At 49.0% G+C, this 230,686-nt stretch carries 203 protein-coding genes, 2 pseudogenes and 1 CRISPR repeat array (1 of these 206 only partly in view); of the genes and pseudogenes, 161 read left to right on the top strand and 44 right to left on the bottom strand.

The window, feature by feature from the left end:
- The 3 genes from BBD42_RS23410 to BBD42_RS23420 all read right to left on the bottom strand — a co-directional run.
- Positions 1–905, bottom strand: the 5' portion of a protein-coding gene (locus BBD42_RS23410; protein WP_099520102.1) for a Ger(x)C family spore germination protein. It extends 250 nt beyond the left edge of the window; only the first 905 of its 1,155 coding nucleotides appear in the window; its start codon is at positions 903–905; its stop codon lies beyond the left edge, outside the window.
- 32 nt (positions 906–937) lie between these two features.
- A complete protein-coding gene (locus BBD42_RS23415; protein WP_237163203.1) occupies positions 938–2,491 on the bottom strand; it encodes a spore germination protein in 1,554 nt (517 codons plus the stop codon).
- A 118-nt stretch (positions 2,492–2,609) separates the two neighbouring features.
- A complete protein-coding gene (locus tag BBD42_RS23420; RefSeq protein WP_099520103.1) occupies positions 2,610–3,554 on the bottom strand; it encodes a serine hydrolase domain-containing protein in 945 nt (314 codons plus the stop codon).
- Between the two features lie 219 nt (positions 3,555–3,773).
- On the opposite strand from BBD42_RS23420, the gene BBD42_RS23425 reads away from it, so the two are divergent.
- The 3 genes from BBD42_RS23425 (at position 3,774) to BBD42_RS23435 (ending at position 7,119) form a co-directional block, all read left to right on the top strand.
- Positions 3,774–4,823, top strand: coding sequence for an NAD(P)/FAD-dependent oxidoreductase (locus BBD42_RS23425; protein ID WP_099520104.1), 1,050 nt, complete (start codon positions 3,774–3,776; stop codon positions 4,821–4,823).
- Positions 4,824–5,063: 240 nt separating this feature from the next.
- Entirely contained in the window at positions 5,064–5,585 is a 522-nt protein-coding gene (locus tag BBD42_RS23430; RefSeq protein WP_081418542.1) for a PadR family transcriptional regulator, read from the top strand.
- A 16-nt stretch (positions 5,586–5,601) separates the two neighbouring features.
- The gene (locus BBD42_RS23435; RefSeq protein ID WP_099520106.1) at positions 5,602–7,119 is read left to right on the top strand and encodes a DHA2 family efflux MFS transporter permease subunit; all 1,518 of its coding nucleotides are present in this window, start codon (positions 5,602–5,604) and stop codon (positions 7,117–7,119) included.
- 191 nt (positions 7,120–7,310) lie between these two features.
- On the opposite strand, the gene BBD42_RS23440 is transcribed toward BBD42_RS23435, so the two are convergent.
- Positions 7,311–8,891, bottom strand: coding sequence for a helix-turn-helix domain-containing protein (locus tag BBD42_RS23440; RefSeq protein WP_172455599.1), 1,581 nt, complete (start codon positions 8,889–8,891; stop codon positions 7,311–7,313).
- 204 nt (positions 8,892–9,095) lie between these two features.
- On the opposite strand from BBD42_RS23440, the gene BBD42_RS23445 reads away from it, so the two are divergent.
- Positions 9,096–10,097 carry an ABC transporter substrate-binding protein gene (locus tag BBD42_RS23445; protein WP_099520108.1) on the top strand — a complete coding sequence of 334 codons (1,002 nt, stop codon included), beginning with the start codon at positions 9,096–9,098 and terminating at the stop codon, positions 10,095–10,097.
- Between the two features lie 107 nt (positions 10,098–10,204).
- On the opposite strand, the gene BBD42_RS23450 is transcribed toward BBD42_RS23445, so the two are convergent.
- Positions 10,205–10,738, bottom strand: a complete 534-nt coding sequence (locus BBD42_RS23450; protein ID WP_150131596.1) for an Asp23/Gls24 family envelope stress response protein — start codon at positions 10,736–10,738, stop codon at positions 10,205–10,207.
- Positions 10,739–11,223: 485 nt separating this feature from the next.
- Here BBD42_RS23450 and BBD42_RS23455 point away from each other — a divergent pair, with 485 nt between their 5' ends.
- Together BBD42_RS23455 and murI are read left to right on the top strand one after the other, a co-directional pair.
- Positions 11,224–12,819: a M4 family metallopeptidase gene (locus tag BBD42_RS23455; RefSeq protein WP_099520110.1), complete on the top strand. Its 1,596-nt coding sequence runs from the start codon at positions 11,224–11,226 to the stop codon at positions 12,817–12,819.
- Positions 12,820–13,014: 195 nt separating this feature from the next.
- Positions 13,015–13,815: a glutamate racemase gene (gene murI, locus BBD42_RS23460; RefSeq protein ID WP_099520111.1), complete on the top strand. Its 801-nt coding sequence runs from the start codon at positions 13,015–13,017 to the stop codon at positions 13,813–13,815.
- Between the two features lie 102 nt (positions 13,816–13,917).
- Here murI and BBD42_RS23465 read toward each other — a convergent pair whose 3' ends face one another.
- Complete coding sequence (locus BBD42_RS23465) at positions 13,918–14,265, bottom strand: hypothetical protein (protein ID WP_099520112.1); 348 nt, start codon at positions 14,263–14,265, stop codon at positions 13,918–13,920.
- Positions 14,266–14,600: 335 nt separating this feature from the next.
- On the opposite strand from BBD42_RS23465, the gene BBD42_RS23470 reads away from it, so the two are divergent.
- Genes BBD42_RS23470 through BBD42_RS23480 form a run of 3 tightly spaced genes read left to right on the top strand, consistent with a single transcriptional unit; the run spans position 14,601 to position 18,332 of the window.
- The gene (locus BBD42_RS23470) at positions 14,601–16,277 is read left to right on the top strand and encodes a molecular chaperone HscC (protein WP_099520113.1); all 1,677 of its coding nucleotides are present in this window, start codon (positions 14,601–14,603) and stop codon (positions 16,275–16,277) included.
- Positions 16,274–17,602, top strand: a complete 1,329-nt coding sequence (locus tag BBD42_RS23475; protein WP_099520114.1) for a J domain-containing protein — start codon at positions 16,274–16,276, stop codon at positions 17,600–17,602. The genes BBD42_RS23470 and BBD42_RS23475 overlap by 4 nt, the downstream gene beginning before the upstream one ends.
- 7 nt (positions 17,603–17,609) lie before the next feature.
- Positions 17,610–18,332 (top strand): DUF1266 domain-containing protein, encoded by a 723-nt coding sequence (locus tag BBD42_RS23480; RefSeq protein ID WP_099520115.1) that lies wholly within the window; start codon positions 17,610–17,612, stop codon positions 18,330–18,332.
- Between the two features lie 63 nt (positions 18,333–18,395).
- Here the strand turns inward: BBD42_RS23480 and BBD42_RS23485 are convergent, their stop codons facing one another.
- Positions 18,396–18,782, bottom strand: coding sequence for a nuclear transport factor 2-like protein (locus BBD42_RS23485; protein ID WP_099520116.1), 387 nt, complete (start codon positions 18,780–18,782; stop codon positions 18,396–18,398).
- Between the two features lie 164 nt (positions 18,783–18,946).
- Here BBD42_RS23485 and BBD42_RS23490 point away from each other — a divergent pair, with 164 nt between their 5' ends.
- Complete coding sequence (locus tag BBD42_RS23490) at positions 18,947–19,261, top strand: ArsR/SmtB family transcription factor (protein ID WP_481855987.1); 315 nt, start codon at positions 18,947–18,949, stop codon at positions 19,259–19,261.
- 58 nt (positions 19,262–19,319) lie between these two features.
- On the opposite strand, the gene BBD42_RS23495 is transcribed toward BBD42_RS23490, so the two are convergent.
- Entirely contained in the window at positions 19,320–20,108 is a 789-nt protein-coding gene (locus BBD42_RS23495; protein ID WP_099520118.1) for a M15 family metallopeptidase, read from the bottom strand.
- 199 nt (positions 20,109–20,307) lie between these two features.
- On the opposite strand from BBD42_RS23495, the gene BBD42_RS23500 reads away from it, so the two are divergent.
- The 3 genes from BBD42_RS23500 (at position 20,308) to BBD42_RS23510 (ending at position 24,295) form a co-directional block, all read left to right on the top strand.
- On the top strand, positions 20,308–21,450 hold the full coding sequence (locus BBD42_RS23500) for a winged helix DNA-binding domain-containing protein (RefSeq protein WP_099520119.1): 1,143 nt from the start codon (positions 20,308–20,310) through the stop codon (positions 21,448–21,450).
- 270 nt (positions 21,451–21,720) lie between these two features.
- Positions 21,721–22,644, top strand: a complete 924-nt coding sequence (gene cysD / locus BBD42_RS23505; RefSeq protein ID WP_237163205.1) for a sulfate adenylyltransferase subunit CysD — start codon at positions 21,721–21,723, stop codon at positions 22,642–22,644.
- A 1-nt stretch (position 22,645) separates the two neighbouring features.
- On the top strand, positions 22,646–24,295 hold the full coding sequence (locus tag BBD42_RS23510; protein ID WP_099520120.1) for a GTP-binding protein: 1,650 nt from the start codon (positions 22,646–22,648) through the stop codon (positions 24,293–24,295).
- A gap of 34 nt (positions 24,296–24,329) precedes the next feature.
- On the opposite strand, the pseudogene BBD42_RS31600 reads toward BBD42_RS23510, so the two are convergent.
- Positions 24,330–24,452, bottom strand: a pseudogene (locus BBD42_RS31600) (IS3 family transposase); the annotation flags it as partial.
- 274 nt (positions 24,453–24,726) lie between these two features.
- Positions 24,727–26,643, bottom strand: a complete 1,917-nt coding sequence (locus tag BBD42_RS23515) for a glycosyl hydrolase family 18 protein (RefSeq protein WP_099520121.1) — start codon at positions 26,641–26,643, stop codon at positions 24,727–24,729.
- Between the two features lie 177 nt (positions 26,644–26,820).
- Here BBD42_RS23515 and BBD42_RS23520 point away from each other — a divergent pair, with 177 nt between their 5' ends.
- The 9 genes from BBD42_RS23520 (at position 26,821) to BBD42_RS23560 (ending at position 34,514) form a co-directional block, all read left to right on the top strand.
- Positions 26,821–27,672 (top strand): methyltransferase domain-containing protein, encoded by an 852-nt coding sequence (locus BBD42_RS23520; RefSeq protein ID WP_099520122.1) that lies wholly within the window; start codon positions 26,821–26,823, stop codon positions 27,670–27,672.
- A complete protein-coding gene (locus BBD42_RS23525) occupies positions 27,665–29,044 on the top strand; it encodes an NAD(P)/FAD-dependent oxidoreductase (protein ID WP_172455600.1) in 1,380 nt (459 codons plus the stop codon). Before BBD42_RS23520 ends, BBD42_RS23525 begins: the two co-directional genes overlap by 8 nt.
- A gap of 49 nt (positions 29,045–29,093) precedes the next feature.
- The gene (locus tag BBD42_RS23530) at positions 29,094–29,702 is read left to right on the top strand and encodes an SRPBCC family protein (protein ID WP_172455601.1); all 609 of its coding nucleotides are present in this window, start codon (positions 29,094–29,096) and stop codon (positions 29,700–29,702) included.
- Positions 29,695–30,930, top strand: coding sequence for a beta-ketoacyl-[acyl-carrier-protein] synthase family protein (locus tag BBD42_RS23535; RefSeq protein WP_099520125.1), 1,236 nt, complete (start codon positions 29,695–29,697; stop codon positions 30,928–30,930). Before BBD42_RS23530 ends, BBD42_RS23535 begins: the two co-directional genes overlap by 8 nt.
- A 154-nt stretch (positions 30,931–31,084) precedes the next feature.
- Positions 31,085–32,311, top strand: coding sequence for a M20 metallopeptidase family protein (locus BBD42_RS23540; protein ID WP_099520126.1), 1,227 nt, complete (start codon positions 31,085–31,087; stop codon positions 32,309–32,311).
- Between the two features lie 85 nt (positions 32,312–32,396).
- The gene (gene rpsN / locus BBD42_RS23545; protein WP_099520127.1) at positions 32,397–32,666 is read left to right on the top strand and encodes a 30S ribosomal protein S14; all 270 of its coding nucleotides are present in this window, start codon (positions 32,397–32,399) and stop codon (positions 32,664–32,666) included.
- Positions 32,667–32,720: 54 nt separating this feature from the next.
- Positions 32,721–33,053, top strand: a complete 333-nt coding sequence (locus BBD42_RS23550; RefSeq protein WP_099520128.1) for a DUF3024 domain-containing protein — start codon at positions 32,721–32,723, stop codon at positions 33,051–33,053.
- Positions 33,054–33,137: 84 nt separating this feature from the next.
- A complete protein-coding gene (locus BBD42_RS23555) occupies positions 33,138–33,950 on the top strand; it encodes an AAA family ATPase (protein WP_099520129.1) in 813 nt (270 codons plus the stop codon).
- Between the two features lie 72 nt (positions 33,951–34,022).
- Complete coding sequence (locus tag BBD42_RS23560; protein WP_099520130.1) at positions 34,023–34,514, top strand: hypothetical protein; 492 nt, start codon at positions 34,023–34,025, stop codon at positions 34,512–34,514.
- A gap of 125 nt (positions 34,515–34,639) precedes the next feature.
- Here BBD42_RS23560 and msrA read toward each other — a convergent pair whose 3' ends face one another.
- Both msrA and BBD42_RS23570 read right to left on the bottom strand, forming a co-directional pair.
- Positions 34,640–35,155 (bottom strand): peptide-methionine (S)-S-oxide reductase MsrA, encoded by a 516-nt coding sequence (gene msrA / locus BBD42_RS23565; RefSeq protein ID WP_099520131.1) that lies wholly within the window; start codon positions 35,153–35,155, stop codon positions 34,640–34,642.
- Positions 35,156–35,258: 103 nt separating this feature from the next.
- Positions 35,259–35,720 (bottom strand): 2-thiouracil desulfurase family protein, encoded by a 462-nt coding sequence (locus tag BBD42_RS23570; protein ID WP_099521770.1) that lies wholly within the window; start codon positions 35,718–35,720, stop codon positions 35,259–35,261.
- A gap of 219 nt (positions 35,721–35,939) precedes the next feature.
- On the opposite strand from BBD42_RS23570, the gene nikA reads away from it, so the two are divergent.
- The 5 genes from nikA to BBD42_RS23595 all read left to right on the top strand — a co-directional run bounded on the left by nikA (position 35,940) and on the right by BBD42_RS23595 (position 44,696).
- A complete protein-coding gene (gene nikA / locus BBD42_RS23575; RefSeq protein WP_172455734.1) occupies positions 35,940–37,469 on the top strand; it encodes a nickel ABC transporter substrate-binding protein in 1,530 nt (509 codons plus the stop codon).
- Positions 37,466–38,404: a nickel ABC transporter permease gene (gene nikB / locus BBD42_RS23580; RefSeq protein ID WP_099520132.1), complete on the top strand. Its 939-nt coding sequence runs from the start codon at positions 37,466–37,468 to the stop codon at positions 38,402–38,404. The genes nikA and nikB overlap by 4 nt, the downstream gene beginning before the upstream one ends.
- A complete protein-coding gene (gene nikC, locus BBD42_RS23585; RefSeq protein WP_099520133.1) occupies positions 38,401–39,204 on the top strand; it encodes a nickel transporter permease in 804 nt (267 codons plus the stop codon). Before nikB ends, nikC begins: the two co-directional genes overlap by 4 nt.
- Before the next feature lie 14 nt (positions 39,205–39,218).
- Positions 39,219–40,808, top strand: a complete 1,590-nt coding sequence (gene nikE, locus BBD42_RS23590; protein ID WP_099520134.1) for a nickel ABC transporter ATP-binding protein NikE — start codon at positions 39,219–39,221, stop codon at positions 40,806–40,808.
- Between the two features lie 510 nt (positions 40,809–41,318).
- On the top strand, positions 41,319–44,696 hold the full coding sequence (locus BBD42_RS23595; RefSeq protein ID WP_172455602.1) for an Ig-like domain-containing protein: 3,378 nt from the start codon (positions 41,319–41,321) through the stop codon (positions 44,694–44,696).
- Positions 44,697–44,858: 162 nt separating this feature from the next.
- Here the strand turns inward: BBD42_RS23595 and BBD42_RS23600 are convergent, their stop codons facing one another.
- The gene (locus BBD42_RS23600; RefSeq protein ID WP_099520136.1) at positions 44,859–45,749 is read right to left on the bottom strand and encodes a LysR family transcriptional regulator; all 891 of its coding nucleotides are present in this window, start codon (positions 45,747–45,749) and stop codon (positions 44,859–44,861) included.
- A gap of 118 nt (positions 45,750–45,867) precedes the next feature.
- Between BBD42_RS23600 and BBD42_RS23605 the strand changes: the two genes are divergently transcribed.
- On the top strand, positions 45,868–47,091 hold the full coding sequence (locus BBD42_RS23605) for an amidohydrolase (RefSeq protein ID WP_099520137.1): 1,224 nt from the start codon (positions 45,868–45,870) through the stop codon (positions 47,089–47,091).
- Between the two features lie 152 nt (positions 47,092–47,243).
- Here the strand turns inward: BBD42_RS23605 and BBD42_RS23610 are convergent, their stop codons facing one another.
- On the bottom strand, positions 47,244–49,010 hold the full coding sequence (locus BBD42_RS23610) for an Imm51 family immunity protein (protein WP_099520138.1): 1,767 nt from the start codon (positions 49,008–49,010) through the stop codon (positions 47,244–47,246).
- 179 nt (positions 49,011–49,189) lie between these two features.
- On the opposite strand from BBD42_RS23610, the gene BBD42_RS23615 reads away from it, so the two are divergent.
- From BBD42_RS23615 to BBD42_RS31870, 11 genes are all read left to right on the top strand, one after another.
- Positions 49,190–50,662 carry a protein adenylyltransferase SelO gene (locus BBD42_RS23615; RefSeq protein ID WP_099520139.1) on the top strand — a complete coding sequence of 491 codons (1,473 nt, stop codon included), beginning with the start codon at positions 49,190–49,192 and terminating at the stop codon, positions 50,660–50,662.
- Positions 50,663–50,784: 122 nt separating this feature from the next.
- On the top strand, positions 50,785–51,132 hold the full coding sequence (locus tag BBD42_RS23620; RefSeq protein ID WP_099520140.1) for a DUF1801 domain-containing protein: 348 nt from the start codon (positions 50,785–50,787) through the stop codon (positions 51,130–51,132).
- Positions 51,133–51,295: 163 nt separating this feature from the next.
- On the top strand, positions 51,296–51,736 hold the full coding sequence (locus BBD42_RS23625; RefSeq protein WP_099520141.1) for a hypothetical protein: 441 nt from the start codon (positions 51,296–51,298) through the stop codon (positions 51,734–51,736).
- Complete coding sequence (locus tag BBD42_RS23630; protein ID WP_237163206.1) at positions 51,717–52,337, top strand: immunity protein Imm33 domain-containing protein; 621 nt, start codon at positions 51,717–51,719, stop codon at positions 52,335–52,337. The genes BBD42_RS23625 and BBD42_RS23630 overlap by 20 nt, the downstream gene beginning before the upstream one ends.
- 94 nt (positions 52,338–52,431) lie before the next feature.
- Positions 52,432–53,388, top strand: a complete 957-nt coding sequence (locus tag BBD42_RS23635) for an ATP-binding protein (RefSeq protein ID WP_099520143.1) — start codon at positions 52,432–52,434, stop codon at positions 53,386–53,388.
- Positions 53,389–53,410: 22 nt separating this feature from the next.
- Positions 53,411–54,289, top strand: a complete 879-nt coding sequence (locus BBD42_RS23640; RefSeq protein ID WP_099520144.1) for a tetratricopeptide repeat protein — start codon at positions 53,411–53,413, stop codon at positions 54,287–54,289.
- A gap of 92 nt (positions 54,290–54,381) precedes the next feature.
- The gene (locus BBD42_RS23645) at positions 54,382–55,881 is read left to right on the top strand and encodes an AraC family transcriptional regulator (RefSeq protein WP_237163553.1); all 1,500 of its coding nucleotides are present in this window, start codon (positions 54,382–54,384) and stop codon (positions 55,879–55,881) included.
- Between the two features lie 106 nt (positions 55,882–55,987).
- Positions 55,988–56,974, top strand: a complete 987-nt coding sequence (locus tag BBD42_RS23650; protein WP_099520146.1) for an ABC transporter substrate-binding protein — start codon at positions 55,988–55,990, stop codon at positions 56,972–56,974.
- Positions 56,967–57,779 (top strand): hypothetical protein, encoded by an 813-nt coding sequence (locus BBD42_RS23655; RefSeq protein WP_150131597.1) that lies wholly within the window; start codon positions 56,967–56,969, stop codon positions 57,777–57,779. Before BBD42_RS23650 ends, BBD42_RS23655 begins: the two co-directional genes overlap by 8 nt.
- A gap of 414 nt (positions 57,780–58,193) precedes the next feature.
- Positions 58,194–60,404 (top strand): collagen-like protein, encoded by a 2,211-nt coding sequence (locus BBD42_RS32355; RefSeq protein ID WP_237163207.1) that lies wholly within the window; start codon positions 58,194–58,196, stop codon positions 60,402–60,404.
- Between the two features lie 101 nt (positions 60,405–60,505).
- Positions 60,506–61,234 carry an S-Ena type endospore appendage gene (locus BBD42_RS31870; protein ID WP_172455603.1) on the top strand — a complete coding sequence of 243 codons (729 nt, stop codon included), beginning with the start codon at positions 60,506–60,508 and terminating at the stop codon, positions 61,232–61,234.
- Between the two features lie 54 nt (positions 61,235–61,288).
- Here BBD42_RS31870 and BBD42_RS23670 read toward each other — a convergent pair whose 3' ends face one another.
- The 3 genes from BBD42_RS23670 to BBD42_RS23680 form a co-directional block, all read right to left on the bottom strand.
- A complete protein-coding gene (locus tag BBD42_RS23670; protein ID WP_099520148.1) occupies positions 61,289–61,630 on the bottom strand; it encodes a DUF3992 domain-containing protein in 342 nt (113 codons plus the stop codon).
- 29 nt (positions 61,631–61,659) lie between these two features.
- Entirely contained in the window at positions 61,660–62,031 is a 372-nt protein-coding gene (locus BBD42_RS23675) for a DUF3992 domain-containing protein (protein ID WP_099520149.1), read from the bottom strand.
- 276 nt (positions 62,032–62,307) lie between these two features.
- The gene (locus tag BBD42_RS23680) at positions 62,308–62,991 is read right to left on the bottom strand and encodes a hypothetical protein (RefSeq protein ID WP_150131600.1); all 684 of its coding nucleotides are present in this window, start codon (positions 62,989–62,991) and stop codon (positions 62,308–62,310) included.
- 191 nt (positions 62,992–63,182) lie between these two features.
- Between BBD42_RS23680 and BBD42_RS23685 the strand changes: the two genes are divergently transcribed.
- A complete protein-coding gene (locus tag BBD42_RS23685) occupies positions 63,183–63,740 on the top strand; it encodes a DUF309 domain-containing protein (protein ID WP_099520151.1) in 558 nt (185 codons plus the stop codon).
- 95 nt (positions 63,741–63,835) lie between these two features.
- Here BBD42_RS23685 and BBD42_RS23690 read toward each other — a convergent pair whose 3' ends face one another.
- Together BBD42_RS23690 and BBD42_RS23695 are read right to left on the bottom strand one after the other, a co-directional pair.
- Positions 63,836–64,411: a beta-class carbonic anhydrase gene (locus BBD42_RS23690; protein WP_056028098.1), complete on the bottom strand. Its 576-nt coding sequence runs from the start codon at positions 64,409–64,411 to the stop codon at positions 63,836–63,838.
- Positions 64,412–64,490: 79 nt separating this feature from the next.
- On the bottom strand, positions 64,491–64,811 hold the full coding sequence (locus BBD42_RS23695; protein ID WP_099520152.1) for an iron-sulfur cluster biosynthesis family protein: 321 nt from the start codon (positions 64,809–64,811) through the stop codon (positions 64,491–64,493).
- A gap of 194 nt (positions 64,812–65,005) precedes the next feature.
- Between BBD42_RS23695 and BBD42_RS23700 the strand changes: the two genes are divergently transcribed.
- The 20 genes from BBD42_RS23700 (at position 65,006) to glnA (ending at position 91,998) form a co-directional block, all read left to right on the top strand.
- Positions 65,006–66,520 (top strand): carboxypeptidase M32, encoded by a 1,515-nt coding sequence (locus BBD42_RS23700; protein ID WP_099520153.1) that lies wholly within the window; start codon positions 65,006–65,008, stop codon positions 66,518–66,520.
- 251 nt (positions 66,521–66,771) lie between these two features.
- Positions 66,772–67,668: direct repeats of the CRISPR family, unit length 32 nt; unit sequence GTCGCTCCCCGTGCGGGAGCGTGGATTGAAAC.
- A 720-nt stretch (positions 67,669–68,388) separates the two neighbouring features.
- Complete coding sequence (locus BBD42_RS23710; RefSeq protein WP_099520155.1) at positions 68,389–69,393, top strand: ABC transporter substrate-binding protein; 1,005 nt, start codon at positions 68,389–68,391, stop codon at positions 69,391–69,393.
- Between the two features lie 25 nt (positions 69,394–69,418).
- Positions 69,419–70,231 (top strand): ABC transporter ATP-binding protein, encoded by an 813-nt coding sequence (locus BBD42_RS23715; protein ID WP_056028086.1) that lies wholly within the window; start codon positions 69,419–69,421, stop codon positions 70,229–70,231.
- 133 nt (positions 70,232–70,364) lie between these two features.
- The gene (locus BBD42_RS23720; RefSeq protein WP_099521772.1) at positions 70,365–71,138 is read left to right on the top strand and encodes an ABC transporter permease; all 774 of its coding nucleotides are present in this window, start codon (positions 70,365–70,367) and stop codon (positions 71,136–71,138) included.
- Between the two features lie 392 nt (positions 71,139–71,530).
- Positions 71,531–72,094, top strand: coding sequence for an outer spore coat protein CotE (locus tag BBD42_RS23725; RefSeq protein WP_056028083.1), 564 nt, complete (start codon positions 71,531–71,533; stop codon positions 72,092–72,094).
- 242 nt (positions 72,095–72,336) lie between these two features.
- Complete coding sequence (locus tag BBD42_RS23730) at positions 72,337–73,962, top strand: putative amidoligase domain-containing protein (protein ID WP_099520156.1); 1,626 nt, start codon at positions 72,337–72,339, stop codon at positions 73,960–73,962.
- 548 nt (positions 73,963–74,510) lie between these two features.
- Positions 74,511–77,312, top strand: a complete 2,802-nt coding sequence (mutS, locus tag BBD42_RS23735; RefSeq protein WP_099520157.1) for a DNA mismatch repair protein MutS — start codon at positions 74,511–74,513, stop codon at positions 77,310–77,312.
- A gap of 36 nt (positions 77,313–77,348) precedes the next feature.
- The gene (gene mutL / locus BBD42_RS23740) at positions 77,349–79,499 is read left to right on the top strand and encodes a DNA mismatch repair endonuclease MutL (protein ID WP_099520158.1); all 2,151 of its coding nucleotides are present in this window, start codon (positions 77,349–77,351) and stop codon (positions 79,497–79,499) included.
- A complete protein-coding gene (locus tag BBD42_RS23745) occupies positions 79,496–80,287 on the top strand; it encodes a class I SAM-dependent methyltransferase (RefSeq protein ID WP_099520159.1) in 792 nt (263 codons plus the stop codon). Before mutL ends, BBD42_RS23745 begins: the two co-directional genes overlap by 4 nt.
- Entirely contained in the window at positions 80,268–81,290 is a 1,023-nt protein-coding gene (miaA, locus tag BBD42_RS23750; protein ID WP_237163208.1) for a tRNA (adenosine(37)-N6)-dimethylallyltransferase MiaA, read from the top strand. The genes BBD42_RS23745 and miaA overlap by 20 nt, the downstream gene beginning before the upstream one ends.
- Positions 81,287–81,529 carry an RNA chaperone Hfq gene (hfq, locus tag BBD42_RS23755; RefSeq protein WP_056028072.1) on the top strand — a complete coding sequence of 81 codons (243 nt, stop codon included), beginning with the start codon at positions 81,287–81,289 and terminating at the stop codon, positions 81,527–81,529. Before miaA ends, hfq begins: the two co-directional genes overlap by 4 nt.
- Positions 81,530–81,688: 159 nt before the next feature.
- A complete protein-coding gene (locus BBD42_RS23760; protein ID WP_099520160.1) occupies positions 81,689–84,217 on the top strand; it encodes a transglycosylase domain-containing protein in 2,529 nt (842 codons plus the stop codon).
- A gap of 33 nt (positions 84,218–84,250) precedes the next feature.
- Entirely contained in the window at positions 84,251–84,904 is a 654-nt protein-coding gene (locus BBD42_RS23765; RefSeq protein WP_099520161.1) for a peptidylprolyl isomerase, read from the top strand.
- Between the two features lie 181 nt (positions 84,905–85,085).
- Complete coding sequence (locus BBD42_RS23770) at positions 85,086–85,643, top strand: ribonuclease FAU-1 family protein (protein ID WP_099520162.1); 558 nt, start codon at positions 85,086–85,088, stop codon at positions 85,641–85,643.
- Positions 85,640–86,293, top strand: a complete 654-nt coding sequence (locus BBD42_RS23775; RefSeq protein WP_099520163.1) for a YdcF family protein — start codon at positions 85,640–85,642, stop codon at positions 86,291–86,293. The genes BBD42_RS23770 and BBD42_RS23775 overlap by 4 nt, the downstream gene beginning before the upstream one ends.
- 182 nt (positions 86,294–86,475) lie before the next feature.
- Positions 86,476–87,459 carry an AAA family ATPase gene (locus tag BBD42_RS23780; protein ID WP_099520164.1) on the top strand — a complete coding sequence of 328 codons (984 nt, stop codon included), beginning with the start codon at positions 86,476–86,478 and terminating at the stop codon, positions 87,457–87,459.
- Positions 87,460–87,493: 34 nt separating this feature from the next.
- Complete coding sequence (gene hflX, locus BBD42_RS23785) at positions 87,494–88,786, top strand: GTPase HflX (protein WP_099520165.1); 1,293 nt, start codon at positions 87,494–87,496, stop codon at positions 88,784–88,786.
- A 45-nt stretch (positions 88,787–88,831) separates the two neighbouring features.
- Positions 88,832–90,151 (top strand): methionine gamma-lyase family protein, encoded by a 1,320-nt coding sequence (locus tag BBD42_RS23790; protein ID WP_099520166.1) that lies wholly within the window; start codon positions 88,832–88,834, stop codon positions 90,149–90,151.
- Positions 90,152–90,210: 59 nt separating this feature from the next.
- Entirely contained in the window at positions 90,211–90,621 is a 411-nt protein-coding gene (locus tag BBD42_RS23795) for a MerR family transcriptional regulator (protein WP_046232536.1), read from the top strand.
- A 48-nt stretch (positions 90,622–90,669) separates the two neighbouring features.
- The gene (gene glnA, locus BBD42_RS23800; protein WP_056028047.1) at positions 90,670–91,998 is read left to right on the top strand and encodes a type I glutamate--ammonia ligase; all 1,329 of its coding nucleotides are present in this window, start codon (positions 90,670–90,672) and stop codon (positions 91,996–91,998) included.
- Positions 91,999–92,280: 282 nt separating this feature from the next.
- Here glnA and BBD42_RS31875 read toward each other — a convergent pair whose 3' ends face one another.
- From BBD42_RS31875 to BBD42_RS23820, 4 genes and pseudogenes are all read right to left on the bottom strand, one after another.
- A complete protein-coding gene (locus tag BBD42_RS31875; RefSeq protein ID WP_172455604.1) occupies positions 92,281–92,442 on the bottom strand; it encodes a hypothetical protein in 162 nt (53 codons plus the stop codon).
- A pseudogene (locus tag BBD42_RS32365) lies at positions 92,433–92,741 on the bottom strand (excalibur calcium-binding domain-containing protein); the annotation flags it as partial. The pseudogene BBD42_RS32365 and the gene BBD42_RS31875, both read right to left, overlap by 10 nt.
- Positions 92,742–92,931: 190 nt before the next feature.
- Entirely contained in the window at positions 92,932–93,603 is a 672-nt protein-coding gene (locus BBD42_RS23815; protein ID WP_099520167.1) for a hypothetical protein, read from the bottom strand.
- A 240-nt stretch (positions 93,604–93,843) separates the two neighbouring features.
- The gene (locus tag BBD42_RS23820; RefSeq protein WP_099520168.1) at positions 93,844–94,260 is read right to left on the bottom strand and encodes a hypothetical protein; all 417 of its coding nucleotides are present in this window, start codon (positions 94,258–94,260) and stop codon (positions 93,844–93,846) included.
- 413 nt (positions 94,261–94,673) lie between these two features.
- Between BBD42_RS23820 and BBD42_RS23825 the strand changes: the two genes are divergently transcribed.
- Positions 94,674–95,354 (top strand): SOS response-associated peptidase, encoded by a 681-nt coding sequence (locus tag BBD42_RS23825; protein WP_099520169.1) that lies wholly within the window; start codon positions 94,674–94,676, stop codon positions 95,352–95,354.
- Positions 95,355–95,453: 99 nt separating this feature from the next.
- Here the strand turns inward: BBD42_RS23825 and BBD42_RS23830 are convergent, their stop codons facing one another.
- Positions 95,454–96,170 carry a stalk domain-containing protein gene (locus BBD42_RS23830; protein ID WP_237163209.1) on the bottom strand — a complete coding sequence of 239 codons (717 nt, stop codon included), beginning with the start codon at positions 96,168–96,170 and terminating at the stop codon, positions 95,454–95,456.
- A 544-nt stretch (positions 96,171–96,714) separates the two neighbouring features.
- Here BBD42_RS23830 and BBD42_RS23835 point away from each other — a divergent pair.
- The 6 genes from BBD42_RS23835 (at position 96,715) to BBD42_RS23860 (ending at position 99,985) form a co-directional block, all read left to right on the top strand.
- Complete coding sequence (locus BBD42_RS23835; RefSeq protein WP_099520170.1) at positions 96,715–97,377, top strand: hypothetical protein; 663 nt, start codon at positions 96,715–96,717, stop codon at positions 97,375–97,377.
- Positions 97,337–97,885, top strand: coding sequence for an accessory gene regulator ArgB-like protein (locus tag BBD42_RS23840; RefSeq protein WP_099520171.1), 549 nt, complete (start codon positions 97,337–97,339; stop codon positions 97,883–97,885). The genes BBD42_RS23835 and BBD42_RS23840 overlap by 41 nt, the downstream gene beginning before the upstream one ends.
- On the top strand, positions 97,863–97,985 hold the full coding sequence (locus BBD42_RS23845; RefSeq protein WP_081419031.1) for a cyclic lactone autoinducer peptide: 123 nt from the start codon (positions 97,863–97,865) through the stop codon (positions 97,983–97,985). The genes BBD42_RS23840 and BBD42_RS23845 overlap by 23 nt, the downstream gene beginning before the upstream one ends.
- A 12-nt stretch (positions 97,986–97,997) precedes the next feature.
- Complete coding sequence (locus BBD42_RS32910; protein WP_099520172.1) at positions 97,998–98,393, top strand: LytTR family transcriptional regulator DNA-binding domain-containing protein; 396 nt, start codon at positions 97,998–98,000, stop codon at positions 98,391–98,393.
- Positions 98,394–98,564: 171 nt separating this feature from the next.
- Positions 98,565–98,972 (top strand): hypothetical protein, encoded by a 408-nt coding sequence (locus BBD42_RS23855; protein ID WP_099520173.1) that lies wholly within the window; start codon positions 98,565–98,567, stop codon positions 98,970–98,972.
- Between the two features lie 383 nt (positions 98,973–99,355).
- Positions 99,356–99,985 carry a hypothetical protein gene (locus tag BBD42_RS23860; protein WP_216364872.1) on the top strand — a complete coding sequence of 210 codons (630 nt, stop codon included), beginning with the start codon at positions 99,356–99,358 and terminating at the stop codon, positions 99,983–99,985.
- Positions 99,986–100,079: 94 nt separating this feature from the next.
- On the opposite strand, the gene BBD42_RS23865 is transcribed toward BBD42_RS23860, so the two are convergent.
- Positions 100,080–100,964, bottom strand: a complete 885-nt coding sequence (locus BBD42_RS23865; protein WP_099520174.1) for an ATP-dependent DNA ligase — start codon at positions 100,962–100,964, stop codon at positions 100,080–100,082.
- Entirely contained in the window at positions 100,961–101,809 is an 849-nt protein-coding gene (ku, locus tag BBD42_RS23870) for a non-homologous end joining protein Ku (RefSeq protein ID WP_099520175.1), read from the bottom strand. Before ku ends, BBD42_RS23865 begins: the two co-directional genes overlap by 4 nt.
- A gap of 457 nt (positions 101,810–102,266) precedes the next feature.
- Between ku and BBD42_RS23875 the strand changes: the two genes are divergently transcribed.
- The 4 genes from BBD42_RS23875 (at position 102,267) to BBD42_RS23890 (ending at position 105,024) form a co-directional block, all read left to right on the top strand.
- Positions 102,267–102,704: a hypothetical protein gene (locus BBD42_RS23875; protein ID WP_150131601.1), complete on the top strand. Its 438-nt coding sequence runs from the start codon at positions 102,267–102,269 to the stop codon at positions 102,702–102,704.
- Positions 102,697–103,200 carry an accessory gene regulator B family protein gene (locus BBD42_RS23880; protein ID WP_099520177.1) on the top strand — a complete coding sequence of 168 codons (504 nt, stop codon included), beginning with the start codon at positions 102,697–102,699 and terminating at the stop codon, positions 103,198–103,200. Before BBD42_RS23875 ends, BBD42_RS23880 begins: the two co-directional genes overlap by 8 nt.
- A gap of 116 nt (positions 103,201–103,316) precedes the next feature.
- The gene (locus BBD42_RS23885) at positions 103,317–103,682 is read left to right on the top strand and encodes a dipeptidyl aminopeptidase (RefSeq protein WP_237163210.1); all 366 of its coding nucleotides are present in this window, start codon (positions 103,317–103,319) and stop codon (positions 103,680–103,682) included.
- 592 nt (positions 103,683–104,274) lie between these two features.
- Positions 104,275–105,024, top strand: coding sequence for a restriction endonuclease (locus BBD42_RS23890; RefSeq protein WP_099520178.1), 750 nt, complete (start codon positions 104,275–104,277; stop codon positions 105,022–105,024).
- 121 nt (positions 105,025–105,145) lie between these two features.
- Here BBD42_RS23890 and lexA read toward each other — a convergent pair whose 3' ends face one another.
- The gene (lexA, locus tag BBD42_RS23895; protein WP_099520179.1) at positions 105,146–105,766 is read right to left on the bottom strand and encodes a transcriptional repressor LexA; all 621 of its coding nucleotides are present in this window, start codon (positions 105,764–105,766) and stop codon (positions 105,146–105,148) included.
- A 235-nt stretch (positions 105,767–106,001) separates the two neighbouring features.
- Between lexA and BBD42_RS23900 the strand changes: the two genes are divergently transcribed.
- The 5 genes from BBD42_RS23900 to BBD42_RS23920 all read left to right on the top strand — a co-directional run bounded on the left by BBD42_RS23900 (position 106,002) and on the right by BBD42_RS23920 (position 109,277).
- Complete coding sequence (locus tag BBD42_RS23900) at positions 106,002–106,382, top strand: LysM peptidoglycan-binding domain-containing protein (RefSeq protein ID WP_172455605.1); 381 nt, start codon at positions 106,002–106,004, stop codon at positions 106,380–106,382.
- A 250-nt stretch (positions 106,383–106,632) separates the two neighbouring features.
- Positions 106,633–106,836, top strand: coding sequence for a DUF896 domain-containing protein (locus BBD42_RS23905; RefSeq protein WP_056040774.1), 204 nt, complete (start codon positions 106,633–106,635; stop codon positions 106,834–106,836).
- A gap of 31 nt (positions 106,837–106,867) precedes the next feature.
- Positions 106,868–107,854 (top strand): aldo/keto reductase, encoded by a 987-nt coding sequence (locus BBD42_RS23910; protein WP_099520181.1) that lies wholly within the window; start codon positions 106,868–106,870, stop codon positions 107,852–107,854.
- A gap of 106 nt (positions 107,855–107,960) precedes the next feature.
- The gene (locus BBD42_RS23915; protein WP_099520182.1) at positions 107,961–108,467 is read left to right on the top strand and encodes a hypothetical protein; all 507 of its coding nucleotides are present in this window, start codon (positions 107,961–107,963) and stop codon (positions 108,465–108,467) included.
- Between the two features lie 24 nt (positions 108,468–108,491).
- Positions 108,492–109,277 carry an HAD family hydrolase gene (locus BBD42_RS23920; protein ID WP_099520183.1) on the top strand — a complete coding sequence of 262 codons (786 nt, stop codon included), beginning with the start codon at positions 108,492–108,494 and terminating at the stop codon, positions 109,275–109,277.
- 115 nt (positions 109,278–109,392) lie between these two features.
- On the opposite strand, the gene BBD42_RS23925 is transcribed toward BBD42_RS23920, so the two are convergent.
- A complete protein-coding gene (locus BBD42_RS23925; RefSeq protein WP_099520184.1) occupies positions 109,393–109,935 on the bottom strand; it encodes a 1,2-dihydroxy-3-keto-5-methylthiopentene dioxygenase in 543 nt (180 codons plus the stop codon).
- Positions 109,936–110,115: 180 nt separating this feature from the next.
- On the opposite strand from BBD42_RS23925, the gene metH reads away from it, so the two are divergent.
- The 3 genes from metH (at position 110,116) to BBD42_RS23940 (ending at position 115,682) form a co-directional block, all read left to right on the top strand.
- The gene (gene metH, locus BBD42_RS23930) at positions 110,116–113,538 is read left to right on the top strand and encodes a methionine synthase (RefSeq protein WP_481855988.1); all 3,423 of its coding nucleotides are present in this window, start codon (positions 110,116–110,118) and stop codon (positions 113,536–113,538) included.
- Between the two features lie 102 nt (positions 113,539–113,640).
- On the top strand, positions 113,641–114,576 hold the full coding sequence (rnz, locus tag BBD42_RS23935; RefSeq protein WP_099520186.1) for a ribonuclease Z: 936 nt from the start codon (positions 113,641–113,643) through the stop codon (positions 114,574–114,576).
- A gap of 137 nt (positions 114,577–114,713) precedes the next feature.
- A complete protein-coding gene (locus tag BBD42_RS23940; RefSeq protein ID WP_099520187.1) occupies positions 114,714–115,682 on the top strand; it encodes a metal-dependent hydrolase in 969 nt (322 codons plus the stop codon).
- Positions 115,683–115,726: 44 nt separating this feature from the next.
- Here the strand turns inward: BBD42_RS23940 and BBD42_RS23945 are convergent, their stop codons facing one another.
- Positions 115,727–116,356: an SdpI family protein gene (locus tag BBD42_RS23945; protein WP_099520188.1), complete on the bottom strand. Its 630-nt coding sequence runs from the start codon at positions 116,354–116,356 to the stop codon at positions 115,727–115,729.
- A gap of 44 nt (positions 116,357–116,400) precedes the next feature.
- Positions 116,401–116,652, bottom strand: coding sequence for an autorepressor SdpR family transcription factor (locus tag BBD42_RS23950; protein ID WP_099521776.1), 252 nt, complete (start codon positions 116,650–116,652; stop codon positions 116,401–116,403).
- 197 nt (positions 116,653–116,849) lie between these two features.
- Here BBD42_RS23950 and BBD42_RS23955 point away from each other — a divergent pair, with 197 nt between their 5' ends.
- The 12 genes from BBD42_RS23955 to BBD42_RS24010 all read left to right on the top strand — a co-directional run bounded on the left by BBD42_RS23955 (position 116,850) and on the right by BBD42_RS24010 (position 131,315).
- Positions 116,850–119,135, top strand: a complete 2,286-nt coding sequence (locus BBD42_RS23955; protein ID WP_056040754.1) for a DEAD/DEAH box helicase — start codon at positions 116,850–116,852, stop codon at positions 119,133–119,135.
- Positions 119,132–120,517, top strand: a complete 1,386-nt coding sequence (locus BBD42_RS23960; protein ID WP_099520189.1) for a ribonuclease H-like domain-containing protein — start codon at positions 119,132–119,134, stop codon at positions 120,515–120,517. The genes BBD42_RS23955 and BBD42_RS23960 overlap by 4 nt, the downstream gene beginning before the upstream one ends.
- The gene (locus tag BBD42_RS23965) at positions 120,507–121,319 is read left to right on the top strand and encodes a TIGR01457 family HAD-type hydrolase (protein ID WP_172455606.1); all 813 of its coding nucleotides are present in this window, start codon (positions 120,507–120,509) and stop codon (positions 121,317–121,319) included. The genes BBD42_RS23960 and BBD42_RS23965 overlap by 11 nt, the downstream gene beginning before the upstream one ends.
- A gap of 39 nt (positions 121,320–121,358) precedes the next feature.
- Positions 121,359–122,183: an Fpg/Nei family DNA glycosylase gene (locus tag BBD42_RS23970; protein ID WP_099520190.1), complete on the top strand. Its 825-nt coding sequence runs from the start codon at positions 121,359–121,361 to the stop codon at positions 122,181–122,183.
- 24 nt (positions 122,184–122,207) lie between these two features.
- Positions 122,208–122,540 (top strand): cyclic-phosphate processing receiver domain-containing protein, encoded by a 333-nt coding sequence (locus BBD42_RS23975; protein WP_099520191.1) that lies wholly within the window; start codon positions 122,208–122,210, stop codon positions 122,538–122,540.
- A 30-nt stretch (positions 122,541–122,570) separates the two neighbouring features.
- Positions 122,571–123,593, top strand: coding sequence for an SAM-dependent methyltransferase (locus BBD42_RS23980; protein WP_099520192.1), 1,023 nt, complete (start codon positions 122,571–122,573; stop codon positions 123,591–123,593).
- A gap of 66 nt (positions 123,594–123,659) precedes the next feature.
- Positions 123,660–125,408, top strand: coding sequence for a cache domain-containing sensor histidine kinase (locus BBD42_RS23985; protein ID WP_172455607.1), 1,749 nt, complete (start codon positions 123,660–123,662; stop codon positions 125,406–125,408).
- Between the two features lie 10 nt (positions 125,409–125,418).
- Positions 125,419–126,966 (top strand): response regulator transcription factor, encoded by a 1,548-nt coding sequence (locus BBD42_RS23990; protein WP_348272608.1) that lies wholly within the window; start codon positions 125,419–125,421, stop codon positions 126,964–126,966.
- 130 nt (positions 126,967–127,096) lie between these two features.
- Positions 127,097–128,416 (top strand): ABC transporter substrate-binding protein, encoded by a 1,320-nt coding sequence (locus BBD42_RS23995; RefSeq protein WP_099520195.1) that lies wholly within the window; start codon positions 127,097–127,099, stop codon positions 128,414–128,416.
- A 96-nt stretch (positions 128,417–128,512) separates the two neighbouring features.
- Entirely contained in the window at positions 128,513–129,412 is a 900-nt protein-coding gene (locus BBD42_RS24000; protein WP_099520196.1) for a carbohydrate ABC transporter permease, read from the top strand.
- Between the two features lie 2 nt (positions 129,413–129,414).
- A complete protein-coding gene (locus tag BBD42_RS24005; RefSeq protein WP_056040738.1) occupies positions 129,415–130,251 on the top strand; it encodes a carbohydrate ABC transporter permease in 837 nt (278 codons plus the stop codon).
- 29 nt (positions 130,252–130,280) lie between these two features.
- Entirely contained in the window at positions 130,281–131,315 is a 1,035-nt protein-coding gene (locus tag BBD42_RS24010; RefSeq protein ID WP_099520197.1) for a glycoside hydrolase family 88/105 protein, read from the top strand.
- Positions 131,316–131,405: 90 nt separating this feature from the next.
- On the opposite strand, the gene BBD42_RS24015 is transcribed toward BBD42_RS24010, so the two are convergent.
- Positions 131,406–132,656, bottom strand: coding sequence for an MFS transporter (locus BBD42_RS24015; protein WP_099520198.1), 1,251 nt, complete (start codon positions 132,654–132,656; stop codon positions 131,406–131,408).
- Positions 132,657–132,914: 258 nt separating this feature from the next.
- On the opposite strand from BBD42_RS24015, the gene BBD42_RS24020 reads away from it, so the two are divergent.
- The 5 genes from BBD42_RS24020 to BBD42_RS24040 all read left to right on the top strand — a co-directional run bounded on the left by BBD42_RS24020 (position 132,915) and on the right by BBD42_RS24040 (position 139,443).
- Positions 132,915–134,405: a M14 family zinc carboxypeptidase gene (locus BBD42_RS24020; protein WP_099520199.1), complete on the top strand. Its 1,491-nt coding sequence runs from the start codon at positions 132,915–132,917 to the stop codon at positions 134,403–134,405.
- Positions 134,406–134,724: 319 nt separating this feature from the next.
- On the top strand, positions 134,725–136,281 hold the full coding sequence (locus tag BBD42_RS24025) for an extracellular solute-binding protein (protein WP_099520200.1): 1,557 nt from the start codon (positions 134,725–134,727) through the stop codon (positions 136,279–136,281).
- Between the two features lie 97 nt (positions 136,282–136,378).
- The gene (locus BBD42_RS24030; protein WP_235533279.1) at positions 136,379–137,290 is read left to right on the top strand and encodes an ABC transporter permease; all 912 of its coding nucleotides are present in this window, start codon (positions 136,379–136,381) and stop codon (positions 137,288–137,290) included.
- Positions 137,291–137,337: 47 nt separating this feature from the next.
- Entirely contained in the window at positions 137,338–138,219 is an 882-nt protein-coding gene (locus BBD42_RS24035; protein WP_056040726.1) for a carbohydrate ABC transporter permease, read from the top strand.
- A gap of 78 nt (positions 138,220–138,297) precedes the next feature.
- Positions 138,298–139,443, top strand: a complete 1,146-nt coding sequence (locus BBD42_RS24040; protein WP_099520202.1) for a glycoside hydrolase family 88/105 protein — start codon at positions 138,298–138,300, stop codon at positions 139,441–139,443.
- A 27-nt stretch (positions 139,444–139,470) separates the two neighbouring features.
- On the opposite strand, the gene BBD42_RS24045 is transcribed toward BBD42_RS24040, so the two are convergent.
- Entirely contained in the window at positions 139,471–141,771 is a 2,301-nt protein-coding gene (locus BBD42_RS24045) for a helix-turn-helix domain-containing protein (protein ID WP_099520203.1), read from the bottom strand.
- A 170-nt stretch (positions 141,772–141,941) separates the two neighbouring features.
- Here BBD42_RS24045 and BBD42_RS24050 point away from each other — a divergent pair, with 170 nt between their 5' ends.
- The 10 genes from BBD42_RS24050 (at position 141,942) to BBD42_RS24095 (ending at position 154,972) form a co-directional block, all read left to right on the top strand.
- Positions 141,942–143,381 (top strand): extracellular solute-binding protein, encoded by a 1,440-nt coding sequence (locus BBD42_RS24050; RefSeq protein WP_172455608.1) that lies wholly within the window; start codon positions 141,942–141,944, stop codon positions 143,379–143,381.
- Between the two features lie 217 nt (positions 143,382–143,598).
- On the top strand, positions 143,599–145,239 hold the full coding sequence (locus BBD42_RS24055) for a serine/threonine protein kinase (RefSeq protein WP_099520205.1): 1,641 nt from the start codon (positions 143,599–143,601) through the stop codon (positions 145,237–145,239).
- A gap of 264 nt (positions 145,240–145,503) precedes the next feature.
- Positions 145,504–147,060: an ABC-F family ATP-binding cassette domain-containing protein gene (locus BBD42_RS24060; protein WP_099520206.1), complete on the top strand. Its 1,557-nt coding sequence runs from the start codon at positions 145,504–145,506 to the stop codon at positions 147,058–147,060.
- Positions 147,061–147,320: 260 nt separating this feature from the next.
- On the top strand, positions 147,321–148,019 hold the full coding sequence (locus BBD42_RS24065; protein ID WP_046232574.1) for a response regulator transcription factor: 699 nt from the start codon (positions 147,321–147,323) through the stop codon (positions 148,017–148,019).
- Entirely contained in the window at positions 148,016–149,371 is a 1,356-nt protein-coding gene (locus BBD42_RS24070; RefSeq protein ID WP_056040715.1) for a HAMP domain-containing sensor histidine kinase, read from the top strand. Before BBD42_RS24065 ends, BBD42_RS24070 begins: the two co-directional genes overlap by 4 nt.
- A gap of 17 nt (positions 149,372–149,388) precedes the next feature.
- A complete protein-coding gene (locus BBD42_RS24075) occupies positions 149,389–150,249 on the top strand; it encodes a carbon-nitrogen hydrolase family protein (protein ID WP_099520207.1) in 861 nt (286 codons plus the stop codon).
- A 27-nt stretch (positions 150,250–150,276) separates the two neighbouring features.
- Positions 150,277–150,948: a GNAT family N-acetyltransferase gene (locus BBD42_RS24080; protein WP_099520208.1), complete on the top strand. Its 672-nt coding sequence runs from the start codon at positions 150,277–150,279 to the stop codon at positions 150,946–150,948.
- 34 nt (positions 150,949–150,982) lie between these two features.
- Positions 150,983–151,657 carry a GNAT family N-acetyltransferase gene (locus BBD42_RS24085; RefSeq protein WP_099520209.1) on the top strand — a complete coding sequence of 225 codons (675 nt, stop codon included), beginning with the start codon at positions 150,983–150,985 and terminating at the stop codon, positions 151,655–151,657.
- A 32-nt stretch (positions 151,658–151,689) separates the two neighbouring features.
- Positions 151,690–152,454 carry an MBL fold metallo-hydrolase gene (locus tag BBD42_RS24090; RefSeq protein ID WP_481855898.1) on the top strand — a complete coding sequence of 255 codons (765 nt, stop codon included), beginning with the start codon at positions 151,690–151,692 and terminating at the stop codon, positions 152,452–152,454.
- Positions 152,455–153,028: 574 nt separating this feature from the next.
- On the top strand, positions 153,029–154,972 hold the full coding sequence (locus BBD42_RS24095) for an endonuclease MutS2 (RefSeq protein WP_099521778.1): 1,944 nt from the start codon (positions 153,029–153,031) through the stop codon (positions 154,970–154,972).
- Between the two features lie 33 nt (positions 154,973–155,005).
- Here BBD42_RS24095 and BBD42_RS24100 read toward each other — a convergent pair whose 3' ends face one another.
- Positions 155,006–155,647: a thiamine diphosphokinase gene (locus BBD42_RS24100; RefSeq protein WP_172455736.1), complete on the bottom strand. Its 642-nt coding sequence runs from the start codon at positions 155,645–155,647 to the stop codon at positions 155,006–155,008.
- Between the two features lie 256 nt (positions 155,648–155,903).
- Here BBD42_RS24100 and BBD42_RS24105 point away from each other — a divergent pair, with 256 nt between their 5' ends.
- Positions 155,904–156,536, top strand: a complete 633-nt coding sequence (locus BBD42_RS24105) for a trimeric intracellular cation channel family protein (protein ID WP_056040868.1) — start codon at positions 155,904–155,906, stop codon at positions 156,534–156,536.
- A complete protein-coding gene (locus BBD42_RS24110) occupies positions 156,537–157,004 on the top strand; it encodes a low molecular weight protein-tyrosine-phosphatase (protein WP_099520212.1) in 468 nt (155 codons plus the stop codon).
- Between the two features lie 119 nt (positions 157,005–157,123).
- On the opposite strand, the gene BBD42_RS24115 is transcribed toward BBD42_RS24110, so the two are convergent.
- A complete protein-coding gene (locus BBD42_RS24115) occupies positions 157,124–157,864 on the bottom strand; it encodes an alpha/beta hydrolase (protein ID WP_056040700.1) in 741 nt (246 codons plus the stop codon).
- Positions 157,865–158,175: 311 nt separating this feature from the next.
- Between BBD42_RS24115 and pdhA the strand changes: the two genes are divergently transcribed.
- The 10 genes from pdhA to BBD42_RS24165 all read left to right on the top strand — a co-directional run bounded on the left by pdhA (position 158,176) and on the right by BBD42_RS24165 (position 170,480).
- Positions 158,176–159,255, top strand: a complete 1,080-nt coding sequence (pdhA, locus tag BBD42_RS24120; RefSeq protein ID WP_056040696.1) for a pyruvate dehydrogenase (acetyl-transferring) E1 component subunit alpha — start codon at positions 158,176–158,178, stop codon at positions 159,253–159,255.
- 30 nt (positions 159,256–159,285) lie between these two features.
- Complete coding sequence (locus BBD42_RS24125) at positions 159,286–160,263, top strand: alpha-ketoacid dehydrogenase subunit beta (RefSeq protein WP_056040694.1); 978 nt, start codon at positions 159,286–159,288, stop codon at positions 160,261–160,263.
- 15 nt (positions 160,264–160,278) lie between these two features.
- Complete coding sequence (locus BBD42_RS24130) at positions 160,279–161,601, top strand: dihydrolipoamide acetyltransferase family protein (protein WP_099520213.1); 1,323 nt, start codon at positions 160,279–160,281, stop codon at positions 161,599–161,601.
- 3 nt (positions 161,602–161,604) lie between these two features.
- Positions 161,605–163,020 carry a dihydrolipoyl dehydrogenase gene (gene lpdA / locus BBD42_RS24135; RefSeq protein WP_099520214.1) on the top strand — a complete coding sequence of 472 codons (1,416 nt, stop codon included), beginning with the start codon at positions 161,605–161,607 and terminating at the stop codon, positions 163,018–163,020.
- A gap of 217 nt (positions 163,021–163,237) precedes the next feature.
- The gene (locus tag BBD42_RS24140; RefSeq protein ID WP_099520215.1) at positions 163,238–164,203 is read left to right on the top strand and encodes a thymidylate synthase; all 966 of its coding nucleotides are present in this window, start codon (positions 163,238–163,240) and stop codon (positions 164,201–164,203) included.
- Positions 164,204–164,219: 16 nt separating this feature from the next.
- Positions 164,220–164,711 (top strand): dihydrofolate reductase, encoded by a 492-nt coding sequence (locus BBD42_RS24145; RefSeq protein ID WP_099520216.1) that lies wholly within the window; start codon positions 164,220–164,222, stop codon positions 164,709–164,711.
- 277 nt (positions 164,712–164,988) lie between these two features.
- On the top strand, positions 164,989–166,476 hold the full coding sequence (locus BBD42_RS24150; RefSeq protein ID WP_099520217.1) for a glutamate synthase subunit beta: 1,488 nt from the start codon (positions 164,989–164,991) through the stop codon (positions 166,474–166,476).
- 84 nt (positions 166,477–166,560) lie between these two features.
- Positions 166,561–166,881: a hypothetical protein gene (locus BBD42_RS24155; protein WP_099520218.1), complete on the top strand. Its 321-nt coding sequence runs from the start codon at positions 166,561–166,563 to the stop codon at positions 166,879–166,881.
- Between the two features lie 50 nt (positions 166,882–166,931).
- Positions 166,932–168,131, top strand: a complete 1,200-nt coding sequence (locus BBD42_RS24160; RefSeq protein ID WP_099520219.1) for a glucosaminidase domain-containing protein — start codon at positions 166,932–166,934, stop codon at positions 168,129–168,131.
- A 12-nt stretch (positions 168,132–168,143) separates the two neighbouring features.
- A complete protein-coding gene (locus BBD42_RS24165; RefSeq protein WP_099520220.1) occupies positions 168,144–170,480 on the top strand; it encodes a type IA DNA topoisomerase in 2,337 nt (778 codons plus the stop codon).
- Between the two features lie 136 nt (positions 170,481–170,616).
- Here BBD42_RS24165 and BBD42_RS24170 read toward each other — a convergent pair whose 3' ends face one another.
- Positions 170,617–171,351, bottom strand: coding sequence for an HAD family hydrolase (locus BBD42_RS24170; RefSeq protein ID WP_099520221.1), 735 nt, complete (start codon positions 171,349–171,351; stop codon positions 170,617–170,619).
- A gap of 153 nt (positions 171,352–171,504) precedes the next feature.
- Positions 171,505–171,729, bottom strand: coding sequence for a hypothetical protein (locus BBD42_RS24175; protein WP_056040867.1), 225 nt, complete (start codon positions 171,727–171,729; stop codon positions 171,505–171,507).
- Between the two features lie 380 nt (positions 171,730–172,109).
- On the opposite strand from BBD42_RS24175, the gene BBD42_RS24180 reads away from it, so the two are divergent.
- The 10 genes from BBD42_RS24180 (at position 172,110) to BBD42_RS24225 (ending at position 182,231) form a co-directional block, all read left to right on the top strand.
- Positions 172,110–172,835, top strand: coding sequence for a phosphonate ABC transporter ATP-binding protein (locus BBD42_RS24180; protein WP_056040674.1), 726 nt, complete (start codon positions 172,110–172,112; stop codon positions 172,833–172,835).
- The gene (locus tag BBD42_RS24185; RefSeq protein WP_099520222.1) at positions 172,832–173,347 is read left to right on the top strand and encodes a GNAT family N-acetyltransferase; all 516 of its coding nucleotides are present in this window, start codon (positions 172,832–172,834) and stop codon (positions 173,345–173,347) included. Before BBD42_RS24180 ends, BBD42_RS24185 begins: the two co-directional genes overlap by 4 nt.
- Positions 173,348–173,363: 16 nt before the next feature.
- Positions 173,364–173,975, top strand: a complete 612-nt coding sequence (locus BBD42_RS24190) for a DUF3298 and DUF4163 domain-containing protein (RefSeq protein WP_099520223.1) — start codon at positions 173,364–173,366, stop codon at positions 173,973–173,975.
- Positions 173,976–174,008: 33 nt separating this feature from the next.
- Entirely contained in the window at positions 174,009–174,602 is a 594-nt protein-coding gene (locus tag BBD42_RS24195; protein WP_099520224.1) for a response regulator, read from the top strand.
- Between the two features lie 130 nt (positions 174,603–174,732).
- On the top strand, positions 174,733–176,367 hold the full coding sequence (locus tag BBD42_RS24200; RefSeq protein ID WP_099520225.1) for an amino acid permease: 1,635 nt from the start codon (positions 174,733–174,735) through the stop codon (positions 176,365–176,367).
- A 377-nt stretch (positions 176,368–176,744) separates the two neighbouring features.
- Positions 176,745–177,767: a phosphotransferase gene (locus tag BBD42_RS24205; protein ID WP_099520226.1), complete on the top strand. Its 1,023-nt coding sequence runs from the start codon at positions 176,745–176,747 to the stop codon at positions 177,765–177,767.
- Between the two features lie 34 nt (positions 177,768–177,801).
- Entirely contained in the window at positions 177,802–178,725 is a 924-nt protein-coding gene (locus BBD42_RS24210) for a polysaccharide deacetylase family protein (RefSeq protein ID WP_099520227.1), read from the top strand.
- A 38-nt stretch (positions 178,726–178,763) separates the two neighbouring features.
- Positions 178,764–179,723 (top strand): AAA family ATPase, encoded by a 960-nt coding sequence (locus tag BBD42_RS24215; protein WP_099520228.1) that lies wholly within the window; start codon positions 178,764–178,766, stop codon positions 179,721–179,723.
- A 160-nt stretch (positions 179,724–179,883) separates the two neighbouring features.
- Entirely contained in the window at positions 179,884–180,849 is a 966-nt protein-coding gene (locus BBD42_RS24220) for a DUF58 domain-containing protein (protein WP_172455609.1), read from the top strand.
- The gene (locus tag BBD42_RS24225) at positions 180,846–182,231 is read left to right on the top strand and encodes a DUF4129 domain-containing protein (RefSeq protein WP_099520230.1); all 1,386 of its coding nucleotides are present in this window, start codon (positions 180,846–180,848) and stop codon (positions 182,229–182,231) included. Before BBD42_RS24220 ends, BBD42_RS24225 begins: the two co-directional genes overlap by 4 nt.
- A gap of 114 nt (positions 182,232–182,345) precedes the next feature.
- On the opposite strand, the gene BBD42_RS24230 is transcribed toward BBD42_RS24225, so the two are convergent.
- Positions 182,346–183,020, bottom strand: a complete 675-nt coding sequence (locus BBD42_RS24230) for an SDR family NAD(P)-dependent oxidoreductase (RefSeq protein ID WP_099520231.1) — start codon at positions 183,018–183,020, stop codon at positions 182,346–182,348.
- Positions 183,021–183,262: 242 nt separating this feature from the next.
- Here BBD42_RS24230 and BBD42_RS24235 point away from each other — a divergent pair, with 242 nt between their 5' ends.
- The gene (locus BBD42_RS24235; RefSeq protein ID WP_099520232.1) at positions 183,263–183,865 is read left to right on the top strand and encodes a TetR/AcrR family transcriptional regulator; all 603 of its coding nucleotides are present in this window, start codon (positions 183,263–183,265) and stop codon (positions 183,863–183,865) included.
- Positions 183,866–184,116: 251 nt separating this feature from the next.
- A complete protein-coding gene (locus BBD42_RS24240) occupies positions 184,117–185,031 on the top strand; it encodes an NAD(P)/FAD-dependent oxidoreductase (protein WP_099520233.1) in 915 nt (304 codons plus the stop codon).
- 110 nt (positions 185,032–185,141) lie between these two features.
- Here BBD42_RS24240 and BBD42_RS24245 read toward each other — a convergent pair whose 3' ends face one another.
- A complete protein-coding gene (locus tag BBD42_RS24245) occupies positions 185,142–186,128 on the bottom strand; it encodes a YpdA family putative bacillithiol disulfide reductase (RefSeq protein ID WP_099520234.1) in 987 nt (328 codons plus the stop codon).
- Between the two features lie 142 nt (positions 186,129–186,270).
- Between BBD42_RS24245 and BBD42_RS24250 the strand changes: the two genes are divergently transcribed.
- Positions 186,271–186,804, top strand: a complete 534-nt coding sequence (locus tag BBD42_RS24250; RefSeq protein WP_099520235.1) for an ADP-heptose synthase — start codon at positions 186,271–186,273, stop codon at positions 186,802–186,804.
- A 135-nt stretch (positions 186,805–186,939) separates the two neighbouring features.
- Here the strand turns inward: BBD42_RS24250 and xerS are convergent, their stop codons facing one another.
- Positions 186,940–188,013, bottom strand: coding sequence for a tyrosine recombinase XerS (xerS, locus tag BBD42_RS24255; protein WP_056040649.1), 1,074 nt, complete (start codon positions 188,011–188,013; stop codon positions 186,940–186,942).
- Positions 188,014–188,263: 250 nt separating this feature from the next.
- Here xerS and BBD42_RS24260 point away from each other — a divergent pair, with 250 nt between their 5' ends.
- Positions 188,264–188,926, top strand: coding sequence for a cell wall hydrolase (locus BBD42_RS24260; protein ID WP_099520236.1), 663 nt, complete (start codon positions 188,264–188,266; stop codon positions 188,924–188,926).
- A gap of 131 nt (positions 188,927–189,057) precedes the next feature.
- Positions 189,058–189,801, top strand: coding sequence for a GH25 family lysozyme (locus BBD42_RS24265; RefSeq protein WP_099520237.1), 744 nt, complete (start codon positions 189,058–189,060; stop codon positions 189,799–189,801).
- 330 nt (positions 189,802–190,131) lie between these two features.
- Here BBD42_RS24265 and BBD42_RS24270 read toward each other — a convergent pair whose 3' ends face one another.
- On the bottom strand, positions 190,132–190,560 hold the full coding sequence (locus BBD42_RS24270) for a DUF3995 domain-containing protein (protein WP_099520238.1): 429 nt from the start codon (positions 190,558–190,560) through the stop codon (positions 190,132–190,134).
- Complete coding sequence (locus tag BBD42_RS24275) at positions 190,557–191,162, bottom strand: TetR/AcrR family transcriptional regulator (protein WP_099520239.1); 606 nt, start codon at positions 191,160–191,162, stop codon at positions 190,557–190,559. Before BBD42_RS24275 ends, BBD42_RS24270 begins: the two co-directional genes overlap by 4 nt.
- A 204-nt stretch (positions 191,163–191,366) precedes the next feature.
- Between BBD42_RS24275 and BBD42_RS24280 the strand changes: the two genes are divergently transcribed.
- The 3 genes from BBD42_RS24280 to BBD42_RS24290 are packed head-to-tail and all read left to right on the top strand — an operon-like array spanning position 191,367 to position 194,625.
- Complete coding sequence (locus tag BBD42_RS24280; RefSeq protein ID WP_099520240.1) at positions 191,367–192,812, top strand: ABC transporter substrate-binding protein; 1,446 nt, start codon at positions 191,367–191,369, stop codon at positions 192,810–192,812.
- A gap of 29 nt (positions 192,813–192,841) precedes the next feature.
- Positions 192,842–193,795, top strand: a complete 954-nt coding sequence (locus BBD42_RS24285) for a carbohydrate ABC transporter permease (RefSeq protein WP_099520241.1) — start codon at positions 192,842–192,844, stop codon at positions 193,793–193,795.
- Complete coding sequence (locus BBD42_RS24290; RefSeq protein WP_099520242.1) at positions 193,792–194,625, top strand: carbohydrate ABC transporter permease; 834 nt, start codon at positions 193,792–193,794, stop codon at positions 194,623–194,625. Before BBD42_RS24285 ends, BBD42_RS24290 begins: the two co-directional genes overlap by 4 nt.
- 300 nt (positions 194,626–194,925) lie before the next feature.
- Here the strand turns inward: BBD42_RS24290 and BBD42_RS24295 are convergent, their stop codons facing one another.
- Positions 194,926–195,654, bottom strand: coding sequence for a FadR/GntR family transcriptional regulator (locus BBD42_RS24295; RefSeq protein WP_099520243.1), 729 nt, complete (start codon positions 195,652–195,654; stop codon positions 194,926–194,928).
- Between the two features lie 158 nt (positions 195,655–195,812).
- Between BBD42_RS24295 and BBD42_RS24300 the strand changes: the two genes are divergently transcribed.
- From BBD42_RS24300 to BBD42_RS24385, 18 genes are all read left to right on the top strand, one after another.
- Positions 195,813–197,228: an FAD-linked oxidase C-terminal domain-containing protein gene (locus BBD42_RS24300; RefSeq protein ID WP_099521779.1), complete on the top strand. Its 1,416-nt coding sequence runs from the start codon at positions 195,813–195,815 to the stop codon at positions 197,226–197,228.
- On the top strand, positions 197,221–198,597 hold the full coding sequence (locus BBD42_RS24305; protein ID WP_099520244.1) for a (Fe-S)-binding protein: 1,377 nt from the start codon (positions 197,221–197,223) through the stop codon (positions 198,595–198,597). The genes BBD42_RS24300 and BBD42_RS24305 overlap by 8 nt, the downstream gene beginning before the upstream one ends.
- Positions 198,598–198,683: 86 nt before the next feature.
- Positions 198,684–201,401, top strand: coding sequence for a glycoside hydrolase family 78 protein (locus BBD42_RS24310; protein WP_099520245.1), 2,718 nt, complete (start codon positions 198,684–198,686; stop codon positions 201,399–201,401).
- Positions 201,402–201,583: 182 nt separating this feature from the next.
- Positions 201,584–203,344 carry a sensor histidine kinase gene (locus BBD42_RS24315; protein ID WP_099520246.1) on the top strand — a complete coding sequence of 587 codons (1,761 nt, stop codon included), beginning with the start codon at positions 201,584–201,586 and terminating at the stop codon, positions 203,342–203,344.
- 106 nt (positions 203,345–203,450) lie between these two features.
- Positions 203,451–204,806: an ABC transporter substrate-binding protein gene (locus BBD42_RS24320; RefSeq protein WP_099520247.1), complete on the top strand. Its 1,356-nt coding sequence runs from the start codon at positions 203,451–203,453 to the stop codon at positions 204,804–204,806.
- Positions 204,807–204,973: 167 nt separating this feature from the next.
- Positions 204,974–205,843, top strand: coding sequence for a carbohydrate ABC transporter permease (locus BBD42_RS24325; protein ID WP_056040622.1), 870 nt, complete (start codon positions 204,974–204,976; stop codon positions 205,841–205,843).
- Positions 205,840–206,661, top strand: a complete 822-nt coding sequence (locus BBD42_RS24330) for a carbohydrate ABC transporter permease (protein WP_099520248.1) — start codon at positions 205,840–205,842, stop codon at positions 206,659–206,661. The genes BBD42_RS24325 and BBD42_RS24330 overlap by 4 nt, the downstream gene beginning before the upstream one ends.
- A gap of 38 nt (positions 206,662–206,699) precedes the next feature.
- A complete protein-coding gene (locus tag BBD42_RS24335) occupies positions 206,700–208,394 on the top strand; it encodes a response regulator transcription factor (protein ID WP_099520249.1) in 1,695 nt (564 codons plus the stop codon).
- Positions 208,395–208,415: 21 nt separating this feature from the next.
- A complete protein-coding gene (locus tag BBD42_RS24340; RefSeq protein ID WP_099520250.1) occupies positions 208,416–210,140 on the top strand; it encodes a hypothetical protein in 1,725 nt (574 codons plus the stop codon).
- A gap of 83 nt (positions 210,141–210,223) precedes the next feature.
- Positions 210,224–210,892, top strand: a complete 669-nt coding sequence (locus BBD42_RS24345; RefSeq protein ID WP_099520251.1) for an aspartate/glutamate racemase family protein — start codon at positions 210,224–210,226, stop codon at positions 210,890–210,892.
- A gap of 67 nt (positions 210,893–210,959) precedes the next feature.
- On the top strand, positions 210,960–212,219 hold the full coding sequence (locus tag BBD42_RS24350; protein WP_099520252.1) for a ribulose-bisphosphate carboxylase large subunit family protein: 1,260 nt from the start codon (positions 210,960–210,962) through the stop codon (positions 212,217–212,219).
- Positions 212,220–212,225: 6 nt separating this feature from the next.
- The gene (locus BBD42_RS24355) at positions 212,226–213,764 is read left to right on the top strand and encodes a four-carbon acid sugar kinase family protein (RefSeq protein WP_237163212.1); all 1,539 of its coding nucleotides are present in this window, start codon (positions 212,226–212,228) and stop codon (positions 213,762–213,764) included.
- Positions 213,754–217,011 (top strand): glycoside hydrolase family 2 TIM barrel-domain containing protein, encoded by a 3,258-nt coding sequence (locus tag BBD42_RS24360; protein WP_099520253.1) that lies wholly within the window; start codon positions 213,754–213,756, stop codon positions 217,009–217,011. Before BBD42_RS24355 ends, BBD42_RS24360 begins: the two co-directional genes overlap by 11 nt.
- 131 nt (positions 217,012–217,142) lie before the next feature.
- Positions 217,143–218,180: an ATP-binding cassette domain-containing protein gene (locus BBD42_RS24365; RefSeq protein ID WP_099520254.1), complete on the top strand. Its 1,038-nt coding sequence runs from the start codon at positions 217,143–217,145 to the stop codon at positions 218,178–218,180.
- Positions 218,177–218,992: an ABC transporter permease gene (locus tag BBD42_RS24370; protein ID WP_099520255.1), complete on the top strand. Its 816-nt coding sequence runs from the start codon at positions 218,177–218,179 to the stop codon at positions 218,990–218,992. Before BBD42_RS24365 ends, BBD42_RS24370 begins: the two co-directional genes overlap by 4 nt.
- 68 nt (positions 218,993–219,060) lie before the next feature.
- Positions 219,061–219,735 (top strand): response regulator transcription factor, encoded by a 675-nt coding sequence (locus BBD42_RS24375; protein WP_099520256.1) that lies wholly within the window; start codon positions 219,061–219,063, stop codon positions 219,733–219,735.
- Entirely contained in the window at positions 219,732–220,814 is a 1,083-nt protein-coding gene (locus BBD42_RS24380; protein WP_481855899.1) for a HAMP domain-containing sensor histidine kinase, read from the top strand. The genes BBD42_RS24375 and BBD42_RS24380 overlap by 4 nt, the downstream gene beginning before the upstream one ends.
- A gap of 239 nt (positions 220,815–221,053) precedes the next feature.
- The gene (locus BBD42_RS24385) at positions 221,054–222,418 is read left to right on the top strand and encodes an outer membrane protein assembly factor BamB (RefSeq protein ID WP_099520257.1); all 1,365 of its coding nucleotides are present in this window, start codon (positions 221,054–221,056) and stop codon (positions 222,416–222,418) included.
- 70 nt (positions 222,419–222,488) lie between these two features.
- Here BBD42_RS24385 and BBD42_RS31620 read toward each other — a convergent pair whose 3' ends face one another.
- A complete protein-coding gene (locus BBD42_RS31620) occupies positions 222,489–222,671 on the bottom strand; it encodes a hypothetical protein (protein WP_150131603.1) in 183 nt (60 codons plus the stop codon).
- 244 nt (positions 222,672–222,915) lie between these two features.
- On the opposite strand from BBD42_RS31620, the gene BBD42_RS24390 reads away from it, so the two are divergent.
- From BBD42_RS24390 to BBD42_RS24410, 5 genes are all read left to right on the top strand, one after another.
- The gene (locus BBD42_RS24390) at positions 222,916–224,535 is read left to right on the top strand and encodes a response regulator (RefSeq protein WP_172455610.1); all 1,620 of its coding nucleotides are present in this window, start codon (positions 222,916–222,918) and stop codon (positions 224,533–224,535) included.
- Between the two features lie 35 nt (positions 224,536–224,570).
- Positions 224,571–226,415 carry a cache domain-containing sensor histidine kinase gene (locus BBD42_RS24395; RefSeq protein WP_099520259.1) on the top strand — a complete coding sequence of 615 codons (1,845 nt, stop codon included), beginning with the start codon at positions 224,571–224,573 and terminating at the stop codon, positions 226,413–226,415.
- A 92-nt stretch (positions 226,416–226,507) separates the two neighbouring features.
- Positions 226,508–227,176: a VOC family protein gene (locus tag BBD42_RS24400; RefSeq protein WP_099520260.1), complete on the top strand. Its 669-nt coding sequence runs from the start codon at positions 226,508–226,510 to the stop codon at positions 227,174–227,176.
- A 99-nt stretch (positions 227,177–227,275) separates the two neighbouring features.
- Positions 227,276–227,914, top strand: a complete 639-nt coding sequence (locus tag BBD42_RS24405; RefSeq protein WP_099520261.1) for an HAD family hydrolase — start codon at positions 227,276–227,278, stop codon at positions 227,912–227,914.
- A 14-nt stretch (positions 227,915–227,928) separates the two neighbouring features.
- Positions 227,929–228,759 (top strand): GNAT family N-acetyltransferase, encoded by an 831-nt coding sequence (locus tag BBD42_RS24410; RefSeq protein WP_099520262.1) that lies wholly within the window; start codon positions 227,929–227,931, stop codon positions 228,757–228,759.
- An 89-nt stretch (positions 228,760–228,848) separates the two neighbouring features.
- Here BBD42_RS24410 and BBD42_RS24415 read toward each other — a convergent pair whose 3' ends face one another.
- Positions 228,849–229,028 carry a hypothetical protein gene (locus BBD42_RS24415; RefSeq protein WP_056040595.1) on the bottom strand — a complete coding sequence of 60 codons (180 nt, stop codon included), beginning with the start codon at positions 229,026–229,028 and terminating at the stop codon, positions 228,849–228,851.
- Between the two features lie 157 nt (positions 229,029–229,185).
- On the opposite strand from BBD42_RS24415, the gene fabI reads away from it, so the two are divergent.
- Together fabI and rpiA are read left to right on the top strand one after the other, a co-directional pair.
- Positions 229,186–229,962, top strand: a complete 777-nt coding sequence (fabI, locus tag BBD42_RS24420; protein ID WP_099520263.1) for an enoyl-ACP reductase FabI — start codon at positions 229,186–229,188, stop codon at positions 229,960–229,962.
- Between the two features lie 35 nt (positions 229,963–229,997).
- On the top strand, positions 229,998–230,678 hold the full coding sequence (gene rpiA, locus BBD42_RS24425) for a ribose-5-phosphate isomerase RpiA (RefSeq protein ID WP_099520264.1): 681 nt from the start codon (positions 229,998–230,000) through the stop codon (positions 230,676–230,678).
- Positions 230,679–230,686 lie beyond the last annotated feature (8 nt).

Consider the following 230,686-nt stretch of genomic DNA (forward strand, 5'->3'; position numbering starts at 1 on the left):
TTTTTGGAAGCTATAGCTGTGCATTTTAGCTCTGTAATGGCTAGCTCCCCTTTAATACGGTAGCTGACTACGGGATTTCCATCCTTTATCGTAACTTTGCTCGCTGTACGCAGAGACAGCACTTCCGCTGTTTCTTTGTCGCCCTTCATGCCCGGGCAAGGAATTTCCAGCACGCCTGAATGGTATTCATTTCGTAAAGCAAGCAGTCCCTCAACTTTATCGGGAGGCATTACTTTCTGCAATTTTCCATTCTTGATTAAGGCAAGACCGGCAGTGGATAGCGTCTGTTCAGGATTAGAATTACTGTAAACATAGGAGAGTACCGTGTCTGGATGCGCGCTTTCCTGTTGCAGCAGCAAATCGAGCAGGGAGGTGTCCATTGTTTTCGCCGCATTGAGATAGGAGAACTCTTCTGTACGAAGAATTTGCTGCGCTGTCGTCTGCTCAATAAGCGGATGCTTCTCCAGCATCTTGTGAGCGGGACCTTTGGATATGAGCAGCTTGACGCTGCTGCGCGGCTCATGGTCGCGATAAAAAATATCGAGTATTTTACCGAGATCCTGATTTCTTGCCAGCTTCTCTCCGACAATAATGACCCGGGTATGGCTCCACTGGGCTTTGCGGCCCAAATGGATCGGAATATCGCGTACCGCCTCCATTACGGTATCATCTTGCGTATGAATGTTTACGCTAGACGTTTGCGTAGTAGCCGATTTTCCAGTTTCTACGGAGGCGGGACGATAAATTTGGGTAAGCATTTCGATTTTTCCGTCCTTCGTTTCGTCGAGGGCAACGCCCATCACAAAACCGCGCTCGGTCAGCTCATATTTGCTCCAGCAGCCCGTTAGCAGCATGAAGCTCATGAATAGAGAGGCAATCAGTAAAATGCCGGTTTGTTTTTTCATGCAGATCCCATCTCTTTGATTTTTTGAGCTTCTTATGGCTTATGCAAATTTTGCGGCTTGCGCAGCAGCTTTTTGAGCGAGATTCTCATAATGACATCTCGAAGCTCGACTATCCGAAAAGGAGCGAGCGGAGCCAAATAAGGCTGTCCAAGCGATCTAAGCTTGCACAGATGCAGCAAAATGAACAAGAAGCAAATCATCATGCCGAAGCCTCCGAGCAGCGCAGCGCAAAGCATGAGCGGAAACCGCAAAATACGGAGCGCAATCGCGATGCCATATTGCGGAATAGAGAAGGAGGCGATACCCGTCAGCGCCACCACGATAACCATAATCGGCGATGCAATACCTGCACTAATTGCGGCGTCCCCAATGACAAGGGCTCCAACGATGCTCACAGCGGAGCCGACAGTCCGGGGCAAGCGAACGCCTGCCTCACGCATAAGCTCAAAAAAGAACTCCATCAGCAGCGCTTCGAAAAAGGCTGGCAGCGGCAGCCCCTCGCGTGCATTCAATACTGCTAATAGAAGCACGGTAGGAATCAGCTCAGGATGAAAGGTAGATAGCGCAATATAAATGCTTGGCAGCGATAAGGCGATAATAAAAGCGAGAATGCGCAGCCAGCGAATCATCGTCGAGATGATCGTCCGTTGGTAATAATCCTCGCTCGATTGGAAAAACTCGGTGAACAACCCGGGACAAAGCAGCATGCCGCCTGTTCCTTGCACCAGCACGACGATTTTTCCCTTTAGCAATCCGGCTACAGCCATATCGGTTCTTTCTGTATACCGATGCTGAGGAAAGGGGGAGTAGCTGGAATCTTCAATAAGCTGCTCAATATAGGAGGTTTCCAAAACATCTACCGTCTTAATGAGCTCCATTCGTTTCTTAAACTCGGCGAGCATCTCCGTATCCACTTTGCCTTCCAAATAGCCGAAGGCGACAGTTGTGTTGGTATCCCCGCCACCGCTCATTAGCTCAATTTTGAATTTTGGCGTCTTCAGCCGCAGCCGCAGCAGTCCTAAATTTTTCTGCAAGTTTTCAACGGTGCTTTCCCGCGGCCCTTGCACGACCGATTCATTAACGGGCTCATTGACCTGTCTTGTCTCTACGGACTGGGCTTTAAAGCTGAGTGCCTGATTCCAGCCGTCGAATAAAATCAGCAGCTGTCCGCTGGAAATACCGTCTACGACAGCATCTAAATCGTTTACGAGCTGTACTTTTTTGCCGGAAGGCCCATGATTCTCGAAAAAAAAGCGGACGTCCTCAATGCCGGCTTCCATCCCAGGTCCGACCTCATGCGTTACAAGATCCTGCAGCGATATTTTCATATAGTTAATGGTATCGTCTTGAATAAGCGAGCTGTAATAGATCGAGCATGCTTTATGCAGCATATCGGGACCGTAATGCCAATGCATAAAGATGATGTCGGAGCTGCGGACAAAGACAGATTCCAGATAACGGACATTATCCTCCAGTATGGAGGTGAGCGGATGCTTCCCATCGCCACTGCCTGATTGACCACTTTGTGGTACGGTTGGCATCGTTTCCTGGGTGCTTGTCCCCGTATGGCTATTCTCGGTTGTCATGTGCGTTCACCTAGTTTCCATGTCCTGGTTTCTTACATTTACCAGTATGGCTTGCCGCCTGGAAAACTATACGACCTAAAAAGACAACGCCCGCAGGGGAGTTGTCTTGATATTTAAATTATTGCTGCGCGAGCAGCGGGGCAATGTGATGACGGAAAACATCTGCGGGAGGCTTGCCTCTTTTTAGCCTGTCATTGGTGACGACTGCGACGATATTGAGGCTGGGGATGACGGTAATCGTCTGTCCGCCGAAGCCTAACGCATAATAAAAATCGAAAGCAGAAGGCGAAACGGATTTCGAACCTGCTGAAAAAGAATCGACCCACCAATGCCAGCCGTACTGGCCAGGGCGAGGAGACTCAGCGGCTATCGCAGGATAGACGGAGCGCTCTATTAAAGCTTGGGGGATAAGCTGCTGCCCCTTCCATATGCCTTGCTGCAAATACAGCTGGCCCAGCTTCAGCATATCGGCTGGAAGCAGCCGCAGTCCAAAGCCGCCTGTATGAATGCCTTGCGGATCATGCTCCCATTCATTTTGGGAAATGCCTAAAGGCTGAAACAGGTAACGTTCGGCAAATGCAGCAGTGGTCATGCCGCTTGCTTGTACGAGAATGGCAGACAGCATTTGGGAGATGCCGGAATTGTATTCCATGCGCGAGCCAGGCTCATCCGATAATGGCTGCTCCAAGGCAAATTGAATCCAGTTTGACGTTTGCGTCATGCGGGGGAAGGAGTTTTGTCCGCCGAACTCCGTCCAGTTGAAACCGGCAGACATCGTCAGTAGATGCTCCAGCGTAATCGTTTGTTTTCGCGGGTCAGAATCTTCAGCAAGCTGGGGGAAAAATAAAGTGGCTGGCGTCGATGCCTCTGGCAGCAGCTGCTTGCCCATCGCGATACAAATTAGCGCAGATACGACGCTTTTAGTACAGGAGTTAACTTTTGCAATTTCTTCTCTCGTACGATCATTTCGGTAATGCTCGAAAATAAGCTTGCCATTATAAGACACCAGGCAGCTCCTTAAGTCCAGCGGCTCAATAGCCGGGAGCAGTGATGACAGCTTCATCTGTATTTCCCTACTTTCCTTATCCATCTCGTTCTTTCGATTATAGGGGGTTAGCGGAAAAGAAACAAATGGAGGGATGGGCGATCCGGTACGGGCTCTCTGATTCCTGCTTTGTACTTTAAGGCTGGCTGCTTGGCAAAGGCAAGCAGTTGAGTCCATTGCCAGCAGTAGAAAATAAATCTATACTACCAGCGAACTTATAGAAGCTGGAGGCAGACGATGAATAAACAATTGGAGCTTTATGATGTAACGATAATCGGTGGCGGTCCAGCTGGATTGTACACAGCCTTTTATAGCGGCATGCGCGACCTGAAAACAAAGCTGATTGAATCACAGCCGGAGCTCGGAGGGCGAATTCTGACCTATCCTGAAAAAATGATTTGGGATGTAGGGGGTGTAACCCCTATCCGTGGAGAGAAATTGATCGCTCAATTAGTCGAGCAAGCCAAAACCTTCGAGCCAACGATCGTGCTCGGCCAGCAAATTTCAGGCTTTGAGCGGCAGGAGGATGGCTCGATTGTGCTGACGGCGTCGAGCGGCGAGCAGCATCATACGAAAACCGTTATTTTGGCCATAGGCTATGGCGCCCGAAAGCTGGTCAAGCTGGAAATTGAAGGAGCAGACCGTTTCGAAGTGACGAATTTATATTATACCGTTCAGGAGCTGGAAGGCTTTCGCGGCAAGCATGTGCTCATTTCGGGAGGCGGCGATTCCGCAGTCGATTGGGCGAATGAACTGGAGCCGATTGCAGCAAGCGTCACCATTGTACATCGCCGCAGCCAATTCGGCGGACATGAGCGAAACGTCTCGAACATGAGAAGCTCCTCGGTGAAAATATGTACGCCTTATAGCGTAGAAGCGCTGCTAAGCAGCAATGGGTCTAGCATTGATCAGGTGACCATCGCTCATTTGGAAACAGGCGAGCGTGAGCTGCTGGAAGTCGATGCGGTAATTGTCAATCACGGGATGAAATGCGATTTCGGGCCAGTGGAGGGCTGGGGTCTTGACCTCGGAGCATGGCATGTAACCGTCGGCGAACATATGGAAACGAATTTGCCGGGCGTATTTGCCGCAGGCGATTTCGTAACCTATGGCAGTAAAGTTGAGCTGATCGCTGGAACGTTTACCGATGGCATTATGGCACTCAATAGCGCCAAGCAATATTTGGACCCGGAAGCCCCGATGATGGCCTATGTATCCTCGCATAATGAGAAGTTTAAAGAGAAAAATCGCGCGTTAGGCGTAACGGAGGACGAAGAGAGCGAATAGCCAGCCGAATAGATTAAAAATATTAATTCACAAAAAGAACGACGAGCATTTGGCTCGCCGTTTTTTTTGTTGTATACAGGCATGAATGGCTGAATGCATAACGACTTTAGCCATGAAGCTGCTTGACTACTGTACATATCGTTGACAGTCATATGCTGAACATTTATATATTGAATTGATATATGATTTGTGTTAATATAAGTTTGCGCAATGATACTTACAAAGAAGGTGGGGAATTTTTTGAACAGCCAGGATGTGATTTTGGGTATTTTAATGGATGAAAATTGTTCGGGTTACGAAATCAAGCACAAATTTGAAACGCTGTTTTCGTATTTTTACAATGCCAGCTATGGGACGATTTATCCGACGCTCGGCAAGATGGAGAAGCAGGGATTAATTACGAAGGAGAGCATTTTGCAGGACGGCAAGCCGAATAAAAATGTGTATACGATTACGGAAGCAGGCCGGGAACAGTTTATGCTGTATTTAAAAAGCGATATCCAGGCTGTGGAAACGAAATCCGATTTTATGGTGAGGCTCGTTTTTGGGAAATGGGCAGATCAAGAGCAAGTGATTCAATGGCTGGAGAAAACGATTGCCAAACAGGAGGAAGAGATTGCACAATTAACGGCTGATTATGCAAATTGGAAACCCAACATGAATGCCACCCAAGAGCTGTGTATCACAATCGGTATTGCCAATCAGGAGAGCTCCCATCGAATTTTGGTAGAAGGATTGCAGAAGCTGAAAGCTCAATTATAAGGAGAAGGGGTTCAACATGAACAAGGAAAAAACAGGGCTGATCGTATTGGCAATGGCACTCGGCCTGCTAATGTCGTCTCTCGACAACACGATTACCTCTGCGGCACTGAGCCATATTATTAAAGACATTGGCGGATTTGAGCAGGTCAGCTGGGTATTTACCGCCTATATGCTCGCGTCAACGAGCATGATGCTCGTTTTTGGCAAAATGTCCGATTTATTCGGCCGCAAGCTATTTTATCTCATTGGCATATCGATATTCCTCCTTGGTTCAGCCTTATGCGGCATGGCGCAGGATATTACCCAACTAATCGTGTTCCGTGCTATTCAAGGAATTGGTGCGGGGGCGCTGCTGCCAATCAGCTTTACGATCATTTACACGGTGTTTGCCGATCCGAAGCAAGCTTCCAAAATGGCTGGCGTTTTTGCCGGCATCTTCGGCTTGTCTTCCGTTGCAGGACCGCAAATCGGGACGCTGTTATCAGAGGCTTGGGGCTGGAGATGGTGCTTTTACGTCAATGTTCCGATTGGCATCGTATCCTTTCTCGTATTGCTCTTTGCCCTCAAGGAATCCCGTTCGGAGCGGAAGCCAAAAATCGATTATTTAGGAACGGCATTCCTCATCATTTGCACCATTTCCTTGATGCTCGCTTTGGAGTGGGGTGGCAAGGACTACGCGTGGACGTCTTGGCAGATTTTATCGCTGTTCGCGGTGTCGGTTATCGTGGGCTTGCTGTTCATATCCGTTGAGCTGCGTGCAGAGGAGCCGATATTGCCCTTAGTTTTGTTCAAAAATCGGATGGTCGTCGGGCTATGTCTCGCCTGCCTCTGTCAGGGAGCGATTATGTTTTCGGCCATTGCTTATTTGCCGATTTTCTCAACTGCCGTATTAGGGCAGGAAAATTCCAACGCTTTATTGACTCCGATGATGGTTTCGTTAATATCCGGAGCGGTTTTGTTTGGCTTTTTGCAATCCAAATTTGCTTATCGGACGCTTATTGCTTTCACAATGGCAGCCGGAGTTGTCGTGAGCTACTTGCTTAGTACGGTTAGCCATGATGCTTCCAAGTGGTATATGATAGGTCTGATGATACTGCTGGGGCTCGGAGCTATCGGCCCTCTGATGAGTATGTCGCAGACAGCTATGGCAGCAAGCGTGGAACGCAAATACATCGGCATTAGCTCGTCCATCGTTGGTTTCTGGCGCAGCATTGGCGGCGTTCTCGGCGCATCGATCATGGCGACCATTGTCAACAACAACTTGAAGACGCTGCTGTCGGATGGAGCAGCTGAGCACCATATTCCGCAGGATCAGATCGCAACGCTGGCGAATCCAGAACAACTTGTGCGAGGGGCTGGCAATGTTCCGCAAGATATTGTGGCTTTCGTGCGTGATTCTTTGGGTACCGCGATTAATCATGGATTTATACTAAGTATTGTCTTCGCTCTTCTTGGCATTGTGGCGGCATTCGTTGCAGGCCCAGGCAGGCAAAGCATTCCTAATGCACAATCCGCTGCCAAGCAGGCTTCATGAGCAGGTTAACTAAGCTGCATTGTTCCAAAGCTTGAAGGTAAGATGGTTGCATGAGGTTTAAGATCCAATATGATCGTTTGGGAACAACAAGAACGGCAAGCATTTGGCTCGCCGTTCTTGTTGTTGTATATAGGCATGTGCTGCTCACTACTGCAAGCTGAAATGAGACTTGAAGCTTCTTAATCAGCGTATCAGCGTGCAAGCAGCAATTTCATTTGCGTATCCAGCTGTTTATGCAGCGAAATAGGGTCGCTAACGCGGAATTTTTCCAATTGCGTATGATAGACATGATTATTCTTCACTGCAGGCAGAGATTTCCACCATAAAGTAGCAGATAATTGCTTAAACCTTTCGGGATCGACTACCGTCAAAAAGAGATGATCGCCCACATAAAGCGGGAGCTGCTCCTCCGAAATTATGCGATAGGCTTCCTTGTTAATCATTTCCTGCTGAATAATAGCTGGGGCGGCAAGCTCCAGGCCGTCATATAAATTGTAGGCGCCTCTGCACCAGAAATTGCCGAACACATAAATCGAATCCGAGCGAATTTCAATAGAGGAGAACGTTTCGTCACTTGCAACAATATCAGCTAATCGCGCCTTGTGCCGCTCAGTTTTCCGATTGTATTGCACAATCCACTGCTCTGCCTCCTGCTGCTTATTGAACGTTTCCCCCAGCATTCGGAGCAGGGAGAGCGGGTTATGCTCATTACCTGACAACAATAGGGTCGGAGCAATGGTCGACAGCTTGTCGTAATCGTTTTGGCAAGGGGCTAGAATGAGCTCAGGCTGGAGATTGGCTATTTCCTCAAGCTGCATAGGGATGCTGTTGACCTTATGAATATCCGAGCTTAGCTCGCGAAGATGCAAATTATTCGCCAGGTTTTTGGCAGCAGCAACGGGGCGAATGCCAAGCGCAAGCAAATGGCCGAGACAGCTCATCGCGCAAATGTTAACCTGCTGTTTTTTATGATTGCGAATGAATTGGCCGGGTGATATCCCTACGGTTTGCTTAAAGCGCCGATTAAAATAAAACTCGTCCCGATAGCCGACCGTATCGGCAATTTCCTGCAGGCGTCCGCCGCTCAGCAGCAGCTGCTTGGCATGACTTATCCGCAAAGCGGTCATAAAGCCGGAAACATTGGTGCCAGTCAACAGCTTAAACCAATGGGTAAATCGGCGAATGCTGATTTTGGCTTGCTTGGCAAGCTCTTCAACGGATACGTCCTGCTGGTAATTCTCCTTCAACGCAGCGATGATTTCCAGCACAGCCTGCCGCGAGTTTTCTGTTTTTTTGTGCGGTCCGAGATGCTGAAGCAGGCTGCCCATCAGCTTCTGAAAGTTGCCATGTGCGGCCATTTGCTTCTGGGCATCAATTGCATGCTGCTTTTGGGAAATTTCCTTGAGCTCGCGGATTAACGCCTCGAAGGACGGGACGCAAAACTCTCCAGCGTTTAATAGGGAAGACGGATGACTTTCGTTCATATGTATGGAAAAGGTTAAAATCCACAGCGATAGCGGGGATTGATCTGTATTTTCTATCTCAATCGTACAGTGAGGATTTAGCAGAAAGCAGGTGCCGTACATTAAGGAGTGCTCTTCGTTGTTCCAAGTCAGGACACCTTCCCCTTGCTGTGCCACGATCAGCGTGTATGTTGTAAGCTCCTGCTGTGGTACGATTATTGGGTGAGAAAAGCTGCCTTGCAGCATGCCATGCAGTTGAAAGGACAGGGAGTTTACCGGGCTCGCGGCATGCAGCATATTCAAATTCAAAACAAACACCTCTTTTTGAGAATAATTATCAATTAAATTGATTTTACACGAAATGTCCATTCATTACAATGCATCCGATTCGTCCATCAGCCTTCCGATTGGTGCAAAAAAACAGCCGTTCTATCCATTGTGGCACAATTAGGTGTAGCGATATAATAAATGATGTTGAGAATCATTATCGATATATAAAGGGGACTGTGCAAAATGAATGCTTTATTGAACAAGACACCATGGTTATGGACGAGTCTTATGATTATTGTAATGGCAGCGATGATTAGCGCTTGTGGCAGCAGCAACGGGGCTAACTCAGTGCAGGGAGAAGCAGCGCCAGCCGCAGCGGAGAATACGGAATCACAGGCAGCAGCAACGAAAAGCGTGACGGATTCAACGGGCAGAAAAGTAGAAATTCCTAGCTCGCCGCAGCGGGTCGTATATACAGACAATACGGTAGGCGATATTTTGTTATTTGGCATTCAGCCTGTCGGATTAGTGCAAGGCGGTTTGGAAAATGCCGTATATAAAGAGCAAATTAAAGAGGTTGCAGATGTGGGCTGGCCCATTAGTGCAGAGAAGCTGATCGAGCTTCAGCCGGATGTTATTATTACCTCGGTTACGGATGCCGCACAAATTGAAGCAATGTCCAAAATTGCCCCGGTTCTCGTAACGAACGAGTGGGACCCAATGGCAGAACGCATTAAACGAATTGGCGAATGGTTCGGTTATGAAAAAGAGGCAGACGCTTTTCTAAACGAGCATAATGGGAAAGTGGCTGATATGTGGAAGGCTTTGGTCGCGGATGGAACGATCAAAGAGGGTGAAACAGCCTCTGTATTTCAGCATATGTTAACGGCGAATAGGCTGAGCGTATATACAACCAGCTATTTGGCAAGCTTTGTTTATGATAAGGACGGCTTTAAGCCGACTGAACCAATTCAAAAACTAATCGACGATCCAGAAGGCTATGGGTACGTGGATATATCTGCCGAAATGCTGCCGGAGCTGGCTGGCGACCGCATTTTCATCGTCTACATTGATGCAGAAGAAGGCGAAGCGGCCAAAAAAATGATCACCGAGCCGATCTGGAGAGATCTCCCGGCGGTTAAAGCGGGCAAAGTTTATTTCATTGATGGAAGCCTAGGCGTTTCAACTGATCCGCTTGCAAGAGAGAAGCTGATTGAGGTGCTGCCGGGAATTTTGAAGCAGTAGCAGCATAATAGATTTATAACAAGCTAGAAAAACAAAACAAGCCTTTGCATTCCATATGGAACGCGAAGGCTTGTTTTGCTGCGAGTAAAGTGCTGCCAAGTGTTAGTTTAATACATTGCGAATATCGCAGCAAAAATAAAGCCGCCTACGCCAAGCACCGTCAGAAACAGTGGAGGAGCGGATAAAATAATGCCTGCAATCGCCATGCCTTTTCCGCTGGAGGAACGTTTGGAGGCCAAACCGAATATAAATCCGAGCAGGCTGAAAATGAAAATGAGAATAGCAAAATTAATAACGCTGGCCATTCCAGCTGTATCACTGGCATAGGGATTTAGTGCCGTTCCGATAAAACTGAACAAGCCTCCAACGCACAGCAATACGCTGATAATGCCAAAAATAAGCGATATAATCGCTAAGGCCAGCCTATTTTTTGGCTGATTTTTGTTCGCTGCTGATGCAGCCTGTGGTGCGGGGTGCCCAGCAGCGGGAGGAGCTGCTTGACTTGCTGCTGCAGTTGCTTGTCCGGCAGCAACTCGCGGATTGGCAACTGGCCGCCCTGTTTGGGCGCTGGCAGGTCGCACTGCTGAGGGTTGCCCAGGTCTATAGGTCGTCGTTCCTGGTCTTCTAGGCGGTGTTTGCAATAATAGGACTCCCATCTATAGTTATATAGTCTCTCTATACCTTTCAACATTCGTCAAAGTTTTCCAAAATCCTTTTTTGGGATAATTATTTTTTATAAATATTATTTTATATTAACTAGACTATTAAACTAGACTGCCATTAAACAAGAATAGATTTAGTAAACGCCATGATTATGGAAGACAAAGAGCGAGTGAAATAGCGTAATCTAACATAGAAGGTTACAATTAATTTCCAGATTTCTCAAAAAAAGCTTCACAAATGATAGACTCTCGTAGTAATATGAAATCAGCTCCAAAAGTTTGTAAATATTTCCTTATTAGGTGGGTGATGGATTTAAGCTTGAATGCGAACAAAGAAAGGTAAACGGTCCGTCGCAATCGTCTCTCATCCCAGATAACAGCTTAGGCATCTGCCTGAATGAACAATCAACAGGAATTCGCTCGTACTTATAACCTAGTATTCATATTGGAGGAGTGTATTTTTTATGAAAAAGAAAGTAGCTTCTATTGTTGCAGGTATGCTCGTATTTGGTTCATTCGCTTCGATTGTCGCAGCAGAAGAAAATAACGATTCAAGCGATTTTTTCGCTGATTCCTCGCAAATTTTCATTACGGCGCCTGATTGGGTAGCTCCTTTAGCTGTATCGCCTGAGGATAAAGTATGGGGCTATTTGGAAAGCGTAAGAGACCAACTGAATGTTGGCGAAGAGGGCAACATTCGTGATCATTTCCGAATTGTAGAGCAGCAGACCAATAGTACTACGGGAACGATCCATTTTAGGCTGAGCCAGTATGCATCGGGCATTCCTGTATATGGTGCCGATCAGACGCTTCATGTGGACAGTGAAGGACAAGTGACTTCACTGCTTGGAAGCGTTGTGGAAAATGTGCAGGACAAGCTGCCGCAAACGATCGCTCCGGTCATTCCGATTAGCGAAGCAGCTGCGATTGCCGCTGCCGAGGCTGATGTATCGCAGGAGTACGGCACGCTTGGCGAACCGCAAACGACTCCTAAAGCGGAATTATATTATTTCGTGCAGGATGGCGAACCGGTATTGTCTTATATTACGGAAGTGAATGTGCTGGAGCCTGAGCCGCTGCGGGTTAGATATTTTATCGCGGCAGAGACAGGCAGCGTATTGTTTAAATATAATATTTTACATGAAATAACAGGCTCGGGAACCGGTGTGAACGGCGATAGCAAAACGTTTGAAACGAGGCTCGTGGGTTCCTCTTATCAGCTGTATGATGCAACGCGAGGGGGCGGCATTGCAACCTACAGTGCAAATAATGGGGTCTCGCTGCCGGGGACGCTCTTCTCCCGATCAACGAACATTTGGACGGATGGGGCTGCTGTTGACGCTCATGCTTATGCAGCGAAAACCTATGATTATTATTGGCAGAAATTTGGCCGCAACAGCTTGAACAACAATGGCCTGCAGCTCCGCTCCACCGTACATTATTATACGAACTATAACAATGCCTTCTGGAATGGCGTACAAATGGTGTACGGCGATGGCGATGGCGTAACCTTTAAGCCGCTGTCTGGCGATTTGGATGTAGTTGGCCATGAGTTTACGCATGGCGTAACCGAATATACGGCTAATTTGGAGTATTACGGCGAGTCGGGAGCCATTAACGAATCGATCTCTGATATTATCGGCAACTCCATTGAAGGGGATAACTGGCTGATTGGGGATGATATTTACACGCCAAGTATTCCAGGCGACGCAATTCGCTCGCTTGCTGATCCGACCTTGTATGATCAGCCCGCCCATTACAGCAACCGCTATATTGGTTCCTATGATAATGGCGGCGTGCATATCAATAGCGGCATTAACAATAAGGCGTTTTATTTGCTGGCACAGGGCGGAACGTTCAGTGGGGTGAGCGTTACAGGGATTGGCAGAGATCAAGCGGTAAAAATTTACTATAATGCGCTTGTGTACTATTTGTCGACATTCTCTAACTTCTCCGCTACGCGTGCAGCAGTCATCCAATCGGCAACAGAGCTGTACGGCGCCACTTCAACACAAGTAGCATCGGTTAAACAAGCTTATAATGCGGTAGGCGTATATTAATATAATTGAAGGACAATGAAATAGAATAGGGAAGCAAGGCCAATCAGAAAATTCTGGTTGGTCCTTTTTTTTGTGAAAATGTAGAAGGCACATCATGAAAAGCTGCGCATTATCTTCTTGACTGGTCTTGCCTATAACCAACTATCGCGCTATGCTTGTATAAGTATTTATTACATAAGTTAAGGATCGATAAAAATGAAAATCGGATTTTTGGATTCAGGCATTGGAGGTCTAACCGTTATGGCAACGGCGATTCAAATGCTTCCCGCCCAGGATTATCTTTTTATGGCTGATAATTTGCATGTGCCTTATGGAACGAAGTCGAAGGAAGAAGTCAGAGCCTATATTTTGGAGGCCGTTGAGACGATGGTTGGCGAGGGGATGGATGCGCTGGTTGTAGCTTGCAATACGGCCACTAGTATTGCGGTTGCCGAGCTGCGAACGATGTACTCTTTCCCTATTGTCGGTATGGAGCCGGCAGTCAAGCCAGCTGTTGAGATGAACCGCAAGACAGGGAAGAGGGTGCTGGTGTTCGCGACACCGTTGACGCTTCAGCAGCCCAAATATTATGCCCTGGTCTCACGTGTGGACGATGAGGGGATAGTAGATTCCTTGCCCCTTCCAGAGCTCGTCCATTATTGCGAGGAGCTGCAGTTCGACAAAAGCATTATGAGCGACTATTTCCGCTCCAAGCTTGCTGACTATGATTTGGACCGTTATGGCATGATTGTGCTGGGCTGTACCCATTATCCTTTCTACAAAGGGCTGCTCCGCGAAATATTGCCGCCGCACATTCAAATTATAGATGGCAATGTCGGAACGGTAAAACGTCTTATGGCGCTGCTAAGCCGTGTTGGCATGGTAGGCGGCGTACGAAGCGGCAGCGTTCGCTTTATGTGTACCGGCAATGATGCTGCTTACATTGAAAAAATCCGTACCGCATTCGAATTGATCAGCGAGAGCAACATACAGAATGAAGAAACCATGAAAGAATAATGATGGAATAATGAATGAAACAGTCTAAAGCTGATGCCTTCTGCAAGGGGCGGCTTTAGGCTGTTTGCTTTTTCCTCGTGTAATGCCAGTGATAGAAAGCACTCATTTGAGCTTTGTAATCCAGAAGCCAAGCACGACGACAGCGAGTCCGGCGATCGTTTTCCAATTGGGCATTTCCCGCAAAAACATCATGCCAATGATGACACAGACCAAAATTTCAATGCCTTTCGACAAGGTGAGGGCGAAGGTCAAATTGCCAAACCCTTTATACATCAATTTGACACCGAAGCCAATCATGACATTTGCCGCAAAAATGACAGGCAGCAGCTTGAGTTGGTACCAAATCGTGGCCCAGAAAGCGGGATCAATATGCTTGCTTTGATAAGCGAATACGGCATTCACCGCGAATAATCCTCCAAGCAGCAGGGCGACAGCATAAACGAGCAGCATGCGTTTGCGGCTCCTTTCATTCATTCATTGATTCATTCCGTTGCGCTTATATGTTGCCCAAGGGAAAGAATTTTAATAGGAGGCAATTGTGAAATTTATGATGATGACCAGCTTAAATGGAGGCATATGTATATACTGTTATTATGCCTAAATTATTTTTTTTGAAAGGGATATTAGGTTTCATTCGATTTTTTCGCCAAACAAATTTACCCTTTTAACCGATATAAATGAGATAAGTATCCTTATCCTAGAAAAAGACTGTGAGCTAAAGATGTCTTTTTATTTATTTTTTTGTGTATTTATGGGTGAATTTATATGTTGATGGAGCTGAGAATGTGCCGATTATCGGAATTGATCTGGGAACGACGAATAGTCTTGTTACTTGTTATGTGAATGGTGAATGTGTCATTATTCCTAATGCTTTAGGAGAAAAATTAACGCCTTCCGTTGTTAGCGTATTGGAAACGGGAGAAATCATTACGGGAAGTGCCGCAAAAGAACGTCTGGTCACGCATCCGCATTTGACGGCGGCTGTATTCAAGCGGCATATGGGGACAGTGAAAAATTACGATTTGGAGAAATATATTTTCACGCCAACAGAGCTTTCCGCCATTGTATTGAAAGCGCTGAAGGCAGATGCGGAAAGCTATCTGGGGAGTGAAGTTACTGAAGCCATTATTAGCGTACCCGCTTATTTCAATGACCACCAACGGCGCGCTACGAAAGAGGCGGGGCAATTGGCGGGCTTAAAGGTAGAGAGGCTTATTAACGAACCAACGGCAGCGGCAGTTGCTTATGGACTTAATCAAGCGGAGGAAGAACAGCAGTTGCTCATTTTCGACCTTGGTGGCGGTACTTTTGACGTTTCCGTACTCGATATGTTTGATCATGTTATGGAGATTCGAGCAGTAGCAGGGGATAATTTTCTCGGCGGAGAGGATTTTGATGAAGCTTTAATTCGTTATTTTCTGGAGAAGCATCAATTAAAATTGGGCGGTCAAACGAGCAAAGTGTACGCTATGCTTAAAAAGCAGGCAGAATCGTGCAAAATGGCATTAACGACACAAAACCGCTCTGAAATGACCTGTACCATTCATGAAACGACTTACACATTGGAGATTACGGCACAAGACTTCGAGAAACTGGCACTGGAATTGCTGGCTAAGCTTAAAAAGCCATTACAAAAAGCTTTAAAGGATGCTGATATCGCTCCCGAAGAGCTCGACCATGTCGTTCTGGTTGGCGGCTCGACCAAAATGCCAGTTATTCGATTGTTCACGGCAAGATTGTTTGGCCAGCTTCCGCTTAGTCATTTGAATCCTGACGAGGTAGTCGGGATAGGTGCAGGCATTTATGCGGCTATGAAGGAGCGTAATGAAAGCCTGCGGGAAACGGTGCTGACGGATGTTTGTCCATATACGCTAGGGATAGAAATAATAGGCGAGCGGTTTTCTCCCATTATTGAACGAAACACGGTTATTCCATTCAGTAAAGTAGATACATTTTGCAATGTGCATGAAGGTCAGACTGTCATTAACGTTAATATTTTTCAAGGCGAAAGTCGCAAAGTGGCAAATAATCTAAAGTTGGGCGAAATTACAATCGACTTCCCGCCGGCAAAGAGGGCGGGAGAATCAGTTATTGATGTTAGATTTACATACGATATTAATGGGATTTTGGAGGTAGAGGTTGTTTCGCGAATAACGAAGGAGAAGAAGTCCCTTATTATTAAGAACAGCAATACGTCCTTAACGGATGAAGAAATCAGCATTCGCTTGAAGGAAATAGAAAAACTTAAAATTCACCCTAGGGAAGATCATAAAAATCGGTTTTTGCTGGCTAAAGGTGAACGGTTGTATGAGGAGATGCTTTCAGATACACGTCATCAAATTGCGCTGGAAATCGAAAAGTTTGAACAGGTATTAGATCGGCAGAGCCCGCTTGAAATCAATAAGTCAGCGCTAACGTTTGAACAGTATTTGCGCAGTGTGGAGGATTGGCCTGAACGATGACTGAATGGGATATTTTAGGGATTGATCCGACGAGTAATAAAAAAGAAATCCGCAGTGCTTATTCAGCCTTGCTTAAGAAATGCCATCCCGAAGATGATCCGATGGGGTTTATGCGGCTTAGAAGCGCCTACGAACAAGCTTTAAAGCTTGCAGAGAAGGTACAAACACAGCATTTTATACACGACATAGACAATGATTCACTTACGGAGAGCAGCGAAGCACATCTTGTGATTGCCGAAATAGAGGAAGAGGAAACGGCATGCCGATCAACAGATATAGGCTCTGAGTTTGGATATGAATATATTCAGCTGGAGGAACCGTTGGCAGATGCAAGTAGCCATTCAGATATGGTTTATGAGCAGCTGAACATTCTCTATAAAGACGTTTTTAAACGAAGAGATCTTTATGAATGGAGAAAAATGTTTCTGCAGGTTTCCTTGGCTCAACGCGACAATGTCAAAGCGGAGGTCCTTCGTTTTCTGAAGCAGCACGGCCATTTGCCGCATGAGATTTGGAGCTATTTAAATGAGGAATTTTCTTTATTGGAGATAACGAATTTCCCTTGGAAAGCGCTCATACAGTATGACCACGAATTGTCCTTAGATTACTTGGATCCTCATGCAGCTTGTGATTTTGAGCATTATGCTGATTTACGGTTTCAAGTGTTCCAACTGCTTCAGCAAATGCAATATACGGAAAGTATCAAGCTTGGGTTGGAAGCAACGCTGCTGTATGCAGATGATCCTGTGCTTCATCGTCTGTTAGGTATGGCCTATTATAAACGGTCAGAATACGAGCAAGCTATTAGCGCTTTTACGCAAATACTTGATAGAATCCCAGAGCATGAGGATGCCCTTATTTACCGGGGGTATGCGTATCGCCATATAGGTTGGTTTGAAGAAGCTGTTGCGGATTTCAAGCTGGTTATTAAAAATGATGCGTGGCATGCGGAAGCTCGCAAAGGCCTGAATTTATCTCTCTACGCCATGAATCAGCGGAATAAGGGAAGTTCATCGAGTAAACTTCTACCATATGCAATGAAAGGAAGCGACTTAGAGACAGGCCTGTTATATAAGTGCGGCGAGCATTTATTGGTGTGGCCTGAGCCGCCGCCGAAGGGAAACTTTCTGACCTATTTGAAGCAAAACAGCGAGGTTGTGCCGAAAATTATTCTTTTTGGCATTGGTTTTTTAGTAAATGTAGGTTTGGTTATACATGTGTTTTCGCTCTTAGGGGATATTTCAATAATTCCATATTTGCTTATCATTTTGCCGATCCTTTTTCTAATCACATTAATCTACTATATAGACAAATTAGAAAGGTAAACCTATTATGATCAAACAACGTCTTTGGCAGCTTTCGCTAAGTATGACATCGTCTTATGGCTCAGCCGATGACTTGGAAGTTTTGTGCAGCGATCAGCATTTTTGGAAGAAGATAGAGCTCGGTGAGACTGCATTCAGCCCAGAGCTGCTCTATGGTATGCCTGCTGCTCAAGGGGTAAGGAGGACAAGTCAGAAAGAGGGAATCCGGATCTATTTGCGTGATGATTTCGAAATTCCAGATAAAATTCAATTGTCCAAAAAGCTTGATCAATTAGAAAGCGATATTGTAGGCATTTCCTTATTTGATGAAAAAAGACGCATGATCTCAGCGCTGCCGCTTCGTGAAAGAGCCCGAATGCTGGAGGGAATAACCGCTGAAGAAGCTGCCTCGCCGGCTTCTGTTTCTATCGTTGCGCAATATGATTTAACGCTTCCGCCAGCAGGCATCCGCGGTTATGATATTGCGAATTACGTCCTGTTGTGCCGCCTAGGCGCTTTTTTGGACTATTTAACGGAGGAGGAGGTATTCGAGAGGCTGAAATTATCTTCCTCGCTTGCACGGCAATATTTTACGAGCTTTGAACAGTTCGCCTTGTCCTGCGCAGTTGGAGCTCTATTTTTCAGCGGTAAAGATTTTGAAGAGGGCATATTAAGAAACCTATACTCCAGCCTTTATCATCCTTGCAGTTATTGGAAAAATCTCGATTGGGATTTAGATTTGCAGCATTAGCTGCCCTAAATAAATCAGCCCTGTCGTTTCCCAAGAGGAAAGCGAAAGGGCTGATTCGTTCGTTTATTCATATTTTTTAAACGCGGTTTTGTCATCCTGGACGTTTTCCAAATACATGATTTTTCCGTCGTCTGTTAGTTTGGCGATATCGATTCCGGTTTTTGCGTATACGGCGCCGTCGGCTGTTTTGCCGCATACCGCCCAATTTGTCTGGTAAGAGCCGTTGTCTTGCAGCTCCCAGCTATCCCACATATGCTTAATGTCGTTATTGAATTGGTGGAAGGCTTTAATGAAGCTTTCGAAGCCGGTACGTTTCGTGCCATTTAAAACAATCTCTACATCAGGTGTGAAGAGAGCCAGTAGCTTCTCCATCGCCCGCTCGTCCGTGCGGGAGGCGTCAAAAAGTTGGAAATAAACATCTAAAACAGCTGTGTGTGTCGTGTTGGTCATCATCATGGCTCCTAGTCCTTGTGCATATTACGCAAGTTTTAATTTTCAGTTCGATATTTATCAAACTGATGACAGCTTAGCACAACCCGCTGAAATAATGCAAGGAATAGTTGGAATGAAATCGGGCATTGAAACCTCCCGCAGGATATGGTACCTTGAGCAGTATGAGAGCGATGAGAGTACCAGAAGCCAATGAAATGAAGCTCACAACGGTGCTTCACGCGCTGAGCGACCCTGTGCGGCTTAAAATTGTTTTATGTTTGGCCCGAACAGGAGAGAAAAACTGTTCTTCTTTCGAGGTAGAGCATCTGTCCAAATCGACGTTGTCGCATCATGTCAAAATACTGCGCGAAGGAGGAATCATTCAGCCGCGAATTGAAGGCAAGCAGCATTATTATTCGATTCGCCGGGACAATCTGGACTTATGTTTTCCAGGGCTGCTGGATTCCATTCTGGCAACGGACGAGCAGTATATTTGAGAGAATTTGAGGGGGAATACAAAAAAAGCGGCCGCTTGGCCGCTTTTTTGTATGCTCATTAGCGTTTCTCGGATACCGGAACCGCATTGTAATATTCATCGAGCGTAATTTCGCGCTCGTTCAGCTCTTTAGCCAGCTCCTTGCCGACGTAGCGAATGTGCCAAGGCTCATATTTGTAGCCGGTCAAGCTGTCTTTCCCTTCGGGATAACGAATAATATAGCCATATTCCCAGGCATGATCAGCGAGCCAGCCTGCTTCAGGCGTACCTGCAAAACAATCCTCTGCCGCACATTTGCCATCCGCTCCCGTAACATCAATTGCAAGGCCGGTCTGATGCTCGCTCGTGCCTGGAAAAGCGCTGTACATGCGAGCGGCCTCTTCGCCATCTTTTTTCACATAATTGTCGAACAGTGTTTTCTGGCGATCATAAGAACGGTAGCCGGAAACGCCAGCGAGCTGAATGCCATCACCAGATGCTCCGGCGAATAATTGCTCCAAAGCGTCAGCCGCTTCCTTGCGCAGCATGCGCTTGTCGATTTTCTCAGTGAAGGTGAATGCTACGTCGGGATATACCAAATCCTGCGGCTCGTAGCCTTCTGGCAAGCTGTATTGCTTATTTACGAGCACGACGGCTGCCGTAGGGTTCGCTACGACAAGCAAATCGTCAACCGTACCTGACGTTTCTTGCACGGCGGTATCACCCGCTTCCCCAGCAGCATCGGTATTCGTATTGCTTGCTGGCGATTGGCTAGCTACGGGCGATACTGTTTGCTGCGCACCAGAGCAGCCAAAGGCAAACAACAGCAGCAGAACCGTCAAAGCCTGTCCTGTTTTTTTTATCCTCATGTTCAAAAATGCCTCCTTATGTGATCCCTATGACGAATTATATCGGGTACTTGTTTCGAAAAATGCAGAAAATGTATCGAAATTGTAACATTTTTATCCGTAAAAGCATGAGGGTGTTTCAGTCAAGCTGAAACACCGATCGTACCCTATGGTAAAATGGAAGCATTAATGTACGCATTTTGTGCAAGTGGGGTGCCGGATGAATATAAACAGGATAGCAGGGCTTCGCCTGCAAAATCAAGGGATCGCATCAGCTGAAAGCAATTGGTCGCCTAAACAGGTAGTAGGGCAGCTCGGTGCAGTGCAGGCTCAGGATTATATGCAGGCCATGTGGGCGATTGGCCTGCGCTCGCCTGGGGCGACATTGTCCAAGGTGGAGCAGAGCATTAAGGACCGCGAGATGGTGCTGACCTGGACGCAGCGCGGAACGATTCATTTTGTGCCAACAGAGGATGTATTATGGCGGTTGTCCCTTGCTGCTCCACGCTTGCTTCAGCAGTCAAGACGGCGGAGGGAGCAGCTGGAGTTAGATGATGCAACGCTTACGCGCAGCGAAAGCTTGATTCGCAATAGACTGCAAGGGGGAGCGCAGGTTTCGCGCGGAGAACTGCTAGAACAACTGGAGCAGGCTGGCATACGCACGGACAGCCAGCGGGGTTATCATATTTTATGGCACAGCGCCTATAAAGGGCTGATTTGCTTTGGGCCGATAAGCGGCAAGCAGCAAACGTTCGTTTTGCTTGATGAATGGGTGCCAGATGCGCGACAATTGACGCGTGAACATGCGCTTGCCAAGCTCGCTTTGCGATATTTTACCGCGCATGGTCCTGCTACTGTTCATGATTTTGCCTGGTGGACAGGGATGACGCTTGGCGATGCAAGGGAAGGACTGGGAGCCATAAAGGGCCAGCTGGATAGTGAGCGGATGGACGGGAATGACTATTGGATGGTTAAGCAGGCTAATGGTGCTTGGACGAAGCAGGGGGAAAAGAGGCATTTGAAGGCTGAGGAGCAACAGGGCAAAGCTTCTGGCGTTTATTTGCTGCCGGGCTTTGATGAATATATTTTAGGTTACAAGGAACGAAGCGCCGTGTTGAGACCCGACATTGCTCCACGAATCGTTCCTGGCAATAATGGTGTTTTTCTGCCGATGATTGTGATAAATGGACAAGTCGTAGGCACTTGGAAACGTACCGTTAAGAAGAACGGAGTCGATGTCGTCATTCATCCCTTTGAGCCTCTTGATGAATTTAAGGAGGGCATTGAACAGCGTGCAGAAGCTTATGCGAAATTCATGGAGCTGCCGCTGGGGAAGCTGGTGTTTGAACAGGTGGTTAAGTAAGGTGCATAAAAATTACGTCTTCAAAGCGAGCGAGAGCTTTCAATAAATGCGCAGCAAATTAAAGCTTGATGCACATTTTCCCTACATTTTTTCTAAAATGGAATTATCCAATCCAATTGTGTGTAGTTCCATTGTGCTTTTTGATGAAAACGGATGGATTAAAAAATTAAAAGAATTCACTTTATTCCACTTTGCATAAAAGTGAAAATCTGATAGGATATATATTATAGTCTATAGATTTAGTAAGGATTAAAGGGAGGCACTTTTTTCATGGACAAAATGATGCTTGATTCCATAGATGCAACGACACATCTGGATCAACTCGAGGCTGAGGCAATTTATATTATTCGAGAAGTAGCGGCGGAAAGTGAAAATCCCGTGATGCTGTACTCGATCGGTAAGGATAGCTCCGTGATGCTGCATTTGGCGCTCAAAGCATTTTATCCGGAGAAGCCGCCGTTTCCTTTCATGCATATTGATACAACGTGGAAGTTCAAAGAGATGATTGAATTCCGCGACCGCAAGGCGAAAGAATTCGGAATCAACATGCTTGTTCACTCCAATCAGGAAGGGATTGAGCAAGGGATCAACCCATTCGATCATGGTTCCGCATATACGGATATTATGAAAACCCAAGCCCTGAAGCAGGGCCTAGACAAATACGGATTTACAGCTGCTTTTGGCGGTGGAAGACGCGACGAGGAAAAGTCGCGTGCGAAGGAGCGGATTTTCTCATTCCGCAATAAAAATCACGCCTGGGATCCAAAAAACCAGCGGCCGGAAATGTGGAAGCTCTTCAACACAAGAATTAATAAGGGTGAAAGCATCCGCGTATTCCCGATTTCCAACTGGACAGAAAAAGATATTTGGCAATACATTCGCAGAGAGAACATTGATATTGTTCCACTCTATTTAGCGAAAGAAAGGCCTGTCGTTAATCGCGATGGACAGATCATCATGGCGGATGATGAGCGGATGAAGCTGGGGGCCGGTGAGAAGATTGAAATGATGAAGATGAGATTTCGCACATTAGGCTGCTATCCGCTCACTGGCGGCGCCCAGTCCGATGCGGACACGCTGGATGCTATTATTGAAGAAACACTTGGTGCGGTATCCTCCGAACGGACAACAAGGGTGATCGACCAGGAAGAAGCGGGAAGCATGGAAAGACGTAAACGGGAGGGCTATTTCTAAGATGAAGAGTCTGCTTAAATTTATTACTTGTGGCAGTGTGGATGACGGCAAATCCACTTTGATAGGACATATGCTTTATGAGGCTAAGCTTTTGTTCGCCGACCAGGAGAGAGCATTGGAGCTGGACAGCAGGCTGGGCAGCCGCGGCGGCAAAATAGACTACTCCTTGCTTCTTGACGGGCTGATAGCCGAACGTGAGCAGGGGATTACGATTGATGTCGCTTATCGGTATTTTACAACGGATCACCGTTCGTTCATTGTAGCGGACACGCCGGGGCACGAAGAATATACACGCAACATGGCCGTAGGCGCATCTTTTGCGGATCTTGCCATTATTCTGGTGGACGCAACCAAAGGAATTATTACGCAAACGAAGCGCCATACAAGAATTTGTGCCCTCATGGGAATTAAGCATCTGGTCTTGGCGGTAAACAAAATGGATTTGGTGGATTTTGATACGAAGAAATTTGATGAAATCAAAGCAGACTTCGCTCGCACCGCCACAGAATTCCAGTTTGAAAGTATTCAGGTGATCCCTGTTTCTGCAACAGAAGGGGATAACATTACGAAGAAATCGCCTAATACGCCTTGGTACGAGGGGCTTGCTTTGCTACCCTATTTGGAGAGTGTTGATGTTCATTCGAACGACGACGCGAAGCCGTTTATGATGCCCATTCAGCGGGTATGCAGGCCAGACCACACATTCCGCGGATTCCAAGGTCAGATTGAAGCCGGCAGCATCGCAGTTGGCGATGAACTGACAACTCTGCCTAGCCGTGAGAAGGCGAAGGTTAAACGAATTTTTGTAACAGACCAAGACCGGAATTCGGCTCATGCCGGCCAGCCTGTCACGATTCAATTAGATCGGGAAGTCGACGTATCACGAGGTTGTGTGTTTACGAAGGACAATCAGCTCCAAGAGGCCGACAGCTTTAGCGCCACGATTCTTTGGATGGATGATTCTGTCCTGACGCCGGGAAAAAATGTTCTGGTGAAGGTAGGTACAAAGGTTCTTCCTGGTACTGTGACGGCAATTAATCACAAAATCGATATTAATACAGGCAATACGGTTACAGCCGACCATGTGGTTAAGAATGAAGTGGCTAAATGTGAATTTTCATTATCGGATGGTATTATTTTTGACGCGTTTGAAAAAAATAAAAGCATCGGCGGATTTATTCTCATCGATCGTGTAACGAATATGACATCCGCTTGCGGCGTCATTGACGAAGCTCTTCAAAGCGTGGGCAATGCGGGCCAGATCGATACGGAAATCACAAGAGATGTTCGTGCCCAGCAAAAAGGACAGCAGCCATTAACGCTTTGGCTTACTGGTTCAGTTTCGGACAACGTGGCTCTTGCGAAGGGAATCGAGAAACGGTTGGTAGCCAGAGGTTATCATACGATGCTAATCGATAACAGCTTAGGAGAATCTGTGCGGCAAATCGCGGGTTATGCGGCATTGCTAAACGATGCGGGACTTATTGCATTGGTACTGGGCGGTACTGCAAGCGACAACGACCAAGCCATTGCGCAAGAAATAATCGGCCAATCCTTTTTGCCAATCGATGTTGCTGTAAACAGCTCTTCGATCGAGGGAGCGGCCAATGATGCCGTGAAACGTGTTGTGAAGGCTCTCATTCAAGTATAGTTTTGTTTGAATGCCAATGGAGTTATAGTAAATAATGAAACGATTCGATGGAGGCATGATCAGCGGGCGTTCCCTTACGGGACATGCCCGTGGTCATGCCTTTTCCTTTGACTGCTTCTTGGTACGCCTGAGACGTGCAGACACTACCTTGATCGCTTATCCACGGGATGACTAACTCTTGTTGTCAAGGCAAAAACACCTCCAAGATGGTATGCATATCTTCCGACATGGCTGCCTTTTCTTGAAGGTGTTTTAATTTGACTCACGCTAGGGGGTCAGTTCAACTATGAAGCTCCTGGCTTGTTCCTTTTTCAAAATATAAGAATATAAAAGTTTCCCTCTTATACTTCGCTTATATTTCACCGCGAAACGTTGGCTTTACCGCCAGAGGACAGCGGCAGACGTTTGCGCTTGTCCATAAAATAAACCAATTATTTCAAACGCAGCATCATCGTCCATAGATCGGCACTTTCGTAGCCCAGGCGCCACGCAGCAACGCCTGCAAGATCATATTTTTTCGCTATATTGATGCGGGCTTGTACGGTTGAAGCGGTCTCTGCCCAAAATACATAGGTGAAACCATCTTTTACATACGTGTATTTCGTTTGACCGGATGCTACATCAGGCGTAGCTAGAGCATTCGTATCTTTAATGAGCTGCGGCACTTCCTTCATATAAATCGCACGATTGCTGATGAGCGAGCCCGCATTGTCCAGCTTCCACTCGCGAACGTAGAAAGGAATGCCAAGCATCAGCTTTTTGCGGGGAATGCCGTAATCAAGAAACTGCTTTACACCCTCTTCAGCCCACGCCAAGCTGGATACGGAGCCCGCTTCCGGGCCTGTGCTCCAGTGCTCGTCATAAGCCATAATAATAATCGTATCGACAATGCCTGCCAGTGCAGCGTGGTCATACGCCGTCGCTTGGTTCCAGCTGGCGCTGCCGCGCGGCAAATCGATCGATACTTTCATGCCTTTGGCATGAACAGCTTTCGTGAGTGCTTGGACAAAAGCGGTATAGCTTGCCCGGTCTGTCCCAGCTACCTCTTCAAAATCAATATTGAGTCCATAGACACGAAGGGACGCAAGCTTTGTGACGAGGCTGTTAATGAAAGCAGACTGTGCTGCCGAATTGGCAAGAAAGGCGCTCGTCATCTTTTTATCAAACTGGTTGTGCAGGAGCGGCATAACGAGAATGCCTTGCGCCTTCAACGTACTGGCCGTCGCCTCATCCGACATATCGTTCAGCTTGCCGCTTGCATCGCCTAGCTCGAACCAGGTCGGTGAATCAATATCGAGCCCTTGTGTCCCCGCAACATGCCCCAAAATCGTCTGGCTGTTCGAAGAGCCATTCCAGCCCATATAAATCAGCTTTGTGACATTGCTCCATAATACTCGTCCATCCGCATTACGAACGGTGGCGTTCGCGTAGCTTTTGGCGAGTGTGACGGCGGATTCTTTGGTGTGTACGCTTTTAATGATTTTATCGTTTTGATAAACGGATAAATAAGGCTTGTTGGTCCACCAGACGACGTTATTGTATACGACATCGGCGCCCGCATATTTTTTGGCAAAGGGTATCGCAGCTTCCATACTAATAAATGCTTTTACGGTTTTGCCATTTTGCTGTACTTCATAGCTGCGAACATTTGAGAAAACGACCTTGCCTTTCGCAGTATTGGTTACTTCACTGCCCTCTTGCTTGGCTGCGGCTTGAACAGCGTCATAGAGGTAAGCGTATGTTTTGGTGCCGGAAATTTGCCCGCCATCCTTCGTGATCGTGTACACGGCTTTGCCTGCACGCTGAACTTTCTTTTGCGCCGCTGTCACATTGTCCCATACCCACTCATTCGTGGAACGTTTAATAATATGGGCATTGCCCCAATTGGCAGCTTCCTTCTTAGCGGCTGCAAGAGTAGCAAAGCCCCAGCTGTTTTTCGTATTTTCGCCCTGATAGAGCTGGAATTTGGCATAAGATTCGTACACCCAGCCCGGCTGCTGCAAATCTCGAATATGTACTTGACCTAGCTGCTTCGCAGCGGCCTGTGCTTGCTCGTAGGTGCGGTATTCCCATTTGGGATTGGAGGCGCCGCCTTGATATACCTTATACCTTGGAAAATTATCCCATACCCACACCCGGCCCGATATTTGCTCGACATGGCTGTAGGCAAAGCTTTGGGCATAGGCAATCGCCTGCTTCTCGGTTGCAAACTCCTTGAGCGCCGCATCGTTCTGATACACCCGGTACTTCGTCGCGGAGCTCGCGGCCATGCTGCTTCCCGCAGCAAAAGCCTGGCTCAGCATAAGCAGCACCAGCAAAGCGGTCAGCTTTCTCATTTTGAATTTCATAAGCGTTCTATCACTCTCCTCTAGTTTCTCTACTCTATTAGACGCAAAGGGAGGCTGGAGGTTGCGAAGACAGCTGCCTTATTCCATCAGGTAAAAAAATGAAATAAATATGGCGTAGGCGGATAAAAAAGGTGGAAAACAATAACAATAAGGACAGCAAAGCAGGAGGTGGCAGTCATGAAGCGGCTGTATGCGAAGGAAAAGCTCGACGAGGAAGAGGTGGATCTGGAGGAGCTGGAGAGGAGTCTCGGCGAGGTATGGCAGGTCAATCGTTATTTGGGCGGCAATCCGGTGCTGTTCAAGCATCTGGAGCGGCTGCTCAGACAGACGGCTATCGCGCGGCGGGCACAGGAGCTGGAGCTGAAATTTGGACAAGGGGCCGGGCTGGAGCAAAGAGCAGTGCTGAAGCAAGGAATAGAGCAAGGAGCGGCACTGAGTTCGGAAGGAAAACAGCGGGGATGGAGCGGGTCAGAGACTAGGCCTGTGCAAGTCGATAGGGTGAAAATAAAGCTGCTCGATGTGGCGACAGGGCTGGCGGATATTCCGATGGCTTTAGAGAAATGGTGCAGCAAGCGCGGTATGGCGGTCGAAATTGTCGGCGTCGATATCCATCCTAAAATGGTGGAGCTTGCGGCGAAACGCACCGCTCATCAAAAGGCCATTCAGGTACTGCAAGCGGATGGGACGGCTTTGCCTTTCGAGGACAACAGCTTTGACATCGTGTTTAGCAATTTGGCGCTGCATCATTTGGATGATGGGGAAGCGAGCAGCATGCTGGGGGAAATCGACCGGGTCGCGCGGGTCGGCTGGGTCGTAACCGATTTGGAGCGTCACCAGCTGGCGCTGCTATCGGCGCGGATGCTCGCGAAGTTCATCTGGCGCAGCCCGGTGACGAAACATGATGGCCCAATGTCAGTCCAGCGCTCCTATACCGCGAAAGAAGCGAAGGAACTGCTGGTACAGGCCGGTGTTCCCGCCGTCGTGCATCGGCATTTTCCATTTCGCTTGGCGCTTGTATGCCATGCATGACGTTATCATTGTCGGTGCAGGGCCTGCCGGCAGCGTATTGGCTGCATTGCTAGCTGCCTCGGGTGTAAAGGTGCTGCTGCTGGAGCGCGAATCGCTCCCGCGGCGCAAGCCCTGCGGCGAGTCGCTGAATCCAGGCGCAGTCGCCGCGCTTGCGCGCGTGCTGCCCGCTGGCAAATTTGCAGCGATTCGCAGCAGCATGGAGCATTCGCTCATCCATGGCTGGCGGCTGACAAGCGGGAAGGCGGAGCTGCTGGCAGCTTTCCCCGCAGGGCAATTCGGAATGGCCTGCGCCCGCGAAAAGCTGGATTATGCGCTTGCGCTGCATGCTTGCGAGGCCGGTGCGCAGGCCATTGAACAAATGCGGGTGCAGCGCCTTATTTGGGAGGAGGGCCGAGTGGCGGGCGTTGTCGCATATTCCGCAGCGGGGACAGCTATGGAATTTCGGGCGCGCCTCGTCATTGGCGCGGATGGCATTCGCTCGGCAGTGGCCCGCTGCGCGGGGCTGAGCAGCTTCGGCCCGCTGCGCAAAACAGCGTTCACAGCTCGGGTGAGCGGTGTGCGGGAGTTGCAGCCGCGCGTCGAGCTGTTCACCGGGCGCGGCATCGTTGTGGGGCTGGCGCCGATTGGCGGCGGCGAAGCCAATTTGACGCTGGCGCAGCTGTCAGGGAGCGGGAGTGCGGCAGCTTTAGCCGCAGGTTTGAAAGAAAACGGAGCAGTTAAGAAAGTAGCTGGTCATATGGATATGGATACGGATACGGATAAAAATATAGATACAGATACAGATAAAAATATAGATATAGATACAGATACAGATACAGATACAGGAATTGCGATGCTTGAAGCCGCATCGTTCAAAGTTAATGCAAGGGGAAAAGCTCCTGATCCTGCTCAAGCAGGTAACAGGGCTGCTTCTGTTGCGAGCAAGGAGAAGCGCAGCGCTTGGCTGCTGGGAAAAGCGGGTGAGCTGCCCGAGCTTGCCGAGCGCTTGCAGGGTGCGGCTTGCACAGGCGAGGTGCTCGCTTGTGGGCCGTTTGACCGCCGGGTTCGGGCAGCGCAGCAAGCAGGGCTGCTGCTCATAGGCGATGCCGCGGGTTATTACGATCCGCTGACAGGCCAAGGCATTTACCGCGCGCTCAGCAGTGCTGAGCTTGCTGCGCCGCTGCTGCTGCAAGCGCTGGAGAGCGGCAGCGATGCGCCGCTCGTTCAATATGCAGCGATTCAGCAAAGCCGCTTCGCTCCAGCTATCCGGCTGCAGAAGCTGATCGAATGGACGAGCAGGCATGAGCTGCTGTGGCACTCCGCGTTGCGCGGACTTGGCTCGCTGCCAGCCGCCCGCAGCCGCCTTGTAGCAATGATTGGCGATTGCTTGTAAAGAGAGGGTTGCTTGTAAATCGATGTACATACAAGGAGGACTGAAATACATGCATACTTACAACGAGGTAACGATGCGCTGTGAGCCGTTGACCGCGTTCCACTATGCAAGGAAAATCGAAAATTGGCCGCAGCTGCTCCCGCATTATCGCCAGATCCAGTTCCGCTATGGCGGCAGTGAGCGGGGAGGGCTCGTTAAAATGGCTGCCGTTCGGCCGTTCAAACGGTTTCAGTGGCCCGTATGGTGGGAAAGTGAAATGGTTGTCAGCGAGGAGGAACTGATGGTTGGCTACCGCCATGTGCGCGGTGTGACGAAAGGCATGGAGGTGGAATGGCGCATCGTACCGGCCGGCGAGAAGGTTTCTGTATCGATCGTGCATCGCTGGAATGCTCCTCCATGGAGCCGCAGGCTTTTCGCCAGTTTTATTGGCAATTGGTTCGTTTATGCCATTGCGGAGAGAACGCTGCAAGGCTTGAAGCAGAAGGCCGAGCTTGAAGCCGCGTTGGATGCCAAGAAACAAGCCATAGAAGATGATTCCCGGCAATGGACGGATCTGCAATGGGAGGCACTAAGAGAGCAGGTAGCTGAGCAGTTTGCAAACGAAGCAGCAGAGCAAGCCATTTTTCAACAAAGAGAGGCAGGTGGGCGCAATGGCTAATGCGATTAAAGCGGTCATAACGGGAATAGGCTGTGTAACGCCGATTGGCGCAGGCGTGGAACAGCTATGGGAAGGTCTGGTTCGGGGGAAAAGCGCAGTGAGGGAAATTGAGCGTTTTGTACCGGAAGGGCTGCGCAGCCGAATAGCTGCACAAATTCCAGATTTTCAGGCGGAGCGTTATATGGATAAAAAGCGTGCGCATCGCATGGACCGCTATTCGCAGCTTGCCGTTGCCAGCGGCGCATTGGCGCTTCGCGACGCGGGTCTAAATCCCGCCGACCTCGATGCGGATCGGGCGGGCGTATTTATGGGCAGCGCGCTGGGCGGCATCGCCTATGCGGAAGAGCAATGCAGCCGCTACCATAATGGCGGCTTTCGGGCCGTATCGCCGACGCTCGGATTTTCCGTCTTCGGCGGCGCGGCCTCGTGCAATCTTGCCATGGAATTTGGCATGACAGGTTTAAATGAGACGAACGCGATGTCCTGCGCGTCCGGTGCCGTCGCTATTGGCCGGGCGCTGCAAGCGATCCGGCGCGGCGAAGCGGACGTCATTATGGCGGGCGGCTCGGAAGCCCCGCTTGCACCGCTTTCCTTCGGCGCCTTCGACATGCTGCGGGCAATGTCTACTCGCAATGAATCGCCGGATATGGCAAGCCGGCCATTCGACCGCAATCGCGACGGCTTCGTCATGGGCGAGGGCAGTGCCGTGCTCGTCATTGAAGCCGAGCATCATGCAAGGGCGCGAGGCGCGAAAATATATGGCGAGCTGGCCGGCTTTGGGCTGACTAATGATGCCCATCATATGAGCGCGCCGCTCCCATGCGGCACGCAGGCAGCACGGGCCTTGCGGCAAGCGCTGACGAGCGCGGATATGGCGCCGGAGGACATTAACTACGTCAATGCCCACGGCTCTTCGACGCTGCTCAATGATGTGACGGAATCCCGGGTCATTCGCAAAGTATTTGGCAACCATCCGGTAGCTGTTAGCGGCACGAAAGGCTTATACGGTCATCCGCTCGGCGCATCAGGTGCTATTGAAGCAGCCATTACACTGCTTGCGCTGCGCAACGGCTGGCTGCCGCCAACTACCAATCTGGACGAGCCCGACCCAGAAGCGCAGCTGGATTTGGTCGTCAAAAATCCGCGTGCGGTGAAGTCCGCCGCTGCGGTGTCGAACTCCTACGGCTTCGGCGGAGTCAATGCCGTGCTTGCTTTTCGCCAGTATTAAAATGTGCCGGTCATTGACTTATGGCTGAGCCATACCTATTATTGAAAATAGAGTTGACCGTACAAGCGGAAACATCCTGAACAGGGGGTGTTTCCGCTTTTTTGCGTATGTCGATCTGGATAAAAAAGATTTCCTATATAAGGAGGCCATTATTATGAATGCACAAGCTGCTCTTGCCTATGTAGACACATTGCGGGAGGAATTGATTGCACTGCGCAGAGATTTTCACAAGCATCCCGAGGTATTATTCGAGGTGGACCGAACAGCAGAGAAGGTAGCGGATTATTTATCGGAATGGGGCTTGCAGGTTCAACGGCATGTCGGCAAGCATTTTGGCAAAGGCGTTGTTGGCATTCTTGCCAGCGATAAGCCAGGACCGACGATCGTACTGCGAGCAGATATGGATGCCTTGGCGATCACGGAGGAAAATACGTTCGCCTATCGTTCAACGAGCGAAGGGGCTATGCATGCCTGTGGACATGATGCCCATATGACGATGCTGCTTGGAGCAGCTAAAACGCTCAGTCGGCACAGAGACATATGGTCCGGAACAATCAAGTTTGTGTTTCAGCCCGCGGAGGAAAGTGCGCTTCCTAGCCCAATAGATGGGCGGATGATAAGCGGCGGCCGGGATATGATCGAGGCTGGGGTGCTGGACGGCGTTGACCTTTGCTTTGCGCTGCATGTATGGCCCGAGCTGCCTACGGGCGTTGTTGGCATACATCGCAAGGAGGCGATGGCGGCATCCTCTCATTTCCATATCGCTTTTCAAGGATTGAACGGTCATCATAGTACGCCGCATTTGGCTGTAGATGCGCTGTCGATGGCGGTGCAATTTGTTTCTGATGTTAAATTTGCGCTTGCAGTGGAAACGGACCCATGGGAGACAAAGGTGTTCGCATTCGGTACGCTGCACGCTGGTACTGCGATTAATGCCATTGCAGGGGAAAGCAAGCTGAGCGGGACGTATCGCGTTTTTCACCCGGATCTGACTGCACAAATACATCGGTTGCTGGAAAAGAGAGCAGATGCCGTAGCCAGTACATATGGCGGCACTTATACGTCGCAATATCGGCTAGGAACGCCGCTGCTTAATGATGCGGAAGCTGTTCAACTGACTGTTCGGGCTGGGCGAATCGCCTTGGGTGACGATAAGGTTGTGATTTTGGAGAAGCCCAGCCTTGCTGGGGAGGATTTTGCGCTGTATGTACAGGAGGTGCCGGGAGCATTCGCGTTTATTGGCATCGCCAACCCGTCAGCCCAAACGGTGTATCCGGTGCATCATCCCTTATTCGATATCGATGAAGAGGTGCTGACGGAAGGGGCAAAGCTGTTCGTGCAATGGGTGCAGCAGGCAGGGGAGGAGTATGTGAGCCAATAAGGCTTTCATACCCCCTTTCCAAAACCTAGCCCATGCGTTATAATAAATCGTAAAGTTTACGAATAAACAAAAGGAGACGACAAGGATGGCTAAAAAATCAAAAGTAGTAAGGGAAAGAAAAAGACAGGAGACGGTTGCGCGTTATGCCGAGCTTCGCAAGCAGCTCAAGGACAACAAGGATTATGTTGGGCTTAGCAAGCTGCCGCGCGACGCATCGCCAACCCGGCTGCATCACCGCTGCGAGCTGACGGGCAGGCCGCATGGCTACTTGCGTAAATTTAAAGTGTCGCGGATCGCATTTCGCGAGCTTGCCTACAAAGGGCAAATTCCCGGCATCAAGAAAGCAAGCTGGTAATGTAGGTAAGCCAATATATAAGGAAATGAAAATTTGCAAGAAAGGGGGGAGGGCATGGACCCATTTACGACCCGCAGGCTGGAAAAAATACTTGACGGCTACATTAGCCGCAAAATCCCCCCGGATGTGCGTTCAGCTGTCCGTTTAACCTATGAGTGGGAGGGTAATCGGCTTACTTTGACCGAGGAGCTTCCGGATTTTGAAAATCGGAAATGGACAGGCGCACCTATCGTCCAGTTCCAATGGAAGCACAACCAGTGGCATGTGTATGCCACTGATGGCAATGGCGGCTGGAAGGCTGCATCCGCGATTGCCCCGCATCCTCATTTCGAGCAGCAGCTGGAGCAGGTTGAAATCGATCAGGAGGGCATCTTCTGGATTTCTTAAACGTAAGGAGACCATTTAGCGCAATGGCCCGACCGATATGTCGGGCTTTTCGCGCGTAACATGTAACGAAGGAGCTTCCCCAATATGAGCAAAAATCAGGGCAATCACCGCCTGCCAAGGGCCAAGGGAACGGATATGGCTAGCTTTTACAGCCCGAAGGATTGTGCGAAAAAGGTGAAACGCATCGTGCTTCCGCCGATGAATCGGCAAATCGTAGAAGAATTTTTCACGATTATGGGCATGAAGGAGAAGTTTGAGGAGCATGATGTGCCGATTCCGAACAAAGTTGTCATGTACGGGCCGCCAGGCACGGGCAAAACATTGACCGCTTTCTACATCGCGCAGCGGCTGGACGTTCCGCTTATTTTGGTCAGGCTCGATGCGATTATCCACAGCCATCTAGGAGAGACGGCGAGCAATGTCCGCAAAATATTCGATTACGCCAAAGCGACGCCCTGCGTCTTATTTCTCGATGAGTTTGATGCGATAGCGAGGACGCGTGAAAACAATGATGAAGTGAAGGAAATGGCGCGCGTCGTTAATACGCTGCTGCAATGCTTGGACGAGTTTGATTGCGAAAGTGTTTTTATTGCGGCAACCAATTTGGAGGAGGAGCTGGACAATGCGATATGGCGGCGATTCGATACGAAAATGCATTATGGCATGCCGGATGATCGCAGCAGGTACGAATATATATCGCTGTTAATTGGAGACTTTGAACAGCAGGAGCCTATTTATGATACGGCCGCCAGTCTGCTTGCTGGGTGCAGCTTTGCGGATATGGAGCAAATTGTGCTCAAGGCAAAGCGTAAAGCGATAATTGAGGGCAGTTCGCTCCTCCAATCCCACATACAAGAATCCTTGACCGAATATAAGCCGAAAATCATCGCGGTGTAGCGTAAGCTTTTTTGAGTAATGATAAGCGCAGACTCGGCGTATGCCATACGAAGTGAAGGTAGGTGAGAAAGCATGTCGCAGAAGACAAGTATGGATTGCGAAGCGGAGCAGGTAATAAGCATGCATGCAGCGCAGCGCTGGCAGCATCGTGAGCGGGAGCTGCACAGCTGGCTGGAGCGTGAAAAAATAACGAAGCGGCCAAAGCAAACGCTGCTGCTGGGGCATGTCGCGATTGATGCGGAGCTGCTTCCTGCGCTCACGCTGCTCAAGGAGCAGGGCATACCGACGGAATTTTCATGCGCTGGCGTTAGCGCGCTGGATGAGCCGGAGGATCATTCTTTGTACGCGTATATTACATTTCCGGCTTGTGAGCAGACGGAGCGTTTTATTCAGCTGGCGATGCAGCGGATGAAGCATCGTCTGCTCGTAACGTTCGAGCCGGCTCGCAACCGCTATGACCTGTCCTCTTTTTATATTGGACATAACCGGTCTTTTTGCCTGCTGATGCTGCGCTCTGCTCAAGCTGCCGCTGCAGCTAATAAGCAGCAGAGGGCAAATGGCTAGCGAGGTAAAGAACTCCATTCCATTGCAGTCTAACGTATGGCCTACGAAAGCAAGCCTGTAAAGCCAAACACCCCGCCAGCAATCGCCTGACGAGGTGTTTGGTTTTCATTCCAATATCACAAGCTTTATTTCCACTTTTGCTCAATAAACTCGTCGCGGCCTGATTGTGCGCGGTCCTCTTTGTAATGCTTCGGGTTTTTCTTATGGAAATTTTGATGATACTCCTCCGCTGCATAAAACGTATCCGCCGCGCGAATTTCCGTTACGACCGGTTTGTCGAAACGCCCGCTGCTCGCAAGCTCCTGCTTGGAGGCGAGGGCCAGGGCCTGCTGCTCTTCATTATGATAAAAAATCGCCGTGCGATACTGGCTGCCGCGATCTTGAAATTGTCCGCCTTCATCTGTCGGATCAATTTGCGGCCAATATAGCTCAAGCAGACGCTCATAAGGAAACAACTGCGGATCGAAGGCAATTTGCACAACCTCGGCATGTCCTGTTTCGCCTGTTTTTACCTGCTCATAAGTCGGATTCTCCTGATGACCGCCCATATAGCCAGAAATAATACTATGAATGCCTGGCAGCTCCTCGAAAGGGGTAACCATACACCAAAAACAGCCGCCCGCGAATGTTGCATATTGCATAACTTACTCCTCCTTGACGCTTATAAAAACTTGATAGGCTAAACGTTAGCCTGTCTGCATTAAAAATTCAATTGTGATCAGCCTTGGCAAATGGCGTTCATGTTCAAGGGAGCAGCAGAGCCTGCAGCCCATCTTCAGATATGACCTTGATGCCATGCTGGCGGAGCAGCGCTGATGTCACGCCATTTCCAGCCTTCTTTTCACCCGAAAATTGACCATTGTAAATCATTGTACTGCCGCAGGAGGGACTGTTCTCTTTAAGCACAACTACTGTGGCTTCTAATTCAAGCGCTTGGTGAAGCGTTTCATATGCGCCTTTTATATAGAGGTCCGTCACATCCGTACCTGATTTGTCGATGACAGAGGCTGTGCCAGCTAACACATCCTCCCCATTTCCGCCTACAATTTCGGCTGATTCCCGAGGGGTGGAGAAGCCCCCAAGCAGCTCTGGACATACCGCTATCGCTTGCTTATCATCCAGCAGCTTGCGAACGGTTTCGTCTAAACAATCCGTCCCGTTATATCTCACCTTCATGCCTGCAAGGCAGGAGCTTACGAGAATCATCGGAGCGCCGCCTTTCTGTTTTGAAAAGTTTAAAATCTCTAAATTCGAGCATAGCACAGCATGTTTATGATGTAAATGAGCGATGGCTTGGCTTATTATTGTCACATTTTCCACGCTGCAATAGCTCGATCGGGCTATTACCATTCATAGCTTCTTAAGGTACGATGAGGCAGGTAATCTTGTATCAATTGAAAATATGGAGGTAAGCTTACATTGCTTATGCGAAAAATCATCCCCTTATTTCTCCTCATTAGCATGCTGCTGCTCGCGGCAGCCTGTTCGAACGGGTCAAGCACGAACGGAGAACAAGCCAAACCGCCCGAGAAGGAGCTGACCTTCCTTTTTAACTTTGCGAGCCAAACGATAGACCCCCATCTGGATTATACCCCGCTCCGAGCAGGTGTCGTGGAAACGCTGGTCAAGCTGGGCGAGGACCTTCAAATCCAGCCTTGGCTGGCGGAGGAGTGGAGCAGCTCGGATGGGCAGCATTGGACGTTTAAAATCCGGGAGCAGGTTGCGTTCCAAAATGGCAAGGCGCTCGATGCGGATGCCGTTAAGCAATCGCTAGAACGGGCGATGGAGCAAAATCCGGGTGTGAAGCAGGTTTTGAAAATCAAGCAAATGGAAGCGAGCGGACAAAGCCTGCACATTACGACGGAGCAGCCGTTTCCCCAGTTTCCGTCAGAGCTAGTACATCCCAATACAGCGATTATTGACGTATCTGCACCAGAGCCGGATAAAAAGCCAATTGGAACCGGTCCGTTTCAAGTGGCCGCGTTCACTTCGGGCAGCTCGCTTAAGCTGGATCGCTACGAGGCATATTGGAACGGTGCAGCAAAGCTCAGCCATGCTTCTTTCAGCTTTAATGAAGATGCCAACGCCCGCTTGTCAGCGCTTATGGCTGGGGATGCGGATATTGTGTACCGTCCGCCAGTAGAAAGCATCGAAACGATGAAAAGCGACGCCAGCCTGCATTTGGATTCGGTCGTCAGCTTGCGGACAAATGAGCTAATATTCAATACGGAGCATGAGGATTTTCAAAACAGCTACGTTCGAAAAGCTTTCGATGCGCTCGTCAATCGCGATGAACTCAAGGACGCCATTATGGGCGGCCAAGCGACGGTTGCCAGCGGTCCTTTTTTGCCGCAATTTCCGTTCGTGCCTGTCTATGAACCGAAGGAAAGCGGAGTAGACGCTGCTCGCAAATGGTTTAAGCAAGCAGGCTATGAGGTCGAGCAGGGCAAGGTGACCAAGGATGGACAGCCGCTTGCTTTCAAGCTGGCAACGTACGCTTCCCGCGCGGAATTTCCCTTGCTGGCCCAAGTGCTGCAAGCGCAAGCGAAGGAGCTTGGCATTACCATTACGATCGCACAAGTCGATAAATATGAGGATTATTTGCTTGAGAAGGACGATTGGGATTTGGGCACCTACAGCCCGTTAATTGCGCCGCGCGGGGATGCGAGTTATTTTCTAAATGTAGCCTTTAAGCCGGAGGGCTCGCTGAATTTCGGGAAAATCAACGACCAAGAGCTGAGCGCTTGGATTGAGGAACTGGATCAAACGGTAGACGTGAATAAGCGCAATGCTTTAATCAAACAGGCGCTTACCCGTATTAATGAAGAAACATACTATTCCTACCTTGTTCATCCGAATACGCTCGTTGTGTACCGAGATAAGGTGAAAAACTGGGTAACGAGTAAAAGCGAATATTATATGCTGACGAACCAATTGGATGTGGAAGTGAAGTGAGCATCGTTTGGAAAAGAGGTGTAGAGCTTGTTCTGTTTATTTTGCTGCTTTCCTTCGTCAGCTTCGTGTTTGTCAAGCTTGCCCCGGGAGATGCGGTTAAGCAAATGCTTCGTTCAGATGACGTTGCCATTACAAGCTCAGAAATCAAGCAACAGAGGGAAGCGCTGGGACTAAATGAGCCAGTATTGGTTCAGTATGGCAGCTGGCTTGCCAGGCTGGCGCAACTCGATTTGGGTAAGTCGTACATGACGAATCGCCCCGTAAGCGAGGAACTGCTTCATAAAATGCCAGCGACGCTGCTGCTTGCCGGCAGCTCGCTGCTCATTTTATTGCTCATTGCGGTGCCGCTGGGCGCTTTGTCGGCCCTTTATCCCAATCGATTTATTGACCGCGCAAGCCGTCTCCTTGCTGTAATGGGTACTTCTATCCCTAGCTTTTGGCTAGGGCTTCTTTTAATAGAAGGGCTATCCGTAAGGTCGGGCTTATTGCCGTCAATGGGAACGGGAACGCCCTGGCATCTCGTGCTGCCTTCGCTGACGCTCGGTCTTACGATGTCTGCCGTTTATGTCCGGTTGATTCGCTCCAGTCTTATGGACAGCTTAACGCAGGATTTTATAAGGGGAGCACGGTCGCGCGGCATTGGCAGCAGAAATATTTTGCTCCGCCATGCTTTTCGCCATGCGCTTACGCCCGTTGTGACGATGTTCGGCGTCAGCGTGGGCAGTTTGCTTGGCGGCACGGTTGTCATTGAGGTGCTGTTTGCTTATCCGGGCATGGGCAAGTTTATTGTGGATGCCATTCAGAGCAGAGATTATCCGGTCATTCAAGGTTATATGGTCGTGATGGGAATTGCCGTGACGCTTATTCATTTGCTGGTAGATTTGGCGAATCATGCTCTAAACCCGGAAATGCGCTTGAAAGGGGAGAGCCGATGAAGAAGATAGGTTTTGCCAGCTATATAGCCATGCTTCTTATCGCCTTGCTTTCTTTCTCGGTTTTCCTCGTTCCTCATGATCCATATGCAGTGAATCTTAACGTCCGGTTGCTGCCGCCGAGTCCGCAATATTGGCTGGGTACCGATGGACTTGGCAGAGATCTGTTTTCGCGCTTGCTCATTGGAGGCCGGAATACGATCGGCGCGAGTCTGATCGTGCTTGTGGCAGCGCTGAGTATCGGTATTCCTGTCGGTCTGCTGTCCGGGTATGTTGGCGGCTTCGTGGATCGCCTATTTATGCGGGTGGCGGATTCCTTCCTCGCCTTCCCGGATTTTATGATTGCCATTGTGTTAAGCGGCCTGCTAGGGCCGGATATATTCAATCTAATCATTGCCATTGCGGCGGTCAAATGGATCGCTTACTCGCGTATCGTACGCAATAGTGTCAGGTCCGAAAAACATAAGGATTATATAGCGATTGCCCGCTTGAACGGGCTAAGCTCGCCCCATATCGTGATCAAGCACTTGCTGCCGCATGCATGCAGCAACGTCATCGTCATCGCTTCGCTGGACGTGGGCAAAATTATTTTGATGATTGCGTCGTTTTCTTACATAGGACTCGGCATTCAGCCGCCATCACCAGAATGGGGAGCGATGCTGAATGAAGGCCGCGCCTATTTTCACCAGGCCCCTTATTTAATGCTTGCACCGGGACTAGCCATTATGCTCGTTGTCCTATTGTCCAATGCTTGGGGTGACCGGATTCGCGATCGGCTGGATGTGAAACGCAGCAGAGAGTAAAGGAGAACAAGGCAATGGGCATATTAAAAATAACAGGGCTTAGCTTACACGCAGGGCAGCAGCAGCTTGTTCATAACCTTCATCTATCTATTGAAAAGCAGCAATGGCTCGCTTTAATTGGTGAAAGCGGCAGCGGAAAAACGCTGACCGGCCTCGCGATTGGCGGCTTGCTGCCTCATGCTGTGCGCATAACGAAAGGGCAGATTTTGTTCGAGGGGCAATCTGTTTCAGAGCTTTCCGCCCAACAACTAAGCCGGTTGCGGGGCAAGGAGATTGCTTATATTTTTCAAGACTATGCGGGCATGTTTAGTCCCTTTATTCGACTCGGGAAGCAGCTGGATGAGACGCTGCAAGCGCATAGCCGCTTAGGCCGCAAGGAGCGGAAAGTGCAAATATTGTCTAGCTTAGGCAAGGTGCGTCTGCCGGCAGAGCGCGTATATAACAGCTATCCCTTTGAGCTGAGCGGCGGACAATTGCAGCGGGTGTCCATCGCAGCCGCGCTGCTGCTTAAGCCAAAGCTGCTTATTGCCGATGAACCAACGACTGCGCTGGATTATGCAACGGGAGAGGAAATACTCCGTTTGCTCATGGAGATGAAGGAGCAAATCGGCTGCGCTATTCTGTTTATTACGCATGACCTAAAGCATGTCAGGCGTTATGCCGATGAAGTGGCTGTTATGAGCGAGGGCTGTATGCTGGAGTCGGGTAATGTGCGGGCAGTGCTGGAAGCGCCAACCCATCCCTATACGAAGCAGCTTCTTGCAGCTGAGCCCAGCTCATGGTCATCACCAACCTTTAAGACTGAACGAGAACCGATGCTGCAGTTACAGCCAGTGGACACCGAGCAAACGATGCGGGAGCAGGGAGGCAGACTGGAGGCCAGCAGTGAGAATAGCTTGCTCGTCGCCCAAAATCTCATCAAAACATACCCGAAAGGCAAAGGCATTAAGGTGCTGGATCAAGTATCTTTTACGCTGAAAGCAGGGGAATGTTTAGGGCTGGTCGGCGAGAGCGGCAGCGGCAAAAGCACATTGGCTAGATGCTTGATGCTTATGGAGCCGCTTGACGAAGGAGAGCTCCAGTTCCAGCAAATGCCGCTGCATAAACGGAAAGCTGTCGCGCGGTCGTACATAAGCGGACGTATTCAAACGGTATTTCAAAATCCAGCAGCCAGTTTGAACCCGAGGCTGACGATTGTGGATTCATTAATGGAACCGCTTGATATATTCAAGGACAAAGCGCCTGCATTTTTAGGCGATAGCCGATATAAACGGGATGAAGCGGCTGCTCTGTTGCTTGATATGGTAGGACTTCCAGCCAGCGTCATGCGGCAATATCCCCATGAGCTGAGCGGAGGCCAGAGGCAGCGGGCATGTATCGCCAGGGCGATCAGCATTGCGCCTGACTTTATTATTTTGGATGAGCCTACTGCGAGTTTGGATATGATCATTCAAGCCCAGATTTTAAAGCTATTGCAGAGGTTGCAGCAGCAGCTTGGTTTTGCCTGCTTGTTTATTTCGCATGATTTGGCAGCCGTTCAGCTCATGTGCAGCCGAATAATGGTGCTGGAGAACGGGAAGATCATAGATGAATCCAGCAGTTAAATGCTAATGTTGTCGTAAAGACATGCGTATACGCGGCATTTAGTAGGCGTTTGTGGGGAGTGATTTTAAATTCATTATTGAGCAGGACTATACAAGTATTTTGGCGAAATGAACAAGAGTGGTTATTTATGTGAAAACGATTTGTTAATAATACGTTTCATGATCATGGTTTAGTCGATTCGTGTGAACGTCTTTATATAGTAATACTCAGGGGCTCAATTATAACTGGGCCTTTTTACGTTGTCCAAAAAATGCCACAATACGTGGCACATTTTGCGCCTCTTTTCCCCAAAAATCAAATGAAACCTCTTCAGAAGTTCGGCCTCCTACAACAATTGATTGACCCTCAGATGATCATTTTAATATGTATTCAATGGATTTTTCCGGAAGGGAGGTGATCCTTTCAAACTAGACGAAGCATGCAGAAGCTGAGATTGAAAAATGGTTAACAAGCAGCGAGAGAGGAACAGGGAGGGGAAAGTAGAATACGAGAGAGGCGGAATTCATGAAATGCGATTAATGAGAAGAAAAGCAAAAAGGCTGTTATTATGCCTAATAGCTTTGCTGCTGGTCTGGAGTGTTCCTGCGGCTTGGAGCGTGAATCGGGTTGAGGCTGCTGGGGAAGCGCCAAGTAAAGTACCGTTAGCAATAAGTGAAACGTTCAACACAGCTAAGGAAATGAAGCTGACAGGCAAGTTGAGCGGGCTGGGGATAGACGGCATGCCTGTGACTTATTCCCTTTCGGCTGGAGATGGTCCACTGGTTAAAGCTTCCGGGACGATTTTCAGCGCAGGTCCTCCTTATAGGCCAGGGTTTGAAGCCGAAAAAGTGTTTGATGGGGATGTGAGCACCTATTATGATTTTCATCATCCAAGCGGCGCTTATGTTGGGATTGATTTGGGCGAAGGGAATGAAGCGGTCGTTCGCAAATTGAGGTTTCATCCGCGGGACAAGTATCCTTCGCGAATGGTGGATGGGCAGTTTCAAGGATCAAATGAAGGAACCAACACAGGGTATTTGGAAGATTTTTATGTGGTTCCCCCTATGACAAAAGATGGCTGGAGAGAGGAAGAAATCAACGACCCGACAGCTTATCGTTATTTGCGTTATGCGGCACCATTTGGCGGGTGGGGAAATATTGCTGAAATTGAATTTTACTTGGATATGAAGCCGCCAAAAGGAACGGTAACCCTGCTTGATCCAGCAGACGGTATATTTGAATATATACCTGCCCCTGGATATGTGGGCATCGACCAATTTGCCTTCAAGGTGAATGACGGTTCGAGCGATTCCGAGTTTGGCATAGTGACAATTAATGTCCAGGATGGCGAGCCTAGTTCTAATGGAGGGGCACACTGGAGGTTTGAACAGCCCGCAGACGGTTCTTTTCAAGTGAAGGACTTGTCGGGAAACGGCAATGACCTGTATCGCGTTGATGTTATGAAACGGGATGTGCCGGATATTTTTATGGATTGGTCGGATGAAAAGCCGGCATTCTCGAAAAGTACGGGCAGCCTTCAAATTTCTTCCTATGACAGCTTCCCGGACGAGCTGTCTTATTTACGAACGGCAGATGATGCGCCATTAAATGCTATGACCTTCTCAGAAGGCTACACGTTCGAGACATACATCCGTCTGGCGAGCAGCTTTGATGCCGAGAAAAATGGCTGGATGGGTTTACTTGGACGTGGCGGAACAGGTCGTGATGGCGGGAAAATGGACGGCGACCGTAACCGGCCGCTCGCTGCATTATCGGTCTCCACAAATAAGGAAATGAAGTGGGCAGCATATCCGACAAACTTGAATGACTTAAAAACGAACTGGTCGGGCGAAATGTTGCATGACTGGATTCATGTGGCCGTTGTCAATGATTCACTTTCGACAATCATGTATATTAACGGATCGCCTGTGCTTCGTAATGACGAAGGAGCAGCTGGCAATTCTGTTGGTCTGGCTACTGCACAGAAAAATGGCTCGTATGTGCCGTGGATTATCGGAGCTTCTCAATACAATAACCTATTTGAAAAAGGCTTTAATGGCTGGATCAATGAGATCCGCATAACGGATCGTGCGTTGGCTCCATCCGAGTTTTTGATCAATGAAAATGAAGCTCCTGTCAGCAGCGATCTATCAGTGACGACGGATCAAAATAAAGCCTACACTGGCCAGCTTTCTGCGATTGATCCTGATCTAAATACGTTGACTTATGAAATCAAAACGCAGCCAGCTAACGGAACCTTGAACGCGAATGCGCAGGGCAGCTTTGTTTATACGCCTAATCCTAACTATAACGGACTCGATTACTTCACGTACCGGGCGTATGACGGCAAAGCATATTCCAATGAAGCACAGGTGAAGATTACGATTATTCCAAATCATGCCCCTGTTGCAGTAAAGCAGGAGCATGCTGTTCGCTCTGGGGAAGTATTGAAGAACATTTTGCAAGCATCGGATGCAGATGGAGACGCCCTTTCATTTCGTATTGTGAAACAGCCGAGTAAAGGGAGTGCCACAATTACGGATGCAGCAACAGGCGCGTTTGAGTATGTGCCTGCAGTTAACGCGACGGGAATCGATTTCTTTGCTTTCCAAGCTTCCGATGGGAAAAATGAATCAGAAGAAGCCCTGGTCATCATCCAAATTAACGATAAGCAGCCTGAAACGGAAAATTGGGAAGCATCGAATTTGGAGTTCACTTTGCGAGAAGGGGGCAAGCTGACGGGGCGCTTGGCTGATGCAGTCACCGAAACAACGGAAAATATGAGCGTTCAAGTGCTGAAAGCTCCGGCGAAGGGACAGTTGACAGTGACGGATTCCGTCTACGGCGTATTTGAGTATACGGCGGACGCGGGCGCGACAGGACAGGATTCGTTTGTATTCCAAATTGGTGCAGGCGGCCGTTTAACGAATGAAGCGTATGGCTTAATCCGCATTTTGCCTAATGGCAAACCACAGGCGACAGCATTAACGATATCGACACAACAAAATACGGCAATTACTGGTCACTTGAAGGCGACGGATGCGGAAGGGGACATGCTTCACTATGTTATTGCTACGGAGCCAACACAAGGAACCGTGACGCTAATGGATCATAATACGGGTTCATTTATGTACACCCCTCGTGCGGGTTTTATAGGTTCTGACAGTTTTACGTATACAGCTGGAGACGGCATAGCTGTCTCAGATTCCGCAAAGGTGAGCATATTGGTTGCTGCGCCACCTGTAAGTGGTGGAGGATCTTCTGGGGGTGGAGGAGTTTCTCCGTTGCCAACGCCGACGCCTGCACCTGTGCTGGAACCGACCCCAAGCCCGGCTCCTACTAATGGACCGGAACAGCCTGCTGGCCTTGCTCCATTCACGGATATGCAAAAGCACTGGGCAAAACCCGCGATTGAGCGACTTTATGCTATGAATGCGCTAAACGGTTATCCGGACGGCTCGTTTCACCCGCAAGGGGAAATGACACGTGCTGAATTTGCCATATTAATCGTGAAGGTGCTTGGTATTAAAGCGGATGAAGGCCCATCATTCGACGATATGAACAGCCACTGGGCAGAGGATGCGGTGAGAGCTGCTGCCAAGCTCGGCCTTGTAGAGGGAATGAATACAAGAACCTTTGGTCCAAATGAGAAAATTACCCGCGAGCAAATGGCCGTAATATTGGCGCGAGTCTTTCAATTAAACACCGACAGCACGAAAAACGCATCGTTCAGCGATAATGCCGATATTTCCCCATGGGCACTAGGCTCGCTAAATGCACTCGTCGAGCTTAGGGCAATTCAAGGCTACAAGGACGGCTACTTCCGCCCGCTTCAGGCTGTGAGCCGTGCGGAAGCGGCGGAGGTTATCGTAAGGCTGCTGGATATCCAAGCAGCCAAACAGAAGTGAACCGGATTTTATTTTAGGCGGATTTGATAGACCCCTTTATCCAAGAGAGGATTAGATGCTGTTTTCTTCTGAAAGGTCGACCAGGCACTCTGGTTGACCTTTTTTATGGGCGCTGACCATTGAATAGTAAAGAAAGGTTCATGAGGTTGGGATTGAAGAGCACTAAGATTGTTTATTGCCGCTTTCCTGCTTCATTAATTCAATAAAGCGTTGTGCCGCTTTAGACAAATAACGGTCCTTTAACCAGATAAGCCCGGTGGCAAAATGCAGGTCACTGTCTGAAATGGCAAACGATTGGATGTCATAGCCTTGATGCAGCTCAAGAACGGACTGCGGCACAATGGTTGCTCCATCCCCGTAGGCTACCCACTTCAACAATAGGGGAATATCCGAGCATTCTCCAATCACATCAGCCTGCAAGCCGCGATCAGCAAACTGCTGGATGATGCTTTTATATAGGCCGAGCCCTTCCGCACTGGGTAAAATAAGCGGATAACGCTGAATATCACGGTAGGAGCATTGATCGGCGGGGTGCAGGACATGGCTCGCGGTTACGAAATAAAAGGGCTCGGATGGGAGCTCCAGCACTTCGAATTCAGCTAACTCCAGTGGCAGCCGCACGATTCCAAGCTCAATGGAACGTTCATTGAGCAGCCGAACAATTTGGGCTGATTCATTTTGCTGGATTTTATAAGTGATGAGCGGATAAGCTTCTTTAAACTTGTGCAGCAGCTGTGGCAAAACGACGGATGAGAGCGTATTGATACCCAGCATTAATTTGCCCCGCGTACCGCTACCAATTTCCTCCACCTCCAGCTTGGTCTCTTCAAGCGCTTTTGTTAAAAATAAGGCGCGCCTGTATAACGCCTCTCCAGCGTCAGTAAGCTCCAGCGCTTTCCCGCTTCTTACAAAAAGCTGTACCCCGAGCTCTTCCTCCAGGCCTTTCAGCTGTTGCCCAAGCGGAGGCTGTGTCATATGCAGCCTTTCAGCGGCCGCTGTAATTTGTTTCTCTTCCGCGATCGCGATGAAATAACGAAGCTGGCGAATATCCATGCGGCAAATCCTTTCCATTCCAAACGAAAAAAGTATGGAAAACGAATTTTTTAAATATTTTTAGTATGATGACAGCTATGTTACCATAGTTTTAAGCTGAAATGAAAGCGGGGCTGACATGGTGAATACATCTTACTGGTTAACCAATGTAAGGCTGGAGCAAGGGTATGAGTTTGAGGCTGGGCAAGTAGCGGGTACGAAGACTCGCAACTGCCAATTGCGGATAGAAGATGGAACCATTGTTGAAATTTTGAAGGATGGAGTGGAGCTAATCAGCGCTTTGCCGAAATATGATGCAAAAGGTTTATTGCTGCTGCCATCGTTTGAGGAAGCACATATTCATTTAGACAAAACCTATTTTGGCGGCCCGTGGAAAGCGGTCAAGCCTGCAGCGAGTATTTTCGAACGAATAGAGGAAGAGAAGGTGTTATTGCCCAAGCTGCTGCCGACGGCGAAACTGCAAGCAGAGCATATTTTGTCTCTAATCCAACGATTTGGCGCCACGCATGTGCGCAGCCATTGCAATATTGAACCCGTCAGCGGACTCAAGCGATTAGAAGCTACGAAGCAAGCATTGGAGACGTTCTCTGGTAAAATCTCGGCCGAAATTGTAGCTTTTCCCCAGCATGGCCTGCTTCGCTCTGATTCGGTTGCACTCGTCAAGCAGTCGCTGGCTGAAGGTGCCACGCATGTTGGTGGGGTAGATCCGTATACAGTAGATGGAGATATTGAAAAATCGTTGCAAACGATAATTGAATTGGCTGTTTATCATGGTGCGGGCATCGATATTCATTTGCACGATGCACGCGAAGCTGGCCGGCAAACTTTGAACCGGCTAGCGGAGCTGGCTGAAGAAGCGGATCTGCACGGAAAAGTAACCGTAAGCCATGCCTTTTGGTTTGCAGGCGCTGAGCCGCAGGAGGCAAAAGAAATGGCTGGACGGATGGCTAAGCTGGGCATGTCCATTGCTTCCACAGTGCCGATTGGGAAAATGAATATGCCGCTGCCGATGCTGAGCCGTCAAGGCGTGAAGGTGAAGCTGGTAACCGATAGCCTCACGGATCACTGGTCGCCATTTGGCAGCGGGGATTTGCTGGATAAGGCAGGACGCTACGCAGAATTGTATGGTTGCCAAGAGGAAGCCTCGTTGTCCCAGACACTTGCCTTTATTACAGGTGGAATTACACCACTTAATGCGAAAGGCGAGCAGGTGTGGCCCAAAGTAGGCGATGCCGCCAGTTTTGTATTGACCCACGCGAGCTGTTCGGCAGAGGCTATTGCAAGAAAAGCGCAGCGTCAGGCTGTATGGTATAAAGGAAATTTGGTGAGTGGGGCTTTATAAGCCTCACGAAACTAGCGAATTCAGCTAAACGAGCTAGAAAAAATGCCCGAAGGCTTCTATAAAGGAGCCTATCGGGCATTTTTTGGTTAGCGATTATCTAAAATCAGGAGGTTAGCAGCGTTTAATGACTGAAGGCTAGTCGTTACATAAAATTAATCTAGCTCAGCGCGAGTAAATAGATCGCTGATTAAATCATGATCCTCACAGGCTGCTTTGAAGGCTAGCGCAAAATTCACCAGGGCTTCCCGATTGCTGGCGCACACGCAGAACATATCTGCCTCTGAATCGAAGTGGATATGCTCGGCAAGCTCCGGCATTTTTTCCTCCACAAATACGGCTGCAAGCGAGCCCCAGTCATAGCCGCTGCCTTGAAAGCCTTCTTCCGCCCTCGTATCAAAAAGTTCCTGCTTGTAGGTGCCGGCATTTAGAATAACAGACCAGGATTTATTGTCGTGTTCAATAAAAATAAAAGGCTGCAATTGTGCTATAATCCCGCCAGCCTCTGAAGGAAGCACTGCCTTATTGTTAGGAGCTGCATAGGCGTTTAACTGTTCAATCACCTGCTCGATAGCTTCATCCGTCATGGCGAGAGTACGGTCGGTTACGATGATTTTTCCCAGCTTGATGCGATCATCGAGCCAGTCGGTAATAAATGCCGGCGCATAGCCGCCTGTGCTAAACTCGCTTTCGCCGAATGCGATCAACTTATCATAGTCGTCAATATATTTTTTCCGTGCAGGATTCGGATAAGTTTTCGTGTAGAGCCAAAATTGCAAATCATACATCAAGGTAGACAGCTTGTCGGCTTGAAAGACGAAATAGCCCTTCTCCTCGGTAATCTGGCTGCAAATCGACCGGATTTTCTCTTCCAAATCATCCGTTTCCGTAACAGCAGCACAAAGCTCAGCCAAGAGAGGGGAAAATGCGCCTTCGGCTACTTTTTTCAAATCCGCTTCCTTCTCCTCAGCGGACCTATCGAACACATCATCATGAACGAGCCCTTTAATAAATTGTTCAAAGCTGCATGCCAAATACGTAATGTTGTATTCGTCCTCTTGATCAACGTGAACGACGGCAGGCTCGCCGTCTGGCCCGCAGAAGCGGTAATCCAGCATAATGACATCATGGCCTGCGGAAGGGCAGTCGCAAATGACGATCCCAAGGTCTGGATAGCCCCATTCTTCGATCATGAACCGGCTCCCTAAATCTCCGCCAAGCGTGTAGGATTTATTGCGTCCAATGCCCATAATGCCCGTAATCGCGACATGATTCTCTGACCAGGAGGTCGGCTCGTCCGCTGGGAAACGGCAATTGACGGGAACCCCGCCGTTTTGGCTGTTCATAAGAGCAATGTAGGAGGCCGGCAGCTTGTAGCCAAGCTCCTGCTCAATGGATGAGACCAGCTCAGCGGTTGGAGGGGGCAGCACATAAGACTTGCGGGCGTAATCGCTGTCCTCCCAAAAGCTTTGTAAATCGAACGAGGCGAAGGGCGCGTCATTCCCGCTGCCGCGCTTTTGCCCGACCGCTTCGCTTTCCTCTACATAGCGCTTATGCTGGCGCACCATTTTTTCAGCGAGCGGCTTGGTCCACTCCAAAAATTCCAAGGTTGGTTCCGATTGGGGGTCCAAGCGGCTGGATAGCTCAAAAGCCTGTAAGGCATCCACGTAACGCGCTAGAAAATAATAGGCATAGCCTTGGCGAAAATGCCACAAAGGGTCTTCTTTGCCTTGCTCGGCGATTAAGGAAAGCTGCTTAAGTGCCTCGCGGTAACAATCTGTATTGTTAAGGGCTCGGGCAAGCTGGATGATGACCTCATAATCTCTGTCGCCCTCAGGGATTTCTTGCAGTCGATCAACAATGCTCTCGAACGCCTCTTCTTCATGCCAAAGGTTGATTTGTGCCAGAAGCTGCTGGTCCATAAGTATGCTTCACTCCTCAATATGAAATAGCTATATCTGTTATGATATATTGTTAATTATATCCTGAGACGAAGGCGGCTGGCTAATTCATACGCGGCTAAGCGGGAATGCAGGATGTCGTTTCAAGATGTAGTATAATGAAGAAGTGTGCAAATTGATGGAAAAGTAGGCGATCGAATATGAGCGAGAAGCAAGCCAATATATATATCGGATGGAACTTTGACAACAGCTATGCAAGGTTGCCAGAAGGTTTGTTTACAGCAACAAACCCAACCCCAGTGCGCTCGCCAGAGCTAATTATTTGCAATGACAAGCTGGCTGAATCGTTTGGACTTGATGCCGAGGCGCTGCAAAGCGAGGAAGGCGTTGCTATGCTTGCGGGCAATCTAATTCCCGAGGGCGCTTTGCCGCTTGCTGAGGCTTATGCGGGTCATCAGTTTGGCCATTTTAACCGCTTGGGTGACGGGCGTGCCTTGCTGCTGGGCGAACAAATAACACCCTCAGGCGAGCGAGTCGACATTCAATTAAAAGGAGCAGGGCGCACGCCCTATTCTCGCGGCGGAGATGGCCGTGCGGGGGTTGGGCCGATGCTGCGCGAATACATCATTAGCGAAGCCATGCATGGGCTGGGCATTCCCACTACCCGCAGCTTGGCAGTCGTGAAAACGGGCGAGCCTGTTTACCGGGAGGATACGCAGCAGGGTGCTATTTTGACCCGCGTAGCTGCGAGCCATATTCGTGTCGGAACGTTTCAATTTGCTGCCCAATGGGGAACGGCAGAGGAGCTGCGGGCACTGGCTGACTACACGGTGCAAAGGCATTTTCCGCAAATTGCTGGGGAAGGCAATCGCTATCTCTCCTTGCTGCAGGAAGTAATTAAGCGTCAGGCATCGCTTATTGCCAAATGGCAGCTCGTCGGTTTTATTCATGGCGTCATGAATACGGACAACATGGCGCTTAGTGGCGAAACGATTGATTACGGCCCGTGTGCCTTTATGGATGCGTTTAGCCTAGCGACGGTATTCAGTTCCATTGACAGTCAAGGCCGTTATGCTTATGGCAATCAGCCTTACATTGCGGTCTGGAATTTGGCGAGATTGGCTGAATCGCTATTGTCGCTGCTGCACGACGATGAGGAGCAGGCGCTAAAGCTTGCTGAGCAAGCTTTAGCGGATTTCACAGACCAATACCATCGTCATTGGCTCGCAGGCATGCGTGGAAAACTGGGCATTTTCAATGAGGAGGAGCAGGACGACGAGCTAATGAAAGACCTGCTCACTTTGATGGAGAAGCATGGCGCGGATTACACAAATACGTTTGTGGCGTTAACCTTTAACAAGCCGGATGACTCGGCGCTATTTAACAGCGAGGAATATACAGAGTGGCATGAGCGCTGGCAGAATAGGCTGGGCAGGCAGGAGCAGTCCGTAGAGGAAGCGGGTCAGCTCATGCGCAGCAGCAATCCAGCTATCATTCCGCGCAATCATCGGGTAGAAGAGGCGCTGGAAGCAGCGGTTAATGGTGATTACAGTGTAATGGAGCGGCTGCTTGAGGCGCTAGCTGATCCGTATGCACATTCTCCAAAGCAGGCTGAATATGCAACTTTGCCTGAGCCGTCAGGCCGTGCTTACCGCACTTATTGCGGAACGTAGATACACGAATATGGACATCGCTTCCATAATCCTGCATAATACACTCAGGGAATGACAGCAGGAAAAAACAAGCTTGTGAATCATTGTCGAAATTCATTGGATAGGCGAGAGGTGGAGTCGTTTTGCCCGAAACAGAAGAAATAACCGCTTTTATAGAAGCGCTGGACGTGCCCTGGCAGGTGGAAGTATCGAATCAGCTACGAAGCCTCATACATGAGGCCATTCCAGACGTTCAGGAGCGACTGCAATATAAGAAGCCTCACTTTTTGAAAAATGGCAAGTATGCGGCGGTCATTTCGCCTTCCAAAAAAGCGGTTTCCTTTACCCTATTCCATACGACGGGTCTGGATTTGCCAGAAGAGCTGTTTGAAGGCCCGGAGGAGCGGAAAACGATCAAAATTCAGGAAAAAGATACCCCTGATTATTCGCAATTAACGAAATATTTGGAGCAGGCGTCGAAAGAGCTTTAGGTCTTTCCCGCTTTGTAAGTAAACTATAAAGCTGTCCAAGCACAAGAATGGAACTGAGAGGCTTCTGCAGCTCACAGCACAACTTTCTGATTTGTGCGGGGATGGCTTTTTTTATAAAAACAATTCTATTTCAGCGCGACGCTTGAAAGTTAAGGAGAGGCCAATGAATAGGGAAGAAGCTTTGGCATTGTTAAAATGTCATGCATTTGCGCATGACGATATCGAGCAGGAAAAAATGACGAACGGGTTTCTCGGCATGCTCCGCCCCTTTAGAGGCCAGCTCGTAGAGGATAATTTTCATGAGGTAATGACAATCCTTGATGTACTGTCGCCCGAATTAGCGAGTAAATTGGTCAGCAGTGAAATCATGGCCTGTTTATGGAGCATTTGCCATTTGGGCAGAGCCTGGGCGGTAGAGCCGGATGGCATGCTGCGGAGCAACGGCATCATTACGGCAGAGCAAACGCAGCAGATGGAGGAATGGCTGAGTATCATCTCTTATGCGGTAATGATTCTGCTGGAGGACGGCGGAGCAGAGGAAGCGTTCTGGGGATATGAAGAGTATAAGAGAGAAAGGGGAATGAATGATGGAATGGACGCTTGAAGATGTAGAACAAACGAGCAAGCTGTATCCAGACAGCTTCTTTATCCCGTCTGCTAAGGAGCGACGGTCGCAAGAAGCAGGAAGGCGGGTCCGATTGCATTTTACACTGGCAAACCCGGGTGAAAATGAGCCGAGAGCCGAACGGATGTGGGTGGAGGTTACAGGCTTTAACCAAGCGACTGAGCAATATACCGGGGTACTGACGAACCAGCCAGTATATTTGAAAACCTTGAAGCTAGGAGACAGCTTAGTGTTCGAGCCGCAGCATATTGCCAGAACGATTCTGCGGGAAGGCGATGAGAGATGGCTTGCGGATGGCGAAAAAATGGCGCTCGTGTCTAGGAGATGCTTGGAGCAGGGCGATGCCGTGTGCTGGATGTACCGTGAAGCTGGCGACAATGAGCACGACAGCGGCTGGCGTTTGTTCGCAGGCGATGAGGAGGATAGCTACATTAACGCCGATAATATTTTCAGGGTGCAGGTTTATGAAATGGTAGACCGGGATGCTAGTTTATTGATGCCTTTTAAGGGGGAGCTTGGCTCGGCGTTTGAAAGGCAGGGGCAGAATGCTGCATGGGTAGAGGTAGTGGAGGAAGAGTAGAATGGCCTGCTTCCCTTGCAAACGACCATATATTTCATTATTCTGGATAAATAGCGTAAATTCAGCATGCTAGATTAGTAGAGGAGAGAGCCTAATGTCTGATTTTGATGATCTCGCAGCGCAAAGGCGCAAAAATCTAAAGCTTATCCAATTCAATCAAGAGGATCAATCGCTTGTCGAGTCGGACAAGCCAGCGGAAACGTTCGATGATGTAGGCGGACTAGAGGATGTTAAGAAGAAAATTCGCATGAACTTCATTTTGCCGCTAAAGCAGCCGGAATTGTTTGCCGCCTATGGCAAATCAGCTGGAGGAAGCTTGCTGCTGTTTGGGCCTCCGGGCTGTGGAAAAACGTTTCTGGCACGAGCAGTAGCGGGCGAAATTGAAGCAAACTTTATCCATATTGAGCTGCAGGCCATTCTTTCGATGTATACGGGCCAGAGCGAGCATAATTTGCATGACTTTTTTGAAAAAGCCCGACAATGCAGGCCTTGTGTCATTTTCATAGATGAGCTTGATGCAATGGGCGGCAGCCGGAACCAAATGCGCCAGCATCACGATCGCATGCTGGTCAACCAACTGCTGCTAGAGCTGGACGGTCTGCAAGCAGAGAACGAGAACGTATTTGTAATTGGCGCAACCAATACGCCATGGTATTTGGATTCCGCGCTCAGACGTCCCGGACGTTTTAACCATCTCGTCTTTGTACCGCCGCCAGAGGAAGCGGAGCGCCAAACGATTTTGGGGCTGAAGCTGAAAGGCAAGCCGATGGATTCGCTGAATTTGGAGCGGATTGCTGCCGAGACGAAATATTTTTCCGGAGCTGATTTGGAGCAGGTCGTTAGCGATGCGGTGGAATCGGCGATGGAGCGCATTCTGGAGACGGGTGAAGTGCAGCCTATTTCTCAAAATGATGTGAAAGCTGCAGTAAAATCCCGCAAAGCGACAACACTGGAATGGTTTTCCACCGCAAAAAACTATGCGACCTTCAGTGATGTCAACCGTGATTACCAGGTTGTGCTGGATTATATGAAGAAGCACGGCATTAAATAGCAGGAAGGAGCAAGGAAAAGCTTTGGCGGAAGACAGAGATTTTGAGCAAAATACTTATACTGCTGTATATCAGCTGATCGAGTGGAAACGGTATAAGGAAGCTCTCGGGCAAACAGAGCAGCTTTTGCGCCATAACCCGGAAGATACTGATGCATTGGCCCTTATAGCACAGATTTATTTATTAATGGAAGATTACGAAAAAAGCTTGTATTGGTCCGGTGAAGTGTTGAAGCGAGATCCGGACCATACGGATGCTTGGTATGTGCGGGTTGTGGCCTATTACGATACGGATGATGTGGAGGCCTTTCTTGAAGCGGCACATGAAGCTTTGCGAATTGAACCATATAGAGCCCATTACTACTATTTGCTTGCTAGTCAAATGAACAAAATGGGGAAATTAAAGCAAGCGAAGGAGCATCTGCTGCAAGCGCTCCAGCTGAATGCAGATTCGCCGCTTTATTTGGCTGTGCTGAGCTATACGGAAGCGCTGCTGGGCCATTTTGAGGAATCGGAGCAGCTGGACAGGCAGGCTATTCAGATCGAGGCGGAAGATCCAGGTGTGCTGCTGCATCTCGCTTGGGCGGCAGGCCACCGCGGCGATTATACGCTGCAGGAAAAGTATATGCAAAGCGCCGTCAGGCTCAATCCAGAGGATAAGCAGTATCAGGATGAATATTTGAATGCTTTGCAAAACAGCCATAAGCTGTATCGTATTTTTTTAGCGCCAATGAAGGTTATAAGGCGCATGAAACGCTGGCAGATTCTCGTTAGCTGGCTAGTGGCGGTGTTCTTTTTTAAACCGCTCCTGATTCTATTTATTGTGCTGTATATTTTAGCCCATTGGGTGACGAAGGGCATTGTGCATGTACGCGTTTTTGGCTGGCGGCGTCGCGGCTCATGAATGATCTAGCGAATTTGATAAAGAGACTGATCTTTACTTCGGTTCACTGCTATTCTTTCCGGGGTCAAGCGGACGATCCATTAACTCCGAAAATGCTCCATACCTATTCCATAGTCTATGTAACTGCTGGCAAGGGCTTAATGAAAATGAACGGTCATGCTGCTCAAGTCAAGCCAGGCGATTTATTTTTTCTACAGCCTGAAATGATGGTCGAAGGGTATTCGGACTCCACCGATCCGATTCAGTATTCATTGATTGTGTTCTCCTGTATGCAGCTGAGCAGGCCGAGAGAAGGCTGGTCAGTGAAGCAGCCTATTTTTCCATTGAAGGGGAGGATGGGGGGAGTTGACGATCTTGCTGCGGTCGAAGGGCTAATCCAGCATTTATTTGAATTAAATCGGCATGCCAGAGTACAAGAGAGGCATACGATCCACTACAATCTTTCAAAGCTGCTGTTGCTGATAATGGGCAGAAGCATAGCGGCGGAGCAGCAGACTGTAGGCATGGAGCAGGTGCTGGCCTATATGAATGAAAATTACACGAAGGATTTGCAGGTCAGCCAACTGGCGGAAATGGCAGGCTTCAGTACGAATCATTTTACGAAAATCTTTAAACATCAAATGGGGATCACACCTACCGAATATCTTTTGAAACAACGAATTACTAAAGCAAAGCAATTATTGGTTTCTTCAATGAAAGCCAAGCGTGTAGCGGAGCAGGTCGGTTACAAGGATGAGCACTATTTCAGCAGAGTTTTCAAAAAAGCCGAAGGCGTTGCTCCTACCTTATATATTAAAAATAAATGCCACCGCATAGCGGCTTTATATTATGGACTGGATGACCATTTAATCACGCTTGGCTATAAGCCAGTTGCTTCGCTGTCTTATACGGGCCGGGTTTCCTCGTCCTGCTCCATTCCGGGGCTTAGCGCATCCAGCCAGCAAAGCTCTATGCTTCAAGGCGGTCACACGAATTACGATAAGCTGCTCCGAACAAAGCCGGATCTGATGCTGACAAGTGATCGTCTGGAGCGAGATGAGCTGCTGAATCAGATTGCGCCAACTGCTGTACTCAAGCATTCGAACAAGTATGGACAGACGCTGGAGCAGCTTGCTGGCCTATTAGGCAGAGAGCAGCAGGCCGCGGCATGGATAAGCAGCTATGGCGAGAGAACGGAAAGGCTGAAGGAACGAATGAAGGCCTGCTTGGGAGAACAGAGCGTTTATTTTATAAGGGTGAGCCAGAACTTTTATCGGGTATATGGGCGGAAAAATCAAACGGGCAGCCTTTTTTATGATGATCTGGGTTTAACGCTTCCGGATCGATTCCCTGCCCACGAATGGGCACTCGACATCCAGCTGAATGAACTGCCATTATTTAATTCACAGCATATTTTTCTGATGGCTGATTCAACTAAAGGTTCGAAGAAGCGATTGCAGCATTTGCTTCAATCGGAGGAGTGGCAATCCCTTGAGGCAGTACGTCGCCATCATGTATATGATGCTAGTGATTTATTTTTTAAAGCGCTAGGCCCTTCCGGGAGAATGTGGGCGATGAATTATGCAGCATTAAAGCTGGGAATAATAGAATGAAAAGATCCAACCTAATCGCATGGAATAATCCATGGTTATTGGAAGGGCCTTTCTTTATGATTAGTGATAATGATTATTATTACTATAAAGAGAGGGTTAACAACAAATGAATAAGCACCGAATGATGTACCTCGTATTATGGGCTATGCTGCTGCTTGCAGTGACGGCTTGCGGTAAAGCAGAAAGTCCAGCGAGCGAGCCCGAACAAACGAATCAATCTGCGAATCAACCTGTGGAAAAAGCGACTCGAACCGTTACCCACCTGAAAGGGGAGGCCATCGTTCCAGCTAAGATCGACAAAATAGTCGTGCTCTCCGCTGCTTATATTGATCATCTGCTGACTATCGGCGAAAAACCAGTTGGCGTAAATGTAGAGACCCGTTATGGCGGAGATTACCTGCCTTATTTGGCAAGCGAGCTGGAAGGCGTACAGCTGGTAGGCTCTGCGGATAGTCCCAATTTGGAAGCGATTGTTCAGCTGGAGCCGGATGTCATTCTCATAGAGAGCCGGACTGCGGAAAATACGTATGATCAGCTGGCTAAGATCGCGCCAACGCTTGTGCTTGGTACGGAGTGGCTGGAGTATGGCGATGATACGACCTACTGGACTGCGGATTTATTGAAGGTGGCCGAATTGTACGACAAAGTGGATTTGGCTAAAGAGAAAATTGCCGAGCTTGATGCAAAGGCTAAACAAGCCAGTGAGAAAATTAAGGCTATCGACAACTATAACCTTGCTTATTTAAGAGTCAGAGAGAAAAACCTGCAAATTTATGCGGAAAAAGGCCATCCAACAAATACGTTGTTGTACCACGATCTCGGCTTTACGAAAACGTCATTGACGCCTGAGGAGCAGCGCGGCGAGCTGTCTTTAGAAGTGATTTCAGGCTTAGACGCCGATTATATCGTGCTTGAAGTTGATCCTAATGGACAGGATAATCTCAAGAGCATCAACGATAGCTCTTTTTGGAATAAGGTTTCTGCGGTGCAAAACAATAAGGTGTATGAAACAGACTCGTTTTGGCTGTTTAAAGGCTGGGGCGTCATTGGACGCGGACAAATCATAGATGAAGTATTGAAGATGATTGAGTAAGAATATGGAGGTGTGTTCTCAGCGGGAACAGGCGGCTAACTTTTTACAACACCATTTTCGGATTTCCATAGGGGAATTAGTGGAAGAAGCTTATCCATTCTCTGCTGCAGAGCTTCTGGATCCAGCTAAATGTTCTCACATTATGAAGCTCCAGTCCAGACAATTGGGAGATCCAGGGGATATCGTTGTGGGAACCTTGTTTGCCAAACGTTACGCTGTATTTTTTATGGGCCTGCTGTCTGCTGTTAGTTTATTTGATTGCCAACTGGAAGCATCGCCTGCAGGAGTGCGTTTTCGAATAATGAATCTAGCAGCGATGGAGTACCAGGCAACGTTGGCCGTGTGTCCATGGCTGTCCGTTCTTGAGCTGGAACAACGCAAAGTAGAGGTTGAATATTGGACAGATCGTTTGCTTCAGCATACGGAAAAGATTTTGACGGCGGTATCCTTGCATACTGGAGCAAAGGTTAGCGTCATGTGGTCGCTGATTTCGCATTATGTTCAAAAATGTTATGCCCAACTCGAGCACAATACGAGCATTTGGCAAACGGAACAGCGATTGCAGCTTATAAAGGCTGACCGGCATGTTTTGTTCCAAAAAAGGCAGGGTAATCCGCTGGATGTTTCATTTAAAGAATTTCAGCATCGCCAATATGGAGGGTCTTTGGTTCTTTTACGGCGATATTGCTGCTTAGCTTACCGGCTGCGGCGGGAGGGACAGCAGGTGCATGGGTATTGCAGTACTTGCCCGAGGATCAGCGCTGAGGAGAGACTCGATCTATTGAATGATGGAGCAAATGCTTAGCTGTTAACGAATAGATTAGGTGTGCTTTTATAGAGGCTTCTGCGGCTAAAGCTGCTGGGAGCTTCTTTTTTATAGGAACAGTAGGTCAAGAGGCTTGTGATATTGAAAGATGGCTAAGTCAAAGAAACCTGCTCTTGATGGAGCCGGTTTCTTTGTGCTTTACACTATTCTTTTGAAGAAAAGGCATAAGTACAAACCGTATGATTGAAAAATCCATTAACTAGTATTAGAGGAGCAAAATCGAGGGGTTAAAAAATGAGCATGTTAGCACATTGGCAGAATGATTACTTTATATAGCTTTGGTTAGTAGCATGACGAGAATATGCAGCTTTCTATTTTATCGCTAGCTATATATTAATAATTTCAACAGTCTTCGGAAATTAGGATAACCGGATAAAGGGAGTGGCTAAAGTCATGTATTTAAGCGGCTCGGGATATTGCAGCAAATGCAAAGGAGATTCAACTAACCATTGTACTTGTGGTGGTCAGTTAAGCTGTAATGGAATACCCAGTAAGAAAGGCGTTACGGGAGCAACAGGAGCAACAGGAGCAACAGGCGAAACGGGAGCAACAGGGGCGACTGGTGAAACGGGAGCTACAGGGGCTACAGGAGCGACGGGTGCAACTGGCGAAACGGGTGCAACTGGAGCAACCGGTGCGACTGGCGGAACTGGAGCAACAGGGGCAACTGGTGCGACTGGCGGAACTGGTGCAACCGGTGGAACGGGAGCAACAGGAGCAACTGGAGGTACAGGTGCAACTGGGGCTACAGGAGCGACAGGAGCTACAGGAGCGACGGGTGCAACTGGCGAAACGGGTGCAACGGGAGCAATCGGTGCGACTGGGGCTACAGGGGCTACAGGAGCGACGGGTGCAACTGGAGGAACCGGTGCGACTGGCGGAACTGGTGCAACCGGAGGAACTGGAGCAACAGGGGCAACTGGAGGTACAGGTGCAACTGGGGCTACAGGAGCGACAGGAGCTACAGGAGCGACGGGTGCAACTGGCGAAACGGGTGCAACGGGAGCAACCGGTGCGACTGGGGCTACAGGAGCGACGGGTGCAACTGGAGGAACCGGTGCGACTGGCGGAACTGGTGCAACCGGAGGAACTGGAGCAACAGGGGCAACTGGTGCAACGGGAGCTACGGGTGGAACCGGCGCGACAGGTGAAACAGGCGCAACAGGGTTGACAGGTGTAACTGGGCCCACAGGACCCACCGGTGCAACTGGGGGAACTGGAGGAACCGGTGCGACTGGCGGAACTGGAGCAACCGGTGGAACGGGAGCAACAGGGGCAACTGGTGCAACGGGAGCAACGGGCGGAACGGGAGCAACGGGTGGAACTGGTGCGACAGGTGGAACCGGTGCGACGGGCGGAACTGGGGCGACAGGTGGAACGGGAGCGACAGGCGCAACAGGAGCAACGGGTGGAACTGGAGCTACTGGTGGAACGGGAGCAACAGGAGGAAATGGAGCTACTGGTGGAACGGGAGCGACAGGCGCAACAGGAGCTACTGGTGGAACGGGAGCAACGGGCGGAACTGGTGCTACTGGTGGAACGGGAGCAACGGGTGGAACTGGTGCTACTGGTGGAACGGGAGCGACAGGCGCAACAGGAGCTACTGGTGGAACGGGAGCAACGGGTGGAACTGGTGCTACTGGTGGAACGGGAGCGACAGGCGCAACAGGTGCTACTGGTGGAACGGGAGCAACGGGTGGAACTGGTGCTACTGGTGGAACGGGAGCAACAGGCGCAACAGGAGCAACTGGTGGAACTGGTGCTACTGGTGGAACGGGAGCAACAGGAGGAAATGGAGCAACGGGTGGAACTGGTGCTACTGGTGGAACGGGAGCGACAGGCGCAACAGGAGCTACTGGTGGAACGGGAGCAACAGGAGGAAATGGAGCTACTGGTGGAACGGGAGCGACAGGCGCAACAGGAGCTACTGGTGGAACGGGAGCAACGGGTGGAACTGGTGCTACTGGTGGAACGGGAGCGACAGGCGCAACAGGAGCTACTGGTGGAACGGGAGCAACGGGTGGAACCGGTGCGACGGGCGGAACTGGTGCGACAGGTGGAACGGGAGCGACAGGCGCAACAGGAGCAACAGGTGCAACAGGGGCTACAGGTCCCAATTTTGCTACAGAAGGATTTTCTGCATTTTTGTCTAATATTACGTTATCCGCAACGGGACAGCTTACAAACTGGTCCGTAGCAAGTCCCTATTATGGAAATCCGAACTTTAATGCAGTGACTGGAAACTACACAATTCCGACAACTGGAAGATACACAATTTTAGCAACTATAAATTATGCAACAACGGCAGCTCTGAGTGTCGCACTCGGTGCCGGAATCAACCCATTTTTTGTCGTTCAAAGAACCTCGCCTACGGTGACTCAATTAGTAGCAGGCCTGTTGCCCATATTAAATGTCAACATCGTACTGCTTTTAACATTACGAGCTGTTCTCGGAAGTGGAGAAGTGACTTTAGCAGGCGAGGTTACCCTTAATGCAGGCGATGTAGTTGGATTGTTTTATAATGCGAATGGATTAACAATTGCTCTTAACATCGGGAACGGCACTACGAATGGCGTTGTTTGGTCCATGCATGAAATCACTTAAACTGCATTTGAAATAAATTCTCATAATGTATGACCATATGCGGAGGAGGAACATTTAATATAAGTAAGTGATGAATTGTCGTTGTTGAAAAGAGGGCGAATATGCTGAAAAAGGGACGTCGTTCAAGAAGAGAAGTCTTGCCATCGTTTATCATCGTTCTCAAAATGAATTCCTCCTGTATTCAGAAAATCAAACGTAAACACAAACGCAAATTCAATTGCAAAGTAAAGAAAAAGCGTTGCAGAAATCGAAGAAGCAAACGGAGATTGCGACCGGTTTTTTTGAACCGTCCCAAACGCTGCCGTAGACGACTATCCTTCCCAATACCGTTCCCTACTGCACCTTGCTGCGATCCCGTGAACCCGGTAATCCCCGTATATCCCGTCGATCCTGTCAACCCTGTCAATCCTGTTAATCCCGTAAATCCCGTAAATCCCGTAAATCCAATCGTCCCAATCATTCCAGTGAAGCCTTGTAAAAATGCGAACGAAATCGTCATTGAAAAAGAATGCTGTGGAAACATGCTGGTTCAAGGTAAACAGCCTGAATTTTTAATATGGGAGGCAGATGTCGATTCCCAAACAACGATTGCACAAATCAGCGTTTTCTCTAATGCTACGAGCACGGATGCTTTAAACATAGATATAAACGGTGAGGAACAAAAACGGATCGTTGTATTGCCGGGGAATACTTCCAATTTTATTGGGCAAGGTGTAAAATCAGTTAAAATTTCTGTACAAGGCAATGATTTCACTTATGTGGAAGGAAAATATGTGATTTCGACCACCCTGCAGCTGCCTGCTAATACCTCTACGATGAACGGGCAATAAGAAAGGTGGTTCTCCATCGAAATGGAAGAACCACCTTTTTAAAGCCTGCTTATTTTAGAGGTTGTAACGTACAGTAATACAAAATTCGCCCTGTACGGCTGCAGTTGAAGTTATTGAAATAGATTGGAATCGAGCTACCGTAAATGATGCGCTTCCTCCAACGGGAATAACGATTGTTTCGATAGGGGCCACAACTCCAGCTGCAAAAAAGTTGACGGTTAGAGTGCCCGTGCCTGTTTCATATTTCACATATCCCGTACCACTAATAATTTGAGATATGTTATCGGAATAAATAACTTGAGTACCAGCAGCTGCTAACTGCCAATTGATACATACTTTATCTTGCACGACAATTTTGTCCGTACAACAACTAAGTGAAGGTGTATTATCACACATATACGTTTATACCTCCTGCGTCAGTTTTATTAAACAGGGTACCGGGTAGTAATACAAAACTCGCCTTGATAAGTGCCAGGAGATGCTGCCGGCAGCGTAATTCGGATAGCGCTGAAACGGCGGTACGTAAATGCCATACTCGTTCCAGGGGCAAGCGTAAAGGGAGTAGGATTAATTGGTGTTCCGGTACTGTCGAGGAAATCGAAGGTTATATCATCAGGACCAACGTCGTATTGCAAGTATCCCGTTCCTACAATATTTTGATTGATATTATTCGTGAAAGTAACAACTAGCACATCAGCCGCTACAACTGTGCCACTCCAAGGCGTACACACTTTATCTTGCACGAAATTTTTATCTGAACAGCAGGTTAGAGCAGATGCACTGTTACTACAAGCCATAGCGTAATACCTCCTAATTATAATTTCTAACCATTTAATGCAGGCAGAAGCTTACTCGCTTGGACATATGCCTGATTTCCAAATTTTTATTGAAATAAAGGTTGGATAATGGTGGGAAAAATAAAAAAGACATGCCACAAGGCACGCCATAAAATGATCGATAGCCATTAAAACAGCCAATGAACCTGAAAAATAAACAAGCTGTTTCCGTTAGAGCTTTGGAAACAGCTTGTTAATGCGGCTATGTTATTAATACTGCCACCGTTTATTAAAGTTTTATTTAGAAGTTTTTGATGCATTAGCTCCTATCATCGTGCCTGTATCACCTGGGTCCTCCAGATTAATCTTTGAAATGGCCCAATAATCGGAAGATTCCCGTTTTATCTTCTCGACCGTGAGGGTAGCAGTTCCCGTTCCAATCGTTTCTTCCATAACGACAAGCGGATATGCAAACGTAATTTGAACTTTATTAGCTGTTACTTCCTTAGAGTTCAGCTTTTCAACTTTGCCCATATGAGGACTGGAACCACCGGTTACCCAAAAATGATCACTGAATTCCTGTTTTGTTGTTTGGCGAAGTGCAGGCGATAAGACGGCATATTGCATGGCTCCGCTTCTCTTTTGAACCCCATGAATCCAGGTTTGAACCGCTTCTTCTGGAGATTCTGCGATAAGTGCATTTTCCAAGCTGTTCACCTGCATCGATAAATCGGCAGATTCGGGCATCGTTACATAAATATTGTTGTTTTTATAAGTTGATTTTCCATGGAACTGTTCTACGATGGATCTTAAAGAAACCATGGCTGTCCCTTTGTCCATATGAAGGTTAAACTGGCTAGCTGAAAATTCTGTATGGTTTATAAAAATTCGTGCACCGGAGGATGAGGCAAAGACAGATCCTGATATAATTAGGAATCCAGCACATGCGGCTGTTAAAGTTATCCATTTGCTTTTTTTCAAATTAATCTAATTCCTTCCGTTGTAAAATATGGGTAGCCGTATTTTATTTAGACTGTGCTTTGGCGAATATTGTTGCATGATCGCTATAGAAATTATCGTATGAATGGCATTCGCTGTGGCCTGTTTAGTCAGTTGCACATCCTTAATACAAAACGCTACAATGAGGAGAAAGGCAGAAGGGAAAGATTGGTATGAAATATCCAGGACATTACGTATCGTATTTAGTTGAGTTTCATGCAACGCGAGATTTTTTCGAATGCCATGAGCTGTTGGAGGAATATTGGAAGGAGCATCCAGAAGATGAGCGGGCGTTAATCTGGGTAGGGCTGATCCAGCTGGCTGTCGGCCAATATCATGAGCGGCGGGGCAATCTCGCAGGCGCAGCAAAAATGTATGAGCAGGCGCTCGGCAAGCTGACCGCCGTAGCTCTGGACAGTCTAGGACTAAATGGCGCTAAGGCAGTTGTGGAATTGGAAGCTGTGCTCGCGAGAGCCAAGCAGCTGGAAGAGGCCATTGCGCCTGCCTATCAAGATATGAATCTGGAGATTATCGATGCTGAACTGCAAGTGTTATGTGAGCAGGAATGCACGGAAAGAGGAATAGCCCAGAAGCAGTGGGGGTTGCCAAGCGATATGGCAGACGAAGCGCTTATTCATCGTCACACGTTGCGGGATCGCAGCGATGTCATTGCCGCAAGAGCAGAAGCGATTGCCGCGAGAACAAAGAAGCCGTCCACGCACAATCGTTGAACAATTCTGCGCAGGCAGTGATCGGTTCAACTTCCCTTTTGTGCGGGAACGGCTACTTATTCAAAACAATAGGTTTATTTAGGAACGGCTTACGTTTATGGCTGCTTCAGCTTGTCATAGCCGTTGACAATGAGATCGAGTTGGCCTGTTTCCGGCTCTATCGTCATGCCGTGAACGGGAACGTTTGGCGGAAGCAGAGGGTGGTTGCGAATAATGCCTACGCTTTTCTCTACGCTTTCTTTCACATTGTCGAATCCAGTCAGCCAACGCATAAAATTGAGCCCGGAATGCCTCAGCGTTTCAACCGTCTGCTCAGGTACGCCGCGATCCGTCATATGCTGGACGATGACCTCGGGATTAAGCCCGGTCATGCCGCAGCCATGATGCCCGATAACAAACACTTCATCGGCTTGCAGCTCGTAGATGGCGATTAAGACGCTCCTCATAATATTGCCGAACGGTTGGGTGACGATGCCGCCAGCGTTTTTAATAATTTTGGCGTCTCCGTTGCGCAGGTTCATCGCTTTAGGCAGCATTTCGGTGAGACGCGTATCCATGCAGGTGACGATGACCATTTTTCGATCGGGAAAACGACTCGTTATGTATTGCTCATAATCCTTGCGCTCAACAAAAGCTGTATTATCGTTCATGATTTGATCAACGTTGTTCATAGACTCCTCCTATATCTGGTGTTGCAGGTTAATCTTAGTTGAATCCTCATAAAAACACAGTGTGCATAGGCTGGAGCCGTCAGGGGGTCAGAAATCGCAAATTAAGGGAATAGATTTGTCCGTCGCTTTTTAAATTGAATGTTCCACGATCTGTATCGTAGCCGATACGCAGTTGGGGCTCAAAAAAAACTTCATGGCGGGGCTCATACAAAAAGGAGAAGGGCTGACCTTGGGTTAATCGGTCGTCTGAACTAGGTTCCTTTACAAGCTGGAGGGCAGGGACGCCGCTGACGACGCAGCCGCAGCCTTCTGTATCATGCAGCAGCTTAAGCTGATGTACGCCGTCTTCTAAATAAGGAGAAAGCTGCTCAACTGCCGATGGCGAAAAAGTTATAAACATAGGTGATGCCTCTCTTCCATTTCAAATCGCACTTTAATGATGTTTAGATTAAAGTTGATTATACGTACAGTAATCGTTAAGATCAAGTTAAGATGGGATGAAAGATGAAGGAATGACATTATTCTTTTGCTGAAATCGCTCATTTTATGGTGTAATAGGCTGATTTTTTATTTATTTGGAAAGGGTGATGAGAAATGACCGTACATAATTCGAAGGCACTTGCTCCGTTTCTGGAAACGGTGAAAAAATTGAAAGCTTACGGTGAGGCGCTTGGCGTGCTGTATTGGGACCTGCGCACCGGTGCTCCGCGCAAAGGCATGGATATGCGTTCGGAGGTCATCGGATCGTTGTCCGGCGACATGTTCAAGCTTTCCACATCGCCTGAATTAGGTGAATGGCTGAGTGAGCTGGAACAGCCGGAAACGTTTGGCAAACTAAGCGAAATAGAGCGCAAGCTTGTAACCGATACAAGGGAAGAATACGACCGCAGCGTCAAAATTCCGCCGAAGCTTTATGAGGAGCATGTCGTTATTTGCTCTCAGGCAGAATCCAAATGGGAAGAAGCGAAGGCAGCAAACGATTATGAGGGCTTCCAGCCTTATTTGGAAAAAGTCATCGATTATACGCAGCAGTTTATCGACTTATGGGGGCCGAAAGAAACCCGCTATGACACGCTGCTTGACCAATATGAGCCGGGCATGACCGTGAAGGAGCTGGACAAAGTGTTTGGCGGCTTGCGCGAGCAGCTGGTTCCACTAGCAGCAGCTATTGCGGCTTCCAAGCACCAGCCGGATACGTCCTTCCTGCGCCAAAACTATGATAAGCAAGCGCAAAAAGCGTTCAGCCTGCGGATTTTAAAGCAGATGGGCTATGATTTTGAAGCGGGCAGACTTGATGAAAGCACGCATCCATTCGCAACAGGACTTAACACAGGCGACGTGCGAATTACGACACGTTATTTGGAAGATGATGTGACGAGCGCCTTGTTCGGCACCATTCACGAGGGCGGCCATGCGCTGTATGAGCAAAATATTATGGCTGAGCTGGATGGAACAACGCTAAGCACAGGCACATCGATGGGCATCCATGAATCGCAATCGCGTTTCTGGGAAAATGTCATTGGCCGCAGCAAGCCGTTCTGGCAGCATAATTTTGCCGCTTTGCAGCAGCAGTTCCCGGGTCAGCTGGATGTGACGCTGGATCAGTTTTATCGGGGCAATAACGTCGTTCAGCCGTCACTCATTCGTATTGAAGCTGATGAGCTGACGTACAATCTTCATATTATTATCCGCTATGAAATTGAGAAAATGATATTTAATGAAGGCGCGAAGGCCGCAGATCTTCCCGCTATTTGGAATGAAAAATATAAGGAATATCTGGGTATTGAACCGCCAACGAATGCAGAAGGCGTTCTGCAGGATGTGCACTGGTCTGGCGGCGCATTCGGCTATTTCCCGTCGTATTCTCTAGGCAACATGTATGCAGCACAATTCGCCGATACGTTGGAGCGAGAGCTGCCGAACTTCTGGGAGCTTGTAAGTGCTGGAAATCTGCTGCCGATTAAAGAATGGCTTAGCGAACGCATTTACAAATACGGAAAGCTCAGAACACCTTCTGAATTGATCCAAAATGTAACCGGCAAGCCGCTGGACCCGCAATATTTGGTGAAATATTTGGAGAAGAAGTATAGCGAGATTTATAAGCTGTAATACGGGATTAGTTGTAGCTGGTAAGGAAGGTTTGGTTAGTGGGGGAAAGCAGCTGCGCTATTGTTAGGAAGCGACTTACCTCCACGCGAACCGGAAGCTCCCATGAAAACCCCGGCACTTTCGCACTCCGCACCCCGTAAGGGGTAATGCGGATTTTGAATTAGATACACGGGTGGATAAGGAAGAGGAAAATGAGGTTCGCGAAAATGGCCCTTTTATTCCTTGCTAGGTAAGGAGTTTTTGGGTGTGCTGTCGCTCCCCGTGCGGGAGCGTGGATTGAAACATCCTCCAGAATGTCAGCGAATGCACTGGGGAAGCGTCGCTCCCCGTGCGGGAGCGTGGATTGAAACTCATCCTGCAGCCTGTTATACGCCTCTTTAATATCGTCGCTCCCCGTGCGGGAGCGTGGATTGAAACCATAATGGTCCACTGAACGAGTCCAGCAATAGCCGGTCGCTCCCCGTGCGGGAGCGTGGATTGAAACATCCTCCAGAATGTCAGCGAATGCACTGGGGAAGCGTCGCTCCCCGTGCGGGAGCGTGGATTGAAACATGACGTACTACCTCCAATGCGTCTCTCTCAGACGTCGCTCCCCGTGCGGGAGCGTGGATTGAAACAGTGCGTGGGTACACTCCTGCAGCAGCCGTTTGTGTCGCTCCCCGTGCGGGAGCGTGGATTGAAACCGATCTTAATAAAAGCAAACAGATTGTCGATAGCGTCGCTCCCCGTGCGGGAGCGTGGATTGAAACTTTACTTGTGTCAGTGTCAGCATCAACAGCACCCCGTCGCTCCCCGTGCGGGAGCGTGGATTGAAACCGCATTGGCATCATAGAGCAGCACGCCAGAATCCGTCGCTCCCCGTGCGGGAGCGTGGATTGAAACAGGACTTATCGGAACGCCCCAACAAGCCGACTTAGTCGCTCCCCGTGCGGGAGCGTGGATTGAAACATTTAGCATCTTGCTTTCACCTTGTCCTCATGCAGTCGCTCCCCGTGCGGGAGCGTGGATTGAAACTTGGATGATTCGGGATACCAACTTCATCGCTGGATGTCGCTCCCCGTGCTGGAGCGTGGATTGAAACATGATAGTGAGATAGTCAACGAAAATGGCTCCTATGTCGCTCCCCGTGCGGGAGCGTGGAATGAAATGTTTATTAATTTATATAAATTGCAAATTTATTTTATTGCTTCCGATGATGTGTATGCAAACGGAAGCTCTTCCTGCTGCCGATTGCTAAGTACATATTCGAGACCAATCTCCTCTGACCATTCAAGGCTTAAGGAAGCACAGCATGCGAATGTTACTTAGAGTACAATCACAGAGACCACTGTGGCTTAGGATATGTATATTTGGAATCTTACTCCTTTTTGAAGGACTGTGTTTCCGTTATTCTGGATTTCACTCCCATTTTGGGCCTTAAGCGGACAGGGGATCCGCTATTGCCTTCATAATCCTCTGAAAATGACGATGGGCAGCGCATTAGAGGCTCCTGAGTCCGCAGCCTGCGCCAAAACCAGTGATCCGGTACAAATAGCGGCTGCTGTGTCCTCCAAGTCTCTCTTTGTGTCTTTGTGCAGGGAGCAAAGCTCCAAAAAGAGCAGCATGAAGCTGCCTTTTGGTAAGCAGGTTCACATTTATGAGCTGTGCCATTCTCGGTAGTAGAGGGAAGACGCTTGAATGCTGGCTTCTTTCGAGATATAGCTCGCTTGCGTTCACATCCATGCCCTAGTAGAGCCGTTATTCCGCAACAAGCGGAATAGCGGCTTTTTCATGCCCAAAAAGCCGTTAGAGGCAATCACCGCCAAGGGCATGCACGCATAGGCTGGAGTACAACACGCAAGCTTTAAATAGCGGGAGGAGAAAGAAAGATGAGGAGAAGATGGACAACGTTGCTGCTAGTTGTCATGCTGGCTGCAACCGCTGCGCTGGCAGGCTGCGGCGGCAAAAGCGAGAAAACAACGCTGAAAGTCGGCGAGGTTACGCGCTCCCTCTTTTATGCGCCACAATATGTAGCGCTGGAGAAGGGCTTTTTTGAAGAGGAAGGGCTGAACATTGAACTGACAACAACGGCTGGAGGGGACAAGACGATGACGGCGCTCCTGTCGGGTGTCATCGATGTGGCGCTTGTTGGCTCGGAGACGTCGATTTATGTGTACCAGCAGGGCGCGGATGACCCGGTCATCAATTTTGCCCAATTGACGCAGACCGATGGGACGTTTCTAGTTGCTCGTCAACCGGAGCCTACCTTTGATTGGCAGTCATTGAAAGGGAAGATTTTCCTTGGGCAGCGGAAGGGCGGCATGCCGCAGATGGCTGGAGAATTTACGCTGAAAAAATTCGGAATTGACCCGCAGAAGGATTTGGAGCTGATCCAAAATGTCGATTTTGCCAACATTTCGGCAGCTTATGCTTCAGGGACAGGCGATTTCGTGCAGCTTTTTGAGCCGACCGCTTCTATTTTTGAGAAAGAGGGCCGTGGCAAGGTCGTGGCTTCCTTTGGTGCGGAGAGCGGGCATTTGCCGTACACCGTTTATATGGCGAAGCAAAGCTTTACAAATAAAAACAAGTCGGCGCTGCAATCTTTCACCAATGCGATTCATCGGGCACAATTATGGGTGGCTGAAAATAGTGCCGAAACCATTGCGGACGTTGTCCTGCCTTATTTTGAAAATGTAGATCGCGGCATTTTGATTAGCTCGATCGATCGTTATAAGCAGCAAGGCTCTTTTGCGACCGACCCGATTATTGACCAGGAGGAATGGAACAATTTGCTGGATGTCATGACCTCGGCCGGCGAACTGAAGGCGCGAACCGAGCATGATGCCATCGTAAACACGGCCTTTGCGGAAGCTGCGATTGAAGCCGTGAAGTAGCAATGGCTGCGAGGAGGAAGAAAAGATGGCGAATAGTGACCCCGCGCTTACGCTGCGGCAAGTGACTCATGTATATGTGAATGACAAGGGCGCCTCGCTTGCTGTGGAGGATATGAACTTGACCGTTCAGCGCGGCGAGTTCGTCAGTCTGGTTGGCCCAAGCGGATGCGGAAAAACGACGGTGCTCAGCATGCTGGCGGGCTTGTTTTTACCGACACGCGGCGAAGTGCTCCTGAACAATCGACAGGTTAAACAACCGTCAACCCTTGTCGGTTATATGCTCCAGCAGGATTATTTGTTTCCATGGCGGACGATTTTGGATAATGCGGCGCTGGGGCTGGAATTGACGGGAAATAAGACGCAGGCTGCGCTTGAAACCGTAGCTGAATTGCTGGCAGAGCTCGGCCTGCCCGGAGCGGGAGCCCGTTATCCGCATGAGCTGTCGGGCGGTATGAGGCAGCGGGTCGCCTTGGCGCGGACGCTGGCAACTGAGCCGGAAGTATTGCTGCTGGATGAGCCTTTTTCAGCGCTGGATTTGCACATTAAGCTTCAATTGGAGGATTTGGTGCAGGTAACGCTGCGAAAGCTTGGGAAAACGGCGCTGCTCGTCACGCATGATCTATCTGAAGCTGTGGCGATGAGTGATCGCGTCATCGTACTGGCAGCAAATCCAGGGCGAATTCGCTACGAGCTGACGATACCCGATTCAATCCGGCAGGCATCGCCGATGAAAGCTCGACAGCTGCCGGAATTTCAGCCGCTGTTCGATCAATTATGGGCTGAGCTGGATGCTGCCGAGAAGACCCTCTGGGAAGGGAGCGAGAGCAATGAAGGATGACGGGGGTTCAAATCAGCAAAGGGAGCAACACACAGATAGAAAGCCGGAGCGAGTAGGGCAGGAGCAGAAACAATTGCCTTCTGATGTAAAAGAGGGCAGAGCAGTATGGCTAGACTGGCTGCACCAGGCTTATATGCGGCGGGCAAAGCGGACGACGGCGTTAGTCGGCGTGACGCAGTTCATTATCTTAGTACTCTTTATTGGGCTGTGGGAGGCCGCGGGACGTAATCGGTGGGTTGATCCGCTGTTGTTCAGTTATCCAACGAAGATGTTCCATCAATTGTGGGGGACGATGTCGGACGGCTCAATCTGGCCGCATATCGGGGTGACCGTATCGGAAACGATTGTCGGATTTGCACTGGGCACACTGCTGGGCACGCTCCTTGCGGCGCTGCTTTGGTGGTTCCCTTTTGTATCGCGGGTTGCGGACCCTTATTTGGTCGTGCTGAACAGCATGCCGAAGGTAGCGCTAGGGCCAATCTTTATCGTTTGTCTTGGTCCTGGCTTTCTCTCCATTGTAGCGGTCACTTTATCGGTAACGGTTATTATTACAACCTTGAACATCTATAACCAGTTTCGTGAGGTGGATGCAGGCTATATTAAAGTCGTCCGGCTGTTCGGAGCGGGGCGGTCACAGCTTTTTCGCAGCGTGATTTTGCCAGCTTCGTTCCCGGTTATTATTTCGACGCTGAAAGTGAATGTGGGCTTGGCATGGATCGGCGTTATTGTAGGCGAGTTTCTCGTGGCGAAGCTTGGGCTGGGCTATCTAATTATTTATGGCTTCCAAGTGTTCAACTTTACGCTCGTTCTCTCCAGCCTCCTTGTAATTGCTGCGGTTGCGACCGTAATGTACAAAGCCGTTTCGGCGCTGGAGCGCAGGCTGATGGCGGGTTGGCGTGAGCAGTAGGGCATAGGGCATAACGTTTTTTATGTCATTTTTTTCAGCTAGTTCGTAGATAACAATTAGGTACAAATACAGGCTTTGGCATAATGGCTAGGGCACCTTCATAACTATGAGTATAGTTCGATTTTAGCTGGCGCTTTCGTAATAGGAGCGGGAGCTGCAAGGGTGAAAAAAGATTTTGCGGCGAGCCTCCCGCAAGCTGCTCGTATATAGCGGCCAACTAAAGGCGGGGAAATGGGGAGCGAAGGTCTTGGGGAAACGTGGATTTACGTTTTGCAGCGGGTTTTGTGGGTGTTTTTTAAAACAATCTCTCTTTGTCTGCATTCGTTTTATCAACATTCGCCCACGTCCTGCATACACTTTAAGTGAATGATTGCATGGAGGAGGTTAAATCAATGGCTAATGCAGATAAACAGCTTCAGTACAGAGAAATTATCACCAAAGCTGTCTGCGGCAAAGGTCGTAAGTTTTCCACTGTAACCCATACCGTTACGCCGCCTCAACATCCGACCAGTATTTTGGGCGCATGGATTATCAACCATCAATATGAAGCGGTTCGTTCGGGCGATGGGATTGAGGTCATCGGTACTTACGACATTAACATCTGGTACTCGTACAGCAAAAACTCGCAAACCGAGGTTGCGAAGGAATCCGTTCATTATGTAGAAAATGTTCCGCTATCGTTTGTCGATCCGAAGCATCGTGCCACAACCGTGGAAGTTTCAGCAGACGCGCTTCAGGAGCCGAATTGTATCGAAGCGAATGTTTCATCGAGCGGCTCCGGCGTTGTCATCCGGGTTGAACGCGAATTTTCGGTAGAGCTGGTTGCCGAGACAAAAGTGACGGTTGCTTGTATCCCTGGAGGTTTGGACGGCCTTGATGCCAAGGAATACGAGTTCGGTCTCGGCGATGACGACTACGAAGATCTTGATCCGGATTTGCTCGACGACGAGCTTTAATCTGGCAGCCTGACGGCCATGTGGCTTATGTGGATTGAAACTTCCCGGCACGGAAGCTTAAATCTTCTCCACGTTAGCTTAACTCCATTGTGCCTCGGCTTCTGTAAGGTATGATATGCGGCGATGTCCGCAAACTTGAGGGCGAAAGCCCTCTTTTTGTTGGGATTAAACATAATCGGGCGTATGCCCTATAAGCCGGGTTTGAGTAGAGTGAGTGGGTTTTAGCAGAAAGGAGCAATGAGATGGCGGCAGTATGGCTGTGGAACAGCAGTACCGGGCGATTGGAGTTGGCAGGCGAAGCGACTGCTGCTGCCGCTGAATCAGCTCCAACTGCAAGCCTGCTTGCAGAGGTCAAGGCTGGGGACGCGGTTATTGTCAGCAGCTGTGTTGCTGAGAAAAAGAAGGGGAGTGAATCTAGACAGGGGGAGAGTGGTCAGCAAGGCGAGAGCGGGCAAGATCAGAGCAGGCGGGAACAGCAGGGCGTTAAAGAAAAGCAGGGCTTGAGGGAACAGAAGGGAATTACGGAAAAACAGCATATGAGTGAAAAACATGAAGGCTATGGAAAGCAGCTGCTGCCTGTTTTGCCAAGCGGCATCTGGCTGCTGAATGAGGGGGAGAGCGGCTTTGCGGCGATGTCTGCCGCCGAGCAGCAGCAAAGGCTGCGCCGGGCAGGCTTGCTCCGGCGGCAGGAGCTGGGAGATAGCGACCGATTGTATAAGGTCGCTATTGCGCATTTGGAGCCGATCGAGCTGCAGCGCCTCGATCGGCGGGGCAGGCCCGCAGCGGGGCAGCCGCTGCTGCGGGCGGAGCCAGGCGGCCATGCGGCAGCGCCATGGCCGCGGGATGCGGCTCTGCGGCGGGTCATCCGCGCCGCAGTCGCCGCTTTGTATGCACTCGGCCTCGATATGGGCGAGGCCGAGGTTGTGTTGGGCGAAGGCGGGCGGGCCGCCGTCCGCGCAGCGGGGGTTCTGCGCGATGCGAAGCTGCGCGCAGTGGGCTTGGCGCGGATGGCCGCCTGGTATGAGGCGGCTGCAGCGCCTGTGCCGGGAACGGCGCCCAAGCTGCTGCTGGGCGCCGACCCGGAGTTTGCGCTGGTGCGGCCGGATGGGCGGATCGTGCCGGCTTCGCGCTTTTTTGGCGACGGTGCCCAGGGGGCCGCGGGCAGCGACGCCATGCTCATTGGGCGACGAATCGTATATCCCGTCGCCGAGCTGCGGCCCGAGCCGGCTGAAAGCCCGGCCGCGCTCGCCGCGCATCTCCGGCGGCTGCTGCTGCGCGCCGCCGAACGCATCAGCGACCCCAGCCTCTGCTGGGTCGCCGGAGCCATGCCCGTGCCGGGGCTGCCGCTCGGCGGGCACATCCATCTCAGCGGCACGCCGCTATCCAGCCGGCTGCTGCGGCTGCTCGACAGCTACGCGGCGTTTCCGCTCGCTCTCGTCGAAGACCCGGCCGGCCGGGGCAGACGCCCCCGTTACGGCGCCCTTGGCGAATACCGCCAGCAGCCGCATGGCGGCTTCGAATACCGCACGCTGCCGAGCTGGCTCATCTCGCCAGCAGCGGCTAAAGCCGCGCTTGCGCTCGCGCTGCTATGCGCGCGCGAGACTAGAGCCCTCACTGACATACCGGCTCTTGACGAGCGGTATGTCGAAGCCTTCTACTCCGGCGACCATGCAGAGCTGGCCGGATGTCTGGACCCGCTTGCCTCAGCGATGGCGGCGACGCCGAGCTATGCGGCGCTTGCGGCCGATATCGAGCCTTTGCTCGATGCGGCGCGGCGCGGCATAACCTGGGATGAGCGGGCTGACATCCGCCACAAATGGCGCATCCCTATGCTAGCCCCAGCTTCTAACAAGCGGCCAAACAAATAGACGACATAATTTTTAATCTTTAATCTTTAATGCTCATTACACGCTTCGCCTCAGCCCTATACTTGAAGCAAACGAAGCTGACATTAAACCCAGCCTGTACGGTGCCCACTTAACGTAGCGACAAAGCGCTGCCAGCTCATTAGCTTCACAAAATTTTCCCCAAACCAACGAAGCGAATTCACTATTTTCACATACCGCCCTATTTTCCATCCTTATCCGACAAAAGAGCTATCCTGCAAGTTCACCCCGGCTTGTTTCCCAAGCAAACAGGCCCTTTTCCCCCTTATTTCTCTTTTTATTTCTTTTTTTATTTCTCTCTTCACTTCACTCTTTTTTTACTAATTTCCCCGGTTTATCTCCCTATATGAACATCAGGAAAAATAGACAAGTTGGCGCGGAAAGCGAACGCTTGATATAATAGTAGAAAGTTGCTTCATTAGATTTTCGGAACAATTTCGGAGATTTGGCGAAATTTGCGGCTCTGATGATACGATAAACATAGATTGCGAACGACAGAGTTCGCTTACCAAAATAAAGGAGGGGCAACAGTGGCTAGCTATACCCCGATGATTATGCAATACCTTGCGATTAAAGAAGAAGCGAAGGATGCGTTTCTTTTTTTTCGTCTGGGCGATTTCTATGAAATGTTTTTTGAAGATGCGATTGCGGCCTCGCGAGAGCTTGAAATTACACTAACCGGAAGAGAAGGAGGCGGCACGGAAAAAATTCCAATGTGCGGCGTACCCTATCATTCTGCCCAAAACTATATTGCAAGACTCGTTGAAAAAGGGTACAAGGTTGCCATTTGTGAGCAGGTTGAGGACCCAGCGGCTGCCAAAGGCGTCGTACGACGTGAAATTGTCCAGGTCATTACCCCGGGAACGGTCATGGAGTCGAAGGCTCTGGCGGATAAAACGAATAACTTTATATCAGCGATTGCGCTTTTAAACGGGAAAGTATCGATTTCCTCATGCGATTTGTCTACAGGCGAGCTGTACGTCACTTCGTTCCCGCTTCAGATGGAAGCGCTGATTGATGAAATTAACGTTTATCAGCCTGCGGAAATTGTTGGCGATGAGGACTTGCTGGACAAGCTGCAAGCATCAGACGCGTGGAATCGCCCGATATTGCTGACAAAGCGCGAGCCTGTACCGGAGCAAAAGCTGCTCGACCAGTTCGGAAAGCAGGAGCTTGTACAGTTGAATGAAGCATGCATGCGCGCAGTGAGCCTGCTAATTGGCTATTTGGATGATACGCAAAAGCGCTCGCTCGGTCATGTTCGCGCAATTCGCAGCTATGAGCCGGGTCAATATATGATCCTTGATCATTATACCCGCCGAAATCTGGAGCTGACTGAAACTGTGCGCGACCGCTCGAAGAAGGGCTCGCTGCTTTGGCTGCTGGACCGCAGTCAAACCTCAATGGGAGCAAGGCTTATGCGCCGCTGGATCGACAAGCCGTTGCTGTCGCGCACCGCGATTGAAGCCAGGCTGGATGCGGTGGATACGTTGTACCGCAACTTGATTTTGCGCGATGATATTCGCTCTGAGCTGAATGATATTTATGATTTGGAGCGTCTGGTCGGCAGAGTGGCGTTTGGCAGTGCCAACGGACGCGACATGAATGCTCTCAAAACGTCGATTCAGCGCGTCCCTCAGCTGGTCGAGCTATGCAAAGCCTCGGGATCGCAGCGGCTAGAGCAGTTGGTCGACGGATTGGATGATTGCGCCGATTTGGCAGATATGATTGCGACAGTAGTCGTAGACGAGCCGCCAGTCTCGATTCGCGAAGGCGGAATTATTCGTGCAGGCTACGATGATTATTTGGACCAGCTTAAAGAAGCCAGCACCAATGGGAAAAAATGGCTCGCTGAGCTGGAGCGCGCAGAGCGCGAAGCAACTGGCATTCGCTCGCTCAAAATCGGCTACAATAAAATATTCGGCTATTATCTCGAGGTTTCCAAAGCCAATCTCGCGATGCTGCCGGAGGGCCGCTACGAAAGAAAACAGACGCTTTCCAATGCCGAGCGGTTCGTAACGCCGGAGCTGAAGGAAAAGGAACGCTTAATTCTTGAGGCCGAGGAAAAGATGGTCGATATCGAATATGAACGTTTTCTGGAGCTTCGCGAGCATTTAGCAGGGCAGCTTCACCGTCTGCAGCGGCTTGCTGAAGCCATAGCTGAGCTTGATGTGTATCAGGCATTTGCGACGGTCAGCGCAGAGCGCAGATTTACCCGCCCCTCGATTACCGATTCGTTCGATATGGTCATCGAAGAAGGCAGGCATCCCGTTGTGGAGGCTGTTATGGAAAATGGGGCAGCGTTCATTGCAAATGCGACGCAGCTACATAAAGAGCATAACTCGATGCTGCTCATTACCGGACCGAATATGGCGGGCAAAAGCACCTACATGCGCCAAGTGGCCTTGATAGGCATTATGGCGCAGATCGGCTGCTTTGTTCCGGCAAAATCGGCACAAATTCCACTGACCGACCGGATTTTCACGCGGATTGGCGCGGCGGATGATCTGATTGGCGGACAAAGTACGTTCATGGTGGAAATGAAGGATATTCAAATTATGACCGAGAAGGCGACGGAGAACAGCCTTGTCATTATTGACGAGCTTGGGCGCGGCACTTCTACGGGCGAAGGCATGGCCATTGCCCAAGCGGTTATTGAATATGTGCATCATCAGATTCGCTGCAAAGCGCTCGTATCGACCCATTTTCACGAGCTGTCGCATTTGGAGGATTCCTTGCCTCAGCTGACCAATGCATGTATGGCGGTACAGGAAAGCGGCGATCATGTTACCTTTTTGCGCAAGATGATACCCGGCGCTGCAGGGACGAGCTACGGCATTTATTGCGCAAAGCTTGCCGGCTTGCCGGAGTCCATTATTTCCCGATCCTATGAGCTATTGGAAGTTTCGGATGCATTGGTTGAAAAAAATGCGAGCATCAAGATGGGCACAGCTGCTGTTGTTGAAACAGATAGACGCACTGCTGAGGAGAAAACCGCTTCTAATAAAAATAAACCAGAGCATTCGTATGCAGCCTTGCAGTCTGGCGATACTTTGTCAAATGCTTCGGGCCATGCAGATAGCAGCATTCCATCTGCTTCCGATCCTTCGGCCAGCCAAGCATCGAGTGCTGGCGTTCGCGAAACTGCGGCGGCCATTCAGCTGTCCATTTGGGATGAGCCAGCTGCCGCTCAGGCGGATTCGAGCCGCCGTAAAGGGAGTCCCAAATCCGAGCAGCTTGCTGATCAACTGCGCAAGCTCGACCTGTTTAATATGACGCCGATGCAGGCGATGCAGTGGCTTAATGATATGAAACGCAAAATGAACGACTAGAAGCGGCATGTCCGTGTGGGAAGGAGGAAAACACATATGGGTAAAATTCTCGTACTGGACGAGCAGCTCGCGAACCAGATTGCCGCAGGCGAAGTGGTAGAAAGACCTGCTTCTGTCATTAAGGAGCTAGTCGAAAATGCAGTCGATGCCGGCAGCTCCACGATCGACATCACCGTGGAAGAGGGCGGCTTGAATCTAATCCGTGTGACAGACAATGGCTCAGGCATTCCTGCCGAAGAAATCGAAACGGCATTCCAGCGCCACGCTACGAGCAAAATAGCAACGAGCAGCGACTTGTTCCGCATCGCAAGCCTAGGCTTCCGCGGCGAGGCGCTGCCAAGTATCGCGGCCGTATCGCGGCTGGAATGCTTGTCCTCTACCGGACAGACTGGCCTAGGACATAAGCTGAGCATTGAAGGCGGGACGATTACGGCCAGTATTCCGGCTGCTATGCCGCAAGGAACGGATATGACGGTGCGCGACTTGTTTTACAATACGCCGGCCCGGTTGAAATATATGAAGGCGGTGCAAACCGAGCTTGGACATATTTCAGATTATATTTACCGCATTGCGCTTGCGCATCCCGGCATTGCTTTTACATTAAAGCATAATGGCAATACGCTGCTGCGAACGCTCGGTACAGGCGACCGTCTGCAGGTTATTGCTGCTATTTATGGCTCGAATACGGCCAAAGCAATGATGGCGATACAAGGCGAAAGCCCGGATTATGAGCTGTTAGGCTATATTTCCAAGCCTGAGCTGACACGGTCGAATCGCAATGGCATAACCGTCATTGTAAATGGGCGGTATATTCGCAGCCATGCCGTTAATCAGGCGATGCTTCAGGCTTACCATACGCTGCTGCCGATCAATCGTTTTCCACTTGCGATTATTGAAATTGGAATGCATCCGAGCTTGCTTGATGTAAACGTACACCCTTCCAAAATGGAGGTTCGCTTCAGCAAGGAGGCAGAGCTGCGGACGCTTGTTGAGACGGCTATTCAGGCTGCACTTGGCAAAGAACGTCACATTCCTGGCCCGGATTCTATTCATAATCAGAAAAGGTCAGGTCCTGTATTTGTTCAGGGCGCCATGTCCTTTCATCGTCCAGAGCCCAAAACACCGCCTGTACCAGAGAAGGACAACATAGGGGAGCGGTCGATAGCACAAGCCCCTTATTCCCCATTTGGCCAAGGTGCTTCCAGAGAATTTGTGCCGAAGGATGCGGCTGAACGTTTGTACAAGCCTGCCCAAACTGGAAATAGCTTGGCGCGTGAAGCAAGCGCAGCATGGGGGAACTTTGCCTCTGAGGCTGTGCAGTCCCTTGGACGAGCAGCGGCGAATAGTTCCCCGTCGCAAAGCGAAGACGCTCCGCTTCCAGCCGAGCCTGCATGGATACGCCAAGACGCAGCTAGCTCGCAGACTGCGGCTAACGGAAGCGAGCCCGGCAACGGATTGGAAAGCGCAGGGGCAGCAACTGCCGATTTAAGCAGTGAAGTTGCTGCTACTGTTCATACGGCAGCCTTACCCGATGTTAATTTCGGACAAGGAGGCCAAGTGCCAGTTGCTCCAGAGCAGCCTTCAGCAGCGAATGAAGCGGGATTTCCCGAGCTGCATTGGATTGGCCAACTGCATGGCACGTATATTGTGGCACAGTCGGAGGAAGGACTGTATTTAATTGACCAGCATGCAGCGCATGAGCGGATCAATTATGAATATTATTACGCCAAGTTTGGCATGCCCGAGGCTGCTAGCCAGCAGCTGCTAGTGCCGCTTACACTGGAGTTTACGCCGGGCGAGGCAGAGCAGCTGCGCGGCCTGCTGCCCCTATTTAACGAAGCGGGCGTAGAGCTTGAACCGTTTGGCTCCCAAACGTTTCTTGTACGAGCGTATCCGCAGTGGCTGCCGGATGGCGAGGAGAAGGATATTATTGAAGAGATGGCTGATTTGCTGTTGGCCGAGCGCAAATCAATCAATATTGCCAAGCTGCGCGAGAAGGCGGCCATTATGTGCTCCTGCAAGGCATCTATTAAAGCGAATGACAGACTGACAAGGGAAGAGGGAGCAGCGCTGCTTTCCCGGCTTGGTGCATGCCATCAACCGTATACTTGCCCGCATGGACGCCCGATAGTCGTGCATATGTCCACCTATCAGCTCGAAAAAATGTTTAAGCGGGTGATGTCATGATCGTGACAACCGCCGATCGTCCCTCTGAGGCGACGGTCGCCAAGGCGAGAAGAATTGCAGGTGAGCTGTCCGTCCCTTATCGGGCGAGGGGCCGAATGACGCTGCGGCAAATCGGCGCCGAAATGGCCGAGATTCGCCTGTTTGTTGTGACGGATCGCGAAGTCAGGTATTATGAAGGACAGACGGATACGCCGTTATTTTTTCACCCCAGCATGGCTTTTGTAAGAGTCAAGCGGCTTCGAAGGGGAGAAACAGATCCGCTCATTACGCTCTCTGGCTGCGAGGAAGGCGATACGATAGTAGATTGTACAGCTGGACTCGCTTCAGATTCGCTTGTATTCGCTTATGCGTCCGGTACGTCCGGACAAGTAACTGCCATCGAAAGCGAGCGGGTGCTATGCGCCCTAGTGCGCGAAGGGCTTACGGTCTACGAATCGGGGCTTGCTGATGTGGATGCGGCGATGCGCAGAATCCGAATGATCAGCATGAACCATCTGGACTACTTGCGGCAACTGCCGGATCAAAGCGTAGACATCGTGTATTTTGACCCGATGTTCCGGCAGCCGATTCATGAGTCGAGCTCGATTCAGCCGCTGCGCCAATTGGTCAATGACAGCGCCTTGTCTGCCGAGGCAGTGGCCGAAGCGCTGCGAGTGGCGCGCAAAACCATCGTGCTTAAGGAGCATCGCCATAGCGAGGAGTTTGCAAGACTCGGCTTTGAGCGGCGGCATTTACATTCTTCAAAAATTGCTTATGGAGTGATAGAGGTTGCCAGAACAAGAGAATAAGCGGGTAACTGCGCTGGGCAAAAAGCAGCCTTTGCTCGTATTAATTGGCCCTACGGCAGTTGGCAAAACCCATTTAAGCCTGGAGCTGGCCAAAGCTTGGCAGGCGGAAATCATTTCGGGCGATTCGATGCAGGTTTATCGCGGCATGGACATCGGAACAGCGAAGCTTCCACTGGAAGAGCGAGAGGGCATCGCACATCATTTAATTGATATTCGCGACCCGGATGACCCCTATTCGGTGGCAGACTTTCAGGCAGGCTGCGGAAGCAGCATTGAAGAGATTGCTGCTAGGGGAAAGCTGCCCTTCATCGTTGGCGGCACGGGACTATATGTGGAAGCCGTATGCTACGGCTTTGAATTTTCAGAGAGCGGCTCAGATGAGGCCTTTCGCCAGGAGCAGGAGCAGTTTGCTCTTGCGCACGGTGCTGAGGCGCTGCATGCGAAGCTTGCGCTTATTGACCCGAAGTCCGCGGAACGCCTGCACCCGAATGACCAAAGGCGCGTCATCCGCGCGCTTGAAGTATTCCATTTAACAGGAATCAAGCAATCAGAGCAGCTCGAGGGTCAGAAAAAAGAATCCCCCTACGAATTGTGTATCATCGGGCTGACGATGGATCGGGCGGAGCTGTACCGCCGGATTGAACTGAGAATTGACCAGATGCTGGAACAGGGGCTGGTCGAGGAAGTGAAGGCGCTGCTGTCGCGTGGCGTTCCGCCTCATGCTGTAGCTATGCAAGGACTCGGCTATAAGGAAATAGCGTCATTTTTACGGGGAGAATGTACGCTTGAGGCTGCGGTAACTTTGCTGAAAAGAGACACGAGACGCTTTGCCAAGCGCCAATTGTCATGGTTTCGTCACATGAAAGATATCGAATGGATCGATATGGGGGAAAATTTTCACAACAATTTGCATCGGATTCATGGTATAATAGCAGGAAAGTTTCAAGTCCATCTTGAATATACTTCTAATCAATCTTTTGTAGACGGAGGTAACGTCCAATGAACAAATCCATCAACATTCAAGATACGTTCTTGAACCAATTGCGTAAAGATAACATTCCCGTTACAGTCTTCCTGATGAACGGGTTCCAAATCCGGGGCGTTATTAAAGCGTTTGACAACTTCACCATTATTATTGACAGCGAAGGCCGTCAACAAATGGTGTACAAGCATGCCATTTCGACGTTTACTCCGCAGCGAAATGTATCTCTCATGCAGGACAACAGCAGCTCTGACTCGTAAGGCGCACGTTATTAGTGAAACTTTCTAATAGCGGTCTGCGTTTAACTAGATAGCGGAAGGAAAGGGCAGCCCGCTTTAATAGGGGTTGTCCTTTTCATTCCGGGGGTATAAATAAGAAGACAGACAGCTTCTAAGAAGAAGCGCAGGAGGGGAGTCACAATGGCTGATCGCAGGCAAAGAACACAACCTGAGAAGAAAACAAAGCCTAAGAAGAAAAGAAGAATGTCGGGGAAAACATGGTTTTTCCTGTTGTTTTTCACTGTAGTTATAGCTATCGTGTGCGGGATCATCGGATATTCGCTTATTATTTTGAATGGTGAGCGGTTGCTGAAGGAAAGAGCCGATATGATGGTTATGGGCGAAGCATCCATTGTTTATGATGCGAATGGAGATGAAATTTCCCGATTGTCCACGCCGGAAGAAAATCGTGAAATTGCCGAATACGATGAAATTCCGAAAGAAATGATGAACGCCGTAGTGGCGACGGAGGATCAGCGGTTTTACGAGCATGCCGGCATCGACTTTTTTGCAATTGGTCGGGCACTCGTCAAGGACGTTATCGCTCGCAGCGCGGTCGAGGGCGGAAGTACGATTACCCAGCAGCTAGCTAAAAATATGTTTTTATCCTCGGATAAGACATTGTTCCGGAAAGCGACGGAAGCTTCGATTGCTGTCGCATTGGAAAACAACAATACGAAGGAAGAAATATTGACGCTTTATTTAAACCGGATATACTTCGGCAAAGGCATTTACGGCGTCAAGGGAGCTGCAAAGTATTATTTTAATACCGAGCTGAAAGACTTGAAGCTGTGGCAAATGGCGACGCTCGCCGGCATGCCGAAAGCGCCAAGCCGCTACAACCCGGTTAATGATGCGGAAGGCTCCAAGGTGCGCCGTGGAGTTGTGCTTCAGCTGATGTACGACCAGGGCTACATTACGAAGGACGAAATGGACGAGGCGAAGGCCGTTGATTATGTGACTCCGCCAACCGTAGAGCAAAGCAAGGACGAGCCTTATAAAGCTTTTGTTGACTACGCAGTGGAAGAAGCTTTGAGAGTTATGCCGGATATGACCGAAACGGATCTGCGTATTGGCGGTTACCGGATCTATACGACGCTCAACCCAACAGCGCAAAGCGTCGTTGAGAAAGAATTTGCCGACGACTCCAACTTTGAAGAAAGCGTCGACGATAAGAAGGTTCAAGGCGCAATGGTCATTATCGACCATCGGGACGGGGCCATCCAAGCCATCGCAGGCGGCCGCGATTATGAACGCAAAGGCTTGAACCGCGTCGAATTGCCGCGTCAGCCGGGATCGGCGTTCAAGCCGATTACTTCTTACGGCCCGGCGCTGGAAACCGGTCAATATTTCCCGTGGACGGTTTTGAAAAATGATAAAACGTGCTTCGGCAACTATTGTCCTAAAGATTCAAGAGGCGCAACCCCGATTACGATGCAGGAGGCGGTTAAGCATTCCCGCAACTTGCCAGCCGTATGGACGCTGAATGAAATTGGCGTTAGCAACGGCGTGAAATTTGCGACAAAGCTTGGTTTTGAACTGAGCGACCAGGATCGCAATCTTGCGATTGCGCTTGGCGGATTGACGGAAGGTGTTACACCGCTGCAGATGGCGACAGCTTACAGTACTTTTGCCAATAGTGGACAAACCGTTGATTCCCATACCATTAGAGAAATTACAACGAGCAGCAATACGGCTGTCTATACGTACAAAGCTCCGTCAACTGAGCAGGTTATGAATGTGGATACCGCATGGTATATGACCGAAATGCTGCAGACCGTTGTCCAATCCGGAGGTACGGGAACAGGCGCGGCAATAGATCGCCCAGTTGCCGGCAAGACGGGTACGACTCAGCACGGTATTCCCGGCTTTAATTCAAGCGCTAACCGTGACGCTTGGTTTGTTGGCTATACACCAGAGTGGACAGCCGCTGTATGGATGGGGTACGATCGAACAGATGAGCAGCATGTGCTCAAGAAGAGCAGTGCCCAGTCGGCTGCCATGTTCTCCAAGGTTATGAAGCAGGCGATGGCAGACATGCCGAAGACCAGCTTTAAGAAGCCGCAGGGCGTGAAAGAGCCGGTTAAAGATGTCGGAGCAGTAACGAATTTTAACGCTGTGTTTGTACCAGAGCAAATGAAAGTTGCTTTGTCATGGCAAGGGGCAGCAAGCAGCAACATTTCGTATAAGGTTTATCGCAAGGCGATGGATCAAACGGATTTCAGCTTGTTTGTTGATGCTGCTGGAACAACGGTTGATGATATGTCCGTTGCACCAGGCATGTCGTACGACTATTATGTCGTAGCAATCGATGCGGAAAACAACCTGACAAGCAAGCAGTCTGAGACGATAACCGTACAAATTCCCGAGACGGTCATTGATGTTCCAGACGTTCCGATGGATTCTATTGATCCTGATGAAGGGGGTATTGAGCTGCCATCCTTTAGTCCTGACAGCGGTATGACGCCAACCCCGACGCCTGGCCTGGAGACACCTCCAATTGAAACCATCGACCCAGGGACATTTAGTCCCGAGCCTACGGATAACATGGCTAGCCCTCCAGTTGAGGAGGGCTGGCAAAATGGCGGCAATGTAGGAGGAGGGGATAATCCGGCGAACGCGACGCCGGACCCCGCCCAAGGGGATGGAACGACTAACGAAGCCGGGTAGCAAGCGGCAATACGTAAGGAGCTGGTTACAGGAATGAGCAGGAAACAGTGGTCGGTATGCAGTGCTCTTGTAATAGCACTTCTCATAATGACATTGCTTACCGGCTGTGGAGCGAAGGGAAGCTTGACCGGTACAGGAACGGCGGCGGAATCCGGAAATGCCGAGAAGGTGATGCGCTGGGAGCGCATGCCGGAGATGGAACTGGATCTCAATAAAACGTATTCCGCCGTTTTTACAACGAATAAAGGGAATTTTACTGTGAAGCTGTATGCGAACGAAGCGCCTATTACGGTAAATAATTTTGTTTTTCTGGCTCGCCACGGCTTTTATGACGGTTTGACGTTTCATCGCATTATTGAGTCGTTTATGATTCAGGGTGGCGATCCGCAAGGCAATGGCGTTGGGACGCCTGGTTATTCGATTCCCGACGAGCTGGATACGGAAATTAAGTATGAGTCTGGTATTGTTGCAATGGCGAATGCTGGAAAGCCGAATACCGGCGGCAGCCAATTTTTCATTTGCACAGGCTCTGGCTCCGAGAATTTGAATCAGAACCCGAACTATTCCATTTTCGGCAAAGTTGTAAGCGGTATGGACACGGTACTTGAAATTGCGAAGACGCCAGTAGACAATAATGAGCCGCTTGAAGAAATTATTATTCAAAATATAATCATTCAGGAAAAATAGCTTTGCCATCGCCGTCCCGTTACTGGGGCGGCGATTTTGCAGTGTAAGAAAGCGAAGCTTGGTTTATTTTTCAAGTCGGGTGGAGATGAGCGGCTGGTTATGGTAAGCTTTTTACAAAGCTATCCTTTACCATCGAAAGCCGTTACTTTAGGGCTTATCTCAACGGAAAGGTACGTTCCGTATGAAACGAAAATTTTCTGACCGTGCGAACTGGCGTCGCATTTTGCGCAAGAGCTACTCTTGCATCACGCTGGACAATGATGAGTTCCGAGGCTTGGTCACCTTTTACCGCATTCACGAATTGCGTGAGCCGCTTTGGAAAGAGTACAACGGACGCCGGCTTTGTCTGGCAGATCGAGGTTATTTGTGGATGCAGCATTTTCCTCGTGGCGAGCATTTCGTCGTGACGACGATGTTTGATGACAAGGGCCGTGTTGTGCAGTGGTACATTGACATTTGCAAGACACAGGGACTGACGGATCAACAGGTTCCCTGGTTTGATGATCTGTTTCTTGATGTGGTCGTACTGCCAAGCGGTGAAGTGTTTCTGCTCGATGAGGATGAGCTTGAGGATGCGCTGCGTCAGGGTGATGTAACAGGCAAGGAGGCTGCTATGGCACGCAAGACAGCCGGCAGGCTGCTGTCTAATATTCGCAATGGGCGTTTCCGTTATTTTACGCTTAGCTTGAAGCATCGCAAAAGCTTGGTGGAGAAGACAGGAGAGTTAAGCGAGTCATGAAGCAAATGCTAAGGACAGGGAGCAGCCGGCGCAAGCGGCGGACGAATAAGCGTCCGGGGCTGCTCCTGTTTCGTATGTTGGCCTGGTGTATCGTTGCAGGGGTGTTCTGGTGTGGTTATGTATTATGGGTTATTAACAGCTATGAAGCACCTAAAGAGCGCGAGAAAGCGGATGTCGGTATCGTGCTCGGCGCTGCGCTTTGGGACAATGTGCCAAGTCCGGCGCTCAAAGAGCGTCTGAACTTGGCCTATAAGCTGTATGAGCAAGGCAAGGTGGACAAGCTCATTATGAGCGGCGGTCTTGATGCAGGGGGCGCTGTTGTGACAGAAGCGGCGGGAATGAAGACGTATCTGGTCAATAAAGGCATTCCAGAGGACAAGGTGCTGCTGGAGGACAAATCGACGAGCACGTATGAAAATCTGCTGTTCAGCAAAACCATTATGGAGCGCGAAGGTTTTGCGAGCGCTTTGATTATTACCCATCAATTCCATGCGCCTAGGGCACTGGAAATTGCGCAATTTTTGAACTATGCGTCAGTTGAAGCTGAGGGTACACCATCACAGGTATTGAAGCCGTGGAACGCTGAAGGACGCGAGGTTTTAGCCTATACAAAATGGAAGCTTGACGCCCTGATGCTCTGGCTGGGCTGATCATATGACAGGTATAGTTATAAAATCTGTTAATAGGACCGTTTATGCCTGAATACACTTGTAAAGCGGAACAATGCCCAAGCAGCGAGACTGCTGCAAGGGAGCGGTTTCTGCTTGAATGCGGCGCTTATGCAAATGCGCTCATTCCTAATGACAAGTGCGAAGGATAGGTGATGCGTCAGATGAGCGGACATGTCAAATCGGGCACAAATAGCGGACCCAGGCCTTCAAGGCAAATTAACGTTATTCTCAGAAGCCATGAGACGTATGCAGTCGCAGCTTCTGCGCCCCTCACTGAAAGCGAGTCTTTGTCAGCGGTAAAGCCTTTGCCTGCGAGCGACCATTTTGCTGAAATTCAGAAAGAACTTGAGCCAATGGTCGGGATGGAAAATGTGAAAACGCTGATTTATGAAATTTATGCCCTTCTCTATATAAGCCGCATGAGGTCGGAAGCTGGTCTTTTTGGCGGCTCGCATGTGTATCATATGATTTTCAAAGGCAACCCCGGTACCGGCAAAACAACGATTGCGCGCATCGTCGCCAAGCTGTTTCAAAAAATGGGCGTGCTGTCGAAAGGCCATCTGATTGAGGTAGAGCGTGCTGATCTTGTAGGCGAATACATTGGCCATACGGCTCAGAAAACGCGCGATTTAGTACGCAAGGCCATGGGCGGCGTGTTGTTTGTCGATGAGGCTTACAGCCTTGCCAGAGGCGGGGAAAAGGATTTTGGCAAAGAAGCGATTGATACGCTTGTGAAGTGCATGGAAGACCGGCGCAATGATTTTGTACTGATTCTTGCCGGCTACCCAGCCGAGATCGAGCATTTTTTACTGACGAATCCCGGTCTGCCTTCGCGGTTCCCGATTCAGATTGACTTTCCTGACTATTCGGTGGACCAATTGATACAAATTTCCGAGCTGATGTCCAAGGATCGTGATTATCATTTGGCGCAGCAGTCCATATTTAAGTTAAGGCAGCATTTAATGACGGAGAAACAAAATGACATTTTTTCCTTCAGCAATGCAAGATACGTTAGAAATATTTTGGAAAAGGCGATTCGCCATCAGGCGGTGCGGCTGCTGAATCATTATGCAAGCGGTGTACCGCCAAAGCAAGAGCTGTTGACCATCAGGCCGGAGGACTTCAAATGGGAGCCGAAAGCTTGATGGAGCCACAATGAACGATTGAGAGGGTAAACATATGCGAGAAAAGACGCACGATACACAGACTGACATCCAGGACCGGGCTATATTGGTCACTTTGGTTACACAACAAATTAAACGCGGTTCCAGTGACCCGGAGCATTCACTTCAGGAACTGGTGAAGCTTGCTGAAACAGCAGGCGTTGAAGTGCTTACAACATTAACGCAAAACCGTGAAAAGCCTGATACAAAATGGTTTATCGGCAAAGGCAAGGCGGAGGAGCTTCGTCTGGTAGCCGATGAAATGGGTGCGACGACTGCTATTTTCGATCAAGAGCTTTCCGGGGCGCAGGTGCGCAATCTCGAAGAGATGCTGGATGTGAAAATTGTAGACCGGACGCAGCTTATTTTAGATATTTTCGCCCAGCGTGCGGGAACGCGCGAAGGGAATATCCAAGTTGAGCTGGCACAGCTCAGTTATTTGCTGCCGCGCCTGTCAGGACACGGCAAAAACTTGTCGCGTCTTGGCGGCGGCATCGGTACGCGCGGTCCCGGCGAGTCCAAGCTGGAGACAGATCGGCGCCATATTCGGGGGCGTATCTCTGATCTTAAAGCCCAGTTGGACGAAGTTGTTCGCCATCGGCATTTGTACCGCGAGCGCAGAAAAAAATCCGGCATCATTCAAGTGGCGCTAGTCGGCTATACGAATGCGGGTAAGTCGACGCTGCTGCGTCAGTTGACGGATGCCGACGTATATGTGCAGAATCAGCTGTTCGCCACACTAGATCCAACTTCACGCACGCTGGAGCTGCCTAACGGCCGCGAAGTGATTTTAACCGACACGGTTGGCTTTATTCAAAATCTGCCCCATGATCTCGTTGCCGCTTTCCGCGCGACGCTTGAGGAAGTGAACGAGGCGGATTTAGTGCTGCATGTGGTAGACAGCAGTTCGCCGATGCGCGATGAGCAAATGGCGGTTGTAGACCGCATTCTGAACGATCTTGGGGCTGCGGGCAAACCGACGCTGACGATTTATAATAAAATCGATCTTTGTTCGCCTGAGGAAGCCTACACGCTTCGTTCTGGTGGAGATTCTCTAATTATTAATGCGTACAAGGAAGCCGACTTGAAGCTGCTTTGCGATACGATTCAGGAAAAGCTGATGGGGGATACCATTGTTTTTGCGCTGCCAGCTTCCAGAGGCGATTTAATCGCGCTTGCTTATCGTACGGGGGAAGTAATTGAGCAAGAAGTGGATGGCGAAGAGGGGGAACTGCTTCGGCTGACGATTCAACTAAGCAAGCAGGATTATGAAGTGAATGGGCATCGCCTGCATCCTTATATCGTATAAGGATGCCTCGGAGCCGATCGACAAAAGGGAGAGACTACAGCAGCAATGAACGGAAATAGCGGATTTGAAAATGGACATAGCGGCAAGGAAGAAGACTTGGTATGGAAACGGCTTGAGGAGCTTGCTGAGGAAGCTGAGGAGCTTGCAGGCGATCGAATGAAGGCGGTTGACCGCATTGCAGAACGCAATCAGTGGAAGGTCATTCAGGCTTTTCAGAAGCATCGGGTCAGCGACTATCATTTTAGCGGCTCCACTGGCTATGGCTATAATGATCGTGGGCGTGAAGTGCTTGATTTGGTATATGCAGATATTTTCGGTGCGGAGGCGGCGCTCGTTCGCCCGCATTTTGTATCTGGGACACATACGATTAGCTGTGCCTTATTTGGGGTATTAAGACCAGGAGACGAGCTTTTATACGTTACAGGCAAGCCTTATGATACGCTGCATAAAGTCATTGGCAAGCCGGGCGATGGAAAAGGCTCCTTGCAGGATTTTGGCATCCAATACAATGAGGTGGCGCTGCTGGATGACGGCGGCCTTGACTGGGCAGGAATTGAAGCAGCCATTACAGCACAAACTAAAGTAATTGGCATCCAGCGCTCTCGCGGCTACAGCTGGCGTGCTTCTTTTACTGTGCAGCAAATTGGTGAAATAACGAGCCGTGTCAAGCAGATCAAGCCTGATGTGCTGGTGTTCGTGGACAATTGCTATGGTGAATTTACCGAGCTATTGGAGCCGACCCAGGTTGGCGTTGATATAATGGCAGGTTCATTGATCAAAAATCCTGGAGGCGGCCTTGCCTCGACCGGCGGTTATATTGCTGGAACAGCGGCGGCGGTTGAAGCGGCAGCTTATCGCTTGACCGCTCCAGGCATTGGTGGCGAAGTAGGCGCTATGCTTGGGACGCTGCGCTCGATTTACCAAGGGCTGTTTCTGGCCCCTCATTTAGTGGGACAAGCGGTTAAAGGCAGCGTGCTCGCTTCTGCATTATTCACGCAGCTTGGATTTGATACGCAGCCTCACTGGGATACGCCGCGTACGGATTTAATTCAAGCAGTCAAATTTGGCAGCGCAGAGCATCTGATTGCTTTTGTCCAGGGCATTCAGCAGGCAGCGGCAGTTGACTCCCATGTTACACCAGAGCCTTGGGACATGCCTGGTTATGAACATCCTGTCATAATGGCGGCAGGAACGTTTATTCAAGGCGGCAGCCTCGAGTTATCTGCAGATGCGCCTATTCGCGAGCCTTACATCGCTTACATGCAGGGAGGGCTTACGTTTGCCCACGCGAAATTCGGTATTTTGACGGCATTGAAGCGTCTCGTTGAAAATGGATTAATTGTAATTAAACCTCACACAACTTGACACTTCCTTGGTAGGACGTTAAAATAGATGTAAATGAGCGACTGGAAGGTTGATGTGATATGGCTGACGAGATACGTAGAAATATGGCCTTATTTCCAATAGGCATTGTAATGAAGCTAACTGATTTAACCGCCCGCCAAATCCGCTATTACGAGCAGCATGAGCTGATCGTACCAGCGAGAACGGCTGGTAACCAACGGCTTTTTTCCTTTAACGATGTGGAACGGCTGTTGGAAATTAAATCGTTGATTGAGAAGGGTGTCAATATTGCCGGAATTAAGCAGGTTATGAATCCGGTTTCCAAAGAATCCGATGATGCGACTATCGTTAGCGAGCAGTCGGAGGTTACGCGCAAAGAACTGTCTGATGCCCAGCTTCACCGCATGCTCAAGCAGCAGCTATTGGAGAAACGGCCTGGTCAGGCCTCGCTTATACAGGGTCAGCTGTCGCGTTTCTTGCACAAGCGCTAGGGTGCAATCGTACAATTATAATCAAGCAAACAAGGGAGATGACTTTTAGTGAGCTATACTAAAGAGGATATCAAGAGAATTGCTGAGGAACAGAACGTAAGATTCATTCGCCTTCAATTTACAGATTTGCTAGGAACGATTAAAAACGTTGAGATTCCAATGAGCCAATTGGATAAAGCGCTTGATAATAAAATGATGTTTGACGGTTCTTCCATCGAAGGTTATGTGCGTATTGAAGAATCTGACATGTACCTTTACCCAGATTTAGATACATGGGTCGTATTCCCGTGGGTTGCACAAGATCGTGTAGCTCGTCTAATCTGTGATATTTATATGCCTGACGGCACACCGTTCGCAGGGGACCCGCGCGGTATTCTGAAACGTGCGCTGAAGGAAGCGGAAGAAATGGGTTATACGGCGATGAACGTCGGTCCTGAACCGGAATTTTTCCTTTTCAAAACCGATGAGCGTGGCGAGCCTACAATGGAACTGAATGACCAAGGCGGTTACTTTGACCTTGCACCTATGGACTTGGGCGAAAACTGTCGCCGCGAAATCGTGTTGACGCTGGAGGAGATGGGCTTTGAAATCGAAGCATCTCACCATGAGGTTGCTCCTGGACAGCATGAAATTGACTTTAAATACGCAGACGCGATTAAAGCGGCTGACCAAATTCAAACATTCAAGCTCGTTGTTAAAACGATCGCTAGAGAGCATGGCCTGCACGCTACATTTATGCCTAAGCCATTGTTCGGCGTTAACGGATCGGGTATGCACTGCCACCAATCGTTGTTCCAAGGCAGCACTAACGTATTTTATGACGAGAGCGACAAGCTGGGCCTTAGTGCAACCGCTCGTTATTATATGGCAGGTATTTTGGAGCATGCACGCGCAATGGCTGCGATCACGAACCCAACAATCAACTCGTACAAGCGTCTTGTGCCAGGTTATGAAGCACCTTGCTATGTGGCATGGTCCGCAAGCAACCGCTCGCCAATGATTCGTATTCCAGCATCAAGAGGACTGAGCACGCGCGTTGAAGTGCGTAACCCAGACCCTGCTGCTAATCCATATTTGGCACTTGCTGTTATGCTGAAAGCAGGCCTTGATGGAATCAAGAACAAAACGGCGCTGCCAGCTCCAACAGACCGCAACATCTACATTATGACTGAAGAAGAGCGCATCGAATCCGGCGTGCCTAGCTTGCCAGTTGATCTTAAAGAAGCTTTGGACGAGCTGCTCCGCAGCGATGTCATCTGCAGCGCGCTCGGCGAGCACGCTCTGGCTCACTTCTATGAGCTGAAAGAAATTGAGTGGGATATGTACAAAACGCAAGTCCACCAGTGGGAAAGAGATCAATATTTGACTTTGTTCTAGAAGGTGAATCCCTTAGCGCTGTAAGCGCTGAGGGTTTTTTCTTTTTGTGGGCTTTTTATATAATTCTAGTTGTCGAATCGGTCTCCCACAAAATGCCCACAAAAATCAAATAAAATCTTGCTTGGGGCGGTGACAGGATCTCGTTTAAGGATTACCCACACTTTGAAATGGTGTTCGCCCTGACGACGGCACAGTATCGAGCTGGACAGAGACCGGCAACGGGTTTAGCGATACTAATTTCTCTTGCTCAAGCAAGATTACTTAGTTTATTTTTACATGAAACTATCCTTCAAAAGTTTCTCTTTCTTTTTTTCGCTCTTTTTCAAGCTTAAGTAATTCTTCTTTTAGCTTCACAGTATCCATTACTTCATAAAGGCCTCCTTTAAGAACGATTAAAATGTTGGATAAGTTTAAAATTGCAAAAACAGATAAAATCATTCGCAAGCGACGCGATCCCCATCACGGTCTAGTTTAGCACTATAACCGGGTTCCCCTCTATAAATAGGATCAGCTCCACGATTGTCGGAGGGAGTAACTATATCAGCTCCATCTCCGCCTTTTTTGCACATGGCCATCGGCCATTCGTCGCGATCATATCCCTTTTTTTTTGCTGCCACATCTTTTAATGATGCATTACGGTTTACATCAGCTCCGCAACGGTCAATCGTATAAATTGACGGCTTACCTTTACTTATAGCATCAACGATATGATTAGCGGTTTCAGCATATTTAGATGACGGGAAAGTAATCTAAATATGCTGAAACCGGCATCTGACGTTGGAGACGGAGAAAGAGTAGGGCTCGCGGTAGACGCATTCTCTGCAACAACAACAACGGCGCTTGAAGCTGTTGCTGCTGGCTTGTCTACTGTTGTAGTGGCTCAACCCGAAAGCAGCAGGGTAAGTGATAGCAGAGCTGAAATAAAACCTTTCATTATTGCACCTCGTTTGCATCGGATGCAATTAACCATATGCCTGCTCCAGTATCAGTACGGAACGTATACTTAATATTGTTACGTATCGCGGATACTTTTAGGTTACTAATATCAGAGTCAGGGTCATTTAACCCAAATTCAACTAAAACTGATTCCCTATCTTCTACATCAAGCGTGGGGTTTGTTGCTATTATTAAAACACCCATTGCCAGTACGAAATTCGATATCGTTTCTGTTGTGCCGTCAGGATTTACAATTAATAAGATTTCTCTGATACTAGAGTCTTTTTTGTTAATAGACGCATTCATGATAAGTGAATTAGAAAACTCATATTTGAAGCTGTCTAGAACGAGACCTTCTTCAATTTTCAATGAACTGATATTAAAGTAGTCACCAAACTCCTTAGATGCTTTATTGAAAGCGGTCTGGAACTCCGTAGCATTTATGCCGAGTGTACTAGGAATTTCAGCATCCTGCTTAGCAGTAGGTTCAGGGGAAGCCGCCTCAGTTGTCACGGCTTCTGCAGACGCAGTAGCTTCAGGCGCCTTTGTAACGGCTGGAGAACTGACAGGTGACGCGCTCTCTTTTGCTGTCGTTGTTTTTTCATTAGTAGCCCCACAACCTGTTAATACAATCATTGCTGCAATTATAGATATAAATATTCTCTTCATTCCCAGTCTCTCCCTTGTAGTAGTTTCGACATAAATATACTACAAAAGTCGCATTTTGGCGATATGTGGAAGAAAAGTATAATCTCTTTGAAGAAAACTATAAGTTGAAACAAAAAAGCCATGCCAAATAGCGTCGGCAAGGCTCATTTGTTATATCTACTGTAGAAAGATTATTTGTTAACTGTACTTGGATTAGATACCCGTATAATGGGTGAATTTTTTTGATTTTTCTTGCCAGAGTTAATATATAGTTAATTCAGATAGGTTTTCGAAATTAAATATGTCTTCTAACGTTTTAATACCAATCCTAACTTGATCTAAAAGTTCCTCTGGTGTTTCGTATCTTATGGCATTTTCGTAATCTTCTACTACTGTAAAGTACCATCCTCCTTGGGATATAGAAATTGAGTATTTTTTATCGTTATAAGTAAACATAATTTCATGTCCAGCAGCTATATCTTCTGATAAATTAATATAATTATAAATTGGAAATTCCTCCTTAGCAGGCATCATATCAGTAATTATACTATACATACTATACCAATCTGATCGGGGTTTCGTTTTGGTCCAATCATAATCATGTCTATGAGGTGCTTTTGGATGGATTTTTTGATTACCATAATTTACGTTATTTTTATTGATTTTTGAAACATTCATTAGTCCTCTGTTTGAATAATATCTGATTTTAATTGTTAAAATTCATTTAAAACTAATCGATACTTGAGGAAATCCCTCCTGTAACTAATAATGAACAAGCTGGTTTTACTTTTGGATCAACAACGGAAGAAGTAAAAGAAATAATGGGGGCACCAAATCGCGCCTCTCAAATCGGAATGTTAGATACATGGTATTATGGCAAATCCACTGTTACTTTTAACGATGGTATAGTTACTGGATGGAGTAATGATGGAGATAACCTGCTGATAAAATAAACGAATTCATTGATCCATTTTTTTAGTACATATCTATATAAGAGAGGCTCTTCCAGCTTAATGAGTTGGCGGAGCTTTTTGTGTACAAAAGTCTAAAATGCTTATGAAAGGAAATCCTAATGTTAGGAGGGATGAGCAATGTGTGGTCGCTTTACAATTACGTCGAATTTAGAAGAAGTGGTTGAAGTATTTGATGTGGGGAAGACGAATTATGAATACATGAAGCGCTACAATGTAGCTCCAACACAAACGGTGCCAGGAATATTTTATAAAGATGGGCAGCGGATCATGGAAGGATTTAAGTGGGGTCTCATACCGTTTTGGAGCAAGGATACAAAGATTGCGTATAAGACCATAAATGCGCGGGCCGAGGGGATCGAGAGGAAACCGGCTTTCCGACACCTGTTGAAGCGAAACAGATTACTCATACCTAGTGACGGTTTTTATGAGTGGAGACAAGAGGAGGATGGGAAGCAGCCTTTTCGGTTTCAGTTGGAATCAAAAGCTGTCTTCGCTTTTGCTGGCCTCTATGACACATGGCGCAATGCAGATGGCGAAGAGGTACAAAGCTGCACGATTATTACTACAACACCTAATCAGCTGGTATCGAAAGTTCATAATCGTATGCCGGTCATATTAACAGGTGAGGCTGCTGCCGATTGGATTGATCAAGATATAGTAGCAACTGAAGATGTTCTAAGCTTCCTAAAGCCTTACCCAGCAGAGTTAATGATGAAATACCCCGTTTCGAGAGATGTAGGAAACGTTAAAAACGCTCATGAATCTTTAATTGATGAAATACCGCTAAATTCACAATGAAGATTGAAACAGCCCACCAAGTATCTGGTGGGCTGTTTCAATCTTCATTGTTAAAACCAATGGTCCTGAAATTTATAAAGTAGATGCTAGACTTTATTATTACTTTTCAAGCCAGCTTTCATCCCACAGTAAATATCCTTTACCATTTGCACCAGGTTGGCCCTTGAATTCAAGGATAAGTTCTGTAGTTCCTTTTGGAATATCAAGAGTATTAGTGACAACAGTGCCGTTGTTTACAGATCCTGTTGCAAATGTACTTGTTTTAGTTCCGATACTATAAGTAGCATTAGTTCCTTTTGGGTCTTTAAAGCCAATGGAAATACCTATCTTTTTCGTTCCTTCTTTAATTTTAAAAGTAACCCCTTGGTTAGCTGAGTTGACACCTTGAACTACAAATGCGCTTGTATATTGAGTTTCTCCGAATAAAAGCTCATCTACATTATTCGTGATTCCACTTTCTGTATACGTTTTTACGTGCGATACATTGCTTGTATTAAATGGCTGCCTAGTAGCCTCTTGATCACCCGTTGATATGGATATAGACTGTGTATCGTTATCCCATTTAATCTCTGCGCCTGTAGCTTCTGCAACTGAACGGAGAGGTACATATGTTGTTCCAGCATAACTTATTGGTTTAACAGCAGCGCCATTAGAATCTTTTGGATTCCAGGATTCTCCGTTCAAGATAAATTTAATACCATGATTCAGGTTGGCTTGTATTTTTTCTAGTGATCCAGCAGCCTGCGCTCCCATAGAGAACGAAAATACACATGCTGTTGCAACACCTGCTAAAAGCCATTTGTTCTTTGATTTCAAATTAAACACTCCTTAATATGTGGGTATAATATAAGGATTCTACATTATTCCTGAATTTCCTTCTTTTATTTTGGGTAATTATAACTACTTTTTAAATTCGCAAGTGCTTGAGAACTGATATTTATTTGTGGTAACACAAAATACAGTTAAATTAACTGGCGTATTTAGTTATTATTTGTCTCCAAATCTGATTAGTTTAGGTTGTCGAAGTAGAGCGAAATCAGTAAATTCAAGTGCAGTTATACGAGCTGGGAAGGGGACAGCAAGCAACAACATCAGTCCATTTCTTTTTTTAGCCGAATGGATTTTCTCATGGATGCTGTTGCATAAACTGCTGCAGCACCTGCTTAGAAGCATTGTCCAATCCCTATTGTTTTATTTTAGAGCGTGCATTTACTGGAAAGATATTCATTTAGCATAATAATCTGTATTGCATTCAGCATGTCCCCATGTAATGATGAGTTTAATAGATAAAGCGGTAGCAGACGTACCAAAGCCACTCACACCAAAGAAGAACTAGGGCTGTAAAGGGAGACGATGAAATATGTTGGAATTCATTTTATTTATGCTTTTCTCCATTGTTGAGGGTTTCGGCATTCTTTACTTAATGCTCAAGATTTACCGATACGATGCAGCAAGCTTTTATCCAGCACTAATTGTTGTAACGTTAATGAGTTTGCAAAGCTTTTTTTTGAGGGAGGAACTTTCGCTCGAAAGTATCGTGCCCGTTATCAATATTTTTGTGTTCGTAATATTTCTATCGGTCGTTATCAAGATACCTTTTTTTGCGGCATTAATTATTACTGGTTTGGGGTATTTTATTTTCGCCTCTATCCAAGGTGCGATTGTTAATACCATACCTTTTTTCTCATTGGCAGAGATTAAAGTGCATCCATATATAGGGTACTTGCTACAGGTCATCACAGCCGGGGTTAACCTTTCTATTGCCTGGGGACTAAACCGTATGCGAATTGGCTTTATGGAGAGCATCTCAGAAAAGATGCGTTTTCCTCATGAACAGAGAGTGGTCGGAGGTTTTATCATTGTGATCTTGCTCGGATTCGGTTTTATACTCCACCAGCGGAGCGAGTTGTTAAATATTATATACTATTTCCTAGCAGCATTATTTTTCTTTGTTTATTCGTACCTCAAGGAGGTTAAGCCCAATGGTGGAAACTATTTCGAGAAGACTAGCAATAAGCATTAAATCAGTCGTTCCGGAGCATCCAGCGTCGGTAGCTCGCTTGCAATACGCTTTGTCGTTTATCTTAAACGCTTTATTTATAATTACAGGTGCGCTGCTCATATCCTTTTTCACTGGGCGAACAAGCGGCGTTGTAGCAGCGTTGATATCATTTGCAATACTTAGGCAGGTATCCGGAGGCATACACCTAAAATCGGGCACAATGTGTGTCATAGTATCCGTAGGCGTGGCGACGGCATTGTCTTTCACGCCTAACTTTCCGGGAAAAATGTTGGTGATAATCAATCTCTTAAATCTATTGATTGTATTAATGTTTTCACCAACAGACATAGAAAAACAGTCTCGTATCCCAAAACGTTATTACCCACTACTTAAGCTTTTATCTGCCTTAATTGTATGTAGCAATCTGTTGATAGAATCGTCTATAATTGCATTAACTCTGCTTGTGCAGTGTTTGACTTTAATTCTGGCGAAGGTGGTGAGTACCCATGCTAAAAAATCTAGTATATAAATTGGCTTCATTATTGGACGGCGCGGCTGTTTTTTCAGTAAGAACAGCAAGCTTCCTCTATGTCAATCAGCCAGAAACCCCAGAAGAATTGTTGAAATAGCGGTGAACATCCATGCACTTATTCACGATTGATACGTTGACCGTCTCCAAGGACGAGTTAGGCACATTAGGTCTAGTTTCTGTTAAGGTACAGGACATTATAATTATTAAATCCTTATCGGAAAAGAAACGCATAATCATACACACTCTGACGGATGTTTACTATACTATGGGTACTCTTGTATACTGGGAAACGGCGCTTAACAGCAGCGGGTACAATTTCCTTGTGCTCGATCGTTCAGAAATGATTAATCAAGATAAGGTAATATTGCTGAATCCCAAAACAGGAGATGCTTACTTTGAAAGGTTTGTTAATAAACAATCTAAAAAATGCGGCGTAGCATACCATAGAGTCAAAGATTTTGTCGAATTTATGCTGAAGTACAATCCGGAAATTCAACTAATGTAGCCCTTCCTACAGGAAAAGGGCTATTTTTACGCGTTAAATTAACGTTCTTCATTTGTCAAGACTTATTCGACATAGTGCGACATAATTCACGATCGCCAATTTATATTTACTTCTTCCAGTAAGTCCCTGATAATACAGGTATAAGCCTATTACATCAGGGGGATACAGGTCATGGAGATAGCAGAATTTGAAAAAAACACCGCATTTAAGTTTGCAGAGTTCAAAAAGAAATGGTCTGGAAGAGGAGCAATACGAACAACTTTTCGACTTGATACAGATTCAGCAGTCCTTGTCTTTGAACAGGATTTCACGAATTTGGAATATGATTTATTAGACTTTACAAAGTCTGAAAATCGAATGGACAAATATCTAAAAAGGATTGTGAATGTAATGACAGGGGACTTTAATCCTTTTCTCAATTCGTTACATGAAGGTCTGCAAATTACGGCGATGAAGACGACTGTAGAGGGGCTGGCATTCAGGTATCAGATCACCACAATGGTGTTTAATAAAAATTTGCGACAACTCGTACTGTCTGATGATATAGACAAGAGTAGAATCTTACAAAGCACTAAATAAAAAAAGTTGGTGACTGAATGGTAAGAAGCCGGACCGAGCCGACACAACGACGCTGATAAGAAGCGTACTTTGTGTCGGTTTTCTTGCTAGATGGGGGCTAGCAAAAGGGTGGGATGGATAAACTGACGATCCACTTCCAGTGCCCGTGCAAATTCGGCTTGTGTCATCTTTTATGAATATATGAAGCGTTACAATGTAGCTCCAACACAATTAGCTCCGGGAATATTTAATAAAGATGGGCAGCGCACTATGGAAGGCTTTAAAAAGGGGGGCTTACACCGTTCTGGAGCAAAGATGCTAAGATGGTATTTGAAACAATAAATGCCCGTTTTCAGGCATCTACTTAAGCAGAATCGAATTCTTATTCCAAGTGATCGATGAAAGTGAATGTCATTGATACGCTACAAAATGAAGATGTATACGATTTTATTTTCGTTACTGTGCGTTACGATCGATCCGAATCAGCGTTGTTTGCTCTAAAAGATAATCAAAGCAAAAACATAGTTACGATGACTGGTAATTCAATTGGATTTTCTTCATGGCTGGATATCGTAGGGGATAGACTTTTACCAGCTTTTCCTGGTTTCGGCGGACAGATTAAAGATGGCGTATTGCATGCGCGATTTCCACCAAAGATTTTAGTGGCAACTGCATTTGGGGAAATTGATGGTGTAGTCACACATTCCGTATCAGACATTGCCATGTTGAGCGTTTTGCAAACAGCTAGAACCAGAAAAACGGCACACCAAATAACAGTCACTTTTAAAGGCTATTTAAGGGCGATACAAAAATCTGGCGTTTCTATTGATCCAGCAATTCTTAAAATGGTGCTTAAATTTCCCAACTTCATTTTGGATCTATTCTTTATGATGTGGCAACGGACCAAGATGGTTCAGGATATGATGTTGCCGGATTATGCGGATAATGCGAACAATGAGATTGTGCAGCTAAATAATGATTTATTGAAGTTTTTAAGTCAAAATGACACCGAATTGGAAATACATGCTCAGTGAGTTTTACTGAAACATGAAGGTAATTTTATCTCTTCAATCGGGCATCAATCTTCTTTTTAAAACAGAGAGTTCTGAGGCCTAAAAGGTACTTTGGTTATGATTTGTCCCCAAATCCGAGTAGCTTAGGCTGGCGAAGTAGTCCGGAATCAGTAAATTCCAGAGCTGTTACACGAGCTGGGAAGGGGACTGAAAGCCACACAACATCAGATTTTACCATGCCAGGAGTTAGCTCTTTAAAAGGGCACTCCCCAGGGTGATCTACCATAAACTGATGAAGTACTTGCTTGGATGCTTGATCCAAGCCCGAAACATGCCCGATGTAACGATTTTCATATCGCAGGACAAGGCTTGAAACAAGTCCATCCCGCAGTTTTATGCCGACGACGTCAGCGACTATCCGTACTTCTTTGCGTTTTTTAAACCAATATTGATGTTTTTTTCCCTCCATATAAGGGCTATCTAATCTTTTCGAAATAATTCCTTCCCATTCCCGTTCATTCAGCCAATTCCAAAGTGCTTGTCCATCGAAATGCAAATCGGTTACAAATAGTCGAGGCGTTTTCTCTGGAAATGAGGCTTTCAGTTTCTCAAAACGTTCTTTATAAGGGAGTTTGCGAATGTCCTCGCCATTCGAATTGATCATATCAAACATTACAAAAATAAGGCCATCATCGGGGATGCGTTTTCGCGCCCCTAACTTGGCTCTTTGAAAATTTGGGCGCACCCCATCGAAATAGGCGATTTCTCCATCCAATATACAAGGGCCAACGCGGATCGGCTCTAATAACGCCACTATTTCCGGGAAAGTATGATTACGCGGCTCCAACCTTCGTCCGAATAGTTCCACCCTCCCTAAACCATCTAAGCGGACCAAAGTGCGCACGCCGTCCCATTTAATTTGATAACCCCATTCGGGGCCTTCGGGAATAATGGAAGAGGTTATAGGAGCCATAGGGACAGAAGGGAGCTGCATGGTCATGATACGTTACCCTTTGCTTTGGCTGTTCTCTTTTTCTTGGTTGAGGGAGCGCTTGGAGGTATGGCGGCTGATTTTGTAGCATCCAAGCTTGCTTGTAGCGCGGCCATCAGATCGATGACATTGGTCCGTCCTTCAGCAGTCGGTGCAGATACAACATCAACACTCTGTCCCGCTATTTTTTGTTGAATCAATTCAGTTAATGCGATACGGTAATCGTCCGTATATTTGGCAGGGTCAAACGGTTCGCTGAGCTGTTCTACCAGCATCTTAGCCATTTCGAGCTCTTTGTCGTTAATCGTTGTTTGCACAGGTATGTTAGGAACCTGGGAAATGGCTCTAATCTCATCTGGAAAAAACATCGTTTCCAAACATAAGCAGTTTCCCACTACTCTTACAGCTGCTAGGCTGCTTTTACTGCGAATAGATATTTTGGCTATGCCTATCTTGCTAGTCTGCTGGATTGCTTCTAATAATAGGTTGTAGGCTCCAGCTCCTGTCATATCGGGGGAGAGGTAATAGGCTTTTTGAAAATAGATCGGATCGATCTCAGATAAGTCCACGAAATCTAATATCTGAATGGTTTTGGCGGACTCGGGTTTAATAGCATCAAGCTCTTCTTCTTTAACGATCACGAATTTACCTGCCTCGTATTCAAATCCCTTAACAATTTCGTCAGCGACGATCTCTTTATTGCAGTGGCGGCACATTTTTGCGTAATTAATCGGCATGCCACATTCCTTATGTAAACTTCGGAATGATATATCCTTGTCTTCCGTCGCAGAGTGCATTTTGACGGGGACGTGCACCAAACCAAAGCTAATAGCACCTTTCCAGACGGTATGCATATAAAACACTCCTTATCGTTTTATTTTAGTTTGTGCATTTACTGGAAGGATATTCATGTATCATAAAAATCCGTAGTGCATTCAGCATATGTGAAGAAATTGAACTTATTATTCACTTAGCGTCATATTTCGTATTGCCAATATGGACATCTGCGTGCAATGATGGAATTGTAATCTAATATATAGTTTTACTACTAAAAATACATTCTAAGACGGTGGCGACCTGGATACTATTAATTTTTTGTTTTTAAGCATGTTTGATGCTCTAGCTGTCGTAATTCTGATGTTTAAAATTTTCAGGCAGAGTCTACGTGAGCACAAATATATAATCGCGCTGCTATGCGCGATAAGCTCATGTTCATCTTATTTATTTAGGGTTGTACTTGATTTATCTCCTGTTCTGGACATGTTGGTGCAAATTATGATTTTTCTCCTATTTAATAGGTTCCTTTTGAAGGTGAAAGTCTTTTATTCATGGATAATGGTTGCGACAGGGTTTGGTGTATTTGTCGCTTTGCAGCTACCTGTTTACTATGTCGCTACGCTCTTCGGCGTTAATGAATCCGTTGCGGCCACATCAGGCGGGTCGGGAATCGAAATCATACAAATATTAACCGATTCTGCTGCAGTGATGATAGGTGCTATTTTCAAAGTCTTTAACCTTGGCTTCGCATTCATCGTAATTCCGCCGCACGATTTTGACATCAGAGAGAAATTTTTCATCGGAACGAATAGGTTGATTATCATTTCTACCTTAGCGATTGCCGTCACTATTATAGCTGCTTTGTACATAACCATTCATTTCAATGTAGTCATGTTTATTTATCCGTTAGTTTTGCTGGCCTTAATAATACTTTATTATCTATCGAGCAGGAGGGATAGGGAAGATGATTGAATACATTTCCAGACAAATAGCAATATCTATTAAAAAGGCTGATCCGCAGGGCAATGTATCTGTCAATGTAATGGCCTACCAATTGGGGTATTGGTTAAATCCAACGGCGATAATAGCACTATCTTTAGGCATTGGGTGGATTACTGGTGCTTTTCTCGGGACCGTAATGGGTATGCTTGCCTTTTGCATCTTGAGGCGTTATACAGGCGGTTTTCATTTTTCGTCATTAACCAAATGTTTTATCGTTTCTGCTGCTCTACTTTCAACAATCCCACATATTGTTTTGAATGATGCAGCAGTGATAGCCTTAACGATGTTAAGCGCAATTCTATTACTTATTTTTCGAAGGGGGGGCGGTGTTTCTTTACTCCTCGTATTATCAAATATATATTTTAAATCAGATGTAATCGCGCTTGCATTTTTGGCGCAGATGTTTTTTGTTATTATTCAACAGATTGGGGGTGTAAAAGGGAATGAAACAGAAATTAGCGCGTAAATTCTCGAAAATCCTATCTAAAGAAGCGGAGAAATCTGCAGAAGGAAAAAAACAAAAAATTTTCCTCGGAAGCCAACCGGTACCGAAGGAATTGAAGTAGCGTGAGTCTTATGGATATGACAACAGAGATTTTGGGACAGCGGGTATACGGGGACGTAATAAATGGGGAGCAATTTGATACTTTCATTTTGTCTGAGGTCATGCTGATTGATGTCTTCAAACCTAAGAAAAACTATGTCGTACCGCGTTTTTACACAGTAAAAGGAATCTTTACAGTAATTCTAACGCTTGATGCTTGCAAACAAATATTTATACCTTTAGGTTTTAAGTCATTAGATAGCAACATTCTTGTCAACATCGACCACATTAATTATGTAAAGGTCGAGAGATTTGGAAACACCGCTTTTTTTGAAGGTGGAGTCACTGCAAATGTAATTGGTCGGAAACTTCATTTGGTGGAACATTTAATAAAAAATGACTGATTCCTATAGGTTAGGAATCAGTCATTTTTTCAGATTAAAAATTATACAAGGTAATATGGACTTCGTCAAGAAATTTCCGTCCTAGGATGGAAATTAAATGTCTATTCGACAATTTCCGACATTGTGACGATATCTCCTGTGATACAATAAAAATGTAAAACAGAGGGAAACAATATCATTATAGAGACAGACAGATATTAAAGCAGGAATGATCGAGTTAAAGACAGCGAGGAGTTAAAGCTGCATTGATTTTCGTCTCACAGTAGAGAGAAGTGTAACTATTTTTACTTGGCTTATACTGTTGAATTCGGATTGATTGTGCAATTCCTCGCTGATTTCGATCAGCTTCCCTGACATCGAATGAATGAGTTAACAATAATATTGTAAGATAACCAATGGAAAAATCAGATAAGGGCTGACATGGACATTACTGATGTAGTAATCAGTAATGATTTGTGTCGGTCCTTTTATATTCAGTAAGAAAAAGTAAAGTGAGTAGACTGGAGGTTTTTATATTTTTTATTATTAGGTATAAATTCCTATTATATTTTCCGATATAAGGTATATTATATTGAGCAAAGGGGATCTAAATATGGCAAAACGTAGAAGGAAGAAAGAGGAGTTGGACCCGGTACAAGCATTTGTGCTGCTTCTTATGTTGGGTGCAGGTTTTGGGGCGTACAAGCTTACAAATTCTTTTATTTTTGCGGGTGTGGCATTTGGTGCGGTTATGTTGTTGTATGCAATTGTAGCGATATCAATTGCTCGCAAACGCAATGAACGCCTTAAGCGTTCCGGTATTGCAGAAATTGATAAGATGGAGGGCCGACAGTTCGAGAAGTATCTTGGACATCTTTTAGAGGCTCATGGCTACAAGGTAACGGTGACGAAGGCAGCAGGAGATTTCGGGGCAGATCTTGTTATAGCAAAAGGCGCACAAAGGGTGGTCGTTCAAGCTAAACGTTATAGTAATAATGTCGGGATTAAGGCTGTTCAAGAAGCACAGGCTTCTATCGCACATTATTCGGCAAGTGAGGCATGGGTCATTTCCAACAGTGGATATACAGAAGCTGCAGTCACATTAACAAAATCAAATGCCGTTCGGCTTATAGATCGAGCAGAGCTCATTGAAATGATTTTGAAGATCAATGCTGATAGATCAATTCCAACACCACATACCAACACAGAACAAAACAATACAGAGAAAATAATTATGAAGCAAATAAAAAATGAAGTAGCATGTGCAAAATGTGGCCAGCTATTAGTCCGTCGTAAAAGTGCGCGTGGGGAGTTTTTGGGTTGTTCAAGCTTTCCTAAATGTCGACATACCGAGGCAGTTTGAGGAGGGAGACCGAGAGCTGGAAAAAATCCTCTGCCTAAATTAAAAAGCTGCATCCAACCCGTTTCTAGTGCGGGAAAGGATGCAGCTTTATTCTTGTATGAAGGGTATGAAATTTCAACGATTAATGAAAATCACGGAACAAGCCGATGACTTTGCCTAAAATCGTAACGTTCTTCAGGCGGATAGGTTCCATGGTTACATTTTCCGGTTGGAGACGGATATGATCCTTCTCGCGGTAAAAGGTTTTGACTGTTGCTTCATCGTTCTCAGTCATGGCGACCACAATATCACCGTTAGTAGCGGTCTGCTGCTGGCGTACAATAACATAGTCGCCGTTATGTATGCCGGCTTCAATCATGCTCTCGCCAATGACATTAAGGATGAATACATCATCATCTCCTACGTAATGGGAAGAGATGGGGAAATATTCTTCAATATTCTCAGTAGCGGTAATCGGCACACCTGCAGTAACTTTACCTACGATTGGTACATGGGTAACAGCAGGACGGATAATTCCGTCGACATCTTCCTGATCCAAAATCTCGATAGCGCGAGGTTTAGTCGGATCGCGGCGGATAAGCCCTTTCTTCTCCAGACGGTCCAGATGACCGTGTACAGTCGAGCTTGAAGCAAGTCCAACTGCTTCTCCAATTTCACGTACGGAAGGCGGATAACCCTTCTCGCGAACTTCGTTCTTTATAAATTCCAGGATCGACTGCTGGCGATTGGAAGCTTTGGACAACACGATCACTCCAGTTCACGCACTCCATGATGAGTGCGACATGAATTTTGATTGAAACTTTGATCCATGCACTTCATTCGAAGTGCAATATGAGTATTTATTTCTCAAATTATAACATGGAACCGCCGTTCGTACAAACATAAGTTCCTAAAAACAAAAGTTCGCATTGTCTGTTGACCGCAAACAAATGTTCGTGTTAATATCGAAACAGAACAAACGTTTGGGAGTGAGGGCAATGATCATTTATCCAGAATCCTATCAATCTATTTTCTCAGAGAAAGCGCCTGTTAAGGCGGCAAAGATGAAATGGCAAATCAGCATGGCTGGATTTAGCAGCTATGCTTTGAAGTTGGCGGTGTGTCTGGCTCTGTTTATTGTATTGTTTTCTGGTTTTTTATTGGTGCGCACAGAAGCTTCAGTGAATCATGTTGCGCCAGCGGCTGCTGGAGAGCAGACAGTAGTGGTTGCGCAAGGCGATACATTATGGGAGCTTGCACGTAAATACTCGGACAGTTCGGATGATATACGCTGGTCCGTTTATCAAATTCGGGAACGCAACCAGCTGTCGTCGCCAGATATATGGCCTGGGCAGAAGCTGGTCATTCCTTCTCCGTAGCTTCATTAAGAAGCATGCCTCTATAATATACGCAAGCTGTTTGCATGACGGAAATCATGTAGCTGTCCTTCGGAACTTTTGAAGCGTGAATACTCGACCTAAATACAGAATAGATCGGAACAATGATAGCATTATCGTTGTACGATCTATTCTGTATTTAATTATAGCCCCGTTTTCTTGACAACTGCGTATTGGTAATGTCAAAGTAGAAAGAGTTTGGGAAAAGTACAGCAAGTGAGGTGAGCAATCAATGGAAGAGCTTATTGCCAGAATTAATGAATTATCCCGTAAAAATAAAACAGTCGGTTTGACGCCCGAGGAACTGACGGAACGGGCTGAACTGCGCAGTAAATATATGGAGCAGTTTAAAAGCAATTTTCGCCAACAGCTTGATACGATTAAATTCGTAGAAGATGAAGAGAGCGAAGCGGGAGACGAGAAGCCACAGCATTAATTATTTTAATGGGAGAGGCGGTCATCATTTTATGAAATACCAACTGCTTGGACGTAGTGGACTAGCTGTTTCTGAACTTTGTCTTGGAACGATGACATTTGGCAATACAACGAATGAGCAGGATTCGCTTGAGATGATCAATCGTTTTGTGGAGTGCGGCGGCAATTTTCTCGATACAGCGAACGTTTATGTAAGCGGACGCTCTGAAGAGATCGTCGGAAAAGCGATTCAAGGCCGTCGTTCTGAGATGGTCGTTGCTACGAAAGTTAGGATGACAACATCTTCTGATATTAATGGAGTAGGGCTGTCCCGCAAGCATATTATGGACGGCGTGGAAGCGAGCCTCAAGCGACTGCAAACCGATTACATTGACTTGTATCAGGTTCATTTATGGGATCATGCTACGCCGATTGAAGAGACGCTGCGGACGCTCGATGATCTTGTCACATCAGGCAAGGTGCGTTATATCGGCTGTTCTAACTTTTTTGCATGGCAGCTTATGAAATCTTTGGCTTGGAGCGATGCTAATCGGTATGTGCGCTTTGTTTCGCTGCAGCCTCAATATAGTCTCGTCAGCCGCCAGATGGATCGTGAAATGATGTCGCTTTGCTTAGAAGAAAACGTTGGTGTTATTCCATGGGCTCCGCTTGGCGGCGGTTTTCTGACAGGCAGGTATGATCGCACAGAGCCGACAGAGGGCAGATTGACAAGCAAAGTAGGCGAAAGTGCTTGGGCAAACCGGGCAAATGAGCAGAACTTTGCTGTTTTGGATGCTGTAATAGCAGCTGCCAAGGAGCTTGATAAAACACCTGCTCAAGTTTCACTGAATTGGCTGCTGCAAAGGGAAGGAATCACATCCCCAATCTTTGGAGCTAGCACGCTTGCGCAATATGAGGATAATATGGGAGCTGTCGGCTGGACGATGCCTGAAGAGATATGGAATCGTCTGGACGAGGTCAGCGCGCTTGCCGAAGACTATCCGAATCGTTTTATTGCAAAATTCAAACGCCCGTTTTAACGAATTACGATGAAACCTGGAGATATACGGTGTCAGCCTGCATCACTTGTCAGACTTGATTTATTAAGCGTGATTTTGTGTTGCAGCATAATAAGGAGGAACGACTTTGTCACGTACATGGGAGCGCAAGGTGCGCCGAAACACGAATCAAATTAACAAAAATCGCAAAAAACAAGGCGGCCCAAGCTTTAAGCCAGCTGGACCCCAATCCGATCGTTTTGTTGGCCGCAGCTATATTGCGCCGATTTTGCTCCTGCTGTTTATTGCCATGTACGTTATACTTGCCCAAATGGACCCGCAATTTAAATTCGATACCTTGCTAGGTGTGACAATTGGCTGCTATGTATTTCTGGCAATTGTATTTTTCCTGCGGCGCCCGTATATTACAATCGGTAAAAACTATGTTCAAACGCGCAAGATGACTGGCGACAAGCGTCTAGGTGCAGAAGCGATCAAGACGATTCGCGTACAGCCTGGCTATGTGTCGATTGAACCGCAAAAAGGATCGACATGGGCTTTTTCGCGAGTATTTCATCGTTATCCAACGGATGAAATCAGCGCAAGGTTAGAGCAATTTGCCAAAGAAAACGGCATAACATACGAACAAAAATAAAACGACCAGGAGCGTCAGTGAACAATGGCAAAGCTAGCGGTATTATTTGATTTGGATGACACACTGCTATGGGATGACCGTAGTGTAAAAGAAGCATTTGATGCGACCTGTCAAGCAGGTGCGGAAGCAGCGGGCGTAGATGCGGTAGAGCTGGAGGAAGCTGTTCGCAAGGAAGCTCGCAGCTTATATGAATCGTATGAAACATTCCCTTTCACGAAAATGATCGGAATAAATCCTTTCGAAGGCCTATGGGCTAACTTCCGTGAGGGAGAGCAGGAGGAGTTCAGAAAGCTGGAGCAGCTTGCACCCGCTTATCGTCGTGAAGCATGGACGAAAGGGCTAAAAGCGCTGGGAGTAGACAATCAAGAGCTTGGCGCCAGACTGGCCGAGCAGTTTCCAGCAGAGCGCAGAGCGCGCCCGATTGTATATGATGAAACGTTTCGATTGCTAGATGCGCTAAAAGGCAAGTATAAGCTGCTGCTGCTAACGAACGGCTCACCGGATTTGCAGCAGGAGAAGCTTACAGGCGTTCCACAGCTTGCGCCTTATTTTGACCACATCATTATTTCTGGCGCTTTCGGAGAAGGCAAGCCGGCCGCTTCGATTTTCCGCCATGCGCTGGAACGCCTTGGTATTGAACCGGAGCAGGGCATAATGGTTGGGGACAAACTGACAACGGATATTTTAGGTGCAAATACCATTGGTATGGATTCGGTATGGATTAATCGCCATGGCGCTGTTCGGTCGGATGAAATTGTGCCTACATATGAAATTAAGCATTTAGAGGAATTGCTGCCGCTGCTGGGATAGTCGCGCGTATACTCGCGCCATTACTGCTGCAAAAGCATAAGAAGAAGCCCCTTGGTCCATTGGAAATGGCTCAAGGGGCTTCTCTGTATAATGACGCAAATCAATGAAGGAACGATCAAGCTTTAGTGAAAGCAGGGTCTTCGAACGGGTGGGCAATCCAGCCTTCAGTTTCAATAAACAGGCGAACAGCAACGATTTGACGGTTGTCCATCAACGTGAAGAAGTGAGGAATTGTTTCTGGAACCGAAATAACGTCTCCCGCTTCCAGCTCAACGTCGAAATAACCGACTTCTTCGCTGCCTTTAATAATAAAGATGCCGCGTCCGGCTGTAATCGCCCGCACTTCATCTTCCGTGTGCGTATGCACTTGCTCAAAACGTTTTAGAATATCATCAAGACCTGGGGTAGCATCTGAAAGGGCAACGATATCCCATGTTTTGTAACCGCGACGTTCGGCAAGCTCGCGAATTTCAACATCGTAAGTAGCGAGAATTTCCGCTTTCTCTTCATCGGATAATACAAATTTATCTTGCAGATGGCCTGGCAACTTGCTAGCATCCCAGTGTTCATAAAGCACTTCTTGGCTTTCTAAAAACGCGCGAACGTTCTGCTCGCCAGATATTCTTTCCTCAGTATTGCGAATTCTAATCTCAGCCATCACAATTCCCTCTTTTCCTATTGAAATTAAATGTTATATTAAATATATAATGATTATAATGCAAAAACAAGCGATTGTCGATTGCAATTGCTTTTCACATTGCGTCGATTCTGTTAAACTGAACTTTAGTGATTTTCACAGGAAGGGTGCACATAATTGTCGAAACCAACCATACAAGAAATGATGCAAAAGCGGATATTGATTTTGGACGGCGCAATGGGAACGATGATTCAGCAAGCCGATCTTACCGAGGATGATTTTGGCGGTGAGGATATGGATGGCTGTAATGAAATACTCGTGTTGACGCGTCCTGATGTCATCCGTACTATACATGAACAATATTTAGAGGCAGGCACGGACATTTTGGAAACGAATACGTTCGGAGCAACGAGCGTCGTGCTGGCTGAATACGATATACCGGAGAAGGCGCGCGAAATCAACCTGGCAGCGGCGAAAATTGCTCGTGAAGCGGCGGATAAATATTCGACGCCGGAGCATCCGCGTTATGTGGCAGGAGCGCTTGGACCGACGACGAAGACGCTTTCTGTAACAGGCGGGGTTACTTTTGAAGAGCTTGTCGACAGCTACTACGAGCAGGTCATTGCGCTCATGGAAGCAGATGTAGATGCGCTGCTTCTGGAAACCTCCCAGGATACACTTAATGTAAAAGCGGGCAGCATCGGCATTCGCAATGCGTTTGTGACGATGGGCCGTGAGCTTCCGATTATGATTTCGGGAACGATTGAGCCTATGGGAACGACGCTGGCGGGCCAAAGCATTGAATCGTTTTATATTTCACTGGAGCATTTGAAGCCAATATCCATGGGGCTAAACTGTGCGACGGGTCCTGAGTTTATGCGTGACCATATTCGTACGCTTAGCGAAATTGCCAATTCGGCAGTAAGCTGTTATCCGAACGCGGGCTTGCCGGATGAGAACGGTAATTATCATGAGTCGCCGGAATCGCTAGCGAAAAAAATGTCTGCTTTTGCCGAGCAGGGCTGGCTCAACATTGCTGGCGGCTGCTGCGGTACGACGCCGGACCATATCCGCGCACTGGTCGAGACGATGGCGAAGTATCCGCCGCGTACCAAATATGGCGAGCATCCTGCAGCTGTTTCCGGCATTGACACCGTCTATATTGAGCCGGAAAACCGCCCAATTATGATCGGAGAGCGCACGAACATTTCCGGCTCGCGGAAGTTCAAGCGCCTGATTAAAGAAGAGAAATTTGACGAAGCTTCGGAAATTGCCAGAGCGCAAGTAAAAGGCGGAGCCCATGTCATTGACATCAACTTGCAGGATACGGACATTGATGAAGCGTACGCCGTTCATAATTTTTTACCGCAAGTCGTCAAAAAGATTAAAGTGCCGCTCATGCTCGATTCAACCTACGATCATATTATTGAGCTGGGCCTTAAATATTCGCAAGGAAAAGCGATCATTAACTCCATCAATCTGGAGGATGGCGAAGCCAAGTTTGAAAAGATTCTTCCGCTTATCCATCAATATGGCGCAGCTGTCGTCATGATACTAATTGATGAGCGCGGTCAGGCGGTTAGCCGTGAAGCGAAGCTCGAAGTGGCAGAGCGTTCCTACCGTTTGCTAGTTGATAAGTATGGCATGAACCCGGAGGATATCATTTTTGACCCGAATATGTTCCCGGTTGGCTCTGGTGACCCGCAATATATTGGCTCCGCAGTGGAGACGATTGAGGGGATTAAACTAATCAAAGAAAAATATCCGCTTGCCAAAACGATTCTAGGCCTCAGCAACATTTCCTTCGGTTTGCCAGACGCGGGCCGCGAAGTATTGAACTCGGTTTATTTGTACCATTGTACAAAAGCAGGACTTGATTATGCGATTGTAAATACCGAAAAGCTGGAGCGTTACGCTTCGATTCCTGAAGAGGAGCGCAGACTTGCTGAGGAATTGATTTTTAATACGACAGACGAGACGCTGGCTGCTTTCGTTGCCGCCTTCCGCGAGAAGAAAGTGGTCAAGAAAGAGAAAATCTCCAACCTGACGCTGGAGGAAAGACTCGGTTCTTATGTCGTTGAAGGCACGAAGGAAGGACTAATTCCTGATCTGGATTTGGCGCTTGCCAAATATACGGCGCTGGAGGTCATTAATGGACCGCTCATGCGGGGGATGGAAGAGGTCGGCAGACTGTTTAATAATAATGAGCTTATTGTGGCGGAGGTACTGCAAAGCGCAGAAGTCATGAAAGCTTCGGTTGCTCATTTGGAGCAGTTTATGGAGAAGGATGAATCGTCCGTAAAAGGGAAAATTATATTGGCGACGGTAAAAGGCGACGTGCATGACATCGGCAAAAACCTCGTTGAAATTATTTTGTCCAACAACGGTTACAAGATTATTAATCTCGGCATTAAAGTACCGCCTGAGAAGCTTATAGAAGCTTACCGCAATGAGAAGGCGGATGCGATTGGCCTGTCGGGCTTGCTGGTCAAATCGGCGCAGCAGATGGTCATTACAGCTCAGGATATGCGCAGCGCAGGCATTGACGCGCCAATTTTGGTCGGTGGTGCAGCGTTGACCCGGAAATTTACGAAGACGCGGATTGGTCCAGAGTATGACGGCTTGGTGCTGTATGCGAAGGATGCGATGGACGGGCTTGATATTGCCAATAAGCTGATGGATAAAGACCACCGTCAACGGATGGAAGATGAGATGGCGGAATACAAGGCATCGGGCGGCGAGGAAGAGGTTCAAAGCAAAGAACTGCCTAAGCTTACCCGAATCGAACGTTCAAAAATTTCCGTAGACGCGCCGGTGTACATTCCACCTGATTTGGATCGCCACATTTTGCGCGATGTTCCGCTGCCGCATATTATTCCTTATATCAATATGCAGATGCTGCTCGGCCATCATCTAGGACTGAAGGGCAACGTGGAAAACCTGCTGAAGGAAAAGAACGAGAAGGCGGTTCATCTCAAAGAAACGGTTGACGGCATTTTGCATGAAGGAACGACGAACGGGATTTTGAAGGCTAACGGCATGTACCGCTTCTTCCCGGCGCAGTCCTCAGGCAACGATATTATTATTTATGATGCTAACGATCAGACGAAGGAAATCAAACGTTTCACTTTCCCGCGCCAGCAGGTAGAGCCATTCCTTTGTTTGGCGGATTTCCTGAAGCCTGTAGATAGCGGCATTATGGATTATGTCGGCTTCCTCGTTGTAACGGCTGGCGAAGGCATTCGCGATTTGGCGGGGCAATGGAAGGATCAAGGCGATTACTTGCGTTCGCACGCGCTGCAATCGGTGGCGCTTGAAGTGGCGGAAGGGCTCGCTGAGCGCGTCCACCATATGATGCGGGATATTTGGGGCTACCCGGATCCGCATACGATGACGATGAAGCAGCGCCACGGCGCACGTTATCAAGGGATTCGCGTTTCGTTCGGCTATCCGGCCTGTCCGGATCTGGAAGATCAAGGCCCCTTGTTCGAGCTGATGAAGCCTGAGGATATTGGCGTGGAGTTGACGGAAGGTTTCATGATGGAGCCGGAAGCATCGGTATCTGCAATGGTATTTTCCCATCCGGAAGCGCAATATTTTAATGTTGAGAAGGTTGAACGTTAGGAGCATATATAGCAGCATGAATAGCAGGGAGAGCCTCCGCAAAATCGTTTTTAACGATTGGCGGAGGCTTTATCCTATTTTTGAACAGGAGGCGGTAGGTGCATGGAAATTTGGTTTCTTGGAACAGGTGCGGGACGGCCGTCGAAAGAACGCAATGTGACGTCGATTGCGCTGCGGCTGCCAGAGCCGGACGGCGGGCTATGGATGTTCGATGCGGGCGAAGGCACTCAGCATCAAATGATGCGATCCCCGCTGAAAATGGGCAAGCTTAATGCTCTATTCATTACGCATCTGCATGGTGATCATACCTTTGGCATTCCAGGTCTGCTTAGCACAAGGTCTTATTCCGGCGGCAAAGGTCCGCTCCATTTGTTTGGTCCTGTAGGCGTTGAAGAGATGGTGCGAACTGCCCTGCGGCTAAGCGGAACCCATATTGATTATGAATTGATCATAACCGAAATCCAAGGGGATGGCGTTATTCATGAGGATGAGCGATTCGTTGTGGAAGCGTGGTCATTGGATCATCGGCTGCCCTGTTATGGCTACCGTCTGCTGGAGCGCGATTGTCCGGGCAAGCTTAATACAGAGCGTTTGAAAGCGCTAGGTGTTCCGTCAGGACCGCTATACGGCAAGCTTAAGCAGGGCGAGGATGTGCAGCTGCCGGATGGCACGACGGTGCGTGCTGCTGAAGTAGCCGGAGCTCCATTAAAAGGAAGAATCATTGCAATTGCTGGCGACACCAGCCCATGTGCCAACATAGCCCGGCTTGCCGAAAATGCAGATTTGCTCGTTCACGAAGCGACGTTTGCTGCAGGACAGGAAGAGAAAGCGCATGAATATGGGCATTCGACGACGATTGAAGCGGCGCAGGCTGCTAAGGATGCAGGCGTGCAGCAGCTGATTATGACGCATTTCAGCTCGCGTTTTCTGCTTGAGGATATGCCGATGCTGAAGGAAGAGGCCCAGCGTATTTTTCCGCAATCCGAAGCGGCCTATGATCTGTTCCATGCCAAAATAGCAAGGCGCAGCGACTGTTAGTCTTGGTACACTTCCGTCCAGCCTGCTACACCCTAAGTCCCCCTTACGAAATCAACATATGCTGAAAATAATGCGTTGACATTCCCCCCGTATGATGGCTGTGAACAGCAGTATACACATCGGGAGGCTGATACGTGATGGATACAGCAAGCCATTTATTGTTCGGCGCAACACTTGGGGGACTCGCGATGCTCGACCCTGCGCTCGCTGCGCAGCCAGCCGCAATGCTTGCCGTATGGACAGCAACGCTGCTCGGCAGCCATGCGCCTGATTTTGATACGGTGATGCGCTTTAAAGGGCAAGCGGCCTATGTGCGCCATCATCGCGGCATTACGCATTCACTGCCTGCGCCTGCCATTTGGTCGCTGCTGGGCTTGCCGATTGCGTGGCTTTATGGTGTGCCCGAGCTTGCCTGGCAAGTTGTAGGCTGGATGTTCGTTGCGGTCTGTTTTCATGTATTGCTGGACCTGTTCAATTCCTTTGGCGTGCAATGCGCCAGACCTGTTTCGCAGAAATGGCTGCATTTAGATACGTTATGCTTATTTGATCCGTATTTGTTTGTTTTGCATGCATCTGGCTGTATCCTTTGGGCGTCAGGCCTAGCCGAGCCAGGCCCGATGTTTGCTATCATTTACGCTATGACGGCTCTCTATATCGGATGGAGGCTGCGAGTAAGCCGAAAGGTGAAGCGGCTGCTGCGAGAAAGCTTCGGCCTCCGTACAGGCATAACGCTTGTACCGTCACTGCTTGGCTACAGCTGGCAGTTTACGGCAGACTGCGGCGACCATTATGCAGCGGGCACGGTTGCCGGAGGTTTGGTTACGATCGAGACGACCGTCAGCAAGCTGGATGACGCGGAGCTGGCTCCGGTTGTGCGTGCAGCGATGAACGAGGAAGGCGTGAAAGCACTATTGTCTTTTTCCGAGCGGGTTCATGTGAATGTGCAGGAAAAGCTCGATGGTTACGAAGTGACCTGGAGCGATGTGCGTTTTTGGAATAAGCAGCAAATGCCGTTCGGGGTAGCTGTGACGCTCGATGCGGATATGAAGGTGCTGAATCACCGGTTGGGATGGAACAAAAAAACGTGGGAGCCACCCCACGTTTAATCATAACTTTTGAAAAAGCAAGGGATAGCGCTCTTCCAAGAGCGCTATATTTTTTTGTTAACAAAGATAGAAGAGATGACCGACAGGATGGAAACGAGCGCAATCAACGTCAGAAAGCTGATCAGCTGCACTAAGCCTGGCAGGAACACCGTCCCTATAATGAGGAAGCCGCCCCAGAAAAATATTTTGGCCGAAAGCTGATGTGTTTTGCGCCATACATGCTCGTTATTCAGCGTTATCGGTGTTTTGATGCCGACAAAACGATTGGGCTTCATACGCGGCAAATAGTTCCCGATCGTAATGAACAAAATGCCGATAAACGGGATGACGACCATCAGAATATCAAGCTCGACGCCATAGCCATATGCGATAATGAAGCCTTGAATGGCGGCTAGGCCAAGCATCAGCACTTGATTGATAATATCGGTGCTTTTAATCGTGCTTGAGCTTGCAGCCAGCTTAGGGTCGATTTTCGGCAAATATTTAAACATCAGTGTAACCAGCACCATCAATGCCGGGATGAAAAATAAAGCAAACATTTTGCCGGCATAACGGTCAGGCTCGCCAAACGCATTCCAATGTACGGGCATAGTGTCAGGCAGAGAAGAGTAGAAGATTATCCCGGCAATAAAGGATAGCGCGATAATAAGCCAAGTCCAAACATTGTTTTTCATTATTCATCGTTCCTTTCCAAGTCAGGTCATAAATCGGTTGATGTTCATTGAAACGAAGCAATCCATTTGAGCAAATCCTGAAAGACGGTTGTATTCAGCGTATAGTAAATATGCTGCCCTTTGCGTTCGTCCGATACTAGCTCAGCTTGCTTCAGCAAGCTTAAATGATGGGAAATGCTCGGCTTGGTCATGTGAAAATGGTCTGCAATTTCCCCCGCTGTCAAATCCTGCTCTTTCAATAAATCAAGGATCGTGCGTCTAGTGGGATCGGATAACGCTTTAAACGCCTGGTTAATCGACAATGAGGGATGATCTCCTTTCGATATTTAGATAATTATCTAACAATCTAATATAATAACATTGTATGGGCTAAACCCTTATGTTGTCAATAATCGGATACCCAAAAAATAAAATTGCAGGCCGAACATGTATTCTTGTAAAATGAAAGAAACGAGTGAACTAGAAAAGTCAGGATACAAGGAGAGAAACAGTCATGAACCGCTGGACGGGAAAGACCTCGGGACTCGAGGAGTGGCTGGAGCTGCTGAAGCACGATCAGGACATAACGGACAATATCACCCACTGGCGGACCATTCCGCCTCGCGAGGCTTGTACCGCAGCATTGCCTGCGGATCTGCATCCTAAGCTTGCGGAAGCGCTGCGCTCAAAGGGAATTAATGAACTATATACGCATCAGGAAACGGCCTATCGGTTCGTTCGAGAAGGCCATAGCGTTGTAGCGGTCACCCCGACTGCCTCTGGCAAAACCTTATGCTACAACCTGCCGGTGCTCCAGTCTTTATTAGAGGATGAGGAAGGCCGGGCGCTGTATTTGTTTCCGACGAAGGCGCTGGCGCAGGATCAGGTGGCTGAGCTTCAGACGCTTGCCGATCTGATGGACGTCGACCTCAAGACGAATACATACGACGGGGATACCCCTCCGACTGTAAGGCAAGTGATCCGCAACGCTGGACATATCGTCGTAACGAATCCGGACATGCTGCATTCGGCGATTTTGCCGCATCATACGAAATGGGTTAAGCTGTTTGAAAATATTAAATATATCGTGATCGATGAGCTTCACGCCTACAGAGGCGTGTTCGGAAGTCACGTTGCCAATGTGATCCGCAGGCTCAAAAGAATTTGCCGGTTTTATGGGTCTAATCCGCAATTTATTTGTGCATCAGCGACCATTGATAATCCCGCCGAGCATGCAGCAAAGCTAATAGGCGAGCCTGTGCGGCTCGTCGATAACAATGGCGCGCCAACGGGCGAAAAGCATTTTATTTTTTATAATCCGCCTGTTGTGAACAGGCAGCTAGGCATTCGCCGCAGCAGCGTGCTGGAGACGAGGAAGCTGGCAGGGTTGCTGCTTCGGCAAGGCGTGCAGACGATTGTGTTCGCCCGCAGCCGGGTGCGCGTCGAGCTGCTGCTGACCTATTTGCAGGATATCATTAAGGACAAGCTCGATGCGAAGACGATTCGCGGCTACCGCGGCGGGTATTTGCCCAAGCTGCGGCGGGAAATTGAGCGGGGCCTGCGCAGCGGCGAAATTCGCGGCGTCGTCAGCACAAATGCGCTGGAGCTCGGCATTGACATTGGCCAGCTTCAAGCTTGCGTGCTGAATGGTTACCCAGGCACAGTAGCCAGCACCTGGCAGCAATCGGGCCGTGCGGGGCGCCGGCAGGGCAGCGCGGTTACTTTTTTAGTGGCAAGCAGCAATCCTTTGGATCAATATATGATTCAAAATCCTGACTTTTTCTTCAATCGGCCGCCAGAGCGCGCGCTTATTCATCCCGATAATTTGCTCGTGCTCATTGACCATGTGAAATGTGCGGCATACGAGCTTCCATTTGAAGAGGGCGAGAAGTTTGGCGAGGAATCGCTTGCGGATATGATGGAGTTTTTAACGGAGGAAAAGGTGCTTCACCGTGCGGGCAGCCGCTGGTATTGGATGGAGCAATCGTTTCCCGCCCATAACATTTCGCTGCGCTCCGCAGCGCAGGAAAACTTCGTCATCATTGATATGACAGAGGGCAGCCGCGTACTCGGCGAAGTTGATCGCTTCAGTGCCCCAACCCTTATTCACGAAGAAGCGATATATATCCACGAGGGCGTGCAGTACCAGGTCGAGAAGCTGGATTACGCTGAGAAGAAGGCTTACGTGCGCAAAGTCGATGTCGATTATTACACCGATGCGAATCTCGCAGTGGAGCTGAAGGTGCTTTATGTAGACAAGGAGCGCGAATCGGGCGAGCTGACGAGGCAGTATGGAGAGCTGGCGCTGAATGCCAAGGCGACGATTTTTAAAAAGATTCGGCTGCGCAGCCATGAAAATATTGGCTCTGGTCCGATTCATTTGCCAGAGGAGGAGCTGCATACGAGCGGCTACTGGTTCTCGTTCAGCGAAGAGGCTGCTGCGCGCAAAAGCAAAAATGAGATGCAATACGCTCTGCTGGGCATTGCGAATGTGTTGGTTCATATTGCACCGCTCTATTTGATGTGCGATCCCTATGATATTCGCGTCGTCCCGCAGGTGAAGGCTGTGCATACACAGAAGCCGACGATTTATTTTTATGACCGGTACCCGGGCGGCATTGGTCTTAGCGAAAGACTGTTTGAGGTGCATGATGAACTGATCCGTCAGGCAAAGTCGCTCATTCGCGGCTGTACTTGCTTGAGCGGATGCCCAGCCTGTGTGGGGCCGATTGAAGAGGTCGGACTGCTTGGCAAGGAGCAGGCGCTTAAGCTTCTGGAGGAAGCGGAGGGAAATACATGAGCAGTTTGCGAGAGCGAATGAATCGTCTGCGCAGCAGCGCAGCCGGTTCGGCAATCAGCACAGGCGAAGCGATAGGAAGTGCGGGACAGCAGACTTCTGAAGTGCCTGATTTAGAAGCCTCTCTAGAAGCCTCTTTAGAAGGTAATAAAGAAGCCACTGAGACAGAAGCAGAATTAGAAATAGAAGCGGGCGCGGAGCAGCTTCCAGATAGCTGGCTCGCCATGGGCGTCAAGCTGCAAACGAATGAGGTAGGAACCTTTTTGCTGCGTGAAGTGAAATATCCTGCGGCCCATCAGCATGGCATTCACCGACTTTCGGAGCTTCAGGAAGCCAGCAAAGGGCTATCTGCTTTTCACGGGGAGCAAATTGGCGCAGAGCATTTGCTTATTCTGGATTTGGAGACGACCGGCCTCGGAGTCGGGACAGGCAATGTGCCGTTTATGGTGGGCATTGCCTATTGGCAAGAACAGCAGTTTATTGTAGAACAGGCGCTCATTCGCCATCCGGCAGAGGAACGGGCGATGCTGGCCTATTTGAAGGAAAAGCTGACGGCTTATGCGTATCTGGTAACGTATAACGGACGAACGTTTGATTGGCCCGTCATGCTGAACCGATTTATATTGAATGGCTTTGGAAGCAAAGTGTGGGCGCCGCTGCACTTGGATTTTCTGCATCCTGCACGCAGCGTTTGGCGCAATACGCTTGCTTCATGCAGGCTAAGCCATGTGGAGGAAGAGCGGCTAGGCATTGAGCGAGTGGATGATGTGCCAGGCTCGCTTGCCCCGCAGCTGTATTTTCAATATTTAGCTGATCAAAATCCGGAGCCGCTGGAAGGCGTATTCCGCCATAATGAAATCGACATGCTTTCTCTTGCGAGCTTAGCGATCCGATTTGGGCATTTGTTAAATGGCGAAGCGGGCTGCGGCCCGCTCCCGATGCCTGAAGAGCCGGAGGAAATCGTGCGAACAGGGCTTTGGCTGGAGAAGATGGGACAGGCGGAGAAGGCGGAACGATTATTTGCGGTGGCAGAACAGCTTCCGGGTATGACGCTTAATGCTTTGCTGCTGCTCGCGGCACGTGACAAGAAGGCTGGAAATTGGCGGCGAGCTGTGTTATTGTGGCAGAAGGCTGTAATGTTGCCTCACAAATTTGGGGCAAGCGATGACAGCGCCTTTATCGAACTCGCTATGTATTACGAACATAAGCTGAAAGATTATGATTCGGCTTTATTATATGCGGACGAAGCGCTGCAGATGGCGCTTAGCCATCCGCTTCGGGGGCGTCAGACTGCCAAGCAGCGGGCGGAGCTTGCAGAGCTTCGCAAGCGGTCATTGCGCTTGCAGGGCAAGATAGGAAGGAAGCTGGGGAATCATGGGACATAATTTGCCTGAAATGATGGGCCTGCTCATCGATCTCGATGGCACGCTTTATCATGGAACGAGAAGAATTGAAGGCGCAGATGCTTTGCTGCGCAAGCTTAAGGAGCTGAATCTTCCTTATCGGTTCGTTACGAACAATTCTTCGGCTACCCCCGGAGATGTAGCGGAGCGATTGAACAGAATGGATATTCCGGCGGAGGCGCAGGATGTGTGCACATCAGCGCAGGCTGCTGCGGAATATGTGGCTTCTGTAAAGCCGGGAGCTTCTGTTTTTGTTATTGGAGAGGCTGGCTTGCGCGCAGCTATTGAAGAAGCCGGCTTGCGGCTAACGGAGGAACAGCCGGATTTTGTTATTCAAGGTATCGACCGTGAGCTTAGCTATTCGAGGCTTTCGCTTGCGGTTCGCTATATTCATGGCGGAGCTCCGTTTATTTTAACGAACCCGGATTTGCTGCTTCCTTCGGAAGGCGGATTAATGCCGGGGGCTGGTTCAATTGGAGCGATGCTGCAAGCAGCAGGGGGCAAGGAGCCGATTGTCATTGGCAAGCCCTCATCGATTTTGATGGATTATTCCTTAAAGCAGCTCGGCCTTCCGGCTTCGGACACATGGGTAATCGGTGATAATCTGGCTACGGATATAGCAGCTGGCCGCGCTTCGGGCTGCGGGACGCTGCTCGTTTTGACAGGACTTACAACGGAGCAAAATTATAAGCACTATTCGGAACGCGCAGGCTGCGAACCGGATAAAATATGTAGAAATTTAGATGAGCTGATCTCTTATATTACGGAAACTGCAAACAGCTGACATAGGGATAGCGTACAGACAGGAAGGAAGCGAACAGCAATGCCGGAATTGCCGGAAATCGAAAATTATCGCGTATTATTAACAGAACGGCTCGCAGGAGACCGAATTACAGGCACACAAGTGCTGCAAGAGAAGTTTCTAAATGTTTCCGCTGAGCAGTTTGACGAAGCGCTAACGAATAGAACGATCTGGTTTGTGGAGCGTCGTGGCAATCATTTGCTTCTGCATCTAGACAATGGCAAACGTTTGCTTGCGCAGCTTCATGCTGGTGCGTACCTGTTTTATGGGCAAGGCGAGGAACGCCCGCAGAGCGAGGCGCAGATCGTCATTCATATGGAAAAGGGAAGCCTTTATGTTGCAGGAATGCGCCAGGGCTTCGTTCATCTTTTATCGGTTAAAGAAACGCAGCAGGTGCTGGCAGAGCTAGGGCCTGATCCTTTAGATAAAAGGCTGACGCTTGAAAAGTTTGTTCAGCTGTTCCGTAAAAAACGCGGTGCTTTAAAGGCCGCATTGGCTGATCAGCAAGTAATTAGCGGAATCGGTTCCGTTTATGCCGATGAAATTGCATTTGCTGCCGCTGTGCGTCCGGATATCAAAATTCCGCTTATTCAAGAAGACGCATGGCAGCGTCTATTTGAAGCGATGCATGTGGTGCTGAAGGATGCGGCGGCTAAGGGTGGGAGCATGGAGCAGCCCCTTACGATGGACGACAAGCTGACAGGCGGCTACTATATACAACGCCGTGTCTACGAGCGTGCAGGGGAAGCATGCAGTACTTGCGGCTCCCAGATTGAAGTCGTTGGCACTGCTGCGCGCAAGGCATTTGTCTGTCCGTCCTGCCAGCCGGAGCAAGTGGAAAGCTAAAAGTCGCGAACGGGGGAATCGTTCATGATACATCTTTTTTTAGACGATTACAGGCATTGCCCAAAGGGATTTGAACTGGCTTTGACAGCTGAACAGTGCAAACAAATGATTGATACGCAAGAAATCGATATTTTATCGCTTGATTATGATTTAGGCTGGAACCAGGATACGGGTGCAGAGGTTGTTCGCCATATAGTGAGCACCGGACGTTATCCAAAGCAGGTTTTCCTGCACACCTCCAGCGCAGCAGGACGGGTACAAATGTATCAAATGCTGTACGCCAATGCACCGAAGGAAACGAAAGTGCATAATGGGCCGATGCCGTTCTCGCTGCTGGAGGAAATTGCTTCATTGTAAAGGTTTGTGTGATGTTAGGGAGGTGGCGTTATGAGCCGGTGGATTGGTACGGCTAATCAAGGATATGCTGCCTATGCGGTAGAAGAGCTGAGGCGTTTATTAGGCCAGCTGAAAGTGACGCAGCTTGCAGCTGGTGAAGTATTTTTGTTTGAAAGTCCGCTTTCAAGGGAAGAAACCTTGGAAGCGGTTCAGCGGCAGCTGCCGATTTTTTTAAGGCATTTGCAGCCGGTTGACCGCGTCATTGAGGCAAGCGGCAATGCGGATGATTTGGAAGAGCTGTCCAGAGTGGTGCGGAATGCACAGCTTTCTTTTGTGGACAAGCAGGTATCGATTCATTTGCGCAAGGCGAAGGTTACCGTCTATCCGTATTCTGCGGCAGATACGAAAGCGGTGCTGGATGCGGTGCTCGAAGAAATCGGAGCCGAATCAGCGAGACAATCGCCGGATATGATTATTGCGATTTATGCTGCTGCAAGTCAGCTGTATGTCGGCTGCGGCACACCTGTGGAGATGTTGTCCGATTGGCCGGGCGGCGCTGTGCGTTTTCAACGGGAGGAAGGGCAAATTTCCCGTGCGAAGTTCAAGCTGCTGGAGGCGGAACGGGAGTTTGGCCTGCACTATGAAACTTTCCAGCAGGCGCTGGACATTGGTGCGGCACCGGGAGGCTGGACGTCGCTGCTGTTGGAACGAGGTCTCCGAGTGACGGCCGTCGACCCTGGCGAGCTGCATCCTTCGTTAAATGGCCATCCTGCATTAACCTACCATAAGCGTAATGCGTCGGATGTGAAGCTGCCCGCAGAAGCTTATGATTTGCTTGTCTGCGATATGAGCTGGAGCCCGATGCAAATGAGCAGGCTCGTGCTCGACCTGCAGCAGTCCTTAGCGCGTGAAGCTACAGCGATTATTACCATTAAGCTCATGCACCGCAAGCCGCTGCAAACGATTCGAGATGTGTCAGAGCGGCTCAGCTCCGCTTTTACGATTGAGAGGGCCAAGCAGCTATTCCACAATCGCGATGAAATTACATTGTATTTAAAATATCGCAAGGCTTAGTTTTAAAAGCAATTCGTGATGAGCGCTCCAACCGGGGCGCTTATTGTCGATAAGGGGGCAGTTCCTTTGCGTAAAATAAGAGCGCTTTATGCGAATTTGCGTATTAAACATAAGCTGTTCCTTCTCCTCTCCGCCGTCCTATTAACCGTTGCGGTACTTGGCGGCGTTCTTCAGCAATATGCCTTCGACATCTACGACCAGAAAATCTATGAGCAATCTGCCAAAGCGTTAAGCCTCTCTGCCGTAAGCATTGAGAATGAGCTTCGAAAAATCGAGCAGTTGTCCTATACGATTGCCACAGACACCAAAGTACAGGAATATTTGCGGACTATTAAGAGCGGTGGAACGGAATACGATAACTACGTGCTTCAAATGAATATTCAGGACCGCGTCGTTAATTTGGGCGGCTTGGATAAATATATTCATTCCGTTCAGCTATATGATGTGCATGATAAGGCTTATGCAACCGGCGTGCGCACGATAAATTTATCGAGTTCCAGACTGGAGCGGCTCAAGCTGGAAACGAAGCGAAATGAAGGGGGCAATACGTGGGTAGCGCCTGGCGAAGGCGACAGCTCACTATCTGCAGCCCGTGAAATTCGCAGCTATAAAAATTTGGACATGGATTATTTAGGCACCATTGTCGTGCGCGTAGATGCGGTCAAGCTGTTCCATGACTTGTCGGCCGGCCTTGACAGCAGCGGAGCTAATATGATGATTGCCAGAGGCGCAGAATTAATTTATCCGGACAAGGCTATTTTTTCTGTCGAAGAGCTCTTAAGTTTGACAGATGGGTCAAGCGGATACCGCATTATGGAGCGGGAAGGCAATTCTTTTTTTGTCACCTACGTCGCTTCCAGCCGCATGAATTGGTATTATTATACGATCATCTCGTTTGATGATATTTTTCGCAATTTAGTTTGGGTCAAAAATTTCGTTATTGCCGCTTTTGGCTTGCTGTTTATTATTTCAGGCATATTTGCGCTGCGCGTCGCCAACGGGATTACTAAACCGATTGAACGGCTTAATGCCAATATGAAGCGCATTCAATTAGGGTATTTCGATTATGTAGAGGACCCGGCGGAGCGGGCGCTTGCGATGGATGAGGTAGGCCAAATGCAGCGAAACTTCCGTATCATGGTTGAACGCATCAATGAGCTGATTCATGAAAACTATGTCAAGCAGCTTGCGATTAAGGATACGCAGTTCAAGGCGCTCCAGGCGAACATTAATCCGCATTTTTTGTACAATACACTTGATTCGATTAACTGGAGCGCCAAAATGAGCAATCAGCTGCAAATTTCGCAAATGGTGGAAGCGCTCGGCTCCTTGCTTCGCACGTCGATTAACTTGAAGGAGTCGATTATACCGCTGCGCAAGGAATTGGAAATCGTCAATCATTACATTACGATTCAAACGTTCCGCTTTGAGGAGCGCCTCGACTTCAAGCTTGATGTTCCAGAGGAGCTGCTCAGCTGCGGTTTGCCAAAGCTGGCGCTGCAGCCGCTGATTGAAAATGCCATCCATTATGGATTGGAAGAAATGATTGACAGCTGTACCATTAGCATTCAGGCTTATACAGAGGAAGGGTTTCTGTATATCGTTGTGCGGGATAATGGTCCCGGCATGGAGCAGGCTTATGCGGATAAGCTGTTAAGCGGCGAGGTGAAGACGAAAGGAACAGGGCTTGGGCTGCGAAATATTGATGAGCGCATTAAGCTGCTGTATGGCGAGGAATATGGCCTTCATGTGAGCAGCCAGCCGAATGAAGGGGCAGCGGTCAGCCTGAAGCTGCCTGATGAAAGGAAGGATTAGTTTGTTCAAAGTGCTGTTGGTAGACGATGAACGTATTATTTTGGAAGGCATTTCACAAATTGTTCCATGGACAAGCTCTGGCGCAGAGTTGATCGGCACTGCCCGAAATGGTTTGGAAGCGTTGACTTTTATTGAAGAGCAACAGCCTGACATTATTATTTCAGATATCAAGATGCCAGGCATGGACGGGCTTCAGCTCGTAGAGCGGGTAAAAGAGCTGTATCCGCAAATAGCATTCATTTTGCTTTCTGGCTTTAGTGAATTTGATTATGCGCGCACCGCGATGGCTTATGGGGTCAAACATTATTTGCTTAAGCCTTGTAATGAGACGAAGATTACGGAGGCGCTCATCGAGGTTATTGAAGATCTCCAGACGCAGCGCACGCAGCATCAATTCGTTCAAACGATTCAAAGCGAGCTGACCAGGGTGCTGCCCCATGCGAAAGCGCAATTTCTTAAAGAGCTCGTTACGAATAAAACGTATGGCAAGCGCGATTGGGATACGTATCGCCGGATGTTTCATATTACGCATGACACGTTGCCAATCAGGCTCATCTTGATGCAGGTGGAAGGAATGTTTGAATACGAGCATATTTTTGCCCTGACGAACATTGCCGAAGAAAAGCTTGGCGAGGAAATTGTGCTGCTCAGTACAACGATCGGTCGGCACGTCCTGCTGCTTATTCAGGAAACAGAGCAGGAGGAGCAGCTATTTTCCCGGCTGTCAGGCATGAAGTGCACCTTCACTGATTTTTATAAGCTTGAAACGACGATTGCCGTCAGCGGCGCAGGGGAAATTACGGATGCACGCAAAATGTACCGCGAGACGCTCGAATGCCTGAACTTCCGCTTTCATGTAGGAGAGGGCGCGATTATTACGCCTCAGGATCTTTCTACCGCAGCAGCAGTGCTGCCTTCGAGCTTCGATTATGACGAGGAGCAGCTTGGCATGGAGCTGAAAGCGGGGAACTGGGAAGCCGCGAGCGAGGAGCTGGCCCGTTTTTTTCAATTGCTTGCCGACCAGCGCATGGATACGGTGTTGACAAAATCATATGTCATCCCGCTCTTTGTTTCCATCTCCCGGCAAAGTGCACCGGATCGGTTAAACGATTATTTGCAAATGCTGGCACGGCTTGATGAGCTGGAGACGCTGAAGGCTATTGAGGCTTTCGTGAGACAAGCAGCTAAAGACATATGCGAGGCGAATTTTGATTCATTTTCCAGCAAGCAATCGACGGTTATAAAAAAAATGATCGAAGTTATCGCATCCAATCTCGCTGATCCGGCATTGTCGCTCAACTGGGTAGCGAATGAAATTTTATATATGAATGCGGATTATTTAGGCAAGCTGTTCAAGAAAGAAACGGGCGAGCGCTTCTCAGCCTACGTCATGAAGCTGCGTGTAGAGAAGGCGATGGAGGAAATTATGCGGACGGAGGACGTTAAAGTTTTCGAGCTTGCGGAGCGTTTTGGCTTCGGAGACAACCCGCAATATTTCAGCCAAGTTTTTAAAAAACATACCGGCTATACGCCATCCGACTACAAGAGGTCACTATAACCGTATAGTGATCTCTGTTTTTTTAACAAAAAAAGCGGTTTTCTTTATTAAGAAAACGCATACAAAACGCTATAATTTGATTTGTAAGCAACATAAATAATCACTAAGAAGAAATAAGGGGGAATACGAAATGAAGAAGCAAGCTAAAAAAGTTGTTCTCGCCCTCATGGCGTCCGCACTCATGCTGGCTACCGCTTGTGGCAGCAACGCAGGAACGAATTCGGAAACAGGCACTAATGCAGGTACGAACAGCGGTGGCGGCGACAAGCCGATAACGCTTCGCATGGCATGGTGGGGTTCTGAAACGCGCCACGAATACACGAAAAAAGTCATTGACCTTTACAAAACGAAAAATCCAAATGTAACGATTGAAGTTGAATATGCAAACTATGATGATTATTGGAAAAAAATCGCTCCGCAAGCAGCAGCTAATGAGCTTCCGGACATTATGCAAATTGATACTGGCTACTATGCACAGTATGCAGGCAAAGGCCAACTGGCAGACCTGACGCCATACTTCGGCAAAGAAATTGATGTAACCAACATTTCTGAAAATGCTTTGAACGGTGGTAAATTGGGCGATGGCGTGTTCGGGATGAACCTTGGCGTCAACTCTCTCGGCTTCCATTACGATCCAGCAACGCTTGCTAAAGCTGGCGTAGACAGCATCCCGGAAAATTGGTCGTGGGATGATTATCTGTCCATCGCGGCGAAAGCGAAAGAGAACGGCATTTATATCGACAGCGGCATGCGCGCAGAAGTATTCTTCGGCTACTACCTCCGTACAGTAGGCAAGAAGCTTTACAATGAGGCAGGCAATGGACTTGGCTATGAAGATGACCAATTGTTCGTAGATTTCTTTGGCAAACTGGCTGATCTTGTAAAATCCGGCGCAGCGCCAACTCCAGATACACTCGCTCAAATTAAGGGTGTTGAAGATGATATGACGGTGAAAGGCACGCAAATCGGCGTATGGCAGTGGTCCAACCAGTTTGTTGCCCTTCAGCAAGCGGTTAACCGTCCAATGAAATTTGCTCCAGCGTTAAACCCAGGCGCTAAAGAAGGTCTGTATCTGAAGCCAAGCATGTTCTTCTCGATTTCGAAAAACTCGAAAGCGAAAGAAGAAGCAGCGAAATTTATCAACTTCTTCGTTAATGATCCAGAAGCAAACAAGCTGATTCTTGGCGAGCGTGGCGTTCCAGTATCCAGCGTTATTAAAGAAGAGCTTAAACCGCTCTTGTCCCCAGAGCAAGTTCAAGTATTTGATTATGTAGCTTGGTCGGAAGAAAACAGCTCCCCAATGGATCCAGTTGATCCTATCGGTGCTATCGAAGTATTTGCATCGCTGAAAAGCTTGACGGAGCAACTGAACTACGGACAAATTTCGGCAGAAGATGCTGCTAAGAAATTTAGAAGTGAAGCAGAAAACGTATTGAAGAAAAATAAATAAAAGTTGGAAAAGCGGGCGATGGCGCTTATAAGATGGCCCATCGCCCTTCCCTTAAACCGACTTAATAGACTTCACTAGGAGCAGGAGCTGGTTACGATGAAATCATTGGCCTTCCGCAACAATCTCGTTGGATACACGTTTATATCACCGTTTGTCATTGGCTTTCTAATTTTCACCCTCATACCTGCAGCTGCGTCCCTTTATTTCTCCTTTACGGATTATGATTTGCTGTCATCGCCCAGCTGGATAGGGCTTGAAAATTATACGTCCATGTTCACCTCGGATGACCGCTATTTGCAATCGCTTAAGGTTACGATGCTTTACGTGTTTCTGGGTGTTCCACTGCGGCTGATTTTCGCTTTATTCGTCGCTATGATCTTGAATACAACCTCGAAAGCTGTCGGGTTATATAGAACGGTGTATTATTTGCCTTCCATTATTGGAGGAAGCGTCGCAGTATCGATTATGTGGCGGAACCTGTTTGGCGATCAAGGGATTATCAATGTGATGCTTAATTCGATAGGCGTAGACAGCGTACGCTGGTTCGGCGATCCAAATGCCGCATTGTTCATGCTCGTCACGTTATCAGTATGGCAGTTTGGTTCCTCGATGTTGATTTTCCTGGCGGGACTGAAAAATATCCCTAATGAATTGTACGAAGCATCCGGTGTTGACGGTGCGGGCTTCTTTACAAAGTTTTTCCGCATTACCTTGCCAATGCTGACTCCGATTATTTTGTTCAATCTGATTATGCAATTAATTAGTGCATTCATGACCTTCGTTCCGGCCTACATTATTTCCAAAGGTGAAGGCGGTCCGCTAGATGGCACGCTGCTGTACTCCTTGTATCTGTTCCGTCAAGCCTTCGTATTCTTCGATATGGGTTATGCTTCTGCAATGGCATGGGTCATGCTCATCATCGTTGGCATTTTGACAGCAGTCGTATTCGCAACATCCAAGCTATGGGTTCACTATGAATCGGAAGGAGGCCGCTAAACATGATATTGAAAAAATTTAAGTGGCCGATTTATCATATTTTCGTTGGCCTGCTGGCGATCGTTATGGTGTATCCCGTTATTTGGCTGCTGATGAGCTCATTTAAGCCTAGTAATCTTATTTTCACAACTTCCAGCTCGCTCATTCCTGATCCATGGATTTGGAGCAACTACGTTACAGGCTGGATTGGGTCCTCTGGGCAATCATTTATGGGTTTTATTACAAACTCGCTGAAAATCGTTATTTTCTCGACGATCGGTGCCGTATTGTCATCAGCTTTTATCGCCTTCGGTTTTGCTCGTCTGCAGTTTAAGGGCAGAGCGATCTGGTTCGCGGTGATGATGGTTACGCTGATGCTGCCGCATGACGTTGTACTCGTTCCGCAATACATTATGTTTTCCAAGTTGGGCTGGATCGGTACGATTTCACCGATTGTTGTACCTCAATACTTCGGTGTTCCGTTCTTTATCTTCCTGATGGTTCAATTTATTCGGACCATTCCAAGAGAGATGGATGAAGCGGCTACGATTGACGGAGTTGGGAAGTTCGGATTGTTTTTACGCATTATCCTGCCGCTTATTATTCCGGCGCTGGCAACAGCTTCGATTTTCTCCTTCTACTGGCGTTGGGAAGATTTGATGGGCCCATTGCTTTATCTGAATAAACCAAGCTCTTATACCGTATCGCTCGGTTTGAAAATGTTCCTCGATAGCGAAAGTGTATCCAACTGGGGTGCCATGTTCGCAATGTCGATCGTAAGCTTGATTCCGGTTTTAGGCGTATTCTTCTTATTCCAGCGCTATATCGTTGAAGGAATAAGCACAAGCGGGTTGAAATAGTGACGATGATTAATGAGGAGACGAGTGAAATGCCACAACTGCAATTTGATGAGCAACATTTACGCGAAGTAATCGATAAAGTCGTAGACCGTACATTCCGCATGGATTTTGGTTGGGATTGGCCCGGCGGCGTTGCATTTTTCGGTGTATGTGAAGCTTATGAGGCAACGGGGAATGAAACATACTTAACGCTGCTTAAAGAATGGGTGGACGAGAAGCTTGAGGATGATCTTCCTAAGCTGTCGGTTAATGGCGTATCGATTGGTCACGCTCTCATTACGTTATATAAGGCAACCGATGACCGCAAGTATTTAGAGATTGCGATCAAAATGGCAGATTATTTGCAAAACGATGCGGTACGGTTTGCCGAAGGCATTTTCCAGCATACGGTTAATTCTGAAACGTACAATTTCCCTGAGCAGGCTTGGGTCGATACGATGATGATGGCGGGTTACTTCCTCATTCGCATGGGCGAGCTTCTGGGACGGGAAGACTATTTGGAGGACGGCTTGCTGCAATACCATGGTCATGAGCGTGTACTGCAAGACCCTGTCAGCAACTTGTATTATCATGGCTGGGATAATATTGCGCAAAACCATATGTCGAGCATTTTCTGGGCACGCGGCAATGGCTGGGCTGCGCTTACGATGGCCAAAGCGCTCCCGCTCATTGCCGTACAGCACCCATCCTTTATGATTATTGAAGGGTCGCTGCGCGATCAGGCCGCTACGCTGGTGCGCCTGCAATCAGAGAAGGGACTCTGGCATACGATTGTAAACGATCCTGCTTCCTATGAGGAAACGTCCGGTTCGGCAGGCATCGCGGCAGGCTTGTTCACTTTTGGGTCGCTGTACAATAAATATATCCAGAAGTCGATCGACGGTATTTTGGAGCAAATTACCGAAGATGGCGCTGTACAAGGCGTATCGGCTGGAACGGCTGTTATGAATGATGCGGAAGGCTATAAAGGAGTATCCTGCAAACGAATTCAAGGCTGGGGCCAAGGTTTGACACTCGCTTTCCTGGCGACGGTGCTGCAATCGAAAAAACGCGAGTTTTCGTAGGAGACCGCCTGTGCAATAGCTGGACAAAAAAATGCAGTAAAAAACGCTTCTCCACTTAAGGTGGGGAGGCGTTTTTTACTGCATGCTTATTTACTCAGTCAAAGCCTTCTCTGCTGCAGGAGCAATGCCGCTCTGCAACTTAAACAGCGGAAGGAGAATGGCTACCCCTAGAAGGAAAAATAAACCTGCAATGATATACATAGGCACGAGTGAAATCGCATTTTTCATCAAGCCCGACAACATCATCGTAACGACCATCGAGCCCATAAACATAGGGGTTAAGATGCCATTTACGCGACCGATAAACGATTCCTTCGTATTTTGCAAAATTAGAGTGTTAATTCCGATTTGGATGCAAGGCAAAGCTAAGCCGCTAATAAATTGAAGACTAAGCGTGAACCAGTAATCCTTCGATAATCCCATTCCGATCATGGCGATACTATCGATTGTCATGCCAAGCGCTAAAAGCTTCTGCGGCGATAGTTTACTGGAGAAGCTCATCGCAAGCACGCCGCCGATAATCATGGCTATCCCATTTACTAATAGAAACCACTGCAAATAATCCTCCGGTTTCCCAAGCCGCTCTGTAATAAGAAAGATGCCCATCGGCTGAATTAAGCCAAGCCCAAGCCCAGCGGCAATGAAGCCGCCGCCAAGGGTACGAAGTATTTTACTGGACCATACGTAGCGAAAGCCTGCTTTAATGTCTTCTAGCACGCGGGATTGCTGCTGCTCTCCAGCTTCATCACGATCACGAGGCAGGAAAGCTAGCGAAAGAGCAGATAATAGAAAGGCTGCGCCCATTACGCCAATGGCCGTCTCGATGCCATAGCTTTGATAAACAAACGTACCAACGACGGGGCCGAATATCATAAAGACGGCGAACAGTGTCTGATAAAGCGACATACCCGTCTGGACCAGATGTTCGGGGACATGGAGCTTGAACAGCTTCATGCCAGCAGGCTGAGAAAATTGCGACAAAATAGCTGAAATTAAGGTGGCAAAAAAGACGGCATGCCAAGTTCCATTTTCCATGGCGAATAATACGGCCAAAATGGATACGGCGCTTAACAGGTCGCACCACACCATCGTCTTTTTCGGCCTCCAGCGGTCGGCGAACGTCCCGCCAATAAACGAAAATACGAAGATTGGCGCGAACTCCGCAACGGAGATGAGCGATACGGCGAAGGCATCATCATTAGTCATTTTTTTTACATAAAGCAAAACCGCAATATTTCGTACCCAGATGCCGATTTGCAAAAATAAAGTGGACATCAATATTGCTTGCACAAATCGATTGCTTAACAGCGATAATGCTGAAGCAGGTTGAGTGGCTGTCATCCTTTTCACCTATCCTTTTTCACTTTTTAAGCAGCGTTGTATTCAATGGGGATTTTACAGGACATTCCAGTGTGAAAAAAGGCTCGCTAGAACGAAAGTGTACTCCGCCTTAAGACGGATAAAGGGGAGCTTCTGGCGTCTAAATAGGATATCTATAACTATATTATTTTGTATTTCTAGCAGGTAAATATAGTATTTTTGTCGAAATTCCATGGATGTTGTTGAACTCTATCGAATACAGACAAGGGGCTTGTTTACATGCATTTGTTTTTGAGAAAAAGGCTGTTATTATGGCTGCTTATTTTGGCGATTGTGCTGCCTACTCTAGTTGCAGCGAGTGGAGGGGGCTCCAAGCAAGCGATTATAAATCCAAAACAGCTCTACAGCTATGAAAGAATGACGCGTGATATGAAGAAGCTCGCTGAAGCTTATCCTGAGCTGATCCGTTATCGGAGCCTCGGAAAAAGTGAATATGGGCGCGAGCTGTGGGTGATGGAAATTGGCAATGGTCCTGTTAATGTATTGCTGAATGCATCCCATCATGCAAGGGAATGGATGACAACCATTACGGTCATGAATATGGCGGAAACGATGGCTGCAAGCGCAGCTAAGCAAGGAGTGTGGAAGCAGCTGAATACGGCTGATTTATTCGATCACATCACGTTTCACATTGTGCCTATGGTTAATCCCGATGGCGTAACCCTCCAACAAAAAGGGCTAGTTGCTTTTCCGCAGCAAAATCATGCCGAATTAATCAAAATGAACAAAAATAGCCGGGATTTCAAGCGCTGGAAAGCTAATGGCAAAGGTATCGATTTGAACAGGCAGTATCCCGCCGATTGGGACACGATACGCCAAGCCGAATATGCGCCTTCCTATAAAAATTATAAAGGCAAAAAGCCGCTGGAAGCGAAAGAAGCCCAGCTTATGTACAATTTCACCAAACAAATAAAGCCGGAAATCGCAATCTCCTATCACTCGTCTGGTGAAATCATATTTTGGAATTTTAAGACGAAAGCATCTAATTTGCCAAGAGACCGGGCATTTGTCCAAGCTTACGCAGCCATGACGGGCTACCGGGCGGTAGCTCCAGAAGCTAATCCTTCGGGGGGCGGTTTTACCGATTGGTTTATTACCGAGTTCGGCAAACCGGCCCTTACGCCAGAAATAGCTCCTGCTGTAGGAGAGACGAATGTACCGCTGAGCTACTGGGACCGAATTTGGAAGCAGCACAAGGATACGATGTGGCTCATTGGGACGACGGCTTACGAGCAAGCGATGCTGGAAGAAAAAGCAAAAAAAGCGTCTGCCACCATTGAGCTGACCACGCCAGCGACATCTTATCGTTATCCGGTTCTGAACCGGGAAACAGCTAGCAGCGTAAAATCAGGTGTCTATAAGGTGACGAGAGAAAAAGGAAGCTGGTATGAGATTCAAATAAGCGGGCAAGGGAGCAGATGGATAGCTAAAAGCGTGGCGAAGCCGTGGAGCAAGCCAGTTCCGACTCCAATATCAACTCCAACATCAAGCCCAAGTCCAAATCCGACACCGACTGCAAGTCCTATTGTGACCCCGCCTTCACCTAGCATGGGGGCACCGATCGCGTCGGAGCCATCGTCGGAGCCATCGGCAGAGCAGGGGCCGACGGCTCCTTCAGCAACTGAAATTCCAATAGTGGAGGGGGTGCCGGCGGAAAATTCGGGATCGAGCGAGATTCCAACACCGATTCCAGCCCCCAGCTCAACTTGAAACTAAAACGATTCAAGGTGAAACGGCTGCCGCCGCCCTCTAAAAATTTTATACTTTCCTATATTTTTAGAAAGCATGCAGAGAGCGAATGAGCTACACCCTGCATGCTTTTTTGCTGCACATTTTTTGGCGGAAAAAGGGCCGGATTTGGGGCATAACCGCTATAATCCTTAGCTCACATTTGGCTGTAACCCTTGCGCCACAAGGGATTGCGCTACAACATATGGCGTGGTGATTATAGGCAAACCGCCCCAGCGGAGTATACGATAAAAGGGTAACAAACGCACCTAAATGAATTCCAAATTCGGGAGGTCAAAGCATGAGAAAGAAACAAGCGGCAACAACATTTCGCGTCTTATGTACAACGACATTAGCAGGCTGCATTTTGGCAGGCTGTGCATCAGGTTCAGGCGTGAACGAGGGAAGCGCAACTTCAGGCACCAATCAAGGAGGCGCACCTACGAGCGAAACACAAGCTCCTTTTAAACTGACCATAATGACAAACTTGCATACACCGGAAGTTCCTACGGATGCTATTGAGAAAATGCTAGAGGAAAAAACGAACACGGATTTGACGATTAACTGGGTGCCGGACGGCAGCTATGAAGAAAAACTAAACTCGTCATTTGCAACCGGTTCCTTGCCTCAGGCCGTTTACATGAAAAATCAGACGACCTACATTTTATTCCGCGATGCCATTCGCAACAATCAATTTTGGGAAATTGGCCCGTTCATTAAGGACTACCCGAATTTAAGCAAGCTCGATGAGCTGGTTGTAAAAAATACAGCGGTAGACGGCAAAACGTATGCCATCTATCAAGAGCGTCCGCTATCGCGCCAAGGCATTATTTTCCGCAAAGACTGGGCGGATAAGCTAGGGCTCGCTGCACCAAAAACGACGGATGAGCTTTACAATATGCTGAAGCAGTTTAAGGAAGGCGATCCGGACGGCAACGGCAAGGCCGACACGATGGGGCTGACCGACCGCAGCGATTTGGTGTATGGCGCCTTTAAGACGGTCGCCTCGTATTTTGGCACCCCGAACAACTGGGGCTTGGCAGATGGCAAGCTGCAGCCGGAATTTATGTTCCCGCAGTATAAAGAAACGATGGATTTCTTCAAAAAGCTGTATGACGAAGGCCTAATCAATAAAGATTTCCCGGTTACGAGCAAGGAAGATCAGCAAAATCTGGTCATTACAGGAAAAGCGGGCATGTACATTGGCTCGATGGCGGATGTGCAAAGCTTGCATCAAAAAACCGTCGAAATTAATCCAAATGCCCTTTACGATGTAGCGAACCACATTAGCGGACCAGACGGCAATGCGGGCATTTGGTCGATTCCAGGTTATGGAAACCTAGTATTGTTCCCGAAATCGTCTGTTAAATCGGAAGAAGAGCTGAAAAGCATCCTGGCTTTCTTTGACAAGCTGATGGAGCCAGAGCTGGCTAACCTTGTGAAATGGGGAGTTCCAGACAAGCATTACACCATTGTTGAAGGCGGCTTAGTCCAAAAGGCCGAAGATACGAAGATGACCGACCGCGAGCAAAAGCCATATGAAATTTTGCAAGTGGGCGGCGAAAGCACGATTGATATGCTGCGTGCCTACAATAAGCTTCCAGCTAAAGCAAAAGCTGAAGAACTTATTATCGAAAACAACAGCATGCTCATTAACGATCCAACAGCAGCGCTTGATTCCAAAACATTCGGTTTGAAGGGCGTAGAGCTTCAGCAAATTATTAACGATGCGACATACCGCTATATTTTGGGCAATCTGGACGCGGCAGGATTTGATGGTGAAATCGAGCGTTGGAAAAAAGGCGGCGGCGAGAGCATCATTGCGGAATACAATGAATCTTTGGCTAAATCGCAATAGGGCAATAGGAATAGAACTCCTGTAAAAACAGGGAACCGAAAGGATGTTTCACATGAGCAGCAACTCAGCTTCGGCAATAGCAGCCGTTAAGCCGGATATGAAGAAGCATGACCTTCGCCGGCGCATAATGAAAAACAAAGCCATCTATCTCATGATTTTGCCGGGACTGCTGTATTTTGTCTTATTCAAATATTTCCCCATGTGGGGGCTTGTGATCTCCTTCCAGGAATACCGTCCATACGACGGTATTCTCGGAAGTGATTGGGTAGGCTTCAAGCATTATCAGCGCTTGTTTACCGAGCCGATGTTTTGGACGATTTTTCGCAATACGATTATCTTGTTTCTGATGAATTTAATTTTCTTTTTTCCCGTCCCTATCATACTCGCGATTTTGTTAAATGAAGTAAGGCTGCAAGCATTCAAGCGTTTTGTACAAACGATTGTGTACATTCCGCATTTTATGTCCTGGGTTATCATTGTATCGATTTCCTTCGTCATGGTCACGATGGATGGCGGGATGATCAATGAGGGCCTTGATGCGATGGGCATGCAGAAAATCAACTTTTTGCTAAGCGATGAATGGTTCCGGCCCATGTACATTGTGCAGGTCATCTGGCGTGAAGCAGGCTGGGGAACGATTGTGTACCTGGCGGCCATCGCGGCCATCGATCCGCAGCTGTACGAGGCATCGCGGATGGACGGTGCCAACCGTTTCCGCCAAATTTGGCATATTACATTGCCGTCGATCCGCAGCGTTATTGTAATCCTGCTCATTTTGAAAATTGGCGATGTGCTGGAGCTAGGATTTGAGCATGTGTATTTGCTGCTTAACGCGATGAACCGGAATGTGGCGGAAATCTTTGATACGTATGTATATACAGCAGGGCTTAAACAGGGGCAGTTCAGCTATAGCACCGCGGTAGGCTTCTTCAAATCCTTCGTCGGTTTGGTATTGGTAATGTCTGCGAACTGGCTGGCCAAAAAATTCGGCGAAGAGGGCGTATATTAGGCTCCACGCTTGCCGCCGAAGCAACATCTTGAGGAGGAAAGGCTATTATGGTGCATGACAAAACGATTGGCGGCCGCCTATTTGATGGCGCTGTCTATGTAATATTATTTTTAGTTGCGTTAGTGACGATTCTTCCTTTCCTGCATATTATTGCGGGATCGCTAACGACGGTCGATGAGCTGGCGCAAAAGCGATTCGTCCTGTTTCCAACGAAAATTAGTTGGGATGCGTACACCTATATTTTCTCAACGAATACCATTTTTCGCAGTATGCTGGTTTCGATTGGAGTTACTGGTTTTGGTACGCTGTTCAGCATGATACTAACTTCATTGATGGCCTATGGCTTGTCAAGACGAGATCTGGTTGGTCGCAAGCAGCTGATGTTTATGATTGTGTTTACGATGCTGTTCAGCGGCGGGATGATTCCGACCTTCATCGTCGTGAAGTCGCTAGGCATGATTGACAGTTATGCGGCGCTAATTGTGCCAACGGCGATTAATGCGTTTAACCTGATAATTTTGCGCAGCTTCTTTCAAAATTTGCCGGATGGTCTTGAGGAGTCGGCAAAAATTGATGGCTGCACGGATTGGGGCATTTTATTCCGCATCGTCATTCCGCTCTCCATGCCGGCAATTGCAACGATTTCCCTCTTTTATGCCGTAACGTATTGGAATACGTATTTGCCGGCGATTTTGTACATTGATAGTGCTGAAAAATGGCCAATTCAAGTATTGCTGCGGCAAATTGTTATTTTGGCAAGCGGCTTGACGGCGGATTCTTCGGGCTTCTCGGGAGATTTCGTTACGCCTCCAGATCAGACGATCAAAATGGCCGTCATCGTGGTAGCGACCGTTCCGGTGCTGCTCGTGTATCCATTTTTGCAAAAGTATTTTGATAAAGGCGCTTTACTGGGCTCGGTGAAGGGGTAGTCTGCCTGCAGACACTTCCCTTCGGGGGTTCACAGTTTGTCCATCCTTGTATCCTATATGAAGAGAGGTTGAAGTCAAATGAGTCTATCCACTTTAGCTGAAACGATGCGTGTACGCGATGCGTTAGCGCTGGAATGGGGCGTTGCCGCCTGCGATTCCTTAATGGCGAGATTTCCCCAAGCGCATGACTTGCCTCCAGCAAACCGCTGGCATTACCATCAAGGTGTATTTTTGTATGGTATGCTCAAGGTATGGGAGCAAAATGGCGACGAGCGATATTTGCTTTATATTAAAAGCTACGCGGATGCCTTGATCGATCCATATGGGAATTTAGCTTTTGAGCGCGGCGAGCTGGATGCGATAATGGCAGGGCTGATTTTGTTTACGCTGGACGAGCAGTTTGATGATCCACGGTATCGGCTGGCGGCAGATCGCCTGCTCGGACTGTTTGGAACGCTCAGTCAGACGTCGGAGGGAGGCTTCTGGCATAAGGATAAATATCCTTATCAAATGTGGCTGGATGGCCTCTATATGGGCGGCGTATTTGCAATGATTTATGGTGCGAAATATGACAAGCCGGAGCTACTGGATATGGCGCTCAAGCAGGAGCGATTAATGAATCGGCATATGAAGGATGTACGGACAGGATTGCTGTATCATGCGTGGGATGAGACGCGAAGCATGCCATGGGCTAACCCGGTGACGGGATGCTCACCCGAGTTTTGGGGCCGGTCACTCGGCTGGTATGGAATGGCGCTTGTCGACTTTCTCGATGTACTGCCAGCTTCTCATCAAAGCAGAGCTGTCATCGAGCTGGAGGTTGCAGCGCTTGTTGAAGCGCTCACCGAGTTCCAGGATGAAAAAAGCGGATTGTGGTATCAGATTGTCAATAAAGGCGAGCGTGAGGACAATTGGCTGGAAACCTCGTGCACAAGCCTCTTCTTATATACGATAGCGAAAGCGATCAAGCATGGCTGCATTCCGAGGGCTTACTCAGAGATTGCAGCAAAAGGCTATGAAGGTCTGCTCCGCACGCTGCGTTCTGATGAGTCGGGGCTAATTGTAACGGGCATCTGCATCGGAACATCGGCGGGGGATTATGACAACTATGTAACACGGCCAACAAGCGAGAACGATTTGCACGGTGTAGGTGCTTTCGTACTCGCTTGTGTAGAATTGGATGGCGTACTTAGTTTGCAGCCTGCTCAAGCACAAAAGGAATAGGCACTTCGGCCGGGAAGCAGAGGGTAGTCACCCCGGCTGATGCAGCTCCCGGTATTTGCCGGGAGTTGTTCCTTCGAACTTGCGGAAGGAGCGAATGAAATTTTGCGGATTCGTATATCGCAGACGCTCGGAAATTTCCTTGACCGATATGTTCGTATCCTGAAGCAGGCCAAGCGCAATGCGATGGCGGTGTGCCGCCAAATATTCACTGAAGGAAGTACCTGTTTCCTTGCGGAATACGCTGCTCACATAGTTCGCATTGTAATGCATGCTGGCCGCGATAGCTTCCAGTGTAAGCTCCTGGTCATACTGCTGATGAATTAAATGAATGATCTCTTCGGAAATATTTTTATACTGTGAATTGGTTCGCTCCTCAACGGATACGATAATCGGTTCCACAATGTTTTGAAGAAACCAGTTGCGAACTTCCTTCGGAGAGTGCGGCTGGAACAAATATTCAAACAAGGAAGAATGGTCGCCAAGCTCCATCTCGTGAATGCCGAGCGACTGGGACAGATGAATCAAATCAATTAACAGCCGGGCAGTCGTCAACTCAAAATCATGGGCGCTCAGCTGCTGCTTAAACACCGCTTCGAACAGCTCCGCCAGCGCTTCGTCACTTTTGGCCCGATCCCCAAGCTTAATAGCATCATTCAGTTCGGTCTGCAGCCGTACCGGATAAGAGGTGTTGAAGCTCAGCTTCTGCGGCAGATCCCGATAAAACATCGCCGACGAGTCGCCAAACCGCTTTAAATGCTTATAAGCCTCCATACTTTCCTCAAGGGCAGTACCCGCTGATTTCAGCTTGTCATGGTAACCGCTAAAGCCGAAGCTGACGGACAGATTCAGCACTTCTTTTACGGTGTGCGCAATTTGCTCCGCCAGTGGAACCAACTGGGCAAAAAAAGCATCCTGATTATGCTCACGGTTCAGCAGCAGTGTATTTTGCGACTGCTCGTAGACAATAGGCGTCAGCCTGTCGCTTGCATCAACCAATTCCTCCACAATATTATTCACGGCGAACAACAGCAAATCCGTATCGCCCTTCGAATAGCTTGTCCCTTCAAAAAAATCAATGCGCAGCGTCATTACAGCATAACCTTTAAAGGACGTAGGGAAAGCCAGCGTCTTAAGCCGTTCTTCAATGCTCCGGCTGCTGCTCTTTCCTTGGTAGAGCTCCATCATAAACAACGTGCGCAAGCTGTCAATCTGATTGTTCATCGTGCTTTCCAGCTCGCTTTTCTCGCGAATAACATGCCGGATTTGATCCGCAATATAGACGAAGCCGTCGCGGCTTGGTTTATCATGCTTGGACGGAAATAGCTGGAAGACGCTCACGAACAGCTGCTCAATCGGCTTGTACAAGCGTTGGGAGCCGAACCACGTCACTAGCAGCGTTATGGCAAGCAGCGTTAGGCAAATAATTACAGTAAACCAGCCAATGGCACGGGATTGCTTCGACAACGCATGGAGCGATGTAATAGAAGCATACGTCCAGCCATTATAATCAGACTTGCGGTAAGATACCGTATAGCCTGTCCCTTCGAGCTCCGTATCAAATTGGGCAAAGGCTGAGTCCGATTTCGCAATATCCTGATAAAGCGCGGCAAATAAGCCGTCTGGCGGCAGCAGTTCTTCATTTTGCCCAAACAGCAGCTCGCCTCTATCATTAAATACGAGTACGGCCTCGCTATTTTTGTCAAAGGAAAGCAGCTCGTTCAAATAACAGGAAGGGATCGTCGATACCGCAAGCCCATTTTTGGTTGAAGCCGTCAGCGGCAGCTTCTTTACGAGGCTGATGCCGTATGTACAACGACTGGAAGATTGCCCTAGCAGCACGGTATTGCTGACAGGCTCCGTAATCCATTGCGAATCGAAAGGAAGCTCTTTATATTGAAGCAGCCTGTCTTTTTTGTCCAAATCACTTAGCCGGTACAAGCCGGAGTTGTCAATATACCAATTTTCAAGAGTGCTTAACAAAATGATATTTTCAATTCCTGTATCAAATGTCTGTAAATGGTTGACTTCTTGCTTGATTTGGTTAAATAATTGAAATTGTTCCACATTAAGCGGTTCCAAAATGGCAGACTTCAAAAAAGACGAATTGACGAAATATGTCATGGAATGGTCTACGGTGCGCATGACCTGTTCCACATTCATTTGCATCTGCTCCAGCTGTAACAGTTTGGATGCGTTTACATTCTGTTGAATGGTGTCGGAGGATTTCATGTAGGAGAATAGTCCAACAATAATGACTGGCAACGAACTGATTAGAAAGCCGAACAGCAAAATGCGCAAAAAATACCGATTAGGTGGGGCTGCCATCATATCTCCTCCAAAACTATTGCGAGCCACTCGCTATACGGCTTCGCAAACTATAATTACTAGGGTATTATACCAGAAAGTGGGTCAAGTTGCCTATGAATTTTGTGAAGAGACAGATTCATCGCTGCGCGAAATCGGTTTTAATAGCGTTAGCATGCGGAGCAGCTTTGCTTATGGCATCCTGCCAACAGCTCGATGAGAGCGGGAGCGCCCTGATCATGGAAGCGCCGCTTGCTTTAACCTGGACGGCCGTTCAGTACACAACGAGCCCCCCGTCTGATGTCGTGCTGGGCCATATTGAGGAGGCGACCAACACGAAGCTGTCCATTATATGGGTCCCAGATGCGATGAAGGAGGACAAGCTGAACATTGCGCTCGCCTCAGATGCGTTGACAAAAATCGTCACGATTCAGGACATTCGCAATTCAGCTTTTTTGAGTGCGGTTCGTGCCGGGACTTTTTGGGAAATCGGCCCCTATTTATCGCAATTTCCAAATCTGAACGCGATGGACAAAACCATTTTGCAAAATACATCGATCGATAACAAAATATATGGCATTTATCGAGAGAGGGATTTGTCCCGGCAAGGCATTATTTACCGCAAGGACTGGCTCGACCAGCTGCACCTGGAAACGCCGGCAGATCTGGAAAGCCTATATAAAGTAATGGAGGCATTCACGAAAAATGATCCTGATGGCAATGGCATAAATGATACCTATGGCCTAACGGATCGCAACGATTTGAAGTTTGGCGCTTTTCAAACGCTGGCCTCATATTTTGGCGCGCCTAATGAGTGGGGCTGGAAGGGGGGAAGTTTGCAGCCTGCATTTATGTTCAGCGCATACAAGGATACGATGAAATTTATGCGGAAGCTGTATGAGGAAAAATTGATGAATGAACAGTTCGCGGTCACTAGCAAACAGCAGCAATGGGAGGAATTTACGGAGGGGCGTGCGGGTGTTTACATCGGAAATATGGATGATGCCCGAAATTTATACAAAGCGCTCATTCAGCGCAACCCGAAAGCTGAGCTTGATTTGCTGAACCGGATCAACGGGCCTGACGGCAAGCCGCATGTGTGGTCGCAGGCGGGGCATAACGGCATATTCGTATTCCCAAAATCGCAGGTGAAAAGCGAGGCTGAGCTGCTGCGCATTCTTGCCTTTTTTAATCGGCTTGCAGATCCAGAGCTTATTTATATGCTGAATTATGGCGTTGAAGGCATTCACTACAAGCTGGAGAATGGGGATATGGTGGAGCTGCTCTCCAATGAAAGCGAGCGATGGGAACAGGAGGTGCGGCCGCTTATTTCGCTGATGGGGGTAAGGGCGCTTGCGATTCGTCCCCAGGGTGATCCGCTTAGGGAAAAAAGCGACCGCTTGACAGAGGAAAATCGGAGCTTTCTCGTTATTAACCCTGCTGCCTCGCTTGATTCTCCTACTGCTAACGAACGTGGTGGCGAACTGAATATTATTATTCAAAACGCGACCAATTCCTTTATTCTCGGCTTGCTTGACGAGCAAGGCTTCAACAAGGAAGTACAGCGGTGGAAGCTGCTTGGCGGCGATCAGATTATTCAGGAGCTTAATGATGGATATGCAGGGAGATCGTAATATTCGCTTAGTGAATAATGCTCAAATAGTCATTCATTTTTTTATGTTTGCATGTTATACTAGGCGATAAAACTTAGCATTTATTCAAAGGATTATAAATAAGCGTCCTTATAATGTTATCTGAATATAAGTATGGGAAAGCATCCCGGCTGAAAGACGAACGCTATTCGTCTGTCCAGCCGGGATTTTTTGCATTCATACGGAAAGGGTGGGATGAATGGGGGGAAGCGGAGCGGAGGTTGGACTCCCGCTATGGGAGACGGGCTCAATAATAGCGGATCGCTATGCAATTATCTCAGTGCTTGGCAGGGGTGGAATGGGCATCGTATATGCGGTGGAAGATCGAAAGCTGCAAGGCAAGCTGAGGGCCATTAAAATTACGCCTATATCTATAGAGGAAGATGCGGGCGGGAATCATTCGTTTACCGCAGAGGCGGCCATGCTGGTGCGGTTAAATCATCCGAATCTCCCTCATATTGTGGATGCATTTCCGATACATAGACAAGCTGTCTATGCAGTTGTGATGGACTTCATTCATGGAGAAACGCTTGCAGCACAGTTTCAAAAACGTCAGCGCCAAATACCGCTGTTAGAGGTGACCCAGCTTGGACTTCAGCTGTGTTCGGCCCTTAACTATCTGCACCGTCAAACGCCGCCAATGGTTCACCGGGATTTAAAACCGTCTAATATCATGATAGAGGATGGCGGCGGACATTTGCGCCTGATTGATTTTGGCATTGCAAGGCAGGCGAAGGCAAATGGCAGCCAAGACACGGCAAAGCTTGGAACGCCGGGCTTTGCCGCTCCCGAACAGTACCAGGGCAGCGGCCGAAGCGATCCACGAACCGATGTATATGGGCTTGGCGCACTGCTCTATTATTTGGCGAGCGGGGGCGAGTACTATGAGCCCGTACCCGTTGTTCCACGCCTAGAGCCTCATTTCAAATGGAAGGGGCGATTGAAGACAGAGGGCTCTGCCATGCTGGCTCATGTGCTTAGCCGAATGCTCGCCTATCGGCTTGAGGAGCGCACCGCAAATATGGAGCAAGTAGAGCGCGAACTGCTGGCTATCGTTCAACTGACGAGTGGTGATCATGTCCGTCTATCATCGGGCTTCCCAAGCAGGCAAGGTCACATTAGCGCGGAAAATGGAATAACGATTGGCGTATGCCCATTGTCACCCGGAGCGGGGGCAACCTTTGCAGCTATTACATTAGCCAAGCTGCTTGGTCAAGGGGGACTCAGCTGTCTCGCAGCTGAATTTCCAAGTAATCGGCCGGAATGGCATGCGCTCCTGCCCTCCCAATATGCGAGTGGAAGGCAGGCATTCCATCAATTTTGGACTTGGCAGGAAGGCGTTATTCAATGGCTTGCCCAAAAACCTGTCCAAATTGAGCAAGAAACGTTCGACTTTGAAAAATGGGAGCTTTATTTGCATCAGCGGCATTATGATGTGAAAATTGTCGATGTTTCCAGCTTCAATGAGCCGGCAGCTGGCGAGTGGTTAACTCGGTGCCAGCTGGTCTGTATAGTCGCCGATCCTTTTCCGGCAAAATGGCAGCAGCCTCAGCTGCGCTGCCTGCAAATGCTTCAGCAGAAGCTGAATGCTCAGGAAGGGCGTCTCGTATGGCTGGCAAATAAGGATAACCGCTTCGTGGAGCGGGAGCAATGGCTGTATTTATTGCCGAAACGGCCGCTAGCAGTGCTGCCTATGCTGCCAGCTGCTGAATGGCTTAAAGTGCTTTGGAGCGGCAAATGGGTGACGGAGGACAAACGGCTTAGCAAGCCTGTAAAGCAGTCATTTGATCCGCTGCTTGTGTTAATTAGCCGAATGCTGTACAAGGGGAAAGGGAAATGAGGATGCCGAAGATGCTAGATAGTACCCTTCAAGAGACAAAATCCGCATTGATTTTTACACAATAGCACAGCTCTTGTGGTACAATAGGTCGGGCATAAACATATATAAGCTTAAAAACGACAAGTATTGCGTACCGACACAAAGACCGAAAAGGCTAGGTGTTGCGGGCGTTTTCATACGATGAGGCTTTGTTTGCCATACTCCCGACACGGGAATGGAGCAAATCCTCGCGATAAACAAGTGCATGAATGGAGCTAAGTAGAAATGAGTTTATTAACAGTAGAGCAACTATCCCATACGTTTGGCGACCGCGTTTTGTTCAAAAACGTATCGTTCCGCCTGTTGGCTGGCGAGCATGTTGGCCTTGTAGGCGCTAACGGAACGGGAAAATCGACAATGATGAACATTTTGACCGGAAAGCTGCTGAAGGATGAAGGCAAAGTAGAATGGACACCACGCGTGCGCTATGGCTATTTGGATCAGCACACGAAATTAACGCCAGGCAAGACGATTCGCGATGTGCTCAAGGATGCTTTTTTACCGATGCTGCTGCTGGAGCAGGAGCTGAATGATATTGCGCTGCAAATGGGCGATGCCGATCCGGATACGCTGGAGCAGCTGCTCGAGCGAATGGGCGAAATTCAGGAAGAGCTGGAAATCGGCGATTTCTATTTAATCGATGTCAAGGTTGATGAGATGGCGAATGGGCTAGGACTGAATGCGGTTGGGCTTGATCGCGACGTGACGGCTTTGAGCGGTGGACAGCGGACGAAAGTTTTGCTTGCCAAGCTGCTTCTAGAGAAGCCGACCGTCTTATTGCTCGATGAGCCTACGAACTATTTGGATGAAGAGCATATTAATTGGCTCACGAACTATCTGAAGTCGTACCCTTATGCGTTTGTTCTGATTTCCCATGATACAGGCTTTATGAACCAAGTGGTAGATATCATTTACCATCTGGAGTTTGCCAAGCTGACGCGTTATTCTGCCAACTATGAGAAATTCCTTGAGATGGCAGATATGAACAAAGCCCAGCATATTGATGCCTACGAGAAGCAGAAGGATTTTATCAAGAAGCAGGAAGACTTTATTTCGCGAAATAAAGCGCGTGCTTCGACTTCTGGACGGGCGAAGAGCCGTGAGAAGCAGCTTGACCGGATCGATCGTATTGACAAGCCGGAGGAAGCGGCTAAGCCGACCTTTGGTTTTAAAGAGGCCCGTACTAGCGGTAAAACGGTATTCGAGGCGGATGGTTTGTCCATTGGCTATAATAAGCCGCTGCTGCCTAAGATGAACATGCTCATTGAGCGCGGTGACAAAATTGCCATCGTAGGCTGCAATGGTGTCGGCAAATCAACGCTGCTCAAAACGATTCTCGGCGTTGTTCCGGCGCTTGACGGTAAAGTTTATCGTGGGGATTATTTGCATCCGGCCTATTTCGAACAGGAAGCCAAGGCGCCTACGATGACGCCGCTGGATGATGTATGGAATGAATTTTCGCATATGACGCAAAGTGAAGTTCGTGGAGCTCTTGCCCGTTGCGGCTTGAAAAATGAGCATATTACGCGGGCGCTCAACCAATTGAGCGGCGGCGAGCAGGCGAAGGTTCGCCTTTGCAAGCTGATGCTGCGCGAAAGCAACTGGATTTTGTTCGATGAGCCAACGAACCATTTGGATGTCATTGCAAAAGCCGAGTTGAAGCGCGCGCTTAGCGTATTCAAAGGCACCGTCGTTCTCGTATCCCACGAACCTGATTTTTACGAAGATTGGGTTACGAAAACTTGGGATGTCGAAAGCTGGTCCATGCAAACCCAACATTAATCGGGTTGCAGCCTGAAATATACGAAAGTATATGATTTTGCCATACTTTCTCTCTATTTCTCGGACTGAAACGTGCCGCGCCGCCAGAGGGCGGCTTTCGGCCGTTTCGTCTTGATCGTAATCACGCTTGAAGAAATCAAGCAAGCCGGACTGCAAGCGGCAGTAGTCCGGCTTGCTTGCATTTCAATTGAATATTCCTTTATGATGAGTACAAAACGGGTCCATGCAAGACTATTTGCTAAGGTAGGTGAACGCTTAAGATGAAAGAACGTGTCCTGGTAGTAGAAGATGAAGCAGGCATATCCCGCATTTTACAGCTTGAGCTTGAGCATGAAGGTTATACAGTGGGCACGGCTTTGGACGGACGGACAGGCTATGAAATGGCTTCGTCAGGGGAGTGGGAGCTCGTGCTGCTTGATGTCATGCTGCCGGAGCTTAACGGTATTGAGGTGCTGCGCCGTCTGAGACAGGCGGGAAATGCAGTTCCAGTCATATTGCTTACAGCGAGAGATACCGTTCCCGATAAAGTAAGCGGCTTTGAGCATGGAGCTAACGATTATATTACGAAGCCGTTTGCGATGGAGGAGCTGCTGGCGCGTGTTCGTAATATTTTGCGCATATTCCAGCAAAATCCGCGCGAATCCGAAGGCTCGGATATGATTAAGGTAGGCGATTTGACGATTGAATTGCGTACGCGCAAAGTTTTCCGCAAAGATATTATAATCGAGCTGACGCCGCGAGAATTTGAATTGCTCGTTTATTTGGTTGAGAACAAAAATGAAGAGAAATCCCGAGAGGATATTCTCTCCGAGGTATGGGGATATGATTTTATCGGCGAGACGAATCTGGTCGATGTGTATATCCGTTACTTGCGGCAAAAGCTGGACAAGGGCTACCGCCACAAGCTTATCCATACCGTTCGGGGTGTTGGTTATATGGTCAAGGAGCCTGACGCATGACGCTGCGTAAACGATTTACGCTTTTTACGATTTTCTGGCTCATTTTTATATTGATTTTGTTTAACATTTTCGTTTATTTTTATGTCATTAAAATTACGACAGAAAGCGAAGAGCGCGTTATCGCGAACAAAGTCAATCTCATGCTGGAAAATCCGCAAATCCAAAGCGGCAAAGGGCTTAACAATTCGGATTTGCTTAGTGAATATTATAATGTGAATGAAATGATTCGCATTGTGCAGCCAGATAGCAAGGTCGTCAATATTACAGGCTCGGACCCTGTGCTGCTGGGGCTTCCAGCAGCTTTCGACAGCCAGCATGATACCGGAATGATTTCGAAGGGCGGCGAACGTATTTTGTATATGCGCGTTCCCCTATACGATGGGACCGAAATCGTTGGCATGCTGGAAATTAACAGAGTACTTAACGAGCTGGACAATTATTTGCAAATTTTAGTGGCCGCTCTCACGGTAACTAGTGCGGGCGCGATTTTGTTCGCGATATTCGGTACGTATTGGTTTACGTCCAGACTGACAGCGCCTATCCAGCAAATGGTCACGACGATGCGAGAAATCGACCGAAGCGGGAAGCTGCGGGTTATTGAGACGACCAGCCACGAGGAATCCGCGGAGCTGCAGCAGCTGATCCGAGCTTTCAATCAGATGATTGAGCGGCTCGATCGTACGTTCGAGAAGCAGAAGCAATTCGTGGCAGACGCATCCCATGAGCTCAAAACGCCGCTGACGGTCATTTCCAGCTATGCTAATATGCTTAAGCGTTGGGGACGCGACGATGCCGCAGTGCGAGATGAAGCAATTGAAGCCATTGACCGGGAAGCGAAGCGGATGCAAAATTTGACCAAGTCCATGCTTACGCTTGCTGAAGCCGAGCAAGAGGATTGGCTGAAGCAGGAGCAGTTCGATGTCGTTCAGGCTATCGATGAGCTGGCAGGCATGCTGCAGACGACGTTTCATCGTCCGATTCGGATTAAAACAAGCTCGAAAATCATCAGAATGTATGGCGATAAAGAAAAAATTAAACAACTGTTCGTCATTTTGCTCGACAATGCCATAAAGTATAGTAAGGATTCGATTGATGTTTCGGTTAGCCAAGTGAAAACAATCGTCAAGATTGAAGTTAAGGATAGAGGCGTAGGCATTCCGGAGAGTGACCTGCCGCATTTGTTTGAACGTTTTTATCGGGTCGACGGAGCTAGAAGCCGTGCGACTGGCGGGGCTGGACTCGGTCTTTCCATTGCCAAACGAATTGTTGATTTGCATGATGGCAAGGTAGATGTATTCAGCCAGCAGGATATTGGCACGACGATTACATTGCAATTTAAACAACGAAAGTAACGGTAGGAGGGTCGGTTTTGAAATATAGAGTAGCGGCCGTTCAATACAAATTGGCCGACATCAGCTCATTTGAGCAATTCGCCGAGCAGGTCGCGCATTATGTGCGCAATGCCTCAGAATACGGCACACAGTTTCTGTTATTTCCTGAGTTTTTTACAACGCAGCTGTTGTCCATCAGCGACAGCAGCGGCACACCATTAGCTTTTGACAAACTCCCGAGTTTTACAGCTGCTTATGAAGAGCTGTTCACCAAGCTGGCGGCGGAATACAATATGCACATTGTGGCAGGAACCCATGTTGTAGAAGCGGAAGGCGGCAAGCTTCGCAATGTTGCGCATCTGTTTCATCCGGATGGTAAGATCGACCGTCAGTCGAAAATCCATTTGACGCCGACGGAAGTGAGCGACTGGGCGATGTCGCCAGGAGAAGGGCTGGAAGTGTTCCAAACCCCATATGGCACCATTGCCATGTTAACCTGCTATGATATTGAATTTCCGGAGATCGTGCGGATGGCGAGGGCAAAAGGGGCGGACGTCATTTTTTGCCCATCCTGTACGGATGATCGCCATGGCTTTTATCGCGTTCGGTATAGCGCTCATGCCCGGACGATAGAAAATCAAGTATATGTGGTGACGACTGGTACAGTGGGCTCGCTGCGGAAGGTCGATTTTATGCGGGCCAACTTTGGGCAGGCGGCGGTTTTGTCGCCAAACGATATCCCCTTTCCGCCGGGCGGCATTTTGGCAGAAGGAATCATTAATGATGATATGCTCGTTGTGGCTGATCTTGATTTGAAGCTGCTGGAAGATGTGCGTACCGCAGGCTCCGTAACGACATGGCGGGACCGTCGCACCGATCTTTATACCGATTGGTATTAAAGCTTTCCCTGGCAGAAGGGATGTGGCATTATTCGTAAGCAATTATATGTTTATCATGAGGGCATACCAGTAGAGGCAGTAATAAGACGATACACGGAGTTGGATTTTGAAGGGCTGATCGATGTGCAGCGCGAAAGCTTCCCGCCACCGTTTCCTGCGGAATTATGGTGGAGCAAGGAGCAGCTTGCCGAGCACGTTTCCCGGTTTCCCGAAGGAGCGCTTTGCGCTGAAGTTGGTGGCAGGCTTATCGGCTCGATGACAGGCCTTATCGTTCATATGGACGATTACGGACATTCGCACAGCTGGGAAACGATTACGGATAACGGTTTTATTCGCAATCATAACCGCAGCGGCGATACGCTTTATGTGGTAGATATTTGTGTAATTCCAGAGTACCGAAAGTCGGGCATTGGAAAATGGCTAATGCAGACGATGTATGAGACGGTCGTGCATCTGCAGCTTGAAAGGCTGCTTGGCGGCGGGCGGATGCCCGGCTATTATCGCTATGCAGAAGAAATAACACCGGAAAGTTACGTTAGCGGGGTCGTAGCTGGAAAATACAGCGACCCTGTTCTTTCATTCCTGCTCCGCTGCGGCCGTACGCCGACAGGCATAGCGGCAAATTATTTGGAAGATGAGCAGTCCTGTGGCTATGCCGCACTGATGGAATGGCGCAATCCATTTTTTGCTGCCGATTAAATAACAACCGATACATAAGGAGAGGGGATATTTTATGCTGTACCATCGAATTGCCTCCATTGATGACCCATATTTTGCTGAGCTGCATAAGCTGCTTCAAACGATTTTTCCACCGGAGGAAGTGCTGGCCTATGAGCTGTGGAGAGAACCGCTTGAGGATGCTGGCATCCATGTTTATGTTGCAGTAGAAGATGGCAAAGTAGTAGGCTCCACCGAATATCGTTATTATCCTGAGCTGCGCGTAGCGATGACTGACTTCACTATTATCGGACAAGCGGGCAAGGGCATTGGCCGCTTCCTGCTGCGTGCTAGAGAAAAGGATTTGGCGCGTCTGGCTGAACAATCCGGTACAGAATCGATCGGCATGTTCGCGGAAATTTATAACCCTTATGAAACGGAGGAGCAGCATGCATTTGGCGGCGTAACGCCCATGAATCCATTTGTGCGCCGCGAAGTGTTGTCGCATATTGGGTATAACCGATTGGATTTCCCATATGTGCACCCTTCCTGGGATCATGAGGGTCAAGCGGTAACAGGACTTCAGCTCAGCTTCCTGCCTGCGGATGAAAATATGGCATTTTTGCCGGCTTCGCTCATCGTAACTTTCCTTGAAGGTTATTATGAGGCGCTGCCTAACAAGCCGCAAGCTTGGCTGGATATGATTAATCAGTTGCGACAGCAGGAGCAGGTCGCGCTTCTGCCGCTATAATGCGTATTACCTTTCGTGGAACAGGCGATTCGATGGGCGTTCCGCGTGTTTATTGCAGCTGCGCTGTATGTGAAGAGGCGAGAAGCACGGGCATTAATCGCCGTTTGCGTTCACTCGTACAGCTTGATGGATTGGGTGCAGAGGGTGCAGGTGGAGCTGATGATCCGGTTTGGATTGACTGTGGTCCTGATTGGGGAAGGCAAATGGAAGCGGCTGGACTCAGGTTCGTCAGACGAATTTTAATTACACATGCCCATTTTGACCATATTGGCGGTCTTGTGGAATGGGCAGACTGTTGCCGCTGGCTGAACGTCAAGGGCGAGGCTTTTGCAGCGGCTGAGGTGATTGGCGAAATTAATGCGCGTTTTCCTTGGCTGCAGCGGCAAATCGATTTTCATCCCATAGACGGCGGTAATCTGCGAATGGGCAATTGGGATATAACGAGCTGGCGTATCAATCATGGCAAAAATGGCTATGCGTATGCTTTTCGTTTTGATCATGCGGTCGAGAAACGATCCTGGGCTTATTGCTCAGACGCGATCGGGCTAACGGCCGAACAGCAGCAGCCGCTTTATGGTCTTAATCTGCTTGTGCTCGGAACAAGCTTTTATAAAGAGCCCTTCGCCTATGAAACCCGCTCTGTTTATGATGTAACGGAAGCGCTTGAACTGCTTCAACTTTGGCAGCCGAATCAAACGGTATTTACCCATATGTCTCATGACATTGATCTGAATCGCGATTATGGGCTTCCAACCTCTGTGCAATGTGCAAGGGCAGCACTAGAAGTGACGGTATAGCTAGGCCTAGACCAATGTATCAAATGCAGCATGAAGTTTCTTGCGAACGCCGATGGGGTTGACAAGGAACTTGTTTTTGAAGTAAATTGAAAATATATTTTGTTGGCTGGATGGTTCAGGAAGGGGTTTATTTTATGTTGACAGGTGTTCTTAACTCATAAATTGGATAGATCAGATCGCGTTTGAAGGCGAATGGAGGCTTGCCGGCTGCTTTGTGCAGTTGAGGCAGGTTTCTATGAACGTATCTTCATCAGCGCTCTGATACCAAGAGTTAAGAACATGTGGACTCCGCCTGAATGCTATTCGGCAGCGGCCTGACCACCGTGCTCTTGCAGCACGGTTTTTTGCGTTATTCGCGCTAATGACAACCGTATTTGTGTGGCGGTTACATTAGGCATGATTAATGCTCGGTTAGGTACAGCAGCCGTTTAAAGCAGGAATGGGACGCTCATGCGTTCTGTTCCTGTTTTTTTGTTTTTATGCTTTGACAAGTGCGCCAAACGGTTAATTTCGAACCATTCACGCCAACGAAATGGGAAATACAACCGGTTTTAATGAGGAGCGATAGAAAATGATGCACGAAGCTACGCTAAAGCGTTTGGAATATGACAAATTGAAGGAACAATTAATCGGCTATACGGTTTCTCCGGCAGGGAGAATATTAGCGGAACGCCATCTGCCCAGTATAGAAATGAGACAGATTCAGGCATGGCTGTCGGAGACAGAGGAAGCTTCCGCCTTGCTGGCAGCGGGGGCAAGCGTTCCCTTATCCGCAATGGAGGGTATTGATCCTTTTTTGGCACTGCTTGGCAAAGGACGCATTTATGTTGAGCAGGAGCTGGAGCAATTGCAGACATGGCTCGCTTCTGTCTTGCAAATGCGCAGATATATGGCGAGCAAACGGGCGATAGCCCCGATCATTGCCAGCTATGCAGATTCCATGCATGATTGCCCGCAGCTGCGCGAAGAGCTGAGCCGTTGTATTCGCTACGGAAGCCTCACCGATCAGGCAAGCGCTTCGCTTGCGGAAATTAGGAGGCATCGCTACGCGGTCGAGGACAAAATCAGTCGTAAAATGGAAGCTTCGCTTTCCAAATACAAAGCAGCCTTGCAGGAGCCGATAGTGAGCAAGCGGAGCGGCCGGCTTGTTATCGCAGTAAAGCGCGAGCTGCGCAAGCAGGTACCGGGTACGGTGTGGGATGAATCGGCCAGTGGGCAAACCTTATTCGTAGAGCCGGTTGATGTAGCCGATTTGCAGGTCGAGCTGCGGCAGTGGGAGGCGGAGGAGGAACGCGAACGCACCGTTATTTTATCGGGTTTATCCGATCTGGCTGATGCGCACGAAGCTGAGCTAACACTTAATTTAGAGGCGATGGCTTCCTTCGATTTCATTATGGCGCGCGGCAAGCTTTCGCGTTCCTACGATGGGAAACCGTTTCAAATAACCGGTGAACCTCTCATCTCTTTATCGCAGGCTCGTCATCCATTGCTTGGCCCGTCGGCAGTTCCACTGGATGTGGAGCTTGGTACGAGCTGGAGTCAGCTCATTATTACAGGGCCCAACACAGGCGGGAAAACAGCAACACTGAAAACAATCGGCCTGCTTGTACTGCTCGCTCAGTCAGGGCTGCTTGTTCCGGCAAAGGAAGGGAGCCGATTCGGCATTTTCCGCACGATTATTGCTGATTTAGGGGATGGGCAAAGCTTGGAGCAATCTTTGAGCACCTTCTCCTCGCATATTCGGGTGCTCAGAGAAATGCTGGAATCTGCCGAACCGCGCTCCTTGCTGCTGCTGGATGAGCTGGCGGCTGGCACCGATCCCGGAGAAGGCATAGCTCTATCTATTGCCGTGCTGGAGGAGCTTCACCAGAAGAGAGCTTTAACAGCGGCAACGACACATTTTAATGAGATTAAGCAATATGCTACCCGTACAAGGGGCTGCATGAACGCGCGGATGGCTTTTGATCCGCAGACGCTGCTTCCGCTGTATCAATTGATCATTGGGGAGGCAGGCGAAAGCCAAGCCTTCGCCATTGCCCGCCGTTACGGTTTGCCGGAACGGGTTATGCAGCGGGCGGAGCAGCTCGCAGTTAACCGCCAGCAGGTCATAATGTTAAACCCAGATGCTGCAGCTGTGCATATCGAAGATAGCAGCGAAGCTCATACCGAGGCTGATGTTAAAAATAGCAGCAAAAAACAAGAGGGCGCCGGCAAAAGCGCCTTGCAGCCCTTTCAAGCGGGCGATGCGGTATGGATTTATCCGCTCAAGCGCTTTGGAATCGTTTTTCGTCCGGCTGATGCCCGTGGAGAAGTCATTGTTCAGGTGCAGGGCCGCAAGCTGGCCTTTAACCGCAAGCGGCTCAAGCTGTCGATCAGCAGGGAGGAGCTGTATCCCGGGGAAGATTATGATATGAGCATCGTCTTCGATACTAAGGAGAACCGCAAGCTTCGCAAACAGCTGAGCCGCAAGCATGTGGAAGGGCTGGTCATCGAGATGGAGCCAGAGGCTTTTGAATAATGCTCGTGCTTTTAGTTCCTCATTGTTTAATGTTTAATCGCGGCTTTGAATAATGAGCAGCAGCCCCGTATCAATCGTAATGCTGCCTTCCGTCTCCGTCAGTATATTGCTAATGCCAAGGGATTGGCCAATTTGCAAGTTTGCTTTTTGCAGAGGATACTGAAAGCCAGTTAACGTAATGCCGGAAACAGCAGAAGACATGGGCAGCAAGGAAACATTCGCATACAGCCCTTTCTGTATTATCCGTTTAGAGGAAGTAACAGTAATACAGTTATGTTGGTCGATAATACAGGCGGGGATACCCCGCTGTTCGGCGAGCACCAGCAGCTGCACATTCGATAACGAATGGTCAAAGCGTGTGCCTAAAGCACCCAGTAAAATAATTTCATCTGGATTTTGCTCCAGTGCATAACGCAAAGCCATTTCTGTATCTGTATAGTCTTTATAAATCGGATCACAGGTGATGAGTTCCGTGCTGGCGGAACGTATTTGCTCCAGCTGCTCGCCAGTGACCGAATCAAAATCGCCGATTGCGAGCTGTGGGGAATATCCCTGCTCCACCAAAAATAATGCGCCGCGGTCTGCGCCAATGCGGAAGGCATCCTGCTGCAGATGAGGCAGTGCCCAAGTTCCAAGTTCGCCGCCTGAGCAAATGACTATTCGTTGTGGCATAATCGCTTCCCTCTTCCTTTATCACTTTTGTAGCTATGCCGCCAAAGGACGGCGACAGCCGTTTCACCTTGTAGCTTGTCGCTTTTGCTAGTATATAGCTACTTTGAGCAGGAACACCAGCGGCAGACGGAAATTCGGCAGAGATTTGGCGAAATATGTCGTTGCTTTACGAAAGCGGCGGGGCTAAAATGGGAAAGGACATACCGTATGATAGATGACATCGGACGGGAGAACGGAAGCGGGGGCGTACACGTTGGATTTGGAGATTTTTGGCGTATTCAGCATCATCGGCACCATTGCCTTTGCCGTCAGCGGCGCGGTTGTGGCAATGGAGGAGGAATACGACATACTTGGCGTTTTTGTGCTGGGCCTGGTTACGGCGTTTGGCGGAGGGGTCATAAGGAATTTGCTGATCGGCGTTCCGGTTACCTCGCTTTGGAGCCAGGGTAGCTTGCTGAAAATCGCGCTCATCGCGATGACGATTGCTTTTTTGCTGCCGGTTAAATGGATTTATACGTGGCGCAAAAGCGAAGCTTTTTTCGATGCGATTGGCTTATCAGCCTTTGCGATTCAGGGCGCGCTGTATGCGACGCAAATGAACCACCCGATTAGCGCGGTGATGGTAGCGGCTATGCTGACAGGCATCGGCGGAGGCATCATTCGCGATGTGCTGGCAGGTCGCAAGCCGCTTGTGCTGCGGGATGAAATTTATGCCGTTTGGGCGATGATCGGCGGCCTGGTTATTGGCAAGGGCTGGTTTCATTCTACACTCGATTTGCTGTTCCTGTTCGTGCTTATTATCGTGTTCAGGATGCTGTCGGTGTATTACAAATGGAAGCTGCCGCGACGCTCGCTGCGGGAGAAAATTGTTCAGGAGAAAGGAGAGGCCTAAATGAAGCAAAAAGTGTTGTTCGTTTGTCTCGGGAATATTTGCCGTTCGCCGATGGCGGAGGCTGTTTTTCGCAGCAAGGTGGAGCAGGCGGGGCTGTCAGAGCAAATTATTGTAGATTCGGCGGGTACGGGAGATTGGCATATCGGCCATCCGCCGCATGAGGGCACACGCAAAGAGCTTGACACGAATGGCATATCCTATACAGGGATGAAGGCTCGTCAGTTCACGCAGCAGGATGATGCGGATTTTGACTATATCGTCTGCATGGATACGAAAAACGAGCGTGATGTGCGTGGAATTCTCGGAACGCGTGCGGGGAATGCGGAAGTGCTGACCTTTATGAGCCTGCTGCCCGAGCGCGGCGTAGCGGATGTACCAGATCCTTATTATACGGGACAATTCGATTATGTATTTGAATTGGTGGATGCAGGCTGCGAGCGGCTGCTGGATCATGTGAAGCTTAAGTAGCTCAGCTAAGCGAGCAAGCAATTAATTGGATGGCTCAAATAAACAAACAAAGCCTTGGCTTCCTCCGTGGGCGGGGGAAATCAAGGCTTTGTCTCATTTGCTAGGCAAGGCTGCCCGGCTTATTGGCGCTCGATAAAATACATTAATGCTTCCGGCAGCTCTTTCTGCCAAAAGCCCCATTGATGTTGGCCTTCTTTTTCCGCATAATAAAAGGGAGCTTGTCTTTCTTCGAGCAGCTTTTTGGCTTCACGGTTTAATTCGACAAAATTATACACGCCTCTATCTGTTGTTTCATATGCCGTTTCCTGCAGGCCGACAATCATGTACAGCTCCAGCCAGGAAAGGTCATTCTGTGCAGCCATAATCTCTAGCGAGCGCTCGAAGTAGGCGCCTGATAAGGAAAGTACACGGTTGAACAACTGCGGATAGGCCAGCGCAAGATGAAAGGAGATGGTGCCGCCAAGCGAATCGCCAGCAAGCACGCGATGCTCGGCCTCACGCCGGACCGGATATTTTGCTTCTATAAAGGGAAGCAGCTCCTCGCCGAAGAAGCGGACATAAGCCTCATGGCGGTCTCCGTCAGGAGCATATTCCGCTGTGCGAAATGTTTTATTCACATCGACGCCAACAATTATGAAGGGCTCTACGCCTTCATCCAAAATAATGCGGTTCGCCGTCGTTGCTATTCGGCCGAAGTTGAAAAAGTCTTCTCCGTCCTGGCAGTAGACGACGGGATAGCTCAACAGCTCATTGTAGCCGGGCGGCAAATAGACGCGAAGCGAGCGCTGGCCATCTTGCAAATAGTTGCTTGCAACCGTTTCCCTGAGGACGGTGCGTTTCAAATAACGTTCATCTGTCATCATTTCTTCCTCCGTTGGTTGAATGGAATGGGAGCTTGTGGGTAAACAATAGAGAGATGCCATAGCGATGCGGGATCGGCAGCAGACGGAAAGGCTGTACAAGCTCCAAAGTTTCAACATTGTATTATGCTGTTATACAACTTTTTAACAGCTGTTACATATACAATTTCTTAACAAAAAGGGCATAAGCGTTGAAAATACAGCGGATTTTTTGCTTTTTGCTTTGACCATTTTTGTTAAACAGGTTTATAATAATTCTATAACAGAGTACTGTAATATTCAAATATTAATGATTGAGGTGAGCGTTCACAATGAGCAAAGTGCTTAGCAAACTGCCATATGAAGTTCAAACGGAGCCAGTTACACCATTGTCCGTCTTGTCGCTTGATGGTGAAGTTGTTAACCCGGATGAAATGCCGGAGCTTACGGACGACCAATTAAAAGAAATTATGTACCGTATGGTATTTACCCGTACTTGGGATGATCGTGCCGTGAATTTGGGCCGTCAAGGCCGTTTGGGCTTCTACGCTCCAGTATCCGGTCAAGAAGCAGCCATGATTGGTAGCGAATACGCTTTGAATAAAGATGACTTCATCTGTCCGGGCTACCGCGATATTCCGCAGCTCGTATGGCATGGTCTTCCGATGTACCAAGCGTTCCTATATTCCAGAGGACATCAGCATGGTGGTCAAATCCCTGAGGATGTTCACGTTCTAATGCCGCAAATCATCATCGGCGCGCAAATTTTGCACGCTACTGGTGTTGCGATGGCATTTAAGAAAAAGAATGAAAAACGCGTAGCAATTACGTACACAGGCGACGGCGGTTCTTCCGAGGGCGATTTCTACGAAGGCATGAACTTCGCAGGCGCGTTCAAGCTTCCGGTTATTTATGTTGTACAAAACAATGGCTATGCGATTACAACACCTTATGCTAAACAAACAGCTGCACATTCTGTTGCCCACAAAGCGCTTGCTGCTGGCATCAAAGGCGTGCAGGTTGATGGCATGGACGTACTTGCTGTAATTAAAGCAGTTAGAGATGCTGCTGAGCGCGGCCGCAACGGCGAAGGCGCTACGCTGATCGAGCTTCTTACTTACCGTTATCGTGCGCATTCCATGGCAGATGATACGACAAAATATCGCACCAAAGATGAGGAAGCGGAATGGGCTCCTAAAGATCCACTCATTCGTTTCGGCAAATATTTGGAAAGCAAAGGTCTCTGGTCAGAAGAGGATACAACTCGCGTGAAGGAAGAAGCGAAAGCGACTGTTAACGAGCAAATCAAGAAAGCAGAGGCTGTTGAAAAAATGACGGTTGAAGGCTTGATCGACTCGATGTTTGAAACAACGCCGCAGCACCTCGAAGAGCAAAAAGCTGATTTCAAATAATAGCCTTTAACGAAGGAGGAACTATAGATCATGGCTCAAATGAATATGAAAGAAGCGATCCGTGACGCAATGCGCGTTGAACTTAAACGGGATCCAAATGTACTACTTTTTGGCGAGGATGTTGGTAAAGTCGGCGGCGTGTTCCGCGCGACTGAAGGCCTTCAAGCTGAATTTGGCGAAGACCGCGTATTTGATACGCCGCTTGCCGAGTCCGCTATCGGCGGTTTGGCAGTGGGTATGGGGATTCAAGGCTTCCGCCCAATTGCCGAAATTCAATTCGTAGGTTTCATCTATGAAGCGATGGACCAAATGTTCATTCAAGCGGCTCGTATGCGTTACCGTTCCGGCGGACGCTACAACTCGCCAATCGTATTCCGTACGCCTTTCGGCGGCGGCGTGAAAGCAGCTGAGCTGCACACGGATTCCCTGGAAGGTCTTGCCGTACAGACACCAGGTATCAAAGTTGTTATTCCATCCAATCCTTATGATGCTAAAGGTCTTCTTATTTCCGCTATTCGCGATAATGACCCTGTATTTTTCATGGAGCATTTGAACCTTTACCATGCTTTCCGTACAGAAGTGCCAGAAGGCGAATATACGGTTGAAATCGGCAAAGCCAATGTCGTTCGTGAAGGCAGCGACGTTACAATCATTGCTTACGGCTTGATGGTTCACACGGCTGTTAAAGCAGCTGACGAGCTTGAGAAAAAAGGAATCAAGGCTGAGGTTATCGACCTTCGTTCCCTTGTGCCTCTCGATATCGATACTATTGTAGCTTCGATCCAAAAAACGAACCGTGCAATTGTCGTTCAAGAAGCGCAAAAAACTTCCGGCGTTGCCGCTGAAGTAATCGCTCAAATTAATGAAAAAGCAATTCTGCACCTGGAAGCTCCAGTGCTTCGGGTTGCAGGTCCGGATACCGTTTATCCGTTTGCGCAAGTTGAGGATGCATGGCTTCCAACGGTAGCCCGCATTTCTGCAGCTGTCCAAAAAGTACTTGATTTCTAAAGGAGGATATACGCGGTGGCTAAATTCGAATATCGTTTCCCTGAGCTTGGCGAAGGCTTGCACGAAGGCGAAATTATTAAAGTGCACATTAAAGCCGGCGACAAAGTAACAGATGATGACATTATTATGGAAGTGCAAAACGACAAGGCAATTGTTGAAGTGCCTTGTCCGGTTAACGGCACAGTGCTTGAGGTTTTAGTTAAAGACGGCCAAGTTTGCCACGTAGGCGAAGTAGTCGCTTTGATCGATGCGGAAGGCGAAGTGCCTGAGCAAGCAGCTCCGGCAGCTGAAGAGCCTAAGAAGGAAGAGGCGGCTCCGGCCCCAGCTCCAGAAGCGGCTAAAGAAGCTCCAGCAGCAGAAACAGCTAAAGAAGCTCCTAAAGCTACAAATGCTTCTGTACTTGCTACACCAAGCGTTCGCAAGTTCGCTCGCGAGCAAAATGTTGATTTGACGCAAGTAAGCGGCACTGGCAAAAACGGCCGTATTACGCGTGAAGATGTTACTGGCTTTGACGGTTCTGCTTCTGCAGCATCCGATCAAGCGGCGGCTCCGGCTGAGCAGCAAGACAACGCAGCTGCAGCTGCAAAAGGTGCTGGCGAAGCGAAAGCAGCTCCGGTTGCTGCTGGTACGCCTTACCGTCCGGAAGAGCGCTTGCCATTCAAAGGCATTCGCAAAATTATTGCGGGCGCTATGTCCAAATCCGTTTATACAGCTCCGCATGTAACGATCATGGATGAAGTGGACGTTACTGAGCTTGTGGCACTTCGTGCAAAATACAAGCCTTATGCAGAGAAAAAAGGCGCTAAGCTTACGTACTTGCCATTCATCGTGAAGGCGCTCGTAGCTGCTGCCCGTGAATTCCCAATTATGAATGCGACGCTTGACGAAGCTAATCAAGAAATCGTTTTGCGCAAATATTACAACATCGGTATCGCAACAGATACAGACAACGGCTTGATCGTTCCTGTTATTGAAGATGCGGATCGCAAAAACATTTGGAAAGTGGCTGATTCGATTCGTGATCTGGCAGTTCGTGGACGCGACGGCAAGCTTTCGGCTAACGAGCTGAAAGGCAGCACGATTACCATTTCCAATATTGGTTCGGCAGGCGGCATGTTCTTTACACCGGTTATCAACTTCCCTGAAGTTGCGATTCTGGGTACTGGACGTATTTCCGAAAAAGCAATTGTACGCAATGGCGAGATCGTAGCTGCTCCTGTGATGGCTCTGTCACTGAGCTTCGACCACCGTCTGATCGATGGCGCAACCGCTCAAAACTTTATGAACTACATTAAACAGCTGCTGGGCAACCCAGAACTGTTCATTATGGAGGTATAAACGATGGTTGTTGGAGATGCTTCATTAGATATCGATACTTTAGTCATTGGTGCAGGTCCTGGTGGTTACGTAGCGGCAATCCGCGCTGCGCAATTGGGACAAAGCGTGCTTTGTGTAGATAAGGAATATGTAGGCGGCGTTTGCTTGAACGTGGGTTGTATCCCGTCCAAAGCCCTGATTTCCGCTTCCCATCAGTATGAGTCCATCAGCCACGCAGACGCTTTCGGTATTACAGCTAGCGATGTGAAGGTTGACTGGAGTAAAGTACAGGAGTTCAAAAGCGGCATTGTCAAAAAATTGACAGGCGGCGTCGGGTCCTTGCTTAAAGCGAACAAAGTACAGTTTTTCAGTGGTGAAGTAATGTTCATCAATGAGAACGAAGCGCGTGTATTCAACGATCAAGAAGCTCCGCGCTACCGTTTCAAAAACTGTATTATTGCTACAGGCTCCCGTCCAATTGAGCTGAAAGCATTCCCGTATGGCAAGCGTATTATCTCCTCTACAGGAGCTTTGTCGCTGCCTGAGCTGCCGAAAAGCGTTATCGTAATCGGTGGCGGCTATATTGGTATTGAGCTTGGTCAAATGTTCTCGAAATTCGGCACGAAAGTAACGGTAATCGAGGGCGGAGACAGCATCCTGCCAGGCTTTGACAAAGACATGTCTTCTCTTGTCGTTAAGAAGCTTAAAGGCACAAAAGTGGATATCGTAACAGGAGCTCTTGCACAAAGTGCTGAGCAAACGGATAACGATGTAACACTGACTTACAAAGTTGGCGACAAAGAAGAGAAAGTAACGGCGGACTACTTGCTGGTTACTGTTGGCCGTCGCCCTAACACAGATGGCGATCTTGGCCTTGAGCTAGCTAACATTACAGTTGGCGAGCGCGGTCTGATTGAAGTTGACGATCAATGCCGTACTAGCAACAAAAACGTCTATGCAATTGGCGATATTATTGCTGGTCCTGCACTTGCTCACAAAGCAATGTATGAAGGACGCGTTGCGGCAGAGGCGATTTCCGGCCTGCCTAGCATGATTGATTATAAATGCGTTCCTGCTGTCTGCTTCTCCGATCCAGAATGCGCAAGCGTTGGCTATACGGAGAAGGATGCAAAAGACAAAGGGCACAATGTTAAAGTGGGCAAATTCCCATTTGCTATCAACGGACGCGCGATGTCGCTTAATGCGGCTGAAGGCTTTGTGAAGCTCGTTGCGGATGCAGACAGCGGTCTTGTACTCGGCGCACATATCGTTGGTATGGAAGCTTCCAATATGATTGCTGAGCTTGGTCTTGCAATCGAAATGGGTGCTACGCTTGAGGATATCGCTCTTACTATCCATGCGCATCCAACGCTGGGTGAGATCGTGCTTGACGCTGCAGAAGTAGCGCTTGGCCACCCGATCCACACGGTTCTTAAGTAATTGATTGTTATGATTTACTAAATACAGTCGCCGCATTTGCGGCGGCTATTGAAGAGGTCCCGCGGCTGTTGAAGCCTGCGGGCCTTTTTTTATAAAAAATTAATAATTATGTGCTTTGGTGAGAATTTATACGGAATCAGCAGAGGCAACTATTTTAAATGATTGACTATAATGATATAATACAAATCTATATGTCCAAAATAGGAGTTGTAAGGGAATGAGTGTCCATACTAGTGAGAACGAATACTTGCAGCTGCTGCGCAGCGTTCTGGAACGCGGCACGGTCAAGGAGGATCGTACCGGAACGGGCACGGTTTCCACGTTTGGCTACCAGATGCGTTTCGACTTAAACGAAGGCTTTCCGCTCATTACGACGAAGCATGTACCGTTTAAGCTGGTTGTCAGCGAGCTGTTATGGTTTATTAAGGGCGATACGAATATTCGCTACCTGCTCCAGCACAACAATAATATATGGAATGAATGGGCCTTTAAGAAGTGGATAGAGAGCTCTGATTATACAGGTCCAGACATGACGGGCTTTGGCCTGCGTTCGCAAAGCGATGAAGCTTTTAATGTGCTTTATTTGGAGCAAATGGAGCTGTTCAAGCAGCAAATTTTGCAGGATGACGCTTTTGCAGAAAAGTATGGCGAGCTTGGCAATGTATATGGAAAGCAATGGCGCGACTGGAAAACCTCGCAAGGCGAATCCATTGATCAATTGAAGGATGTTATTCATACGATTAAGACGAATCCTGATTCCCGCAGAATGATTGTTTCCGCATGGAATCCAGAGGACGTTCCTAGAAATATGGCTCTACCGCCTTGTCATACGATGTTTCAATTTTACGTATCAGAAGGCAAGCTTTCTTGCCAGCTGTACCAGCGCAGTGGAGATATATTTCTCGGAATTCCTTTTAATATTGCCAGCTATGCCTTGCTTACGCTGCTTATTGCCCACGAATGCGGCTTGCAGCCTGGCGAATTTGTGCACACGCTTGGGGACGCGCATATTTATTCCAATCATATGGAGCAGATTAAGACGCAGCTTGCCCGAGAACCTCGCGCACTTCCGCAAGTACGGATTAATCCAGAGGTGAGCTCTTTATTTGATGTAGAAGTGGATGATATTGTACTGGAAAACTACCAGCCTCATCCTGCAATCAAAGCGCCTGTAGCCGTATAGAAGGGATGGACAAACGATGTCGATTACATTAATAGCAGCGATGGACCGCAACAGAACGATTGGAATCGGCAATAAGCTGCCGTGGCGGCTTCCTGCAGAGATGGCGCTGTTCACGAAGCACACGCTTGGCAAAACCGTTTTAATGGGCCGTAAGACGTTTGAATCGCTGCCTAAGCCGCTGAAGGACCGCCATAACGTCGTTTTAACTAGGCAGTCTGATTTTGCCTCAGAGGGCTGTGAGACCGTTCATTCGATCGAGGAGGCTTTGTCGCGTTTCGGCGAGGAAGAGCTTATGGTTATTGGCGGAACGGAAATTTATACGCAGTTTCTGCCGATTGCAGACAAGCTTTACCTGACAGCTGTAGATGTGGAAGTAGCGGGTGGAGACGCTTTTTTTCCTATGTTCAATGAAGCGGATTGGGAGCTAGTGGAAGCTATTCCTTATCGCAAGGATGAACGCAATTTGCATGATTTTACATGGCAAACTTTTAAACATATAAAACGTTGAATCGGTTTTTCGCGCGGGTACAAAGGACAAATATAACATCTTAAGCTCATTTTTTTGTGCTCTCCTGCATAGAACGTACGAACATTATGTTATAAAGTGCAAATGATTGTACGGATAATCCATTAACGATGGCAGGGTAAGAGTGTTAGGATTTTGTAAAATGCCTCGCGAAAAATTGAAAATGTTTGTTATTGAATAATTGCTGAGTTCCCGATATAGTTTGTTTAGAGAAGCCTTACAACGGTTGACGGGAATAACGGATGGAGGAAAAGCGATCATGTCTACACCTACTGGTTTTATGGAATATCAACGAGAACTCCCAGCCGATCGCGATCCGATTGAGCGGATTAAAGATTGGGAAGAATTTCATAAGCATTTGTCCGATGAACAGCTTCGTACGCAAGGTGCGCGCTGCATGGACTGTGGAACGCCTTACTGTCATTCTGGAATGGAGCTTGCTGGCTCAACGTCGGGTTGTCCGATTAACAACCTCATTCCAGAGTGGAACAATTTGATTTACCGCGGTTTATGGCGTGAGGCGCTGGATCGTTTGCACAAAACGAACAATTTCCCAGAATTTACAGGGCGGATTTGCCCGGCTCCATGTGAAGGCTCCTGTACGGTTGGTTTGATTGGTGATGCGGTTACGATTAAGACGATCGAGCAAGCGATTATTGACCGCGGCTTTGATGAAGGCTGGGTTGTTCCACAGCCTCCGAAGATGCGCACAGGCAAACGTGTAGCGGTTGTCGGTTCAGGCCCAGCGGGCCTTGCTTGCGCAGCGCAGCTTAACAAAGCGGGACATCTTGTAACGGTGTACGAGCGTGCGGACCGCATCGGCGGACTTCTCACTTATGGTATTCCTACAGTCAAGCTTGACAAGAAGGTTGTTCAGCGTCGTGTAGACTTGATGGCGGAGGAAGGCATAGACTTCGTTGTTAACACAGAGATCGGTAAAGATGTATCGGCTGATGAGCTGCAAGGCCAGTTCGATGCAATCGTATTGTGCGGCGGCGCTACGAAAGCGCGCCCGGTAGATATTGAAGGACATGAGCTTGAAGGCGTTCATATGGCGATGGATTATTTGAACGGCACGATTAAGAGCTATCTGGATTCCAATCTGGAAGATGGCAACTACATTTCTGCGAAAGACAAAAATGTCATTGTTATCGGCGGTGGCGACACGGGGACGGACTGCGTGGCAACAGCACTTCGTCATGGCTGTAAATCGGTTACGCAATTCGGTACGCACGCTAAGGCTCCACTAGTACGCGATAGCATTAATAACCCTTGGCCGCAGTTCCCGAACGTCTACACGCTGGATTATGCACATGAAGAAGCAAAAGCGCTGTTTGGTGAAGACCCACGTGCTTTCTCCGTACTGACGAAGAAATTTGTTGGTGAGAATGGCAAGCTTACAGAGCTTCACACGGTACAGATTGAGCGTACAGTTGATCCGGAAACGGGACGCAGAATTTATACAGAAATCGAAGGCTCCGAGCAAGTATGGCCGGCTGATCTCGTGTTTATCGCGGTTGGTTTTGAAGGCCCGGAAAACACGCTGATTGATGCTTTTGGCCTAGAGCAGGACCGTCGCACAAATGTGAAGGCGCCTTATGGCAAATATACGACGAATGCTGAGAAAATATTCGCAGCTGGCGATATGCGTCGTGGTCAAAGCTTGGTTGTTTGGGCGATTAACGAAGGTCGCGAAGCGGCTCGTGAAGTGGATAAGTTCCTGATGGGATCTTCCTTGCTTCCCTAAATTAATGGTATGATGAATTGAATAGCAGCTTATGAGAAGCGCCTTCGGGCGCTTTTCTTGTCGATAGGAGGGAAATTAAGCACTATGATTAAATATGGGCTGGATACGGTAACGGAGCTGAAGTTTGAGAAAATCGTGGCGAGCATGGAGCGTCGCAATGATCAATGGGTGGATATTGAGCTGTTGTTTGAGCTGTCGGAGGCAACGCCCGCGCCTGATGATCTTATTGATTTTAGCGGACTGGTCATTTGTACACCGGAGGGCAGCATTGCCCAAATTGTGCCGCAGGACGAAGACTGTGACTGTGAATATCAATTTACTGCATATGAGAAGGAGCAAATTACGGCTTTTATTTTGCAGGAGCAAAATCAGCTGAGAATTAGTCAGCTTCCCTCCCCAATATAAGGAAAGTTGTGGTAAAATCAGTGTGAGATGACGTAAAGGAGCGATTCGTCATGCATGCTGAAGAAGCTTATGTGTTATCCCCGGCAGATGTCAGCAATATTCGAAAATATGTCCAGCATAAATATGGAGCGCTGCCGCAGGAGAAGAAAACCGAAATGATTGCCGATGCGGTGAACCGCATTATACATAAGCAGCTTCCGTCGTTTGACGAGTCGATTAAGCGCCAGGTGACGGCGCAGCTTATTCGCACTGCGGTGCTGGAACAGAAGCGCCCTGTACGTGCAGATGATATTTTTGCAGCCTGCTTGCTGCTGGACGAGCGTGATCAGGAGATTGAGCAGCCGATGCACGCGTGGGTGGAGAAGCAGCTGCAAAGCGTTGTCGAGATCGAGCGCTATCGGCTGGCGATGGACAAGCTGCGCAGTTCTGCCGAGCGAATGGAGACGAGCGCAGATTCTTTGCCAAATGCTAGTTTGTCGGTGAACGAGAGCTGGCTTCTGTTGAAAAATGAGCTGCAGCCAGCCGGCGATGGGCAGCTGGCCAAAGAGCCTTTTGCAGCTGGGGCGGCTGGCTCCTCAGGCTTGGCGGATGTCATACCACTGCCATTGCCGCTCGCAGTGCCTCAGAACGCGCCAGTTCCTCGCAAACGGCGCAATCATGCCATTGTGTATGGATTGCTCAGCTTGCTGCTTGTGAGCGTCTCGCTGCTGTATGGAGAGTCTCTGACGCGTACGTTAAGAGGGGCACAGCCTGAGCCGATTCTTCTTGCTCCCATTGAACCAGTGAAGATCATTGAGCTGGATGGCTTGCCGCAAGAGCTGCGGTATGTAGAAATTGATAAGAAGAGGCTGACGCAGTATTTGAAAGGCAAATCGTCGATACTTGCCAGGCAGCCTTATTTAGATGCGATTATTGCCCAAGCAAAATCATTTGATATCCATCCGCTCCTGCTATTTGCTATAACTGGGCAGGAGCAGGCTTTTGTACCAACCACGAACAAGCAAGCGAAGGAAATTGCGAATAATCCTTTCAATGTATTTCATAGCTGGAAAGAATATAATACGACGATTAGCGATTCCGCTGAAATTGCGTCGCGAACGATTGTGAATTTAAGCAAGGGGCGACCTGAAGGCATGGACCCATTCACTTGGATTAACCGTAAATATGCGGAAGACCCTAACTGGTCGAATGGTGTACGGTCGATTTTTGCTTCCATGAAGCAATATGTGGAAACAACAAGCAAGAAGTAAAGAGGCGATTTGTTGAAGACATTAATTATTGCGGAGAAACCGGATATGGGCAGGACGATTGCTGCCGTGCTTGAACCAAAGGCAGCTAATCGCCGGACGTATTTGGAAGGCGACCGCTATATTATTACATGGGCGATTGGGCATTTGGTGTCACTCGCCGAGCCTGACCAATACGATGCACGCTACAAACGGTGGAATGATCAGGACTTGCCGATCATTCCGCAGGTGTTCAAGCTGTGGCCGAATCCGCGGACGAAGGATCAGCTTAAGACGATTGGCGAGCTTGCGAAGCGCTGTGGCAGACTTGTTAACGCATGCGATGCCGGGCGCGAAGGCCAGCTTATTTTTCACCTCATCAGGCAATATTTGAAGCTGGCGCAGCCTACAGACCGGTTATGGATTTCGGACTTGACGGCGGAGACGATTCGCCGCGGTTTTGATACGCTGCGCAGTGATGATGAATACGAACCGCTGACGAAAGCAGCCCGTGCCCGCAGTGAGGCGGATTGGCTGATCGGCATGAATGCTTCGCGCGCTTTTACGATTCGCCATAAAGCCTTGCTTTCTGTCGGTCGTGTGCAAACGCCAGTTTTGGCGCTGCTATATGATCGCCATAAGGAAATTACGGCTTTTCAGTCGGAAACTTATTTTGTCGTTAAAGCGGCATTTGACCAGTCTGGATTTGGGTATTCCGGCATTTGGCAGGGGGAGCGTCTAACCGATAAAGCGAAGGCGGAGGCATTGGCAGCGAAAACAGCAAATAAGCCAGCAAAGGTGGAAGATTACCAGGTAGCGGAAAGCAAGGAATATCCATTCAGGCTTTATGACCTGACGCTATTGCAGCGCGAAGCGAATGGCAAGCACGGCTATTCGGCTAAGAAGACGCTGGATATTGCCCAAGCGCTCTACGAGAAGCATAAGGTGATTACGTACCCGCGGACGAACTCCAACTATGTAACGGAGGAGAACATTCCAGTCATGGGCAATGTATTAACGATGCTTCAAGGCACTAGCGGCTATGGCGAGCTTGCGAAAGGAGCGGACCGCTCTCGCGTTCACAAAGGGAACAAAGCGGTTTGCAATCCGTCCAAAGTCGAGGATCACCATGCCATCATGCCTACACCGAAGCGTGCTTCTGGCCTCAGTCAGGAGGAGCAAAACGTTTATGACATGATTGTCAGACGTTTTCTGTCGCACTATTACCCGCCCGCCGTATATAAAAACCACACGGTGCTAACGGTCGTCGAAGGCGAAACCTTCCGCACGAAAGCGAAGGAACAGCTGGAGCCCGGCTGGAAAGTGGTACTGCCACAGCAGGATTCCACTTCTGCCAAGCCTGCTAAGCGCGGCAAAGCCAAGGATGACAAGGAAGCCGATGACGAGGAAATGGTAACCGATCAGCCCTTTAAGCTCGACCCGAATGGGCCGGTTCATTGCAGCAGCGTTGAGGCGATGGAAAAAATGACGCAGCCGCCCAAGTCCTTCACAGAGGGAACGCTGCTCAAAGCGATGGAAGGCGCAGGGAAGTCGATGGAGGATGATGAGCTGCGGGAAGCGATGAAGGATACCGGTCTTGGCACGCCGGCGACACGGGCAGCGACGATCGAGCGGCTGAAGCATGTCGGCTATATCCAGCTAGCAGGAAAGAAGCTGGATATTACGTCGAAAGGACTCGCTGCGATTGAGCTCATCCGCAATGCCGGTGTGGAGCTGCTCGCTTCGCCCGAAATGACGGGACGCTGGGAGCAGCGTCTGCACCAAATTTCTAAAGGCGAAGCTTCGGATGATCGTTTTATTGCGCAAGTTAAGCAATTTGCAGCTGTCATCGTCGATAAGGTTCGCCAGCAGCGTCCTGCCGCACCTGGAACGTTCGAGGACACTTCTGGGAAAGGGAAGAAGGCAGCAGGCTCGACGAAAAGCGGCAGCCGTACAAGCAGCTCACGCTCGTCAGAAGCGAAAGCAGGGGCGAAGTCGCCTGCCGGAGCGAGCAAGAGCAGAAGCTCCATACGGTCAGCTGAGGGTAGCGAAGCAGTAAAGCCGCCCAAGCAAGCAGCCGCGTCTGCGGCTCCAAGAGGGCCGCTCGCTGCCTGCCCGAGGCAGGGCTGCAACGGCAGTGTGATTGAAGGCAAGCGCGGTTACGGCTGCAGCAGCTTTCGCGAGGGATGTTCTTTTGTGATTTGGAAGGAACAGCAGGGGAAGAAGATTACGCTCCCGATGCTCCATTCGCTGCTGGAGAAAGGGGCAACGAGCCAGCTCGCCTTTAAGCAGTCCGATGGAAGCAGCATGAAGGGCAGGCTTGTATTGACCGACCGTGACAAAGGGACGCTAACGATTCGGCCTGCCGACTAGTTAGCAGGCCGTTATAACCTGCTTGAGGTTGTTCAATGTGAATAAGCGCTAACGAAAATCGCAACAAAATAAGCCGCCAAACCAACGAGTATGCTGGTTTGGCGGCTTATTCTAGTTAAATATTGTGTTTGTTCAGCTAGCGGTTGATATAACCGTAGATGGCTTCCGGTACTTCCACTAAATCATTCAAAGTGAAAAAGGCACCTTTAGGCTGGACTTCAATATTGACAACATTATATTGCCATTCGGTATCCTTGCGCATATGAATGGCATGGATGCCTGCAGTCAAGGCGGGAACAACATCCGTGCGAATAGAATTGCCGATCATCCATGTGCGTGCGCGATCCAGCGAAGTTTCGGCTAAAATGTCCTCCAGCGCTTCATTCGTTTTGTGTTGGCGAATATAGATTCGGTTATTAAAATATTTGCTTAAATTTAATTGATTAATTTTGCGGGATTGAATAAGTTGTTCGCCCCCAGTGTACAAATGCAGCTCGTGGCCTTGATTAGCTAAAGAATACAGCGTCTCCTCCATATTCGGATAAGGCTCTGTATCATGCTCATACACGCTGAGCCCAAGCTTCCAGAGAAAATCTTGTTCTAAAGCGGAGCGCTTCCTTCCGGTTACATCGGAGAAATAAACATAACTGTCAACGAAAGATTGAGGAAAATGCTCGCTCTTAAAACCAAGCACGGCAATTCCGGCAATGTCGATCTCTGTTTGTTTATCTCTTACAGCGTCCGCAGTTACTTCTTCATATCCGGCAAACCAGGTGGTCATTGCATCAACAAACTGACTAATGACCAAATAGAAATATTTATTACAATGAATTAATGTATCGTCGAGGTCAAACATAATGTGCTGCTTCATAGAAAGCACGGCTCCTTTAGCGCAAAATAGACTGTGTATGAAATCAATCTACAGTATCAGGAGCCTTACGTCAACGCAGCAAACCCGTTTCGGCAACACTGAATTAGGAAAATTAAGGATGAAAATTAGATTAGCTGGTTATTTTCAGTATAATCATGCATATTTAAGCTGCGACACCAGCAGCGTTGTCTTGATAAAGGCAATGCGGCGGCGGATATAGAAATCCAGGCTGTCGCCCCGCAAGTCGTTCGGAGAGATCACCTCCTCAGAGCTGTTATCAATAATCGTCAACTCTCCGTTTGAATAAAATTTAAAAGTCAAATCTCGACGTGGCCAACTTTTCTCAACGAAACGAAAATTTTCACAAGTGCTCTTCATGGTGATCCTGCCTCCCTTATTGGATGTTTAATAAATAGTCAATCAGAACCTTTGTTCAAATATAAGGATTTATAAGTTGTTCACATATAAACTCTTATATTTCATCGCGAAACGGTACCTTTGCCACCAGAGGAAGGCTTCAGCCGTTTTCGCTTGCTGTTTTTATTATACCAAACATTTGTTCGTGTGGAAACTGTTTTTTGTTTCCCGTAAACTAGATTTATATAAAAGAGCATTTTGCATAAGTCCCCTGAGCGACTTTCAATGTGCAATATTTAGAGCAAGCGGTTTTATCGCTCTAAATATTGCATCCGGGAGCGACCGAATCGAATTATACAAAATGCTGAAAATATGATGCGTGAAACAAAGGGGCGCGGAAAATGATAAGAATTTCGAATTTGACGAAGGTTATTCCAGGCGGGCCGAAAGTGCTCGACGATATACATTTGGATGTGGAGGATGGCGAGTTTATCGCGATTAAGGGAGCGAGCGGAAGCGGGAAATCGATGCTGCTTAAATGCTTGGCGCTGCAGGAAAAATGGACGCGGGGAAGCTACAAGCTGAATGGAACGGATGTTTTGAAGCAAGGGCTGACCGGCAGATTTAAAGTTCGCCGCGAGGTGGCTTATCTAGAAGAGAAGCCTGTACTGTATCCAAGCAAGACGGGGCTCAAAAATGTGATTATCGGATCGGTGACCCAAACCCCCGCTTGGCGGCGATGGACCGGCATGGTGCGCAGCGACGATTATATGGGCGCTATGGATACGATAGAGAAGCTGGGACTTATCGATAAAGCACATCTGAAGGCGGAGAAGATGAGCGGGGGAGAGCGCCAGCGTATCGCTGTTGCCCGCGCGCTCGTGCACGGCGCAAAAATCATTTTGGCGGACGAGCCGGTATCCGGACTTGACCCGCATACGGCCGACCAGGTGCTCGCCGATTTAAAACGGCTTTGCACGGAGCAGCGCGTTACGGTTATTGCCGTGCTGCATCAAGGCGATTATGCCGAACGGTTTGCGGACCGCATTATTGGTCTCAATAATGGCAAGCTTGTTTTAGACATTAGAGGCAGGCGCTTAACCGAACGGGAGAAAATGCAGCTATGAACGAAGTGAAGCTGAGATTGATTCAGCAGCATGAGCTATCACAGGCGCTGGAGCTTGAGCAGCGCTGCTACTCTTCTGGGGCCGCGGCGACGGAGGCGGGATTCCAGTACCGTTTTCAGGAGTATCCTTCGTATTTCTGGTCTGCTTGGTCGGAGGATGGCGAGTTGCTTGGCATCGCCAATGGAATTCGGACGGAGCAGGAAAGCTGCGGTGACGAGATGAAAGGAAGTCATCCAGGCGAATACGCGGGAGACAACTTTTGCATACTGACTATTGCGGTAGATCCGGCATTCAGGCGCAGGGGAATTGCTGCAAAACTGCTGGACAAGCTGATCCAAGCATGCGAAAATGAGAGGCTGAAAGCGATTATTTTAATGTGCGAGCCGCATTTGATTTCTTTTTATGAACAGGCGAAATTTACATACGTAGGCAAGGCTTCTTCCACACATGGAGGAATTGAGTGGCATGAGATGAGGCGTAATCTGCATACAATGGAGCATTCTAGCGAATAGGCAGGTGTAGCCCGATATGGCGTTTCAATCTCCTGTAATCGTTCAGTCTGTCCGCAGTACGTTTCCAAAGGCCGAGCTGTGGCTGCCTCATATTAGCGGGGGATCCAATGAGGCAGCAGATAGTCAAATCAATGGGATCATTCACTCAGCAGCGCAGCATCTCGTAGCTGAGCAAGGCACGCTTGAAGACCCGCATGCGGAGATGCAAGGATATTTTGAGCTCAAAAACAACCAGAAGGATGTGCTCAGCCTGTCTTTGTTGAACTACGCCTATACGGGTGGAGCGCATGGACTGACACTGCAGCAGTCGCTTACCTTCAAGCTGACTACGGGACGTTCTTACGCGCTTGCTGAGCTGTTTAAGCCTGGAAGCAATTATATCGTCAAGCTGTCCGCGCTGGTCAACGCTCAAATCAGGTCGCGAGATATTAGCACGCTGTCGCCGTTCAAAGCGATAAGGCCGGATCAGGACTTTTATGTGGCGGACCGGACGCTGGTGCTTTATTTTGCCCTGTATGAGCTGACGCCTTATGCATTTGGTTTTCCGTATTTCCCCATCTCCGTCTATGACATTGAGGATATGATTAATGAAAATGGCCCGCTCGGACCAATGGTCGTCAATTATTGATATGTGCAACTTTGCAGCAGGAGAGAAGACAGCATGATTTATATCATTTTATTATGCGCTGTATTTGTCACGACGATCGCTTTCGTTGTTTATTTGCAGTATGTGAAAAAGGACAAGGGGCCGCGCTTTTCGGCGCCCCCAATTCGGCGACAATCTTCAAGCATGCAGCTCAGCCCAATGAAAAAAAACGTTCCCGGCAAGCTGGAGGACGGTCGCAGCAAACAGGCGCCTCAAGCTTTGGCGGGCAGCGCGGATGCAGCAAAGCTAGCTGAGGGGAAGAAGCTGCTTATTGTTGACGACCAGCCGCTCATTCGGCTCATGCTGGCAGAGCTGTTTCAGAAGGCGGGATTTACCGTCTATGAAGCTGCAGATGGGCTGAACGCGCTTGAGCAATTCGAGCGATATGGAGCGGACTGCATTTTGCTGGATTTTATGCTGCCTGATATGGACGGATTGGACGTGCTGTGCGCGATTCGCAAAAGCGATGCGAATGTTAAAGTATTGCTCATTACCGCGTACGGGGAGCCTGAAAAAATAGAGGCAGCGGCTGAGCTGGGCATTACCGAGTGGATAGAAAAACCGTTTGACACCGACCAATTGCTGAATCGGGTACTCGCACTAGTTTAGCTAGTTTAGTGTGCCTGCTTCTGCCCTATAGTTAATGTCATAAAATATTAATGTCATGATGTATTTCGTTTGTTTGCTGGCATGAGCCCTTTCACCCTCACATATACTGCTTAATGATGGGGGTGGTGGAATGATTGCGCTCGTAATCGGGCTGGCTTTATTTTTCGCTGTATGTGCTGCTGCATTAGCCGGAGCTGTCAAAGCGCAGCAAAGTATCAAATCGTCGAGCCATCAGAGCATGACGGCTTATGCCACCTATATTCAAATGCAGCAGGATAAGCATGATTTAAATTTGTTTGGCCTTGCCCAGCAGCTCAGACGCAAATTTGGAGCGGCAGCTTCATTTGGGCTTTCCTTCAACACGATGGGGCTGTGTGCAGCAGCTTTGTTGTTTCTGGCGCCTGCCCTGCAGCAGGGCGGGCCAATTGTCGTCGGTATAGGCATTCCGCTTGCCGCGTTGTTTGCCTTGATGGTAAGTGCATCGCTGGCCGAATTGTCCTCTGCTATTCCGACCGCCGGGGGCGTCTATCATTGGTCCTCGGCATTAGGAGGACGTGTATGGGGCTGGCATGCGGGCTGGTTTCACATGGCTGGCTATATGGGGTTACTGCTGCTGACCAATCTGCTGTGTGCCTCCTTGCTGGATGGAATGCTTGCAGGCTGGCTCGGTTACACGCCTTCAATATGGTCGAAAGCAATCATTGCCTTGGCAATGGTGGTTACGCAAGCAGCTTTGCACAGTCGTGGTGTCCGTCTGCTGGCTGTTCTGCTGCGAAGCGGACTTTGGCTGCAGCTTATCGCTGCAATCGCTGCAATCGGCATTTTAATGGCGCTGTATTGGCCGGGCGCATTTGCACCTGAGCTGTTATTCACGCTTCCTGCCCGCAGTGGGGAGGGGAAAGGGCAATCCGCCTTAGGGATGATAGCGGGCTTTCTGCTGCTGCAAAAGCTGTTTCTCGGCATGGACAGCGCTGCCCAAGGTGCCGAGGAGACGTCCGATCCCCGCATTCGCGTGCCATGGGCGATCTATTTGTCGACAGCTTACACGTTTATTATCGGCTTTGTGCTGCTGGCTGTGCTGACGCTTGTGTGGCCTGGCTTCTCAAATGGAGGCATACCGGCTGGCGGGAGCGAGTGGTTTGCAGGCAGTTTGCTGGAAGCTATCAGCCGTTCACCGCTGGTGACCCTGTTCCTAGTCGTGCTTCTCTACTCAAGCAGCAGCAGCGTGCTGATCGCTTGCTCCCGATTATTGTACAGCCTGACGCGCGATAAGGCGCTGCCTTTCAGCAAGCAGCTGGCAGGCGTTCACCCTGCAACTCAATCTCCCAGGAAATGCGTCTGGCTAGCAGCCGCTTTGTTTTTCATAATCCTGGGAGCCTCTTGCGTGCTCTTTCCAGAGCGCCTGCTCACAGCTGCTGTCCCTAGCTTCACGCTAATTTGCCTTTACACGGCGTATGCAATCCCGATTGCGTTAGCGCTGCGCGCAGGGAAGAAGCACAAGCTGCTCATGGATGCGCCTTGGCATCTCGGAAGGTGGAGCCGCACGGTGAATATGACAGCACTGCTCTGGCTGCTGCTTAGTGTTGCGCTGGCGGCCAGCGTGCTTGGCCAGGAAGGTATTCTGGGTGCAGGTGCGGTGCTGCTTGTATCCGCAGTGCTGGATTTTCGATACCGGAGACGTCATCTGGAGACGCTGCAAAGCCGCCTGAATAAACCTCACGGGGAAATTATTAGAATTGAGCGAAAATTCAAGCTGACGGAATGAGGGGGAAATGCGGGAAATAGAAAGGTGGAAATGAGCCGTCTATTTCCCGGGGAAGCGCACAATCCAACATGTTTAAAATGATTTCGACAGCAGGCTAACGATTGCCTAATAAAGCTGAAAACATAGGATATCCTTTCCAGCTACAACAGATGGAGGGAGCAAAATCAGGGGAAACTAGATATGGCAAAATGAAGGGGCAACAACGCGAAAAGCCCGGATTAAGCTGATACAAAATGTGTCGAAGCTTGCCTGTAAAAGGACGGTTCAGTTACAGGGAAATAGCGAATGTCTGCGGCTGATTTCCGCTTTTTTGCCAACTTCTGCTCCCAGCAAGTATAATAAAGGCAGCAACTGGTAGCTGGAGGAGGACAAAACTATTGAGTCAGCATGATTTTTCAACGTTTTTAGACCAATATGAGCTTGGCGCACGATGGGAAATAGCTGCCGGAGACAGCGGCATGAACAATACAACGCGGATCGTGCAGGCGGGAAATAACCGCTACGTGCTGCGCATTTACAACAATCATCAAAATAAGTCGACGGTTTTGCTGGAGCATGAGGTGTTATTTGGGCTGCTGGAGCAAGACGCGCGCCTTTTTGACGTTCCGATGCCTGTAGCCAATCGCGCAGGGCAGACCGTAACGGAGGCGCCAGGCGGCAAGCTGGCTACGCTATGCCATTTCATTGAAGGCAAGCGGCCTTCGGTCGAAAATATTTCCCACATTAAGGGGCTCGGCATCGCTACGGCTGCTTTATGCAAGGGATTAAGCGCCATTAAGCCTCATGGCGAGCCTATTTATGATCCGTATTATAAGCTGGAGCAATCTTATGAAGCCATAGGCATTCCAGCTATGCGGGAAATTGCTAATGAAGCTGGGCTGCTGCCGGAATTTGAGGAGCAGATAGCTTGCTTGCAGCAGGAGCGAGAGCGTTTACAAAGCGAGTTGAAAAACATAGCCGAGCTTCCCCGCCAATGGATTCATGGCGATTTGAATTTCAGCAATTCCGTTGCACGTGGGGATGCTGTAGTCGGATTGCTGGATTTTGAATTTTGCACAGTCGATGTAAGGGCGATGGAGCTCGCTGTCGTTATCGTGGATTTGATTGATGGGGCCGATGATGGGCGGCTGGAGCGAATCGCCTTGTTTTGTGAAGGCTTTGGGTCGGAATTACGGCTGACGGAGGTAGAAGCAAATGCGATAACACTGCTGCTTAAACTGCGGATGCTTGATGTGACGCTGCATTTTATGACGCGCTGGCGGGAGCAGCTTGACGAAGCGGCGGTATTGCAGAAAATTGTGATCCAAGCGGCAAAAATCGTGAACTGGACAGGCAGCAATGAGCCGCGTTTGAAAGCGCTATTTCTTAAGCATCTTGCCGATGTTGAACAACCATTGTAGTCATTGACCACTATAAATTGGAGGAGTTGGGCTCATGAGTGTTGCAGCAGCATTAGGATACAGCAGCGATGAAAGACTGCTCATTGTTAATGCAGATGATTATGGCTTATGTGGTTCAGTCAATAAAGCGGTGGAGCAACTGCTGGAAGAACGCGCAGTAAGCTCGGCAACAATTATGATGCCGTGCCGCACAGCGCGGGAAGCGGCGAAGTGGTGCGCGCTGCATCAGGAGCATGATGTAGGCATTCATTTCACTTTTACAAGCGAGTGGGACAATTATCGCTGGGGCCCCGTGAGCAAGCCGGAGGATGTTCCTTCCTTGCTCGTAGAGGGCGGATATTTCCCGAAAGACAGCCGAACATTCGAGCTGCAGGCCGACTCCGAGCAGGTAGAGCGAGAAATGGTTGCCCAAATAGAGCTTGCCCTGCAATTAGGGATGAAGCCGAGCCATGCCGACAATCATATGGGCAGCTTGTACGGGCTTGCGACAGGAAAGCATTTTTTACCTATTGTATTCGACGTATGCGCCAAATATGGCTTGCCTTTTCGCTTACCGCGCCATTTGCTTGGTGATCGCGCGCAAACAGCCTCTCCAGAGCTCGCTGAGCAGGCGAAGCAGCTCGGAATGCTGGCGGATTCCAAAGGCGTCATCATATTGGATTACCTAGTCGGTTTGCCATTTCAGCTGCAGGCTGGGGAAACGTATTCGTCGTTCAAAGAGGCGATGAAACAGCAGCTGCGCAGCTTGCCGCCGGGTTTGACAGAGCTTATTATTCATCCGTCGCTCGTAACCGATGAGCTGCTATCCTTCCATGGCCAGCCTGAGAAGCGCGGGCTCGAGTTCCAGCTGTTCCGCGATCGCGAGATTGTGCAGACGCTGCAAGCCGAGGGCATCAGGCTCGTTCGCTGGTCGCAGCTGCAGCGTGTGCAGCGCGAGCGATGTGGCTGGAGTCAATAATACATCCTATTTATAGTGAGAAAAAAGGAGCTGCTAGCATGTCTTACCAATCCATTGCTGCATTATCTGAACAGCTGAGAAGCAATATTGGCCGCGTCATCGTAGGGAAAGAGCATATAGCCGATCTATTGTTTATCGCATTAATTACCGGCGGTCATGTGCTGCTGGAGGATGTACCCGGGACGGGAAAAACACTGCTTGCCAAATCGCTGGCGAAGTCGCTCAGCCTGACTTTCCGGCGTGTGCAATTTACGCCGGATTTAATGCCGTCCGATTTGACGGGCATCCATTTTTACAATCAGAAGCAGGGGGATTTTGAGTTCAGGTCCGGCCCTTTGTTTACGAATATGCTGCTGGCTGACGAAATTAACCGTGCAACGCCACGTACCCAATCCAGCCTGCTTGAATGTATGGAGGAGCGGCAAATAAGCCTCGAGGGCGAGACGATGCCGCTTTCGCGGCCGTTCATGGTTATGGCGACGCAAAATCCCGTCGAGCATCAAGGAACGTTTCCGCTGCCTGAAGCGCAGCTGGACCGTTTTTTGTTCAAGGTTAAAATGGGCTACCCCACAACGGATGAGGCGCTGCAAATTTTGAAGCGCTTTAAAGAGGGCGACCCGCTGGAGCAGCTTGCACCGATTGCTGGAGCAGACGAAATTGCTGAAGCCCAGAAGCTATACTCCTCCGTACGCGTATCGGATGATGTGCTGCTTTATATGCTGAAGCTAGTAGAGCAGACGCGGAGCAGGGAAGAAGTGCAGACGGGGGTAAGCCCTCGCGGCAGCCAGGCGCTGCTGAAAGCCTCGCAGGTGCAGGCGATTTTGCGGGGAAGAGATTTTGTAACGCCGGATGATGTTAAAGCGATGGCGCAGCCCGTGCTGGCCCATCGTCTCGCGCTTCGTGGACTGCAGCGTACACAAGGCAGCGCAGAGAAAATTATCGAAGACATTATTAGGCGAACCGAGGTTCCTGCCGAGGCAGGGCTTCTCGCTAAATAGGGCTAGTAAATAGTCGATGCTCGTCGTTTCTTTTATTATCGCTGCAATCATTATAGTTATGCTTCAAGCTAATGTATTTCGCAGGTTTGCCTTGCGGAACATTAGCTATTCCAGGCGCTTTAGTCAAAAAACCTGCTTTAGTGGGGATCGTATGGAACTAGTGGAGCAACTGTCAAATGGCAAATGGCTGCCTGTTCCTTGGCTGCGTGTCGAATCCCAATTGTCTTCCCAGCTCATCTTTCGCTCGCAGGATAATCTTGCGGTGAGCAGCGGGGAGCATTACCAGAATCATAAAAGCTTCTTCAGCCTTATGCCTTATACGAAAATTACTCGCACGCATTCGTTCGTCAGCGCCAGGCGCGGGGTATACAAGCTTCGCTCGGTTGCTCTGACCGGCGGTGATTTGCTTGGCATTCATCATGATATGAAGCAAATGATGATAGAAGGCGAGTTGCTTGTATATCCGCTCCCCGCACAGGTGAAGGTGGACGAGCTGCCCTCTCATAGCTGGCAGGGCGAGACGTCCGTGCGGCGCTGGATTGTGGAAGATCCTTTCGTTGTCGTAGGCGCAAGAGATTATCGTCCTAGCGATTCCTTCAAGGCGGTCAATTGGAAAGCGACTGCTCGGGCAGGCAAGCTGCAGGTTCATCAATATGATTATACAGCTGACCGGAAGCTGATGATTTATTTGAATGTCGAAGATCATGAGGGCATGTGGCGCACGATTACGGATGAAGCATTAATCGAACGGGGCATTGAATGGGCAGCAGGAGCAGCGGAGGCCGTCACGGCCAGCGGCATGGAAGTCGGCTTCGCTGCCAATATGCCGCTGCAAGGCGAGCTTGAAAGTGCCATGCTGCTGCCCCGCAGCGGACATGACCAGTGGATGGCGATATTGGAGCTGCTCGCCAAGCTGTCGCTGACCCGGACGGAGCTGTTCAGCGATTTGCTGCAAAGGGAGAGCGAGCGTGGTGTAAGCGGCTGCGATGTGCTCATTATTTCCGCTTATTGGAATGAAACGCTGGAGCTTGCCGCTCAGCAGCTGCGTTTCGGCGGCAACTCCGTCTCGATTTGGCTGTTGGAAGGGCTAGCTAGCGACCAGCAGCAGGCAGGTGGAGCATTATGAACAAGTCGCCTATTGGAAAAATCGCAGGCATAGCTGTAGGGAAAGGCTTGCTGGAGCTGCTGTTTTTTCTGCCTTTCGTTTTGCCTTTCGGTGCTTATGCGCTCTCAGGCAGCCTCCTTATCGTATGGATGATCAGTTTGCCATTATGTTATGGCGCTGGTTCGCTGCTTCTTGCCATTTCAGAGAAGCTGATTAATAGCAATCGGGCAACCAGATTATGCCTTGCCTTGCTGATTGGCAGTTTGCTTTCTGATGGTTTGCTTGCCGTATGCGGGGTAATTGCAACGGCATCAGGGACAAGCTGGGAAGTTTGGTGGCCAGCGCTTGCTATTTTCGGCAGCATAGCTGCTTACCGCGGAATGAATGAACGGCTGCACAGCTGGCCGATTGTGTTTACTGGCAGCACGATGATGATAGGCATTTTCGGCTATTTAGCACTGCAATTGGCTAAATTTTGGCTCATACCGCTTCAGCAATACTCAATATGGATGACAGCGGGCGGAATCATAGCGTTGATTGTTTATTTTTTCATGGTGAATGAGCGGCTGATGCAGCGCGAGACTGATCAGACAGGGCAGCATCGCCCAATCTCAGCCTCTGTAGAAGCCTTCAAACGTCAAAATAGATGGATGCTTGCTCTGCTGCTGCTTCCTATCATTGCAATTGGCTTCATCAGGCAAATTACGCAGGGCATCGAATGGGCCGTGCGTTCTCTCGTTCAACTGCTTCTGTCATTAATGACGGGACGTGAGGCGGAGCCGCCCGCTTCACCGCCGCCAGAAGCATCGCAACCGCCCGCTTTTCCGCCTGTGGAGCAAAAGGATCCTTCCCCTTGGCTCGTCTGGGTAGAGAACGTATTGAAGGTTGTCATAATAATAATCGTTATTGCTGCGATAGCATTAGCTGTTTATTGGCTGCTGCGTGTCGTGTATCGCCTCTCTAAGAAATTTCTTGCCAAGCTGGCAGAGCGATCCGCTGAAAGGCTGGGAGGGGAACAGGGGTACACGGATGAGGTTGAAAGTTTAATGACCTTAAACAAATGGCAGGATGGCTGGCGCCTGCGCAGAAAGCGCAATAATGCCGAGCAGGCTGTTAAATGGGAGGAGCTTACGGGAACGAGGGAGCGAATCCGCTATTTGTACAGCCGCTGGGTAAAGCGTAGCATAAGCAAAGGTTATGTGTATCAGCCTCATTTGACGCCTAGGGAAACGGCAGAGGAGCTCGTCAAATGGCAGGTGGCCGCAAAGGACATGGACAGCTACAGCGAAATAGAAAGGCAGCAGCTGATTAAGCTGTATGAGGAGGCGCGCTACAAGGAGGAGGAGCCGCAGGAGGAAGCGGTGAATGCCTTGTATTCACAGCAGCAGAAACGCGGCAAATAGTTTGAGAAGCCGAGCTGGAAAGTTCCCAGCTTGGCTTTTTTTAATATAAGAAAGCATAAGTTTTTGGCATATTGTGTTTTTTATTTCCCTACGTTTATCGCTCTATCCTTAATTTTAAAGTTTGGTCGGATCAATCCCCTCAGGGAATGTTTTTTCAAAACGATTCTTTCTTTCGTATAAATCATACCAAGCTTCTGCAATGAGATCCGGATCTCCCGCTGTGTCCGGCTGAATAAAGGTTCCGATGGAGAGATGTCCAACAAATATGCCTTTGTCTTTTAATTCATTGTGCAGGTTTGCCGCATAATTGCGAAGACCCGACATGACGATTCCGACATTTCCAATAAAGGGCAATGGGAACATGGCAGATAAGCCTGTTGTAAATAAAATCGCACCTGAACTATTATGGATCATGTCGGGCAGTACTTCGTTGGCGGCCACAATGGCGGGCAGCAAATGGCTATTGACTTGTTCTAAGACGTCTGCGGGCGTTGTTTCCAACACATGTCTAAATATATCCGGTCCTGCATAAGGGCTAAATTCGAGCACATCAATATGACCAAAATCTTGTTTAGCAGCTTGTAAAGCTTGCTTGAGAGAGGCCAAATCTGTGACATCCGCGACATAAGACCTCGCTTCAATATTTAACTTGCTTAGTTCATTGACAATAATGGCCAATTTCTCAGCGTTGCGTGCAATAGCAGCTACCTTAAAGCCTTGCTCCCCAAACTTTTTCGCAAGTGACAATCCTAATCCGGGTCCTGCACCAATTATTGCAATAGTTTTCATTTGCTATTCTCCCCATCCTTGACAGTTAATTTTAAAAGCGCCCAAACACGATGTCGCTTTTGCATCGGCATACATGCTATATTAAACGAACATGCGTTGCTTTAATAAAAATACAACCAATATCCAAACAGAACAACCAACAATAGGGTAGGGAATGTTGCTATAGCAACAACATCGAAAAATGGTCAGGTTAGTACTGGCTTTAAGATTCACTTAAAAACCTGATAGGAGGAGTGAACGAAGTGGGGACAAAAGTAAAGAATATACGAATGACGCAAACCAGGCAGTCTTTGATTAATGCTTTTATAAATTTAGTGAATGAAAAGGATTTTGAAAAAATTACAATTGCTGATTTAACAAAAGGAGCTCAAGTGAACCGTGCTACTTTCTACGCGCATTTCAATGATAAGTACGAATTATTGGACTACATTGTTGATGAATCCGCATCGGCTGTCGTTGAAAAACGCACCTCAGGAGTCGTGAAATTTGATGAAGAAAGCCTACGCCAGCTCGTACTCGCTGTATGCGACTATCATCAGCAGCCGAATATTCAATGCCGCCGCAGTTATTTAAGTTTAATCCCACAATTGAAAGAAAAAATGTTAATCGAGTTAAATAAATATTTATCCAATTGTTTAGCTGCCAAATATACGGACGTAGAGAAGAGCTTATATGTACCGATTTCTGCAAGCATCATCCTTGAGGCTGGCTACTTATGGGCTTCTGGAAATGTATCATTTGATAAAGAGACAATAGCCAATAAAGTTTCATTATTAATATGGGGAGGATATCATTTTTCCGAGAAAGTAGTTCAGGATATAAGGATGGCGGGGGAAGATACTTGAACATTTAAAATAATTTAAGCTTGAATTAAAGACTCATTTTGTCTATAATAGTCTTTGCAGCTCAATAATAGATATTAAGTGTCTGTAATAGTTATTTTTGAAAAGCATACAATGAGTTAAAAATGAACGAAAACGGTACCGTTCGTTTCTACATTTTTATAATCTCATCGCAACAGAAAACGATATTAAAGATCAAGAATATTTTTTTATTTTTCAATTAAAGGCATTAAAACTCTCGGAAGGTGGTTAATATGAAACAATTGATGGATGTGGCGATTATTGGTGGAGGGCCGGCAGGACTTAGTGCGGCACTTGTATTAGGCAGAGCGAGGAAAAGTGTCATCGTTATTGATGAAGAGCGCCCGCGCAATCGGGTGACGAAGGAGTCGCATGGCTTCTTGACGAGAGATGGTATTAAGCCAAGCGAGTTCCGCCAAATCGCGCGCCAGCAGATTAGTGTCTACCCAACTGTTCTTTTTGAAAACGACACAGCCATAGAGGTAACGGGAACCGATGGGGAATTTATCATTACGACTGCCAAAGGATTAACCTTCGGGGCCAAAAAGCTGCTTTTTGCCGTAGGGATGAAGGATCTTCCACTTGATATGGAAGGATTAACGGACGTTTATGGAAAAAGCGCATTTGTGTGCCCGTATTGTGATGGCTGGGAAATGAGGGATAGAAAGCTTGTCATAATAACCAATGGTGACCGTGCGCTACACTTCGCCAAAACGATAGCAGGGTGGACAAGCCAATATGCGATTTGCACCGATGGCCCTGACGAAATGACCGATGAGCAGCGTGAGGAATTAAAACGGCATGATATACCCGTATTTGCCTCGAAAATTCAGCGGATTGAAGCAGAAAATGGCAACGTTCAGCAAGTCGTACTGGAGGACGGCTCAATCATCGCTTGCGAAGGCATTTTCTTCGTGCCGAAATTGGCGATTGGATCGAATCTTCCTCAGGCTTTGGGCTGTGAAATGACAGAAGCAGGGGCTGTTATTGTCGATGATTTTGGCAAGACGAATGTGCCGGGCGTTTATAGTGCCGGAGATGCTGCTTCGCAAAAATATCAAGTCGTTGCGGCGGCTTCAATGGGATCAATGGCAGCTGTAAGCATCAATAGTGAATTATTGGGGGAAGCATGGAGCGCGCGGGGATAACCGTTTCATGACTGAGTAATAGAAGAGGCTGCTCATGCTCGGAGGTTTAGCGCATCACAATGCGCTCTCTCTTGCCATGGGCAGCCTCTAACGGTTACGGTGCTTGCATTTTATTTGTCTGCTGTGGTGTTTTGGGCGATATGCGCGGCAATTTTTCTACCGTGGAAGCGTCCGCTTTCAATGAAAATTTCATTCGCTTCATGTCGTGAAGCAACTACACCAGCGAGAAACAAGTTCGGCACATTCGTCTCCATCGTAGCTTCGTCGAAAAATGGATACCCTTCCTCAGCCATCACGACTCCCGTATCCGTCAGGAAATCCCGATCCGGATGAAAGCCTGTCAGCGCAAGCACAAAATCATTCGCAATCGTATGCTTGCCCTCTGGATCTTCAAGCGTGACGCTGCGGTCATCGATGCTCGTAACGCGAGAGCGGAAGCGCATGGCAATTTGTCCCTTGGCGACTTTGCTTTCAAAGCCAGGCTTCACCCAAGGCTTTATACTTGAAGAATAGTGCTCACCCCGATAAATGACGGTCACCTTCGCCCCGATGCGTTCGAGCTCAAGCGCTGCATCTATAGCGGAATTGCTGCCCCCAATAATTGCAACCTCCATGCCGGTATACGGATGGGCCTCGCGGAAAAAATGCGTCACCTTCTCCAGCTCTTCCCCAGGTATGCCCAAATAATTTGGATGGTCAAAATAACCAGTGGCAATAATAACATAGCGGCTGGAATAGGTCAGCGGTTCGCCAAAGCGATTCGTGCTGGAGAGCGTAAAGCGGCCATTTTCACGAACGACGCGCGTTACCGTCTCATAGGGATTAATCCGCAGCTCATGCCGCAGCGCCGCTGTGCGATAATAATTCATCGCTTCAAGCCGCGAAGGCTTGTCATTCGGCGTCGTGAAAGGAATGCCGCCAATTTCAAGCAGCTCCGGCGTGCTGAAAAAATGCATATAGGTCGGATACTGCGAAATCGAATGGACCAGATGGCTTTTCTCTATAATAAGGGGGCGGATTCCGATGCGCTGCAGCTCAATGGCCGCGGCAAGGCCGCATGGACCAGCGCCAATAATGATAGCTTCTTCTCTAATCATGTATGTACCTCCGATAATGATTTCCCAACTATTGTACTGCGACGTGTGGAATTAATGCAAATTTGGCGAATGGCTATCTTGTACACCAGTTGGATTATTGTATAATAATGTGGAAACGTTGTTTTATAGAAGGAGGTCAAACATGCCGCGACGGTTTGTAATAGAAGCAGTAATGGTGGCTACTTATGGTCACCTTCTCGTTCCAAGCAGCGCTATTGATTATGTTGTTCCTTATTCATCCATTTTGGAGCTATATGATATGAGAGACGGATCAGATCCTGTTATGGAAGATCCAGATGATGATGCTCATGTCAAAAATAAAATCGGCGAGCTGATTGCTTTTTTTGAAGATCCGCTCAATCGTAAAAAAATCGAACGCACGATGCAGGTGCCATGGCGGGAAAGCTCGCCGCTGCTGCTGAACGAGCGAATACAGTTTACAATTGTACATGCTGTGGACAGTGCACAATACGGCGAAGCATTCGATCCGATCGAAACGGAGCTGCTGCTGACCGCATTGAAATTTAATTTGCCGCTGCTGTCCGACCAGTTTGAGTTTCAGGATAAATTGATTCAAGCCGAGATTCCTGTGCAAATTTACGACATTGAGGATTTTGAGTTTGCGGTGGAAGAGGGCATTTCCGCTACAGATATGGAGTTGTCCAAAGATTTTTGAGCGAATGAATAGAACAATACGAAAAGCCTTCTTGCATAAGCAGAACGCCAGCTGCAGCCAAGAAGGCTATTTGACTTTAATTAGTTTGCATTTGCTGGTTGAATTTACTGCTGGGCTTCGCCAAATTTCCGTAAATTATTCCCGATCAATCGCTTCCGCCATCGTCTTATCGGTCAAATGGGCGTAAATTTGCGTCGTCTCCGGCGATGCATGCCCAAGCTGCTCTTGTGTTTTGTATAGGTCATTGCGCAAATAATAGTCAGTTGCGAACGAATGGCGCAGCTTATGTACGGATAAGTAGGGCTTGCCGAACCGCTTCGCATATTTCATCACCATCGCCTGCACGGCCCGTTTCGTCATGCGCGAGCCTTCTTTTTTACCATTCGCAATGGCAAGGAACAGCGCTTTTTCACGCTTTGGCGCTTTATAATGTGTGTCGCGCATTTGCAGGTATACTTGAAGGTCATCCACCGCTTCTTGGCGAAAATAGACCGGGGTTTTAAACGAATCGTCGTTTTTACCTTTGCGGTAAACATGCGCGAGCTTTTTTTTCATATCAATGTCATCGACGTTGAGATTAATGAGCTCGGATACGCGCAGGCCGGAATGCAAAATAAAGCTGATAATGCACGTATCCCGTATTTTGTTCAGCTCATAGGAATACAGCGCCTGCTTGTTGCCGGCAAGATCGCTTTCGTAGCCGCTGGCAATATACGCAAGAAACTCCCCAATCTCCTCCTCCTGCAGCAGCTTGCCTTCGAGCTTCGCCGCCGTATCCTTAGGCTTGCTTGTACGCTTAATAGCGACCTTTGCCATGACATTGCGCTTCAACAGCGGATAAAACTGCTCATCCTCAGCGATTTGGCTCAAATAATGAAACAGCGAGCGCAGGGAGGACAGCTTGCGGGTAATCGTCGTTTTACGATTATTATGGCTCGGATGGGTAGCGAGAAACATGCGGAAGCTGTCAATGCTGTCCATATGCAGCTGCTCCAGCTCGCTTAACTGAACATCCTTTATGACCGCCGCCTCAGAAAGCCCTTCCGTCACGAGCCAATTCAAAAAAAGCTCGTAATCCCTTACATACTCAAGCAGCGACGAAGGAGAGAGGTCGGGCAGCTTATAATTAATAAATTTCTCAATATACCAAGGCATAGATGGAACCCGTTTGTCCAGCTCCTGCCGATCCTTCACTTTAATAATGTTCAACTTATTTCACCTCTGCCCATCATCTGACCCTCATTATATCAGTTCCTTGGAGAAAACTCCCGTATACCGCGCTGGCCCACAGCATATGTTTGTCTGCTTGTTGATGCATTAGTAAATTCATGTAATTATGCGATTAAGGTTACTTTCGTTTAAATATTATGCTAAACTCATACGAGTGCTGAATTAAATAAAAAATATTTTTGAAAAATAATTTTTTGTACTTGTTTTACAGAGGAGGATTATTAGAAATATGAAAAATAATCGAATATTTCGCAATTGCTTAGCATATATATTTGCGATTTTTTTGGTCGTCAGCTTGCCGCTTCAAATCGCTGGAGCCGCGGCTCCAGCTACACTTAGCTATGGCAGCAAAGGGGAAGATGTTCCCGACGTTCAGTATCGATTAAAGATTTTAGGGTATTTTATGAATGCAGAGGTAACGGACTTCTACGGTAAAATGACGGAAGATGCCGTGAAACGCTTTCAAAAAGATTACGGCCTCCAAGCCGACGGCATTGCGGGCAAGCAAACCTGGAAGACGCTGAAAAAAGTAACCGTCAGCGAGCATGAGCTGAATTTGCTGGCTCGCATTATATTTGCCGAATCGCGCGGTGAGCCGTTCAAAGGGCAGGTCGCTGTAGGAGCTGTAGTAATGAATCGGTTGGCTTCCTCGCAGTTCCCTGATACGCTTAAAGGCGTCATCGAGCAGCCAGGCGCATTTACAGCGGTTGACGATGGACAGTATAAACTGCAGCCAGATTCCACTGCTTACAAGGCCGCTGTCGAGGCTATTGCCGGAAATGATCCGTCGAATGGCGCACTGTATTATTTTAACCCGAAGACTGCAACGTCATCCTGGATTTGGACGAGGGAACAGCTCATACAGATTGGCAATCATATTTTCGCTATATAAAAGCTTCATCTCCAGCACGCTGCTGCAAAAACTCGCCAGCTTCCCAAACATGGGAGGCAGGGCGAGTTTTTTTGTAGGCTTCACTTTGTCGAATTGGTATAATATTCATAATGATAGAAAGGGGCATCATTATGAAACGTAATAAGAAATGGCGAAATATAGTCATTGGCGGACTAGCTTTGCTCTTGCTGCTGGGTGTTTTAGAATATAAAGGGATCATTTGGCATAATTCCATATTTGCGAAAGCCTATGAGGTGAAAGGGCTGGATGTCTCGCATTATCAAGGCAAAATAAACTGGAAGCAAATAAAAGCGGCGGGGAAATATGAATTTATGTTTGTGAAAGCGACAGAAGGCAAGGATTATACCGATGAGTGGTTCCAAGCAAATTGGCAAGGAGCGAGGGAGCAGCGCTTTTTGACGGGAGCATATCATTTTTTCACAACGAAAAGTACGGGGGAGGAGCAGACGGCCCATTTTATAAAAACAGTTCCGAATGAGCAGGATAGCCTGCCGCCCGTCATCGATCTGGAAATCAGCCTGGACCATGAACAAGCGGGCGTACATAAGGAACTGAAGGCGCTGGCGGACGGCATGGAGGCGCATTATGGCAAAAAGCCTATTTTGTATGTGACGTATGATACTTATCATACTTATGTAGAAGATGTATCTGCTTTTGCTCCCTATGAAATATGGATTCGCGATATTGTTAAGCATCCGAAGCTTGGAGAGCGAGGCTGGCAGTTCTGGCAATATCATAACAGGGGACATGTGGCAGGGATTGACATGTACGTCGATATCAATGTGTTTAAAGGAAGCCGTGCTGCTTTTTTGACGCAGTTTTCGGACGCTCCTTCCATGCTTTTGGCGGACTAAGGTTCCGCTATTCTGGTTTTTGATCCGATTTCAGTCTGTACGCGGACAGGAAAGCCGTTATTGCAATGATTCTCCCGTCAAAATGGCGACGGACGGCGCAATAGCGGCTCCTGAGTCCGCCTATTAGCCATAACCCGTGATTATGTTAAAATAGCGGCTGCTGTGTCCACCAAGTCTATCTTTGTGCAGATAGTCAGCGCTGAAACGAAGCGCACGAAGCTGCCATTCGGTCCGCAAATTTACATTCATGAGTGGTGACCTTGCTGGTAGCAGAGTCAAGAGGTGTGATACTAAATTCATCTGAATCTGGTTCTCGCCATATTAATTTTGTTAGGGTTCCAAGGTTGCAGCTGCAAAAAAGGCGGCTGACAGCAGCAGGCAAAGCGGCGTAAACAAATACAGGTCGAACTTGGCAAAGCGGGTTATGCGGACTTTGCGGAAAAGGCCGACATAGCTGAAATCGCCAATCGTCCGCAGCATAAAGGCGGCTGCACATGCCCAGCAGCACCACTGGATGAAAGCCGCGCCTAAGAAAACGGGGAGCAGCCTTCCTTGCATGAGCAAGAGCATCGCCGCGCAAAACAGCAGGCAGGCTACGATCGACGTACCTGCTGCTCCCGGCACAAATAGGGTTTGCTGCGACCCCGCCTTCGTAGGCAATGCAGCGCTGGCGCCCCATTTGCCGCCAAAAGCCCAATAAACATGAATACCGCCTAGCAGCAGCAAAATGAACCCGCAAAAGGAAAGCCACAGCATCATGCGAATTCACCTCTCATTTTCAAGCCTTCCCAAATCACTTCAAAACGGCGCTCAAAGCCTGCCTGCATTTGCCATGCCTCCTCAACTGACGCTGCCCATGCTAATAGGGCGTGAAAATACAAGCCTGCGAGCACGGCTGCGACGTCTGCACTAGCGAGATAGCTTGGCAATTGCTTTTGCCGCTGTGCCTCATTCAGAAGGCCATCCAGCAGCTTCTCAAATTTATTAATGACATTAAATTCTTCCTGCATAAGCAGGGGAGAGCGCAGTATTTCCGTTATGGTGAGCTTCGCGAGCCCAGCGTTTACGGCATATTTTTGAAACAAGTCGCGAAATAACGTTAGCAGCTTTTCTTTTATGCCATTAATTAATGCGTATCGCTCAAGGTTTTCTCCCGTCACTTCCAGCTGCATCTGGCCCAAATCAAGGAGGATGGCTTCCTTGCGTGGAAAATAGTTATAAAACGTTCCTTTGGCAACGCCGCAGCTTTGCGTAATCTCATCAATGGTGACATTTGCAAAGCCTTTTTCCCGAAATAACTGCACGGCATGCCTAAAAATACGTTCTTTAAGCTCCTGCTTCCGCTGTTGTCTCAGCACCATGTAAGCACACCACTTTCACTATTAATGACTACAGTCAATAAATGACCACAGTCATTATTTTAATGTGAGCCCCATTATTTTGCAAGTTTTTGGCAAGCGCTAGAAAAAGTCCACCATTATAAATATATTCGAATTTTAAAATGTAACCGCATTCAATATGATAGAGCTGTACAAAGAGATTGCAATAACAAAGGGAGGCTTTATATGATCGCACGATTCAAAGGAAGATCAGCATTCACAGCATTGCTATTATCGCTAACACTCGTTGTGGCAGGATGCAGCGGAGCAGGCAACGGGGGAAACACGCCAGCAAGTGAAGGAGCCAGCAGCCAGCAGCCTGCGGAATCGCCGAAAGGCGAGGCGACAGCGACGCCAGAGGAGAAAGAGCCTGTAACGCTCAAGTTTACGTTTTGGGGAAGCCCGCAGGAGAAATCGGCGATGGAGCAGGCGACCAAAACCTTTACGGAAAAATACCCGTGGATTAAAGTCAACGCCATTCACATTCCGGAAGCTGACTATGATGCGAAAATTACGGCGATGGTTGCAGGCAACGATTCCCCGGATCTCGGTTATATGCACGGAGAGCTTGCTGACCCTTGGCAAAAGGAAGGGAAATTCGTCAATCTGTTTGAATTGCTCGATAACGACGGAGAGCTAAAGCGCGAGGATTTTCTCGACTATATTTGGTTCAAATCTTCCGAGGATTTTGCTTACGGCATTAGCACAGCGGGCGAGACGTTCGGTTTATTTTACAACAAGGATTTGTTCGATCAGGCGAATGCCGCGTATCCGCCATCGAAGCCGGATGAAGCTTGGACTTGGGATGAGTTTGTCGACGTTGCCAAAAAGCTGACGATTGACAAAAACGGCAAAAACGCCTCGGAAGCGGATTTTGATCCGAAAAACATCCGCCAATACGGCGTTTCCTTTGAAACCTGGCATGGCCCTGTACATGCAACGGTCATTAACAATGAAGGCGAATGGATTACAAAGGATGGCAAATTCGGCTTTAGCCAGCCGGAGGCGACGGAAGCGATTCAGCGCCTAGCGGACTTAATTAATGTGCACCATGTTGCGCCATCTCCGGTACAAATGAAGTCGATTCCTTCGCAGGCGGTTGCGCTGCAATCGAAGCTGGTTGCAATGTCGATGCATGGACAGTGGATCAATCTCGATCTCGGGGCGGCTGGCGTAAACTACGATATTGGCGTCCTGCCAAAAATGAAGCGCAGCGTGCCAATGGGCATTAGCGGGGCATCGGTCATTTACCAATCGACGAAGCATTTGGAGGAAGCGTGGCTGCTGACGAAATTCCTGGAAAATCCGGAAGGCTCGATTGACCTCTACAAGGGCGGCCTCTGGATGCCAACAATGACGAAATGGTACACCGATCCAGAGCTTGTGGCGAAATGGGCAGAAAATAACCCGGCGCATCCAGCGGGCTTCAAGGATGCGATGATGAACAATCTGTTGAATAATGGCGTTCCGACCGGCTCTTATTATATTAAAAATTTCTCGAAGGTGAATGCCATTACCTTCTCCGGCATGGATGAAGTATGGCTAGGCCGCAAAACAGCGGCAGAAGCGATGAAGGAAGTCGAAGCGAAGGTGCAGCCGGAAATCCAGGGCCGCTATGATGTGAGCGAATAAACGATAAAACGAGTTTGGAGAGAGCTGTTATGAAACCACTGGCAAGCGTTCATGAGCGTGAATTAAAGGCGGAGCGCGGAGCTGGGCAAAAACGGAAATTCGGAGAGCTGGGCTTCGGCCTGCTCTTCGCTTCTCCAGTGCTGCTGGGCTACGTCATTTTCGTCATTGTGCCGATTGCGGCAACCTTCTATTTGGGCTTTACTTCCTACAGCGTCGGCACTGTGCCGAAATGGATCGGCTTTGACAATTATGCCAGCTTGTTCAGCGGGGCAGATCCCTTTTTCTACCCAGCCGTGAAAGCAACGGTTTATTATGTTGGACTGAGCGTGCCGCTGGGCATTATTTTATCGTTTTTTTTAGCGATACTGCTGAATCAGCAGGTTGCGGGCAAAAGCTTTTTTCGCGGCGTCTTTTATTTGCCCGTTATAATTCCGCTTGCAGCGTCCTCGATGGTTTGGATGTGGCTGCTGCAGCCGGATTTTGGGATCGTCAATTATGCGCTGGATGCGCTGCATTTGCCAACGTCCAGATGGCTCGGCGATACGACCTCCGTTGTGCCGACCCTTATTTTGTTCAGCTTCTGGACGCTGGGCAATACGATCGTTATTTTTCTAGCAGGCTTGCAGGGCATTCCTGCCCATCTGTATGAGGCCATTGAGCTCGACGGAGGCAATCGGCTGCATAAGCTGATTTATATTACGATTCCGATGAGCTCGTCGATCATTTTTTTCAATACAGTCATTGCGTTCATTAATGGGTTTCAGACGTTTGTGCAGCCAGCCGTTATGACGCAGGGCGGGCCTAACAATGCGAGCTTGCTCTATGTGCTGTATTTGTTCAATGAAGGCTTCAAGTCTTCCCGAATGGGCAGCGCCAGTGCGATTTCCGTCTTGCTGTTTCTCGTCATTATGCTGTTCACCGCAGCGATTTTCTACTTCTCCAAGTCTTTGGTCTATTATGAGGGCAAGGAGGAACGCAGATGAAAAAGCACTCATTGGGCAATCGAATCGTTATTTACGCGCTGCTTATAGCAGGCAGCCTGTTTTTCCTGTTTCCGATTTTTTGGATGCTGCGCACCTCGCTCATTAATATGGGCGATCTGTATCAAATGCCGCCGAAGCTGCTGCCGGACGATTTAAGCTGGGAAAATTTCGAGCAGGCGCTTGGCGCTTATCCGTTTGGGCGATTTTTTCTTAATAGTACCATCATTACAGCATCGGCGATGCTGGGCGTGCTATTTTCCAGCTCGGTCTGTGCCTACAGCTTCTCGCGCATTCACTGGAAGGGCCGCGACAAAGTGTTTGGGTTTATATTAACGGGGTTAATGATTCCGTTTTTCGTCGTCATGATTCCGCAATATGTGTTCTGGAATGCGCTGCATTTGACCGATACGTTCGTACCGCTCATTGCACCTGCGTGGTTTGGAGGCGGCATATTCAACATTTTTCTGCTGCGCCAGTTTTTCTTGGGTATTCCGACGGAGCTGGATGAAGCTGCTAAGGTGGACGGAGCCGGACATTTCCGCATCTACCTGCAAATCATTTTGCCGATTGGCAAGCAGGCGATGATTGTGGTTGGTTTGCTTACATTTTTGGCCAACTGGAACGATTATTTAGGACCGCTGGCTTTCATTACCTCAGAGAGCAATTACACGCTCATGCAGGGGCTGACGCTGTTCCAAGGCTCCTATTCGGCGCAGTGGCATCTGATGATGGCGGCAACTTCCGTTATTGTTATTCCTTCGCTGATCGTCTTTCTCGTAGCGCAGCGGCATTTTATTGAAGGCATTGCCATGACGGGCATAAAGGGGTAGCAGGGGAAGAAGGACGTAGGAAAAAGAAGAGGTTCATGAAAAATAAAAAGGGAAGGCGCCTGCTTGTTCAAGCAGGCGCCTTCCCTTTGCTGCAAATATAAGAAAGTATAAGTTTCCCTCTTATACTCCGCTTATATTTCCCGGACTGAAACGCGCCGCGCCGCCAAATGGCGGCGATAGCCGTTTCACCTTGAAATATAAGAATTTATAAGTTTTACACGTATAAATGGGCTTATATTTCTCCGACAAAGCTCTTCGGTCGTCCCAGAAGGACGACGAAGTCGTTTTTGCTTGGTGCATTTAGCCGCTGGCCAGCTTGCCAAGCAGCACGGACTCCACCTTGGAAATATGCGCCTCCATAAGCAGGGATGCGTCTGCTGGCTGCTGTGCAGCAATGGCGGCATAGATGGCCTGATGCTCATCCAGCAAACGCTCCGCTGTTGCTCTCTCTGCATAAAACCACAAAGCCCGCGTATCCTTCATGCTTTCGTGCAGCTTGGCGGACAAGGATTCCATCATCTCCAGCAGCACGGGGTTATGGGTCGCCTTCGCAAGCTCCTGATGGAAACGGATATCGGCCTGTTCGCTGAAGGCTTCGTCGCCAAGGCGTTCATGCATGCTCTGCAAAATGGAGGCCAGCGCTTCAAGATCGGCTTCGGTCCGATTGCGGGCAGCCAGTGCAGCGCAGCCCGTTTCCAGCACCTTGCGCACCTCCAAAATATGGCGCAGCGTCTCCGCACGGTCCATCCACGCTTCTTCATAGAGAAAGCTTGGAGCCGATAGGGAAGCAGGCTCTGGAGGAGCTGTGACAAACGTGCCGCTGCCTTGGCGAATGTTCAGCCTGCCCATGGCCCGCAGCGCGCTTAATGCCTCGCGGATTGTAGACTGCCCAACGCCATAGGAGGCGGCAAGGTCGGCAACAGAGGAGAGGCGATCGCCTGGGGCGAGCGAGCCGTCGTCCATTTTTCGTTTAATATCGTTCATGACCCACTCATAGCTTTTGAGCGGCCGGTTTGGGCTAATGTCCATAATAACTCCCTTCAAACAACGAACTGCCGTGCTTAAAAATAGCGCTTTCGCTTTTGTCTATTTTATTGTATACTTTTTTTAATTTAAAGTCATCAGATGACCTGATTAATTAATTGGTTAAGGGATGGAAGCTTTAATTTATGGAAGGGGACATCAATATGCTTCAGCAAACGATCCGACAACAACTGCTTGCTATAGTGGGAAGCGATTTTTATAAAGATGATCCGCAGTCGCTTGTCACCCATTCTTATGATGGGACTCCGATGCTTCAAGCGCTGCCTGACGGCGTTATCTATCCCGCGAATACGGAGCAGGTGAGCGCAATTATGAAAGTGCTGAATACGCATCGCATTCCCGTTATTGGCCGAGGCTCGGGCACGAACTTATGCGGCGGTACGGTTCCTGTAGAGGGTGGCATCGTGATGGTCATGCACCGAATGAATCGCATTTTGGAGGTTGATCTTGAAAATTTGGTAGCCGTCGTGCAGCCGGGGATGATTACGAAAGCTTTTATCGCCCATGTGGAGTCGCTCGGCTTATTTTATCCGCCCGATCCGAGCAGCATGGCGATTTCGACGATTGGCGGCAATATCGCCGAATGCTCCGGCGGGCTGCGCGGGCTGAAATACGGCACAACCAAAGATTACGTCCTTGGCCTTGAGGCTGTGCTGGCAAGCGGCGAAATTATTCGTACCGGCGGCAAGCTGATGAAGGATGTAGCCGGATACGATTTGACCAAGCTGCTCGTCGGCTCGGAAGGGACGCTTGCGATTATTACCGAAGCGACGCTGAAGCTTGTGCCGCCGCCGAAGTTCAAGAAGACGATGCTTGCGATGTACAAGGATTTGTATGGCGCGGCGCGAACCGTTTCCAAAATTATTGAAAACCGCATCATTCCTTCAACGCTCGAATTTCTCGATAATGCGACGGTGCGGGTGGTCGACGACTTTGCCAAGCTTGGCTTGCCGCTTGATATGGAGGCGATTCTGCTCATTGAGCAGGATGGAGAACCTGAAATGGTAGAGCGGGATATTGCCCGGATTGAAGAAATTTGCCGTAGCGAGCAGGCGCATAGCGTCAGCGTCGCTGAAAGTGCGGAGGAAGCGCTCAAGCTGCTGACGGCACGTCGTAGTGCTTTTACCGCATTGGCACGATTAAGGCCAACGACGATTCTTGAGGATGCGACGGTGCCGCGCTCCAAAATTGCCGAAATGGTGCTGGAAATTAACCGGATTGCCCAAAAGCATCAGGTGACCATTTGTACCTTTGGCCACGCGGGCGATGGCAATCTGCATCCTACGGCAACGACTGATGCGCGGGATCAGGAGGAAATTCACCGCGTTGAGGCGGCATTTGAGGAAATTTTCGAGGCAGCCATCCGGCTTGGAGGGACAATTACAGGCGAGCATGGCGTCGGCCTTGTAAAATCCCCTTATCTCGAATGGAAGGTCGGTCCCGCCGGCATCGAAGTGATGAAGGCTGTTAAACAGGCATTCGACCCGCATCAGCTGCTCAATCCCGGCAAAATATTTGCCAAACAGTCACGCAAGAGGGTGGTGCTTCAGCATGGTTAAAACGGAACCAGCATGCAGTACGCCGCGCTCCCCGCAGCTTCAGCTTGCGGGAAAGCTCAAGCTGCGGCTCGATGAGGATCAATTGACGAATTGCATGCGGTGCGGCTTCTGTCTGCCTGCTTGCCCAACGTTTCGTGAAACGGGCATTGAAGCGGAATCGCCGCGCGGCCGCATCGCATTGATGAAAGCGGTTACCGATGGTTTAATGCTGCCCGACCAGTCCTTTGAGGAGCAGATGAGCCATTGTCTCGGCTGCCGTGCCTGCGAGCCTGCTTGTCCGGCAGATGTGAAATATGGCCAGCTCATTGAGCAGACGAGGGAGGCGATTGAAGAGCATACCGATAGCCACCGGTGGTGGGTGAAGCCGTTGCGGCAGGTGGTGTTCAAGCAGCTTTTCCCTCATCAGAAGCGAGTGCGTCTGCTCGGCGGTGCGATGCAGTTGTATCAGCAATCCGGGCTTCGCAAGCTGGCGCGCAGCTCTGGCGTTATGAAGCTGCTGCCGGCGCATTTGGGCGAGATGGAGAAGGTGCTGCCGGATGCCTCAAGCAAAGGCATCGTCCAGAAAATCGGCAGCCATCATCCGGCCAAAGGGATGAAAATTGCTACAGTAGGCATGTTCCGCGGCTGCCTCATGGATATGCTGTTCACGGAAACGAACATCAAGACGGTGGAGCTGCTGACGGAAGCTGGCTTTGAGGTCATCATACCGGATACGCAGGCTTGCTGCGGAGCGCTTCACGCACATAGCGGGGAGACGGAGGATGCCCGGTTACTAGCGAGGAGGAACATTGCCGCTTTTCAGGCTGCTGGTGTGGATTATATCGTATCCAACGCGGGCGGCTGCGGGGCTATCTTAACGGAATACGATCATTTGCTGCATGAGGATGAGCAGTGGCGGGAAGGTGCGGTGTGGCTGGCGAAGCGTGTGGTGGATATTAGCGATTTGCTAATCCGCTCCGGCAAGCTTGCTGCCGCCCAGGCGAAGGAACAGCCGATTCGGATTACGTATCAGGATTCCTGCCATTTGCGCAATGTGATGCGTTCTGCTGATGCCCCGCGGAAGCTGCTGCGAGAAGTAAGCGGTGCTGAGTATGTGGAAATGTTCGAAGCTGACCGCTGCTGCGGTTCGGCGGGCACCTACAATATTGTTCAGCCGGAATTGGCAGCCGGGCTGCTGGAACACAAAATGGAGCACGCCAATGCGACAAAGGCCCATTATTTGCTCACAAGCAATCCTGGCTGCCTGCTCCAAATGAAGCTCGGCGTGGCCAAGCATGGGGATGGCCAAATGCAGGTGCAGCATATCGTTGATTTTCTGCATGAGCGTTTGGTTCATAACAGTCCAGAGACAGGACAGGAGCAACCATAAGAATGAAGCATGAGAAGCAAACAGAAGGAAACGTGTGAAGCGATAAAACGTGTAAATCGATAAAAATTGCGGGAGGCTGAAATTTAATGGCATTAACCATTGAAGATTGCAAAACGGAATATATGACGAATCCGCTCGGTATTGAAGCGGCTAAGCCGCGCTTGTTCTGGAAGCTGTGCTCGGAGGAGCGCTCCGTCCGCCAAACGGCGTATCAAGTGCTTGTCGCTTCTTCCGAAGAACGGCTGGCCGCAAATGATGGCGATCGCTGGGATAGTGGAAAAACACAATCGAGCGAGTCGATTCAGGTGGAATATGGCGGCAGCCCGCTTGAGGCGGAAGCCGAATGCTTCTGGAAGGTGCGCGTGTGGGACAATTATGGGCGCGTATCGGCATGGAGCGAGCCAGCCTACTGGACGGCAGGCTTGCTGCACCGGGCAGCGTACCGGGGAAAATGGATTGGCCGCAAGCATGATGAGGGGGCAGCAGGCAGACAGCCATCGCCGCATCTGCGCAAGCCATTCGCCTTGGGCGGCAAGGTGCGACGCGCAACGGCTTATGCGACCGCGCTCGGCTTGTTCGAGCTGTATGTTAATGGGCAGCGGGTGGGGGATTATTTTGCCCCCGGCTTTACCGATTACAATGTCCGCTCGCAGGTGCAGGCTTACGATATTACGCCGCTGCTGCAAGAAGGCGATAACGCCTTTGGCGTCATTATTGGAGAGGGCTGGTATGCAGGCACGGTCGGTTTTCTAGGTGAAAAGGTTTATGGGGAACGTCCGTTTTTTATGATGCAGGTTAATGTGGAGTATGAAGACGGCACAGAGCAGAGCATCGCAACCGATCATACGTGGAAGGTGGGCAAAGGTCCTATTTTATATTCCGATTTTATTATGGGCGAAGCTTATGATGCACGGCTTGAAATGGCGGGCTGGTCGGAAGCGGGCTTTGATGACAGCCTGTGGGAGGAGCCGGATGTCCGTCCTGGCTATAACGGGATGCTGGTGGCGTCTAACGAACCGCCGATTAAAGTAATGAAGACGATTAGTCCGGTTCGGATGGAGCGGACAGCGAGCGGCAGCTATATTTTTGATATGGGGCAAAATATGGTCGGCTGGACGGAGCTTCGCGTTAGCGGAGAGAGCGGCACAACGGTCACGATCAGCCATGCGGAAATGCTCAGTCCTGATGGCTCGCTGTATTTGGAAAATTTGCGCGTTGCTGTTCAGCAGGAGCATTATACGCTTAAAGGCGAAGGGCTGGAATGCTATGAGCCGCATTTTACATTCCATGGCTTTCGTTATGTGGAGCTGATTGGTTTTCCCGGAGAAGCCACTCTGGATACGATTGTAGGCAAGGTCGTTTACTCAGACACCCCGGAGACCGGACATTTAGAAACGTCGAATGCGATGGTTAATCAGCTGTTTTCCAACATTACGTGGGGGCAGCGCGGCAACTTTTTGTCGGTACCGACCGATTGCCCTCAGCGCGATGAGCGGCTTGGCTGGACGGGGGATGCGCAAATATTTGCGCGTACAGCCTCGTACAATATGGACGTGGCAAGGTTTTTCAATAAATTTATGTGGGATATGATTGATTGCCAGCAGCCGTCGGGCGCTTTCACCGATGTGGCGCCGGATGCAGGCTGGATTCGCTATAAAAACTGGAGCACGCGCCTGAACTGGTATGCGCCGGATAACGCAGGCTGGGGCGATGCGGGCGTCATTATCCCTTGGACGCTGTATTTAATGTATGGGGATGTGCGCATTTTGGAAACGCATTATGAGGCGATGAGCAGATGGGTCGATTATTTGCACGCAACGACCGATGAGCTTGTAAGGCCGAACTATGCCAACTATGGCGACTGGCTGTCCATTGATGCGGATACGCCAAACGAGGTGCTGGCAACTGCTTATTTTGCCTACAGCACGAAGGTGCTTGGATTGATTGCCGGCGTGCTGGGCAAGGAGGACGATGTTCACCGGCTGGAGCAGCTGTTTCAGGGCATTGCCGCAGCATTCCGCCGTGCTTTTGTAACGGAGGAGGGCTGTATCCATGGGGAGACGCAGACGGTATATGTGCTTGCGCTGCAATTTGGCCTGCTGACGGAGGAGCTGCGGTTAAAGGCAGTAGACCATCTCACAGCGGATATTGCCAGCCGCGGCAACCGCTTGACGACAGGCTTCCTTGGCGTTGGTTATTTGCTGCCCGCGCTGTCGGATAACGGCCGCCTTGACGTAGCCTACCAATTGCTGACGCAGGAAGCTTTTCCATCGTGGATGTACTCCATCAAGCATGGAGCGACGACCATTTGGGAGCGCTGGGATGGCTGGACGGAGGAAAATGGCTTCCAGACGCCGCAGATGAATTCATTCAATCATTATTCGCTAGGCTCGGTTGGAGAGTGGATGTTCCGCTATATGGCAGGCATTGAAGCAGACAAGGGAGCACCTGCCTTCCGTCATGCCATTATACGTCCCCAGCCGGGCGGCGGCCTTTCTTTTGTGAAATCCCATTTTGCTTCGTTATATGGAAAAATCGAAGTAGACTGGCAAATCGATAAATCCGGCGAGTTCCAACTTAACGTAATCATTCCCGCTAATACGACGGCATCGGTTTACATTCCTGGGACGGTCCATACGATTGATGGAGCATCTGTTGGCACGCTTGAAGACCCTTCAACGGACCAATTCCCAACGAGTTCTTCTGGCAAGCACCATGTTAAGCTGATTGAAGCCTTGGGCAGCCAAACGGTGCTGGAAATCGGCTCTGGCTCCTACTGCTTCGCCAGTCAGGTCAAAGTCTAGCCAAGTCTGCTAATAAAAAGGAGCAAATGGATTCGCCCAAAGCCGTCTCGCATCAGAGAAGCGGCTTTGGGCTTTTTAAGCTAGTCACTATTTGGTATAGGTTCGGCCCGTCCGATTCGTTATAATAACAATAAAACATGATGGCCTGAGGGGGAATTGTTATTCGGCTGCGCAATGAGCTGTTGCTGAGCTACTTTATTATTATTTTGGTGTGTATTACGCTGGTCGGCTCGGTATCCTTCTATATTTCCTACAAAACGATGGCAAGCCAAGCGGAGGCTGCCAGCCTGCTGCTTGTCCAGCAAATTGAAAAAAATATGGACAATGATTTTCACAGCAAGCGCAATCTGCTGCTGGCCTCCTACAATGAGCAAAGCTATATTGACGGCGTTAACCGTTACACCGAGCTTAGCGATCGCGAACGTTTCTTGTTCCGGCAAAAAATCGGCGATTTGTATTTGAAAAGCTTTAATGTAACGCCAATCCGTGATTTTTTGCGTTTTCAAATTTATTATAGCAACGGCGAGCTGCTTAGCTCCTCGGATGAGAGCGGACAGCATAACCCGGCGAAGGTGCGGGGATCGGAATGGTTCCGCCAGACGGTGGCGAAGGATGGCGAAGTGTTTTACAGCGGCTTCATCCCGGAAGCAGACCGGACCGTTGATGGAGAAACGGCCTATTTTTCCTCTATTATGATTCGCGATTTTTCCAATCCCGAGCAATTTATTTTAGTGCGAGCCGAATATCGTGCTGAGCTGTTCAACAGCATTGGCCGCAACGATGGCCTTTCGCCAAACAGCAGCATCGTCATTCTTGACGAAGGCAATCGGCTTGTTTATGCGTCAGGTGACGCGCAGCGTTATGCCGGAGGGAAGGAACTGACAAGCCGTATTAGTGGCAGCCAGGGCAAGTTTTGGCTCAGCCTGGATGGAGAAGAGCGGTTAGTGTCCTATACGAATTCCGCTTATTCAAATTGGAAGGCCGTGCTTGTCGTGCCGAAGCATGATATTTTTGGCGCATTAGACATCATTAAGACGACCGTTATTGTTACCGCTTTCATTGCCTTTGCGATTACGCTGATTATTTCGATACTGTTCGGGCAGCGGATTACGAAGCCGATTCTGGACTTGTACAAAACGGTTAACCGCATTAAACGCGGCGACTTTTCGGTGCGCGTCGAGGTGCGCCGCAATGATGAAATCGGCAGAATCGGGATGAACTTTAATGCGATGCAGGATGAGCTGCAAAATTTGATTGAGACGCGGTATGTGAATCAGATTAAGCTGCAGGAGGCGCAGCTTGCCATGCTTTATTCGCAGATCAATCCGCATTTTCTGTACAATACGCTCGACAGCATCCGGGCGATGTCCGACTATTACCAAGTGCAGGAAATTAGTGAAATGGCGCAGTCGCTCGCTGATATTTTTCGCTACAATACGAAAAACAAGGATGAAATCGTCACGCTGCAGGAGGAGCTTGTCCAAATTGAAGCCTATATGAACATTCAGCGCATACGCTTTGAAGACAAAATTTCCTTTGAACAGCAAATCGATGACGACCTATACAGCTTTCCGATGCTCAAAATGACGCTCCAGCCGCTCGTTGAAAATGCCGTATTCCACGGTATTGAACGCAAGCGCGGCAAAGGTACAATAGCTATAATCGTCAGCAGAGAGGGCGGCAGCATTACGCTCACCGTCAAAGACGACGGGGTAGGCATATCCGACAAGCATTTGGCCGATATCAGAAGCAGCTTGAAGCCTCCGCTGCAACAAAGCGAAGGAATGGTCTCAGATACGCGCAGCGGCATTGGGGTGCAAAATGTTTATTCCCGTTATCGAATTCGTTATGGCGACCGCTTTGAATTTTATATTAACAGCCGTAAAGGTGCAGGAACCGAAATTAAGCTCCTTATTCCCGAACAAGTGGAAGCGCATTCATAAAAGTCGGAATTTTCAACATTAGAAGTCAAAATCGTGTACAGAAGACCGGGAAGCGCTTTCAATATAATAAAGGTGCAGGTAATTATGAAGGAGAGGGTGTCTTATCATGAGAAAGATGAAAGCGGTTTACCTCACAATGGCGCTGATGCTGGGAGCATTTTCGCTAGCGGCTTGCGGCAGCAGCAACGGCAGCACGAATACCCCAGAGGGAACAGCTACAGCAGGCAGCTCAGCCGAAGCGTCCGCGCAGCCGTCAGCAAAGCCCGTTACGCTGACCTTTCTGATTCCGAATACGGAGGATGTCACGCCTTACAATCTTATCTTCAAAGAATTTGAAGCGAAGACAGGCAATAAAGTCGAGGTGCAAGCGCTGCCGGGCGGCGACTATGACAATATGCTGAAAACCCGCTTCTCGACGGGAGATTTCCCTGACGTATTCCTCATGCAGCCGGGCACGAAGCAATATGTAAAGCTCAGAGCCGATGAGACGCTGTACGAATGGTCCGGCGAGGCTGGGGTTTGGGACAATGTCATCGATACGATTGTAGACTTCCAAAAGGATACGGCTGGCAAAGCCTATGGCGTGCCATTCGGCAAAACCGGCATGATGGGCGTCTTTTACAATAAGGATGTATTTGAAAAAGCGGGCGTTGCCGCTCCAACAAATTACGCGAATTTAATTGAAATCGCTAAAAAGCTGAAGGGCGATGGCGTAACGCCGTTTTATGAAGGGGTAAAAGATGGCTGGCCGACGCAAGTGTTTTATTTGACCGGATGGGTAAGCCAGGTAGATCAGGAAATTGGCGACGAAGGCGTGCAGAAGCTGAACGTCAATCAGCTGAAGCTGTCGGACATCGCGGCGCTGAAGGACCTTTTTGTAAAATCGAAGGAAATTAAGGATCTCGGCTTGTTCCAGAAAAATACGCTCTCCGGCACATTCGACGAGCTGCAAAACGAGCTGGGCGAAGGCAAGGTAGCGATGGCCTTTATGCTGGACGGCATTTTGCCGCAGCTTGAGAAGAAATTTGGCAAAGATTTTGTAACGAATAAAATCGGCTTCTTCCCATTCCCGACTGCAACAGATACGGGTACAGCTATGATTACGCCTCCGAACCAGCTGATGGTGCCGTCGAAGGCGAAAAATCTGGAGGCAGCCAAAGAATTGGTTAAATTTATGATTTCGAAGGAAAGCGTCAATATCTTCTACCAAAGCCAGCCGGGCATTCCGGTGTTCAAGGATGCAACGAGCGAGCTGTACCCGATGCAGCAGACGGTTAAAGACTATATTGATCAAGGCAAATCGAAGGTTAATGTTCAGAACCGCCTGACGGCATCGTTTTTGGACTTGGGCAAAATTCTGCAAAACTTCCACATCACAGGCGACGTGGACACCGCGATTAAAGAGATGGATGCTAACTATGTGAAGGACGGCAACTCGAAGCGTCTTGAAGGCTTTGAATAAATAAGCTGAGCAAAAAATAAAGGACAGAGACGGCAGCAGGGCAAGCCGAAGCTGTTAATTACCGGACGGGACAGGTGCTGCGGGCGAGGCCAGCAAGACGATCAAGGAGATCGAGGCGTCGCCCCGCCATCCCGGCCAAACAGGACAGGAGCAGGAGGGCAAGCCCTATGGAGAGAAGCAAATATCCGTTATATTTTTCATTTCCGGCAGTCATCGTATTTTTATTGTTTTTCATTACGCCAACCATTATCGGTATCTATTACAGCTTTACCGACTGGAATATTAACGCCGATGCAATTAAGTTTATTGGACTTGAAAATTACAAGGAGCTGTTTAACGAGCCCCGCCTGAAGCAGGCTTTTATAAACACCCTTATTTTCGCCGCCGCCGTTACGCTGCTGCAAAATGCAGTTGGCCTCGCCTTGGCGCTATTGTTGAATGAAAAGCTGAAGCTGCGCAATCTGCTTCGGATGATCTTTTTTATGCCGTATGTTATTGCTCCGCTCGTCATCGGTTACATTTTCCGGGCGATTTATCATCCGGAGCATGGCATCGTCAACCAGTTTTTCGGGCTGCTGGGCATGGATTTTATGGTCCAGGATTGGCTGAACGATCCGCGCTTCGCGCTGTTCACCGTCATTATGACCGATATTTGGCGGGTAGCTGGCTTTTCGATGGTCGTGTATTTAGCGGGCTTGCAGTTCATTCCGAAGGATTTAACGGAGAGCGCATCCATTGATGGGGCGAATTATTGGACGCGGTTCAAGCATGTTGTTTTTCCGCTGCTCGCTCCGGCGTTCACGGTTAATGTGCTGCTGGCGATGATTGGCTCGATGAAGGTGTTCGAAATCGTCATGGTGCTGACCGAAGGCGGTCCGGGCTATACGACGGAAGTATTTTACACGTACATCCGCAATACGTTCAGCTCAGGTGAAATGGGCTATGCGACGGCGATCAACATGCTGTTGTTCGTGCTGGTCACGCTTGTCGGCATTCCGGTATTGCTGGCGATGAAGAAGAGGGAGGTGGAAATGTGAGAAGCCGAAAATATTCGCCTTTGCTGCTAGAGCTGCTCGCGATCTGCCTCGCCCTGCTCATACTTATTCCGTTTTTTATGATATTTATTAACTCGTTTAAGGATATCCGCGAGTCGGCGCTGTTCGGGCTGTCGCTGCCAAGCAACTGGGTGTTCAGCAATTATGAAGAGGTATTTAATCAGGATAATCTACTGCGTGGCTTCAAAAATAGCTTCCTGCTGTCGGCGCTCGTCGTCGTCAGTGTCAATTTTTTCGCTTCGATGGCTGCGTTTGTCATCCAGCGGCGCGGCGGGAAGTTTTTGCAAGGCGTCTATCTTGCCTTCATTATGGGGCTGATTGTCCCGGTATCGATCATTCCGACGATTCGGCTAATGGATTTGCTGCACATTAAAGGCAGCTACTTAAGCATCATTATGTACTATACAGCGGTGCTGCTGCCGTTTGCTGTCTTTCTGCTTGTCGGGTTTATTAAATCGGTGCCGCGCGAGCTGGATGAGGCGGCGATTTTGGAAGGCTGCGGCTACTTCCGGCTATATTTTAAAATTATTTTGCCGCTCATCAGCACGGTGCTTGTTACCGTCTCGATCGTCGTCATTGTGTCGGTATGGAATGACTTTTTCGGCCCGTTTTATTTGGTCACGGACAGCACGAAATGGACGATTGTGCTGCAAGTATTTAACTTTGTTACGCTGTACAGCACGAACTGGGGCGTTGTATTTGCCTTTATGATCGTCGTCATTACACCGGTGCTGATCATTTATTTGTTCCTGCAGCGCTACATTATTGACGGTCTGACGGCAGGCTCTGTGAAAGGCTAAGCAAATAAAAGAGGGCATCCGTAAGGGGGGCGAGGGTTATGCGCAAGGTCATGGTTGTGGACGATGAACGCTGGATACGGCGGGGACTTATTCAAATGATTCCATGGGAGGAGCTGGGGCTTGAGCTTGCCTGTGAAGCGGTTGACGGCGAAGAAGGCTACGAGCTGGCGCTGCTGCATAAGCCCGACCTGCTGTTCCTTGATATGCGCATGCCCGGCTTTGACGGCAAGGAGCTGCTTGGCCTGCTGGCCGAATCACTGCCGGACGTTGTGACGATCGTCGTCAGCGGCTATTCGGATTTCGAATATACGAAGGAAGCCATCCGCCATAAGGCGTTTGATTATTTGCTCAAGCCGCTTAAGCGGGAGGAGCTGATTACGGTGCTTGGCAAGGCGCTGGCGGTGCTGGATGAACGAGATAGGCGGCAAGAGCAGCAGCATCGGGACAGCCGGAGAAACTGGCTGCTGGACGTTTTGCTGCGCGGCGAACAGGCTGCACAGAGTCAGAACCAAGCAAATGCTCCGTCCCAGGCGGCAGGCATTATACAGACAAATACAGCTTTAAGGACGGAGTGTTTGCCTGAGCTTCCAGGAGAGGGCTCAGGCAATAAAGCGCTGCTGCTGCTCGCTCAGCCTGACTATTATACAGAGCAGGCTGGCATTCAAGAGGCAGCTGGGAAAATAGAGCGGTCGCTGCAGCAAAGCCAGCCCTTTTATTTTGATGGAGGCTGGTCGTTTGTTGCAGCCGCATCCCCTGTCAACCTCGGCGAAATAGCCATTTGCTTGTTTGGCAGCCGCTTCGAGCCTGTGGAGATACAGCGGCTTGCGATTTTGCTTCAAGGCATGCTGCATGAGGAGACGGGCACAAGCTACAGCATGATCGCTGGGAGCAAGCCTTGTCTTGCCAACCAGCTTCCAGCTGTCTACAGCAAGCTCCAGCAGCGTCTGGATGGGAGGCAGCTGGGAGAAATGGCGATCATGGGATTCGTGGAGTGTGCATTTGAGCTGGAGGAGAAGCCGAGTAAGCAACAGCAGCATTTGCCTATAGGTGCTGCAAATGCCGATTTTTATCCGGCGGAGCTGGAGCAAGCGTTTCTCGTGCAGCTGCAGCTTGGCAACGTGGAGCAGATGAAGGCGGAATTCAACCGTTTTTTCACAGCGCTTGCAGCCCCGTCGCGGACGGTGGATGGGCTGCGGCGCAGCGCCTCCATGCTGGTGCATGCACTGGAGCGGCAGCTTCAAGCGGCGGACACAAGCCTCGAGCAGCTGAGCGGGAAAAGCGCGCTCGCCTACATGGAGCTGATCCGGCTGCGCAAAGACCATGTATCGGTTAAGCGGCTGTTCGAGGAGCAAATATTGCCCGCTGTTGCTGCCCGGCGCGGCAGCAGCCAAGGGCGGCATGGCGAGCAGCTGGTCCGTGAACTCCAAAAGCTGATCGAGCTGCATTATGACCAGCCGCTTAGCCTGCCGCAAATCGCGGAAAGCCGCTTTTTGAATGCCGATTATGTAGGCCGGTTGTTTAAAAAAACGACGGGCAGCAATTTTGTCGATTATTTAACCGAATACCGGATTGCGAAGGCGACCGAGCTGATGCGTTATCCGCAATATAAAAATTACGAAATAGCGGAGCTTGTCGGTTATGAGGATTACCGTTATTTCAGTCAAATTTTCAAAAAGAAAACCGGGCAAACGATTGGCGAATACCGCGGCGCAGCTGGAAAAACGCCGCAATAAACGATAGGGGAGAGACTTGCGATGCAAACGAGACAAATACCAGATACGCTGACCCTTGCGGACAGAGCCGGACATGCGATGAATGCGATAGTTGGAATGGCAGACCGCGACTACAACGATATCCCTTTTTTTGCTGCAAACCTGATGAAGGAGCCAGCTAATTTGACACATGGGGATTGGGACTATGGCTCATCTCATGGTCGAATGGTGGACGGGATGATTTTGGCCCGCCATATGTCGGGGGAAACGTTTGGCAAGGAGACGGAGGAGAAATATCGTGCGAATCTGCTCTCTTTTTTCAAGGAGGATGGTCTTAGCTATCGCCAGACGAACCCGAATTTCAACTGGGAGCCGAATGCGAATCTAATCGATCAGCGTGCGGTCATTTTATCGCTGACGAGCTGGTTTATGGAGACGGGTGATTCGTTGGTGAAGGAGGCGGCAGATAACCATGTTGCGGCGCTTAAACGGATTGCGATTAAGGAGCGCGATGTGTGGTTTTATCCGGCGTCGGAATATAAGGAAGGCGGCTGGCCTTCGTCCAATGGTATCATGCTTCGTCTTGCGCCGGATCCGGCTGCCTTCTGCGGACGGCTCGTTATGCCGCTGCTGAAATACCATGAGCTTACAGGCAATGCGGATGCGTTCGAGCTGTGCCAGTTTTTCACCGCGCTCATCGTGCAGCGCAGCGGCGTGTTTAACGCCGACGGCAGCTTTAACGATGCGCTCGCTTATCGCAGCGGACATTTTCATACGAGGCTCGGCACGCTTGATGCGTTGGCGCGGTTTGGCGTATTTACAGGGGATGCGGCGCTGCTCAGCTTTGTGGAAAAAAGCTACGCTTGGGCGGTTACCCAATGTACCGCCTTTGGCTGGACGCCGGGCGACATGAAGGAGCAGGCCTACGAGCATGAAACATGCTCGCTGGTCGATCTAATCGCCACGGGCATTACGCTCGCGCAAAGCGGCTATACCCGTTACTGGGGCGTGACCGAGCGTTATATTCGCAATCACCTTACCGAATCGCAGCTGCTCGATATGGACTGGGTGAAGGAAACGGAAGACCGATCCGGCAACATTCCTGGACTTATTACGCATGAAAATATTGCAAAGCGGACGCGGGGCGCTTTTGCCGGCTACTCGGCGCCGAATGATTTTTGCTGCAACGTCAACCATGGGCGGGGACATACGAATGATTTGCAAATTTGCTGCCTCGGCTCGGGCACGCGCGGGCTGTTCATGGGCTGGAGCAACACCGTTACTGAGAAAAAGGGTACGGTCAGCGTCAATTTCCTGCTCAATCGCAGCTCGGCATGGCTCGATGTCGACAGCTATTTGCCGCATGAAGGCAAGCTGGTGCTGCATATCCACCGCGATATTCCGCGCTTGCAGGTACGCATTCCCGAATGGGCGGGCTTCGCGAAGGTAGCCTTTACCCGCGAGCTGAACGGCAGCACGGAGCAGGGCAAAGGCAGCGAGCCGAGCCGCTGGGTGAATGAATGCTTCCTGCTGCTTGGCGCAGCATCCGCTGGAGAAACCATTACGATTACATTCCCGCTTTCGCGCCGCCAGACGGTTGAAACTGCAATCGGGCAAACGTTCATAACCCAGTGGCAAGGCGATGATGTCATTGGCATTTCTCCGGAAGGGGAGCATCATCCGTTCTACAGCGGCCGAGAGGTGCATGATAAAGCGCCGATGCGCGAAGCCAGCATGCGGCGAGTGGAGAACGAACTGGTCTGGTAGCACAGCTAGTCTACTAGTCTGTCAATTCTATAGAGCAGGTTAAAGTACAGGTTCAATAATTGTTCGAATGGGAGGCTGGGAGTATGACAACGGTAGTTGCGGTTTACACCGGACAAGGGCTTGCTGATCCGCTGAAGGCTGTGTTTCAGGAGGTGCTGCCGGGCGTGCGGCTGGTCAACATTATTGATGACAGCCTGATCGGCGATGTCGTCAAGGCGGGGCATATTCCAGCGGGAGTGAGCAAGCGGCTGACGCAATATTTTCAGCATGGGGAGGAGCTGGGGGCGGATATTATTCTGAATACCTGCTCCTCAGTTGGCGAAGTGGCTGATGCTGTGCGGGGACAGCTTGGCATTCCGCTCGTTAAAATCGATGAGGCGATGACGGCCAAGGCGGCGGCCGAATACGACGCAATTGCGGTGCTGGCCACGCTGCCTTCAACTCTGGAACCGACGATGCGATTTTTGGCAAAGCAGGCGGAGGCCATTGGGAAAGAGGTCTCCATCTTGAATGGTCTCGCAGTCGGAGCCTTCGATGCGCTGGTAGGAGGAAACCCGGCGGAGCATGACCGCATTTTGCTGGAGACGGCGCTTGCGGTTAGCGATAAAGCGGATGCCATCGTATTGGCCCAAGGATCAATGGCTCGGATGGAGGGAGCTATACGGGAGGCGACAGGCAAGCCGGTGCTATCCAGCCCGCGGCTTGCTGCCGAGCAAATTAAAGAGATGCTGGCAGAGCGAGGGCTGCTTTAGCCGCAATGATTTTAGCAATAACAGCTACAGCAAGGGACAAAGGCATATTTAGCGGGAGGGAAATAGCGTGGAACAAGAAAGAGTGACGGCTGTCTATTTGATAGAGACACCTTATACGCTGGAACGTGCTGCCGAGGTGATTGCGGGCGAGCAATCAACGGGCACCTTTACAGCGGTGCCAGGTGAGACGGATCAGCTGAAGGAGCGGCATGGGGCGCGAATTGAACAAATTGTCGAGCTTCCGCCTGTGCCTGCTCCGACGCTGCCGGGCTCCAAAACGCCGCTGGGTCATGACGGTCTTTATCGGCGCGGAGAGGTAACGGTTTCCTTTCCGCTGCACAATTTTGGGCCGTCCATTCCGAATTTAATGTCTGCAATTGCCGGCAATTTGTTCGAGCTGCAGGAATTGTCCGGACTGAGGCTAGTCGATTTGGAGCTGCCGGAAGCATTCGCAGCAAGGTACCCCGGCCCGAAGTTTGGCATCGCGGGTACTCGTGAGCTAACCGGCGTGTATGACCGTCCGATTATGGGGACGATTGTCAAGCCGAGCATCGGGCTTCCCATGGCTGACCTCCAGCAGATGATTATGGACGTTTCGGCTGCGGGGCTTGATTTTATAAAGGATGATGAACTGAATGCTAATGGAACCTATGCTCCTCTTGCACAGCGGGTAAGTGCAGTCATGGATGCCGTCAACCGGGCGGCTGATGCAACAGGCAAAAAAATCATGTACGCCTTCAATATTACCGGTGATATCGATGAAATGGAGCGTGGGCATGAACTGGTCGTCAAGGCAGGCGGCAACTGTGTCATGGTCAGCATAATGAGCGTCGGATTGGCGGGGCTTGCCCACTTGAGCAAATACAGCGAGGTGCCGATTCACGGCCATCGCAATCAGTGGGGCATGATGACGCGCTGCCCGCTGCTGGGCTTCGCTTTTCCAGCTTATCAGAAGCTGTGCCGTCTGGCAGGAGCCGACCATCTGCATGTGAACGGTCTGGACAGCAAATTTTATGAAAGCAACAGCTCGGTTGTCAGCTCCATTCGCGCTTGTTTGAAGCCCATGTATGGCGGCTATGGGACGATGCCTGTCGTATCCTCGGCACAATGGGCAGGGACTGCTCCGGCTACTTATGAAGCAACAGGGACGGTAGATGTGATGCATTTGGCTGGCGGCGGCATTTTGGCCCATCCGGGAGGGGCGGCGGCTGGCTTTGCAAGCATGAAGCAGGGCTGGGAAGCTGCTGTTCAAGGCATTCCGCTCGCGGAGTATGCAAGTCGGCATCCGGAGCTGCAGCAGGCTATAGCAAAATACGGAAAGGGCTGAGCGGGGATGGACAGAGCGGGATTAACGCATAAGCCAAACGATTGTGACACTAGCTTCAGCGACAGCGGCGGAAAGATGCCATCCAGCGTAGGCACTATGGGGGACACCGGGCGGCGCCAGCAGGAGGCATGCTCGGATAGCTCCGGTGATCGGCTCCCGGCATCGCAGCGCCTGCTCAGCTACTATGGCGACGATTTCACCGGTTCTACCGATGTGCTGGAAGCACTGTTCCGAGCGGGCCTGCGGGCAGCGTTATTTCTGGAGCCGCCAAGCGAGCAGCTGCTTGCTAGCAAATTTGCAGATTTAGAAGCCATTGGAGTAGCGGGCATTGGCCGCTCGCTGACGCCGGATGAGGCGGAGCGCGAGCTGCGTCCGGTACTGGAGCAGCTGCGAAAAATAGGGGCAGCCATTACGCATTACAAAATATGCTCGACATTCGATTCCTCCGCTGAAGTTGGCAGCATCGGCAAGGCAGCGGAAATTGGCCGCTCCGTGTTCGGTCCTGGCTATATTCCGATATTAGCGGGGGTTCCTTATTTAGGCCGCTATACGTTGTTCGGCAACCATTTTGCAGCGGCAGGCGGCGAGACGTATCGGCTTGACCGCCATCCAACGATGTCGCGCCATCCGATTACGCCGATGGCGGAAGCGGATTTGCGCCAGCATTTGGCCCAGCAGACGGAGTTAAAGACGGCGCTGATGGATATTTTGGCGCTGGAGGGAGACATGTTCGAAGTGGGCGAACGGCTCGCTAAACGGGTAGAACGCGAGCAGCCTGATCTCGTGCTGTTTGATGTGCTCGACGAAGCTAGGCTGGCAGCGGCTGGACAGCTGATTTGGGAGGAAGCCCAGCAGCGCGACGGCTTGTTTGCCATTGGCTCTTCTGGCGTGGAGTATGCGCTCGGGGCTTGCTGGCGCAAGCTTGGTTTGCTGCAGGAGCAGCCGGAAATTAGCGCTGCTTCTGCCACAGAAGTTGAACGTCTGCTCGTAGTGTCGGGAAGCTGCTCGCCAGTTACAGAGCAGCAAATCAAGGCAGCGCTGGCAGCAGGCTTTGCAGGCATTCGCGTTCCGGCAGAGGAGCTGCTGGACGGGAAGAAAGGCGCGGCTGCGAGACAGCGGCTGCTGAAAGAAGCTCGGGAGAAGCTGGCAGATGGGCGCAGCCTGCTGCTTTATTCAGCAGAAGGAGTGGACGATCCAGGCATTCCGCGTTTCCGGGAAACGCTTGCTTCGCAGGGCTATGGGCCTGAGCAAAGCAGCCGCTTATTAGGCGCTTTGCTTGGAGCGCTGGCGCGGGAGCTGATTATCGACGAGCAGCTTACACGCATCGTCATCGCTGGCGGGGATACGTCTGGTTATGTTACGCGCGGCTTGGGTATCTATGCACTGGAATGCGTGGCTGCACTAACGCCGGGAGCGCCGTTATGCCGAGCTTTCTCGGAGGAGTCTTCACTGGATGGGCTGGAGCTGGTGCTGAAGGGTGGACAAATCGGCGAACGGGATTTTTTCGCACGGATGAAGCAAGGGAGGGCAGCATATGCCGAATGAAAACGAGCAACTGCCAGATTATTGCAATTTAAACGTGCTGGAGCGCGGTTCATTGCCCCCACGCAGCGAGCTAATTCCATTTGACAATCCGGCAGCGGCGCTGCGCGGCGACCGAGAAGAATCGCCTTATTACAAGCTGCTCAGCGGTCATTGGCGTTTTCGCTATTTTGAATCGCCGCTGCATGGTCCAGCGGGCAGCCATTTGGATGCTTGCGATGATATGGGTTGGGATAAAATTCCCGTTCCCTCCAATTGGCAAATGCACGGGTACGGACAGCCCCATTACAGCAGCTGTCCTTATCCATTTCCGCTTGACCCTCCACATATTCCACTGCTCAATGCAACTGGCTGCTATCGTACCAGCTTTACCGTTCCAGAGCATTGGGAAAAGCGCCAAATTCGCCTCGTATTTGGCGGAGTTGATTCAGCCTTCCATGTGTGGCTGAATGGCGAGCTGGTCGGATACAGCCAGGGAAGCCACCATATGACAGAGTTTGATATTTCCCGCCTCATCCGTCCCGGTTCTAATTTGCTTGCGGTTCGCGTCTACCAATGGTGCGAGGGAAGCTATTTGGAGTCGCAGGACAAATGGCGGCTAAGCGGCATATTTCGCGATGTTTATTTAACGGCACAGGCCGCTGTCACGATTGAGGATGTTCTGGTGCGAACTGTTTTTGTCCCCGATTCTGCCTATCGGGAGGCGAGCTTGAGCTTGCAAATGACGCTCGCTCAAAGCAGTCTCTTGAGAAGGGCGGCGGAATCCGCCAACTTGATCGATTATACAGATGGAGAAGGCTTCCGTTTAGGCGTCGCCTTGTTAGATGCGGACGGAGAAACCGTTGCAGAGCAATCGTTCAATGCGAGCAATCCAGACGCTTCTTGCCATTCGGATGCACAGGGAACAGGCAGCTATCCAACGTCCGATTTGCTTACAGACCTCAAAACGATTTCCGCCGAGATTCCTGTTTCGAGGCCCCAGCTATGGACAGCAGAAACGCCTTATTTGTATGCGCTGTTGTTGACGATATATGGGCCGGATGGAGAGATAGCGGAGGTGAAGCGGCTTTCGGTTGGCTTTAGGCATATTCAAATTGAAAAAGGCAAGCTGCTCATTAATGGACAATCTATCGTTATCCAAGGCGTCAACCGCAACGAATTCCATCCGCAATTAGGGTATGTCACGACGCCTGAAGCGATGCTGAAGGATATAAGGCTGATGAAGCAGCATAACATTAATACGGTCCGGCTGTCCCATTATCCGAACGACTCGCGCTGGCTCGATTTATGCGACCAATTTGGCTTGTACGTTATAAACGAAGCGGATTTGGAGACGCATGGGTTTCATTTTATGGGCGACGAATCTTATTTGAGCAAACATCCCGACTGGCGGGAGGCGTATTTACATCGTGCGCAGAAAATGGTTGGACGCGATAAAAATCATCCTTCTATCATCGTATGGTCGCTTGGCAATGAGTCAGGCTACGGTGAAAATCATGATGCGATGGCGGAGTGGATACGCAGCGCCGATCCGACCCGGCCGATACAGTACGAGCGGGCTTATGAAGCCGCAGTCGTTGACATCGTCAGCTCCATGTACCCTTCGGTCGACATGCTCATAGAAGAAGGCAGGAAGCCGGATGAACGCCCTTATCTCATGGTCGAGTTCGGTCATGCCATGGGCAATTCCACGGGCAATTTGCAGGAATATTGGGATGCGGTGTACGAATATCCACGACTGCTGGGCGGCCTTATTTGGGAATGGTCAGATATGGGCATTTTACAGCAAAACGACAGCGAACCAGCGTTTTACGCCTATGGCGGCGACTTTGGCGATGCCCCGCATAGCGGACCATTTTGCATGGATGGGCTGCTGTTTCCAGACAGAAGCGTGAAAGCGTCCCTGCTGGAATACAAGAAGATCATTCAGCCGGTGAAAATAAAGCCGGACCCCGCCCAGCTTGGCCGGGTTCACTTTAGTAATCGCTACAGCTTTTTGTCGCTGGAGCATTTGAAAGGGCATTGGCAGCTGCTGCGAAGCGGCATGGCGATTGCGCAAGGCGAGCTTGCACGCTTGCATACGCTGCCGGGCGGGGAAGAGGCGCTAATCATTCCTCTGCCTTCGGAGCAATTGAAGGAAAAGGGCGAGTATGCGCTGCATATCTGCTTTACAGAACGTAATAGCAGCTTGTGGTGTGATGCTGGCCATGAGACAGCTTGGGCCGATTTGCTGTTTGAGGAGGCGGGTTGGTCCCCGCAGGAAAATGCTACAGCGTATCATGTTAATGCTGAGTTTTCTAGTACTGTTCGTCTAACGGCACCCGATGCTTCCGAAGGGATTCCCATGCACATGCATCCTCAGTATCAAAATTTGCAGCGGGAAGACGGCAAGCTTGTATACCGCATAAGCGGAAACGGGTTTCAAGTAGACATCGATCAAATGACAGGCACAATTAGCAATTGGCTTTATCACGGCGATGAGCTGCTGCTTGCAGGCCCACAGTTGCAGCTATGGCGCGCCCCGCTGGACAACGATGTCCATTTGGCGAAAGAATGGGTGAAAGCCGGTTATGACCGGCTCCAATGGCAGCTGCGCCGATTGTCAATAACTGCTGGCAACAATGGCAGCGTTATAGCAACAGCTGACGCAATTATTGGGGCAAAAGGCGAGCCAGCAGCTTTCCGCAGCAGGATGGTCCACCAAATGAATGCCGACGGCTCCATAGGCGTGGAGACCACGCTTGAACCGCTTGGAAGCGAGCTGCCGCCGCTTCCGCGTTTTGGCCTTGAGCTGCGTCTCCTCGACGGCTATGACCAGTTTAGCTGGTATGGCAGAGGCCCTCATGAATGTTACGCCGACCGCAAAGAAAGCGGCAAGCTCGGTATTTACTCCGGCACGGTAGCAGAGCAATTTGTCCCCTATGTGAAGCCCCAGGAAAACGGCAATAAGTGCGATGTGCGCTGGGCGAAGCTTAAGGATGGGCAAGGTGCTGGAATCGGCATTACGGGCAGCGAGCTGCTTCACATTAGCGTCCACCATTATTCCACGGAGGATATGTCGCGCACCAGCCACGTGCATAAGCTGACTAGGCTGCCAGAAACGATCGTCAAAATCGACGCCAAGCAAAGCGGCCTCGGCAATCATAGCTGCGGCTACGCGCCAACGCTCGATGCTTATTTAATAAAGCCGCAGCCGATGAGGCTGTCCATTATGCTTTTTCCGTTAACGAACACTGCACTAAAAAAATAAGGGAAAGGCCGATCCGGTAGCCGGATCGGCTTTTTTTTGCCATTCGATGCCCTTTATGCAATTTGGTTCACATTCAGTTCATAAACGAGGATTAACATCCATCTATAAACCGTTACAGGGAGGCACTACTAATGACAGTAAATGATCGATACAAAGAAGAGCTATGGAAAAATAGCGGGGAGTGGGCGGTTGAAGCACGTGGGCTTGTGAAGACATTCGGCAATAACCGCGCAGTGGATGGCGTAGATTTGAACGTGCGGGCCGGAACCATCTATGGTGTGCTTGGCCCGAATGGAGCAGGCAAAACAACGACCATCAGAATGCTGGCTACGCTATTGCGCCCCGATGCTGGCTCGGCACGCATTTTCGGGTACGATGCAGCGAAGGACCCGCAAATCGTGCGGCAATTGATCGGGGTGACAGGCCAATACGCCTCCGTCGACGAAGCGCTCAGCGCTACGGAAAATTTGGTCATCTTTTCCCGGCTGCTAGGTCTTGGGCGGGCAGAGGCGCGGCATAGGACGGAGGAGCTGTTGGAGGAATTCGGGCTGACGGAAGCCGCAAAACGTCCACTAAAGCATTTTTCCGGGGGCATGCGGCGCCGATTGGATTTGGCAGCCAGCCTCATCGCACAGCCGCCGCTTATTTTTCTCGATGAACCGACGACAGGACTTGATCCGCGTACACGTACGCAAATGTGGGATACGATCCGCCGGCTGGTGAAAACCGGTTCAACGGTGCTGTTAACGACGCAATACCTGGATGAGGCTGATCAGCTGGCTGACCGAATTGCGGTCATTGATCGCGGTCAGGTCGTTGCCGAAGGGACGGTCGATGAGCTCAAAACATCAGTCGGCACCTCCTCGCTGCAGCTAAAACTCCAAAATCCGCAGGACATCGCGGCTACTCGCCAAATGGTGGAACGAGTGTTTAGGGTCGAGTCTGTTGTATCAGCGGAAAATGCAAAAATTACGGCGCCGCTGGCGGATGTCGACAAAGTTACCGACCTGCTTGTAGCACTTCGGGACGCGGGCATTTATTTGGCGGAGATGAGCGTACAGAAGCCTACACTAGACGAGGTATTTTTGACCATTACAGGCCATGGCGTGAAAGATAGCCTTTCATCGCCATCCGATCAATCAAATAAAAAAGAGGGGGCAGCCGTATGAAAAGCGCGTCCATCCAAACACGTCATACTCGCCAGTTGAAGAAACATACAAGCTTGGGACAATCGATCCGCAACTCGCTCACGATGGCCTACCGGGGATTATTAAAAATCAGGCGCACACCGGAGCAATTATTTGACGTTACGCTTCAGCCCATTATTTTCACATTGATGTTTGCTTATATTTTTGGCGGTGCCATCTCAGGAAATGTCGTTGATTATTTGCCGGTTATCATTCCTGGTATTTTGGTGCAAACCGTAATTACGACGTCGATTGTCACGGGTGTTCAGCTGCGGGAAGATATGGATAAAGGCGTATTTGACCGCTTCAAGTCCCTTCCGATTGCCCGAATTGCTCCACTTGCGGGAGCTCTGCTGGCCGATACGGTTCGTTATACGATTGCGACTGCATTAACCTTTTCCATGGGCTATATTTTGGGATATCAACCTGATGGCGGCTTAGGATTCGTCGTTATTGCGGCCCTTCTTGTCATCATATGCGCTTGGGCGATTAGCTGGATCTTTGCTTTTTTTGGCGTCATTTCCCGTACTGCATCCAGCGTTCAGGGGATCTCGATGATTGTGTTGTTTCCGCTCACCTTTGTGTCCAACGCTTTTGTGCCGGTTGAGACCATGCCAGGCTGGCTCCAGTGGTTTTCAAGCATCAATCCGGTTTCCCATTTGGTGAGTGCGGTACGGGAGCTTGCCAACAACGGTGCAATTGGCGCAGATTTTGTATTTTCGCTAGTCGGCGCAGCCGTCATTGTCGCGATCTTTGCTCCACTGACGGTAAGTGCTTATATGCGCCGGACCTAGAGGCTAAGGCGTCCAGGTTTACGGAATTCGTGAAAGGTTGATAAAATAGGATAAAGGCGGTGAACGGGATGACCCGAATATTAGTCGTTGATGATGATCCGCATATCCGAGAATTAATTGGTCATTTTTTGCGGCAGGAAGGCTTTGAGGTCGCTCATGCCGTAGATGGCCTGGATGCGCTGCGGATGCTTGCCGAGGTAAAGGCGGATATGGTGATCCTGGATATTATGATGCCAGGCATGGACGGGTGGGAGCTGTGCCGCAAGCTGCGGGAGCAGACGGACCTGCCGCTGCTGATGCTGACGGCCAAAGGCGAAGCGTCTCAGATCGTAAAGGGCTTTACGCTAGGAACAGACGACTATCTGGTGAAGCCATTTGATCCATCCGTGCTTGTCGCCCGCGTGAAGTCTTTATTCAGGCGATACCGGATTCAATCCTCGCAAGCGGTCATAATAGGCAATGTGACGCTGCGCCGCGATACGTTCGAGTGCCGCGTTGGGGAACAAGATTTAACCTTGCCGCTTAAAGAGTTCGAGCTGCTGTTTAAGCTCGCCAGCTATCCCCGCAAGACGTTCACGCGCGATCAGCTGATTGAGCAGATTTGGGGCTTCGATTATGAGGGCGACGAGAGGACCGTCGATGTGCATGTAAAACGGCTGAGGGAGCGGTTTCCAGAGGAGCAGCATGGCTTTCGCATCAGCACGATCCGGGGATTAGGCTACCGGCTGGAGGTGCAGGCGTGAACCAGAAGCCGAGCCTCCTCCATCTGGCGATGAATTTTACGATTGCCCTGTCGGCATTGCTCGCCTGCTGGATCATTTCTTTTTATATTACAAAGTCCGTTTTTTCGGCAGTGGCATGGGCCCCGCATGACTTGCTAAATTTTCTCATAAATGCGGTGCTCGGTTTTTGTATCTTTGGGGTGGGCATCGCCATTGTAGGCAAGTTTTTTCGGCAGAGGGAGCATTACTTTCTGGACGACATGCTTGAAGCGTTAAAACGTATTTCACAAGGCGACTTTCGCGTCAATTTGGAGTGGGAATTCGGCAGAAACAATGAACAGCAGCAGCATCCCTATGTGCAGCTTATTGACAGCATCAATAGCATGGCAGCCAATTTGAAGGAGATGGAGGAGCTTCGGCAGGAGTTCATCTCGAACGTATCGCATGAAATCGGCTCGCCGCTTACATCGATCAGCGGATTTGCCAAGGCGCTGAAGAATGATAAGCTGGATGTAGAGCAGCGGCAGCGGTATTTGACCATAATCGAAACGGAATGCTTCCGTTTATCGAAGCTTAGCGATAATCTGCTGAAGCTGGCCGTTCTGGATTCGGAGAGGCAACCGTTCCATCCGACCACTTATCGGCTGGATAAGCAGCTTGTATCGCTTATTCTCGCTTGTGAGCCGCAGTGGGAGGAGAAGAAAATCGAGATGAGCGTGGAAGCAGACGAACTGGAGATCAGCGCGGACGAGGACCTGATGAGTCAAGTTTGGCTGAACCTCATTCATAATGGCATTAAGTTTACGCCTGAAAGCGGGAAAATAACGATTTCCCTCTCGCGTACCGCGGAGCACGCGGTCGTCTGCATCGCAGATACGGGGCCGGGAATTGACGAGCAGGATTACACGCGTATTTTCGAACGTTTTTATAAAGCGGATAAATCACGTGTCCGTGCCGTAGGAGGCAGCGGCCTCGGGCTGTCCATTGCCCATAAAATTATGGAGCTCCATCGCGGCTCAATAGCTGTGCGCAGCAGGCTGGGAGAAGGGGCTGAATTTACCGTTTCTTTGCCACTGCCATTAGATCGTGTTAAAGCTTAAATGAATAGGGTAAAAAGAAGCGAATTTCATAAAAAAAGTAGAATCGCCACCCTGATTGGCCTATAATATGGATATGATGCCATTTTGCTAAGGATAACGAAATGGCAGAGAGTGTTGAATAGCTGGTCATGGCGTTTAAACAATAGCCGGATTGCCCTTGGATGTTATGGGTAATCCGGTCATTTATGTTGAAAAAGTGTCAATCCTATTTAAAAATAGAAAGAATGGGGCGTTGCTAGATGCTTATCAATCTTTCGCAACAAATGAAAAGGATCGTCGCAGTTAGTGTCACTTCCTCTATTCTCGCCTGCGGCTTGCAGGGAGGAACGGTTGTTTTTGCCGAGAAGCCTGTCATTAGCAGTACCACCCCTATGTATGGAGCAGTCTCTGCTCCAGCTGTCAAACCATTATGGAGCTTGCCGCTTGCGAAATTTGAGCAGGATGGCAGAACTATAACGGCGGCTGTTGCAGAAGAGGGACGCCTGTTCGCGCTTGTGGACGGGGGGCAGCTAGCTGCTTATGACGGCACAAGTGGGCGAAAGCTGTGGAAATATGGTTCTGGGCTAAGGCCTGTGCTCGCCTATAATCAAGGCAGCTTGTATGGTCTTACAACAGATGGCGCAGTCATTGCCGTTACCAAAAATGGCAGCAAGCAGTGGACGACAGCCATTCGTGCCGATAAAGCGGATCAGATCATTGTGCTTGGAGATACGATTTATGTGACGCAAAATTTAACTCTTTTTGCATTAGATCGGGCAACGGGCAAGCTTCGCTGGACATTAACGGAGAAGGAGAACCAATACTCATCAGGATCAAATGATATTATCGTAAGCAAAGGTGTTGTGCTTCGCAGTTATTTGGTTCAAGGCGCTCTTACTTCTAATCAGATCAATGCCTACGATCAGGCAACTGGCAAAAAGCTTTGGACGTCATTTGCCCAATTTTCCCCGCTCTTAGTCAAGGACGGGCTGGTTTATTCGGTCATGGATACGTTCATGAGGGGCGATGACGATTCCATCAATAGAAGTTTGCATATCGCCGTTCTAGACTTGTTGACGGGGAAGAAGAAAGGCGAGCGAGTTTACAACTGGACGGTAGAGCCTGAAGTGCCTGGACAAATTGAATTCGGCGGTGCTAATGGCTCTGCATTTCTGGATGGCAATGATCTTTATATTTATCAGGGAAAAGCGGTTGCCAAATATCATTTCGCCTCCTATACCCCAAACGGTAAAGCCGTTCAAAAGTGGAATGCGCCAAATCCGAAAGAATATCAACCGCTCTATAGCATTTATGGCGGCAAACTGCTCTATCAGAGCTCCAATGATCGTTCCATTCTCGCCCTTAAGACGACGAGCGGGCAAGGAATCCAATTCCCGAGCGGTATTAGTCCCGTGCAGACGGACTTATTTGCCAACGGCCTGTTTGTCGCTCGCGCAGACGGAACGCTGGATGCGTATAATTTCGCTACTACAAAGCCCGTTTTCAGCGTGAAGACCGGCTCGGGCGAATTTGATCCGACGCTGAAGTCTGGCGATATGATCTTTGTCCGCTCTGGGGGCACGCTGCATGCCGTAAAGCTGCCTGCAACTCTAACAAAGAGCTAGATGGATGAGATGGGCAAATAGACGCCTCGTTTAGAGCGCGTCTGCTTTTTTCTGGAGGACTGAGGTTCCGCTATTTTGGCTTTTGAGCCGATTTGAGGCCGCACGCGGACAGGAAAGCCGCTATTGCCCTCATTTTCTCGTCAAAATGGCTTCGAATAGCGCAGTAGCGGCTCCTGAGTCCGCAGCCGATGCGGTAACCCGTGATTCGGTTGAAATAGCGGCGGCTGTGTCCGCCAAGTCTAACTTTTTTCAAGGGGCATGCCCCTGATGCCAAGAGCATGATGCTGGCTGCCATCAGGATTGGAACCGCTTACGTTTTCATACACGCCCTAGCCTATTATCGTTTTTATCCATCTTTGCTCCCGTTCCGCATCATAGGCTTTTCCTTCGCAAAATCAGACATTATTCTACAAAATCTCCGCTTGCAATCGGAAATCAGACAGAAGTACGATAAAGGTATTCTTGTGCCCAAAATGAAACGAACAGGAGCGCTGTCCATGTACAACATTTTGCTTGTGGATGATGAACCGGGCCATTTGGCGGGGCTATCCAAAATGCTGCAAAAGCTCCGTCCTCAATATGCGATTTCTATAGCGCGCAATGGAAAGGAAGCGCTGTCAAAATGCCAAGAGCAGCCATTTCAGCTGATCATTTCTGATATCCAAATGCCTCTGATGAACGGTCTCGAATTTCTGGAGCAGCTTCCCCCAGCGAATCAGCCGCAGAAATTTATTTATTTGAGCGGCTATGACTATTTCGACTATGCCCAAAAAGCGATAGGGCTCGGCACCTTTGATTATTTGTTAAAGCCTGTTGATCAGGAAAAATTCGCGCTTGTGCTGGAGAAGGCCGAGCGAAGCCTTCGAACCGAGCAGGATGCACAGCTGGCGAATAGCCGGCTTGAGGTTAAGCTGAATACAATTGCGCCATTGTATCGCAGCCGTGTAATGAAGGAATGGCTGCATAATCAAGCTTTATCCAAAGCAGAGAGCAAAGAGCTGGAAGAATGGCTTGGCTTCGGAGGCCCCGGCATTTTGCTGTTAACCGAAATTCGGCTGCGCAGCAAGGCAGCTTGGGAGCCGGAGGATATGCTTCTTCTCCGCGTTCAGCAGCAATTGGAAGCTTGCCTGCAAGCATCGGGCAGCTCAACCAGCAGCATTCCGCTGTATGAAGGGGAGAGAGGCAGCCATGGCAGGCTGATTACAGTAACGAATGCTTCAATCAGCGCGGAGCAGCTGCAAGCGCTGCAGCAGAAAATGCAGCAGGCAGTTCCCAGCTCCTATCAAATTACGCTTGGCGTCAGCAGTCACGCGGAGGATATGCTAGTTTCCGCTTCGCAGATGTATGCAGAAGCAGGGTTGGCTTTATCGGAAGGCTTCTATGTGGAGGAACAGACCGTATTCCATGCCCGGCAGACGAACGTGAGTGCAGAGCTTGCGCTTAAACTGGATGCTCGGCACGAGGCCTTGCTGCATGAGGCCGTTGTTCATGAACAGGAGCAAGGACAGTTTAGCCTTATTGCAGGCGAGCTGCTGCACAAGCTCCTTGGAGAAGCAGGCGGCGGGCTTCCGCAGCCCGAGCGGCTGACGCTTTGCGTCCAGAAGCTGCTTGTACGTTTGTCCGAAAGCTTAACGATGCCGAAGCATCAGACGCTGGAGGAGTGGAGGGGACGCATGGAACAGGCATTAGGCGAAGCTGCCAGCCTGAGCGCTCTCCAAACCGTCATTTCAGAACAGCTGGGCTTGCTGGCAACTGCTCATGCTGAAGCCAAGCGGGATCATAAGGAGCAGTTGATTTACAAGTGTATCGCTTATATTGACGAGCATTACATGGAAGATTTGTCACTGGAGTCGGTTGCGGCCGTCTTTCATTTTAATGCCAGCTACTTCTCCCAATACTTCAAAAGCAAGCTGAATATCAATTTCAGCCAATATGTCACGCAGGTTCGGCTCACGAAAGCGAGGCAGCTGCTCGAGGAAAGCAACGATAAAATTTATCAGGTAGCTGGAAGCCTCGGCTATCATGATGTGAAATATTTTAATCGCGTTTTCAAAAAGGAATTTGGACTGACGCCAGAGGAATACCGGTCGATAGCCCGTCATATGAAGCGCTCCTGACTCAAGGTCAGAAGCCGGAGGAAGCAGGGAGCATTTTGCGGAAAATTCGCGAGCGTGTACGGGATATGAAGTTCAGAACGAGGCTCATTTTGTTTTTTGTGCTGCTGATTACGGTTCCATCTGTGCTGAGCGGCATCCTTCATTACAGCGCAAGCTCGGACATTATTGTCACGAATGCGCGCGACAGCATGCTGGAAATTGTGAAAAAAAACAATGAAATCGGCGATATCGTATTCAGCAACATTGAAGAGCGCACCGTTTCACTCATCTCCGACCCGGACTTATACCGGCTTTTTAACCGCCCTAAGCCGCAAAATGATTACGAGCTGGTCCAGATGGACCGGCAGGCAACGGTTATTTTGAATAAATATTTTGGACATGATCAGGATTTGTATACCGCTCAGCTTGTAACGAGCTATTTCAGCTTTGGATCGGGCAGCGGCATGTATACGTCCTCCTCCCCGTTCGTCTCGGCGGATCCGCAGGGCTTCCGCAAGTCGGCCATTTATAAGGAAGTGCTGGCCAGCAGGGGCAGCCTCATTTGGGTACCTACCTATGATTTAACCCGCGCTTTCCAACAGGAGGCGCTATATGACATGGATGCCAAGTTTCGGATGGTGTTTTCCTGCGCCCGTCTGCTCAACAGCTCCCCGATTATTGACGGGGCCATTTACAATTGGCCAGAGCATGTCGAGCGGCCGGTGCTGCTGCTTAATTTCAATGAATCCTTTTATCAGCGCAGTGTGCAGCAGAGCTTGTCCGCGGTTCAAGGCTCCTATTTTTATATCGTCTCCAAGGATGGTAAGATCGTAACACATCCCGATCTAAGCAAGCTCGGTACAGCTGACCACAATCAATGGTACAAGACGGAGTTTCGGCAGCCATTCGGCACCTCGCTCGTTAAGGAAAACGGGGAGGATGTACTGATCAGCTACGATACTTCTCAGGTTACGGGCTGGGTGACGGTTAATGTGACGCCGTACAAGCAGCTGCTGGGCAATTTGCCAGCCATTCGCTATATGGATATATTATCAAGCGTGGCGCTGCTCATTATTTCAATCGTTATTGCATCCTTCATTGCAGGACGCCTGACCCAGCCGATCAAAAAAATGCTGGTTGCCATTCAAATGACCGGAGCAGGCGATTTCACTGCGAAAATTCCTGACCAGCCGCAGCTGGAATTCCGCATTTTAACGAAGAAATTTAATGTGATGAATGATAAAATACGCGAGCTGATTCAAGAAAACTACGAAAGCCGGCTGCGGGAGAAGGAAACGGAAATTATGGCGCTTAATCTCCAGCTGAACCCGCATTTTTTGTACAATACGCTTAATATTATTAACTGGATGGCGATTGACCGGGATGAGCCGGCCATTAGCCGAATGATCGTCAGCTTGTCATCCATGCTGCAATACACGGTGAAAAACAAGCAGGAAATGGTACGGCTGCGCGACGATTTAATGTGGCTGCAAAGCTACACGCATATTATGGAAAATCGCTTTGATGGCCTTTTTAAAGTGGCCTATGATATAGAGGGCGTGCCGGAGGACGGCCTCGTTCCGAAGCTTTTTCTCCAGCCGCTCGTGGAAAATGCGATGATTCATGGCTTTGAATCCGGTGAACCGGGCGAGCAAGGCGGTCTTGTGAACATTAGCGGCCGGATGGTGGAGGACCGATTGTTGTTCGAGGTCAGCGACAATGGCAAAGGCATGAGCCCGCAGCAGGCGGCGGACGCGCGGAGCAAGGAAGGTGCAGGAATCGGAATGAGCAACGTCATTTCGCGTCTGGCGCTGCTGTATGGCGAGCAGGCTGAGCTCCGAGTGCGCTCTAAACCCGGCGAAGGCACGACCATTACGGTCGTCATTCCTCTGCAGCGCTGAAGTTAAAGGCTAGTCAGTATGGTAAAATAGACTTTCAAAATATTTGCGAGGGTGCAGGCAGCATTGCCTTGCTGTAGGGAGGAACAGGCACAATGAAATTTGAACAAATCACCTTATGGACAAGCAGGCTGGACGCGCTGTATTCCTTTTATATGGAGCAGCTTGGTTTCCCGGTGCTGGCTCGAAATGAGCAGTCCTTCACGGCAGCAATTGGCAGCACGCAGCTCACTTTCCGGGAGACATCGGACCACACCGACCCCTTCTATCATTTTGCGATCAATATACCGGAAAACAAGCTTGCGGAAGCAAAAAGCTGGCTAAAGGGAAAAGTGGCGCTCATTGAGGAGGAGGGCAGAGACGAAGTGTTTTTTACCTCATGGAATGCAGGGGCCGTTTATTTCGCCGATCCCGCTGGAAATATTATCGAATTTATTGCCAGGCATCAGTTGAAAAATGGTACAGCGCACCCGTTTAGCTGCTCCGACTGCCTCGAAATCAGCGAGCTCGGCATCGTTGCAGCAGAGGTCATCCCTGTTGTTCGGGAGATAAATGCGCTGGGTATTCCCAATTGGCGTGAGGATAGCGAGGGATTTACCCCGGTCGGCGATGAACATGGGCTGTTTATTGTGGTGAAGCAAGCCCGGAAATGGTATTTTTCAGGCGGCAGACAGGCGCAATTTTATCCGGCAGAAGTGGCAGTCGCTTCAATAGGACGAATCGAGTTTCCGCACATTTCGCAAATGCGCTTGCTTCATAGTTAGGCTGTTAGAGATTAATTTTCTGAATAGTCTGATTTTAATTTGATAGTTACATAAACATAGTTATGTAAACAAATATAAAGTCGGAATGGGGAGAGTGCGATGAAAGCATTTATTTTCGACATGGATGGCGTCATTATTGATAGCGAGCCGCTGCATTTTGACGTAGATATGGAGACGATGGAGCATTTGGGCTTCAAGGTAACGCAGGACGACCTGGAAAAATACGTGGGCATGACGAATCCGGCCATGTGGCGTCTTATCCGCGTGGAATATGGCATGGAGCAGACGGTGGAGGAGATCATTTCTTACCAGCTGCGGCGAAAAATAGAGGAGCTTCGCGCCCGTGATTTTGCGCCAATTGCCGGTGTTTTGTCCCTTCTAGCCGAGCTTAAGCAACGGAATCTGCCAATCGCTTTAGCGTCTTCGTCTCCGCGGATATTTATTGAAGAAGTGCTGAGCAAGTTCGATATTACCGATTATTTTGCAAGTATCGTAAGCGGAGAAGAGGTGCCTAGCGGCAAGCCAGCTCCCGATGTATATTTGGAGGCAGCTCGTCAGCTTGGCGTATTGCCAGCGGATTGCGTTGTTTTGGAGGATTCCCGCAACGGGGTCATCGCAGCGAAAGAGGCGGGCATGCGCTGCATCGGCTATATTAATATTCATTCCGGCGATCAGGATCTTTCCCGTGCCGATTGGATTGTTAAAGCCATTAAGGATATTCCGTTGTCCCAATTATAAGGAGGCTTCATTTGTTGAATATATGGATGACTACCCCCGAGCTTGTGGAGCACGTTGAGAACTCCGAGCTTGTCTATATGCTGGATCGGATGAAGGCTATTCAGGAACGGGAGCATAATCCGATGGGAATAGCGCTGCAACGCTTCGGCCCAGCAGTGGCTATTGCCAGCCGAGCCATGCCATGGCCGCAATTTAATACGGTTAAAGGCTTTGGCCGTACAGGCGCAGCGCAGCTCGATGAGGTGCTAGAGTGGTATAACGAACAGGGCGGGAGCCCGCAATTTGAAATCGTGCCTTCGCGTACAGATGGGGAGACGCTGCTGGCGCTGGCCAAGCAAGGGTTTTATCAGTCGGGCTTTCATGCGAGTATGGCAGGAAGCATTGCTGAAAAAAACGGCGGGAAGTTGGAGCAGCATCTGACGGGTATTGTCGTACGCAGGCTGAGTGAGCATGAGGTTGAGCTTTACGCAGAGCTGCATGCGCTGGGCAGCGGGCTGCCGATATCGGGAAAAAATCACATTGCCGACAATAATCGCATGCTGTTCAGCCGGGAAGGCTGGCAGTTTTATGCTGCTGAGATCGATCATATCGCTGTTGGGGTCGGCGTCGTGCATATCCATGAACAGATCGCATCCCTTACATTTGCTGCTACTTTGCCAGAATATCGCATGCGAGGTGTTCAAGCGGCTTTAATTGCAGCGCGCTTGCGTGCTGCTGCCCAAGCGGGCTGCAGCCTCATTGTAGGACAAGCCGCCTATTGCTCTAGCAGCCAGCGGAATATGGAGCGCGCTGGCATGCGCCTTTGCTATACGCGCAGCACATGGAGCAGGCTGCCCTCTATGTAAATCGGTCTCTTGTCTAGCAACAAGAGAGAAGGCAGGAAGCCAAATTCTAAAAAATAAGGCAGCAAACCGTTCTTTGACGGTCTGCTGCCTTATCCTTTGCCCTTCGCTTCAAAGTTCAGGCAAGGCTTCCCGGAGGAAGCTAGCACAACTTGGCTTGGCATCGCCTGCGATTTAAAGCCGAACGCCCTGCAGCCTCTGGGCGCGCCGGGGTCCCAAGTTACATAATAATGGCGGCATTTCATGCAATTCATGCGCTCTTGCTCTGTCATTACAATAAATCATCCTTCTATGAATAAGATGCTAACATTTATTATAGCATTTCGGACTGAAACGCGCTGTGCCGTCGAAGGAAGGCGCCAGCCGTTTCACCTTATTTTGTGCTATAATGGCAAAAGGTTTATGGATTTAGTTAATGGAGGGATTATTTTGTCTGGAATGATGAACAACAAAAAAATCGTAGTAATGGGCGTCGCGAATGAGCGCAGCATTGCTTGGGGAATTGCCAAGTCGCTGCATCGGGAAGGGGCTCAGCTTATTTTTACATACAGAAAGGAACGTTCTTTCGAGAAGCTGAAGGGCTTGCTGGAGCAGACAGGCATTACGCCGATGCTGACGGTACCCTGCGACGTATTGGATGATGAAAGCATAAGCGCAGCTTTTGCCCATATTAAAGAGCAGGCAGGAAGCATTGATGGAATTGTGCATTCCCTTGCTTTTTCGGATAAAGACGAGCTTAAGGGCGAGTACCTGGAAACGTCGCGTGAAGGCTATCTGCTCGCGCAAAATTCCAGCGCTTTTTCCCTTGTAGCGATTGCCAAGCAGGCAAAGGGTGTCATGTCCGAGGGCGGAAGCATCGTTACCCAATCCTATATTGGCGCAGAGCGCGTCGTGAAAAATTATAATGTCATGGGTGTTGCCAAGGCAGCGCTTGAAGCAAGCGTAAGGTATTTGGCGGAGGATCTTGGAAAATATAATATCCGTGTTAATGCGGTTTCTGCTGGCCCGATTAAAACCCTATCGGCAAAAGGCGTGTCTGGCTTCAATGACATTATGCAGACAATCGAAGAACGTGCGCCGCTGCGGCGCAATATTGATCAAGAGGAAGTCGGCGATGCGACGCTATTCCTTCTTAGCCATCTGTCACGCGGAATTACTGGCGAAGTGCTGCATGTCGATGCAGGCTATCACATATTGGGCATGTAACTTTAAAACGGTACGCTAAGAGCGGAGGGAAACGATTGAACGTCAAGCAATTGGCAGCAGAGAAAGCCGTCCAGCTTGTGCAGGATGGCATGCTTATTGGGCTTGGAACAGGAACGACAGCGTATTGGGCGATATTGAAGCTGGCCCAAAGAATGAAGCTCGAAGGACTGGACATTAAAGCGGTGGCCAGCTCCAAGCAGTCGGAGGATTTAGCGGCTGAATACGGCATTCCGTTAGTTCCGTTCGCTGAAATTACGGCGATTGATTTAACGATTGATGGAGCGGATGAAGTAGACGGAGAGCTTCATTTGATTAAAGGCGGCGGCGGTGCGCTATTGCGGGAAAAAATTCTTGCCGCTCACAGCAAAACCTTTGTCGTGATCGTGGACGAGTCCAAAAAAGTAAGCCAGCTTGGACATTTTCCGCTTCCGGTGGAAGTCGTGCCCTTCGCCTCTAATTTGACGCTGCAAAAGCTGAGAGAGCTTGGCTGCACCGCCGAGCTGCGGGCATCGGCAGACGGAACCTTTGTAACGGATAATGGCAACTATATTGCTGATTGCCGTTTCGGTACGATTGCTTCGCCTTCCGAGCTGCATGAACAGCTGAATGCGATTCCTGGCGTAGTGGAAAATGGCTTGTTTATATCGATGGCAACCCAAGTGATTGTCGGCTTCGATACGGGGGAGACCGAGACTCTGGCTCCGGTCAAACGTTAATAAATTTA

This window comes from Paenibacillus sp. BIHB 4019 (genome assembly GCF_002741035.1).
In the GTDB taxonomy this organism is placed as follows: Bacteria; Bacillota; Bacilli; order Paenibacillales; family Paenibacillaceae; genus Pristimantibacillus.

What these genes read in the sequence shown, in the direction of transcription:
- metH (WP_481855988.1), top strand. Translation starts at nt 110,116, where the DNA reads ATGATGCAAAAGCGGATATTGATTTTGGACGGCGCAATGGGAACGATG.
- mutL (WP_099520158.1), top strand. Translation starts at nt 77,349, where the DNA reads ATGGGTAAAATTCTCGTACTGGACGAGCAGCTCGCGAACCAGATTGCC.
- BBD42_RS24005 (WP_056040738.1), top strand. Translation starts at nt 129,415, where the DNA reads ATGATATTGAAAAAATTTAAGTGGCCGATTTATCATATTTTCGTTGGC.
- BBD42_RS24085 (WP_099520209.1), top strand. Translation starts at nt 150,983, where the DNA reads ATGCTGTACCATCGAATTGCCTCCATTGATGACCCATATTTTGCTGAG.
- BBD42_RS23840 (WP_099520171.1), top strand. Translation starts at nt 97,337, where the DNA reads ATGGTGGAAACTATTTCGAGAAGACTAGCAATAAGCATTAAATCAGTC.
- BBD42_RS23815 (WP_099520167.1), bottom strand. Translation starts at nt 93,603, where the DNA reads ATGAAGAGAATATTTATATCTATAATTGCAGCAATGATTGTATTAACA.
- BBD42_RS23615 (WP_099520139.1), top strand. Translation starts at nt 49,190, where the DNA reads ATGAGCGAGAAGCAAGCCAATATATATATCGGATGGAACTTTGACAAC.
- BBD42_RS23480 (WP_099520115.1), top strand. Translation starts at nt 17,610, where the DNA reads ATGATCAAACAACGTCTTTGGCAGCTTTCGCTAAGTATGACATCGTCT.
- BBD42_RS23965 (WP_172455606.1), top strand. Translation starts at nt 120,507, where the DNA reads ATGGGACATAATTTGCCTGAAATGATGGGCCTGCTCATCGATCTCGAT.
- BBD42_RS23610 (WP_099520138.1), bottom strand. Translation starts at nt 49,010, where the DNA reads ATGGACCAGCAGCTTCTGGCACAAATCAACCTTTGGCATGAAGAAGAG.
- BBD42_RS24400 (WP_099520260.1), top strand. Translation starts at nt 226,508, where the DNA reads ATGAAATTTGAACAAATCACCTTATGGACAAGCAGGCTGGACGCGCTG.
- rnz (WP_099520186.1), top strand. Translation starts at nt 113,641, where the DNA reads ATGGAAATTTGGTTTCTTGGAACAGGTGCGGGACGGCCGTCGAAAGAA.
- cysD (WP_237163205.1), top strand. Translation starts at nt 21,721, where the DNA reads ATGGACAAAATGATGCTTGATTCCATAGATGCAACGACACATCTGGAT.
- BBD42_RS24390 (WP_172455610.1), top strand. Translation starts at nt 222,916, where the DNA reads ATGTACAACATTTTGCTTGTGGATGATGAACCGGGCCATTTGGCGGGG.
- BBD42_RS24375 (WP_099520256.1), top strand. Translation starts at nt 219,061, where the DNA reads ATGACCCGAATATTAGTCGTTGATGATGATCCGCATATCCGAGAATTA.
- BBD42_RS23995 (WP_099520195.1), top strand. Translation starts at nt 127,097, where the DNA reads ATGAAGAAGCAAGCTAAAAAAGTTGTTCTCGCCCTCATGGCGTCCGCA.
- BBD42_RS24355 (WP_237163212.1), top strand. Translation starts at nt 212,226, where the DNA reads ATGGACAGAGCGGGATTAACGCATAAGCCAAACGATTGTGACACTAGC.
- BBD42_RS23495 (WP_099520118.1), bottom strand. Translation starts at nt 20,108, where the DNA reads ATGAGGATAAAAAAAACAGGACAGGCTTTGACGGTTCTGCTGCTGTTG.
- BBD42_RS23420 (WP_099520103.1), bottom strand. Translation starts at nt 3,554, where the DNA reads ATGAAGCTGTCATCACTGCTCCCGGCTATTGAGCCGCTGGACTTAAGG.
- BBD42_RS32355 (WP_237163207.1), top strand. Translation starts at nt 58,194, where the DNA reads ATGTATTTAAGCGGCTCGGGATATTGCAGCAAATGCAAAGGAGATTCA.
- BBD42_RS24155 (WP_099520218.1), top strand. Translation starts at nt 166,561, where the DNA reads ATGATTAAATATGGGCTGGATACGGTAACGGAGCTGAAGTTTGAGAAA.
- BBD42_RS24030 (WP_235533279.1), top strand. Translation starts at nt 136,379, where the DNA reads ATGAAGAAGCATGACCTTCGCCGGCGCATAATGAAAAACAAAGCCATC.
- BBD42_RS24225 (WP_099520230.1), top strand. Translation starts at nt 180,846, where the DNA reads ATGAACAAGTCGCCTATTGGAAAAATCGCAGGCATAGCTGTAGGGAAA.
- BBD42_RS23535 (WP_099520125.1), top strand. Translation starts at nt 29,695, where the DNA reads ATGGCTAATGCGATTAAAGCGGTCATAACGGGAATAGGCTGTGTAACG.
- BBD42_RS24310 (WP_099520245.1), top strand. Translation starts at nt 198,684, where the DNA reads ATGGCATTAACCATTGAAGATTGCAAAACGGAATATATGACGAATCCG.
- BBD42_RS24020 (WP_099520199.1), top strand. Translation starts at nt 132,915, where the DNA reads ATGCATTTGTTTTTGAGAAAAAGGCTGTTATTATGGCTGCTTATTTTG.
- BBD42_RS24125 (WP_056040694.1), top strand. Translation starts at nt 159,286, where the DNA reads ATGGCTCAAATGAATATGAAAGAAGCGATCCGTGACGCAATGCGCGTT.
- BBD42_RS23520 (WP_099520122.1), top strand. Translation starts at nt 26,821, where the DNA reads ATGAAGCGGCTGTATGCGAAGGAAAAGCTCGACGAGGAAGAGGTGGAT.
- BBD42_RS23835 (WP_099520170.1), top strand. Translation starts at nt 96,715, where the DNA reads ATGTTGGAATTCATTTTATTTATGCTTTTCTCCATTGTTGAGGGTTTC.
- ku (WP_099520175.1), bottom strand. Translation starts at nt 101,809, where the DNA reads ATGCATACCGTCTGGAAAGGTGCTATTAGCTTTGGTTTGGTGCACGTC.
- BBD42_RS23890 (WP_099520178.1), top strand. Translation starts at nt 104,275, where the DNA reads ATGGCAAAACGTAGAAGGAAGAAAGAGGAGTTGGACCCGGTACAAGCA.
- BBD42_RS23645 (WP_237163553.1), top strand. Translation starts at nt 54,382, where the DNA reads ATGCTCCATACCTATTCCATAGTCTATGTAACTGCTGGCAAGGGCTTA.
- BBD42_RS32910 (WP_099520172.1), top strand. Translation starts at nt 97,998, where the DNA reads ATGCACTTATTCACGATTGATACGTTGACCGTCTCCAAGGACGAGTTA.
- BBD42_RS24295 (WP_099520243.1), bottom strand. Translation starts at nt 195,654, where the DNA reads ATGGACATTAGCCCAAACCGGCCGCTCAAAAGCTATGAGTGGGTCATG.
- BBD42_RS24215 (WP_099520228.1), top strand. Translation starts at nt 178,764, where the DNA reads ATGTCTTACCAATCCATTGCTGCATTATCTGAACAGCTGAGAAGCAAT.
- BBD42_RS24360 (WP_099520253.1), top strand. Translation starts at nt 213,754, where the DNA reads ATGCCGAATGAAAACGAGCAACTGCCAGATTATTGCAATTTAAACGTG.
- BBD42_RS24000 (WP_099520196.1), top strand. Translation starts at nt 128,513, where the DNA reads ATGAAATCATTGGCCTTCCGCAACAATCTCGTTGGATACACGTTTATA.
- BBD42_RS24210 (WP_099520227.1), top strand. Translation starts at nt 177,802, where the DNA reads ATGAGTGTTGCAGCAGCATTAGGATACAGCAGCGATGAAAGACTGCTC.
- BBD42_RS24365 (WP_099520254.1), top strand. Translation starts at nt 217,143, where the DNA reads ATGACAGTAAATGATCGATACAAAGAAGAGCTATGGAAAAATAGCGGG.
- BBD42_RS23880 (WP_099520177.1), top strand. Translation starts at nt 102,697, where the DNA reads ATGATTGAATACATTTCCAGACAAATAGCAATATCTATTAAAAAGGCT.
- BBD42_RS24175 (WP_056040867.1), bottom strand. Translation starts at nt 171,729, where the DNA reads ATGAAGAGCACTTGTGAAAATTTTCGTTTCGTTGAGAAAAGTTGGCCA.
- BBD42_RS24385 (WP_099520257.1), top strand. Translation starts at nt 221,054, where the DNA reads ATGCTTATCAATCTTTCGCAACAAATGAAAAGGATCGTCGCAGTTAGT.
- BBD42_RS24070 (WP_056040715.1), top strand. Translation starts at nt 148,016, where the DNA reads ATGACGCTGCGTAAACGATTTACGCTTTTTACGATTTTCTGGCTCATT.
- lpdA (WP_099520214.1), top strand. Translation starts at nt 161,605, where the DNA reads ATGGTTGTTGGAGATGCTTCATTAGATATCGATACTTTAGTCATTGGT.
- BBD42_RS23600 (WP_099520136.1), bottom strand. Translation starts at nt 45,749, where the DNA reads ATGGATATTCGCCAGCTTCGTTATTTCATCGCGATCGCGGAAGAGAAA.
- BBD42_RS24415 (WP_056040595.1), bottom strand. Translation starts at nt 229,028, where the DNA reads ATGACAGAGCAAGAGCGCATGAATTGCATGAAATGCCGCCATTATTAT.
- BBD42_RS24195 (WP_099520224.1), top strand. Translation starts at nt 174,009, where the DNA reads ATGATTTATATCATTTTATTATGCGCTGTATTTGTCACGACGATCGCT.
- BBD42_RS24345 (WP_099520251.1), top strand. Translation starts at nt 210,224, where the DNA reads ATGACAACGGTAGTTGCGGTTTACACCGGACAAGGGCTTGCTGATCCG.
- BBD42_RS23685 (WP_099520151.1), top strand. Translation starts at nt 63,183, where the DNA reads ATGAAATATCCAGGACATTACGTATCGTATTTAGTTGAGTTTCATGCA.
- BBD42_RS23540 (WP_099520126.1), top strand. Translation starts at nt 31,085, where the DNA reads ATGAATGCACAAGCTGCTCTTGCCTATGTAGACACATTGCGGGAGGAA.
- hflX (WP_099520165.1), top strand. Translation starts at nt 87,494, where the DNA reads ATGCGAGAAAAGACGCACGATACACAGACTGACATCCAGGACCGGGCT.
- BBD42_RS23515 (WP_099520121.1), bottom strand. Translation starts at nt 26,643, where the DNA reads ATGAAATTCAAAATGAGAAAGCTGACCGCTTTGCTGGTGCTGCTTATG.
- BBD42_RS23630 (WP_237163206.1), top strand. Translation starts at nt 51,717, where the DNA reads ATGATGGAATGGACGCTTGAAGATGTAGAACAAACGAGCAAGCTGTAT.
- BBD42_RS23560 (WP_099520130.1), top strand. Translation starts at nt 34,023, where the DNA reads ATGTCGCAGAAGACAAGTATGGATTGCGAAGCGGAGCAGGTAATAAGC.
- msrA (WP_099520131.1), bottom strand. Translation starts at nt 35,155, where the DNA reads ATGCAATATGCAACATTCGCGGGCGGCTGTTTTTGGTGTATGGTTACC.
- BBD42_RS23675 (WP_099520149.1), bottom strand. Translation starts at nt 62,031, where the DNA reads ATGGCTTGTAGTAACAGTGCATCTGCTCTAACCTGCTGTTCAGATAAA.
- BBD42_RS24015 (WP_099520198.1), bottom strand. Translation starts at nt 132,656, where the DNA reads ATGACAGCCACTCAACCTGCTTCAGCATTATCGCTGTTAAGCAATCGA.
- BBD42_RS23925 (WP_099520184.1), bottom strand. Translation starts at nt 109,935, where the DNA reads ATGGCTGAGATTAGAATTCGCAATACTGAGGAAAGAATATCTGGCGAG.
- hfq (WP_056028072.1), top strand. Translation starts at nt 81,287, where the DNA reads ATGAACAAATCCATCAACATTCAAGATACGTTCTTGAACCAATTGCGT.
- BBD42_RS23465 (WP_099520112.1), bottom strand. Translation starts at nt 14,265, where the DNA reads ATGCTGCTCGTTTATGCTGTCGCCCTGCTGCTTGGAGGATTATTCGCG.
- BBD42_RS24280 (WP_099520240.1), top strand. Translation starts at nt 191,367, where the DNA reads ATGATCGCACGATTCAAAGGAAGATCAGCATTCACAGCATTGCTATTA.
- BBD42_RS24245 (WP_099520234.1), bottom strand. Translation starts at nt 186,128, where the DNA reads ATGATTAGAGAAGAAGCTATCATTATTGGCGCTGGTCCATGCGGCCTT.
- BBD42_RS23635 (WP_099520143.1), top strand. Translation starts at nt 52,432, where the DNA reads ATGTCTGATTTTGATGATCTCGCAGCGCAAAGGCGCAAAAATCTAAAG.
- BBD42_RS23530 (WP_172455601.1), top strand. Translation starts at nt 29,094, where the DNA reads ATGCATACTTACAACGAGGTAACGATGCGCTGTGAGCCGTTGACCGCG.
- BBD42_RS24190 (WP_099520223.1), top strand. Translation starts at nt 173,364, where the DNA reads ATGGCGTTTCAATCTCCTGTAATCGTTCAGTCTGTCCGCAGTACGTTT.
- BBD42_RS31870 (WP_172455603.1), top strand. Translation starts at nt 60,506, where the DNA reads ATGCTGAAAAAGGGACGTCGTTCAAGAAGAGAAGTCTTGCCATCGTTT.
- BBD42_RS24150 (WP_099520217.1), top strand. Translation starts at nt 164,989, where the DNA reads ATGTCTACACCTACTGGTTTTATGGAATATCAACGAGAACTCCCAGCC.
- BBD42_RS23905 (WP_056040774.1), top strand. Translation starts at nt 106,633, where the DNA reads ATGGAAGAGCTTATTGCCAGAATTAATGAATTATCCCGTAAAAATAAA.
- BBD42_RS23795 (WP_046232536.1), top strand. Translation starts at nt 90,211, where the DNA reads ATGGCTGACGAGATACGTAGAAATATGGCCTTATTTCCAATAGGCATT.
- BBD42_RS24320 (WP_099520247.1), top strand. Translation starts at nt 203,451, where the DNA reads ATGAGAAAGATGAAAGCGGTTTACCTCACAATGGCGCTGATGCTGGGA.
- BBD42_RS23940 (WP_099520187.1), top strand. Translation starts at nt 114,714, where the DNA reads ATGGATACAGCAAGCCATTTATTGTTCGGCGCAACACTTGGGGGACTC.
- BBD42_RS24270 (WP_099520238.1), bottom strand. Translation starts at nt 190,560, where the DNA reads ATGATGCTGTGGCTTTCCTTTTGCGGGTTCATTTTGCTGCTGCTAGGC.
- BBD42_RS24095 (WP_099521778.1), top strand. Translation starts at nt 153,029, where the DNA reads ATGCACGAAGCTACGCTAAAGCGTTTGGAATATGACAAATTGAAGGAA.
- BBD42_RS24300 (WP_099521779.1), top strand. Translation starts at nt 195,813, where the DNA reads ATGCTTCAGCAAACGATCCGACAACAACTGCTTGCTATAGTGGGAAGC.
- BBD42_RS23625 (WP_099520141.1), top strand. Translation starts at nt 51,296, where the DNA reads ATGAATAGGGAAGAAGCTTTGGCATTGTTAAAATGTCATGCATTTGCG.
- BBD42_RS23980 (WP_099520192.1), top strand. Translation starts at nt 122,571, where the DNA reads ATGAGCCGGTGGATTGGTACGGCTAATCAAGGATATGCTGCCTATGCG.
- BBD42_RS23825 (WP_099520169.1), top strand. Translation starts at nt 94,674, where the DNA reads ATGTGTGGTCGCTTTACAATTACGTCGAATTTAGAAGAAGTGGTTGAA.
- BBD42_RS23605 (WP_099520137.1), top strand. Translation starts at nt 45,868, where the DNA reads ATGGTGAATACATCTTACTGGTTAACCAATGTAAGGCTGGAGCAAGGG.
- BBD42_RS24200 (WP_099520225.1), top strand. Translation starts at nt 174,733, where the DNA reads ATGATTGCGCTCGTAATCGGGCTGGCTTTATTTTTCGCTGTATGTGCT.
- BBD42_RS23695 (WP_099520152.1), bottom strand. Translation starts at nt 64,811, where the DNA reads ATGTTTATAACTTTTTCGCCATCGGCAGTTGAGCAGCTTTCTCCTTAT.
- BBD42_RS23910 (WP_099520181.1), top strand. Translation starts at nt 106,868, where the DNA reads ATGAAATACCAACTGCTTGGACGTAGTGGACTAGCTGTTTCTGAACTT.
- BBD42_RS24285 (WP_099520241.1), top strand. Translation starts at nt 192,842, where the DNA reads ATGAAACCACTGGCAAGCGTTCATGAGCGTGAATTAAAGGCGGAGCGC.
- BBD42_RS24065 (WP_046232574.1), top strand. Translation starts at nt 147,321, where the DNA reads ATGAAAGAACGTGTCCTGGTAGTAGAAGATGAAGCAGGCATATCCCGC.
- BBD42_RS24025 (WP_099520200.1), top strand. Translation starts at nt 134,725, where the DNA reads ATGAGAAAGAAACAAGCGGCAACAACATTTCGCGTCTTATGTACAACG.
- BBD42_RS23415 (WP_237163203.1), bottom strand. Translation starts at nt 2,491, where the DNA reads ATGACAACCGAGAATAGCCATACGGGGACAAGCACCCAGGAAACGATG.
- BBD42_RS23900 (WP_172455605.1), top strand. Translation starts at nt 106,002, where the DNA reads ATGATCATTTATCCAGAATCCTATCAATCTATTTTCTCAGAGAAAGCG.
- BBD42_RS24055 (WP_099520205.1), top strand. Translation starts at nt 143,599, where the DNA reads ATGGGGGGAAGCGGAGCGGAGGTTGGACTCCCGCTATGGGAGACGGGC.
- BBD42_RS23765 (WP_099520161.1), top strand. Translation starts at nt 84,251, where the DNA reads ATGAGCAGGAAACAGTGGTCGGTATGCAGTGCTCTTGTAATAGCACTT.
- BBD42_RS23570 (WP_099521770.1), bottom strand. Translation starts at nt 35,720, where the DNA reads ATGATTCTCGTAAGCTCCTGCCTTGCAGGCATGAAGGTGAGATATAAC.
- BBD42_RS23745 (WP_099520159.1), top strand. Translation starts at nt 79,496, where the DNA reads ATGATCGTGACAACCGCCGATCGTCCCTCTGAGGCGACGGTCGCCAAG.
- BBD42_RS24185 (WP_099520222.1), top strand. Translation starts at nt 172,832, where the DNA reads ATGAACGAAGTGAAGCTGAGATTGATTCAGCAGCATGAGCTATCACAG.
- BBD42_RS23720 (WP_099521772.1), top strand. Translation starts at nt 70,365, where the DNA reads ATGCGGCGGGCAAAGCGGACGACGGCGTTAGTCGGCGTGACGCAGTTC.
- BBD42_RS23955 (WP_056040754.1), top strand. Translation starts at nt 116,850, where the DNA reads ATGAACCGCTGGACGGGAAAGACCTCGGGACTCGAGGAGTGGCTGGAG.
- nikC (WP_099520133.1), top strand. Translation starts at nt 38,401, where the DNA reads ATGAAGAAGATAGGTTTTGCCAGCTATATAGCCATGCTTCTTATCGCC.
- BBD42_RS23945 (WP_099520188.1), bottom strand. Translation starts at nt 116,356, where the DNA reads ATGAAAAACAATGTTTGGACTTGGCTTATTATCGCGCTATCCTTTATT.
- BBD42_RS23820 (WP_099520168.1), bottom strand. Translation starts at nt 94,260, where the DNA reads ATGAATGTTTCAAAAATCAATAAAAATAACGTAAATTATGGTAATCAA.
- nikA (WP_172455734.1), top strand. Translation starts at nt 35,940, where the DNA reads ATGCGAAAAATCATCCCCTTATTTCTCCTCATTAGCATGCTGCTGCTC.
- BBD42_RS24140 (WP_099520215.1), top strand. Translation starts at nt 163,238, where the DNA reads ATGAGTGTCCATACTAGTGAGAACGAATACTTGCAGCTGCTGCGCAGC.
- BBD42_RS24290 (WP_099520242.1), top strand. Translation starts at nt 193,792, where the DNA reads ATGAAAAAGCACTCATTGGGCAATCGAATCGTTATTTACGCGCTGCTT.
- BBD42_RS24325 (WP_056040622.1), top strand. Translation starts at nt 204,974, where the DNA reads ATGGAGAGAAGCAAATATCCGTTATATTTTTCATTTCCGGCAGTCATC.
- BBD42_RS23725 (WP_056028083.1), top strand. Translation starts at nt 71,531, where the DNA reads ATGGCTAATGCAGATAAACAGCTTCAGTACAGAGAAATTATCACCAAA.
- BBD42_RS24250 (WP_099520235.1), top strand. Translation starts at nt 186,271, where the DNA reads ATGCCGCGACGGTTTGTAATAGAAGCAGTAATGGTGGCTACTTATGGT.
- BBD42_RS24115 (WP_056040700.1), bottom strand. Translation starts at nt 157,864, where the DNA reads ATGACAGATGAACGTTATTTGAAACGCACCGTCCTCAGGGAAACGGTT.
- BBD42_RS23550 (WP_099520128.1), top strand. Translation starts at nt 32,721, where the DNA reads ATGGACCCATTTACGACCCGCAGGCTGGAAAAAATACTTGACGGCTAC.
- BBD42_RS24240 (WP_099520233.1), top strand. Translation starts at nt 184,117, where the DNA reads ATGAAACAATTGATGGATGTGGCGATTATTGGTGGAGGGCCGGCAGGA.
- BBD42_RS24050 (WP_172455608.1), top strand. Translation starts at nt 141,942, where the DNA reads ATGGCATCCTGCCAACAGCTCGATGAGAGCGGGAGCGCCCTGATCATG.
- BBD42_RS24275 (WP_099520239.1), bottom strand. Translation starts at nt 191,162, where the DNA reads ATGGTGCTGAGACAACAGCGGAAGCAGGAGCTTAAAGAACGTATTTTT.
- BBD42_RS23970 (WP_099520190.1), top strand. Translation starts at nt 121,359, where the DNA reads ATGCCGGAATTGCCGGAAATCGAAAATTATCGCGTATTATTAACAGAA.
- BBD42_RS23865 (WP_099520174.1), bottom strand. Translation starts at nt 100,964, where the DNA reads ATGACCATGCAGCTCCCTTCTGTCCCTATGGCTCCTATAACCTCTTCC.
- rpsN (WP_099520127.1), top strand. Translation starts at nt 32,397, where the DNA reads ATGGCTAAAAAATCAAAAGTAGTAAGGGAAAGAAAAAGACAGGAGACG.
- BBD42_RS24060 (WP_099520206.1), top strand. Translation starts at nt 145,504, where the DNA reads ATGAGTTTATTAACAGTAGAGCAACTATCCCATACGTTTGGCGACCGC.
- BBD42_RS24045 (WP_099520203.1), bottom strand. Translation starts at nt 141,771, where the DNA reads ATGATGGCAGCCCCACCTAATCGGTATTTTTTGCGCATTTTGCTGTTC.
- pdhA (WP_056040696.1), top strand. Translation starts at nt 158,176, where the DNA reads ATGAGCAAAGTGCTTAGCAAACTGCCATATGAAGTTCAAACGGAGCCA.
- BBD42_RS24335 (WP_099520249.1), top strand. Translation starts at nt 206,700, where the DNA reads ATGCGCAAGGTCATGGTTGTGGACGATGAACGCTGGATACGGCGGGGA.
- BBD42_RS23700 (WP_099520153.1), top strand. Translation starts at nt 65,006, where the DNA reads ATGACCGTACATAATTCGAAGGCACTTGCTCCGTTTCTGGAAACGGTG.
- BBD42_RS23500 (WP_099520119.1), top strand. Translation starts at nt 20,308, where the DNA reads ATGAATATAAACAGGATAGCAGGGCTTCGCCTGCAAAATCAAGGGATC.
- BBD42_RS24035 (WP_056040726.1), top strand. Translation starts at nt 137,338, where the DNA reads ATGGTGCATGACAAAACGATTGGCGGCCGCCTATTTGATGGCGCTGTC.
- BBD42_RS23975 (WP_099520191.1), top strand. Translation starts at nt 122,208, where the DNA reads ATGATACATCTTTTTTTAGACGATTACAGGCATTGCCCAAAGGGATTT.
- BBD42_RS23650 (WP_099520146.1), top strand. Translation starts at nt 55,988, where the DNA reads ATGAATAAGCACCGAATGATGTACCTCGTATTATGGGCTATGCTGCTG.
- BBD42_RS24230 (WP_099520231.1), bottom strand. Translation starts at nt 183,020, where the DNA reads ATGAAAACTATTGCAATAATTGGTGCAGGACCCGGATTAGGATTGTCA.
- BBD42_RS24170 (WP_099520221.1), bottom strand. Translation starts at nt 171,351, where the DNA reads ATGAAGCAGCACATTATGTTTGACCTCGACGATACATTAATTCATTGT.
- BBD42_RS23855 (WP_099520173.1), top strand. Translation starts at nt 98,565, where the DNA reads ATGGAGATAGCAGAATTTGAAAAAAACACCGCATTTAAGTTTGCAGAG.
- BBD42_RS23845 (WP_081419031.1), top strand. Translation starts at nt 97,863, where the DNA reads ATGCTAAAAAATCTAGTATATAAATTGGCTTCATTATTGGACGGCGCG.
- BBD42_RS23760 (WP_099520160.1), top strand. Translation starts at nt 81,689, where the DNA reads ATGGCTGATCGCAGGCAAAGAACACAACCTGAGAAGAAAACAAAGCCT.
- BBD42_RS23780 (WP_099520164.1), top strand. Translation starts at nt 86,476, where the DNA reads ATGAGCGGACATGTCAAATCGGGCACAAATAGCGGACCCAGGCCTTCA.
- BBD42_RS23525 (WP_172455600.1), top strand. Translation starts at nt 27,665, where the DNA reads ATGCATGACGTTATCATTGTCGGTGCAGGGCCTGCCGGCAGCGTATTG.
- BBD42_RS23885 (WP_237163210.1), top strand. Translation starts at nt 103,317, where the DNA reads ATGACAACAGAGATTTTGGGACAGCGGGTATACGGGGACGTAATAAAT.
- BBD42_RS24305 (WP_099520244.1), top strand. Translation starts at nt 197,221, where the DNA reads ATGGTTAAAACGGAACCAGCATGCAGTACGCCGCGCTCCCCGCAGCTT.
- BBD42_RS23770 (WP_099520162.1), top strand. Translation starts at nt 85,086, where the DNA reads ATGAAACGAAAATTTTCTGACCGTGCGAACTGGCGTCGCATTTTGCGC.
- BBD42_RS23715 (WP_056028086.1), top strand. Translation starts at nt 69,419, where the DNA reads ATGGCGAATAGTGACCCCGCGCTTACGCTGCGGCAAGTGACTCATGTA.
- BBD42_RS23730 (WP_099520156.1), top strand. Translation starts at nt 72,337, where the DNA reads ATGGCGGCAGTATGGCTGTGGAACAGCAGTACCGGGCGATTGGAGTTG.
- BBD42_RS24110 (WP_099520212.1), top strand. Translation starts at nt 156,537, where the DNA reads ATGAAGCAAAAAGTGTTGTTCGTTTGTCTCGGGAATATTTGCCGTTCG.
- BBD42_RS24370 (WP_099520255.1), top strand. Translation starts at nt 218,177, where the DNA reads ATGAAAAGCGCGTCCATCCAAACACGTCATACTCGCCAGTTGAAGAAA.
- BBD42_RS23555 (WP_099520129.1), top strand. Translation starts at nt 33,138, where the DNA reads ATGAGCAAAAATCAGGGCAATCACCGCCTGCCAAGGGCCAAGGGAACG.
- BBD42_RS23920 (WP_099520183.1), top strand. Translation starts at nt 108,492, where the DNA reads ATGGCAAAGCTAGCGGTATTATTTGATTTGGATGACACACTGCTATGG.
- BBD42_RS23775 (WP_099520163.1), top strand. Translation starts at nt 85,640, where the DNA reads ATGAAGCAAATGCTAAGGACAGGGAGCAGCCGGCGCAAGCGGCGGACG.
- BBD42_RS23510 (WP_099520120.1), top strand. Translation starts at nt 22,646, where the DNA reads ATGAAGAGTCTGCTTAAATTTATTACTTGTGGCAGTGTGGATGACGGC.
- BBD42_RS23490 (WP_481855987.1), top strand. Translation starts at nt 18,947, where the DNA reads ATGAGAGCGATGAGAGTACCAGAAGCCAATGAAATGAAGCTCACAACG.
- BBD42_RS24145 (WP_099520216.1), top strand. Translation starts at nt 164,220, where the DNA reads ATGTCGATTACATTAATAGCAGCGATGGACCGCAACAGAACGATTGGA.
- BBD42_RS23690 (WP_056028098.1), bottom strand. Translation starts at nt 64,411, where the DNA reads ATGAACAACGTTGATCAAATCATGAACGATAATACAGCTTTTGTTGAG.
- BBD42_RS24340 (WP_099520250.1), top strand. Translation starts at nt 208,416, where the DNA reads ATGCAAACGAGACAAATACCAGATACGCTGACCCTTGCGGACAGAGCC.
- BBD42_RS24180 (WP_056040674.1), top strand. Translation starts at nt 172,110, where the DNA reads ATGATAAGAATTTCGAATTTGACGAAGGTTATTCCAGGCGGGCCGAAA.
- BBD42_RS24405 (WP_099520261.1), top strand. Translation starts at nt 227,276, where the DNA reads ATGAAAGCATTTATTTTCGACATGGATGGCGTCATTATTGATAGCGAG.
- BBD42_RS23960 (WP_099520189.1), top strand. Translation starts at nt 119,132, where the DNA reads ATGAGCAGTTTGCGAGAGCGAATGAATCGTCTGCGCAGCAGCGCAGCC.
- murI (WP_099520111.1), top strand. Translation starts at nt 13,015, where the DNA reads ATGAAAATCGGATTTTTGGATTCAGGCATTGGAGGTCTAACCGTTATG.
- BBD42_RS24010 (WP_099520197.1), top strand. Translation starts at nt 130,281, where the DNA reads ATGCCACAACTGCAATTTGATGAGCAACATTTACGCGAAGTAATCGAT.
- BBD42_RS23445 (WP_099520108.1), top strand. Translation starts at nt 9,096, where the DNA reads ATGAATGCTTTATTGAACAAGACACCATGGTTATGGACGAGTCTTATG.
- BBD42_RS24160 (WP_099520219.1), top strand. Translation starts at nt 166,932, where the DNA reads ATGCATGCTGAAGAAGCTTATGTGTTATCCCCGGCAGATGTCAGCAAT.
- BBD42_RS23475 (WP_099520114.1), top strand. Translation starts at nt 16,274, where the DNA reads ATGACTGAATGGGATATTTTAGGGATTGATCCGACGAGTAATAAAAAA.
- BBD42_RS23435 (WP_099520106.1), top strand. Translation starts at nt 5,602, where the DNA reads ATGAACAAGGAAAAAACAGGGCTGATCGTATTGGCAATGGCACTCGGC.
- BBD42_RS23595 (WP_172455602.1), top strand. Translation starts at nt 41,319, where the DNA reads ATGCGATTAATGAGAAGAAAAGCAAAAAGGCTGTTATTATGCCTAATA.
- BBD42_RS24090 (WP_481855898.1), top strand. Translation starts at nt 151,690, where the DNA reads ATGGGCGTTCCGCGTGTTTATTGCAGCTGCGCTGTATGTGAAGAGGCG.
- nikE (WP_099520134.1), top strand. Translation starts at nt 39,219, where the DNA reads ATGGGCATATTAAAAATAACAGGGCTTAGCTTACACGCAGGGCAGCAG.
- BBD42_RS23790 (WP_099520166.1), top strand. Translation starts at nt 88,832, where the DNA reads ATGAACGGAAATAGCGGATTTGAAAATGGACATAGCGGCAAGGAAGAA.
- BBD42_RS23670 (WP_099520148.1), bottom strand. Translation starts at nt 61,630, where the DNA reads ATGTGTGATAATACACCTTCACTTAGTTGTTGTACGGACAAAATTGTC.
- BBD42_RS24040 (WP_099520202.1), top strand. Translation starts at nt 138,298, where the DNA reads ATGAGTCTATCCACTTTAGCTGAAACGATGCGTGTACGCGATGCGTTA.
- BBD42_RS24265 (WP_099520237.1), top strand. Translation starts at nt 189,058, where the DNA reads ATGAAACGTAATAAGAAATGGCGAAATATAGTCATTGGCGGACTAGCT.
- BBD42_RS23425 (WP_099520104.1), top strand. Translation starts at nt 3,774, where the DNA reads ATGAATAAACAATTGGAGCTTTATGATGTAACGATAATCGGTGGCGGT.
- BBD42_RS23455 (WP_099520110.1), top strand. Translation starts at nt 11,224, where the DNA reads ATGAAAAAGAAAGTAGCTTCTATTGTTGCAGGTATGCTCGTATTTGGT.
- BBD42_RS23485 (WP_099520116.1), bottom strand. Translation starts at nt 18,782, where the DNA reads ATGACCAACACGACACACACAGCTGTTTTAGATGTTTATTTCCAACTT.
- BBD42_RS24260 (WP_099520236.1), top strand. Translation starts at nt 188,264, where the DNA reads ATGAAAAATAATCGAATATTTCGCAATTGCTTAGCATATATATTTGCG.
- BBD42_RS23710 (WP_099520155.1), top strand. Translation starts at nt 68,389, where the DNA reads ATGAGGAGAAGATGGACAACGTTGCTGCTAGTTGTCATGCTGGCTGCA.